Here is a 230,686-nt window from a genome sequence, read left to right on the forward strand (position 1 = left end):
TGAAATTTCCTGCTGCTGCTGTGATCGGTAGTGATCCTGCAACGATTATTGCTGCGGTAACTCCAGTGCCAGAAACATTGTCAGAATACCAATTTGCTGGACTGCTGCGAAAGAAGCCGCTTGAACTTGTAAATTGTAAGACTATTCCACTTCAAGTGCCAGCTCACGCGGAAATCGTTCTGGAAGGCTATGTGAGTTTGGATAGATATCAAGATGAGGGACCATATGGAGACCACACTGGCTACTATAATTCTGTTGAGCAATTTCCAGAATTTAATATTACTGCAATTACTATGCGTAAAAACCCGATATATCTTAGCACTTTCACTGGCAAGCCACCTGATGAACCATCGATTCTTGGTGAAGCACTCAATGAAATTTTTGTGCCCATTCTTATCAATCAATTTCCAGAGATAGTGGACTTTTATCTGCCACCGGAAGGTTGCTCATATAGAATAGCGATAGTGTCGATAAAAAAATCCTATCCAGGGCAGGCAAAAAGAATTGTTATGGGCATACTTTCTTTTCTAAAGCAGTTTTTATACACGAAGTTTATTATCGTTGTTGATAATGATATAAATGTACGTGATTGGAAGGAAGTAATGTGGGCAATGTCAACGAGGATGGACCCTGTGCGTGATACAATCATGATAGAAAGTGTACCTATTGATTATTTAGACTTTGCTTCCCCTGAAAGTGGACTTGGAGGTAAAATGGGATTTGATGCGACAAATAAAATCCCGCCTGAAACCAAACGAGAGTGGGGAAAGAAAATTGAGATGAGTGAGGAAATAGTAAGGAAAGTCGCGGAGAAGTGGGAGGAATATATGGACTAGACTTCTTGCATAAAAGCAGAAAAAAGTTTGGCGTTTTTTATAATGCCGCATTAACTGATAATTGTGCGTCACAGTGCCCTTTTTTTTGTCATCCTATAGCTATACCGCCGCGGTATCTCTTAGCCGCTAACAAGTAGTGGGATGACGAGCTTATCGTCATCCTGCCGCGAACCGTCATACCGCGATTCATTCGCGGTATCTCATCCGCTAACAAGAGATCCCACTAACACGTAGCGGGATGACGAGGTCATGCCACCGCGCGAACCGTCATACCGTCACGGTATCTCTAGATCCCGCTAACACGTAGGGGAATGACGAGGTCATGCCGCCGCAAACCGTCATACCGCCGCGGTATCTCTTAGCCGCTAACACGTAGCGGGATGACGGTTGTTGTTTAGCTATAAATATTAAGAAATTTACCAAACGAAAAAAAAGGCAAAAGAAGCCCTGGGGTTATTATCCGCTTTAAAATATTGGCGTTTTTTATGTTTTAAACGCTTGACAAGCGAGATTCAGCCGCTTTTAATTGCAACTAACTTACGCTGCAAATGTTTAAGAAATTTACTAAGCAGAAAAAAAGACAAAGAATCCCCGAGTTAGCTAGTCTTTTACTATCTCTGTCGAGTATTGGCATTTTTTGATGTCTTGTAACGCTTTATAAGCGCGTTCAGCTTATTTAGATAAAAATCTAGATGTAGATGAAGTTTTGTAAAGACATACAGTATCTATATACTGCAAAAAATTGAACATAAGACGCCGATACATTAAGTAATCCTTACCTTTTAATCTGCAGATTGGCGAAAGCAAATACAATAGCTTCAGTTTCATGATAAGAGGGCTGGCGGAGTTTGTCAAGCAAGTTTTTTTGTTTCTGCGGGCTACCTGAGTCTATTGATTTCATTAGAGCCGAAACTCTTGAGACCTAGGTGATAATTCTATCTAAAAGAATGCCGAAAAAGAGCAGCAACCCTACGTAGGAGTTATTTTTAAATATGGACATGCATTGACTGGGATCGTCAGGATTGAAATTTTTGTGTTGGCGGTGAAATATGAACCCTACGGCAAATAGAGCAATATAAAAGATGTTATTTAATGATGATAAGATACCAGCATATAGCCACGTCATAAGAGATATTAAATAAAATCTTTTCAACCAAGATTTTGTTGTATCACCAAAATATAATGCGGTAGATTTCATCCCGAGTTTTTCATCATCTTTTTTATCTTGATGGGCGTATATGGTGTCATAGCTAAGTGTCCAAAAGACGCATCCTATATAAAACAGCAAGGATTCTATACTGATCTGGTTTGTTATTGCTGCTGAGCCCATGAGCGATCCCATATTGAAGGTAAACCCTAAGAACAATTGTGGCCACCAAACATACCGCTTTAATAAAGGGTAAGTAGCTATCATACACATTGAGATTATTCCAAGTATAAGTGTAGTTTTATTAGTTAATAATAAGATTACCAGGGCAATAGACAGTAACAGTGAAAGTAAAGCCAAAGCCTGCTTTATGTTTAATGCACCACTTGCAAGTGGCCTATATTTTGTTCGTTCAACGTGCGCATCTATTTTTCTATCGAAAATGTCATTGATTATGCACCCTGCAGGTCTCATTAAAAATGCACCTATAGTAAACAAAACAAGGAGAAAAAGAGCCTGATACGATAGAGAAGTTGAGGCTAAAAGAATACCGCTCAAACTGGGAAATAGCACAAGCCACAAACCTGTTAAACTGTGCAACCTCATTAATGAAAAGTAACGATTGAAATGCATTAATTAAGTGTGATTATGTAATATTTTGCTTACATTAACAAAATTATCGAACGCTAAGTCAGGCTTGAAAACTAGTTCAGGTATAAATCGCAAATCAACATAACACAATATAGATTTACGTATTGACCATGCAGATTGGTTCATTTCATTAACAACAGTATTAATATCACAATTATTCTCAGAAGGATCTCCAGTGCGTCTTTTTTCTGGATCTAAGTAGTCAGCTACTTGAATATTCAATGAAGATAACACAATATATACATCTGCTTTTTTCAAATCTTTACTTAATTTTACGTCAGATACCGCTACATTTTTATTGAACACCTTACCTTCCATTAGAACTCTTGATATTGCTCTATGCAATACCGATGCTATCTTTAGGTTTCTAATTTCCTTTTTCATATCCAGCTACTATAACACCCTTTCTTCTTGCACTAATTGATAAGCTTCCAAAATATCTCCAACTTTAATATCGACATTACCCTCTAGTGATACTCCGCATTCAAAGTTTACACCTACTTCTTTAACATCATCTTTAAATCTACGTAGTGCTTTTAACTTTCCTTCATGCACCAATTTGCCACCACGCATTACCTTAATTAAAGAATCTTTTCTTATGACTCCATCACTTACGTAACATCCAATGATATTACCAGCTTTAGATACGTTAAATATTTGCCTCACAGATGCAAAGCCAACACGAACCTCTCGTGTAACAGGCCTTAACATTTTAGTTAAATACATTCTCATGTCGTCAATGAGCTCGTATATTATGTTATAAGTATGTATTTCTATACCTTTTTGTTTTGCCAAGTCCCTTATTTTTGAGTCCACTTTTACATTAAAAGCTAAAATTACTGCACTTGATGCTTCTGCAAGCAGCACATCTGAATCTGTTATCCCTCCTACTGCTTTGTGTAGGATATTTAATTTCACTTGATCTTTACCGAGTTTATCAATTGAACTTGATATTGCTTCAATAGAACCAGTTACATCGCACTTTAAAACTACAGATAGTTCTTCTATTTCACTGTTATTACGGCTGAATATATCTAAATCATCCTCATCTAAATTTTCTTCTTTTTTCTTGATTAACTCTAACCTATGTTCAATAATTTCACGTGCCTGCTTTTCAGAATTTACAACAACAAATTTATCTCCAGCATTTGGTACACCATTTAGACCAGTAATTTCAATTGGAGCAGAGGGTAGTGCTGCTTTTTCTCTTTGACCAAGGTGATTAACCATACTACGTACTTTACTGTATGTTGTACCAACTACCAATATATCACCAACCTTTAACGTTCCTTCCTCAACTATCAATGTAGCTGATATTCCTTTCGCTTTATCTATTTTGGATTCTATTACCCATCCAAGTGCTCGACAATCTTCTATTGCTTCTAGCTTCATTAATTCAGCGATTAACAAAATCGTCTCTTCTAGTTTATCTAAATTAGTTTTCTTTTTTGCTGATACTGGCACAATCATAACATCACCACCAAGCCCTTCAGGGATGAGATCATATTGAGGCAAACTATTAATTATTTTTTCTACATCACCAGGCTCAGATTTATCAATTTTATTAATAGCAACTATAATGGAAACATTTGCTGCTTTTGCATGATTTATTGCTTCAACTGTTTGTTTCATGATTCCATCGTCAGCTGCAACTACTATTACAACTATATTAGTAATATTGGCACCACGTGCACGCATCGCAGTGAACGCTTCATGTCCTGGTGTATCAATAAAGGTAATTTTTTGCTTATCTTTTGTCGTTATTTGATAAGCACCTATGTGTTGAGTTATGCCACCTGACTCTCTTTCTGCAACATTAGATTCACGAAATGCATCGAGCAATGAGGTTTTACCATGATCGACGTGTCCCATAAAAGTGACGATTGGTGGTTTAGGTTTTTTAGGCAGGCTTTCTCTGCCTTCTATAAAAAATAAATCTTTTTCTCTGTTGGTATCGCTCACTCGTTTAGCCGTATGATTAAATTTTTCCACTATTTCACATGCTATATCTGGATCCACCAGATCATCTACTCTATAACTCTCACCGACTTCTTCTTTGAACATTTTTAGCACACTCTTGCTATCTTCTGCCATGCGAATAGATAACTCCCTGATAGTTATTTTGTCTGGTATAATAACTTCTCTTGATATATTTTTACCCTTAGTAAACTTTGACTTTCTACCTCTTATACCAAACCTTTGCTTAAATACAGGGGGTTGTTCAGTTTTTTCATCTATTGCCTGTGCAATTACCAGTTTAGAATGCTTAGAATATATATCTTTGTTGACTTTAAAAGACTTTTTATCGTTGTCCTCATGGTCAATACTATCTTCTTTTGGTTCAACTAAGTGGGTATTACTTAAAACTTGCTTATTTATTTCCTTAGATAAAGCGTCCGCTTCATTTTTCTCGTCAATCTCTTTATTGCTGTCTTCTTTTGCTGTTTTCTCTTTTTCTTCTCTCTGATTTCTTTCTTTCAGCAAAGCAGCATTCTGCACAGCATTAATGCGAAAAATTTGTTCTTTCTCTGTTAAAGAACCTAATTTACTCTCGTCAAATAAATTATGTTCTTCTGCATCATGAGATTTTTTTCTTCTTTTTTTTACTACTGTAGCTCCAGTACTTGGGCTAGCTGAAGAGTTTAAATTGAGGTCTAATTTAAGCTTGCTTAAACCTTGGAGCGTTAATTTTTTATCACTGATATCTTCATTATTCATATTATTTTATTATATTAATCCAAGCTTTTTACGTGCTTCTATGATTATTGAATCTACTGTATCTTTTAGATCTTCTTTGCTATCGGATGAGGAAGAGAGTATGCTGCAAAACTCATAACTTGATAAATCTGCTATGTCCTCTAAAGTCTTAATATCATGCTTACTAAGAGCAATTTTATTGTCTATTGATAAAGTTAAATTGATTACATCATCCTCCATACCTAAACTTTTTAGCTCTTCTATTTTTCTATCATTTTCTGCTTTCAGGTACTTATTTGCTCTATTATGAAGTTCGTTTGCAATATCTTCATTAAAGCCCTCTATTGAAGCAAGCTCTTTAATTGAAGCGCTAGATATGTCTTCTACACTTGAAAAACCTTCTGTTACCAATAGCTGACCCATAATCTCTTCTAAGTTTAAAGCTTCAGCAAATAAAGCTGAACATTGACTAAGTTCTTTACTTCGCCTTTCTGATTCTTGCTGAGTGCTTAATATCTCAATTTTCCATCCAACAAGCTCTGAAGCTAATCTTACATTCTGGCCCTTTTTTCCTATCGCTAAACTCAATTGATCTTCAGCAACTATTAACTCTATGCAATTTTCATTTTCATCAATAATAACCTTCGATACTTCTGCAGGAGTAATGGCTTTAATAACAAATTGACCCAAATCTGAGGAGTAATTTATAACGTCAATTTTTTCACCATTTAATTCGTGTATAATAGTTTTTATTCTATCTCCCTTAACTCCAACACAAGCACCTACTGGATCAATGTTCTTGTCGGGAGAGAAAACGGCAACCTTAGACCTTGAACCAGCATCTCTAGCTATACCTTTAATTGTCACTAATCCGTCAGCAATTTCTGGTATTTCTTGATTTAATAATGCCTCCAAAAAGCCTTCATGAGTCCTAGAAAGAATAATTTGACGTCCATCATCAGAGCGCTTAACAGTCTGTATGTAAGCTTTAACCTTATCACCTTCACGAAATGATTCACCACCAGTTAAATTTCGCAATGGAAGATATGCCCTAGTGCCATTTATGTCTATAATAAGATCTGAATATTCTACTTGTTTAACAATACCATACCTTATTTCTCCCACCTTATCTTTAAATTCCTCATATTGCTTTTTTGACTCTTCATCTTTAATTATTTGAGCAATCTTTTGCTGGGCAATTCTTGCTGAAGCAAGATCAGTGTTAAGAGAGAGTAATTCACTAACAGTATCTCCAACTTTTGCATCTCCTTTTATTAATTTAGCTTGTGTAAGCGTAATTGATTCACACTCGGTATTCTCTTTTTCATTTGATTCATCATCAATAACTTTTAGTTTTCTATATGAAGTAACTTTGCCTGTGTTTCTATCTATATCAACTACAATTTTACTTTTGCTACCATATTTTTGATGAGCCACTGCTTCTATAGCACTTTCTAGTGCCTTTATTACAACATCAAAATCTAAACCTTTTTGAAGTGAAAGCTCTCCTGCTGTTTTTATTACATCAAGGCTTCCAACTATGTTATTCTTGTTACTTTTCTGCTTAACACTGCTTTTACGATTAGCAATCATAATAAATAAATCCAATGTAATTAGTTATAATTATAGCTCCAACGGGCAAAGAACACTATCTTAAATGTTAAATGATTGCTAATTTAAGTCAAGTTTTTTCATGTCTTTGTATAACAAGCAACGCAGGAGTAAAGAATAAAGTTAAAACCGTTGCAGCCAATATTCCACTTGCTATGGTTGTTGAAATGTCAACCCACCACTGGCTTGATGGAGCATCATATGTGATTTGTAGCGTAAAAAAATTGATATTTAACCTGGTAATCATCGGTATTAAACCAAGAACTGTGGTTGCAACGGTAAGCAATATTGGCCTAACGCGAGAAATTGCAGCGTTTATTACACATCGCTTGATGTCATTTTTGTGTACCTTAATTTGGTGATGAAAGGCATCAAGTAATAGTATGTTATTATTCACTATAATTCCCGCCAAAGCAATTATCCCCACTCCACACATAACAACTACGAAAACTTGTTGGATAAGAAAGAAAACAAAAAACACACATGTTGTGGATAAAAACACTGCTGTCATTACGATAAATGTATGGTATACATTATTAAACTGTGTCACTAATACCAATATCATTAGTGTAATCGCTAATATAAAAGCCTTTAACAAAAATGCTCCTGATTTTTGTTGATCTTCTTTGTCGCCTTTAAAATCAATTTTTACTCCCTTGTCCCAATCCTGGGCAATAGAATTCTGAATGAACTTTACTCTTTCATCAACAAGATAGCCAGTATCCAGGTCAGCAGAGATTGTCACTGTGCGTGATCCATCAATCCTACTTAGTTTGTTTACCTTTTTTTCGGGGGCATATTTTACTATGTTGCTCATAGGATACGGGCCATTAACTGTATTGATAAAAAGATTGTCTATAGTCTTCATGTTGCGGTCTCTTCTGGGGAAACGGAGTACAATATCGATTTCTTCATCCGTGTTATTTGGTCTATATTTTCCAATCAACACTCCATTTGTAACCATCTTTATAAAATCGCCAATGGTTGCAACACTTACTCCAGAACTTGTAGCCTTACTCTTATCAACGCTCATATTCCACTCTATTTCAGGTGCTGATCTGCTATCTTGAATATTTATAAACCCGGATGAAGGTTGGTTCATAATTTCTAGAATTTTCTCTGCTGCTAAATTCAAACTGGATACACTCCCGCTGAGGTTAATTTGTATTGGCTTGTCAGCCGACGGTCCTGGCTTTTCCTCTTGAACATTAATTATTATTCCTTTCATGTCTTGCACACTGCTCCTTATATCATTTAGTATGTGCTTAGCTTTGCGCCTGAAGCGCCAATCCATAAGTTCTAGTTGTATTCTGGCGATAACGTTGTCTGAAAATGCTCCTGATCTAGCATAAGAAACATGAATTTCTTTTTCAATGCTCAAAATGCGTTCTTCCACTTCTTTGAGTATCAGATCTCGTTCTTTGGCTGATAAGCTTTCTTTTGCTTTAACACTGATTAAAATATTATCTGAATCCACTTTCGGAAAAAACTTTACTCCAGGAGCAAAAGTAAAGTACAGCACACTAAATGAAAACAAAACGAATACAGTAGCACATACGAATTTTTTAGGATGATCCAAAACCTTCTCTAGCATGCGTACGTAAGCTCTTATTATAGGCCCAGCATTTTTTATTTCACCACTTTCTATAGCACTCATTTTTTTTATTTCTTTTTTTGAAGTTATCGAAGGCTTACCAAATATTGCACCAAGTGTTGGTATAAAAACCAAAGCCATAATGAGCGATCCAGTCAAAGTTAGAATTATTGTAATTGGTATGTACTGCATGAATTTACCAACAGTATCAGGCCAGAATAATAGAGGAAAAAACACTGCTAATTTAGTTAACGTTGATGATAGAACCGGATAAAACATATCACGAACTGAAGTGTAAAAAGCTTCTACTTTGTCCATTCCGCAGATCATCTTTCTATCGGCATATTCGCTGATCACAATTGCATCATCAACCAGCATGCCAACAGCCATAATTAAACTGAAGAGCACAACGATATTTAAGGTTATACCCATAAAGTAAAGAGCTATTATCCCAATGAGAAAGGAACCGGGTATCGAGAGTGCCACAAGAATAGCAATCCTTGTTCCCATAGAAAGCATCATTATGATCAATATTAACAACACAGCAAATATTATGCCGTTTTCCAAGTCATCAAGCACATCGCGGACGTTTTTTGACTGGTCGTTTAAGTACACCACTTTTAAATTTTCAGGTAATTGATCTTTTGCCTTATCCATTAAGTATTTTACTTGATTTACTGTGTCTATTATGTTTTTTCCGTTACGTTTTGAAATTTCTAGCACGACACTAGGTAATCCATTAATGCGAGCAAATCCTTGGTGATCCTCAAACCTAGGGTATACTTTTGCTATATCTTTGATTCTCAAAACTGCATCGCCTTGAGATCTAATAGGAATATTCATAATATCTTCTATATCTTTTAATAACCCTGATATTTTAATCGAATATTTACCGGTATCATTTTCCAGTGACCCAGCTTCCACTAGTCTGTTATTGCTTGATATAGCTTGGAATATTTCGTTTGATTGAATGTTATATTTTGTTAGAACTGTGGGCTCAACTATCACTTCCACTGTTTCTTTACGCATACCTGCCACTTCAACTTTGAGAACATTTGGCAGAGATTCTATTTCTTTCTTTAGCTTGCGTGCTATTTCAGTTAAGGCTCTTTCTGGCAAATTACCAATTAAGCCGACATTGAGTATCGGAAATAAGCTCAAGTTTATTTCATTGATTATCGGAGATTCCGCTTCAACAGGTAACTTCGATTTTATGTTTGAAAGCTTTGAACGAACATTATCGAGCACTTCTTTATTATCATACTCTGTTCCAAATTCGAGTATCATGTGAGCACCATCATTAGTTGCAAAAGCTCTCAATTCTCTTACACCTTCGATGGATCTTAGTTCATTTTCTATAGGAAGCACTAATAGCTTTTCACTATCTTGAGCAGAAATCCCAGGAAGTCCAACAAACACGCTGATTATAGGAATCTGTATATCAGGATTGCTTTCCCTTGGCATTTTTACATAAACGTATGAACCGAAGATAAAAATTACTATAAGTAATAATACCACCGCCCTGTTTCGCTCTATGAGTAAGCTCTGCATGTTGAATGTTAGCTGAATATGTGTGTTTGTACAATATTATAGTCGAGATACATTGCATATTAATTAATCCTTGTGTAGCTTTAAAACTTTACGCAAATAATTAAAATTTTCGCAAAATTGCAAGTATAAGAAAATTCCTGTATAATAATTCTAGAACAGTATTTGAGAGGTTATTATGGTGGCAATTCTAAATGTAACAAAGGGCAAAAATAAAGTTATTGTGTCTGGATTAGCTGGAGCTTTATCAGCTTTAATATTTTTAACAGCAATCCACATTGCCGCAAAGATAGCCATTATCGTTTCTGCCGCTGCAGTTACTTACTTATTACTTTCGCTGGTTCATAAAATAAGAACTAAAGCTGAAATTACTCGTGTTTCAGGAGATAAAGTTTCAGAAGATGAAGGGTATAGCAGTGTTGATGAAGGTGAAGAAAAAGATACCGTAAAAGAACCAAAAAGAACTGAAACTGAGCTAGAAGAAGAAATAATAAGGAAAAGAGCACAAGAACGCATGGAGAAAGGATCACTTGGTGGTCCTATAAATGCGTTTGGCGAACCAATTCATGTGACTATAGATGCTGAAAATAGTAATCCTGTTGATTATACAAAAACTATGGTAGTGCCTGAGGAAATTATTCTTAGCATGCTAAATGATAAAACTCTTACACAAAATAACTCTAGCTCTATAAAGAATCAGATGAAACCTCTTCCTGAGCACATGGATGTGCCTGGTAATCCACTTCCTGGGCAAGTGTTAAGCAATCTAGAGCTTGAATCTAAAAGCACGCAGAAACTATCTGCTTTAGACTTGCTATTACAGTGCAAAAATGTAGATAATGATGTAAAAAAAATGCTAAAACAGCCAATTACCCAAAAGGGGTTTAACGGATTAGGATTTGATAGATAGTTGTTATATTAACCTCTCCATCTCATATTGAGGATCAGATGCAATGCCGTAGACCCTATTTGGCGGAGCAATTTTGTTCTCTATACCAAAAACCATACCTTCAATTATTGCTGTGAGTACTTTTTCAAGGTCACAATCTGCTCCGGGAACGCGGTGCTCTAGGCGGCATCTTTTGAAATCGTTGCCAAAATAGGGAATTCTTATCGCAGCAGTTCTGTTATTTACTCCCCAACTAATCGTAGTTGGAGTGTGAATATCCGGATACTGAAATCTTAAATATGAATCATCATTTGGAGCAAAAAACAACATATGTTTTTTCATCATTGCACATAATCCACCAATACTATGAATCAGATAGTCACTGTACTTTTGCTCATTGATATAAAATAAGTTACCGTTATTTGAATTCACGAGATTAACATGCACATTTAATGCACTGCCTGCTCTATCCAAATAAGGCTTTGCTTTAAAAGAAACATTCCCACCTAGTTTTTGTGCTGTTTCAGTAAGTGATTGTTTTGCTAACTCAAAATGCTTAATTAAATTGTAGGAGTTCGTATAACAACCACTTTTTATCTCATACTGATGTGTAGAATTCTCCTTCTTGCAAGAAAATTCAAGAGATGCTATTTTATTTTTGATGCTATTCAGAAATAAGTATTCTTTTTCTATTCCTTCAATGTAAAACTCTAGTTCAATACCGAATACAGCATAACAACTCAAATTACTTAATATAATCATAAATTTGCTTCAGTAAATCTATATTAGGTTAGCTATATTTATATGAATACTTTACTTATTTGCCAGTAAATTTAACATCTTATTTATACATAATGTATTACTGTTTTTAATAGCATGCTTCTAATCCTCGATACAAGCGACATTTACAAATTTTTCATTTTTTTGAAATAAAAATGATCAATTTTAATGTTTTTATACCCTTTACAACCCATCAAAAAATCACCATAATTTTTAGTATGTATTAAGTAGTATTAGCTTTTCATTTTGCAGTAAGCTATTGATTATCTTATATTTTTCTAATTATTGCTTTTTTCTTGGTGTGGTATATGAACTTAACTAGCTCTAAGGTTTCTACTATGTTTTTTGATCAGATTATTACAGTAACGGATCACAATGTTACTTGGGAAAAAATCCAAAATTGTCTTTATAATCTTTATGGAGAAGCAACATATAATAGCTGGCTGAGTTCACTAAAATTTGTCAGTAGCAGAAATGGGGAAGTTCTTTTATCCGTGTCAACAAGGTTTATAAAAGAGTGGATTACAGTTCATTACATGAAAAAAATATTATCATTATGGCAAAGCGAAGATAAAAGTATACGTTCTATTGATATTCAAGTAATTGAGGAGAGGAATTCAAATTTTAATGTTATACTAAAAAACAGAGAGGAAAGTAATCATAATCTTGGTTCGCCGCTGGATCCAAGGTTCACCTTTGATAATTTTGTAGTGGGAAAGCCAAATGAATTAGCATTTACGGCGGCAAAGCGTGTGGCAGAATCTATAGATCCAATATTAGGCAGCAATCCTTTGTTTCTATATGGTGGAGTGGGACTTGGTAAAACACATCTAATGCATGCTATAGCTTGGCACATAGTCAATTCCCCATCAGCAAAAAGAAAAGTGGTGTATTTATCAGCAGAGAAATTCATGTACCAATATATTACAGCGCTGCGAAGCAAAGATATTATGTTATTTAAAGAGCAATTTAGATCAGTAGATGTATTGATGGTAGATGATGTGCAATTTATCAGTGGTAAAGATAGTACACAAGAAGAATTTTTTCACACTTTCAATGCATTGATAGACCAAAATAAACAATTGGTTATATCAGCTGATAGGTCTCCTAGTGATCTTGATGGAGTGGAAGAAAGAATAAAATCACGACTCGGTTGGGGGTTGGTGGCAGATATTAATGAAACAACTTTTGAATTAAGGCTTGGTATATTGCAGGCAAAAGTGGAGCAGATGAATATGTATGTTCCGAAAGATGTCCTAGAGTTTTTAGCAAGGAACATAAAATCTAATATAAGAGAATTAGAAGGAGCATTAAATAAGGTTACCCATACCTCATTAGTTGGAAGAAGTATGACGGTAGAATCAGCTAGTGAAACCCTAATCGATCTTCTTAGGTCAAATCATAGGTCAGTCACAATAGAAGAAATACAAAAGAAAGTAGCTGAATTTTTCAATATAAAGGTTGCAGATATGCAATCCAATAGAAGGCTTCGCAGTCTTGCAAGGCCAAGACAAATAGCTATGTATTTTGCCAAAAAATTTACGCAAAAAAGCCTACCAGATATTGGGAGAAACTTTGGTGGCAGAGACCATGCTACTGTTATACATGCAGTAAAACAAGTAGAAAATTTTATAAAGACCGACTCAAAATTTGCTGATGAAATCAATCGATTAAAAAAAATGTTTAAGTAGCGTTTTTAAAATAGCTAATAACAAATCCTAAAATGAATCGACTATAGTTTTAATCCGTTTAAGTTTAAAATCTTCTGTTAGCTTCGCAGAATACATTTCCTTATTGTGTTGATTATAGAAGGTAAATTCGTGATCATCTAAATTTAGTATTGCAAAGCCAAAGCGAAAAAAGTTTCTAACCTCGTGTGCTAAGTAGTTTTTACCATTTAAATAGTCAAATTCTACATTTTGATAAACAGATTCTTGATCTTGAGCGTGTAATGATGCACCACCGTTTCCAACTATAATTTGGTCTGGAACATTATCCATTAATAAAATCTGGGCTATATGAATGTGGCCAGAAACTATGGTAGTAACATTGCTTGGAAATTTATCTCCAAAAGCTTCGATTTGTGTAAGATTACCATGGCTTTTTAATGTCAAAAATTCTTTTTTTGGAGATCTCCAAAGCGGTTTATGAGTTAAAAACCACATGGGCTTGTCAGAACTATTTTGTATCAATTTATCAAATTGCCTCTCAAAAGCATCAATTGTGCTTTGGGTTGTAAAAATATCCTCACCGGATGAAGAGTCGAAGATAAAAAATTTCATCGGTCCAGCATCTAAGGACCAACTAGAAACGAAGTTTCCACATTTTTCAGACGAAAAGGGGTATGAATCTAGATACCTGAACCATCCTTCATAAGCTCTATCACAACTCTCATGGTTTCCACGAACAAAAAGGAAAGGGGATTGTGATAAAATATCCTTTGCAGGCTCAAACCAATCAGCGTACCAAACTTCTTTATTATATCCATAAATATCGCCACACTTTTTTGTATTTCTACATTTTGTTTGTCTATAATGATAATCACCAACATGGATAATTAAATCTGGTTTATGAAGGGCGATTGAATCTAAATTTTTTTTTAAAGGCCAGCTATCTACCGAATTACATTCCTGCTGAAATAACATATTTATTCTACAGCCCGTGTCACCAATGAAAGCAATTTTATTAACCTTTTTTGGTAATATAGGAACCCGTAGATCCTCAATACTAATGTTTTTGGCACTTGTTTGTACTGTCAGTTCACAAACTGTTTCGTTATGATCACCATTGTTAATTGAGCTGCGATTCAGCATTTCTGTTTCCTCGCCATCAACATAAACAATGGGACACATGTCATTGTCCGTAATTGCGCGTATGCTTAGTTTATTTTCTGGGATAACTTGAGACCATGTGTATAATATTTGTGCATGGACGAAATGAAAGCTAGTTATAAGAGAGAGAGCTAAAAAAATAAAGATATTAGCTATATTCATTTGTATAAAAACCTAAGTTAAAAATTAGTAGTAAGGTTATCTTAAATGATTAAAATTTATAATCACAAAATTCATAATCAAATTATACAAACAATTTCTAAATTATTCTAGTATCAGATTGACACTCTAGATGAAAAATTCTAAAATGATTAAGTAATTTAAAATAATTATATAAAAACTAGAATATAGTGCGGCCGTGGTGGAATTGGTAGACACGCAGCGTTGAGGTCGCTGTGGCTCATAAGGCCTTGGAAGTTCAAGTCTTCTCGGCCGCACCAGTTTTTATCGCTGTTTAATATGGGTAAAAATGTTTATAGGAAATCAGAGTAGCAATAAGGTAGAAAGAGCTATCAGCGAAATCAGGCGCGGTCGGCCAATTGTAATATATGATGAAAGTAATTACCTATTGTTTGCTGCTGCTGAGGCTTTAGAAAGAGATTTATTTAATCAATACAAGCTTACATCAAGTAATGTATATGTTACTTTAACTTCAAGTAAGGTAAAATACATATCTCAGAATAAAGAACATAACAGCAAACGTCTGTTGGTGAATAATTTTGATGAACTGCTCTATTTAATAAACTGTTCAAAGGAAGATTGCATAAAAGAGTTGCAATGCTCAAAGACAATAGATGAATGTGCTATTGCCTTGCTTAAGTTCTCAGAATTATTGCCATACGCGTTAGTGGCTGATATGACTTTTGAGAATAACCATGAAATGCGAAATTGGTGCGAGAAAAATGACGTTATTGCACTGGACACGTCATTCATAAATAATTTTCAAGAAAATCAGGATGTATATGAAGTGTGCAAAACATCATTATTTTTAAAACAGACTCAAGAAGTAAATATCATATCTTATAGAACCGAAAGTGGTGGAAGAGAACATCATGCAATTATCATTGGCAATCCAGATAAAGATGACGAACCATTAGTGAGAATTCATTCTTCGTGCTATACGGGTGACTTGTTAGATAGCTTGTCATGCGATTGCAGAAGTCAGTTACATCAAGCAATTCAAATGATAGCTGACTCTGGAAGTGGTATTATATTGTATTTGATGCAAGATGGAAGAGGCATTGGTTTAACTAATAAGTTAAGAGCGTACAGTATGCAAAGAGGACATAATCTTGATACTGTTGATGCAAATAGAATATTGGGTTTTGAAGATGATGAAAGGAGTTTTGCTGTTGCAGCTAAAATGCTTAAGAAATTGAACATTAACAAAATCCAATTACTTACAAACAATGATAGGAAATTGTCAGAATTGGAAAGTAGTGGTATAGGAGTTACAAAGTGTCTACCACTTATTGTGGAACGTAATAAATATAACGATTCATATATGGAGACAAAGTTTGGTAAATTAGGCCATAGATTAAGAGTTTTTTAGCTTTTTTGCTGTAACTACTTTGTTAATTTGCTATGTTTATTAACATAAGTTAAGATTTTTAGGAATACTAAAATGCTAAGATTTTTTAAGCAAGAAAAAAATACTGAATCCTTAGATAAGGATATAAATTGGAATTCAAACCGCTACAGCACAGTTATTGCTCAAAGGAATATTCTACTTTTATTTGCATTAATATTATTAGCAACGATCTCTATCAGCATATTAGTCATATTTAAAATTAGCACAAGTAGCACTATTGAGCCATTTGTTATAGAAATTGACAAGAAATCAGGAATAGTGCAATTGGTTGATCCTGTCACAGTAAAACAGTATTCTGCAGATGAAGCGCTAAACGATTATTTTATTTCAGAGTATATAAAAGCAAGGGAGGTTTTTGATCCATATCATTATAATTATAACTATTATACAAAGGTGAGGTTGTTTTCCTCACCTAATGTGTATAATGAATTTAGAAATTATGTAGGATCGCAGAATATGGATGATCTTTTTAATTTATATTCAGATACCAAAAGTGAATTTAAAATTCGCTCAATTCAAAAGTTGGGTAACGATGCTCTTCAGGTGAGATTTTTTGTGGAATTTACACGGAAAGATGGAAGTTCTACGAGAAAAAATAAGATAGTTATTATGTCATATAGATATGCATCGCTTGAAATGGATGATCAGCAAAGATATATTAACCCATTAGGATTTCAAGTTATTTCATATAGAGTAGATGATGAATATGTATAGGATATTATTAGTTTTAGCTTTACTTGTAAGTGGCAATTTAAACGCATCCATTAATTATAATGAGCCTATTTCTATAGATAGTAGAATAAAGACTTTTGTGTATAGCCCTAATGAAGTATTTACGGTGGTTTTTAGTCAGGGTTACTATTCTTATATTGAATTTGCGGAAGGAGAAAAAGTTAAAAATATCGCTGTTGGTGATGCATCAAGTTGGAAAATTAATCCTTATGACAATAAATTGCTTATCATGCCATTTGAAGTTAGTAGTCGCACTAACATGATTATTACGACAACTAAAAAAAGAAATTACATTTTTGATTTAATCTCAAGGCCAAACTACGATAAATACCCGGATACTGATGCTAAGAAAGTAGATCACGATTATTCTGCTGAAAAGGATATATCTTACGTAGTACGTTTTTATTATCCTCAAGAAGAAGGTGAATTTGATGTTGATTTAGATGAGGTTTCTTTACCTACTCAAATGCAATATACTACAGACAAGCTAGAAAAAATAATACAAGAAAATGATACGAAGTACAATTATACATATATTGATGAAGGTGGTAATGCGGATATAGTTGCGATCGAGTTATTTGATGATGGTTATTTAACCTATTTAAAATTTAGAAATAATAATAAAATACCTCAGGTTTTTGTAGAAGGGGAGGATAAACCTTGTAAAAGGCTGTTATTTGATGATTATGTTATAATAAAAGGAGTACATAAAAAGCTATTTATGCGTTATGAAGATGGTGAAGTTGAAATTATAAATAGGTCACTTTAGCTGTGGTACATGCAATATGAATAAAGAAAGGCGTAACAATTCAGAAGATGAATCAGAAATAGAGAATAAGGTAGTAACAGTTGGCTCTAATCAAGGTCATAGGGCATTGATGGTCATTATTTTAGTGCTTCTGGCTGGTGGAGTGTATTATCTCTATTTTAGTCCTTCTCCTAAAGAGGGTTCAGAAGTTATTAAAAAAGAGGAAACAAAGCAAAACGTTCAAGAATTGAAAGGAAAGTTGGAACAAGTTCCAGATAATGTAATGGTTCCTGAAAGAATAATAACTGATCCCTTACCACCCTTACCTCCTCTTCCTACACCACTAATCATACCAGAAATAAAACAAATTAGAAAAGAAGAAGTGATGAAAAAAGAAGAAGAGAAACCAAAAGAAACTCCTGTGTCAAATATACCTATTTTGCCAAAGCAAAATTTTCCTTCTAGTAATGTTATGGGCAATTTACCTACCTCGTTTCCTACAATAGGGGGTGGCGGTTATCCTAGAGACAGACGTAGTGCACAGATGTTGACAATTTCAGGTGGTAGTGGAGAGAACAAGGCTGCTGATGCTATTTTATCCGACACTTCAGCACAATCGAGCAAAGCTACCAGAGTAGGAAAGCTTGGTTTAATGATTACTCAAGGTAAAATTATTGATGCTGTTCTTGAAACTGCAATAAACTCTGATCTGCAAGGAATGCTGCGTGCTATGGTGAGTAGAGATGTTTATGCAGAAACTGGTGATACAGTTTTAATACCTAAAGGCTCAAGATTGATAGGCAGTTATTCATTTGACTCGAATGTTGCTAAATCTCGTGTAAATATAAACTGGAATAGAGTGATTCTGCCACATGGAATAGATATTGCAATCTCATCACTTAGTACTGACGAGCTTGGTAGAGCAGGAATAGCAGGAATAGTTGATAACAAAATAGTAAGTGCGTTATTCTCTTCAGTGACACTTGCTGGTGTTTCGATTGGTTCTGCTGTTATAGGGCAAAAGGCTTCTAATCTTGTTGATACGCTAACTATCAGAGATGCAGTAAAGTCTATCACTGCAACCGAAATAGATTTTTCTTCTCTCCAACTCATTATTGACCCAGAAAAGAAGATATCTAGTGACAAATGGAAATTAGGCCTTGGGGCTATCGGAAGAATTCGGAGTGCCAAAAGCAGACAAGATTTACTAAAAATAATGAAAGAGGAAATAGCAAAAGCACTAGGAATTGAAGAAGACGAGGTAAATATAAGCCTGGAAATTGTAAATCAACTGTTAGAACAAATTCAAAGAAAAAGCAAGTCTGTTTATGATGAAGCAATCGGGAAATCAATCGAGGATTTTTCTAAAGATATGCGGGATGTAGTGGGCAGATATACAGATAAAAAACCAACTATTTATGTTGATCAAGGCACTGCATTGAAAGTATTTGTTAACCAAGATATAGTATTTCCTCCACAGGCAATATTAAATCAATGAAATGAACTATGCTGCACTTGATACATATTTGGAGCCATTACAAGGCATATTTCAAGAAGAAGGCGTAAATGAAATATCAATAAATAAGCCAAAGGAAGTATGGATTGAAAATCGCGGTGAAATAAGGTGTGAAAAATTAGAAGTATTCGATCTTAACCATTTGAAATCTCTTGGCAGACTGATTGCTCAAGCTACAGAACAAAAACTTAGCGAAGAAGCGCCGTTACTTTCGGCAACATTACCAAATGGTTATCGTATACAGATAGTATTTCCGCCAGCATGTGAACCTGATAAAGTAGTCATGTCGATTCGTAAGCCTTCTAGCATGCAGTTAGCACTCGATGATTACGAAAAAATGGGGGCTTTTTCTGAAACTGTTACAGAAGCAACTGATAATCCAGTTGACCGTCATTTGGATTTATTGTTAAGGCAAAAAAAAATAAAAGAGTTTTTAGAATACGCTGTAATAAGTAAGAAAAATATTATAATTAGTGGTGGAACTTCCACTGGTAAGACTACTTTTACTAATGCTACTTTGCGTGCTATTCCAGCTGAGGAAAGAATTATTACTGTTGAGGATGCAAGGGAAATCGTTTTGAACGATCATCCCAATAAAGTCCATCTAATTGCCTCTAAAGGAGGGCAGGGCAGAGCAAAAGTAACCACTCAAGATTTGATAGAAGCGTGCTTACGTTTAAGGCCAGACAGAATAATAGTTGGTGAGCTCCGTGGAGCGGAAGCTTTTAGTTTTCTCAGGGCGATAAATACTGGTCACCCTGGATCAATATCAACCCTTCATGCAGATAGTCCAACAATGGCCCTTGAGCAAATAAAATTGATGGTTATGCAGGCAAATCTTGGCATTCCTCCAGACCAAATTATACCATACATTAGAAATGTGATTGATATTGTTATTCAGCTAAAAAGAACCGGTGGGGGCAAAAGAAGCATTTCTGAGATATTATTTACTAGATCTGCGAGCGAAAATGCTTAAATTTATACATAAGTTAAGGAAGAGTAGTTTATGAGTAATGGAAATCACCTACGTAATATTCTCATAGGAGGTGTAGTAGCTTTTAGCGTACTTGAGTTTTGCTTCTATCTATCTGGTATATTGTTTGTTCTGTTTGCTGATGGTCCGGATGCTGTGGATTTTAAGGCAATTAATCCTAGTTTGACGCCTTTCCCTCAAGCTCTTTGGCCAACGATTTTTGATCATATACAATATTGTTGGCATCATCCAGAGTTATATAGCCTTGAGCTCAAAATCACATTAATTATATCTTCTGCACTGCCTATCATTGTTTTAATGATTATCTTATGGAATTTAAGAGAAAGGATAATTGAGTGGCGACCATTTAAAAAGAAGGAATCACTTCATGGAGATTCGCAGTGGGCATCAGAGAAAGACATACGAAAAGCAGGATTAAGAAGCAAAAAGGGATTATTGCTTGGTAAAGATAAAAGAGGATACTTCATTTCTGATGGGTTTCAGCATGCATTGTTATTTGCACCTACAGGTTCTGGTAAGGGTGTTGGCTTTGTAATTCCTAATTTATTATTTTGGACTGACTCGGTAATTGTACACGACATAAAATTAGAAAACTATGAAATAACAAGTGGTTGGCGAGAACGACAAGGACAAAAAGTATACGTATGGAATCCAGCGCAGCCAGATGGAATAAGTCACTGTTACAATCCATTACAATGGATTAGTGAAAAACCTGGGCAGATGGTTGACGATGTGCAGAAAATAGCTAACCTAATCATGCCTGAACAAGACTTTTGGCAGAATGAAGCAAGAAGCTTATTTGTTGGAGTGGTATTATACTTACTTGCTGCACCAGAGAAAGTTAAATCTTTTGGTGAAGTTGTGCGTACGATGCGTAGTGATGACGTGGTTTATAATCTTGCTGTTGCTCTTGATACAATGGGTAAAATACTACACCCTGTAGCATATATGAATATTGCAGCTTTTTTACAAAAAGCTGATAAAGAAAGGTCAGGTGTTGTATCAACCATGAACTCATCACTTGAATTGTGGGCAAACCCATTGATTGATACTGCAACTGCGTCAAGTGATTTTAATATTCTAGATTTTAAAAAGAAGAAAATTACAGTTTATGTTGGTTTAACTCCTGACAACTTGACTAGGCTCAGGCCTTTAATGCAGGTTTTTTACCAACAGGCAACTGAGTTTTTATGTAGAAAATTGCCATCGGATGACGAGCCTTATGGCGTATTGTTTTTAATGGATGAGTTTCCTACACTTGGAAAAATGGAGCAATTTCAAACAGGTATTGCATATTTTCGTGGTTATCGAGTTAGGTTATTCTTAATTGTTCAAGATACTGAGCAGCTCAAAGGAATATACGAAGAAGCAGGGATGAACTCCTTTTTGTCAAACTCGACTTACAGAATAACTTTTGCAGCCAATAATATTGAAACAGCTAATTTGATATCGCAACTTATAGGAAACAAAACTGTACAACAAGAATCGTTGAATAAGCCTAAATTTTTAGATTTAAATCCTGCTTCAAGGTCATTACATATCTCTGAAATACAGAGAGCATTGCTATTGCCTCAAGAAGTTATTATGTTGCCACGTGACGATCAGATAATTTTAATAGAGTCGACTTACCCAATTAAATCAAAGAAAATTTTGTACTACAGTGATACCACCTTCACAAGAAGGCTGCTCAAACAAACTCCTGTGCCTACACAAGAACCATATGACCCAAACAAAGTTCTTTCTGCCGCTGCGAGCAAAGATAAGGTTAATAACGAGGGGAATAATGTTCTTGAGGGACCTAATTCAGTTGATTATCCTGCTGAAACTAAAACCGAAGATGCAGTATATGATGAATCAGATGAATTTGCAGACGAAGATATTGATGATGAAGATATCGACGATAAGTTTGAAGATGATGACGAGGAAGATGAGGATAGGAGCGATGATGGGTTTGATGACGAAGAAGAGGAGGATGAATTTGAAGATGAGGATAAATTAAAAAATGACGAGAAGTAAGGTTAACTTTGCCTATTTTTAGCTCAGAAAAGTGCAAGTTATGCAAATAATTAGGTTTTTCATATTAAGCCATTTTTAATTAATTAGTATTAGATTAGCTATTTTAACTAGGGGAGTAGTAATGATTAGTAAAAAAACATTAGCGGTTACAGCATTTGCTTTATTGTTGTCACAACAATCTTTTGCAAGTGAAACAGAAGGGTTTTACTTTGGTAGTGGGTATTACGGTCAATATTTAAATAACACAAGCGTACTAAAAACAAGCACTACAGGTATCAAAAATTTGTCTATAAATGACAGGGGTGCTCAGAACACAGAAGGTCAGTCACTAAGTGAGTATAAAGGAGATTATAATCCACCTTTTGCTGCAAATGTGGCATTTGGTTACACAGGAGAATTGGGTAACAACAGCTATAGGGCTGAATTGGAAGGGATGTATTCTTCTGTAAAAGTGGATAATATTGGTTTAACAAGTAGCCAAATAACTGTTTCATACCTAAAGGAGACTGGTGAGGATCCTAATAAAGAAACTTATCTCTATAGTGCTGCAGTTAGTCATGACCAAATTGAGAACATATCTGTAATGGCAAATGTTTATCATCATTGGAAAAGTGACCGTTTCTCTTTTTCTCCTTACGTTGGTATTGGGATCGGTGCAACAAGAATGACGATGTTTGAAAAACCGTCAATAAGACCCGCAGGTCAATTAAAAGCTGGCTTTGACTATCGCATAAACGAAGATGTAAATATGCATATCGGATATAGAGGTTTTGGTGCTATTGGTAGCGATATTAAGCTTACAGCAAAAAGGTTAGGACAAGTGGTAGACGACCCTAATAATGATAAAAAAAAGAAGCTTAATCCTAGCTCAGGTAGCAAAGTAACTGAGGAAATAAATATAGGTAATCAACTATTTCACACACACGGTATAGAGGCTGGTCTTACTTTCCATTTTGCCAGCAAAGCTTAAACATGTTGCCCTTTAAAAAATGCATAAAACCGTTCCTGTCGTCCTATGGCTTGACCATAGGATCTAGTTAAATATAGATCCAAGTAGTCACGCTACTTGGATGACTAGGTAGAGGGTACTGGGATGATATAGGATAATATGGGATGAAGGCAAAAAAACATTAGCTATGTTCTTTTCACAACAATGCATCTCTTCATTCCCGCTAAGTCATATACATATTCCTGAAAAGCTAATTCGTATGAGGGGATTATTTTGTCAATACTGCTTTGATCTTCACCTATCTCCAATATCGCAAACCCATTTTTTTTAAGGCACCTCCTTAATATTGGAAAAATGCTCAAGTAACAACTCAAACCATCAATACCACCATCAAGGGCAATTCTTGGTTCCTTTTGCACTTCAGCTTGCAAGTCTTTCAATTTGCTTCTTTTAATATATGGAGGATTACTGATTATAAGATCGAATGAACCTCTGCACTCTGTCCACGAACTTGGAAATATTTTGGCTCTGCTGAGAAGATCATGTTTTTTTGTGTTCTGATAGGCAACTTTATATGCTTCCAAGCTTTTTTCAAAACCGACGCCAACAGCATATTCATACTCACTAAGTACGGATATCAATAAACAACCTGTGCCTGTACCAAAATCTGCAATTTTTAGTTTCTGTTTTTTGTTTGGGTAATATTTTAACACTGCTAGGATTATTGTTTCACTATCTGGCCTTGGATCTAAAACATGCTGGTTAACTATAAAATTTTTACTCCAGAATTCATGATTACCTATTATTTGCGATATTGGATATCTTTCCGCTCTTTTTTTTGTTAATTTCCAAAATAAAAGTTCTTTCTCCATTGGCACTTGATCAGCATGGTTCACAATTATAAATGATCTTTCCACTCCAAGTACGTGCTGCATGATGATTTCACAATCTAAATGTGGTGATTCAACTTTATGTGACGATAATAACTCCGATCCTTCTTGAATTAAAGAGCTGATTGTTTTCATTATTCTAAAAATATGTTTCTTTCAGCCAAAAATAGCAAGATGAGCTTCCAGTTTAGGGTAGCTGCACTAAATCCCAGTGTCAAGCACGCAGCTGTACGAACATTGCAATTTGCAGATCCAAGTAGCTTGACTACTTGGATCCAGCTAAGTTGGTGAGCATAAAAGTATAGCTAATGCGAGCTTTACGTCATACCGTCACGGTATCTCTAGATTCCGCTAACACGTAGCGGGACGACGAGGTCAGGGTGTCATCCTAGTACCTTCTCCTGTCATCCCAGTGCCCAGACACTGAGATCCAGAAAAGTTTGCTTGTAAGCAAGCAAACTAGCACAGAAAGTGGTTACAACATTTTCGATGAGATTATATGGAAAACTGGATTCCAGTGTCAAGCACTGGAATGACACCTTCCTGCTCAGTTCATGTTGCCATAAATATTAAGAAATTTACCAAGCAAAAAAAAGGCAAAAGAAGCCCTAGTCATTGTCTATTTTCAGTATTGGCGTTTTTTAAGTCTTAAACACTGCAATTTAGCTGCTTTTAAATGCAACTCACCTTAGTTTAAATGTTTAAGAAATTTACTAAGCAGAAAAAAAGGCAAAAGATATCCCGTATTAGCTAGTTGTCACTCTCTAATCCTGCAAATTGGCGTACTATACTGTCTTAAACGCTTTATAAGCGCGTTTCAGCTTATATAGGTAAAAACCCAGAAATGTTGTGAAGACGTAAAGTGTGCATAGTGCAAAAAATTAAAAATAAGACGCCAATTACGTAATACTGTTGTCATTTAATCTGCACAGATTGAAGATAAATGAATACCTTCAGTACCATGATAATGGGGCTGGCGAAGGGTGTCAAGTAAGTTTTTTCGTTTCTACTGAATGACAGTTGTGGCTTGGGAGGTAGTGCAAGAAGTCTACTGATGGCTTTCAAGGCAGTTGAGCTTAATTATTAGAGTAGTAATGTTTATTTTTATATTGACTATTGAGGTTTATTATTTTATAACTAAAAACTTAGTTATTTTAATGAGCTTGAGTTTATAACATATGCCTACGATAAATCAATTAATACGTAAGGGTAGATTAGGATTGACCCATAAGAAAAAGGTACCAGCTTTGGGAGAAAGCAACCCTCAAAGGAGAGGTGTTTGCACTAAGGTGTATACTACAACTCCTAGAAAGCCTAACTCAGCACTCCGTAAAGTAGCCAGAGTAAAAATTAGTGGGTATGGTGAAGTGACGGCTTATATACCTGGTGAAGGTCATAATTTACAAGAACACTCTGTTGTTTTGATACGTGGTGGGCGGGTTAAAGATTTGCCAGGTGTGCGTTATCACATAATAAGAGGTGCCCTTGATCTGCGTGGTGTGCAAAATCGAAAGAAAGCTCGTTCAAAATATGGTGTAAAGAAATCTGGTTAAAGTTTATGGCTCGTCGGAATAAAGCAAAAAAAAGAGAAATAAGTCCTGATTCGCGTTACGGCAGTGTTTTGCTGATGCGTTTCATTAATACAATCATGAAATGTGGTAAAAAATCTACTGCAGAAAAGATTATCTATGACGCTTTGTCTTTAGCTGAAAAGAAAATAGGCGAAGGTGGGTTATCAATTTTTGAGACAGCAGTAGGAAATGTTACTCCTTCTATAGAAGTGCGTTCTCGACGCATTGGTGGTGCAACTTATCAAGTACCTGTTGAAGTTCGACAAGATAGAGCGGTTTCTTTAGCGTTAAGGTGGATTGCTAAAGCAACTTCTGCTGCTCGAAAAAAGAGTGGAAAAACCACTGTTGATTGTTTGCAATCTGAAATACTGGATGCTTATAATAAACGCGGTGGTGCGTTTAAGATGTGCGAAGAAAAATATAAAATGGCTGAAGCTAATAAGGCATTTTCTCATCTTCGTTTTTAATGTTAGCTAATTAATTGTGATATGGAAATTGGAATATCTAAATACAGAAATATAGGGATAATGGCTCACATAGATGCTGGTAAGACTACCACAACAGAGCGTATTTTATTTTATACTGGTAAGCAAAATAGAATTGGTGAAGTGCACGATGGTGCAGCTTCTATGGATTGGATGGAGCAGGAAAAAGAGCGTGGTATTACAATCACATCTGCTGCAACAACATGTTTTTGGAATGATCATAGGGTCAATATAATAGACACTCCTGGTCACGTTGATTTCACTATTGAAGTTGAGAGATCTTTAAGGGTTTTGGATGGTGCAGTTGCTGTATTTGATGGAGTTGCTGGAGTTGAACCTCAATCTGAGACAGTGTGGCGTCAAGCTGATAAATATAGCGTTCCTCGTATCTGCTTTGTTAATAAGATGGATAGAATAGGGGCAAATTTTTATCGATGTGTTGATATGATAAAGACGAAGCTTGGTGCAGCACCTTTAGTTATTCATTTACCAATAGGGAGTGAGAAAGATTTCAAAGGTATAATTGACCTTATTTCTATGAAAGCCATTATATGGCAAGAAGAAACGTTGGGCGCTAAATTTTCTTATGAAGATATTCCTTCTGATTTGCTTGATAAGGCTCAAGAATATCGAAATCTTTTATTAGATGCTGCAGCTGAGATGGATGATGAAGCGATGAATACTTACTTTGAGTCTAATGATCTGCCAGTAGATTTACTGAAAAAATGCGTGAGAAATGGGACCATTAAAGGAAAATTTGTTCCTGTGTTATGTGGATCAGCTTTTAAAAATAAAGGCGTACAACCACTTTTAGATGGTGTGGTTGACTTTTTACCTTCTCCTATTGATGTTGATGTAATTGTTGGAATTGATCCTAAAGATTCAGAAAAGAAAATTGAGGTCAAACCTTCAGAAAAAGAGAAATTTGTTGCTCTTGCATTTAAAGTGATGACGGATAAATTTGTAGGCAGCTTGACGTTTATCCGTATTTATTCTGGTAAATTAAAGTCTAAATCTACCGTTTCAAATGCGTTAAAAAACGAAACTGAAGGGATTGGCAGAATGTTACTTATGCATGCAAATAACCGAGAAGATATAACTGAGGCTAGGGCTGGAGATATAGTTGCTTTAGTTGGGCTAAAGAAAACAACCACCGGAGATACTTTATGTTCTGTTGATTTTCCTATATTATTGGAGCGTATGGAATTTCCTGAGCCTGTTATTGAAATTGCTGTGGAACCTAAAACCACTTCAGATCAGGAAAAATTAGGTATTGCTCTAAATAGGTTGGTTGCAGAAGATCCTTCTTTAAGAATGTCAGTAAATGCGGAAAGTGGCCAGACTATATTGAAAGGCATGGGTGAGCTCCATCTTGAGATTATTGTTGATAGAATGAAGCGCGAATTTAACGTTGAGGCTAACGTCGGTGCTCCTCAGGTTGCATATCGTGAAACTATCACTAAATCTGTTGAAATTGATTACACTCATAAAAAACAATCTGGTGGAGCTGGTCAGTTTGCTAAGGTTAAAATAAAATTTGAACCTCTTGAGCCTGGTTCTGGGTTTCAATTTGAAAGTAAAATTGTAGGTGGTGCTATTCCAAAAGAGTATATTCCTGGGGTAGAAAATGGCTTGGAGTTGATAAAAGAAGGTGGTATAATTTCGGGATTTCCGTTGATTGATTTTAAGGCTACCCTTCTTGATGGTGCTTTTCATGAGGTTGATTCTAGTCCTTTAGCTTTTGAACTTGCTGCTAAAGGTGCTTTTAAAGAGATGGCAAATAAAGCTGGTCCAAAAATGCTGGAGCCTATAATGAAAGTTGAAATCATTACTCCTGAAGAATATATGGGTGATGTTATGGGTGATATAAATAGTAGAAGAGGAAATGTTGCTGATATGCTCGATTTAGGTAATAATAGTAAAATAATTACTGCTTCGGTACCTCTTGCAAATATGTTTGGTTATATCAACGTTTTGCGTTCTATGTCTCAGGGAAGGGCGCAGTATAGTATGCATTTTTCTTGTTATGAGCAAGTGCCACAATATGTGGTTGATGAGTTAAAGTTAGAGTATAATTAAGGGTAATAATTATGACAGCAGTAGTGGAAGCATTTGGAAAGCCGCATGTAAATGTGGGAACAATAGGACATGTGGATCATGGGAAGACGACGTTAACAGCGGCGATAACGAAGCATTATGGAAATTTTGTAGCGTACGATCAGATAGATAAAGCGCCAGAAGAAAGGAAGAGGGGGATAACGATAGCAACAGCGCATGTTGAGTATCAGACGGGAAAAAGGCATTATGCACACGTTGATTGTCCTGGACACGCTGACTATGTAAAGAACATGATAGTAGGTGCAGCACAGATGGATGCGGCGATATTGGTAGTGTCGGGGGTTGATGGGCCAATGCCACAAACGAGAGAGCATATATTGCTGGCGAAGCAGGTAGGTGTTGGATATATCGTGGTGTATATAAATAAAGCTGATGTTGCTGATGCTGATATGATAGATTTAGTAGAAATGGAAGTGAGGGAATTACTGAGTAAATACGGATTTCCAGGGGATGAAGTGCCTGTGGTGGTTGGTTCAGCGCTCAAGGCGCTGGAGGATGACAGCAGCGAATATGGAAAGAAATCAATAGACAAATTGATGGAAAAGTTAGATGAATATGTAGCGGTTCCACCAAGGCCTGTGGATTTACCATTTTTATTGCCAATCGAAGATGTATTTTCGATATCGGGGCGAGGAACAGTGGTAACAGGAAGAATAGAGAAGGGAGAGATAAAGACGGGAGAAGAGATAGAGATAATAGGTCTGAAAGCGACGCAAAAGACGATATGCACAGGTGTAGAAATGTTTAAGAAGTTGCTGGATAAGGGAAGTGCAGGACTCAATGTAGGAATATTGTTAAGAGGAACAAAAAGAGAAGAAGTAGAGAGAGGGCAAGTATTGGCAAAACCGGGGACGATAACGCCGCATAGAAAGTTTAAGGCGGAGGTTTATATATTAAAGAAAGAGGAAGGAGGAAGGCATACACCATTTTTTGCGAATTACCAGCCACAGTTTTATTTAAGGACAACGGATGTAACTGGGAGCATAAAATTGCTAGATGGGAAGGAGATGGTAATGCCAGGAGATAATGTGAGTGTAGAAGTAGAATTGCAAGTACCGATAGCAATGGATAAGGGATTGCGTTTTGCGATAAGAGAAGGCGGTAGAACTGTTGGTTCTGGTGTTGTTTCTGAAATTTTGGAGTGAGAGTTTGAGTTATAGGAGTGTAGCTCAATTGGTAGAGCGCTGGTCTCCAAAACCAGAGGTTGTAGGTTCAATTCCTATCGCTCCTGCATTAATGTTGTGGTGGAAATGTTAAAAAGTTTGTGTGGTTTTTTCTGTGATATAAAGCAAGAAATACGAAGAATTGCTTGGGTAAAGAAACAGGAGGTGTTGTCATCTCTATTTGTTGTAATGATTGTTATATTATGCTTTTCGATTTTCTTCTGTTTTGTGGATTTTATGTCTCTTTACGTAATTAAGGCTTTATTTGGAATTATTTATGGAATGTGAATATAAATGGTATATCATTAAAGTTGATTATGGATATGAGCAAAACATACGCGAATTGGTAAGTAATGCTGTTTATTTTAAGGAAGTGTTTATTCCTTATCAAACGGTATGTAATTCAAAGTCTGATATAAAAGAATTATGTGAAGTGTATGTATATATGCATCTGTGTGATGAAAGCAAAAATATTTTGAATCAAACGCCTGGATTCTGCAGTGGCGAATCTGGTGATTTTGAGATGATTTCAGATGATGAGATAAGTTTAAAGTGTAAAGAATTTAATAGATATAAATGGTATATCTTGAGAGTTGCTTCCAATTGTGAAGAGAAAGTGCGCCAACATATATTGGAAAATTCTATGAGATTGGGTGTTAATGATTACTTTAAGGAAGTTTTTATTCCATATGAAGAGCTAAGTGAAGTAGAGTTGAAATCTAAGAAAATTGCTACACGAAGGAAATGCTTTCCTGGTTATGTCTTTTTATACGTGAATTTATGCGATGAAGTATTGAATTTTATCAATAATATACCAAAATCTCTTAAGGTTTATGGATTTTTGAAAAACGGTAATATTCCAAAGGTGATTTTGGATGATGAGATTCACTCAATGTGTAATGCACTTTATAATGCTCAAGAGACAAAGAAGTTAGGTTATGGTTATGAAAAAGGTGAAAAAGTGAAAATTAATGATGGTCTTTTTCAAAATTTTACTGGTAAGGTAAATATGGTAAACGATGAGAAAAAAATTATTAATGTGGAAGTATCGATTTTAGGTAAGCCGACAATAATAGAGCTTGATCTGGCTCAAGTAGAGAAAATAGAGGATTAATTATGAGTGTTATAGTTGCTAAGATTAACTTACTTATGGAAGCTGGGAAAGCAGTTCCAGGACCGAAAATTGCTTCAGTACTTGGTCCACGTGGTATACCTGTTCCTAAGTTTTGTGAAGCTTTTAATAAAGTTACTAGTGCTGCTAACGCTAATTATAAAGTAGGCGATTTAGTAACAGTGCGAATTTCCATAAAGGATGATCGCTCTCATGATTTTACTGTCAGCGGTCCGCCTGTGGCTTATTTACTTAAGCAGGAGGCTAAATTAAGTAAAAGTTCTGGTAATCCTGGTAAAGAATTAGTGGCTAAATTACCTATGTCTGCTATAATTAAAGTAGCAAAGTGCAAGATGGTTGATATGAAAGTGGATAATGAAGATTCAGCAGTGAAAATGGTTGTAGGCACTGCAAAATCTATGGGTATAGAAGTTGTGGAAGGTTAGGTAAATGAATACATATAATGATAATCCTAAGCAGTGTTTGAAGAAGATTGTTGAGTCTGCTTCAGCAAAATTTAATGAATCAGTTGATATTGCGGTCAATTTAGGCGTAGATTCACGTAAATCTGAAGAGCAGGTGCGTGGTACAGTAGTTTTGCCTAAAGGTATCGGGAAGAATATTAAAGTAGCTGTTTTCGCTCAAGATAAACATTTATTAGAAGCTGAAAAAGCTGGTGCTGATATTGCAGGAGGAGAGGATTTAGTTGAAGAAATAAAAAAAGGTAGAAAGTTAGATGTTGATTGGTGCATTACTACTCCTGATTTTATGGCAAAAATCACTCCTATTGCAAAAGTATTGGGTGCTAAAGGGCTGATGCCTAACCCTAAATTTGGTACTGTGACTTCTAACATTGCAGAAGCTATTAAAACCATTAAGTCTGGTCAGGTAAAATTTAGAACAGATAAAAATGGTGTTATTCATGGTAAATTAGGAAATATTAAATTTGATATTGATGACTTGCTAGAAAATTTAAAAGCCTTTCTTAAAGTAATTAAAGATAATAAACCTATTTCTGCGAAAGGAATTTACTTTAAGGGTGTTTTTTTAAATTCAACTATGGGTAAAGCTTATAAGATAGGCAAAGTGGAAGATATAATTTAAGGGAGTGATACCGTGAAGCGTAAAGATAAGGATGAATTTATACAGAGCACAATAAACGTATTTGTAAATAATGATTTCTTGATATTAGTAAATTTTAAATCTATAAATGCTAATGATTCATTAACTCTGAGGAATAGTCTGAAGTCTATAGCAGGTGGGGTATTAGTAGTTAAAAACACTCTAGCACGCTTGGCTTTGGAAAGGACTGGTAAATTCTCTTATTTATCAGGCAAATTTTCCGGTCCTGTTGCTATTATATACTCTAGTGGCATAGTAGAAGCTGCAAAATTAATAGTTGATTTTACTAATGCTAACAAAGAAAAAATGTCTGTGATTTGCGCAGCTCATTTAAATGAATTGTTAACAGTGGAAGATGTTAATAAACTGGCTAAGTTGCCTTCTCTGGATGAATTGCGTGTTAAAATTATGCGTTTAATATCTTATGATATTCCTGCTCGGTTAGCGTTGTCTATTAATTCATCTTCTATGAGGCTTATGAGAGTTTTGGATTATTATAGTTCTAAAAAATAAATTTGTTGTTAAGTAAGGTGGTAATTATGAGTAATGTAACAAGTGATTTGGTTGATAAAATATTATCTTTAAACCTATTAGAGGCTTCTGAACTTGTAAAAGTTTTAGAAGAGAAAATAGGGTTGCCTGCTGGTTCTTTTCTTGGTGGAGCTGTTGGTGCTGGGGCGCCTATTGGTGATAATGCTGCTGCTCCTGCTGCTCAAGAAAAAGCTGAGTATAAAGTTGTGATTAAAGAAATTGATGCGAGTAAAAAAATAGGAGTTATTAAAGCTGTGAGAGAGGTTAATTCTACATTGGGTTTAAAAGAAGCAAAAGAGTTGGTTGAATCTTTACCTAAAGATTTGACTGCTAATGTTCCTAAAGACGAAGCAGAAAAAATCAAGCAAAAACTTATTGAAGCAGGAGCAACTAAAGTGGAGCTTGAATAATATTTAATGTATTAATTTTATATTGATATAGCTCTTTTAATTAGTTTGGGGTATTTTAATGGTTGATTCTTCTTATATGTACGTTTCTGGTGCTTTTGTTCCTAGAGTTTCTTATTCTAGGTCGATTGATTTAAAAGATTCTTTATTGGATTTGGTTAAGGTTCAAAAAGAATCATATGATTCTTTTACTCCTAAGAATAAGGGTAATGAAAGACTTGAAGTTATCTTTCATACAATCTTTCCAATAAATGATCCTTTGCGTAGGGCTACTATTGAGTTTATAAGTTGTAGGGTAGATGATCCTAAGTATGATGAATCTGAGTGTATAAAGCGTGGTGTAACTTTTTCTGCTCAGGTTATTGCTTCTATACGTCTTGTTGTTATGCAGGATGGTATTTCTCTTGATGAATATAAATCGATTAAAGAGAGTGGAGATCATTCTAAACTTGCAACCGTTGTAAAATCTATAGAAGAGCAGAAAGTCCACTTTTGTGGGTTGCCTATGATGACTGATAAGGGCACTTTCATCATTAATGGTGTGGAAAAAGTTATCGTCTCACAAATGCATAGGTCTCCTGGTGTATTTTTTGATAGCGATAAGGGAAAAACTTACAATTCTGGTAAATTGATCTATTCTGCTAGAATTATTCCTTATAGGGGTTCTTGGCTTGATATTGAATTTGATGTTAAAGACCATTTGTATTTTCGTGTTGATAGAAAAAGAAAATTGCCAATTTCAGTTTTATTAAAGGCGTTGGGTCTATCAAATAATGATATACTCGATAGATTTTATGAGAAAATAAAGTATGTAAAACATAAAGATGGTTGGAAAGTGCCTTTTGTTCCTGATAAATTTAAAGGAGTGAGGCTGCCTTTCGACTTAATGGATATTGAAGGTAATGTGCTGCTTAAAGCTAACGTTCGTATTACCTCAAGACTAGCTAAAAAGCTATATGATAATGAATTGAAAGAGTATCTGGTTCCTTTTAATTCTATATGTGGTTTATTCCTCGCAGAAGATTTAATGGATAGTGCTAGCTCTACGAAAATTTTATCTGCTGGTGAATCTATAAAGCTGGAAGACATAAAGAAGCTTGAGTTATTATCTGTAGATGAAATATCAGTGTTGAACATAGATAATTTGTTTGTTGGACCTTATATATTAAATACGCTTTTCTTAGATGAAAACATGTCTTATCAGGATGCACTATATGAAATATATAGAGTTTTGCGTCCTGGTGAAGTTCCTGTTTTAGAGATAGTAGAAGAGTTTTTCCGTAATCTTTTCTTCAGTCCGGAATATTATGATTTGTCTAACATTGGTAGGTTGAAGCTTAACTCTTACCTTGGATTAAATTATGATGAGGATTTAACTGTTTTAACGCATGAAGATATTATTGAAATTGTGAAAAAAATAGTATTGTTACGTGACGGTCAAGGATCTGTAGATGATATTGATCATTTAGGAAACAGAAGAGTAAGATCAGTTGGAGAGTTTATAGAAAATCAATTTAGAACTGGGTTGTTGAAATTGGAACGCGCAATAGTTGATTCTATGTCCACTTCTAGTTTAGATAAAGTTTCTCCATCTGATTTTATTAATCCAAAAGTGTTAACTAATGTCTTAAGAGATTTCTTCAATTCTTCTCAATTATCTCAATTTATGGATCAGACTAATCCGTTATCTGAAATAACACATAAAAGAAGGTTATCCGCGTTAGGTCCTGGCGGTTTAACAAGAGAACGGGCAGGATTTGAGGTGCGTGATGTTCATCCAACTCATTATGGAAGAATTTGCCCTATTGAGACTCCTGAAGGGCAAAATATAGGGTTAATCAACAGCTTAGCTATATACGCGCGTATTAATAAATATGGTTTCATTGAAAGCCCTTATAGAAAAGTAGTCAATAGGGTTGTTACTGATCAAATTGAGTATCTTTCTGCTATAGACGAAGGCTCACATCATATAGCTGACACTAGCGTAAAGCTTGATGAAAATAATTGCTTTGTTGATGACATGCTATACTGTAGATATGCTGGTAGCTTCGTCATGGTAAGTAGCGACCAAGTTAGTTACATTGACGTATCTCCTAAGCAGGTAATATCAGTTGCAGCTTCCTTGATTCCATTTTTAGAAAATGATGATGCTAATAGAGCATTAATGGGCTCAAATATGCAACGTCAGGCCGTACCTTTATTGAAGCCTACCGCTCCTCTGGTTGCTACTGGTATGGAGTCTTTTGTAGCTTCTGGCTCTGGTGCTGTAGTTTTAGCAAAACGCGATGGCATAGTTGATAGTTCTGATAGTAACTCTATAGTTATACGTGCTTTTGATAAAGAAAGGGTTAACTACTTGGACGTAGATATTTATCATCTAAGGAAATTTCAGCGTTCTAACCATAATACTTGTATTAATCAAAGACCGCTAGTGTGCGTAGGTGATTATGTTAAAAAGGGTGATGTAATAGCTGATGGTCCTGCAATTAACAGTGGTGAGTTGGCGCTTGGTAAAAATTTGCTAGTCGCTTTTATGTCTTGGCAAGGTTATAATTTTGAAGACTCTATTATTATTTCTAGTGAAGTTGTTAAAAAAGATCTCTTTACTTCTATTCATATAGAAGAATTTGACTGTGTTGTACATGATACCCCTTTAGGATCAGAAAAAATAACTCGTGCTATACCTGGTGTTAATGAAGAAAATCTATATCACTTGGATGATAGTGGTATAGTGAAAATTGGTACAAGAGTTGGTCCAGGCTATATTCTGGTAGGTAAAGTTACACCTAAACCTTCTCTTTCATTGCCTCCTGAAACGAAGTTATTAATGACAATTTTTGGTGAAAAGTCATTCGATTGTGCGGATTCCTCTTTATATACATCTCCAGATGTTGAAGGGACAGTAATTGATGTACAAGTCTTTACACGCAGGGGGGTTGAAGAAAATGAAAGGGCATTACTCATCAAACAAAAAGAGATAAATGACTTTGAGGAAGAGCGAGATTATATAATCAATGTTACTAGTGAATATTTCTATGATGAACTGAAGAAACTTCTTATTAATTCTGGTTCTCAAGATCGAGAAAAATTTGACTCTATTGAACGTGAGCAATGGTGGGGTATAGGATTAAAAAACCAATCCATTTCTGAGCAAGTTAAGAGCTTAAAAAAAGATTTTGATGAAAAAGTATCACATGCAATAGCACAGTTTAAGCGAAAAGTAGAAAAATTACATGAAGGTTATGACCTGCCTCAAGGTGTGTCGATGTCAGTAAAAGTTTTCATTGCTGTGAAACATAGTCTGCAACCAGGGGATAAAATGGCTGGTAGACATGGAAATAAAGGTGTGATTTCTCGAGTTGTGCCAGTGGAAGATATGCCTTATTTGGAAGATGGTACTCCTGTTGATATTATTCTTAACCCTCTTGGTGTTCCTTCACGAATGAATGTAGGGCAAATACTGGAAACGCATGTAGGTTGGGCTTGTAGAAAATTAGGGGAAAAGGTAAGTAATATTCTCGATGAGATCAATAAGATCAAAAGTGCTTTTTGCAAGGGAATTAGGTCCCTTAACGATGATAATTTTACACAATTTGCAGTAGCATACCTTGATAATAAAAAAATTGAAAATATTGATGATGATGAAATAACGGCTTCTGTTTTAAATACACCTAATAAGAATGCACTAAATGACGAGTTGAATGAGTTAGTAGAGAACTATTTGAACTCTTGTAAAAGTTCATACAGCAATTTACGTAACTTCCTGATTGAGGTTTATAGCTATGGCAGTAACGTATCTATCTGTAATGATATTCGTAATATTAGTGATAATAATCTCATTGAATTTGCACGCAAATTACGTGATGGCGTTCCTGTTGCTGCACCTGTATTTGAGGGTCCAAAAGATGAACAAATAGCAAAATTATTTGAACTTGCTGGTTTAGATAACTCTGGACAAGCTGTATTATATGACGGTTGCAGTGGTGAAAAATTCGACCGCAAGGTTACAGTTGGTTACATGTACATGCTTAAGTTGCACCACTTGGTTGATGGTAAAATTCATGCGCGTTCAGTAGGGCCTTATAGTTTGGTTACTCAACAACCTCTTGGAGGAAAATCTCATTTTGGTGGTCAGCGTTTTGGTGAAATGGAATGTTGGGCATTACAAGCCTATGGTGCTGCTTATACTTTGCAGGAAATGTTAACTGTGAAGTCTGATGATATTAATGGTAGAGTTAAGATTTATGAATCGATAATAAAAGGTGACAGTAATTTTGAATGTGGAATTCCTGAATCCTTTAATGTGATGATAAAAGAACTACGTTCTTTATGTTTAAATGTAAATTTAAAGCAAAATGATGTAGTGATTGAAGATATATCTCACACTAACATTGCACAACCTTTTAATGAGGTTAGCATATCGATTGCTAGCCCTGAAAGTATTAAACGTATATCTTGTGGTGAGATAGAAGATGTTTCAACTGCAAATTATCGTACGTTCAAAGTTGAGAAAGGTGGATTATTTTGCCCTAAGGTTTTTGGCCCTGTCAATGACGATGAATGTTTATGTGGAAAATACAAAAAAAGAAGACACAGAGGTCGCATATGCGAAAAATGCGGAGTAGAAGTTACATCTTCTAAAGTAAGAAGAGAAAGGATGGGTCATATAGAGCTTGCATCTCCTGTTGCTCATATATGGTTTTTGAAATCGCTTCCTTCAAGAATTGGAGCATTATTGGATATGTCTCTCAGAGATATTGAGAATATTTTATATAGCGATAATTATATCGTAATAGATCCTCTTGTTTCGCCTTTTGAAAAAGGTGAGATTATTAGTGAAAAAGCTTATAATGAAGCTAAAGATAGCTATGGGATCGATAGTTTTGTAGCTATGCAAGGTGTTGAAGCTATAAGAGAGTTGCTAACGCGCCTTGATTTACATGAAATTAGGAAGGATTTAAGACTAGAATTAGAATCTGTTGCTTCTGAGATAAGAAGAAAGAAAATTATAAAGAGATTGCGTATTGTTGAAAACTTCATTAAATCTGGAAATAGGCCTGAGTGGATGATACTTACAACTATACCTATTTTACCACCTGATTTGCGTCCTTTGGTATCGCTTGAGAGTGGTCGTCCTGCAGTTTCTGATCTGAATCATCATTATAGGACTATTATTAATAGAAATAACAGGTTGAGGAAATTGTTGAGCTTAAATCCTCCTGAGATTATGATTCGTAATGAAAAAAGGATGTTACAAGAAGCAGTTGATTCTCTTTTTGATAATAGTCGTCGTAATACTTTGGTAAATAAAGCTGGTGCTGTTGGATATAAAAAGTCCATTAGTGATATGTTAAAAGGAAAACAGGGTCGTTTTCGCCAGAACCTCTTAGGAAAAAGGGTAGACTACTCTGGACGTTCTGTAATAGTTGTTGGTCCAACTTTGAAACTAAATCAGTGTGGATTACCAAAAAGAATGGCTCTTGAACTATTCAAACCTTTTGTTTACTCAAAGCTTAAGATGTATGGTATGGCTCCAACTATTAAGTTTGCTAGTAAGTTGATAAGAGCAGAAAAACCAGAAGTTTGGGATATGCTTGAAGAGGTAATAAAAGAGCATCCTGTTTTGTTGAATAGAGCGCCTACGCTACATAGACTTGGTATTCAGGCTTTTGAGCCAATCCTTATTGAAGGCAAAGCAATACAGCTTCATCCGCTTGTCTGTACGGCGTTTAATGCTGATTTTGATGGTGATCAAATGGCAGTGCATGTGCCAATTTCATTGGAAGCTCAGCTTGAAGCTAGGGTGTTGATGATGTCCACTAATAACGTTTTAAGTCCTTCTAATGGCAGACCGATTATAGTTCCTAGTAAAGATATAGTACTTGGTATATATTATCTGACTTTACAAGAACCTAAGGAAGATAATTTACCATCTTTTGGTGCTTTTTGTGAAGTTGAGCATTCCTTGAGTGATGGTACTTTACATATTCATTCTAGTATAAAGTATAGGATGGAGTATATTAATAGCAGCGGTGAAACTCACTATAAAACTGTTTGTACAACTCCTGGCCGTTTAATATTATGGCAAATTTTTCCTAAGCATGAGAATCTAGGCTTCGATCTAATAAATCAGATATTAACAGTCAAGGAAATAACTGGTATACTTGATTTGGTATATCGTAACTGTGGTCAAAGTGCTACAGTGGCATTTTCTGATAAATTAATGGTACTTGGCTTTGAGTATGCCACATTTTCTGGTGTCTCTTTTGGTCGTTGTGATATGGTTATACCTGAAACTAAAGCTACACATGTTGATCACGCGAGGGGTGAAATTAAGAAATTCTCTATGCAATATCAAGATGGGCTAATAACTAGAAGTGAGAGGTATAACAAGGTTATAGATGAATGGTCTAAGTGTACGGATATGATAGCTAATGATATGTTAAAAGCAATATCTATATATGATGGAAATAGTAAGTACAACTCAGTGTATATGATGGTTAACTCTGGTGCAAGGGGTTCTACTTCACAGATGAAACAGCTAGCAGGAATGCGAGGGCTCATGACCAAACCTTCTGGTGAGATTATAGAAACACCTATAATTTCTAATTTCCGTGAAGGATTGAACGTATTTGAATACTTTAATTCTACTCACGGTGCGCGTAAAGGTTTAGCTGACACTGCACTTAAAACTGCAAACTCTGGATACTTAACTCGTCGTTTAGTTGATGTATCTCAAAATTGCATAGTTACAAAGCATGACTGTAAAACAAAAAATGGTCTTGTTGTGAGAGCTACAGTTGAAGGAAGTACTATAGTTGCATCTCTAGAGAGTGTTGTGCTGGGTAGAACAGCTGCAAATGATATATATAACCCAGTGACAAAAGAATTATTAGTAAAAGCAGGGGAATTAATTGATGAGGATAAAGTAAAGCAAATCAGCATTGCAGGTCTTGATGTTGTAAAAATTAGATCGCCTTTAACTTGTGAAATAAGTCCTGGTGTATGTTCTTTATGTTATGGAAGAGACCTTGCAACTGGTAAAATTGTTTCAATAGGTGAAGCAGTTGGTGTTATAGCTGCTCAATCTGTTGGAGAGCCAGGTACTCAGTTAACGATGCGTACTTTTCATATAGGTGGAGTAATGACTAGAGGCGTTGAATCCTCGAATATTATAGCTTCTATTAATGCTAAAATAAAGTTAAACAATAGTAATATAATTATAGATAGAAACGGAAATAAAATTGTGATAAGCCGTTCCTGTGAAGTCGTGTTGATTGATAGCCTTGGTAGTGAGAAGTTGAAGCACAGTGTACCTTACGGCGCTAAGCTTTATGTAGATGAGAGTGGGTCAGTAAAAATTGGCGATAAAGTTGCGGAATGGGATCCTTATACATTGCCTATTATCACGGAGAAGACTGGTACAGTGTCTTATCAGGACTTAAAAGATGGAATTTCGATCACTGAAGTGATGGATGAATCTACAGGAATATCAAGCAAAGTAGTAAAAGACTGGAAATTGCATTCTGGTGGAGCTAATTTACGTCCTCGTATTGTGCTGCTTGACGATAATGGTAAAGTAATGACACTCGCAAGTGGCGTTGAAGCATGTTATTTTATACCAATCGGTGCAGTGCTCAATGTACAAGATGGCCAGAAGGTTCATGCAGGTGATGTTATTACAAGAACACCAAGAGAGTCAGTTAAAACTCGTGATATTACTGGTGGTTTACCGAGGGTTATAGAGTTATTTGAAGCACGTCGTCCTAAAGAGCATGCTATTGTTAGTGAGATAGATGGCTATGTAGCGTTTTCTGAAAAAGACCGTAGAGGAAAACGCAGTATATTAATTAAACCTGTAGATGAACAAATTTCTCCAGTTGAATATTTGGTATCAAGAAGTAAGCATGTAATAGTCAATGAAGGTGATTTTGTACGTAAAGGTGATCTATTGATGGATGGTGACCCTGATCTCCATGATATTTTACGTGTGCTTGGGTTAGAAGCTTTAGCGCACTATATGATTTCTGAAATACAGCAAGTTTATAGATTGCAGGGTGTTCGTATAGACAATAAGCATTTAGAGGTGATCTTAAAACAAATGCTACAAAAAGTGGAAATTACTGATCCTGGTGATACTATGTACTTGGTTGGCGAAAGCATTGACAAGCTGGAAGTTGATAGGGAAAATGATGCTATGAGTAACTCTGGCAAACGGTCTACTCATTATCTTCCTATTCTGCAGGGGATTACTAGGGCAAGTCTTGAAACTAGCTCCTTTATTTCTGCTGCCTCTTTCCAAGAGACAACAAAAGTACTTACAGAAGCAGCATTCTGCGGGAAGAGTGATCCTTTAAGTGGATTAAAAGAAAATGTTATAGTAGGAAGATTAATTCCTGCTGGTACAGGTTTGATTATGAATAAGATCAGAGCACTTTCACTTTGTGATAATGTGGATAAATATGAAAAATATTTTGATATTGAAACTTATGACGAGGAATGGTTGATGGATAATGGTTGTCATTTACACTCTGGTGAGGAAGAGAGCGTAGTGGCATACGATCAGTCGAATTGAGTACAGCTAGTGTGTCTCTTGACCAAAAAAGCCAATAATATTTTCTTTCACTTCTGTGCTATCTGTCATGTTATTTACTCTCACACGAAATTCAGATGAGCCTTGAAGCCCGCTACTGTACCAACCTATGTGTTTGCGGGCCATCTTTATTCCTGTGTCATTTCCATAGTACTCAAGAATATTGTCGTAATGCTCGAGTATGATGCTTAATCTCTCTGAAGCTGTTGGCTCAGAAGTTTCACTTCCACTGAGAAAGTTCATTGCTTGATTAATCAGCCAAGGTTTACCGTAGGCACCACGACCTATCATCACTCCGTCTGCTCCAGATTCTTTGAGAGCATTCTGAATATCATTTAAATTTTTAATATCGCCATTTACTATAACTGGAATTTTCACTTGCTCTTTAACATTTCTAACGAATTTCCAATCTGCTTGACCATTATAAAGCTGCGCTCTTGTTCTTCCATGCACAGTGATCATTTTTGCTCCTAAGTCTTCGGCAATTTTCGCAAGTCTCGGGGCATTGCGATTTTCATCGTTCCATCCAGTGCGCATTTTCACCGTAACTGGCATATTCACTGCTTTGACCACAGCTTCAATTATCTCAGCGGCTTTTTTCTCATCACGCATTAGCGCTGATCCTGCATAACCGTTTACAACTTTTTTAACAGGGCAACCAAAGTTTATGTCTATAATTTTTGCTCCCATGTCCTCGTTTAATTTTGCAGCCTCCGCCATAACATCTGGCTCACACCCAGCAAGCTGCACAGCAGTTAATGCATCGACTTTTGCTTTTTGCAAACTCTGGCGAGTTTGCATAATCATAGCTCTGCTTGCGATCATCTCTGAAACTAACAAACTTGCACCAAGTTTCTTCACAATACTTCTAAACGGATAATCAGTCACTCCAGACATTGGAGCTAAAATAACTGGAGAATCAATTGTCAAATTTCCTACTTGTAGGGACATATATTCTATGTGTTCAAACCTAGCGCATTTACACATACTGTTACAACACTTTGTATAGCCGAACTTACTTTTTCCATAAGAGAAGGCTCTACCTCTACTATCTCAGCTCTCTCATAATGACCAGGTGCCAAGTATACCGTTTCTTGTTCTTTATTTCCCCATAGCTCGTTGTTCTGCTGATAACCTTCATTTATCATTCCCGCATTTGGCAGAAACAATGTATTTACATCATTACCATTATTTTTATAGTAGACGTCAATTTCAATATTAGCCAGCGAAGCTAAGATAGAAATTTCTTCTATGAAAACATGGTAACTTTGGCTGCTGATTGCCTCTAGATAAGATCTATAAATGGATTTGCCATTGAGAAAAGAATTTGCTGCAGTATCACTATTATAATTTCTATCATATTTTCTTTCACTAATATTGAGATTACTAGCACTAATGCTTCTTAAATCACCTATAACTTCATTTTCTTTTAATGTTGTAAGACAACATAACTTTTTTATTAATTTATTAGTCTTTTTTTTGATCTTCTCTACCCGTCTGTTTGTATGCTGAACCAAATCTTTTATTGAGTCCGACATACCAATCAAATGATTTGGATTTTCTAAGAATGCACCAAAAACTTTCTGCATCTGTCCCTTCAATAACTCAGGCATCCTTGGATCATTCAAAGAGTTAAATTGACTTAAAAATTTGTGCCATTCCATTCTCATATCTTGTGCTTTTTCAGTTTTATATTGACCAGAGCTATTATCACCAAATACCGCATCGAAAAAGCAGTTGCCATCACCTGTAGTATTATATTGAACAATTTTTGTTTGCTTACTTTCTACTGAATCTAAACTTACTCCGCTATCTTTACGACTTATATTTCCTGGACTACCTAATACAGGGCTTGGCGTGCCAGCCCTGCTTTGTTCATCCTTTTTCAACGCTTTTGCAAATTCTTTTCTCTTCTCTATTAATTGCTCTGAACTAAGTTCATATTTTAGCTGATCATCAATTTCATCAAACGATTTGCCTGCTTTCAGCATATCTGTAATTTTCTTAGCATTCTCTAAGGCAAATATTCCACAATTATACTTATCATCTTGTTGTTTAGCTTTTGAGTTTCTAATACTACTATTGTCTATTCCTAGAGTTTTCTGTAGCGCACTTGATACCTCTTCTGGTAATGGTTCACCAAATGAATCGCAATAATATGCTCTAAACTTTTTACTCTTTTCATCATGAGAAATAACCAATGTTACCCAATGATTGTTATTTAAGTTAAGAATTGAAGATAATACTAAATTGTTATCCCCTTTTACTTTATCTTTATATTCTTGCAATCGGTTCCCCAGAAAAGATGTAAGATTATCGAGGCAAGAAAAGAACACTCCTTTGGAAAATTCCCTGTGACCTTTTTTACGATATGGCATCCATCCATAGTAACTTTTTGCAATCTCTGCAATATCAAAATTACTTAACCAAAATTTATAATCTTCTTTTTTATTTGTCTTATATACAAAAGAATCCTTATTTTCTTTGCAGTCAAAAATACCACTATCCCTATCAGGAGTTTTCGGTCTTGCTTGCTTTTCTGGAGTCTTGCCTTGCAAATCTTGTAGTTCTGTATCTTTTTCTTCACTCTTTTCCCCCTTTGAAGCTCTTTTTCCATTAATATAGTTCTTCGCTAAGTAAAATAAAGGTTCAACAACCATTTTGTATGCTACTGTAAGAACTACTCCCATTATAATCCAAATCACAGGATGAGAAATTAGCATAGCAAGTGGAAAGGTCAATAGAGGGGATCCTATTACCGCCCCTAAACAGCCAGCAGCGAATGTGGCTGCTAGGCATACACAAGTAGCGTAGATAATGAATTCCTCACCAGCAAAGTCAGTGCTCTCTTTCTGATTATTTTTTGTAATACCCAACATACTACACCCTATGAACGCTAAGTTAATTAAATTTTAACAAATTCTAACAAAAAAATCAACCATAATAATTTTAGTAGTATGAGAATATATTGAATATTAAGAGCTTTTGGAGTACAGTAACAATGTTAGTAATAGCACAATATATGCACGATATAGAATATATACGTAAGAACTTTGAAGAATTTGAGAAGGTAATGAAAAGCAGGGGGATAAGAGAGTTTACTGCAAAAGAGATATTAGAAATTGATCACGAGAAAAGGTCATTAACCACTAAATTGCAAGATTTAAATAGGCAGCGCAATGAAATCACAGAGGAAATAAAAAAGCTTAAAATGAGCAAGAGCCCCTGTGAAGAGCAAATAGAGTTGTCAAAAAGCATCACAAATGAGATAGAGGCAATCAGCTTAAAAGAACAAGCAGAAAAGGATAAGTTAGTGAATGTTTTATCTAACTTGCCGAATATTCCTGCGCAAGATGTGCCAATAGGCGCAGATGAGAACTCTAATTTAGAGGTGAGAAGATATGGAGGAAAAAGACAGTTTGATTTTGTACCAGAATCTCATTATGAACTCGGAGAAAAATTAGGTTTAATGGACTTCGAACAAGCGGCGAGAATTTCCGGATCAAGATTTACGATATTAAAAGGACAGTTAGCTAAGCTTGGACGAGCGCTAATAAATTTTATGCTTGAAATGCATGTTAATGAATTTGGCTATACTGAGGTGTACCACCCGGCTTTGGTGAAAAACGAGGCTATGTATAATGTTGGTCAGCTACCGAAATTTTCTGACGATTCGTATTTAACTACCGACGAATTGAGGTTGATTCCCACAAGTGAAGTGTTTTTAACAAATTTAGTTGCTGACAAAATAATGGAAGAAAAAGAACTGCCTATTCGCTTTACTGCATATTCGGAGTGCTTTCGTAAAGAAGCAGGTAGTGCAGGTCGCGATACCAGGGGCATGATAAGGCAACACCAATTTGGTAAAGTGGAGTTGGTAAGCATCACAACTGAAGACCAATCAAATGATGAGCTTGAGGGTATGACGAGTGTTGCTGAAGAGATATTAAAAAAATTAGAATTGCCATACAGAGTAATGCTGCTTTGCAGTGGCGATATGGGTTTTGCTGCACAAAGGACTTATGACATAGAGGTATGGTTACCTGGGCAAAATAAATATAGAGAAATATCAAGCTGCTCAAATTGTGGTGCATTTCAAGCAAGAAGGATGAACGCTAAATACTCTTCAGAAACTGATAAAAAGATGAAAAAATATATTCACACTTTAAACGGCTCAGCTTTAGCTATAGGAAGAACGATTATTGCCATAATGGAAAATTATCAAAATTCTGACGGGTCGATTGCAATACCAAACGTGTTGCAAAAATACATGAGTAATGATACTGTTATAAGCAAATAATAATTTTGACATATAGAAAAGCGAGGAAATAAAGATGAAGGTTCTGGTTATAGGTTCTGGTGGGCGTGAGCACGCTCTACTTTGGGCTCTAAAAAAATCTCCTATCTTGACTGAGTTATATGTAACTCCTGGTCGCCAAGCTATGAAAGATCTTGGGGCTCTTGTGGATGTAAATATTCAAAATTCAGTGGATGTTACACAATTTTGCAAGAGAGAAAATATAGAGTTGGTTGTTATTGGTCCAGAACAACCAATAATTGATGGGCTTGCTGATGATTTAGTTGCAGAGGGAATAAATGTTTTTGCTCCAAGTCAAGCAACTGCAAAACTTGAGGGATCGAAGTCTTTCACCAAGGGACTATGTAAACGATATGGTATACCAACTGCCAAGTACGAGTGTTTTGTTGATGAAGGGTTAGCTAAAGATTTTGTACGTAGCAATAAAATAAAGTTTCCACTTGTAGTGAAAGCAAATGGAATTGCAGCAGGAAAAGGGGTGGTTATATGTAATACAGAAAGCGAAGCTTTTTCAGCAATAAATTCAATGCTAGTGGAGAAAAAATTTGGTGAATCAGGTGAAGAAATAATCATAGAAGAGTTTTTAGTTGGAGAAGAAGTAAGTTTTTTTGCTCTTATTGATGGGTTGAAAGTAGTAACTCTTGGGTGTGCAAAAGATTATAAGAGAGTTGATGAAAGTAATGAAAGCCAAAATACTGGAGGTATGGGGTCGTACTCATCACCTTCAATTATAAGTAAGGACATGGAGCAAAAAATTATCCAAAAAATAATATACCCTACAGCTCAAGCATTGGTTAACATGGGTACGTCTTATAAAGGAGTACTCTTTGCTGGTTTAATGATTTGCAAAGATAGCCCAAAACTTCTCGAGTATAACGTTAGATTCGGTGATCCAGAAACGCAATCTATATTACCTAGATTTGATTCAAATTGCGATTTGTTAAAATTGATGTTGTCAGTTGCAGAAGGAAAGTTAAATGTCAAAATGGTGGAACTTAACAACAAATCTACAGTTTGTGTAGTTGTTGCAAGTAAAGGCTATCCGGGTGATTATCAAAAGGGAGAAGTAATTAAAGGATTAGATAAGATTGAAAGCATTCCTGGTGTGTTGGTGTTTCATGCTGGTACTAAATTCGATGAAAGTGGTAACTTAGTTTCCGATGGCGGAAGAGTGCTAAATATAGTAGCAGAAGGGAGCACTATAGAGGAAGCCAAAAGTAAGGTGTACTCAGCATTAAATTTTTTAGAATGGCCAGGGGGCTTCTTCAGATACGATATCGGTAGTTAATGTTAGCTGTCGGTTAGCAGGTGGTTCACAGAAACGAAAAACTTCCTTGACAAACTCCGCCAGCCCACTTATCATGATAGTGAAGCTATTGTATTTGCTTTCGCCAATCTGCAGATTAAAAGGTAAGGATTACTTAATGTATCGGCGTCTTATGTTCAATTTTTTGCAGTATATAGATACTGTATGTCTTTACAAAACTTCATCTACATCTAGATTTTTATCTAAATAAGCTGAACGCGCTTATAAAGCGTTACAAGACATCAAAAAATGCCAATACTCGACAGAGATAGTAAAAGACTAGCTAACTCGGGGATTCTTTGTCTTTTTTTCTGCTTGGTAAATTTCTTAAACATTTGCAGCATAGGTTAGTTGCAATTAAAAGCAGCTAAATCTTGCTTGTCAAGCGTTTAAAACATAAAAAACGCCAATATTTTAAAGCAGATAATAACCCCAGGGCTTCTTTTGCCTTTTTTTTCATTTGGTAAATTTCTTAAATATTTATGGCTAAACGACAATCGTCATCCCGCTACTTGTTAGCGGGATCTAGAGATACCGCGGCGGTATGACGTAGGGAAACCTTTCTTGGGTTAGCTATAAAACTAATCAGCATCTTGTTTAGCACATATAAATTAAGTTTCACAAATATAGTGCTAAACCTTGAAAATATGTTATAGCTACTTCTTCCAATTTAGTGGTGGGTTTTGACAGTACACATGTTATTTTACTAGCTACCAACTCAAGTGTCACAGAAGTTGCAATCATTTTAAATGTCACAGAAGTTGCAATCACTGCATTTATATTCTGTACTTTAACATTTACTCTACTTTCTATTAGAGGCTTTACCCCCCTTACATCATTACGTACAGCAGTATGATTTATTTCATTTTCAATTCCACTACTATGCTGCAACAAGATATCCCCATTAACTTTTATTTCAACATTTTTGTCACTACTACCATTGTTAAAATTTAATCCCTCATCTCTTCTACTTTGTCTTTTTTCTTTTAATTTTAATTCAGTTTCTCTTTTATCAAGGGTAGGAAATGGGATGTGAGTTTTTTCCTGACCATCTTGATTTATAGCTCTTGTTGTATTAAAAGCTTCGTTGCTTTTACATGATATTGTATAAGTAAGTGGTGTGTAGATTTTTTCTTCACTATCTGGATATTTTATAGTTATTGTTGCATTAAGAATGTCTTTCAGAATATCATTTTCTCTAGCTATGTCTAAAATTTTTTGAATAACTTTGCGATCATGTAATGCGGCAAGTAACTTATCAGTTACTTTTTGATTATTTTTATGTTTTATGGTTATTGTTGTGTTAAGAATGTCTTTCAGAATACCGTTTTCTTTAGCTACTCTTAACATTTTCTCAACAGCTATACTATCTTTACGTAGTATAGCATAAGCAAGTGGTGTAACAGTTACTCTCCGACCATCTAGACATTTTATAGTTATTGTTGCGTTAAGAATATCTTTCAGAATACTGTTCTCCTTAGAGATTTTTAAAATTTCTTCAATAGCTATACTATTTTCACGCAGTATAGCATAAGCAAGTAGTGTGTAAGTTACTTCCCGGCTATCTGAATGTTTTATAGTTGTTGTTGCGTCAAGAATGTCTTTCAGAATATCGTTTTCTTTAGCTACTCTTAACATTTTCTCAACAGCTATACTATCTTTACGTAGTATAGCATAAGTAAGCGGTGCGCAAGTTTCTTCATGACCATCTGGACATTTTATAGTTGTTGTTGCATCAAGAATATCTTTCAGAATACCGTTTTCTTTAGAGATTTTTAAAATTTCTTCAATAGTTTTGCTATTTTTACATGATATAGCGTAAGTAAGCGGTGTGTAAATTTCTTTCTGACCATCTAGATATTTTATAGTTGTTGTTGCGTCAAGAATGTCTTTCAGAATATCGTTTTCTTTAGAGACTTTTAAAATTTCTTCAATAGTTTTGCTATTTTTACATGATATGGCGTAAGTAAGCGGTGTGTAAATTTCTTCTTGACCATCTAGATATTTTATAGTTGTTGTTGCGTCAAGAATATCTTTCAGAATACTGTTCTCTTCAGCTGCTACTAGAATTTCTTTAATAATTTTGCCATCCTCCCAGAACATAGCATGAGCAAGTGGTGTGTAAGTCACTTCCCGGCTATCTAAATGTTTTATAGTTATTGTTGTGTCAAGAATATCTCTCAGAATACCGTTTTCTTTAGCTACTCTTAACACTTTCTCAACAGCTATACTATCTCTACGTAGTATAACATAAGCAAGTGGTGTGTAAGTCACTTCCCGGTCTAGATATTTCATGGTTGTTGTTGTGTTAAGAATATCTTTCAGAATACTGTTCTCTTCAGCTGCTACTAGAATTTCTTTAATAGCTTTGCTATCCTTCCAGAACATAGCATAAGCAAGTGGCGCGTAAGTCACTTCCTTGTTATCTGGATATCTTATAGTTGCCGTTGTGTTAAGAATATCTTTCAGAATACCGTTCTCCTTAGAGACTTTTAAAATTTCTTCAATAGCTATACTATCTTCATATAGTATAGCATAAGCAAGTGGTGTAACAGTTGCTCTCCGACCATCTGGATATTTTATAGTTGTTGTTGCGTTAAGAATATCTTTCAGAATACCGTTTTCTTTAGAGACTTTTAAAGTTTCTTCAATAGTTTTGCTATTTTTACATAATATGGCATAAGTAAGTGGTGTGCAAGTTTCTTCCTGACCACCTGGATATTTTATAGTTGTTGTTGCGTCAAGAATGTCTTTCAGAATACCGTTTTCTTTAGCTACTCTTAACATTTTCTCAACAGCTATACTATCTTTACGTAGTATAGCATAAGCAAGTGATATAATAGTTGGTTCTTTACCCCGATGTTTGCTTACTTCCGTAGTAAGAATCCTTTGTTTTTCCTTTTCAGATATTTTTTCTAGTTCTTCAGCAATGCTACTTTTTTTGCCTTCTATTTTTGATGCTAATTTTAAAATACTTTTTTCATCTTTCTCTTTCAATTTCGAATCGTTTACCTGATGAGTCATTTTTTTTCTCAAGGTCTTTCTTATTAAACTAAGCATAACATTTTCTCTCTTCGTGGTTATAATATTTGCTTTTATGAATCAGTTGTGTTGATAATGTATTAATTGCATAGTTCAGACATTGTTTTATAAAGCAAAATTTTAGTAGACCACCTTACAAGAACGTTTCTTGCTAATTCTGAATCCGAAAAAAGGACGCAGTAAAGTTATTTGTAAGGGAAGAATGAAACTTGTAGCTATAGCTAAACTGACTTACGATAATTTGAAAAACCGTCATCCCGCTGCTTGTTAGCGCTTACTATTACCCACAAATATAAATGTTTGTTGCATAGCTCTTAATGGCATAACTTTTGCTTGAAATAACTGTTTATATGGTGCAATTTACAGCTTTTAGTTGCTAAAATTATAACTCTTAGTTTAATAATTTTAATCTAATAAGCTTTCAGGTTAATAAAATTAAATTATTTGAGTAAATACAATATTATGTTTTTATTTGTGGGTAATAGTAAGTTGTTAGCGGGATCTAGAGATACCGCGGCGGGATGACGGTTCGCAGTGGTATGACGGTTCGCGGCGGGATGACGATAAGCTCGTCATCCCGCTACATTAATATTGTATTAATAAAAACTTAATAATAATCCTTAATAATATATGAACTAACATGTTCGCAATTTCGTATGACAGAGGAAACAAAAGATGGATATGCTTCCTTATACGTTGCAATTCAGGAAGGTAATATTGAAGCTGCAGAACTACTAATAAAGTGTGGCACAAACGTCAATGATCATTATGAACGCAATCGTACGCCACTGCATATTGCCATCGGACGCAAACAATTAGAAATAGCAAAATTGCTGATAAAAAATGGAGCAAACGTTAATGCAAAAACTCAAAATCATGGTAAAGATGATCTAACACCAATGCACTTTGCAGTTTTTGCAAATACGCCAGAATTTATAGAATTACTAGCTAGCCATGGTGCATTGATTAATGAAAGAGAAAGCACCGAAGGGTATACTCCTCTTCACTTTGCTGCTTTATATGGGAACAAAAATATAATACAAGCCTTAATTGATAAGGGACAAGATATTGAAGATGTGGACAATAATGGGCGAACAGCTCTGTTTTTAGCTGCTAGGCAGTGCACTGAAGCAGAAGATGATAGCAGAATAGAAATTATCAAGTATTTGATAGACAAGCTCAAAGCAGATGTAACAAAGAAAGACAATAATAACAATGCAGTACTCTTTCCTGCCGCTAATAATTGCCCTGGAAAAGTGGTGGAATTCATCATTGAGCAATATATAAAAATCTTTGAGTTAGAGAATTTTATCAACCACAAAAATAATGATGGAATGGATGCTTTGGATATTGCGCTGAATAGTGGAAACGAGAAAGCTATTGAAGTATTAAGATCATATGGAGCAGATATCAAGAATAAGGTAGATGGTAGCATTCAAAAAATTACTGCAGAAAAACCAAGTAGTACCCTAGACAGAGCAGAAAGTGCAGAGGTAGCGCCTCCAATTAAGCAAAGAGTATAAAACTTTTTATAAAGCGATTATAAATTTCAGTAAGTTGCAGAGGCTCTACAATGGGAAGTGTAGTATGTTAGCAGATACAAATGACTAGGCAGTGTCGACATTTATTTTAACCAAAGATAAATGCCAGCAATGTGAACAAAAGACAGAAAAGCTATGGCCAATTTGTCGTAGCGTGTAGCAACTCTGCGGAAGTGCTTGATTTTGTTGAACATCCTTTCGATTAAGTTTCTCTCTTTATACAATTCTTTGTCATATTCTCTTGGTGTTTTTCTGTTGGAACGCGGTGGGATTACTGGCTCAGCATTTACAGCTTCTGCAGCCTCAATCATATAATTTGCGTCATACCCTTTATCGGCAATAAGTGCCTCCATGTTCTTGCCTTCTATCAGGTCTAAAGCTTTTACGTAATCCGATCTTTGCCCTGCAGTAACAAAGAATCTCAGTGGGTTGCCCAAAGCATCACAAGCAGCGTGTAATTTGCTTGAAAATCCTCCTTTGCACCGTCCCAGCTCTTGTTCTTGTCTACCAGTTTCCACATTTTTTTCTTGCACCAGCAGCATGTTGATGTGCCCTGATTATTGTTGAGTCTATCATGAGCCACTCTGTGTCTCCATTAACAGCTAATGTGTTGAAAATCATCTGCCAAACACCAGATTTTGCCCACCTTATAAAACGTTTATGTACACTTGACCATTTTCCATACTCAGCCGGCAATGCTCTCCATGTTGCTCCTGTTCTACCTATCCACATTATTGCAGCTACGAATCTCCTGTTATCTTTTGCGCTTCTTCCTCTATCTCCTTCCTTACCTGGCAGACTGTTTTTTATTCTCTCCCATTGCTCATCTTTTAAATCATATAGCATTCTCTTTACCTATTAATAAAGAGTACTCTATATCACTATTTTTTTTTATGTCGACAAGACCTAGATAAATTATATTTCATTAAAGTCATTTATCTTGAAACATAAGCAGGATTTTGTATAGTTGTTTCAATTTGGGTCTGTATATTGAAACAACGCGTGAAAATGACAGGTCATTGTACAAGAGGTACCTAATTCACCGACAAGAATGCTAGATAAAGACACTTACATTTCAATTATTTTACAATTTCTGTATAATCTTAAAAACTCAATTAGTGCGTTATGAAGATAATAATAGGTAATGCTAGTAAGGAATTAGGGGAATCAGTAGTTAACCGGCTAGATGTTCAACCATCCTCTGCTTGGATATCAAAGTTTACCGATGGCGAGGTAAATGTAGAAGTAGCAAATGATCTATATAATCAAGAAGTATATATAATACAATCTCTTTCTCCCCCTGTGAATGATAACCTTATGGAGCTTCTGCTCATAATTGATGCAGTAAATAGATTAGGAGCCAAAAGGATAGTAGTAATTATTCCTTATTATGGATATAGCAGGCAAGATAGAATTATCAAGAACAATAATGTGCAGTCTGCTTTAAGTGCCAAATTAGTTGCAAATCTTATTCAAACTGCAGGTGCAAGTAGTGTTGCAGTTATTGATTTGCACTCAAGTCAAATTGAAGGATTCTTTGATGTACCGATAACTAATTTGAACTGCTTTGAAGCATTTGTTGACTCTATACACACGGAAAATTTGGCAATTGTTGCACCTGATGTTGGAGCAATTGGTAGAGCACGTGCTTTTGCAAAGACTTTAGAGGAAAAGTACAAGATAGGGTTAAGTGATAAGATTATTGTAGTAGATAAATATAGGGAGAAAGCAGGCACATCTCAAGTAATGAACATAATAGGAGAAGTTGCAAACAAAAATTGTGTCATTGTTGATGATATAGTTGACTCTGGTGGAACATTGTGTAATGCAGCTCTTGCTTTAAAAAGTTACGGAGCAAAGTCCGTAACTTCATGCATCACACACGGTGTGCTTTCAGGAAGTGCAGTTGAGAAAATCTCTTCCTCTTCTTTAGATAAATTAGTGATTACGGATACCATACTTCACAAACTTGAAAAAACTGGTAAAATAGAAGTTGTTTCGGTTGTAAATATTTTAACTCACTTCATCCAAGGAGGTAGAAATGCCAGCTAAGTCAACAGAAGACGTTATTACTTCACTAATAGAATTTGCAAATAAGAGAAAAATAACAATTACCAAGGAAGAAATGCTTAAAATTGCACAGCTTGTAAGGATTAAGTTATCAAATGACGAGATTGATCACTACTCCAAAGAACTGACAATGCTGGATTGGATACACGATACTTTATTGCAAGTTAATACTGAAGGTGTTTCTCCTATGCGTTATGGCAGTATAGACAAGGACATTCATGTACGCGATGATGTTATAAATTCTCAAAACATTAAAAAAGAGATATTGTCCAATACAAAACCTGAGCATGGGTATTTCGTAGTGCCAAAGGTTATAAGCGATTAAAGTAAAATAAGGCTCATATCAAACCTATAATAGATCTACTTTCAAAAATAAGACCAATCCGGTAAAGAAGCATTTGTGGGAGTGGAAACCATTTTTTGATTTTTCTTTACTAAGTCTACTAAATATAGTTTAGAGTTGCTTGGTGATTCTGTTCTTGTAAAAATGATTTCTCTACCATTTGGTAGCCATGCCGGGGATTCAATTTTATGCCCCTCTGAAAGCAGACGTTCTTCTTTGCCATCTGGCTTCATAACTCCTATGTAAAATTTTCCTGACTGAATCTTTGTAAAAGCTATCAGATCTCCTTTTGGCGACCAAACAGGCGTAGCATATCTTCCACTTCCAAAACTAATTCTTTTAGGTTTTTTACTTTTGTTAGTAAAATCGATAACGTACAGTTGCTGACTCCCACTTATATCAGAACTAAAAGCCATATACTTTTGATCTGGAGAAAAAGAGGGAGAAGTGCTTATAGCTGAACCTTTAGTAATTTTTTTTGTTCGTTTACTACTTAAATCCAAAGATAATATATTCGTTTCACCACCCAATGAGTGGGAAATTAAAAGAGATTTACCATCGGGAGAAAATCTTGGTGCAGAAACAACTCCTTCAAATGCGCTGATTATTGATTCAGTGTTATCTTTTAAATTTTTTAATATTATATAACTTTTACCATTTGCGTACGAGATATAAACAATACCCTTTCCATTTGGTGAGAATCTCGGTGTTGACACAAATCTATCGCCATTTGTTAAGTATTTTATATTACTTCCATCTTGATTCATCACAGCAATTTTACGCACAGATTTGTAGTTGCTATCTTTTTCTTCAGCGATATACGTGATTTTTGTGTTGAAGTGCCCTTTCTCACCAATTAATCTATCATGTATCACATCCGAAACGAGGTGACCAATTTTTCTCCAGTCTTTTGCTGGAAAAACAACTGACTGAGTAAGTAATTCTCTTTTTGTAAAAGTGTCAAATAAACGAAATGATAGCTCTAATGCACTACCAGATATTTCGCTTAAACTTACTGTGACTACAGTATCGCTTTTCCAAGATTTAGATTCAGCTTCCGCGCCACGTTTTACATTAAATAAGCCACAATTAGATAAATTTGTTCCTATTACCTTTGCAATATTTTCGCTTAATTCGCTTTCCAACGCTGTTTTACATGTACATTTAGATACAACAAGACCAATGTTACCAACACTGCTTTTTTTTATATCAACATATAAAGCAGCTTTTGTAAAATAAGGAATAAATAACGAAATAAATAACACCAGATGAACGAATAGCTTCATTCATTTCATACCTGTTCTATCTGAACCTCAATTATAGGCCTTTTTAGTAAATATTCCTTTAAGATACTCAATATTGAACTTTCAATCTTATTTTTAATTTTTTTTGTTGGCTGCAAACTAAACAACGACTCAACTTTCTTGACAATTTTCTGTATGGTAGCTGCATCTTCTAGCACTTCAAAAACACCAGGTACAAATACTTTTGGTTTAGCAAGCAATTTATTTTTCTTGTTTACAACTGCTGTTACCACAATAACTCCGGCATCTCTCATTCTTTTACGCATTTTTATAACACTGCTCTCCGGATGACGTAGCAGCATACCATCAATACCAAAGTAGTCAACATCAATTGAATCAACCTTTTCTCCGTTCTCCAAATTAACAATATCACCTGGTGCAATCATTATTGCTTTTGCCACACCGCACTCTTTAGCAAATTTTACATGTGCATGCGTGTGAATATATTCGCCGTGAACTGGAATAGACATCTTCGGTTTTATTAAAGAATACATTTCCTTTAGCTCTGCTCTTGTTGGATGCCCAGAAGCATGAACATGCTCTGTTTTTTCAGTAATAACTTCTACCCCCATCTCAATAAAGGCATTGAGCATGTTGTGCGCACGAGTTTCATTTCCAGGAATGATTTTTGACGAAAAGATCATGGTATCACCTTGCTGCATTTTAAATGCTTGATGACTCTTAGCAGCAAGTCTTGCGGTAGCTGCCAGTGGCTCACCTTGACAACCTGTGCAAAGTAGCACCAGTTCTTCCCTTGGAAAATTTACTGCTTCCTTTGCTTCAAGAAACTGAGGAGAATCAGTTAAATAACCACTATCTTGCGCAACTTTCACTATTCTCCATAAAGATCTACCAAGTAAAACTACTTTTCTATTTAGTGCTTTTGCAGCTTGGCTTATCGTTTCAATTCGTGCCACATTTGAAGCGAATAGCGAAACAGCAACTAATTTTTTAGACCGCTTTATTATGTTATAAATATTATTATAAATTTCACCTTCTGACTCAGGGTGATGCTTGCTTAATATATTGGTTGAATCGCAAATTGCTGCAAGCAGGTCACCTTTATCGCCAATTTCTTTTAGACGCTCCATATTAGAAGTTAATCCAACAACAGGTTTTGGATCAAATTTCCAGTCTCCGGTATGGAGTGCACTACCCATTTCAGTGCTAATTAATATTGAATTTGCCTCAGGAATTGAATGAGTTACATTTATAAACTCGACGGTAAAAGGACCCAAATTTATGCTGCCATTTATGTCTACCTCTTTCACAGGCACTATACCTTCCAATCGAAATTCTTTTAGTTTCTCTTTAAGAAAATTAACCGTAAACTTTGTTGTATATATGGAGCACTGCAACTCTTCCCACAAGTGGGGCACTGCACCGCAGTGGTCCTCATGTGCATGTGTAATGATTATTCCAAGTAAATCTTTTTTTCTTTGAGCAATAAAATCTATATCAGCAATGAGCAGCTCAACACCTGGCATAGTTTCATCTGCAAAACCAACACCAAGGTCGATCATAATCCACTTACCTTGGTAATGATATAGGCTAACATTCATCCCGATTCTTCCTACTCCCCCAAGCGGAAGAAATAAAAACTCATTTTTGTTTATATTCATTAAATTTAAATTATTAAAACCTGAGAATAGCAAAACTTCGACCTTAAATAAAGAAATTTATTGCTTTTACATAGTTTTAAGGAACTAAGAAGTTTCTGTTGGCTAATAATAACACTATTGTTAAGTTTTCCATTAATAAGGTCAAAGAATTGCAGGATTAAATGAAAACCCGTAAACAGTTACCCCTTTATGTCATTTAGCAGATTTCTTATTTTTTTTTTACTTTACTAAAAAACCCTTCAGATTGCTGTTGTACACTTGCATTTTCCTCTTCTTCAAGCGCTTTTAATAGTTCAATTTGCTTTTTAGTTAAATTTTTTGGATTTAAAGTCTCAACTATTACCTGTACGTATAAATCACCACGAGCATGTGAGTTCATATATGGCATACCCTTTTCCCTACAACGTAGTTTGGTACCAGTTTGAGTGCCTTCAGGGACCTTTACTTTTATTTTAGCTCCATCAATTGATTGAATATCGATTTCACCACCAAGCACTGCTAGTGTCATTCTTATAGGCACTTTACAGTGTAAATCTGCTTTATTTCTAGCAAAGACTTTATGGAAAATTATTTTCACGTATACGTATAAATCTCCACTTTTTCCACCTTTTGTTCCAGCTTCTCCTTTACCACTTATCCTTACCTTAGCTCCTTCTTCTATGCCTTTTGGAATTGAAACGGATATATTTACTTCATCTCTTCTACGTCCACTTCCACCACATTTCTTACATTTGTTTTGTATTATTTCTCCTTCCCCATAGCATGTAGTACATGTTCTTTCGATGGTAAAAAAGCCTTGTTGAGTTCTAATCCTACCGCTTCCCTGGCATGTGTGGCACTGAACTGGTTTAATTGCTCCTTCGCCACCTGTGCCTTGGCATGTATCACATTTTACATTTGTCACATAATGTATAGGCGCTTGTATTCCTTTAAATGCATCTTCTAAGGTAATTTCAAGATCATAACGTAGGTCTGCTCCAGATACTCCTGTTGTACTTCTTTTTGCTCTCGATCTACTTGCACCACCACCGAATCCTCCACCAAAGAAGTCATTGAATATGTCGCTAAAATCTCCTGCAGAGCTAAAGCCTTGAAATCCACCAGAAGCACCTTCGTGGCCATAACGTTCATAGCCTGCCCTTTTCTCAGAGTCAGACAGAACTTCATATGCAGCTGTTACTTCTTTAAATTTTTCCTCTGCTTCTTGATTGCCAGGATTTCTATCAGGATGATATTTTAACGCTAATTTTTTATACGCTTTTTTTATCTCATCAATACTGGCATTTCTGCCTACTTCCAGTAGCTCATAGTAGTCTTTTTTGCTCATATATAATAGTTTAGTGCTTAACCTTTAAAGATAGGTATTGCATATATTAATTTCAAGTGTGACTTCTGCTTCCTATAAAATGTGGTGCACCCTGAGCGACTTGAACGCCCGACCTTTTGATCCGTAGTCAAATGCTCTAATCCAACTGAGCTAAGGGTGCTTTCATAAAGTTAACTTTAGCAGATTTTGTGGCTTGATTCAATTAATTTGGCTAAAAATAAAACTATTGATTTCTATCATACGTGAACCCCTCACAATTCTCAAACTGCCGTTTCGCATTAGAATTATCAAATTCACTACAAGGAGGAGCAGTTGGAGTAGTATTAGGATCTTGAGAAAAGTAAGGAGGTGGTGCATCATAACGAGAAGAATCTCCATAACCATGCCCTTGTCTAAGACAGCTATCTACCGCTCCTTTAGCTTTCTCGATATTTTCTGATTCTTCCTCATGCTTCATATGAAAAGCTAAACCACCAGTAAAACACACAAGAGAATTAACGCCAAGGATAACTAAACCCCACACTGGTAAGACTGGGTAAACAGCACAAGCTACCAAAGCTGCCAAAGAAACAGCGCCAACCGCAAATTCTATATTTCTGAACGTTTTAAATTTACTATCCAGGTAATCTATTTTTTCTTCTTTTCTAGCCACTTTTCTGCTGCTGTTATACCAAAAACACATACCAGCATGGAAAGCAACACACACAACTGCAGCTACCATACCTAAAGCTAATAACTTTCTATTGTCTTCTGAGTCTTTTTTCTTATCTTCTCTGCTTTGATGGCTACCACTACTGAAACCAGGGTTATTTATAACTGTAGTATGACCACCAAACAGGCTGCGAAGTAGTAAATAATCCCAAAAATCTAAACCTCTATCATTGTATACATGTATATGTGTAGTCTGAGGGCCTGTAGGTTGTGTGTTATTCCCTGCGTTATATTGATCATTTCTGCTTCCTGTATCGTGCCTATTGCTTGAATTTGGATATGTAAATTCTTCATACACATTTTTAAAATTCTCCTTGCTCCAAGTTAAATTCGGTGTATTATTACAATACTGTAGAAACCCTTCAATATTATTATTATTACCTAATTTCTTTATATAGGCTAACGCATACCTTTTTAAAACACTATCACTTGCTACCATAAATACCCTCTTAAGTTAAGATTAAATTAATAAATATTTATTATAACAAGATAACATCTACTTGTCAACTTGAGCCTGATTCAAGTATCCGTTCAGAGTGTGGCAGAAGAACTTATTCAAATAAAGTAGGTGGTAAAATATAAACATTTTATAAAGTGAAAAATGGACTTTTCAGACCACTGCCGAGCTAAAAAAGCCCTGAAAACCGTGATACTTAGGCCACTTCTTGCTTAAGCTGTACAATTTCAGCTTGAGAAAGGCCAGTGGATTCAGCTATTAAATTAACAGATACACCAGCTTTAAGTAAATTTTTTGCAACTTCGATTTTTCCTTTCTCTATACCTTCCTCAAGTTTGTATTCAAGAATGGCTTCTTCCTTACGTAGATCCATTATTCTTTCTTCATATGCTACTAAATCTTTCTCATTCCAGCAAAACTTGTCTAACTCATCATATGCTAGCTTTACTATTGGTGATTTTTCTGCTATATTCCTTAGGTCTTCATCTGTAGTTTCATCTGCATACTGTTGTCTAAGTGAAGAAGGTCGCCCCTCCTCACTCGACTTCAAAACCGTACGTGAGACTTTGCGCCTCATACGGCTTCTCTCTAATTTGGTGCTTGTCATGCACACCTCCTGTGTAATTCATCGTGACAATGCCCATGTAACAAAGATAAATTTTTGATCATATTGTTTCGTCTATTCCGGTCTTTATGATGTATTTCTATTATATCATCACTTTCAAACCATAGTCTACATTATCACATTTACTTTGTTGTAACTTCAATAGTTTTATTACTCTTAATGGCTTATCTGGTATTTTTCTCAGACGTTTACCCCAATATAGCCAATCACCATCATATGGAGATCTGGTTTTTTGCACTTTGTTTAATAACATGATCGCTGTGTATAGTAAGACGTACCTTGTTACTTGTCATAAAGCGCCAGTTATCGTTATTATACTTTTTAAAGTATTTTCTTTTTATCCAGCATTTCCCTTTGTTTGGGTGCCTAAAGACTGCCCACTTCCAGAGCTTTCTATGTATAGTATTATCCAATGAGCTAAAGATTTTACATGAAACTACCGAAGAGTAATATTGACTCCATCCTCTGTTTATTGGATTGAGATTCCTTATTATTACTTCCTGTGGCGCCCCACGCATTTCTCTAAGTTTATGTTTAATAGCAAATGTATGCTGCTTTATAGAATTACGACTTGGTTTTATTAATAATGTGTAACCTTTTTTACTTTCTTTTGTTGGATATTGTCTTATTGAAAATCCAAGAAAATCAAATCCTGGTTTTGTTTCGTCAATGGTTCTTAATGTATGAGAAATTCTTGTTTTAGAGGGCTTTAATTTTAGTCCAATGGTTTCTAACCATTCTTCAACTAAAATTTTTGCTTTAAGAATAATCTCTTCGTTTTCATGTATGATGACAAAATCATCACAGTAGAAAATTACACTAATAGACTTTTGCGCGTTTTTATGCGATATCCTACCATATTTTCTTTTCATGCATTGAAAGAGTTCGTTTGTTAATGCTTTTTTGACATGTTGCTCTAATCCGTGTAATGCAACACAAGCTAGCAACGGTGCCTCCTTGAATTGTACCACGTTTTGTGGATTGAAACTTTCCATCTTCCATAACGCCTGCCCTTAACCATCTTCTTATGATTTTCTTTAACGTTGGTGTGGTTTTCAAGCAGTTTATTATGGTTAATATTGTCAAAACATCCAGAAATATCAGCATCTAATACATATGCTGTTTTCTGTTTTAGCACATCAAATATGGCTTCAATTGCATCATGACATGATCTACCAGGTCTAAAACCATAAGTGTTTGGCTCAAGTTTTGCCTCCCATTCTGGTTCCAACACCATTTTTACAAGTGTTTGTTTTGCTCGACACGATATAGTTGGTATACCAAGCGGGCGATATTCCGATGGCTTACCAGGTCAGACACGTCTTGATGGCTTTGCTTTCTCTCTTATATCTAAGGAGTTTGCCAATTGCAATCTTTCTTTTTGACTAAGGTTAGCTTTTCCATCAATACCTGCAGTTTTTTTCCCTCTGTTGTCCTGAGTTACCCTTCTAACTGCGATCGTTCTTGCACTTGTTGATTTGAGTAATAATCTCTGAAGGTTGTGCATCTTTTTGATATCATTACATTTAGAAGCTTGGTAAATTCGTTTTTGTAGCTTAAATGAAGATTTCTTCAGCTTTCGCCAAGGAATTCCATTCATACCTAGCTTTTTGCTGGTCCATAACATATTCACTACTATTCACCACTTTACCTTCCAAATTAAAGTGTTTACGTCTGCATATCCCAGATATTACTTTGGGCATTAGCTTCTTCTTCCACATAGCAGCTTGTGGTTGGCTACCTACTTATATTTTAATGAATATAAGAGCTTTTATGTGGTTACTCCGTTCCATGGCTTCGTTTCACGTTAAACTTAGATTCCTACTATTTGCCGGAAGCTGGGAACATCAATAACTAAAGTCTTCAATCTTTAGTTCCACTTTTGCTTCATACCGTTTTGGTCTATGCGTAATTCAACCTCCTTTCGCATACTATGCTTTGACGACAATTCAAACATAGGTTCCTCTCGTAATCATATCTAACTCTGTTTGCAAGGATTCACCATGAGGTTTAGTGTTACCTGCTTTTATCTCATGCTTGCACCCCAAAGGTTGCCACCCTTTAAAATGTGAGATATACATTATCCCCGATGTCTAGGTCTTGTCGACATAAAAAAAATAGTGATATAGAGTACTCTTTATTAATAGGTAAAGAGAATGCTATATGATTTAAAAGATGAGCAATGGGAGAGAATAAAAAACAGTCTGCCAGGTAAGGAAGGAGATAGAGGAAGAAGCGCAAAAGATAACAGGAGATTCGTAGCTGCAATAATGTGGATAGGTAGAACAGGAGCAACATGGAGAGCATTGCCGGCTGAGTATGGAAAATGGTCAAGTGTACATAAACGTTTTATAAGGTGGGCAAAATCTGGTGTTTGGCAGATGATTTTCAACACATTAGCTGTTAATGGAGACACAGAGTGGCTCATGATAGACTCAACAATAATCAGGGCACATCAACATGCTGCTGGTGCAAGAAAAAAATGTGGAAACTGGTAGACAAGAACAAGAGCTGGGACGGTGCAAAGGAGGATTTTCAAGCAAATTACACGCTGCTTGTGATGCTTTGGGCAACCCACTGAGATTCTTTGTTACTGCAGGGCAAAGATCGGATTACGTAAAAGCTTTAGACCTGATAGAAGGCAAGAACATGGAGGCACTTATTGCCGATAAAGGGTATGACGCAAATTATATGATTGAGGCTGCAGAAGCTGTAAATGCTGAGCCAGTAATCCCACCGCGTTCCAACAGAAAAACACCAAGAGAATATGACAAAGAATTGTATAAAGAGAGAAACTTAATCGAAAGGATGTTCAACAAAATCAAGCACTTCCGCAGAGTTGCTACACGCTACGACAAATTGGCCATAGCTTTTCTGTCTTTTGTTCACATTGCTGGCATTTATCTTTGGTTAAAATAAATGTCGACACTGCCTAGCCATTTCATACTTTCTTTATCCTCAATATGAACGTTGTTACGATGGCTCTTTAGTCTTTTTTCTTCTTCAGAAATGAGTTGCCTCGAGTAAATCTTTTGATCCAGTATTCCCAGCTTCCGTACTAACAGCAAGGGCTGTATGCATTACTGCTCCTTTTCCAGCAATAGTTCCCAATCCGCTTATGGCTTGAGTATGAAATATAAGTTGTATCTTGAATCACAAGAATTCTTTTATGAGCTTTTGTTCTTTCAACTGTTTTATCAATGTGTGAAGCTAGAATATCGACTTCTTTTACGTTCTCATTTTGAAAAAAACGATATGCTGCTTTTGCTTCTGACCAACTTCTGCATGCCTCATTAATTGAGCTTTCAGGTAAACTTATCAAACTATCAGCAATCTTTACTAATCGGTCAGTTAATCTTTTATCTCCAAGTACAGCATCTCCAAATTCATTTTTAGCCCATTCATTACTCTCGTTTGCCATTTTTATACCCTCAATATTTGCAAACTTTAATATTGTAATACTTTATTTATAAGTACATTTATATTTGTGGGTAATAGTAAGATTTGATATGCTGCCAACACTTATGTTCAAATTAAAAATGTCATTTATGATACTAGCCACTTCACGCTTTGAGTTTTTGTAAAATCCGCTGAGTGCTGCAATTATAGACTTAACCCTTGGACCAAATGTATCTGGCGTAACACCTTCTGGTAACTTGCTACTTTTTCTTTTTCTGCATCTCCGACAACGACCATGTTCCAATTACTACATAAGGCCTAATTTCCGGAAGATCAACTTTTTGGTGAACATAAGGTTTTTCGCATATTACAAGCTCTCCTCCGCATTCGCAAATATTAGGCAACTCTATTTTTACTACTTTATCCGCTTCCATTGTGGCATGAAAATTTCCTTTATGCCCAACCTGATCGCCAACATTCCTTTCGCTTTTTGGCTTGTCCTTTTTTATTTTGTATAGCTCTTTTGAGCTGGGCAGGGATGAGTTTTTTGAATTTAAACCGAGCCTTTCCTTTAATTCAGCGTTCTCTATCTTTAAAGCTTTATTTTCTGCTTTTAAGTTTTCTATCTCTGCTTCCAGTTTTTCTATTTTTTGCTGTAAATTTTTGCAAAGTTCTAAAAGGTTTACCACATTACCTCACTTTTGCTCTATGATTATCTTTATTATCTTGCTTTGTCTACCTTATTCTACCACTCCGCTGAACGGATACAATTTACTAAACAGAAAAAAAGGCAAAAGAAACCCTAGGGTAGCTAGTTATTCACTATCCATTTTTTAAGTTGGCGTTTTTTAATGTTTTAAATAGCGCGTTTCAGCTTGTGTAGGTAAAAACCTAGAAATATTGTGAAGACATAAGGTGCACATAGTGCAAAAAATTAAAAATAAGACGCCAACTACGTTGTTTTCTTGCTGTTTAATCTGCACAGATGAAGATAACTGAATACCTTCAGTTTCATGATAAGGGGGCTGGCGAAGGGTGTCAAGCAAGTTTTTTCGTTTCTATTTCCAATAAAAGTTTGTTATATGGTTATGCAAGAAGTCTATTATAAATGAAATGAATGTGAAAAATATCTTGTTAGCACTTTTAGTACAAATGATATTCAGTTTGCCGCTATTTGCAGCTGATCCTGTTTTGCTCAACTGCATTAAAACTCCGGAAATATATGACCTTGATGCAAGGCCAAAAAATTTTAGCTCTTCAAACAATTTAAGAAGGAAACCTGGTTCTCCAAATAGTGCAATAGGGGAATTAATACACATAGTGGGTAGAATTACTGATATAAACTGCTTACCAATACAAAATGCTGTAGTTTCTATATGGCACGCGAATTCACGCGGCGTGAACCATTACGATAAGAATATAGAGGATGATCCGAATTTTGCTGGATCAGGAAGGTTTGTAGTGAATAATCTTGGCTATTATAATTTTATTACGATAGCACCTGGTAAAATTGGTGATAGAGCTCCACATATCAACTTTCTAGTTCAACATCCGGATTTTCCGGAATTCACAACGCAAATGTTTTTTGTTGACCATAATTGCGATAATTGTGCTGATCCTGTTCTTGGAGATTTTGTTAGTAATGGGCTTGCAAGCCTTCTCATAACACCATTTACTTACAGTGATCAGGTCATAAAAACCTATACGTTTAACATTACCTTGGGCGGATATAATAAGTTCTCTAATAAAAGATAAAAAACCCTTGCATGTAAGGGAGTCCATAGTAAACTTGAGTGTTATTGTACTTAGGATGTATATGAAAAATATCTTACTGATGTTTTTGCTGTGTTTTATGTACAGTTTACAATTATTTGCAACGGAGATGCCAGCAATGAAAATAACAATTTCTAAAATTTCGCCCGATTTTAAAACAATAGTAACGGGTTTATTTGAGGACAACGAAACCGTAAATGATGGCGGAGTTTTGCAAGGAAAACAGATCATGGATAATATAAAGCAATTTAGCAATTTCAATGGAAGTTTTGGTGAATTTTTCTCTACTACTTTGCCAGAAGAAAAAAATGTCATAGTTGTTGGACTTGGTAAGAAGGATGAATGGAATGAAAATAAAGAATTAAATATTGGTGGTAAAATATATTGTGAGCTAAGCAGATTAAAAATTAAAAAAGCAGCGGTTTTAATCGAAGGTAGTGCAGCAAATGTTGCATATGGTGCGTTTCTGCGTAGTTTTAAGTTTGATAAGTATAAAACTAAAAAGGATGAGAAAATTACAGAGGTAGAGGAGATTACCGTATTAGTAAAAGATGAGCAATTAAGTAATGCTGAAAGATCATTTGAGCACTCAAGGCAAGAAGGTGAGAGTATATTCCTTGCGCGCTCTTTTATAACAGAGCCTCCTAACATTCTATATCCAGAATCCTATGCTGATCATATAAAAAAAGAACTTACTAAGCTTGGCCTTGAAATCGAGGTGCTTGATAAAAAGCAGATGGAAGAGAAAAAAATGGGAGCCTTGCTTGGAGTTGCACAAGGAAGTAGTAAAGAACCAAAATTAGTAGTGATAAAATGGAATGGAGCTGCTAAAGAACAAAAGCCAATAGCTTTTGTTGGTAAAGGCATAACGTTTGACACTGGTGGAGTATCGCTCAAACCTTCACGTGGTATGGAGTCGATGAAATATGACATGGCAGGCTCTGCTGCTGTGGTTGGGGTGATGCATGCTTTAGCAGGACGAAAAGCAAAAGTAAATGCGATCGGTGTGGTCGCACTTGCAGAAAATGCAGTGGGTGGTAATGCTCAAAGACCAAGTGATGTAGTAACTTCAATGTCTGGACAGACAATAGAAGTGTTGAACACCGATGCAGAAGGAAGGCTCATACTTGCAGATGCTTTGTGGTATACGCAAGAGAGATTTTCACCACAATTTATGATTGATCTTGCAACTTTAACTGGTGCTATAGTGGTTGCGCTTGGAAATAACGAATATGCTGGTCTTTTTTCAAATAATGATGAATTAGCAAACCGTCTGATTGATGCAGGAAATGAAGTAAATGAGAAGTTATGGCGTTTTCCTATGAATGAAACTTACGATAAAATTATTGATTCACCGATTGCTGATGTGCAAAATATCGCTCCTGCGGGCTCTGGCGGAGATAGCATAATGGCTGCACAGTTTTTACAGCGTTTTGTGGATGAAACTTGCTGGGCACATTTAGATATTGCAGGCACTGCTTGGCACGAAAAAGGTACTGACATTTGTCCAAGAGGAGCAGTAGGTTTTGGTGTAAGGTTACTTAATAAGTTGGTTGAAAAGTACTACGAAGCCAATGATTAAAGATCTTTATCTGGATTTATGGCTTGACTTACAGCTACATGAACGTTTATTTTTGAGGCGCAGCAAATGAAAGTAGCTGATACATATTTCTTTTTTTCTGGATTCCAGTGTCAGCTACTTTCATGACACCCTGACAACCGTCATCCCGCTACTTGTTAGCGGCTGAGATACCGCGAATGAATCGCGGTATGACGGTTCGTGGCGGCGTGACGATAAGCTCGTCATCCCGCTGCTTGTTAGCGGGATCTAGAGATACCGCGGCGGTATGACGTAGGACTGCTGTCATCCCAGTGCTCCTTTTTTTGTCATCCAAGTAGCCTCCTATGGTGTCATCCCAGTGCCCAGACACTGGGATCCAGTTGAGCTATTTCAACAAAAATACTGCATTTTGAGATGAACGTTTATTTTCACCAGATTATTTACAAGTATAACAATTAAAGTCTGGATTCCAGTGGGCTTTGTTGCATAGCAACTGAAAAAATCTGGTGGCTACTGACAAAATTCATTATAAAATAGCCATTTAACCTTGAAAGAAAAAATATGCCACAAAAAATGAGGGTCAGTAACCATAGCGAATATAACAAATTTCTAGAAAAAAGAGGAAATATTTTTCATTATATCAACGAAGCCATAGAAAAGTGGTACGAGAATGGTCCAAAAATACCAGGTGGCAACAATATTTATAGCGATAAAGTTGTAATTTTGGTGCACATAATAACTTGTTTATTTAGAATAGGCCTGAGGCAAACAGTTGGGTTTATAGCAGGATACCTTGAGCAAATTGGGAAAAATTTGCAAGTTATCAGCTATTCACAATCATCAAGAAGGTTTAAGAAACTCAATATTAAGATCAATGATTGCAGAAAATAATATGGAAGATATCGAAATTGCTATAGACAGTACAGGAATTAGTATATACAACAACACTCCTGGTCATAGCAAAGAAAATAGCGAAGATAGAAAGTATCGCAGCTATGAACAGACAAGAAAATTGCATGTAATGTTGAATACAAACAGCAAAAAAGCCATAGCTGTAAAATACAGTAACGGCTGATCACTATGGAGCTTGTGATTTGCTAAAAGAAGTCGATTTTCAGTATGTCATAAAAGTACTATATGCAGATAGGGCATATGACAGAGAAAAGCTCTATAAGCTGTGTAATCAATATGGTATAAAAACGAAAATTCCTCCGAAAAACAACGCAGCAGAGCATCCAAAGTTAGACTATATGGCTGAGAGAAATTCTGCAGTCAAGCTCATAAAGTCATATGATGAAGATGGTATAAAGAAGTGGAAAAAAGAGATGAGTTATGGAAAAAGATCTTATATAGAAAGTTTTTTCTCGCGACTGAAACAAACATTCGGGTTTAGTTTTAGGAATAAATCTGAGACAAATAGAGAGAAGGAACTACTTGTTAAATGCTATTTGCTCAATAAGTTCACTGATATTGGTATGGCTAAATTTGAGATAGCTTCATAAATTTATTGTGCGTTACCTACTATCCGAAGAGCGATGCAACAAAGCCATCCCAGTGTCAAGCACTGGAATGACACCGTCTTGGATGGAAACCAGTGTTGGCTACTCGGATGACATCATAGGGGCGCTGGGATGACACCCTGACAATCGTCATCCCGCTGCTTGTTAGCGGCTAAGAGATACCGCGGCGGCATGACGTAGGGAAACCGTTTTTTGGGTTAGCTATAACAGTAGTCAGGAAACAATAGCTTAAAAAGAGACTTAGTGTTAAATTTCTAATAGATTACTTATAAAAACAAATCTTATGGAAAGCAGAGCTAAGGCTTGGTTCATTTGGCTGATTAGTAACTTGGTTGTTATATTCAGCAACATGCAGATAATTTATACCTTTATAAGTGTAAATCTCGAAAAGGAACTTGGACTTACAATCGCGCAAGTTGCACTGGCTAATTCAGCATATACTTGGACTTTCGCCATCTTACAATTTTTTAGTGGAGCAACGTTTAATGTTTTTTCCAGTAAAAAAATTTATTTTTTCTCGTTATCAACTATGATCTTGGGGTTTTTTGTCCTTATTAATAGTGACAATTTCTCCCATTTGATTTTGTCTCAAGTGTTGATTGCAACTGGAGCATCATTTGGTTTTATTGGTGCTGCTCACACAAGTAGCATATGTTTTTCCGCTGCCCAATTTGGACTAATGTTTTCACTAGTGCAGACAATTTCAAGCCTTTCTGCTTTGGTAATTCAAATACTGTTCTCTAACTTGCTTGCCGAAGATGCATATTGGAAAAATCTGATTGTATGCATAATACTATTTGGTGTGTTGATATTTGTACTTACGCTTTTTTGTCCAAACACACTTCCAGAAAGCAGCTCAGAAAAGCGCACAATAAAAAGCTCTATGAAGACAGTAATGTGCTCTATATTAACAGTGCTAAAATTAAGAGATATCTGGATAACTTCAGTGGTGGGTGCTATTACTTTTGGAACATTTTTAGCACTTAATACCTTGTGGGCTCCAAGGTTACTGGGCAACTCAGAACTCAATGCAATGGAGTCAGGTATAGCAACTGCAATACTATGGCTTGGTCTTGCAGTTGGTGCTCCAATTGCAGATCGAATCTCAAACTTATTTAAAAATAGGAAACATGTAATTTCTGCTTTTGCTTTATTGCAAGGCGTCTCAATTATTATTTTACTATACAGCCATTTAACAGTCCACGTTGTGTACTTTTGTATGTTAATGTTCGGGTTTTTTGCGGGAGGACATATGCTTAATTTTACTGTCGGCAGCGAGATTGTGAAACGAAAATACATCAGCACATCATCATCCATTATCAATGGATTTATGTTTATTGGCAGTGGAGTTATAGTGTCAATGTTAGCACTTTTTACAGATCATAAAATGGCACTTTTTGCAATATTTGCGATATTGATAGTTGCCGGTATTTTAAATTATGCAACAAAAGAGACATACTCTAAAAAATAAAGTAGCTGAATCTCGAGTCGATTGCTATATTATATTTACGTATTGTAATATTTATCAATAATGGATCACGTTACAACAAAAGACACAACAGTAACTAAGGCAACGATAGCTGGAGATATAAACCAAGAAATAGGATTATCAAAGGAAGACTCTGTTTCGATAATAGATGATATATTGGACGAAATAAAGACAAGCTTGGTAAAGGATGGAATAGTAAAAATATCGTCATTTGGAACATTCTTGGTTAAGAAAAAGAAGGAAAGACCAGGAAATATACCAAATACATCGGAGAAAGTGATGATTCAGGCAAGAAATTCAGTTTCTTTTAGGCCTTCAAAAATTATAAAAAAATCAATCAATAATTAATGAACAAGGAAAAATTATTTTATACGATTGGGGAAGTAGCTGAAGAGCTACATTTGGAACAGCATGTTTTGAGATTTTGGGAAGGTCAATTTCATCAAATTAAGCCTACAAAGCGTAAAGGAAGAAGGCTATATGATCGCAAGTGTATAGAGGCCATAAAGAAAGTAAAATACATGCTATATGATAAAGGATATACAATAAAAGGAGTGCAAAAAGAATTTGGTAATGATATAAAAGTCACAAAGAATTTGTTGCAAGAACTCACCGATTTGAGGGACTATTTAACTAGTAAAATAAATAACGAGGAAAGTAACAAGCAGGCGTGAAACACTACGTCTCGCTAAAATTTTGGAGTTTTGTGAGAGTTTAAAATGTGGCATATAGCCTCATTTCTTATGTTATTAGCAATATTAATAGGCTGTGGCCTGCAAAAACCTGCACCTGTGCTGCTTAAAGGCGAAGAATTTTACGGAAAAAGAGATCTGGAATATACAAGAGAGTACCATTTAATTAGGGAGCCTTCAGTGCAAAAAGAAAGTAGAAAAGCCATCATAAATAGGATATACAAAGATAACAATAATACACAAAATGTGGGGGTAAATTGTAAATTTGTAATGCCAGTTAAAGGTTCAGCTACCTCTTCTGATGAAATGTGTAAGGATGGCATAAAAATTGCTGCTCAAAATGGAACGAACGTAGTTTCCTCTGCACTAGGCAAAGTGATATATGTAGGCAAAGGGCTGAGATGGTATGGGAATTTAATTATAGTGGAACACAAAGATAATTACATGACTGTGTACTCCTATTTAAAAAACATACATGTTGAAATTGGCGATAAAGTAAAGCAAGGTCAAGTAATTGGATCTGCAGGTAAATCAAGCACACAAGATAAAGATCCACAGATGTGTTTCACAATACGACATAATGGCCAAGCGGTTGATCCTTTGATGCATATGAACTGTAATTGAATTTGGATTTATATGAAATATGATTTTAAAAGTGTTGAAAAATTTTATCAAGATAAATGGGATTTTTCTGTAAGCAAGAGTGGTAAACAAGAAAAGTGTTACGTGTTGGAAATGTTTCCATATCCATCTGGTAAAATTCATATGGGACACTTACGTAACTATGCAATAGGGGATGTGATAGCGCGTTACAAGAGAGCTAATGGATTTGAGGTTTTGCATCCAATTGGCTGGGATGCGTTTGGATTACCAGCTGAGAATGCAGCAAGGGATAACAATATTAGCCCCGAAACATGGACAAAAGAGAATATAGATAATATGCGTACACAGTTGAAATCTATAGGTCTTTCTTATAATTGGGAGCGTGAACTCTCCACATGTGAGCCTGATTATTACAAACACGAACAAAAATTTTTCCTGGATTTTTTAAAGCATGGGCTTGCCTATCGAAAAGAATCATGGGTTAACTGGGATCCAGTGGACCAAACAGTGCTTGCAAATGAACAGGTGGTTGATGGAAAAGGATGGCGATCAGGTGCAGTTGTTGAAAAACGTAAGTTGTCCCAATGGTTTTTAAAGATTACTGATTTCGCTGAAGATTTACTCAAGTGCCTGCAAAGTTTGAAAAATTGGCCAGAAAAAGTCAAAACAATGCAGGAGCGTTGGATAGGAAAATCTGAAGGAGCAACTATAGAGTTTGAAGTAGTTGGCCTGAATAAGAAATTAAAAGTTTTTACAACTTATCCTCATACTTTGTTTGGGGCTTCTTTTTGTGCAGTGGCAGCAGAGCATCCTATTGTGCAGGATTTAAAGAATGGTTCTTCTGTTGTCATCCCAGTGCTTGACACTGGGATCCAGGAAATAAAATCGAAAAGAGAGAACGATGAAAAAATAGGAGTTTACACCGGATTAAACGTCAAACATCCATTTCTTGATAAGGAATTGCCGCTTTACATAGCGAATTTTGTGTTGATGGAATATGGGGAAGGCGCGATTTTTGGTTGCCCTGCACATGATCAGCGTGACTTTGAATTTGCACAGAAATATAATTTGCCGATAATTCCCGTTATTTCTTCAGCCCACTTAGGTGTCATTCCAGCGCGTGACCAGAATTCTTACAATGGATCCCAGTGTCAAGCTACTCAGATGACAAAGGAGGCGTATACTGGAGACGGGACAATGTTTAACTCCGAATTCTTAAACGGATTAATGGTTAGTGAAGCAAAGGAAGCCATAGTTAAAAAATTTGAAGAAAAAAAAATAGGCAAAAAAACAATAAACTATCGTTTGCACGATTGGGGAGTTTCAAGGCAGCGTTATTGGGGATGCCCTATACCTATCATATATTGCAAAGATTGCGGAACTGTTCCAGTGCCAGAAAAAGACCTTCCTGTAGTTCTACCAATAGATGTAGAATTTACAAGTGGTGGCAATCCGCTGGATAAGCACCCAACTTGGAAATTTGTTAATTGTCCAAAGTGCGGAAAGCAAGCAGAGCGTGAAACTGATACATTCGACACCTTTTTTGAATCTTCCTGGTATTTTGCTGCATTCTGTAGTGAAGATAAATCAATAGACAAAGATGCATGTAATCGTTTTATGCCTGTTGATTATTATATAGGTGGGATAGAACATGCAATTCTGCATTTGCTTTATTCAAGATTTTTCTGCCGTGCTTTAACCAAATGTGGCTATTTTGATATTAAAGAGCCTTTCTCTACTTTAATCACTCAAGGAATGGTCTGCCATGCAACTTATAAAGACGAAAATGGTAAGTGGCTATTTCCCGCAGAAGCAAAAGAATTAATAGCGCGAGGTGCAAAAGTTCAAGTGGGCAAAGTTGAAAAAATGAGCAAATCGAAAAAGAATACAGTTGACCCAAACTTTATCATAGAAAAGTATGGTGCTGATACTGCTCGCTTGTTTGTGTTGTCCGACACTCCTCCGGAGAAAGATATGGAATGGTCCGATGATGGTGTGGAAGGTTGTTCTCGTTATGTAAATAAATTGTGGCGTATGGTCATGCAGCTAAGACCTGTAAATATACACTATGATAATGAAAATGTTACGGGTGGACTTCTAGAGTACAGAAAAAAAATTCATAAACTCTTACACGGACTTACAGATGACTTGGAAAACTGCAGATTAAACTGTGTAGTGGCAAAATTTCGTGAGATGACGAATTTAATAGCTGAAATAGACGTAAAAACTGGAAAATCTCTTATTGATGAAGGTATATGTATATTAATCAGAGTAATCGAACCATTCATACCACATCTAGCTGAAAGCCTATGGCAAGAAATAGGAGGTCAACCTTGGCCAAAAGCTGATGAATCATTATTAGTTGACGATACGGTAACTATAGCAGTGCAAATCAATGGAAAATTACGTACAACAATCAAGGTGGCAATTAACTTACCTCAAGAAGAATTGAAGAAAATAGCGATAGACTCTGTGTCCAGTAAGATCGATCAAAGCAAAGTTCGCACTGTATATGCTGTACCAAATAAGATAGTAAATATAGTTATATAAAAGACCTGAGTAGTACGTTTTATATAATCTGATTTTATGGCTATACTTTTTTTGACATGTAGTTATATCTTTTTTAATATAAAGGATATATACTTATGCATTATATATTTTTTTGTATGAGGAGTTATATGAAAATAAAGAGATTGTGCGTTTTGGCTGTGTTGCTTACTTCATCTCTAGCAGGTGCAGCTAGTAATAGTGCAAGTAAGTCAGAAGATAAGTACTATGCAGGTTTAAACTTTGGTGCTGGTTGGGGTGGTGGCTTTAAAATGAAACCTGGTGTTGTTCTTGGTTACCATTATGACCAAAACTCTAAATTTGAACTTGAGGTTCTCAGTAATATTAAGTCATTAAAGAGCATAGGAGCTAGCTTATTGGCAAACTACCGCTTCTATCCTGACCTTGATATTGATCCCGTTAAACTATATGTCAGCGGAGGTTTAGGAGGATATCTCCAAATAACACCTTTTGGCTTTGGTGTTAGTGATACAGTTGATGGTGATGGCGATAGTTCACAAGAAGAAAAAGAAAAGGAAGAAGAAACACAAGGTGCTCCAGAATCAGGTGGTGAAGCTGCTGGTTCATCTGTAGTAGATAAAATACTGAGTTCTATTTCCTATAAACTAAAGTTAGGTGTTGATTATGAAATTACTCCGCAGATAATTGGTGCAGTTGGTATGACCATGGGTGGGCAACTAAGTGGTATAAAAGCAAAACAAATACCAGATGCAACTCTAGAGATAGGGGTACGTTATAATTTTTAATGCTGCTACTTAGTTCATAAAGGTAGAGACGATGTTGAGGATGAAATAAACAGCATTAAAAAAAATCCGAAAACGTATTTTCGAATATGGTTTTGAACGCTAGCTATAGATTAGAAAAATAACAAGAAAAAGGGTAAACATACTGTAATTGCTGTTGAATGATGGAGTCCATTATTTTAGCACGAAGTAACGAATTCAGTAGAATAAGTTCTTCAAAAATAATTTAAACTTTTATTAGTAGGAGCAGTCTCATGGAATATTATAGCGATCTCACTAAAAGAAACTTTTATAAGTATCGTTGATAAGAAAGGAAAAATTGTTAAGGAAGAAGTTGTTGCAAGAGAAAGTAAGGCAATAGCTGAATTTTTTCTTGGTCAAGGCAAAAATGACCTTACCCAGAAAAAGTGGAGAGAAAGTGTGGAATGTTTTTTACAAAAAGAATGATGCATCAAATTGTTCTGGAATGCAATAGTTAATAGTGACGTTGTTTGTTATAAAAAATTTCTATGTATTCAAATATTGCAGTTCTAGTTTGTTGAGCAGAGTGTTGTGAAGTATCAATAAGTATTTCTCTTTTCAATGAGCTAAAGAAGCTTTCTGCAACAGAATTGTCGTAACAACAGCCTTTATTACTCATCTATATTCTTTACAGCTAAGAGATATTGATACCCTTGCGCAGTATATTGTGAACCTTGATCACTATGTAATAGTAGATTTTTAACAGGTTTACGCCTATTAATGGCCATTAATAAAGAGTTCATAACCAATTGTTTATTTATTGCACTACTCATTAACTACCATACGTGAGAATTATTGCTGCCAAATATAGCCATCCCTCCTTGGTTTTGATGTAAGTAATCCCATACTTTATTTGGTTGATCAACAATAAAGTTTTGATCTAGTATATTGGGAGCTACAGCTCTATTATCTGTTTGTTGTTTTTTAATTTTAAACTTTCTTCTCAGTATAGCCCTGATGTCATTTTTCTGCATAATACTTTGCACCGTTTTCAAATTGCAACTTTTACCCAAAGCCTTCAATTCAGCATGAATTTTAGGAGCTCCATATCTACATTTAGAAACTTGATATATTTTTTGAATAGCTTCGAGTAGCTCTTTATTTGCTGATTCTCTACTGCTTATTTTTCTTGTGGTCCACTTATAGTAGCCACTAGCAGAAAATCCTACATAATTCCTGTACTTTATAGCAGTTACTATATAAAAAAATATTTTACTCCTTTTGACTGGCCAGGGCTTTTTTTTAAATGTCTCTTTCCCTTGTTACTCTTGCTTTGTAAATCAAACCTCTCTTTGTCATAAGGTGCTACATCTGGAAATGCATTTGCCGCTGACTTTTTTTCGTTATATTTCTTCATCCATTTTCCTAATACACTATCCCTTATTCCTAGATCTCTTGCTACTTTTGCAACTGGTTGACCTACCTTTCTTTGTTCATTTGCCAGTTTAACAGCTTCCAATTTGAATTCTGCTGTATATTCTCTTACCATTTCTAATCCTCCAAAATTTTATTTTACCCAAAAAAACTCTTTTCTTTCTCTCCACTTTTTCTGGGTAAGGTCAGTTTACTGGCCTCTCCATGAGTGAGATTGAAAAATTAAGTGTGAACGGTTACCTTGGATGACAGAAAAGAGTGTTGGAAGGAGGCAATATTAAAAACTTAATTTCAGTCCAGCCAAGAACACATAACCAGAGTTGTTATTTTCTATTTTAGGTTCTTTGGTACTAAATTTTACAATATCGAAATAGTATGAAGTACCTAAAAAAAGAGAATTTTCAAGACTTAAAGCATATGATGTTAACTCGTTTGTACCTTCGCCTGCAATATCCCTACCACTACTAAAATATGTTAAGCTTGATTTGTAAGAATCAGAATGGTAAGCGATACCTGCATTCATATAATACGTATTATTTGTTTCAGGATTATGCTTCTCACCAGATTTACCGCCATTACCATACGAAAAAATGCAATCAAGATCGAACAATTTTAGCTTCAAACCAAAATTCCAGTGTAGTAATTGATTATGACACTGAAGATCGCTAGGATTTTTATTTGTACAGTCATTAAAATTTTCCCTTGCAAATTCACCAGTTAAGGCAGTAGTAAAACCTATATCATCTGACAAGCTATTTTTATAGGAAAGGCCAGCAGCAATTAAATTGCTGTACTGTAAGTTATTTTTTCCTGGAACATAACTGAATCCGAGTTGAAAGTTATAGATTTCAGGGGAGATGTAGTTAATTGATGATTGTTTTAACCCTAGTTCGAGTTCATTATAATCGCTATAAATATTGGGCTTGACCCAGAACACCTTGTCTTGATTATATCCAGGGTCACCATCTTTTTTATGATCACCGCGCAAATTTGCATAGTTTGTCCAATGACCATTTACTCCTCCAGCAGCTGCATAAATTTTTGAAGTGTTAATTAACATGCTCTGACTAACTAAACTTCTTTTACCATATTCAATTGATCCAAGTCCCTGATTTTTAATGATGAAATACCCTTCCTCCATGTCTAACTTTTCTATGTCTAACGCTTTTAGGTTTGCAATACCAGAAACTCCTGCCTTAACATTAAACCCCATTTGAGTATTTGGATAAACTTGCTGTAAATAAAGAAAGCGCAAGTATGAATAACTTGAAGTTTTATCCTTAGCCTTAGCATTGAAAGAATCTCTGTTGAAGGCGTAGCCGAATCTCAAATCTATTTTTCCGTCTAGTTCTACATAGAATATTTCCTTATCCAAAATTGTTCTAGAGCTAGTACTATTCTGCAAAAACAATGATGAAAGCAGTGCTACCAGGTAGTACTTTAACTTCATAAATAACCTTAAATCTTTATAAAAATTTAAGTTTAAACTCAATATAAATAAAAAACAACTTTTCAGAAGGCACCGCTGGTAGATTTTGCTGCCTGTTTTTGAGCTATATTCCCATAAATTATTGATACACTTGGTAATTTTTGCATTAATAACTGCTTATTAATGGCAGAATGTATACGATTAATTATTTTAGATGTACTTTTTACATCGCAGTTAATCAAAACAAAAAGCACTTTATTCTCATCAATATACCCTAGAAAATCATCACTACGGCAATTTTTATAAAAATGTTCTATGACAACTTTCAGTGCATCATTTGTCTCGCTACAGCTACTATTTAAGCCAATTATTCCTATAGCTGCATTAATTTGATGTTGAAAGGCGAAATTCAATATAACGTATAACTCTAGAATAGTGGACTCATTGCCCGGTATATCGAATAAGTCATGGTTTTTATATTTCTTACCCATTAGATATTCATCTCTAAAGATTCCTAATTTATGGGACAAACTGATATCACGTATTAACAGCTCATAATTTATTTTATTACTGGCAAATTGTGCAGTGCGGAAAACTTTTACTTTTGTCCTGATATCTTCTCCTTTAGCATCAGTTAAGGAAAAATCTATCACTTTAGGTAATATATCAAGTAAATCGTGCCCATTTTCGGTATACTCTAAATAATTCTTCATGTCGTCAGCTGCTCTTGCACTTAAAATATTGATTAACGGCTTATTAAGTAAATTCCCTTCCTCGTATTTTAACAAATTCCTTGCGGCTTGATTGAGCCCTAAAATTAACACGTTTTTTTTCTTATTATCCTGACAAACAGATACCACAGCATCATCTTTTCTTCTTGCAGTTATGAAATCATCCATACTTTCATTCTATACAGCGTATTTATAAGTATAATAAGATTATATTAAGATTTACTTACTTATTGATATGCTTAATTAGGTATAGACAAAATGTCATACGGGATGGCTTTGTTGTAGAAGAATCAAGATTACTGTTTATAGACTTCAAGTTACTGCAAAAAATATTTTAAAACATAGTGATATCTTGACTTTACCTAGTTAATATTCCAAATTATAAAAAAACAGATAGTTCTATGACGACAAGTCTATTACAAGGCAAAAAGGGATTAATAACCGGAATAATAAATAAGAGATCAATAGCATACGGTATAGCAAAAACTCTCTCAGAGCACGGAGCAGAACTTGCAATCACCTACCAGAATGAAATAATAAAAGAAAAACTATCACCAATAGCAGATGAACTAAATGTGGAGCTAATATTACACTGCGACGTTTCAAATGAAAAAATCATAGATAACGCTTTCGAAATAATAGAGAAAAAATGGGGTACTCTTGACTTTTTGGTGCATGCAATAGCATTCTCAGATAAAAATGAGTTAGATGGTAAATATGTCAATACTTCACTGAATAACTTCCTCAATGCAATGCATATATCGTGCTATTCTTTTACTGCTTTAGCGCAAAGAGCTGAAAAAATGATGTCAGGTGGTGGTAATTTACTTACTTTATCTTATTATGGCGCTGAAAAAGTTATGCCAAATTATAACGTTATGGGTTTATGTAAAGCAGCACTTGAAGCAAGTGTAAAATATATAGCATGTGATCTCGGGCCACAAAATATCAGAGTAAATGCCATTTCCGCTGGTCCAATCAGAACTTTAGCATCTTCTGGAATAAGCGATTTTCACTTCATATCAGAATGGAATAGAAATAATTCTCCGCTCAGACGCAATGTTACAATAGAGGATGTTGGCAAGGCAGCGCTATACTTATTAAGCGACTTAAGTAGTGGCACTACTGGAGAAATTTTGCACGTCGATTCAGGATATAACGTTGTAGGAATGAAGGTGGTTGACTAACAAAGCACTAGTTCCTTCGGGTTCATACACAACTCTATCAGGAGTTTTGTGACTGTGATTGCAGAAAACATCGAACATAAAATTCCTATTGATAGAGTGACAGAAAAGCCTCTAATTGCTCCGCTGCCAATAATGAACATTATTCCTGCAGCAATTAATGTAGTGATATTTGAATCCAGTATTGTCTTTATAGCGTTTTTAAACCCTTCTTCAATAGCACGTTCCACTCTCTTGCCAGATTTTATTTCCTCACGAATTCGCTCAAATATTAAAACATTTGCATCCACCGCCATACCGACAGTAAGTGCAATACCGGCAATTCCAGGTAAAGTTAGAGTTGCTTCAAGCAGAGTGAGAATTGATAATATAAGAATTACATTAGAAAAAAGCGCAACAGAGGCCAATACACCTAATTTACCGTAAGTGATAATTATAAATAAAGCCACGGCTATAATAGAGATTGTTGCTGCCATTTCCCCTGCCTTTATTGATTCTTCTCCAAGGCTTGGGCCAATGTTTTTTTCTTCAATTATTTTAAGTGGTGCTGGCAGTGCTCCAGATTTTAAAAGTATTGCAAGTTCGCTTGCTTGTTTTTCAGTAAAATTACCGCTAATTTCTCCCTCTCCATTTAAAATTGGCTCACGTATTGTAGGTACTGTTAAAACTGTGTTATCCAGAACAATTGCAAAAGGTTTTCCCACATTTTCTTTAGTGATTTTCGCGAATCTTTTACTCGCTATGCTGTCAAATTTAAAATGCACTGTCGGTTTACCTAAATTGCCGAATCTAACTGATGCGTTAACCAGCGAATCGCCACCTATTTCAGTCTTGCGGAATATTGGATAAGAATTACCTAAAGAATCCTTGAGCATGACAGTAGTTTCGTAATCTATATCCTGCACCTTGGCTATGTTAGTGTTTGCCAAATGAAAAGCTAGCTTAGCAGTTTTGCCAAGCAGAGATTTTATCTGCTTGGTGTCTTCTACTCCAGGCACCTGCACTAATATTTTATTCTGCCCTTGTTTTTGAACGCTGACTTCCTTTGTGCCAAGTTTATCCAAACGGCGCTGGACATTGTTTATTGATTCTGCAACTACTTCACTGATCAAAGAATTTTTATAATGGGGTTTATACGAAATGAGAATTGAAGAATCTTTTCTATTTAGCTCTAAATTTGGATTTATCGCATTAATCAACATAGATGCTTTTTTATAATCATCAATATTATTTAAAGTTACAACGCTATTTTGTACGTTAGATTCAATATTTTTTGTTAGCAATGTCTCTTTTATTTCGTTAGCTAGCATGCTTAGCTTTTCCTTAAAATAGAAGTCTAAGTCTATGTTTAAAAGCAAAGATGCCCCTCCTTTCAGGTCAAGGCCTAAGTTTATTCTTTTTTTCGAAATAAAAAGCTTATTATCAAAGAAATTTGGCAGTGTTATGTATAAAGCAAGTAAACAGATGCATAATACTGAAAAAGATTTGATTATAAGTCTGTTGTACATAAGTTGTAGGTTTAAAATTGTAATAATTGATTGTAAGTTAAAAATAGATTTTTGTAAAATTCTCTATTTGACCTTACCCAGAAAAAGTAGAGAGAAAGTTAAGACGTTTTTATCATGAGAATAAATTGTGCAGGAATGCAATAGTTAATAGTAGAATGTCTACGTTATTTGTTATAAAAGATTTCTATGTATTCAAATATGGCAGTTCTGGTTTGTTGAGCGAGAAGTATCAATAAGCAGCTCCCTTTTAAGTGAACTTTTCTGCAACAGAGTTATCGTAACAACAGCCCTTATGGCTCATGCTGGAAATGATGTTTTTTGTATTCAATAGAAATTGGTAATTTTGAGAGGTATACTGTGACCCTTGATCGCTATGTAACAGCAGATTTTTATCGGGTTTGCGTTTATCAACGGCCATCAATAAAGAATCTATAACTAATTATCATGTTACTCATTAACCACCATGCGTGAATATAGGTCAATTATTGCCGCCAACAACCTTCTTTAGTTTTTATGTAGGTAATCCCAAACTTTATTTGGCTGATCAGTAGTAAAATTTTGATCCAATGTGTTCGGAGCCACAACTCGGTTGCTTATTTGCTGTTTTTTATTTTTGAACCTTCGTCTAAGCTTGGCTTTAATGCCATTTTCTTGCATAACACTTTGTACTGTTTTAATTTTTGCCTAAAGCTTTTAATTCAGCGTGAATTTTAGGGGCTCCATATCTGCATTTAGAAGCTTGATGTATTTTTTGAATATCTGCTAGAAGCCCTTCTTTTGCTAATTCTTTACTGCTTTTTTCCTTAGCAACCCATACCACCAGTACAAAACCCTACATAGTTCCTGTGTTTTATAGCAATTTCTATATAAAAGAATACTTTACTCTTTTTCTTTGCCCAGGGCTTTTTTTAAGATGTCTCTTTCTCTTATTAGCTCTTTTTTTAGATCAAATCTTTCTTTGTCATAAGGAGCCTTTGCCTGGAAATGCGTATGCTCCAGACATTTTTCCATCATATTTTCTTACTTAACATACTGCCATCTATACCTAGATCTTTTGCTATTTTTGTACTTGCTTGACCTGTTTCTTTAACCAGCTTAACAGCTTCTAATTTGAATTCTGCTGTATATTCTCTTCTATTTGTCATATTTTGAAAAAACGTTTTATTTTACTCCAAAAACGTCTTAACTTTCTCTCTACTTTTTCTGGACTACTCCGAATCGGTTGACAAATTGGACGTTTGATAAGCATAATTTGGAGCTTCTTGTGTAATGACTATATCATGAGCGTGACTCTCTCTTAATCCTGATGCAGTAATAGTAACAAATTTACAATTTTTTTTCATCTCTTCTATATTCCTATTACCAGTATACCCCATTGCAGCTTGCAATCCGCCAATCAATTGATGGATTACTCCTGAAGCTGGACCTTTGAATGGAACTCTTCCTTCCACTCCTTGTGGAACTAATTTGAGTTTTGAATCTTTATCTTGAAAATAACGGCTAGCTGAACCTCGTTTCATTGCACTAATAGATCCCATTCCTCGATAGCCTTTATATGCTCTGCCCTTATACATAATAATCTCACCTGGGCTTTCGTCAGTGCCAGCAAAAATCGAACCAATCATCACAGAGTCAGCACCAGCTGCAATAGCTTTTGCAACATCTCCTGAGTATTTTACCCCACCATCAGCAATTAGTCTGACGTTTCTTGCTCTACACGCCTCTGCAACATTCTTGATTGCAGAGAATTGTGGCACACCAACACCTGTAACTATTCTGGTTGTACAGATTGATCCTGGTCCTATTCCAACCTTCACTGCATCAACACCCGCATCAATCAACGCTTCAGCAGCCTCCTTTGTTGCAATGTTTCCGCCAATTAATTGCGTATTAGGATACATCTTTTTTATTTCCCTAATGGTATTGATAACGTTTTCGGAATGACCGTGAGCAGTATCCACAACAACTACATCAACTTCTTCTCCGATCAAAGCTTCACATCTTTCTATACCATCTTTTTTACCAGTGCCAATTGCAGCGGCAACTCTGAGACGCCCTTTACTGTCTTTACATGAATTTGGGTATCTATTGTATTTTTCAATGTCTTTAACCGTAATTAAACCTATACAACAAGAATTTTCATCTACGACCAAAAGCTTTTCTATTCTATTTTCATGCAACAATTTCATTGCTGAGGCACTATTCACTCCCTGCTCCCGCACTGTCACTAACTTATCTTTTGTCATCACTTCGGAAACTTTTACATTCATGTTCTGGTCTTCAATAAATCTCACATCTCGGTTAGTTAAAATTCCAACTAACTTGCGTTGATCGACTACAGGAATGCCAGAATAATTGTGCTCTCTCATTAATGAAATTGCTTCCGCAACTGTTTTATCCGGTGAAATCGTAATTGGGTTATACACGATCCAACTTTCATATTTTTTCACCCTTCTCACTTCTAAAACTTGTTCATCTATTGATAAATTCTTATGTATGCAACCTATCCCTCCATGTTGGGCAATAGCTATTGCAAAGCCCGATTCAGTAACAGTATCCATTGCAGAGGATATGAGAGGGATATTTAGTTCTATACTATTTGTTAAATAAGTTTTTGTATCTGCATCGCAAGGCAATATATTAGAATAGGCTGGCAAAAGAAGTATATCGTCAAACGAATAACAAGCTTCCATTTTTTTCATAGGCTTTATTTAAAGCTTATACGCCAATTAATTAAATTGCAATAGGCAAAATTAGCTAGGAGCCTTTAATTGTATAGCTCTAACTGTTTTTAGGAGATAGAAAAGCTATATAGTTGCTAATACATTTTATTGCAAAATAAGCATTCTACATTATTTGCCAGCAAACAAAACTGCTCAATAGTTAAGTTTTCTGGACGCTGGTTTCCGCTCAATTTAGCGTTTTCAAGGACAGTTTCAGCGTGGTTCGTTATATTTTGCAAGCTATTTCTCAGCATCTTTCTTCTTTGAGAAAAAACAGCACGTGTTAATTTTATTAAGGTTTCCAAGTTTACTACAAACTTTGGGGTAGGCAAAGGATTTACTGTAATTACTGAAGAATGTATTTTTGGTCTTGGAAAAAACTCTTTAGGTTCAATATCAAATTCCTTTTTTATATCGCATAGTAATTGGCTTAGCACTGATAAGGAACCATAATCTTTAGAATTGGGTCTTGCCGTAATGCGATCTGCTACCTCTTTTTGAAACATTAATGTCAAGTTCGTAAAAAATTTTATATTATTTAACCACTTTAAAAATAACACTACCGAGATATTGTAAGGCAAGTTAGCAATAACTTTAACTGGGCGCTCTATCAGCTCTTCTTCTATAACATGCAGTGCATCTGCTTCTATAATTTTATACTTTCCTTGATGCTCATTTAGCAGTTGATCATGGTGTTTTACTAAATCTCTATCTTTTTCTATAGAAAGTAGAGACTTTGGATTATGCACCAATATTTCTCTTGTTAATGCACCATATCCAGGACCAATTTCAATGACATTAAAATTTTCCAGACTACCAGCTAAAGCGACGATTTTTTTTGTTATCTCACTCGATAAAATAAAATTTTGCCCTAGACTCTTTTTTGGCTTCAGTAAAAATTTTTTCATATTATTTTCATTATACAGTATTTTAAAAATTAGTTGACTAAAATTCATTGATAATTGTATATTATTAATGTGTTTAACGCCGGCTTAGCTCAATTGGTAGAGCAACTGACTTGTAATCAGTAGGTTGTCAGTTCAAGTCCGACAGCCGGCACTCTCACTCATATAAGTAAAGTTGATGTCCTTTTTAATAGTAGCAAACTGGAAAATGAATGGAATGCGTTCTTCATTTGTTGACTTTATAGGCAAACTTAACAACAAGAGCAACGAAATTACCTCTAAGCTAGTGATTTGCCCTCCTTTTACATCATTTCCAAGCAGTATAGAGTTGAACAATAATATTAATATAGGAGCACAGAATTGCCATCATAAAAAGTTCGGTTCTTACACAGGTGAAATTAGTGCAGAAATGTTAAAAGAACTAGGGTGTACTTACGTAATACTTGGGCATTCTGAAAGGGCTAATGAAAAAGATAGTGAAATAAAACTTAAGTCGGAAATAGCAATAGAATCAGGCTTACACCCAATTATCTGTGTGGGTGAAAATTCAGAAGATTATAAGAATGAAAAAACAAAAGAAGTAATAGAATATCAATGTAAAAACCGCTTGCCAACACACGGTGAATATACCGTAGCATATGAGCCAATATGGGCAATAGGCACAGGATGTGTACCAAGCAATGACGCAATTGCTGAGGTGATAGAGGTAATAAAATTGTGTACTGGTAAAAAACACATTATATATGGTGGTTCAGTCAGTTCAGAAAATATAGAAAATTTGCTCAGTATCTCAAATTTATCAGGAGTTTTAATTGGCAGTGCAAGCTTAGATTTCAATCACTTTTATAAAATTATACAACAAGTTGAAAAAAAGTTTTCTCTTATCAATTCTAAAAGTAGATAAGAGGGAATTACTCACTATAGAAATAGGGCTATCACGGGCGTCTCAGTAGATTCCGCTAACGCGTACTCCCTAGTCATACCGTCACGGTATCCGCTAACACGTAGCGAGATGAAGGTTGTCAAGGTGACACTGGTTTCCATACAAAAGTGGTGTCATCTAAGTAGCTGATACTGATTTCTATCCAAGACGCCAGTGCCCAGACTACTTGGATCCAGAAGACTTAATTTCAACCAAGTGGCTGCATAATAAAGGCTGGATTCCAGCGTCACGCGCTGGAATGACATCTTTCTTGGTGGACTCAAATCATAATGTTCGTACGGTTGTGGGCTTATAGCTTAGAAAATTAACGATATTTTATTCCCCGGTGAACGCTCTATTTTGTTTTCCAACTCTAGTTCCAAAAGAGCCATTAGAGCTATGTTGGTAGAAAGTCCGCTTGCTAATATAAGTTCATCTATATCAACAGGTACAGAGTTAATATGATCAACTATAACAGATTTTGCCTGTTGTAATTTTTCTTGTTTTTGGTTAACAGCACAGTGCTCAACATCAAATAGGTTTTTTTGCTGCGGAGGTAAACTAAACCTAACACTCTCTATTATGTCATCAGCGGACTCGATAAGCTTAGCACCGTTTTTAATTAAATAATTACTACCACTACAGCGTGAATCTAAAGGAAAACCAGAAACTGCAAACACCTCTCTCCCTTGATTTAAAGCAAAATCTGCTGTTATTAGAGAGCCAGAACGTTTCGATGCTTCAATCACTGCAACACCCAGCGATAGACCAGATATAATTCGATTCCTTTGAGGAAAATATTGAGGCTTTGGTTTAGTAGCAAATGGAAGCTCAGTAATTACTAAACCACCGTTCTCAGTGATTTTTTTATATAGATCAAAATTCTCTTTTGGATACACCACATCAATTCCGCTTGCTGTAACAGCAATAGTGGGGTGATTTTTGTATATTACACTGTTTGCTGCAGTATCAATTCCTCTTGCAAGTCCAGAAACGATAATAAAACCAGCTTCGCTTAAATCAAGTGCCAACTTATTGGCAAAATTTCTTCCATTCATTGAAGAGTTACGCCCACCGATTATTGCAATTATCTCACGGCTTAATAATGATATATCACCAAGTGCAGTTATTACAGGAGGACAATTCGAGATATTTCTTAAAAGATCAGGGTAATCTGGGTCACATGCGGGTATAATTTTAGCTCCAATTTTTTCTGCATTATTGATTTCTTCTCGTGCATCTTGAATGCCATACACCTTATTATTAGCCACCTTATTGAGATATTTCAACACCTCATCTAGCGATCCATGTGTTCTTAGTATACTAAAAAACTTTATTGGTCCTATAGTTCTAGCCAAGCTTAACCATACTTCTAATTCTTTGTTGTTCAATTTATTTATCTTCATAAAAGGCTTGAATTTCTTATCAATTTAGTGTACCCAAGATAATGCAAATATACAGTGTTTTATGACGCATTTTGTTACAGATAAATGCATAAAATGTAAATATACGGACTGTGTGGAAGTATGTCCCGTTGACTGCTTCTATGAAGGTAAAAACATGCTCGTGATTAACCCAGATGAATGTATTGATTGCGGAGTGTGCATACCTGAGTGTCCAGTAGATGCAATTGTAACTGATGATTCCATAAAAGATATTTTAGAACTAGATGAAGAGTTGCTGAGCAGCGAACAAAAAACTTTCAAGTTATTTTACGATATAAATGTAGAATACTCACAAAAATGGCCAAATATCACAGCTAAAAAGCAACCTCTTTATACAGCAGAAGAGTATAAGGAAAAAAAGGATAAAACAACTTATTTTGATGAAAATTTAGAATAATATTAACAAAGAAAAAGATCAGACTCCTTGCATAACCATATGAAAAACTAGCAACTCACTCTTTTTTGTCATTCCAACGCGTGACGCACAATCGTACGAACATTGTGCTACCAGGAGGGTGTCATCCCAGTGCTTGACACTGGGATCCAGAAAAGTTTGCTTGTGAGCAAGCAAACTAGCATAGAAAGTGGTTACAACGTTTTCGATAAGATTGCAGAAAGGCTGGATTCCAGTGTCTGGGCACTGGGATGACAGCTAGCCTGACAACCGTCATCCCGCTACGTGTTAGCGGGATCTATGCTAAGCTTACTATTACCCACAAATAAAAACATAGTATTGTATTTACTCAAATAATTTAATTTTATTAACCTGAAAGCTTATTGGATTAAAATTATTAAACTAAGAGTTATAATTTTAGCAACTAAAAGCTGTAAATTGCACCATATAAACAATTATTTCAAGCAAAAGTTATGCCATTAAGAGCTATGCAACAAACATTTATATTTGTGGGTAATAGTAAGATGCTAAGAGATACCGCGAATGAATCGCGGTATGACGTAGGAAAACCTTTCTTGGGTTAGCTATAGATCACCTTAACAAAACAAACGTTCGTACAGTTGTGCATAGGATAGAGCTATAGAAAGCATTTTTTCTATTGAAGATAAGAGCATCTTTTATATATGCTATATAGTAAAACATAGAACGCCCATGATTCCAACTATAGCAATTTTAAGTGGTGGGTTTTCTTGTGAGAGAGAAGTATCGCTTATGAGTGGAAAAGCAGTAAAAAAGGCGCTTGATAGCCTTTCATATAATGCAATAGAAATAGATGTTGACAGCAACATTGCTGAAAAGCTTAAAAAAATTAATCCCCACCTTGCTTTTATCGCTCTGCATGGACCTTATGGTGAAGATGGCTGCATTCAAGGTTTACTGGAGATTTTAGGTATAAAATATACACACTCAGGAGTTATGGCTTCTGCTGTTGCTATGAATAAAGTGATGTCAAAGCATATATTTCGATCCCTTAGTATCGACACTCCAAAAGGTTATGTAATTAGCCGAGAAGATGTACTAAAAAATAATATTAAAATCGATTATCCGTACGTCTTAAAACCAATTAACGAAGGTTCAAGTATTGGAGTGCACATAATTTTCTCGCACGAGGATTACTTAGAACTGAAAGATAATAGTTCTACTATAATGGAAAAGATGATCGTAGAAGAATACATACCGGGCATAGAGTTACATACTGCTGTATTGCTGGATGAAGCAATTGGCACTATAGAAGTACGACCAAAAAATAAATTCTATGATTATGAAGCAAAGTATACAGATGGATTTGCAGAACATATATTTCCTGCTGAAATTCCTAACAATATATATAAAATGACCTTGGAACACGCACTGAAAGTTCATCAATTTTTAGGATGCAAAACTATTTCCCGCTCAGATTTCCGTTATAATCCCCAAAATAACACTTTAAAAATGCTTGAGATTAATACACATCCTGGCTTTACTGAGCTATCGTTAGTGCCAGAAATTGCAAAATTGGCAAAAGGAATCGATTTTAATGAATTAGTTAAAATTATTATTGAAGATAGTTTGCAGCACAAAAATATTAGGGATTTAAGTCATGTTGAGCAGTATTACTAGAAGCCAAAGGAGTTTTTTGCGTAAGTGTGCCTTGGTTATTATCACAGCACTTTTTCTTACGCTAATACTTTACAGCTCACTTGATAAAATAATAAATCGATTTAATTACTACTTTACTTGGTATAATGACTGCCTATCTAGTTTATTACTCAGTAGTGGATTTTCAATCGACGAAGTAGTCGTGAGCGGCAATAAATTTACAAACAAAAAGGATATTCTAAGTTTGACAGATAGAACGCAACCTATCCTGTATATATCACTTTCAAAACTTGCCGGTAACATACAATCCGTAAGCAGGTGGATAAAACACGTAAGAGTTCACAGAATTTTGCCCAATACTCTACGCATTAATATAGATGAGCATAAACCGTTTGCTCTCTGGAAAGATAATAACAAAACCTCGGTAATTGATTTCGAAGGCAAAGTGATCGTAGATGACTATCCAGTAGATGATCTTGTTGTAATTACAGGACAAAACTCGTTATCAAACCTAGAATTTGTTAGAGATGTGTTAGAGAGTAAAACTCAATTAAGTGACCACATTTCTTCTTTTGCTTATATAGGGAATAGAAGATGGAATATCATACTTGATAACGATTCCACAGTAAAACTGCCTGAAGATAACCCTTATAGTGCATGGGACTATTTAAACCACTTACACAATACAACTGATTTTACTTTCAGCGATTGGAGTATTATTGATATGCGTATTACTGATAAAATTTTTGTGAAGAGGTGATCTGCTGTAATCCAAGTAGCCCCTTTTCCTGTCATCCCAGTGCCCAGACACTGGAATCCCGCCGCGAACCGTCATACCGCGATTCATTCGCGGTATCTCTTAACATAGATCCCTTATTTAACCGCCATACCTTAACATAGATCCCGCTAACACGTAGCGGGATGACGAGGTTATCGTCATGTCACCGCGAACCGTCATACCGTCACGAACCGTCATACCGCGATTCATTCGCGGTATCTCAGCCGCTAACAAGAGATCCCGCTAACAAGTAGCGGGATGACGGTTGTCGTTTAGCTATAAATATTTAAGAAATTTACCAAACGAAAAAAAAGGCAAAAGAAGCCCCGTGGTTGGCTAATTACTTACATTATACTTTCAAGTATGGCGTTTTTTTATTCTAAACGCTTAATAACCGCGATTTAGCTGCTTTTTAATGCAACTAACCTTTAGTCATAAATGTTTAAGAAATTTACTAAACAGAAAAAAAGGCAAAAGAAACCCTAGGGTAGCTAGTTATTCACTATCCATTTTTTAAGTTGGCGTTTTTTTATGTTTTAAATGCTTTATAAGCGCATTTTAGCTTATATTAGGTAAAACCCTAGAATTTTATAAAGACATAAGGTGCACATAGTGCAAAAAATTAAACATGAGACGCCAGATACGTGAGTTTTTTTGTCATTTAATCTGTACAGAGAAGATAAATAAATAGCTTCAGTTTCATGATAAGGGGGCTGGCGAGGTTTGTCAAGGAATTTTTATGCAAGAGATCTATTGAAATGCCCCTGTAAAATTATACTATTAATTAGTACACTATAAATTTAAAATTATAGATATGTTAAGCAGATTGGTAATTTTGCTATTAGTTTTTATACTTCCTTTTTCTTCATACTCATACCAGTTTAGAACCAAAGCAAAGCAAGCAGTAGTCTTAGATTTAGCTTCAGACTCGTTCATTTTTGACCATAATTCCGATGAAAAAATGGCCCCATCTTCAATGAGCAAGCTAATGACTTTATATATAGCCTTCGATTATCTAAAAGCTGGAATAATACACATGGAGGATAAATTTCGAGTAAGTAGAAAAGCGTGGGAAAGGAGAGGCTCTTCTATGTTTTTGAAAGAAGGTCAATCCGTTACGGTGAGGGAATTACTTGAAGGAATTACAATAGTCTCAGGCAATGATGCCTGCATAACACTAGCCGAGGGCATTGCAGGATCAGAAGAGAATTTTGTGGCTGAAATGAATGAAGTTGCACAAAACTTGAATCTGAATGACAGTCATTTTGTCAACTCAAGCGGGTGGCCAGATGAAGATCATTTTATGAACGCAAAAGACTTGGTAATGCTGGCAAAAAGGATTTTCACCGATTTTCCTGAATATTATGATTTATTTTCCGAACAATATTTGACATATAATGAAATTGTACAAAAGAATAAAAATCTTCTACTTTTTCACGATATTGGTGTTGATGGCTTAAAAACCGGTTATACAAATGCTGGTGGTTACGGCATTGTAGCATCTGCAAAACGAAATGATAGGAGAATTTTTGCTGTCGTAAATGGTTTAAACACTGAGAAAGAGCGAATAGAAGAAGCAAAAAGATTGATACAATATTCCTTAAATCATTTTAACACCAAGAAAATATTCGCTAAGGATAGCGTAGTTGAGGAAGTAAATGTTCTCTATGGAAAAGATAAAAAAGTGCCTATTACAGTTGCAAACGATGTTACCATAACTTACAACCGCAAATTGCATGACCAAATTAAGGTGCGTATTGAATATAAAGATATGATACCTGCACCCATTAAAAAAGGTCAAGAAGTGGGCGAAGTTTTTGTAGAAATACCAGGTATTGAGCAACAAACTACACCACTTTATGCAGCAAATGACGTGCAGGAATTGAATTTCGTAGAAAAGTTTTTTAGGATGTTGTTTTAAGTTTGATATTAAAGCAATTTCGAAAGAGAGATCTATTGCACTTTAGTGTAGTTTTAACTAACAATTTCTGTTACAATACAAGATTGAAGTGTTACGAAAATGTGCTGGTTATATTTGTTGCTGTCTAGTATCCTAGAGATACTGTGGGCTGTAACACTAAAGTTTAGTAACAGTTTTACTAAAGTTGTGCCTTCGATTGCAACATTGGTAATTATGATCATTAGCATTTACTTTTTATCTCTTGCAGCATGCTTTCTACCTATTAGGGTATGCTATGCAGTTTCCTCTGGAATATGCACAATTGGAATAACTATAATTGGTGCAACCACTTTCACAGAGAATATTAATTTATCTCAAGTTTTATGTATCGTTTTAATTGTAATAGGAAGCATAGGGCTGAAGCTCTCTATTTAAACCTAAAAATTTATGCATGAATTGGATATATTTACTCTTATCGTCACTAATTGAAGTGTTCTGGGTCATAACACTTAAGCATAGTTATGGATTTACTCATCTCGTACCATCAATAATTAGCATACTCTCCATGGCTCTTAGTACATATTTACTTTCGCTCGCTACACGTTCTATACCTATCGGAGTATGCTATGCAATTTGGACTGGAGTGGGCGCTATAGGAGCTTCGATACTTGGAGTTTACCTATTTGATGAACCAGTTAATTTATTCGAAGTAATATGCTTTATTTTAGTTACATTCGGGATTATAGGATTAAAATTGTTTGATACTGCAAAACAAACTGTTGATAAAATGGAATAAAAGATCCCACTGGGATGAAAGAAGCAGATACTCCATATTGTCATGCAAATTGGAATCCAGACTTTTTTCTATATAGCATGGTGAAGACGGGAAACCGTAACCGTTCACACAATGGCGTCAACTTAAGGAAAAATGTCAGAGATTGTGTATAAAATTTCTCTCCAAATTTTTTATCATTAAATTATCCAAAGAGTGCAAGGGACAGCACTTTTGTTTCTGTTTTATTTCAACAAAGAAGTCTAAAATGTGTCCTTTTTAGGTGAAATATGCAAAAAGGAAAAAACCTTATTCTACAAATTAAAAATATAATATACTCGAAAACTTTTCAGAAAATCCATTGTGTTGAGTTTTACACGAACAAGAAAACTTCCTTTTTCGACAGTATTTTCTATGATTTTAAAGTTAGTTAAAAAAAGTTTGGGAATAGAATGTGAACTTATGGAGCCATTGACATGTACCCTCAAAGCAAGCTTTTTCTAAAGCAAGATATAAGATTTGCCATACAGGCTTTCAAGAATTTAAGCATCCAAACAGCCTATCAGGATGAACCTGAGTTGGAGAGGCTATAGACTTATTGCAGCAGATGGTTCTGGTATGAGATTACCCAGCTCTGGGGAAATTGTATCCGAGTTTGAACCAAATGGAACAACAGGCACCATTGGCAATTTGTTTGTTGATTTGTGTACTTCGCTGATTTGTAGTGCTCGTCTTGCAGCTTGGAATATAGGTGAACAAACGTTGGCGGCAGAGCAATTACCCGAAGTTATCACTCAAATGCGTTTATTAAATCAAGAGAAATTATTATTTATCTATGATCGTCTTCAGTAAAATTCATTCAGCAGCATTATGATTTGGAAGTAGATTTTATTTTTCGCTTGCAAAAAAGAAATTATAGTAAGCTATTGGAACGCTGGCGAATTAGATTTTGATTTTATATTAGAAAATGAAAAGCTAAAAAATAAAATGAAAGGACAGAAAGTAAGAGTTATAGTGCTGACATTAGCCAACTGAGAAACAGAGTTTTTGACCGAGACTTTGGAGCAAAGCTTATGTGTTAAGGTGGCACATAGAGGGGTGCTATAAACGACTCAAAGTAGGAGCAGAGTTAGAGAATTTTTCTGGAGAGGCTGTATTACAAGAATTTTGGGCAAACTTGGTCATGTGCAATATATTATCGCTTCATATGTGTGATGCACAAGGGCCTTGGAACCCAGATCAAATTACTGAGTATCGTTTAAATTTTTCAGTTTTATTTAGTGTAATGAGACAGAAACTCTATCAGGTACTTATTGCGCCAAAAAACTTTCAAGCCCTTTTTAAGTATACGCGCTAAAGTTAAAATCCGACCGGGACAGCCGCAATAAAGTAGATAAGCCTAAACGCCATCATGTCTTTAGGAGAGTTTGCTAATGAAAGTTCTTAAGTTGACGCCATTGGCTGAACGGATACGATTTATTTCAGTGCATGAGCTGGTCCTTTTCGGATTTTAGCGCTGTGTACATAACTGCACGAACGTCTAGTTTAGGGGTAAGAAAAATTAGGGCCCGCAAATTAATCCAAACACATAAGTGTAGTGTTACCACCAAATGCTGTAGTGTTAACACTTACAACTTTTTCTGTAGAAAAACGCTGTAAATAATGAGGACCACCAGCTTTTGGCCCAGTGCCAGATAGTCCTCTACCACCAAATGGTTGTATCCCAACTGCTGCACCTATCTGGTTACGGTTGATGTAGACATTTCCAACTGATATTTTTTTACTTATAGTGTCAATTTGACTTTGTATACGGCTCTGCAAAGAAAACGTAAGCCCATATCCAGTACTATTTATATCACTTATAACTTCATTTAATTGTGACTTGTTAAAACGTATGATATGTAAAATAGGACCAAATACTTCTTGCTTTAATTGCGAAATTTTTTGTATCTCATAAATATATGGAGGAAAGAAATAACCATTATGAGAATTTGCATCCATGGGTACTTTAAATAACAGATTTGAATCTTTATCCTCTGACATTTTTTGCGTATGTTGAGTGAGCATATCGATAGATGCTTTGTCAATTATTGGACCAATATCAGTACTAAGTTGTATTGGGTCACCAATCTTGAGTTCTTGCGCTGCACCGCATATCATTTTTATCTGCTTCTCTGCTATGTCCTCTTGAATAAACAGCACTCTAAGTGCAGAACAGCGTTGACCACTGCTACGAAACGCAGAAAGCAAAACATCCATAGCCACTTGCTCTAAAAGAGCAGAGCTATCAACTATCATAGCATTTAATCCGCCAGTTTCAGCAATAAATGGCACAATAGGACCATCCCTATTTGCAAGCATTCTATTAATTATTTGAGCGGTTTGTGTTGAACCAGTAAAAGCTACACCGGAAATTCTATTGTCTGGAACTAATATTTTGCCTAAATATCCACCATCCCCAGGAATGAGGTGCAACACATTTTTTGATATCCCAGCTTCATGTAGTATCTTAACAGCTTCATAGGCAATAATCGGCGTTTGCTCTGCCGGTTTTGCCAGCACTGCATTACCTGCTGCAAGTGCAGCTGAAACCTGCCCAATGAAGATAGCGAGCGGAAAATTCCACGGTGATATGCATAAGAAAACTCCTCTGCCTTCAAAAAAGATGAAGTTATCTTCACCTGTTGGCCCTGGCAATTTTTTCCAGTCGCTCAGTTCATTTTTTGCTATCATTGCATAATAACGCAGAAAGTCGATTGCCTCTCTTACTTCTGCTATTGCATCGGATAAAATTTTTCCTGCTTCCACAATCAGAATGTAAATTAACTCTTTCATCCTTTCCTCAAGCAAATCTGCAGCTTTTTCAAGGCATTTAGCGCGCTCTTCTGCTGAAACATTCTGCCACTTAGCAAAAGCACTATGTGCTATTTCAAGAGCGTTTAAAGCTTGATCGCTTGTTGCACTTGACACTTCTCCAATTACATTTTCCAAATGTGCAGGATTCACTACTTCGATAAATTCAGCATTATCAAATAGTGCTTTTCCATCAATTATTGGTCCAACTTGCCACTTTTTTTCACTAAAACCCTTTATATCATCTGCAAATTGTGAGACTATCACAGAATCACTAATATCCATCCCCAAGGAATTTTTTCTTTCTGGTCCCAAAATATCTTGTGGTAATGGAATGCCTGGATGAGGTTCATAATTAAAATTTATAGCTTTTTCCAGTGGATCTGAAATTAACTCATCGATTTTAACGTTAGGATCACTTATTTGATTAACAAACGAACTATTAGCTCCATTTTCAAGAAGGCGTCTTATAAGATAAGGCAACAAGTCACTATGTTCCCCAACGGGTGCGTAGACACGACAGCTAACATTTGTTGCAAGCTCTGACATTGCATAATCATATAAGTCTTTTGCCATTCCATGTAAGCGTTGAAATTCAAATCCAGGGTGGTTTTTATCAGCAAGTTCCATGATAGAAGCAAAAGTATAGACGTTATGAGTTCCAAAGCATGGGTAAAAGCTGTTTGGTTTACTCAAAAGTTTCTGTGCGCACACGAGGTAAGATACGTCAGTATAGCTTTTTCTTGTAAATACTGAGTAATCATTTAATCCCAATTCTTGCGTACACTTGATTTCTGAATCCCAATATGCACCTTTTACAAGCCTCACCATAATTTTGTGCTTTGATCGAATAGCAACATCCTCTACAAAGTCAAGAACAGATAAAGCACGTTTTTGATATGCTTGTACAGCCAAGCCGAGCCCTTCCCACTCAGAAAGTGATTCATCAAGCCGTAATTGTTCAAACAAGATTAAGGAAATTTCAAGCCTTTCTGTTTCTTCTGCGTCTATGCATAGTGAAATGTTGTATTTTTTTGCCTCGCGGCAGAGCTCTAAAACCTTAGTGAATATCTCACCAGCAATTCGGCCAAATTGACTAAATTCATAACGTGGGTGTAAAGCAGAAAGTTTGATTGAAATTCCATGGGATTTAAAACAATCATTTATTTCAGTGGATTCACCTATAGCTTTTATTGAGTGCATGTATGAATTAAAATACTCTTCTGCATCCTCAGTTGTGTGAGCAGCTTCGCCAAGCATATCAAAAGAGTATAAAAACTTACTATTGTCATCTAGTTTTGCGTACCTTAAAGCTTCTTCTATGGTTTCTCCAACAACAAAATGATTACCAAGCATAGACATTGCTTGTTTTACTGCTTTGCGAATGATCGGTTCTCCTAAATTCTTAAGTAACTTAGAAATTGCGTAATAGAACTTCGAATCGCCTTCATTATCTCTCAATATACTGCTACCTATCATTAAACTCCACGTGGAAGCATTGACGAACAATGAAGAAGAATATCCTAAATATTTACTCCATTCTTGATTGGCAATTTTATCTTTGATTAGCTCGTCTATTGTATAATCATCTGGTATTCTAAGTAGCGATTCAGCAAGGCACATCAATGCTATTCCTTCATCATTGGAAAGCGAGTATTGCTGCATAAAGGAATCTACAATACTTAATTTATTGTGTTTGATTTTTTCAATAACTTGTTTTGCAATATTATAAATTCTATTTTTTGAATCAGCCGAAAGCTCTGCTTTTTCTACAAGATAACGTATATAACTCTTTTCATCAGTACGATAAAATCCTTGTAAACGTTTTCTGAGTTCATTAGGTTCTTGTATAGAGCTTATCATATATAATTATCTCCAAAAAATACTCCGACACCATATGTATGGTGAAATTATATCATAACTTTGCGCAGAGCAAATTGCTATTTACAAAGGGATCAGGGCTGGCTAAAAGAAGTCCATGCAATAACTTCACTAAATCAAAAAGATTGTGCAAGTATGTAGCTCAACACTCCACCACACATCAAGTATTTAGTCTCAGTTGCGGTTTGTACACAGCATTTGAGTTGAATTGATTGCCTTGAATTATCCTTTCTTTTGATGATACATTCTAGATTTCCACCTGGCACTATTTCACCTTTTATGCTTATTACCTTACTACCATCAAATATCTTTCTGGTTATTCCATTTTGAAATACAAGTGGAAGAACACCCATACCAACTAAGTTGGACCTATGTATACGCTCAAAGCTTTCTGCAATGACAACTTTAACCCCCAACAATAAAGTACCCTTTGCTGCCCAATCCCTACTTGAACCTGTGCCATATTCTTTTCCTGCAACAATGATTAGAGGTACATTATTTTCCTTGTAACGCATTGCTGCATCAAAAATTGACATAATTTCTTGAGAAGGAATATATTTTGTATATCCACCTTCGGTGCTAACCATTTCATTTTTTATTCTAATGTTAGCAAAAGTGCCACGCATCATTACATTGTGATTACCACGGCGAGACCCATATGAATTGAAATCCTGTGGTTCAATTCCAAGCCCTTTTAAATATAGACCGGCAGGACTACTCGAGGCAATATTTCCCGCAGGGGAAATATGATCAGTAGTTATGCTATCGCCAAACATTGCCAATATTTGTGCACCCTTTATATCGATTTTATTATTTTTAGGTGATAAGTTATCAAAATAAGGCGGATTTTGTATGTAAGTGCTGTTTGCATCCCAATTATAGATTTCACTTTTTTCACACTTTATCTTTCGCCAATGTTCATCACCAGAAAAAACATCCTTATACTTTTGTATGAACATCTCACGTTTTACCACACTTTTAACACAATCTTCGATTTCATTGTTTGTTGGCCATATATCTTTGAGATAGACATCATTTCCATTCTTATCTTTGCATATTGAATCTTTTGTCAGATCAATTTGCACAGTACCAGCAAGTGCATATGCAACAACAAGTGGCGGAGATGCCAAGTAATTAGCTTTGACTAACGGATGAATTCTTCCTTCAAAGTTACGATTGCCAGATAAAACTGCAGCAACGGTTAAGTTTTTGTTTTTAATGCCATCTTCTATATCTTTATTAAGTGGACCAGAATTCCCAATGCAAGTTGTGCAACCATATCCAACTAGATTAAAACCCAAAGCATTTAGATCTACCTGCAATCCAGACTTTTCTAAATATTCTGTTACAACTTGTGACCCTGGAGCAAGAGAAGTTTTAACCCAAGGCTTTGATTTTAATCCAAGTTTAATTGCATTACGAGCTACAAGACCTGCAGCAATCATCACACTTGGATTAGAAGTATTAGTGCAGCTTGTTATTGCTGCACTAACTACACTTCCATCTTGGAGTTTATCGCTTTCCTTTGACTCATTAACTAAAAATGATTTAGAAAAAGACTCTGCCACTTGTGAAAGAAAAACCTTATCTTGTGGTCTTTTGGGACCAGCCATTACTGGCTCCACGCTTGATAAATCAAGCTCTAGTGTGTCAAAAAATGCTAACTCGTCACTACTACGCCACAGTCCTTGCTCTTTCGCATAAGCCTCAACTAGCTTAATCAGCTTTTCTGGCCTTCCGGTTAAGCTTAAATAATCTAGCGTTTTTTGATCAATTGGAAAAAATCCACAAGTTGCGCCATACTCCGGGGCCATGTTTGCTATAGTGGCTCTATCTGCCAAAGATAAATAATCTAAACCATCACCATAAAATTCTACAAACTTACCAACAACGCCTTTTGTTCTTAGGATATTGGTAACCGTCAGCACTAAATCGGTCGCAGTTACTCCTTCCGACAATCTGCCAATTAATTTAAATCCAACTACTTCTGGAATCACCATACTAATTGGTTGACCAAGCATCACAGACTCAGCTTCTATGCCTCCAACACCCCAACCAAGAACTGATAATCCGTTAACCATTGTAGTATGGCTGTCAGTACCAACTAAAGTATCAGGATATATGACTCCATCATTATTACACACAACTTGCGCTAAATATTCAAGATTCACTTGGTGGCAAATCCCTGTGCCAGGCGGCACTACTCTAAAATTTGTGAAGGACGATTCTCCCCACTTTAAAAATTGATATCTCTCCAAATTTCTTTTTACTTCTAACTCAACATTCTTACTGAATGCGGAAACACTTCCATAACTATCTACTTGAACAGAATGGTCAATCACAAGATCAACCGGTACAGACGGATTTATATTGCTTGGGTTTCCTCCATTTTTCTTAACATAGTCCCGCATTGAAGCTAGATCAACAACAGCAGGAACCCCTGTAAAATCTTGCATCAACACCCTTGCTGGTTTATAGCTAATTTCGTGATTAGTGTGTTTATTAACGCAGTCTGCTAGTACTCTTATGTCATCTAGCTTTACGTTCACTCCATCTTCATTGCGCAATAAACTTTCAAGCAGAACCTTAAGTGAGCAAGGCAATTTAGTCACATCTATTCCTAAAAATTCACTAGCACTACTTAGGCTAAAATAGTTGTATGACTTCCCGTCAATGTTTAAAGTCGTTTTTGCATTTAAAGAATTGTTCATCCTATCACACTATATTAGTTAAAATTGGAATTACTGCCGTTACTTTTTTGTTGTTGACCTTGCTGCTCATACATAGTTTCGAAATCTATCGGATCTAGCATCAGTGGGGGAAATCCACCACTACTTGTAACTCTTGCAATTATTTCTCTTGCAAAAGGAAAAAGAAAAGTAGGTCCGCCAATAAACAAAGCTTGTCTTACCTCTTCCTCACTCAACTCTTTTAAATTTTCTATTGAAAAAATGCCACAATATTTCGTCTCACAAATGAAAGCTACACCATCTTTTATGCCTTCATCTTTTACCGTTGCTTTGACTTCTATATGCAAAGTAATTTCATGAAAAGATTTTTCTTCATTCACTTCTTCTTTGTTTTTCGTCCCTTCTAATTTTGCTGAATTGATATTAACCATTACATTAATATCTGGAGCTTTACTAGAAGAAAGGAATGGCGAATTCGGATTCTCAAATGATAGATCTTTAACATATTGACCGTGAATTCTCATTTTTTGTTGTGGCATTTCTTACGTCTCCTTTAATTAAGTTGAGATATTTAATACTTTCTTATATAATATATTCATTTACAAACGAATAGCAAACCTGATTATAAGTTGATATGAAAAACATATTTTCATTAATAATTAATAATGTTCGGATACTTTATATGCCAAGGAGTTGAGTTACTATGATAGAGCTTGTAATATATGCTTTATTAGCGGCGTTCATTTTTTCACGTTTGTATAATTCTTTAGGAAGGTCAGCCAACCTCAACCTAAAAAAGCTAACTAATGTATTGGATGTAAGCCGAAGTAGAGAAGATGTAGTAGAAAACATTGAGGGTTACATTGATAGCAATGATGAAAATTCAATAAAAGTTACTTATAAACAAATATTAAAAAAAAACAAAGATTTTTCTATTTCCCACTTTATAGAAGGTTCAAGCATAGCTTTTGAATTAATAATAAAATGTTTCAATCAAGGAAATTTGTCTCAGTTAAAACCACTTCTCGATAAAGACTTATATGATAATTTTGCAGAGAAGATTAAACATCGTAAAGAGGTGCACGAGTCTATAATTGTTTCTATCGTTTCACAAAAGATTTTAGAAATAAAGCTAGTAAAAAACGCAGTGTTTATTGCAGTATATTTCCTTTCAGAGCAAATTAACTTCGTTAAGAACAATGAAGGAGATACAATATCAGGTAGTACATCCACTATTAATAAAGTTGAGGATGTATGGCAATTCAAAAAAAATGTTAATTCATCAGACCCAAGCTGGTTGCTTGTTTCTATTCACTATAAAAAGACAAGTAACGATAAGACAAATGATAAGTAAGATGAGTTTTATTTGAAATGGAAAGCAAGCTACGCGAAATAGTACTTGACACTGAAACGACAGGTCTTGACACTGAATCTGGTCATCGAATTATTGAAATAGGGTGTGTGGAATTAATTAATCGTATTCCAACAGGTAAAGTATTCCATCGGTACCTTAACCCAGAAAGAGATATACCTTATCACTCGTTTAAGATTCACGGTATTAGTGAAGAATTTTTAGAAGATAAACCATTATTTTCAGATGTTGCACTTGAATTTCTTGACTTTATATCTAATGATATTTTGGTAATTCACAACGCTGAATTCGATGTTAAGTTCCTTAACATGGAGCTAAGCAAGCTGAATGCTGGGTTAATTTCCTCAGATAGAGTGCTAGATACATTACCTCTTGCGAGGAAAAAATTCGCAGGATCACCTGCTTCTTTGAATGCATTATGTAAGCGTTTTGATATATCGCTAGAGAATAGAGAATTGCACGGAGCACTAGTTGATGCTCAATTGCTTGCAAAGGTATATGTTGAACTTACAGGAGGGTTACAAACCTTTCTGTTTGATAATGAATGCAATCAGGACAGTAACTCTACATTCGTTCAGCATAAAGTGCGTAATCTAACTCCCAGAGAACATTCACCAAATAGTGAAGAAATTGATGAACATAAGAAACTGTTAGACAAAATTAACAATACACTTTGGAATAAATATATTGAATAGATCAACCAATAAAGATACAATTTAATTTTACTGAGAGCACCCTAATGGTAAGGTTTATAAGATTGTTATCTAATATGCTAGTAGCATTAGCAGTTGTTTTTTTAGGTTATTGTTATTTCACTAAAAAAGGCATATTTGCCCCAGCAGCGATTCACAACGCAGAAGTTAAGATAGGCGGAGATTTTTCTTTAATTAATCAGGACGGACAGATCTTGCGCAGTAGTGATTTTAAAGATAAATACATGATGATTTTCTTTGGGTTTTCCTCATGCAAAAGAATTTGCCCTATGAACCTTGGAATAATTTCAGAAACACTTGCAAAGTTAGATGAGAAAACTAACAACAAGCTACAAACATTCTTCATCACAGTCGATCCTGAGCGCGATAGCACGGAAAGACTTAAAGAATTTCAGCAGCAATTTGACCACAGAATACAAATGTTAACTGGTGAAAGAGAAAAAATAGACGAAGTAATTGCAAAGTATAAAGTATATGCTAGCAAAGTTGGTGGAGAAGAAGAAATCAACCATTCTTCAATAATGTACCTTATTGGCCCTGGAGGAAAATATGTTACACACTTTGCAGCTGATTTAAATTCAGACGAAAGTCAATCTGATAAGATTTTGGCTGAGATAAGAAAATACGTAAACTGAATTATAGATTTTTCTGTTAATTAGTCGAGCATGCAACTGCATGAGCATTATGATTTGAGAGCAATCTCCATGGGAAGACACACACAACTGTACGAACGTTGTAGTTTGGGAGCAATTCCCACCAGTGGGGTGTCATCCCAGTGCCCAGACACTGGGATCCAGCTTCTATGCAACTTAATTAAAAACGTTTGTTTTAGCGTAAGACAACTACCTTTAGCTCATCAGCTCAGTTATAAGCAAAATTTCTGGATTCCAGTGGGCTTTGTTGCATCGCTACTTATGAAAGGCTAACTATAGTTAGGATTATAAGTAACCTATTGAAAATCTTGTTTTTTTGCAATCAATCTGATCAAATTTAAGAATAGTAATTTATTATTTACATTAATAAATTTAATTCTATTGAAAATAGCTAAAGCATTGAAATTCTTGAATTTTAGCCGGATTAGTGAGTGGTAGTGAAATTTCTTTTACTCAAATTTAGGTATTCACTGACCGTTCTTGTTATAAATACCAGAATAATAAGCTACTGATATTCTCCATCTTTTTTATCTTTAATCCATCATAGCTAGCGATGCAACAAAGCCATTCCAGTGTCAAGCACTGGAATGACATCATCTGTTGTGCAATTTACCTTCAAAAATGAATGTTCGTACAGTTATGGAAGACACATTGGAATGACACTATTTGCTGTCTTCAAAAATAAACATTCGTAAAGTTGTGCTTTTAATATGGGTTATCAGTTTAAAAATGTTGCTAATCAGCATATATGAATGTAATATTAATTAACATTCATAAACGAAGCAATACCATGGAAAATAGTTATAATGCCGATGCAATAAAAATCTTAAGGGGTCTTGATGCTGTAAGGAAACGTCCAGGTATGTACATTGGTGACACTGACGATGGATCTGGCTTGCACCACATGGTATATGAGGTTGTTGATAACGCAATAGATGAATCTTTAGCTGGATATTGTGATCAAATTGAAGTTAGCATAAATAAAGATGGTTCAGTATCTGTAACTGATAATGGTCGTGGCATTCCAACTGACATTCATGAAGAAGAAGGAATATCAGCAGCAGAGGTAATAATGACTCAACTCCATGCTGGTGGTAAATTTGACAGCAATACCTATAAAGTTTCTGGGGGATTACATGGTGTTGGAATCTCAGTTGTGAATGCATTATCAAGCTGGTTGGAATTAACTATTTGGCGCAATAAGAAAGAACACTTTATGCGTTTTGAAGATGGTGAGTCTATTGAACCTTTAAAGGTAGTCAACGAAAATACAAACAAAAGAGGAACTAAAGTCACGTTCATGCCATCAACAGAGACTTTTAATGGCATTAATTTCAGTTACTCAACGCTTGAAAGTCGTATAAGAGAATTAGCATTTTTAAATTCAAATATCGACATTACTTTACGTGATCTGCGCAATGAACCATATACAGAATCTCATTTCAATCAGAGCAATCAATCTAAAGACAATTTTGGTACAGCAAATTTTGTGCAGTATTTAGATAAGAATAAGACACATGTAACTAAAATTGCCAGTATGAAAGGAGATGCAGAAGATCTTGGCATCAGCTTGGAAATATCGATGGAATGGAATGATTCCTACTATGAGAATATGTTGTGTTTCACTAATAATATACGGCAACGAGATGGTGGTACGCATTTGGCAGGATTTAGATCTGCACTAACTAGATGTATCAATACCTATGCAACTAATGAAGGGTTTTTAAAGAAAGCAAAAGTAAATTTAACTGGAGAGGACGTTAGAGAAGGTTTAACTTGTGTTTTATCTCTTAAGATGCCTGATCCTAAGTTTTCTTCACAAACAAAAGATAAACTAGTTAGTTCTGAAGCACGTGCAGTTGTAGAAAGTATAGTTTCTGATAAATTGAGCACAATCCTTGAAACTGATCCCAAATTGGCAGCAAGCATAGTAGAAAGAGCAATCAGGTCAGCAAAAGGAAGAGAAGCTGCAAGAAAAGCGCGCGAGCTAGTTAAAAGCAAAAACAATATTGATATTGCAACTCTGCCAGGAAAGCTTGCTGATTGCCAGGAAAAAGCCCCTGAGTTATCGGAATTATTTATAGTAGAGGGTAATTCAGCAGGTGGTACTGCAAAGCAGGGGCGTAATCGTAAAACACAAGCAGTGCTTGCCTTAAGAGGAAAAATTCTAAACGTAGAACGTGTAAGTTTAAATCGTATTTTTTCATCTGCAGAAATAGGCTCTTTAATCACTGCAATTGGTGCTGGAATAGGGAGTGAACACTTCGATATTGAAAAAGCTAGATATCATAAAATTATCATCATGACAGATGCAGATGTTGATGGTTCACATATAAGAACTTTGATTCTAACTTTCTTTTTTAGACATATGCGTGAAGTTATTGAAAAAGGTTACTTATACATAGCACAGCCACCCCTCTATAAAGTTACAAAGAATGCCAAAGACACTTATATTAAAGATGACGAAACTTTTGAAGAGTATATAATAAACTCAGCAGTTAAAAGATTAACACTAAGTGGTACAGCTACAGAATTTAACAACTTACGCCTTATTTTGAATAAATGCGTTAGCACTTCTAATATTAGCAAAAATTATGATAGAGAAATACCACAAAATCTCTTAGAGTCATTGCTAATTTTAAGTAAAAAGAATGCTCTATCATCGGCTGATGAGATATTAAAGTATTTGAAGTTAATGTACAGCGAATACACTTGGGAAGTGGAAATAAAAGATGAAGAAAAAGAAATTCATATCTCTAAATTGTTTCAAGGATTGGCAGACAAATATATATTTGCACTTAGTATGCTTGAAGGCAAAGATATGCAAAACATATTAAGTTTGCTTGATGGTATAAGTAATTTATTTAATGGTGATTCATTTTTAAAGTCACAAGAAACTGAAATAAGAATCACTTCTCCAAGTACGCTTGCAAAAATAATAATGGACTATGGTAAAAAAGGTTTAACTCTGCAGAGATTTAAAGGTCTTGGTGAAATGAATGCTGATCAGCTATGGGATACTACGTTAAATCCTGAGGCTAGAACTTTATTAAAGGTTGAAATAAAAGATTGTGAAGAAGCTGATTCCATATTTTCAATATTAATGGGTGATATAGTTGAACCACGCCGTGATTTTATTAATAGCAATGCACTTAATGTGCATGATGTTGATATTTGAACTTTTAGCAAAATGTACGAACGTTACGGGTTTAAGCAAAGACTGTGTCATTCAAGTAGCTGACACTGGTTCCTTTATAACGGTGTCATTCCAGTGCTTGACACTGAAATCCAGGTTGCTCACAAGCAAACTAGCATAGAAAGTGGTTACAACGTTTTCGATGAGATTGCAGAAAGGCTGGATTCCAGTGTCAAGCACTGGAATGAAAGCAGTCCTACGTCATGCCGCGATTCATTCGCGGTATCTCTAGATCCCGCTAACAAGCAGCGGGATGACGGTTGTCAGGGTGTCATCCCACTACCTTCTCCTGTCATCCCAGTGCCTCCCTCCCCTGTCATCCAAGTAGCTTGACACTTGTATCTTTATGATGTGAGGCATTAGAGCTAAAATACCTCACAGGGAGGGTGAAGCTGATGCAACGCTAATGCCATTAAGGCCGAATCCCAGATTTTGCTTCCCTCCCATAGAGTTATAGCTCTTCTCATAATAATCCCAATAAGGTAAGAATGGATTTATGGTAGAGGGGTTTGTATGCCAGCAGCGTATAGTTACGACTTAAGGAAAAAAGCAATGGAAGCAATGGAAGCATTGGATGAAGGAGAAAGTAGAGCAACTGTTGCCAAGTGACCTTACCCAGAAAAAGTGGAGAGAAAGAAAGGAGTTTTTTCGGGTAAAATAAAATTTTGGAGGATTAGGCAGTGTCGACATTTATTTTAACCAAAGATAAATGCCAGCAATGTGAACAAAAGACAGAAAAGCTATGGCCAATTTGTCGTAGCGTGTAGCAACTCTGCGGAAGTGCTTGATTTTGTTGAACATCCTTTCGATTAAGTTTCTCTCTTTATACAATTCTTTGTCATATTCTCTTGGTGTTTTTCTGTTGGAACGCGGTGGGATTACTGGCTCAGCATTTACAGCTTCTGCAGCCTCAATCATATAATTTGCGTCATACCCTTTATCGGCAATAAGTGCCTCCATGTTCTTGCCTTCTATCAGGTCTAAAGCTTTTACGTAATCCGATCTTTGCCCTGCAGTAACAAAGAATCTCAGTGGGTTGCCCAAAGCATCACAAGCAGCGTGTAATTTGCTTGAAAATCCTCCTTTGCACCGTCCCAGCTCTTGTTCTTGTCTACCAGTTTCCACATTTTTTTCTTGCACCAGCAGCATGTTGATGTGCCCTGATTATTGTTGAGTCTATCATGAGCCACTCTGTGTCTCCATTAACAGCTAATGTGTTGAAAATCATCTGCCAAACACCAGATTTTGCCCACCTTATAAAACGTTTATGTACACTTGACCATTTTCCATACTCAGCCGGCAATGCTCTCCATGTTGCTCCTGTTCTACCTATCCACATTATTGCAGCTACGAATCTCCTGTTATCTTTTGCGCTTCTTCCTCTATCTCCTTCCTTACCTGGCAGACTGTTTTTTATTCTCTCCCATTGCTCATCTTTTAAATCATATAGCATTCTCTTTACCTATTAATAAAGAGTACTCTATATCACTATTTTTTTTATGTCGACAAGACCTAGAAATGGTAAGAGAATATACGGCAGAATTCAAATTGGAAGCTGTTAAGCTGGCAAATGAACAAAGAAAGGTAGGTCAACCAGTTGCAAAAGTAGCAAGAGATCTAGGAATAAGGGATAGTGTATTAGGAAAATGGATGAAGAAATATAACGAAAAAAAGTCAGCGGCAAATGCATTTCCAGGTAGAGGTAACATGGCTCCTTACGACAAAGAGAGGTTTGATTTACAAAGCAAGAGTAACAAGGGAAAGAGACATTTAAAAAAAAGCCCTGGCCAGTCAAAAAGAGTAAAATATTTTTTTATATAGTAACTGCTATAAAGTACAGGAATTATGTAGGATTTTCTGCTAGTGGCTACTATAAGTGGACCACAAGAAAAATAAGCAGTAGAGAATCAGCAAATAAAGAGCTACTCGCAGCTATTCAAAAAATATATCAAGTTTCTAAATGTAGATATGGAGCTCCTAAAATTCATGCTGAATTGAAGGCTTTGGGTAAAAGTTGCAACTTAAAAACAGTGCAAAGTATTATGCAGAAAAATGGTATTCAGGCTATATTGAGAAGAAAATTTAAAATTAAGAAACAACAAACGGACAGTAGCTCCCAATATATTAGACCAAAACTTTATTGTCGATCAACCAAATAAAGTATGGGATTACTTATATAAAAACCAAAGAAGGATGGCTATATTTGGCAACAATAATCGATCTATATTCACGCATGGTAGTTAATGAGCAGTTCAATAAATAAACAATTGGTTATGGACTCTTTATTAATGGCCGTTAACAAGCGTAAACCTGCCAAAAATCTACTATTACATAGTGATCAAGGTTCACAATATACTTCGCAAGGTTATCAATATCTCTTATCCATAAAAAACATAGATGAGTTATAAAGGTTGTTGTTACGACAATTCTGTTGTGGAAAGCTTCTTCAGTTCTCTAAAAAGGGAGTTACCAATAGACACCTCTCGACACTCTAAACAGCATATCAAAACTGCTATATTTGAATATATAGAAATTTTTTATAACAAACAACGTCACTATTAACTATTGCATTCCTGAGCATTTTGATTCATCATTCTCTTTGTGAAAAACATTCCAAACTTTCTCTCCACTTTTTCTGGGTAAGGTCAGTCAAACCTCCATTTTTTTTATATCAATTTATTACTTTTTTTTCGGTTTGACACACTTTTTTGAACATTCCCAACGAAAAAAGAAAAACAAGGTTTAATTTTCTTTTTTATTTGCGATTTATCTATTAATTAACCGTGAAAGGTTACGTGTAATGCTTCTTCACATAATTATCAATAATTGCCTTAAATTCTTCAGAGACATTATCACCTTGTAAAGTTTTGAAATATTTGCCGTTTTTGTAGACTGCTGAAACAGGTTTTTCTCCATATCCAGGTAAGCTGATTCCCAAATTTGCGTGTTTGCTTTCTCCAGGACCATTTACTATGCATCCCATAACAGCAATGTTCATATGCTCTACACCTGGATTTTTTTTCTTCCACATCGGCATATGAGTTTTTATATAGCCATTCACCTCTTCAGTTAATATACGAAAACGATTGCTACTCGTGCGCCCACAACCAGGACATGAATTAACCTGAGGGTTAAAGTGTCGCAAGCCTATAGACTGCAATATTTCCTGACACACCACCACTTCATTAGTACGCGATTCACCAGGACGTTGAGTCAAAGAAGCCCGTATTGTATCTCCAATGCCATTTTGCAATAAATAAGTAAGCCCTGCTGCGGTATTTACCACACCTTTATTGCCCATACCAGCCTCAGTTAAACCCAAATGCAGCGCATAATTGGAAGATTTTGCAAGTGCCATATAAACTAAAATTAAATCTTGTACTTTGCTAACTTTACATGAAATGATTATTTTGTTTGAATTTAGACCAATTTCTTCAGCTTTTTTTGCACTATCAAGAGCAGACATTACAAGTGCTTTGCGCAGTATAACGTCAGAAGGCCTTGAATTACTAAGCGAAGAGTTTTCATCCATCAATTTTTGCAAAAGGTATTTATCAAGACTACCCCAATTTACCCCAATTCTAACCGGAAGATCGTGCATTATTGCATACTCTATCACCCTTTCAAACTTCTCATCACGTTTGTCGCCAAAGCCTATATTGCCTGGATTGATTCTAATTTTACCCAGCATTTTGATGTTGTCTGGATAATCTTGAACTAATTTATCTAGCTCATATTGACCGCAGCCTACCAATATTTTACCGTCAAAACCTTCTTTATTTATCTCTTCTACTATATAAGGTATTGCTCTTGCTACCTCCTCTGAGTTCAAGGCAATTCGCACCAATTCTGAACCTGTACGCGCTAGTTCTGTTATCTCTTTTGCATAATGTTTTGCGCTACTTTTTATATTATCAGAATCTATATGCACACCAAGCGCCATAGATTGTACAACTACAGGATTATTTCCGCCTATCTTTACTTTTCCAACTTCTACAACATGAGTTTTGTGCCTGGAAATTGGCGATAATTCACATGCATCGTCATTCAATATCAGGTCTGTATCTAGCATATTATTAATTGTGATACTATTTTACTGTGTCAGCTACGCTGCCAAACGAACTTGAACCATTCAAACTATAAGCATCTACGTTATCCAAATTAGCAATAGAATCATGTGAGCACGTTCTTCTTGAAGGAGTTTCTTTTATAGTGATATTTATAGGAGAAACTTTCTTTTCTCGTGTTGAAGTAACTTTCTTCCCTTCTTGTTGTTCACTTTCATGCTGTTTACTTTCATACTGAGAAACTGGCTCTTGATCTATAAATACAGCACCCTTTAAACGTGCGATATTAATACCATGCTGATTTATCATAGTGCTCTCTTCATCGTCGACTATGCAAGCTTCCATGTCATTTGGCTCATTATCAAGACTAGCAATTTTTTTCTCTTTTAATTTTTTGATTAGATCTTCTTTATTTATAGCTCGATCTTGTAATTTTTTTTTCTTGAGCAATTCCCTACGCTTCTCATACAGTTTATATGACTCAGCAAAATCCTCATCTGTATGAAAGTTTGCACCACCAGGGTTACCAGGAGGTATGTATCTCTTACTGAGCTTAGATTTAGCTTCAGCACTATGCACAGTAAAAAAGCTAGAAACCAAAAACATTAATATAAATAAAATTTTAGAAAAAACCCTAAGCATATGGTGCTATAGTAAATATCGTGTTTTAAAAGATAGCAATTAACAAACTTTAAGTAAACCAGAATCTTTACTAACTTTACAATACAAATATTTTTCTAAAAAGTGATATGTTTGCTATCAAAAAAACCTACGCAGACTAAGAGAAGAGTAAGGTGTTACAAGTTGCGTAACACCTTTTCAAGAAAAGTGTTATGCAGCTATATGTTTGCAACTTTTAAGTTATTCTGTAGTTTTTCAGTACCATCGGTAGTATCTACATTACTAAGTTTTGCGTCTGGCGTATCTTTAGATAAGTCGTTTTTCTTCTCTTTATCAAGCTTAACTCCCTGATAGATACAGAATGCAACAAAACTAGTTATTGCTATTGCGGCAACAGCACTGACTATGATACAAATTGCCATTATTTTTTGTTGATCTGCTACTGCCTCTGCAAGTGTTTCCACTTTTTCTTGCAGGCCGTTTAAGTGCTCTTGCATAGCTTGAAACTGCTTAGTACCAATCTTGTCTTCTAATGCACTAAAAACTTTTTCAAACTGCTCAACATCTATCTTTTGAGCTTCTTGCCATTCTTTTAATGCACTAAATACCTCTTCAAACTGTTTAGCATCTATCTTTTGAGCTTCTTGCCATTCTTTTAATGCACCAAAAACTTTTTCAAACTGCTCAGCATCAATTTTTTGACTTTCTTGCAATTCTGTTACACCTAGGCAGTGTCGACATTTATTTTAACCAAAGATAAATGCCAGCAATGTGAACAAAAGACAGAAAAGCTATGGCCAATTTGTCGTAGCGTGTAGCAACTCTGCGGAAGTGCTTGATTTTGTTGAACATCCTTTCGATTAAGTTTCTCTCTTTATACAATTCTTTGTCATATTCTCTTGGTGTTTTTCTGTTGGAACGCGGTGGGATTACTGGCTCAGCATTTACAGCTTCTGCAGCCTCAATCATATAATTTGCGTCATACCCTTTATCGGCAATAAGTGCCTCCATGTTCTTGCCTTCTATCAGGTCTAAAGCTTTTACGTAATCCGATCTTTGCCCTGCAGTAACAAAGAATCTCAGTGGGTTGCCCAAAGCATCACAAGCAGCGTGTAATTTGCTTGAAAATCCTCCTTTGCACCGTCCCAGCTCTTGTTCTTGTCTACCAGTTTCCACATTTTTTTCTTGCACCAGCAGCATGTTGATGTGCCCTGATTATTGTTGAGTCTATCATGAGCCACTCTGTGTCTCCATTAACAGCTAATGTGTTGAAAATCATCTGCCAAACACCAGATTTTGCCCACCTTATAAAACGTTTATGTACACTTGACCATTTTCCATACTCAGCCGGCAATGCTCTCCATGTTGCTCCTGTTCTACCTATCCACATTATTGCAGCTACGAATCTCCTGTTATCTTTTGCGCTTCTTCCTCTATCTCCTTCCTTACCTGGCAGACTGTTTTTTATTCTCTCCCATTGCTCATCTTTTAAATCATATAGCATTCTCTTTACCTATTAATAAAGAGTACTCTATATCACTATTTTTTTTATGTCGACAAGACCTAACCAATTGCACAAAATTCCTTTTACCATTTTAACCCCCTAGTTAATTAATATATTATAATTTTACATTCCCAATGTTTAAATTATTATTAAATTAACTGTCATTATGTATTGACCTTTTAATAATTTTGTTTGACTTGCTTTTTGAAAGTGCGGAAACTTAAATTAAGGTATTACAAGATTGTTATTCAACCAATATCTCTCTTTTCCCTGAGTAATTTGGAGCGCTGACAATACCTTCCTTTTCCATTCTTTCAACGATGTTTGCTGCTCTGTTATAGCCTATTCTAAGCTGCCTTTGAATGTAACTGGTTGAAACTTTTTGATCTCTTTGAATGATGGCCACTGCTTGGTTATAGAGGTCATTTTCTTCATCCTCCGTTTCATCGTGTGACTCTGTAGAAGAATTTTCATCTTCTTTAGTGATTTCCTCCATGTAGTTTGGCTCACCTTGCATTTTCAGATGATCAACTATATCTTGCACCTCATTATCACTTACAAATGGGCCGTGAACTCGAATGATCTTACCACCAGAGGCCATATAGAGCATGTCACCCATGCCGAGCAATTGTTCAGCCCCTTGTTCGCCAAGTATTGTACGGCTATCTATCTTCGAAGTAACAGCAAAACTGATTCTCGTTGGAAAGTTCGCCTTTATCACACCTGTGATCACATCCACAGATGGGCGTTGTGTTGCCATTATGATGTGTATTCCTGCAGCACGAGCCATCTGAGCTAAGCGTTGAATAGAGCACTCTATTTCTTTGCCGGCAACAAGCATCAAATCTGCCATTTCATCCACGATCACTACAATATACGGAAATGTCTCCATCTTGATTGGTATTTTTTCAAACAAAGGCTTACCTGTTGTTGAGTTAAAGCCAATCTGCACAACGCGCTCCAATTCTATTCCACTATTCATCGCTTCTGTGATTTTTTGATTATAGTTTATAACATTGCGTACATTCAAATACGACATCATGCGATAGCGGTTTTCCATTTCTTTCACTATCCACTTAAGAGCGACTACAGCCTTTTTTGGCTCTGTTACTACTGGCGTTATTAGATGCGGTATTGCATCATATATTGAAAGCTCAAGCATTTTTGGGTCGATCATTATCATCTTACATTCATCAGGACTTAATCGATAAACGAGTGAAAGAATCATAGTATTAATCGCAACTGATTTACCAGACCCTGTGGTTCCAGCAACAAGCAAGTGAGGCATTTTAGTCAGATCTGCAATAACTGGTTTTCCGCTTATTTCTTTGCCAAGCGCAATTGGGAGATTTAAGTTTGCATTTTGGTATTCTGGTGATTCAAGCAAATCACGCAGCATTACAATTTCCCGTTCCTTGTTCGGCAACTCTATTCCCATAGCATTTTGCCCACGAATTATTGAAATACGTGCAGAGAGTGCACTCATCGAACGTGCAATGTCATCTGCAAGGCCAATTACTCTTGCAGATTTCGTGCCAGCTTGTGGTTCAAGTTTGTATAAAGTCACAACCGGCCCATAGCATACACTGATAATTTTTCCTTGCACGCCAAAATCACTCAGGACTTGTTCCAGCAGAGATAAATTTTTATTGCTCTCCATTTCATTCAGCTGTTTTCTCTGCAAAGACTCCTCTGCTTTGGAAAGTAAATGAATGCTTGGAAATTCGAACTCACTGAAAATTTCTTTGGTGGCTTTTTTCTGTCTTTCTTTTGGTTGTTGTTTAGTAGTGATTTTAGTTTTATGTTTTTCTTCTACTACTAATGGTGCAACTGAATATTCAGCAGTTTTATGTGATCTGAAGAATGGAACATTTACAAATAAGCAAGCTATTTTTTTACATAAGAAGAATAGAGAGTAAATTGTTCTCTTCCAACCAACAGATCCTACAAGACCTATTGATGTTACTATCACAAATATATAAAACGGGCAGTTATTAATTAGTGCATTCCCTATTATTCCACTGTGTCTGTACCTTGCAGTGATGCCTAGCGAAAGTTGTGGTAATATAGCACATACCCCTAAATTGATTAATATTAAATAGAGAATTTTCAGCAGTATTTTTGCTGGCCTGAAGATCAACAAGTAAACTATGGTTGTAGCTATTGTAACACTAGTTAATCCAAGAAATTGAACCAATATATCAGCTAAATATGAACCTACTATTCCACCTAAATTTGTCACTTCCTCATTTGTAGCCGTGTTTAAGGAAGGATCTTTATAGTTATAGCTAAAAACTGATATATATATATATATTAAAAGGGATAGATATATTGCTGATTTTAGATATTTTTTTAACATCTACCTAAAGTAGTAAGCTACTGTATATTTTACAAAGTGAATTGTTATTAGCAATATCATTATAGATAAATCTAATCCGTTGAACGGTGGTATATATCTTCTAATAATCTTTAGTGGTGGATATGTCAATTGGTTCAAGATGTGCATTATGCTACTGACAGTTTCATTATATATGTTCACCATATTAAGTTTAACCAGCCAGTTTAGGACAACCCAACATATTAGAATGAAGCTATAAAGATCAAGTAACGTATTGAGTAGATATATGATTGGATGCATACATATCTATTACACGAAAGTTATATAAAAGACAAGTATTTAGCCTTTTCAAACTCAAAATGTTGTTTTTGCTGAACCAAAAAAAACTTCATTTTTTGAGCTGCGCAAAGCCACCTAAAGTAGAGAATGGACAAGGAAGGAGGGGTGTATAATATATATTAATGTTGATATTTATTTCTTATAAATATCATCTCTATGTCCTATCTCTGTGATAGTTACTATATGATCTAATTGATTTACTCTGTAAATTACACGATAGTCACCAACTCTTAGCCTTCTACGTCCTTTTAAGTTATGATGTAGTGGTTCACCAAAATTTATTGGGTCAACTGTAAGACGTTCTTTTATAGCCTTTTGAACTTTTAGCCTTATTGTCTTTGGAAGGTTTGGTAAATCTTTTTCAACAACACTCTTTAGAGACTTAACCTTGTAACGCTCTAATCCCACTTAATATCTTCAAAATCAACTGTTTCTGCACCTTCAACATCACGCTCATCAGAAATTTTAGATACTAAAAAATCCTCCATTTCAAGCTCAACTGCTTCTCTAAATAGTTTTCCTGCTAATTCTTGAACGGGCTGTTTAGTAAATTCAGATAATTCAGCAAGATGCTTTAAAGTTTCTTCGCTAAGAGCTATGTTAATGCCTGAATTTGCCATATGTTTTACCAAAGTCCACTAATAATTATACAACATTTTTTTTAATTTTTCAATAAAGAAAGGAGTGGTGTATAAAAATATATTTAATGTTTCAGTAGGTCCAATATTGCCTGCTTGTAAATATTGTCCCTGTGTCCTATTGAAACAATAATTACTATACGTTTTACAATATTTACACGGTAGACAATACGATAATCATCAGCAACTTTTATTCTTCTATGTTCCTTTAATCTCTTGCGTAGCAACACACCGTTACCAATAGGATCAGTCTCAAGATACTCTTTTATTGCATCTTTAATACTTGGCTTTACATCTTCCGGCAAGGAAGGCAAATTTCTTTTAAGAACATGCTTTAGATATTTAATGGTGTATTGCTTATTTCCAGATGTCTTCACTATCCTCTACTTCTTCTGCATCATCAGAATTTAACTCCCTAATAATTTTGGAAAATGCAATATCTTCCGCTTCAAGTTCGATTGCTTCCTTGACTAGCTTTTCTGTTAATTTTTGAACAGACTGCTTGGTGGCTCTAGCTAGTTCAACAAGATGCTGCGAAGTTTCTGGGTTGAAAGTTACACTAACTTTTGAATTTACCATAAGCTTTACCAAAGTCTACTACTATAGCTATTTTACAACATTTTTTTTAATTTTTCAATAAAGAAAGGAAGGAGGGCTGTATAAAAATATATTTAATGTTTATCAAGTAGCCTTCTCATAAATGGTGTCTCTATGTCCTGCTGTAGCAACAAACACCTTATGTTTTGCAATATTTACAGTATAAATAATTCGATAATCACTAACCCTTATTCTTCTATACCCTTTTAGCCTGCCACGTAATGGTTTACCAAATTTAATTGGATCAGTTGTAAGCCGCTCGTTTATCGCTTTTGTAATCCTTGATCTTATTGTTTTTGGAAGATTTAGAAAATCTCTTTCAGTAAAGTTTTTTGAGTAGACAATATCGTATTTCAGTTTATGTCCTCTCCCTTTCAGATAGTACTGTGTTCCAGTCTACATCCTCACATTCCTTAATAGTTTTATATAACGCAATATCTTCTACTTCGCACTCGATTCCTTCGATGACTAACCTTTTTGCTAGTTCTTGAACGGATTCCTTGGTGATTTCAGCTAACTTAGTAAGGTTATGTGAAGTTTTTGGGTCAAAAGTTATACTAATTCCTGAATCTGTCATATGTTTTACCAAAGTCTACTAATAATTATACAACATTTTTCTGAATTTTTCAATAAAGGAAGTTGATGATATGTAAGAAAAATTTTGCCACCTGCGTTAATAAATAATTAAAGATTTAGCATATTTATCTACCCTCTATTCTATTACTTAAGTTAGACCACTTTTTTCTATTAATATTTTTTGTTTATAAAGATGAGCAGTTACTCATCACGCAGTTGATCTATGGATATAATACTACCGTTTGATAGTTTTTCAGTACATTTTTCACTTTTGTATTCTTTATCAGAGTCGATACTGATTTTGTCAAATATTAAAACATCTCCTGAAATTTTATCACGAAACTCACTAATAGCAAAAAACGGTATAGTAATTCGCTCTTGTTTTCCTTGAAAACTCAAACTGACGCTAAATTTATCCTCAGAAACTTTTAAATCATAGAATTGATGCTGTAATATAATAAGCATTTGAGTAGGGTATGACTTTTTCAAACGATCTGGCATGGTCACACCATTAAAATATGTGAAAAATAATATTTCTAAGTGAGGGATAAAACCATTACCTGATATAACATCTAAAGTCTTTTTGATAACTTGAAACTTAGCAGAATTAAGCAGTTTTTTGTAATCTGTTTGCTCCATATAACTTTCACATACGTAAATTTTGGGGGAACTTCTGTTACCCGGCGTTCCCTAAACCGTGCTTTAGTAATAAACCGGTTGTGCTAAATTAAGCAGCAACACGATATTCTTCAGCAGCAAAATTATCGTTTGCATTTAAATTATGAACTCTTAGCGGTGGTGTCTAACCGAGCAAAGCTACCATCTTTACTATGCATGTCGATCCTTAATCGCCCCCGTATAATTAAAAAACATGGTGGAGGCGCCGAGTACTGCCCTCGGGTCCAATACACCTATTACAAGGTAATTTTATTGCTATAGTACACAAAATGTACATAGCTATTATATAGCAACATTAAATAAATGTCAAGATATTATGACCTTAAGTTGATTTATTGCTAAAACAAAATTAATATTTCCAGTAAAAAATTCTGTGCTCTTAACCTGACACATATGGCTTTTTGAATACTCCCAATGAAAATATTTATAAATAAATATTTACTCTTCTTTTTTATTGTTTTTAGGTTTTTCTTGATCAACCATTTCTCCACCGATCTCTTTTATTTTTAGTATCAACGACTCTGGTACATACATGTCAATTACTTCTTCTGCTGTCACAAATAAAGCCTGATAAGAGTGTGAATTTATTATCCAATTAGGCAATATGTCTTCTGCTTCTATTTTATACTCTCCCTCTTTTTTGTCATATACTGTGTAGCAATATAAGTGCACAGCAAAAAATAATACATAAGAGAGCAATATTCCTTTAAGCACTCCGAGAAAGATTCCAGTAACTCTATCGATAAACCCCAACCTTATGGGTAATAATATGTACATTAGCCAGTTATTTATTATCATGAATATAAGATTAAGTATAATAAATACAGAGATTGTAGAAAGTATGTTTAGTGTAACTTTAGAATCAAAATATTTACTATAATTTGGAGTGAAAAAATCATAGTGATTAGCTGTCAGAAAGACCGATAAAAATAGAAACATTAGTGCGCATAGCTCTTTTATAAAGCCTCTAGTTACCGAGATTATTACGCATAGAACAACAATGAAGATAATTAGGCTATCGAAAAGCATGTTTTATATCTATATGGTTTTCAAGATATAATAGTTGTAAATAACAAGGTTGTAAAATTAATTGTATTTATGCTGCATCAATTGATCTAAATACCTAGCGATCATGTCAATTTCTAAATTCAAATAATCATTTACTTTGTTGTACTGAAAAGTTGTATTTTCCCATGTATAGGGAGTGATATTTACTGTAAATTCCTGATTAATAACTGAATTCACTGTGAGGGAAACCCCATCTAGTGTAACGGAGCTTTTTTTTGCAACAAATTTAATTAATTCTTGTGGGCACGATAGTTTGATTTCATGAGAATCTAAATTTTGATTAATTGTTAAAAATTTTACTATCCCATCAACATGACCCTGAACCAGGTGGCCATCGATCTTATCGCTTAATCTCATTGCTTGTTCGAGATTTATTTTTTTTCCTATTCTCCACGTATTTAAGTTAGCAACCTTCATAGTTTCTTGAGATGCTTGGACTGTAAATATATCGCTCATTATATCAACAACAGTTAAACACACACCAGAGCAAGCTATTGAATCTCCTTTATTTATAGAGGATAAATTTTGTGTCTTGATATGGAAAATTTGATCAGAGTTGGAGTGAGTGGTAGTATCAGTTATAGTCCCGATATCCGTGATAATTCCTTTAAACATATGGTGAAAATAAATAATTTTACCATGAAAGATCTCTTAGGACAACTTGTTTACATTTTGGGTAAGTTTAAATGCGAGAAGGAGATTTGTTCTGTTCAATAGATTCTATAGAATATTCAGAATATATAAAGCGAGCTAAATTCAAAATACACAGCGCGATTAATATTGGCAACCCTATGTTCAATGCTAACCCAATACTTTCCCTTTTTTCTGGTGGGACTAATCCTTTTAACATTGACACTTTTCCTAATGGAAAATGCCATAAGCAAAGTGTTGATGCAGATGCTACTATTATAAATAGACAAAAATAAGCCTTTTTTGAGGAAAATACAGTTTTTAACGGTGATTTGAGTGTAATGTTAGTAGGTGGTAGAGTTTTAGCTTCATTTGTTGCTGGTGAAAGATCTTTAATTGGTAAAGGGTTTGTAGATTTATGAGGAGTATTTTCATGTTGTGGAGAAGGTTGTTGTATATAAACACCTGAAACTAATTTAAGCAATTGCTCTTTTTTTCTATATACTTGTTTTTGTAAATATTCTTTACCTAAAAGTGAGTTACTAAGAGGTTGTGGCCTTTCGAGTATCTGTAATACTTCTGATATTTCGCCTGGCTCTAATATTGCATGTAATTGTTTATCTTGAAAGTAAACAATATTGAATACTGAGCTGAAAATATTGCAAAATGTTTCTGGATCTTGATTTTTGTATCCACTCATCACTTCAATAAATATTTTATCGAGTTTTTTCCCCCTGTGCTCAATTTGGTTATCTATCATAGCTACTCTAGCATCATTTTGTGCTTGTTTTATGGCTAATGGTTTTTCTTTCTCTGATAGTTCTTTGGTCTGCTTTTTTGACTTCTTTTTTCTGTTAGCCTTAAAATACTCTGTGTGCGAAGTAGTTTGACCGAAATCAGAAATAAGCATTGTGACGTCTTCTATTCTTCTTTCGTCGATTCCATCTTTTTGTGTTACCTTGTCCTGTTTTATCTCTTGAAGTGTTGGATGGTAAGTCAAAGCCCTCTGGTTTCGTATGGACAGTTTTGGTGGCTGTTGAAAGAAGAATTGTATTGTATTAAAAAAATTGGATAGCCGAAAAGAAGATCCAAACCAAAAAAAATTGTCACGCATTGCAGCAACAACTATTGGAACCCGCATCACTTGCTTTTTACTACTTGTTAAATTATAGCCAAACAGGCCTGTAACTGGTACGATTTGTTTATTTTGTGCATTTTTTTGGTTAGTTTCACTCTGTTCTTTTTTGTCTTCATTTTCAGTTTTTTCTGCATGTTGTAGCTTTTCATTTAGAAATAACTCGATTTGGTACAAGTTGTCCAGGTTAATGTTTTCAACGTCTGTTTGTAGCGTTATCGTTGTGCCCTGCAGAAGGATTTGAGGCGGAGCACTATTTACGAATTCTTCTACAGTTTTATAACTGTTAGTTTTACAGTAGTTATTATATAGTTCACTGCTTTCTTTGGGCACTTTTATGTTGGCTGTAAATTTTTTTTCCCGGGAAAGGCAGATTTTGAAAAAATCAATTAAAGGGTTTATTCGAAATAATCTTATATTAAAGGTGTCTTTATCTGTTGCTGTTAGCTCAAATGAAAATTTTTGTATATTGCTTTCAATACTTCTCGAGCGAATAGCACTGATCTTAATTGTTTCGCTAGAAAATGCTTTACTTATGTTTCTGGATTTTTCCTTAAAGAGCTTAGGTAAATCCTCTATTTTATACTTATTCTTAGTTTCAGTGTTACTGTTGTGCATAGTTGATACAGCAAATTCATCAACGCAAAGGTAAATAAAAAAGATTAATTAGTCAATAAATTAATAATCAGAATAGGGCAATTTTTCGGATTGTTGATGATATTTAAAATTTCACTATAATGAAAGTTTAAGCCAGCGTTTTTAAGATGAATAAAGAGTTATTAGATGACATACTTTCACTTGAAGATAAAGCAGTTTCCGAAATTGAGAATGCTTCTTCTTTGCAAGATTTAGAAAAAGTCAGGCTATCATATTTGGGAAAAAAGGGTGTAATTAAAGCTTATTTTGACAACTTAAAAGAGATAGAAGACGCAGGAAAAAAGCGCAATTTAGGCGAAGTTATCAACGTTTTACGTAATAAGCTAGATCAGCTTATAATGAATAAGGAGAATATACTAAAAGCCGAAGAAGTTAACTTTAAATTGCAGAACGAGGCGGTTGATATCACGTTGCCCGTTAGACCAGAAAAAATGGGCAAGGTCCATCCACTCAGTAAGGTTATAAATGAAGTAAAGCTTATTTTTGCACATATGGGTTTTAAAGCAGTTGATGGCCCTGATATTGAAGATGAATTTCATGTATTTGATGCACTGAATACTCCAAGTCATCATCCTGCGCGAGAGGAGCAAGATACCTTCTACTTAAAGAATAAAATAAACGATAAAAGAATGGTACTGCGCACTCACACTTCATCTGTACAGATTAGAACCATGGAAAAAACAAAAAAATTCCCAATTAAAATAGTAGCCCCTGGTAGGGTATACAGAAATGACTTTGATGCAACTCATACTCCTATGTTTCACCAGATAGAAGGGTTATATGTCGATGAAAACGTCAATATGGGCCAGTTAAAATTTACTATTCATCACTTCCTTAATAAGTTTTTTGGAGATAAAGGGCTGAAGATACGTTTTCGTAATAGTTTTTTTCCTTTTACTGAACCCTCTGCGGAAGTGGACATAAGTTATAAAGGTAGTAAATGGATAGAAGTGCTTGGATGTGGTATGGTGCATCCAAATGTCTTTCAAAATGTTGGAATAGACCATACTAAATACAACGGTTTTGCGTTTGGCATTGGTATAGAAAGGCTTGCGATGCTAAAATATCAAATCAGCGACCTAAGAAGCTTTTACGATAACAAAATCAGTTGGCTTGATCATTATGGTTTTCATTTTTCATCTTTAAGATAAGTGATAAATAAAGCTCATACTTTTCTCATACTTGCTGCCGGGCATGGCAGGCGGATGAATTCAGATTTGCCTAAGGTTCTGCACGAAATAGGCAATTTTTCCATACTTCAGCATGTCATTTACAATGCAAAACAGTTAAATCCTGAAAATATTGCTGTTGTAGTTGATCTGCCTTTAATTGAAAGACTAAAGTGCTTTAAGGATATACAGTTAATTACACAAGAATTAACACTTGGCACGGGAGATGCGGTCAAAACTGCGATGAGAAACCTAAGAGAATTGCCAGATTCAAGCATAGTTGTTGTGCAGTATGGGGATACTCCGCTCATAAAAAGCAGCACAATAACTAAAATGATTAGTTATTTAGAAGGCAAGGCTCTAGTTTGCCTAGGTTTTAGGACAAGCAATAAAGAATACGGTAGGTTAATTATTGAGAATGGTTCCTTAAGAGAAATCGTAGAAGCAAAGAGTGATAAAAATAATCATGAAGAATTTCTTGCAAATGCTGGAATAATGGTTGCATGTGCAAAGAATTTACGTGAATTGGTGGAGAAAATAGAGTGCAATAGCTCAACTCATGAATATTACTTGACCGATATAGTTTCCATTGCAGTGAAGAGTAATTTAAATGTCGGTTACGTTATTACCGGTGGAGAAGAAGCAACGGGAATAAATAACAGAAATGACCTTATAAAAGCTGAGTTTTACTTTCAAGAAAATAAAAGAAAAATTTTTACCGACTCCGGAGTAACGCTTGTTGCACCAGAGACTGTTTTCTTTTCTCTTGATACGCAAATTGCCAGAGATTCAGTTATTTACCCATATGTTTTTTTCGGTACTGGAGTGAAAATAGAGTCTGGTGCGAAAATACTGCCATTTTCGCATTTAGAAAATTGCTTAATTAAAAGTAATGCTGAGGTCGGTCCATTTACCAGAATACGCGGAAACACAACAATTGGTAATAAGGCAAAAATAGGAAATTTTGTGGAAGTGAAAACAAGTGAAGTTGGTCAAAACACTAGAATAAAACACTTAAGTTATATAGGAAATGCTAAAGTAGGGCAGGAGAGTAATATAGGAGCAGGCACTATTGTTTGTAATTATGATGGGAAAAATAAACATGAAACGAATATAGGGAGCAATTGCTTTGTTGGCGCCAATAGCTCACTAATTGCGCCGCTTAATATTCATGATGAATCTGTAATTGCAGCAGGTAGTGTTATAGTTGAGGATGTACCAGAAAAAAGCCTTGCAATAGCAAGAGAAAAGCAAGTAACTAAGAGAATAAAGTAGTCTAATTTAATTATGTTGTTGTGTCATTTTTAATATTAGACTTCTTGCATAACCATATAACAAACTTTTATTGGGAATAGAAACAAAAAAACTTCCTTGACAAACTCCGCCAGCCCCCTTATCATAACAGTGAAGCTATTGTATTTGCTTTCGCCAATCTGCAGATTAAAAGGTAAGGATTACTTAATGTATCGGCGTCTTATGTTTAATTTTTTGCAGTATATAGATACTGTATGTCTTTACAAAACTTCATCTACATCTAGATTTTTATCTAAATAAGCTGAGCGCGCTTATAAAGCGTTACAAGACATCAAAAAATGCCAATACTCGACAGAGATAGTAAAAGACTAGCTAACTCGGGGATTCTTTGTCTTTTTTTCTGCTTAGTAAATTTCTTAAACATTTGCAGCGTAAGTTAGTTGCAATTAAAAGCAGCTAAATCTTGCTTGTCAAGCGTTTAAAACATAAAAAACGCCAATATTTTAAAGCAGATAATAACCCTAGGGTTTCTTTTGCCTTTTTTTTTATTTGGTAAATTCCTTAATATTTATGGCTAAACGACAATCGTCATCCCAGCGGGATCTAGAGATACCGCGGCGGTATGACGGTGTAGATAGTATCCCGCTGCTTGTTAGCGGGATCTATGTTAAGGTATGACGGTTAAGTAAGGGATCTATGTTAAGAGATACCGCGAATGAATCGCGGTATGACGGTTAAGTAGGGTGTCATCCTAGTGCTCCTTTTTTTGTCATCCAAGTAGCTGACACTGGGATCCAGTTTTCCATATAATCTCATCGAAAATGTTGTAACCACTTTCTATGCTAGTTTACAAGCAAACTTTCCTGGATCCCAGTGTCAGCTACTTGGATGACACCTCTGGGCGCTGGGATGACAGGAGAAGGAGGCTACTTTCATGACACCATTCTTTTTCCTGGATTCCAGACTGGAATGACATCATCCTTTTTTCTAGATCCCAGTGTCAAGCTACTCGGATGACAGGAGAAGGGGCTACTTGCATGACGGTGTCGGTAAACTTAGAGCTATAATAACTATTTGCCTTTTTTCTGCTTAGGTTATGCAAGAAGTCTACTGTCTGAGAAAAGGTAGATAAAAGATGAAAACAGATAGAAGTATTTTAGTAGCTCAAAAAGAACGTTAAGTCATGCTTTTTATTTATATTGACAGCGTATATGACATCGTTTACGATTAAAGTTAATAACAATAATTTATATTTATCATGTTTGCAGTAATTGAGACTGGTGGAAAGCAATATTTAGTAAAAGAAGGTAGTATAATAAAGGTAGAGAAGTTAGAAGCTGAAGAAAAAAAAGAGGTGGAAATCAATAAGGTGATTTGTATTTCAAGTAATGGCTTATCTTATTCATCTAATGCTACTGTTAAAGCTGAAGTGTTGGAGCAGTGCAGGGGGGAAAAAATTATAATCTTTAAGAAGAAAAGAAGAAAAAATTACCGTAGGAAAACTGGTCATAGGCAGTATATAACTGTTCTTCGTATAAATGAAATTAGTCTTCAAAAGTAAGAGGTAAGATATGGCAACTAAAAAATCAGGTGGTAGTTCCTGTAATGGTAGAGATTCAGCGGGTCGTAGGTTAGGAATAAAGAAGAATGGGAAGGTTATTCCTGGTAACATAATTGTGCGCCAAAGAGGCACAAAATTCCATCCTGGAAAGAATGTTGGTATAGGTAAAGATCATACGATTTTTGCTAAAATAGAAGGCTGGGTCAGCTTTAGAAGGTCAGCAAATAAAAAGACTTTTATTGATATCGTGCCTACAGATAATATGAAAGCTTCAGCTTGAATAAATCATGGGTCTGTAGCTCAGGTGGTTAGAGCGCACGCCTGATAAGCGTGAGGTCGGAGGTTCAACTCTTCCCAGACCCACCATTTAGTAGTTACTAACTGTGTTTTCTATAGCGGTTTTGATATTGTATAAGCAAAAACATGAGTTTATATAAAAATTTAGTAACCAGTGAATCAGTGGCGGCTGGTCATCCAGATAAAGTAGCAGATCAAATTTCAGATGCAATACTTGATGAGTACCTTTTTACTGATCCTTTTGCGCGAGCTGCAATAGAGACTTTAGTCACCAAAGATAACGTTATTATAGCTGGGGAAGTGTTTGGGCCTAACATCAAAAATAGCAGGATTGAAAGTATTGTACGGAATACAATAAAAGATATTGGTTACAAGCACGATGGGTTCCACTGGAGAAAAGTGAAAGTAAATATATTGCTGCATGAGCAATCAAATGACATTGCAATAGGGTTGGATCAAGGTGCTGGAGATCAGGGCATAATGTATGGCTATGCAACAACAGAGACAGAAAACCTTATGCCGGCACCCATTTTTTATGCACACTCGATTCTGAAAAATATCATGAGCGCAGTTAAAGAAGCAAAACTTGGTCCAGATGCAAAGTCACAAATCACTTTGGCATATGAGAATAACCTCCCGGTACGTGCTGAAAGTATTATTGTCTCAATACAGCACCCTGAGGATTTGGATCAATCAAAAGTAAAAGAAATAATTTACCCTTACATAGTTTCATCTTTACCTGAAGGATGGATGTGTCCTGAGGAAAATCTCTTAGTCAATCCAACTGGTAGATTTGTTATTGGTGGACCGGTTAGTGATTGTGGATTAACCGGACGAAAAATTATGGTTGATACTTATGGAGGTTATATTCCACACGGTGGAGGAGCGTTTTCCGGAAAAGATGCAACCAAAGTTGATAGATCTGCGGCTTATATGGCAAGATATCTTGCTAAAAATATTGTCTTTGCAGGTTTGGCTGAACGTTGTCTTGTGCAGCTTTCTTATGCAATTGGTGTATCAAAACCTACTTCATTCTATATTGATACATTTGGTGCGAATAAGGTAGAGGAAAGAGTAATTAAAAAGTTTATCGAGAATAATATAGATTTATCAACAAAAGGCATAATCAAGCATTTATCGCTTAATCATCCTATATATAAACGTACAGCCTGTTATGGACATTTTGGTAAACAGTCGGAAAGGGACGGTGGATTTTCTTGGGAAAACATGGACTTATCTGCTGATCTTTGTAGAGAATTCAATATAGAAGGTAATAGTAAAATTTCTTTAGATTGCTAAAATTTTTGATTTACAGCCCCATATTTATATACTAGCTTATTGTTAAAGCATAGCACGCTTTTTCATAATAATTATACCACATTAGTAATAATTTTTATATTCAATTTTTATTGTGAGGCTTATAAAGTGTATAACGAAATAGAAGGAGAACTGTACAACGTAATTGTAAAAGAGTTTTCTGATCTTATTGATAAAATAAAAGAACACCCTTTTAATGTTGAATTGATAAATAATAGATTAGATTATGAAAAATTCAAATTCTACCTTCAGCAGGATTTTCTGTATTGTATAGATTGCGCTCGTGCTTTTTTAATTGTTGCAGCTAGAGTTGATGATATTGAAATGATGAGTAGTTTAATCAATTTGGCACAAGGAGCATTTTATGTTCGAGAACAGTATAAAAAATATTTTGAAGATTGTGATCTATCTGATGATCACAAAAAGTCAAGAGCTTGTTCTGCCTTTACTGACTTTTTCATGAGTGCCGCATATCACAATTCTGTTAATGAAGCTTTAGTAGCATCTTATTCTTGCTTTAACATATACCAAATCGTTATACGCCATATGGTATATGAGATAACAACTAAAGGGGTTAAAAATAACAAATACAAAGAGTGGATCAACATTTATAGTAGCGAAACAGTAAATGCTGTAATTGATGAGGTTACTGATATTACAAATAAGCTATATAAAAAAGCTAGTGACTGTGAAAAAAAGAGGATGTATGAGTTTTTTAAGAAAGGGCTGGAATTAGAAATAATGTTTTGGGATGAGGCATATTACTCTAATATATCTAGCAAAGAATATTAGCAGCGGATTATTTACGTTAACTTGATCTTTTATCGGTAACTACAGTGTTCAGTGGCATAATTAGGAGCTGTTACGGGTCAAATCTTTTAAAGGATATAATTGAGCATCCTTTTAATGTTGAGTTAGCGAATAACACCCTAAATATAGAGAACTTCAAATTCTATGCTCAACAAAAGACGTTGTTCTTAGGCAGTGTCGACATTTATTTTAACCAAAGATAAATGCCAGCAATGTGAACAAAAGACAGAAAAGCTATGGCCAATTTGTCGTAGCGTGTAGCAACTCTGCGGAAGTGCTTGATTTTGTTGAACATCCTTTCGATTAAGTTTCTCTCTTTATACAATTCTTTGTCATATTCTCTTGGTGTTTTTCTGTTGGAACGCGGTGGGATTACTGGCTCAGCATTTACAGCTTCTGCAGCCTCAATCATATAATTTGCGTCATACCCTTTATCGGCAATAAGTGCCTCCATGTTCTTGCCTTCTATCAGGTCTAAAGCTTTTACGTAATCCGATCTTTGCCCTGCAGTAACAAAGAATCTCAGTGGGTTGCCCAAAGCATCACAAGCAGCGTGTAATTTGCTTGAAAATCCTCCTTTGCACCGTCCCAGCTCTTGTTCTTGTCTACCAGTTTCCACATTTTTTTCTTGCACCAGCAGCATGTTGATGTGCCCTGATTATTGTTGAGTCTATCATGAGCCACTCTGTGTCTCCATTAACAGCTAATGTGTTGAAAATCATCTGCCAAACACCAGATTTTGCCCACCTTATAAAACGTTTATGTACACTTGACCATTTTCCATACTCAGCCGGCAATGCTCTCCATGTTGCTCCTGTTCTACCTATCCACATTATTGCAGCTACGAATCTCCTGTTATCTTTTGCGCTTCTTCCTCTATCTCCTTCCTTACCTGGCAGACTGTTTTTTATTCTCTCCCATTGCTCATCTTTTAAATCATATAGCATTCTCTTTACCTATTAATAAAGAGTACTCTATATCACTATTTTTTTATGTCGACAAGACCTAGGTGATTATATTCGTACCACCTTAATTACTGCATCCAAAATGGAAGATTATAGTAGTATTATCTCGCTTGCTGAAGTAGCCCAAAGAGTAGTGACTGTTAATAGAATGCTATATGACTACTACTTTACTATGTACGGTATAAGTCGCGAAAAGAAATCTCTTGAGTGTTTTAATTTCACTAATTTTCTTTTATCCATCTCGCATAGTAATACCTATGAGGCTATGACGGTTTTGTATTCTTGCATGTTTATATACGAGACTGTCGTTGATAGCATGAAAAATAGATTCAAGAAAAATAATAGATATAGGGATTGGTTTAATTTTTGTTACAGTGATTCAGTAAAGTCTGGATGCATTATTTTAGAAAATATTGTTGATGGATATTGCAGCAGAGCAAGAGAAAACGAAAAGAGCAGAATGCTTGAGTTGTTTAGAATAACTGCACAATTTGTGTTAGATTTTTTGAACGGTGCATATAATTTTTCAAGATTCAATCAATTTCCTAAGGAACATTGACAATTTTAAGCTAATTTGTATCCTTAATAAGTATTTTTTAAAATGCTATGAAAAGTAAAGAACATGATTTTCATTTAGTGGATCCAAGCCCTTGGCCAATTGCTGTATCAGCAGCAATTCTTATTCTTGCACTTGGATTAGTTGGCGCGCTTCATAAACAAATTGTCGGAATGTTTTGTTTAGTTTTGGGAATCTCCGCAGTATCAGGGGTGCTGTTTTATTGGTGGAGAGATGTAATAAGGGAGGCCATTTATGACAAATGTCACACTGCCATTGTAAAACATGGACTCAAATTTGCAATGTACTTGTTTATTCTCTCGGAGGTCGTATTTTTTATAGTGTTCTTTTGTTCATTCTTTAAAGCCTGGCTTGATCCAGTTTTTTTATTTGAGGCGTTTTCTCCTGCAAAAAAAGTTGAATGGCCCCCTGAGGGAATTTTGCCACCTGATCCGTGGTCACTACCATTCATGAATACATTAATATTATTGCTTTCTGGTACAACAATTACTTGGGCAAATCACTCTTTACTTAAAAATGATAAAAAGAGCATGATTAAAATGCTGTCCATAACTATATTGCTTGGAGTTTTTTTTATAATAGTGCAAGCAATAGAGTATCATGAAGCGAGTTTTTCTCTACAAGAAACAGGAGAAAAGCTTATTTATACATCCAATTTTTACATGATTACCGGTTTTCACTGCGCACACGTTATAATAGGAATAATATTTTTATCAGTGTGTTTATTTAGAGCACGGAAAGGCCAATTTACACTTCAGGACCATTTGTGCTTTGAGTTTGCCTCCTGGTATTGGCACTTTGTAGATGTAGTCTGGATATTTTTATTTTTGTTTGTCTATTGGTTAAGCGTTTATTAAGTGGTTAAAATAATAGGTCTAGATCCAGGAATAAGCAAGACTGGGTGGGCCATTATCAGCCTGAACGAAAAAAATAATATTGAATTTTTGGGCGGCGGTACCATATCAACTGATGGTAAATTGGGTACAGGTGAACGCCTACATACAATTTTTGAACAATTAAAGAAAGTAATTTCCCTATACTCTCCGAATGAAGCTGCGGTGGAGAAAATTTTTGTTAATAAAAATCCTAAATCTTCACTAACTTTAGGATATGCAAGAGGGGTTGTAATTTTAGCGTTAAAAATAACAAAGCTAACTATGAATGAATATGATGCAAACTATGTAAAAAAAAGCATTACCGGAAATGGCCATGCTGATAAGGATCAGATGATATTTATGGTGAAGCAAATAGTTAAAAATTTGAGTATAAAATGCCACCATGCTGCTGACGCTCTTGCTGTAGCAATTTGTCATGCTTATACGAAAGGTTCTTGTTTTGTTGAGTAACTTTTATATGGGATTCAGTTTGAAGATTTCCAGATCTGGAAAAACTATTTGATTGTATTTATCTTGTCTAACGTTCGTTGCAAAATAATACATGCGGAGATTTTATCATCTATTTTTTTCGATTTTGTGATTGATATTCCAGTAATTTTTAGTGTATGAGTTGCGATAGATGTTGAGAAGCTTTCGTCTTGTAAGTATATATTTACTTTATATTTTTTTATTATTTTATTTGCGAATTGGATTATAGTTTTACACCATTTAGTTTCTTGCTCGTCCATTTTTAATGGTAGTCCTATTACCATTGATCCAGATTCATTTTCTTTGAATATTCTATGCAGATAACCTAAATCTTTGCTCATATTTTTTCTGTGATATATGCTATGAGCTGTGGCTATGAGCTGTGTTTTATCGCTAAATGCTATGCCTATTTGCTTTTCTCCCATGTCAAGGCACATTATGCGCTTATCTTTTGGAATAGACTTTAGAAACTCATCTGGATTTCTATGTAGCATCTATTAGACTTCCTTTAAAGTGACCTTACCAAAAAAGTGGAGAGAAAGTTAAGAAAATTTTTTACAAAAAGAATAATGAATCAAATTGCTCAGGAATGCAATAGACTTCTTGCATAACCCAAACTAAGTAGAAAAAAGGTATCATCTAAGTAGCTGACACTGGTTTCCATCCAAAAGGGCAGTGCCCCTATGATGTCATTCCAGTGCTTGACACTGGAATCCAGACTTTAATTGTTATACTTGTAAATAAGTCTGGTGAGAATAGACGTTCATCTCAAAATGCAGTATTTTTGTTGAAATAGCTCAACTGGATTCCAGCGTCACGCGCTGGAATGACACCTTTGTGTTTGCATAGCTGTACGAACATTGTGATTTGAGAGCAATCTCCACAAGGGAGGATGTCATTCCAGTGCCCAGACACTGGAATCCAGGAAAAAGAATGGTGTCATCCAAGTAGCTGACACTGGGATGGCTTTGTTGCATCGCTACTTATGAAAGGCTAACTATAATTAGGATTATAAGCAACCTATTGAAAATCTTGTTTTTTTGCAATCAATCTGATCAAATTTAAGAATAGTAATTTATTATTTATATTAATAAATTTAATTCTATTGAAAATAGCTAAAGCATTGAAATTCTTGAATTTTAGCCGGATTAGTGAGTGGTAGTGAAATTTCTTTTACTCAAATTTAGGTATTCACTGACCGTTCTTGTTATAAATACCAGAATAATAAGCTACTGATATTCTCCACCTTTTTTATCTTTAATCCATCATAGCTAGCGATGCAACAAAGCCCACTGGGATCCAGAAGACTTAATTTCAACCAAATAATAAAGGCTGGATCCCAGTGCTTGGCACTGGAATGACAGCAATCCTACGTCATACCGCAATTCATTCGCGGTATCTCGGCCGCTAACAAGTAGCGGGATGACGGTTATCGTTTAGCTACAAACATTAAGAAATTTACCAAACGAAAAAAAAGGCAAAAGAAGCCCCGTGGTTGGCTAATTACTTACATTATACTTTCAAGTATGGCGTTTTTTTATTCTAAACACTTAATAACCGAGATTCAGTTGCTTTTAAACCGCAACTAATCTAAATTATAAACGTTAAGAAATTTACTAAACAGAAAAAAAGGCAAAAGAAACCCTAGGGTAGCTAGTTATTCACTATCCATTTTTTAAGTTGGCGTTTTTTTATGTTTTAAACGCTTTATAAGCGCGTTTCAGCTTATGTAGGTAGAAGTTTTATAAAGACATAAGGTGCACATAGTGCAAAAAATTAAACATGAGACGCCAGATACGTGAGTTTTTTTGTCATTTAATCTGCACAGAGAAGATAAATAAATAGCTTCAATTTTATGATAAGAGGGCTGGCGAAGCTTGTCAAGTAATCTTTTGCATTTAACCCGTTTCTATGGGTAAAACAATCTGCATACCACTTAGCTAACATGAGTTTTGTTTTGACTTTTTGTGCTAATTTTGCAGAATATTAAGATTATCATTTAAATAAAATACATGACGAAAGAGGATTGGGAAGCGGTAATTGGGCTTGAGGTACACGCTCAAGTTTCTTCTAATACGAAGCTATTTTCTAGCTCATCAACGGAATTTGGTGCTGAGCATAACACTCAAGTTTCTCTAGTTGATGCGGCAATGCCAGGTACGCTGCCAATACTAAATTATTACTGCATAGAGCAAGCAATACGCACTGGTCTTGCACTTTCTGCAGAAATTAATAAGTGTTCTTACTTTGATCGGAAAAATTATTTTTATCCTGATTTACCGCAAGGTTACCAGATAACCCAGTTTTTTGAGCCGATAGTTAAAAACGGTAGAGTATTTATCAACGACAATGAAAAAGAAATAAGAATTGCGAGAATTCATTTAGAGCAAGATGCAGGAAAGAGCGTTCATGAGGAAAGCAGAACCTATGTAGAGTTAAATCGTGCAGGGGTTGCTTTAATGGAAATTGTTTCAGAGCCAGATCTCCGTTCATCTGCGGAAGCTGCAGAATGCATGAAAAAATTGAGGCAGATTTTGCGTTACATTGGTTCGTGTGATGGTGATATGGAAAAGGGATCACTTCGTTGTGATGCAAATGTTTCTGTCCGCCTAAAAGGCAGTAGTACATTTGGCACTCGTTGTGAGATAAAAAATCTGAACTCGATACGTTATATTGTGCAAGCTATAGACTATGAAATACAAAGACAAATTGAAATTTTAGAAAGTGGAGAAGAAATAAGTCAAGATACCTTATTATTTGATGTTGCTTTGGGAAAAACAAAAGTGATGAGAAGCAAAGAGGATGCAAGCGACTATAGATACTTCCCTGAGCCTGATTTATTACCTGTTGAGGTAAGCCAGGATAAAATCGATTCTATTAAATCATCTTTACCCGAGTTACCAGATCAAAAAAAGCTGCGATACATTGAGGAATTGGGTATCAACGAATACGATGCAAACGTCATTACCTCCGATAAAGCAATTGCTGATTATTTTGAGGAATTGATAAAAAAACATGATTCAAAGCTCGCCGTTACCTGGTTAACCGTAGAGCTTTTTGGTCGTTTGAATAAAGCAGGTATTGATATTGTGAGCTCCCCAATCAAAGCCAATGCCCTGTCCGAGCTCTTAGATTTTATCGTTGATGGAACAATCTCTGCTAAACTTGGCAAACAAGTGTTCGATAGTATGTTTGAAACTGGCAAACCTGCATCTCTCATCATAGAAGAGCAGGACCTAAAGCAAATAACCGATAGAGGTCAAATATCAGAAGTTATCGACACAATCATCAATAGCAACCAAGATAAAGTTCAAGAATACAAAAGCGGTAAAACAAAATTATATGGTTTCTTTGTTGGTGAAGTCATGAAATTCACCAAGGGAAAAGCCAGCCCTGATGTTGTGAATTCAATTTTGAGTGAGAGATTAGGATAAAAACAGGGGTAATGTATCTAGAAGATGATTCTACTTGGGGGGTCAAACGCATTTACCATGGTATTACCTTTCAAGAGTTATTGATCGTAATATCTCTAATGTCTAAGATGGGTAAAGAATGTTCTTTCTCCATAGACACAGAGTTAGAGTCAGCTCAAGGTTTTGATGATATTGTTGTCCGGCATGAGCAAAATAAAGGTATAGTACATGAGTTTACACAAGTTAAGCACAACCAAGATGGAACTGAAAAAATCAGTGTAAGTAGCTTATTAACAAAAAGTGGTAAGTTTAGTATTTTAAAACTTTTTCCTGCCTATTTAAAAATCAAAAATAGTGAAAAGTTTAGTGATGGAATAAAGCATTTTTTTGTCGCTACGAATATGGATTTTGATTCACCATATTCAATACAACATAAAGTAAGAAACCTAAGAGCAATGTTAAGTGGAGAAAATAAAGGAAAAAAACTTTCATTTGTAAGGATAGACAGAAAAGATGAGTTTCTGGATATAGGTGATAGTGCAAGATATAGAATTAGTGATTCAGATGGTAGTGCTGCTCAATACTTGAAGCAAAATATGGATTTTATAAAGCGTGAGATAGGCAAGGAAGTTAGCAATAAAGAGATAGAAGACTTTTTAAATGAATCGGTGTTTGTGGTTAATTTACCCCATGAAGCTCAGCTAAGAGAATTATTGCTAGGTAAGTTGAGTAGTAGGTTGAACAAAAAGTTTGGCTATATTGGTGACAATCAAATCTTTTGTAATAATCTTCTAAAAAAAATATCAGACTGGGTAAAAGATATAAAAGCGCGTCCTCTTTCGTACAAAAAGGGAGAAGAACTTTTTCGAGAAGTTGAGCTGTGGGCTAGTACTTTAGGTAAGATAGAACAAGGAGTAAAAGAAAAGAATGAAAGAATTGATAAAGTAATAGAACAACAACATAAGGATAGTAAAACACTACATAAAATATATGTGGCTGTAACGACACAGGATAACAAGCGGGTAGGGAAACCTATTCAGTTTAATATAAAACATCCGGTTGAAATGTTTGTTGGAAGAAAAAATGAATTGCAAGAAATATATGATAGGCTGCATAAAAGCACTGACAAACCAATGGCAATATCGCGGATTGTTGTTATTGGCGGTTCTGAAGGAGTAGGGGAGAGTGAGTTAGCCAGAAAATATGCTTGTGAATATAAAGAGCATTATGATGGTAATCTTGTATGGGTAAATGCAGGAACACAAAAGGATCTTGAAGAATCGTTTAAAGGATTAGCTAAGGAGTTAAATAGAAGGTTACCTGAAGGTTCGAAAATTTTTATTACAGATAAAGATACTGAACAAGAAAAGGGAATCAGATCTATTATTAAGAGTGTATATAGATATTTTAAAGATGTAAAAAGTCTTTTTATTTTCGATAATGCAAGAGAATATAAAGACATCAGTAAATTTTTACCACTGTCTTTATATCCTGACTATAAAAAACCTTATGTTTTAATTACTTCTCGTGATAATAAGTGGGAAGCAAGAGGAGATATAGAAGTAATAAAGTTAGATATATTCAATAAAACGGAGGCTTTGGGATTTATTAAGAAGTCCTTAAATATAGATGACCCTTTACAGGATAAGGAAATAAAAGAGCTAATGGAAAAGCTGCAGTATTTGCCCTTGGCTTTAAAGCAAGTGGTAGTGTACATTCGCAACAAAAATAAAGAATCAAAGTTGAGAGGTTATGGAAGATTTGAGATAAGTGATTACTTAAAGGAGTGTCAACGGTACACAGGAAAATCACTAAAAGAAGGAGTTTGTAAAGATGAAGATTGTTATGCTGAAGCAGTTTCAATAACTTGTACCATTACGATGACACATATACAAAAAGAATACGGCTGTGAAACGTTGAATATTCTGGAGATAATGGCTTATCTTGCTCCTGACAAGATTCGTATAGAAGAAATCTTTTTAAAATTAATAGCAAATGATGAAGACAAACTGCGGGGTGCTGTTGAGTTACTCGATAGATATTCGATGGTTAACTTAAGTGAAGGAGTAGTAAACATTCACAGACTGGTGCAGGAAGTAACAAGATTAAAATTACAAAAAGAAGGCCGAGAAGAAGAAATTTTGAGAAAAGCTCTAGAATTGATAAACGGTGGTAATATAGCACAAGACAATATAAGTCATATTGTCTCTATTTGGGGATATGCAAGCAAATACGGTAAGTTGATTGATGACTTTTACTTTAACTCATCTTATGTATATGGAGGACCACTGTTTATAAGGAAAAGCACCCCTTTGCACTTGCTTGCTGAAAGTGGTGATTGTAAAGCAATTAGTGCAATAATAGCACATATAGAAAAACATTACTCTGGTGAATTTGTAAAAACTGTTAATGTTAAGGACAATCACGGTCAAACTTTGTTGCATATTGCTGCTAGGAGTGGGAGTTTGAATGTAATGAAATGTCTAGTCAATAAAGGTGCTAGCACTAATGCTAGAGACAAATATGGTAATATTCCATTGCATTCAGCTGCTTACGCTGGAGAATTGGATATAGCAAAATACCTGATTGTTAAAGGTAGTAACATCAATGCTACAGGCGAATGTGGCTGGGCTCCATTGCACGTTGCTGCTCAAAATGGAGAGTTGGATATGGTAAAATATCTCATCAAAAAGTATGCTAATATTGACGCTAGGGACGAATGTGGTAATACTCCACTGCATGTAGCTGTTTACACCAAAGAATTAGATATAATGGCATGCCTAATCAATAGAGACGCTTATATTGATGCTAGGAATGCACAATACAAAACCCCATTATTTTTTGCTGCTGAGAGTGGAGAATTAAATGTAGTAAAGGGCCTCGTTGAAAAAGGTGCTAATGTTAATGTTAGGGATGAGTATGACGAAACAGCGTTACACCGCGTTGTTTATAGGGCTACCTTTAGTGGAGATTTAAGAATAGTAGAGTATATAATCAATAAGGGTGCTAATGTTAATGCTAAGAACAGAGATGGTAGAACTCCATTACACTACTCTGCTTTATCTGGGAGCTACAATATTGCAGGATGCCTTATTCGAGAAGGTTCTGATGTTAATGCTAAGGATAAAGATGGCAACACTGCACTACACTTGGCTGTTATTAGGCAAAAGGTTGATATAACGAGGACGCTACTAAAACACAATGCAGACGTTAACGCTAGAAATAATTTAGGGAATACAGTACTGGACTGTGCAGTTGATAACTGCCAAGAACTTGTGGAGTTGCTTTTAGCTCATGGTGCATCCCGTGACTATTGAAATTTTGCATTTAATTTATAGCTCCGCTTCTATCAGGGCATAGGATGACAGAAGTGGGCTTTAATGGCTGTAGTACTATAGCTGTTATACGCCAAAAGTAAGTATTAGATATAACAAATAGAAGAAATTAGATAGAATGATTAAAGGGGCAAGGGTATAAAGGTTTAACTTAAAATAACCTGATAAAATTTGAATCACACTTCCAAGTGCTGGCACCCATGAAAGTAATGTAACTGCACAAATCAGTAGATTTTTTACGATTTTTGGTGTTTTATGCTCGTTCTCTAGTTTGTGGTATGATTTTCGTATAGAGATTGTTATTCTACCTAAGTACCAGTTAACTATTCCACCAAGGCTTGATCCTAGTACTCCAAAAAATAACATCAGTAGTGGAGTGTAATACGACCTGAAATAAAGCATCGTATTGAACACAAAACCTTGATGTATGGGTAAAACTAACGACGATACTAGACTATCTGTGAATAACAGAAAGTAATTTTCCATATGAGTTTACCAGGTTGTTGTACCATCTTCATTGTCAGAAATTGTAATCCCCATTTGTTTCAACTGATTTCTTATTTTGTCTGCAGTATCGTAATTTTTATTTTTTTTTGCAATTTTTCTTAAGTCTATCAACCTTTCTATTTCTTGATGATTTACATCCACAGCAAACCACTTTTCATAACTTGACTCAAGAAGACCAATAAATCTGGCACTCTTAACAAAACTCTCAGTTAATTTAAGCTTTTCACTTTCATTACTCATTTTGTTAATTTTTGCAGCCATTTCATGTAATATAGCTAGAGCTTCAGGAATGTTTAAGTCGTTTTTTAAAGCGTCTATAAAATCTTTAGAAATCTCTGCGTTACTTTCATCAATATTCGTTATATCTAAACCACGTAATAACCGATAAAATTTGTTTAAGGTTTCCTGTGCATCAGAAATAACGTTTTCTGTCCAATCAAGTGGTTTTCTGTAGTGAGTTTTGAGCAGTGCATAGCGTATTACTTCACCCTTTATTCCACTATCTAGCAAATCTCTTACTTTGACTATATTAAATAAGGACTTGCTCATTTTTTCTTCATTTACTGTAAGAAAGCCGTTATGTATCCAGTATTTTGCAAACATTGATCCAGCAAATGCAGACTTACTCTGTGCAATTTCATTTTCATGGTGAGGAAATTGTAAATCTATGCCGCCACCATGAATATCAAAATCTTTGCCAAGGTAAGCATATGACATTGCTGAGCATTCTATATGCCATCCAGGCCTGCCCTCTCCCCATGGGCTATCCCAATAACTTGAAAGTTTGTAGTCAATATCACTTGCAGGCTTCCACAGCACAAAATCTCCCGGGTGCTTTTTATTTTCATTAACTTCAACTCTGCTACCTGGAACCAATTCATCAGTTTTTTTTCCTGATAAAGCACCATATTCATGGTAAGATTCTATATTAAAATACACGTGTTTGTCAGATTCGTAAGCGTGGCCTGATTGCAGCAAATGTTCAATTAATTTTATAATATAATCTACGTTTTCCGTTGCTTTTGGTTCATATGTTGGCTTTTTACAATTTATGCTTTCCATATCATCATGAAAAGCTTTAATGTAATATGTGGTTATACTTTCTGTGTTGCTATTTTTCTCGCTTGCTGCATTAATTATCTTATCATCAATGTCGGTTATGTTACGCACATAGGTAACTTTGCCATAACAAAACTTAAGTAGCTGAAATAACACATCATACACAACAACAGACCGTGCATTGCCTATATGTGCTGTGTCATATACTGTTGGTCCGCAAACATACATTTTCACATGATCTTTATCGATTGGTGTAAAAAGTTCCTTTTTTTTTGTTAAGGTGTTGTAAAGCCTAACCATATACGAAGCTTTTGAGAAAAGAAAATGCCCCAATGATAAGTTGTGGCCCTTTGACTACTACAACAAGAGTAAGCAATAACCCACACAATGATATTAGAACTCCCAATATGGATAGAAACCCATCTTTACTCATGATACCAAGCGAAATAAGAGTTGTACCAATTGCAGGAATGAAGTTAGTAAGAGGTAGTGGAAGAGCTATTGATAACGCACAAAGCAGCATTATAAAAGCTAAAATTTTTTCACCGGGCCCATAGAAAATAAAAGACATTCTTGGTCTCATGAACTTTTCTATTTTTTTTAATGCTGGAGAAGTTTTCTCTACCACAAAAGCTAGTGTTGAACGCTGAAAAGACCTTCTTTCCAACCAATGCGGCATCCAAGGAGAATCAAATCCAAATAGAAGCTGCAGTGAGAATAAGATTAAAGGTATAGAAAGAATAGTTGTATAACCAGGTGGAACCGGTATAGGCACCGATAGCGGCAAGGAGAAGATGATTATTAAAATACCAAAACCACGCTCATGCAAAGCTGTTTTAATGTCAAACAAAGTTACTTTATCGCTATCATTGTTATTGGTATCTGCAACTTCTTTTAGAATATCAGAAGCTAATTTATCACTTTTAGTCAACTTATCATTTTTTGACACGAAAAACCTTTGATAAAAATAATTCTTAACACAATTATTGTTTTATTTCAATATGCATTATTCATTTTGCGCTAGTAATTCGTTCTTTTGTTAAAGTGTTGTAAAGCTTTTAAGAAGAGAAAGTCCTCCGGTTATAAGTTGTGGTCCTTTGACTATTACAACAAGAGTAAGCAACAACGCGCACAATGATACTAAAACTCCCAATATGGATAGAAACCCGTCTTTACTCATAATGCTAAGTGAAATAAGAGTTGTGCCAATTGCAGGAAGGAAGTGAGTAAAAGGTAATGGAAGAGCTATTATTATTGCACAAAGCAACATCATAAAAGCCAGAATCTTCTCACCAGGCCCATAGAAAATGAAAGACAGTCTTGGCTTCATGAATTTTTCTATTTTTTCTAATACAGGGGAAGTTTTCTCTACCACAAGAGCTAGTGTTGAACGCTGAAAAGATCTTCTTTCTAGCCAACTGGGCATCCAAGGAGAATCAAATCCAAATAGAAGCTGCAGTGAGAATAAGATTAAAGGTATAGAAAGAATAGTTGTATAACCAGGTGGAACCGGTATAGGCACCGATAGCGGCAAGGAGAAGATGATTATTAAAATACCAAAACCGCGCTCATGCAAAGCTGTTTTAATGTCAAACAAAGTTACTTTATTGCTATCATTGTTATTGGTATCTGCAACCTCTTTTAGAATATCAGAAGCTAGTTTTTTATCTTTAGTTAGTTTCTCACTTTTTTGCACAATTATCCTTTAATAAAATATTCCTCTTAAGCTAACATAGTTGTTGCTGTATTTCAATATTTGTTATTTATTTCATACCAACACTTCATCTCTTTCATTCTTTAACCTGACTAAGTTTTTAAACAGATGACATGCACTAAGGTGCATGTCACGAAGTATGAGGACGCTAACGATCTGGTTCATTAGACGATAATTTTTCTGAGTCCTTAAGCTCCTGTTTAAGGTTTTTGATGCCTTTTCCTAAATCACCCATAACTTGCGGTAATCTGCCTGCACCAAACAGAACTAAAATTATTATTAAGACTAGAAACAATTGCCATGGTCCTAAACTCATTTTCACCTCCATTTAAAATATTGACCTTTAAATATTAAAACTTGACTGAAGTCAAGTAACACATAGATTATATCACCTTTATTTAATTATAAATCAAGGTTTTTTAATTATTTTATAACAATCCCAAACTAGATTATTTTCTTGCAGCGAATAAGTGGAAACTTTTCGCTTAACTGTAGAGTAGAAGAGAGCTCACTAAAAAACTTTGCTAGCGTATCATCTTTAGGCTTATGGTATATATCGCTAGAAACTCCTGATTGAATAATTTTACCATTTTTCATTACGTAGATAAAATCTGCAACTTTCAATGCTTCTTGCGGGTCATGAGTTACCATTAGCACAGGGATATTTTTACTTCTGAAAAGGGACAATATATGTTGTCTTATTCGGCACTTGAGCAGTATATCTAAATTAGAAAATGGTTCATCTAACAACACAACATCAGGGTTTTGTGCCATCACTCTTGCTATTGCAACTAATTGTTGCTGTCCTCCAGATAAGGCGTTAGGGTACATATTTTCATATTTTTCTATATTGAGTAACTTCAAGATTTCCAATGCAATTAGGTGCTTTTCTCTCTTGGAAGAGCTGCGGATAGCAAAGGTTATATTTTCTACTACTGTTTTATAAGGAAATAATGCAGAATGCTGAAAAATCAATCCGATATTTCTATGCTCTATAGCGACTGATGCCTTATTACTTGCAACTAACCTATCATTTATAAAAATAGTTCCAGATTTTGGATTTTCTATCCCCGCAATTAATTTCAAAATTGTTGACTTGCCACAGCCAGAATGCCCCAATAAACATGCAACATTTCCTTTCTTTACTTTAATGTTTATATTGCTTAAAGCAAAGTCGTTTTGATTGTTATAGAAATAACCAATATTGTTAACTAGCATTAATCTTACTTAAACCATGTTATTAAATATAATAGCATTATACTCAAGAAGTACAGAAATGTTTTTTGTCGTCATAAATTGGTTATGCAAGAAATCTAGAAAAGAAAGGATTTTTTGCTATAACTTTACATGAATGGTAGGAAACACGGGACTATAGCTCAGCAGGATAGAGCGTTGGACTCCTAATCCGAAGGTCGTGCGTTCGAATCGCACTAGTCCCACCACATTAAATTTTATGGAGATTTTTTTTCACAAATACGCACACCTTTTTTTGCGGTTTTAAGATATAAATTCCCTAATAATAAAACGGGTTTTGTGTCATTCCAGTACTCCTCTCTTATAATTCACGTATTTAAGAATGACTTCTGCTAAACCTTTACTAATTCCAGGTACGTTTTGAATTTCAGCCAGAGAAGCTTTGCTTATATTTTTCACTGAACCAAAATAAGACATCAACGCTTTTTTTCTTTTGTTGCCAATGCCGGGTATTTTGCTTAATTGTGAAACTATAAACTGTTTATCGCGTTTTTTTCTATGTGAAGTTATCGCAAAACGGTGGGCTTCATTACGCAGCGATTGTAAGTAAAGCATGACTTTGCTGTCATTTGCCAGACTGAATTCTTCCCTGCCCAGCATATAAAATCTTTCATTTCCTGCGTTACGATCAGGACCTTTTGCCATACAAGCAAAAGGAACGTTTATATTCAATACTTCCAGTACATTCTGTACTATGGAAACATGTCCTGGTCCACCATCAATCAGTAAAAAATCAGGTATTATGCCTTTTATATTGCCGGAGAAACGTCTGGTTAGCACTTCCCTCATCATTTTATAGTCATCGCCTGAAAATTTTTCCTTTATAGTAAATTTTCTGTACTCACTTTTTAAAAAACCCTCCTGCCCTGCAACAACCATTACACCAATTTGTTGGTTTCCAAATATATGGCTATTGTCATAAACCTCAATACGCTTTGGAATGTTTGGTAACAAGAAGATTTTGCTAAGCTCTTCAAGCTTTTCTAGGTTATTTCTATAATCGATAAGCTTCTGCTCTAAGCTATGCTGAGAGTTATCATAAACAAATTTCAATAAATCACGCTCTTTTTTATTCTTTGCATGCAGAACTTTTACTGGCTTTTGAGCAACCTTATATAGTGCTTGTTCTATAATTTCCTTATCCACAATAGAATCTGGAACGTAAATTTGTATTGGAGGTATGTTAGCTGAATTATAAAAATTGACCAAAAAGGTGGATAAAATTTCATCATTTGAGTGATCACCACAGTTCTCGGCAAAGTAAGGAGTGCTGCCGTAGTTGTCTTTATTTCTGAACGATAACACACTAATACATGCTAGATCCTCTTCACGTACAATACTGAAGAAATCTGCATCTTTTTCAAAAGAAAAATCCGTGTGCTGTATTTGAATTTGCTCAAGAAACTTTACCCGATCTCTATATATAGCAGCAAGCTCATAGTTTTCTTCACTGCTGCACTTTCTCATTGTGAAAAGTAACTGTTCTTTCACTTCCTTATTTCTTCCAAGCAATGTATTTCGTGCCTGTTTTACTGATTGGCAGTAGTCGTCTTTTGTGATTTTGTTTATGCATGGTGCTGAGCAGCGCTTAATTTGATACTCAATACATGGTCTTTTTGTTGATGAAAAGTATTGATCTGAACATACTCTCAAGAGAAAAGCTCTTTGCAATGATAATATAGTTTGCTTAACAGCAGCGGCAGATGTAAAGGGACCATAATAATGAAACTCATTTTTCTTAAATTTGCCTCTATATTTTGCTATTCTTGGATAATCGTGCTTGGAAATTGTTATATAAGGATAAAATTTTCCATCCTTGAGCACAATATTATAAAGTGGTTTCAATGATTTTATTAGCTGTGCTTCAAGAAGCAGTGCTTCGATTTCATTCTCAGTGATGAATATTTCAACCTTAATAACCTGTAAGAGCATAACTCTAATTCGTTCAGAAAGGTTTTCGAATTGAAGGTAGTCGGATAACCTTGACTTTAAGTTTTTTGCTTTTCCAACATATAAAACTTTATTCTTATCTCCAACCATCTTATACACGCCACAGGATTGTGGAGATGATTTGATTTGTTCTTTATATTGCCTGAGCATTTATCCATTGTTTAACCTGTATGAGGTTAAAATCTGCTACTAAATGAAAGATGGAAACTACATTTTCAAGCAAAGATAATCTGTTTCTTCTCAGCTTATCAGAATCACAGTTAATCTTTATACTGTCCATAAACTGATTGATAAACGGAGCAAAACCAGCAAGTTCATCAAGTGCTACATTAAAGTGGTTATTTTTTATCGCTTGTTTTATGTTTTTACAAGCAGTTATAGCACAATTTGATAGCGCAATTTCTTCACTTTCAATCAAAAACCTCTTACCGTAAGATGCACTATAAGTAGTGCCATCACTTTTCCTTGCTTTGCTCATCATGTTACTGACTCTTTTGTAAGTGCTTAGAATTTGTTCACCTTCTGGAGTACTAAGATAACGATCCAATATAACAGTTTGCTTTTCTGCTGTCAGCAGATCATTAATATCGATTTTATATAGTATTGAATCTACAACATCTTGCCTTATATCTCTATTTTTTAAAATAACCTTGAATCTTTCTAAGCAAAATCTAAATACTAGTTCTGAAATTTGTTTTCTATTCGGCTTATCAACTGACGCTGTATTTTTATTAAATAGAAGCCTTGAATATAAAGATACTGACTTGTCTATCATTAGCCTAATTGGAACATGCAAATTATTTTCAAGTATTGTCCTAATTATACCAATTGTCATTCTCCGCAAACCAAATTGATCATACGAACCAGAGATTTTCTCACCTGCTGCAATTAAACCAACTAAGCTATCCACTTTGTCTGCAATTGACACAGCAATTGCAGAAGGAGATTTAGGACACTCCTGCTCTGGCCCGATTGGCTTATAATGCTCAGTTATAGCTTCCACTATTTCTCTATCTTCTTGAAAATAAGAAGCATAATATCCACCCATTACTCCTTGTAATTCTGGAAACTCTCTTACTATCGATGTTGCCAAATCAGCTTTTGCCAAATATGCAGCACGTTCAACTTTTATCAGCGAAGCATGTGGAATAAATATAGCTATATACTTTGACAAAGCCGTAATACGCTTCACCTTTTCCCCCACGCTGCCAAGTGAAGCATGAAATAATATTGAACCTAATCTTTTGACATAATAATCTAGATTTTCCTTTTTATCTTGAGATATTAAAAATTGGGCATCAGCAAGACGTGCTTCTAATATTCTTTCGTGTCCTTTAACAACTTCACCATTGTTGACGTTGACAACAGTGACAAAGTGTGAAATTCTCTTTCCATTACTTAAAGCAAGGTATTTTTGTTGTGTATTAACTATACTAAGTATTACTTCCTTCGGTAATCCAAATGACTTTTCTTGATTCACTTCACCAAACAGTACGATTGGCCACTCTATAAGCCCTGTCAATTCATTTAGTAAATAATCATTTTTCTCAAGTTGTAAATTCTGCTCTTTTGTGAATTTATTAATCTGATCTAGTATAAATTGCTTTCTTTTGTCCATTTGGAGAATTACACTGTTTTTTTCTAGCAATTCAAAATAGTCTTTAGGTGTTTTAACAGTAAGCGCCGTACCACTTGAGAGAAATCGATGGCCATATGTTGTGTTAGATGCTGTAATCCCTGCAAAAGATACAGGTATTATTTCATCATTTAAAATGCATAAAATGTTTTTAATTGGCCTAACCCACCTTTCTTTTCCTTTGCCCCATCTCATACTTTTTGGCCAAGAGAAATTTTTTAATATTTCTCCTAGTTGATTTTTAAGAAACTCTTGAATGTTAAATGAGCAGCTTTCTCTTTTAATGAAGTAAAAATCCTCATTATTTACTTTTCGAACGAGCAAATCTTCTTCATTTTTCTGATATTTTCTTAAAAAACCCTCGATAGCACTTTTTGGTGCGTTAATGTTTGGTCCCTTAACTTCGTTATTGGAATCCTTTAGCTCCAAAGCATTTATGTTGTCAACAAATAGAGTAATGCGACGTGCCGTTATAAAAACCTCCATTGATGTAAATTTTACATTATTTTTGTTAAAAACATTGGCAATACAGCTCTTAACTTGAGTTGCAGCTACATTCTGCATTCTCGGTGGTATTTCTTCTGAAAGGCACTCAAATAATAACTGCAACGACATACGCTATTTACTCATGTACAATTCACAACATTTTTTTGTTAGCTCTCTAACTTTACCAATATAAGCTGTACGTTCATTTACACCAAGCACACCTCTTGCATCAAGCAGATTAAGTAGGTGACTAGTTTTAATACATTGGTCATAGGCTGCCATTGGTAGCTCCTTTTCAATAAGGAACTTACACAATTTTTCCGTATCTTCGAATTGCTGCTGTACCACTTTAGTATCATAATAATCTAACGCTAGATAAGAAAATTCATATTCTCTTTGTTTAAAAATATCTCCGTAAGTTACACCGTTATCGTTCCAAATTATATCGTAAACATTATCTACACCTTGTATGCACATTGCTAAACGTTCCAACCCATATGCCACCTCACCAGGAATCATCTTGCAGTCAATCCCTCCAACTTGCTGTATATAAGTAAGCTGTGTTACTTCCATTCCATTGCATGTAACTTCCCAACCAAGTCCTGATGCTCCAACGCTCGGATTTTCCCAATCATCTTCAACAAACTTAATATCATATTTTTCTGTAGATATGCCAAGAACTTTTAAGCTATCTAAATAGACGTCTTGTAAATTATTACCAGATGGCTTTATTATAACTTGATATTGGTGATGTTGATACAGGCGATTAGGATTATCACTATAGCGTCCATCTGCTGGCCTAATTACTGGTTGTAGATATGCAATTTTTGTCGGTTTTGTATCAATTGCAGACATAATTGTTGCGGGATGTAATGTGCCAGCACCAACTTCAGATGTGTATGGGTGAAGTATAACACATCCTTCACTAGCCCAAAAATCTTGCAACTCTTTTATTATACTTTGTAAGTTCACACAAATTGCACACTTTTTATACTAAATATATAAATAAATAAGTACTATTCAATACCTATTTTTTTAACAGTATCATGTAAATAATCACCTAAGACTGCTGAACTTTCTCTCACATACTGAATTATGCTTTTATTTAGGACAATTGCATCATGCATAGTTAAATCGCAGAATATAAATGCTGTTAAATACAGTAAAATCACCGCATAAAATGTGTGAAAAATCCCCTCAAATGTAATTGACATTGCATTATTATAGCTGAGCTGTATTGAACTTATTGGCCATGGTTTTATCGCTTCTACGACATTAAAAAATACGTAAGGTATCATAAGAAAAAAGAAAAAGTGCATAAAATCATTAAACCAAAATGGGCATTGAAACATCTGCTTACATATATTCCCATAGAGTTTACTTACAGCATAATAAATTGACATTATTGCTGGCATTGAAAGTGCTACAGTCAGTACTTGCCCTGACGCTATTTGTATTACTATTTCTTCACCACTGTTTGCTGAAGGGTCTTGAGCATGAAAAATAAATATTCCAATTAATTGCATTACTAACATAACTATTGCCAATTTTGTAAAAACAGCAGCTACAACTATTCCTGAGTCTGGCATTTTATATAGTAAGTATTCGCCTCCATATGTAAGAATTAATATAACATCGACAATAAATAATATTAAAAAAGAAGACCAATAGTTCTGCCAACTTGGTAAATATCCTATTCCTAAAAGAGAGCTTACTGTTTTGGCAGGAAAAACCTTACCTAGCATCTTTCCCAAAAATTTAAAAAAAATCCCCATGTTCTAAGTAACACTTGGTTTATATTATTTATAATACTGTATTGTAACGGACTTATCAACAACTTAAAACATGTATTGAAAGATTTTAGGTAATATGCAGCAACAGTAGAAGAACGTGCGCCAAAAATTTAATAATTTTATAGGGCTTATGCACTTAAATTTTTTGCAATATCAAGTGCAGCGTAAGTGAATATTGCACTTGCACCCGCACGTTTGAAACCAATCAAAGATTCATAAATCACCTTGTCATAATCCAGCCAGCTATTATTTGCAGCAGCTTTTATCATTGCGTACTCACCGCTTACTTGGTAAGCAAAAATCGGAAAATTAAACTTATCACTTGCTGTTTTGATAATATCCAAATATGGCATACCTGGTTTAATCATAATAAAATCTGCACCTTCATTTATATCCATTTCAATTTCGCACATTGCTTCGCGCGCATTTTTATAATCCATTTGATAACCACTTTTGTCTATAGAATGTGATAGCCCACATGAACCAACGACTTGCCTGAATGGAGCATAGAAGCTAGAGCAGTATTTTACTGCATAAGATAATATTAATACGTCTTGAAAATTGTTATCATCTAATGATTTTCTGATTCTTCCTATTCTACCATCCATCATATCAGAAGGAGCAACTACATCACATCCTGATGCTGCTAAAGCAAGTGCTTGCTTACATAATATCGACACGGTTTCATCGTTTTCTACATCCATCTGATTATCTTTTAAAATGCCGTCATGGCCGTGAATAGTGTATGGATCCAATGCAATGTCTGCAATAATACCAATTTCAGGTACCTTTAATTTTACAGCACAAATTGCTCTGCAGATTAAGTTGTCAGAATTATATGCTTCCTCAGCGTTTTCAGATTTTAGTTTACTATCAACTACAGGAAAAATTGCAACAGCATTAATTCCTAAATCTTTAGCTTCCTTAACTATAGACACTAATCCATCTATTGAATAACACTTTACATCTGGTAAGCCAGAAATTGGTTCAGTTGTTTCTTCTCTGTCATGAACAAACAGAGGAAGAACCAGATCGTTTACTGATAAACTATTTTCACTTGTTAAATTGCGAACCCATTTGCTCGAGCGCCTGCGTCTTAATCTTGTATTTGGGAAATTAAACATTGGATCCAGGCAAATTCCCAGTAAAGAGCAACACCCCTGAAATGAGTATTACCCAAAGCACCGATATTGGTAGAAATACTTTCCAACCAAGGCGCATTAGCTGATCATATCGATAACGAGGTATTGTTGCTCTAATCCAAATAAATACGAATAAAAGTATAATTATCTTCAAAACGAACCAAATTAAACCTGGAATTTTATAAAGCAAACCAAGTTCTAACGGAGGATACCATCCTCCTAGAAAGAATATCGTCATCATAGCACTTGCTAGAATCATATTTGCATATTCTCCAAGAAAAAAGAGGGCAAAAGGCATGGATGAATATTCAACGTTATATCCAGAGACTAGCTCTGCTTCAGCTTCTGGTAAATCAAATGGGTGACGATTAGTTTCTGCAAGCAAAGAAATAAAAAATATTATTCCTATAGGCATTAGTAGTAAATCAACCCAAAATGGCATATTGTGTTTCGCTACCACCATCTCTCCAAGATTTAATGTTCCAGTGGTAATAACGACTGCAGCAACTATTAAGCCTATTGAAACTTCATATGAAATCATCTGAGCAGCCGACCGTATAGCACCAAGAAATGCATAATTAGAATTGCTTGACCAGCCTGCAATAATTACGCCGTATACTCCCAGCGACGATATAGCTAGCACGTAAAGCACTCCAACATTAATATTTGCTATAACCTTAGGAATAACTACTTGCTGGCCATTTTCTACAATTACTTCAGCACCAAACGGTATAACTGCCCAGGCAATTAATGCCAAGATAAAGGTAAGCATTGGAGCCATAATGAACAGTATGGTGCTCGCTCTAAATGGTATTATCGGCTCTTTAATCAGTAGCTTAATAGCATCTGCAAATGGCTGCAATAGCCCAAAAGGTCCAACTACACTCGGGCCGTGCCTCAGTTGAATTGCAGCAAGGACCTTACGCTCAAAGTATGTCAAATATGCAACTGAAAGTAGTAGCGGTACTAAAATAAATAAAATATTAACTAGCGTGTTCATAAAAAGCTTTAGTACAATCTGCCATTATTTTTGAAGCGCGACTTATTGAATCCGTCATATAAAAATTACACTCCTTTAAAGTAAAAGGTGTATTACTTAAGCTTATCTCACCATTGCTAATTGGCACCCATGTGTTTTTTACCACTTGATCAGCATTTCTAAACTGTGGACCGATAGTATCTAATTTTTTTCTCACGTCAAATAAACTATCATATGGTAAGGAGAGATCCAAATATTGTGAGAGATTTTTAATAATTAACCAATCCTCCTTTGCTTCACCTGGAGGAAATACAGCTAAATTTGTTCTTTGCACTCGACCTTCAGTGTTTACATAAGTTGCATATTTTTCTGTATATGCAGCACCAGGCAAGATAACATCTGCCACATGTGCACCCTTATCACCGTGATGACCTTGATAAATTACAAATGTGTTTTCTAACTTTGATGTGTCAATTTCATCTGCACCAAGAAGATAAACAACTTCTATTTCACCACTTTCTGCATGTTCCAATATTTGATTAATATCCCTTTCGCCTTTTTTAGGAACAAACCCAATATCTAGCCCACCAACTCTTGCTGCAGCTTTATGCAGCACATTAAAGCCATTCCAGTCATCTCTTACCATATTAAATTTTTCTGCAATTTTGCCAGCTAGAGCTAAAACTGATTCAGAATCATCTCTTATTAATGCATCTTGACCGATAATCAGCATAGGGTTTTGAGCAGCTACCAGCAGCTCACAGAACTTATGATTTCCATTTGCCATTTCACTCAAAATATCAGGATTATCGCCCAATTTCTCAACATGATACAAATATTCAATGTTAGGACCAACACTTGCAACAGGAAAGTTGCCCTGTAAATATCTCTTTCTCAATCTTACGTTAATGATCGGTGCTTCTATCCTTGGGTTTGTATTTATAAGCAGACACAAATCCGCATTCTCTATACCTTCAATAGTGGTATTGAACACATACGATCCACGATTATTTGGTATAAGTTTTGCACCATCCTGCCTGCAATCTATATTTCCCGAGCCGAGCTTCTGCATCATTTCTTTAAGTAGAAGCATAGACTCACAATCTGCTAAATCACCTGCAATTGCAGCTATTTTATTTGATTTTGTATTCTTTAATTTCTTTGCAGCAACAGTTAATGCCTCATTCCAATCAACTGGGGCTAATTTACCATCTTTTTTTATATAAGGTCGATCAAGACGCTGAACTTTTAGTCCATCATAGGCAAAGCGGGTTTTATCTGATATCCATTCTTCATTTACCTCTTCGCTCAGCCTTGGTAATATCCTCATAACCTCCGGGCCACGATAATCAACTCTAATTGCGCTACCCACAGCATCTAGCACATCTATAGTCTCACAATGTGATAGCTCCCATGGACGCGCTGTAAAGGAGTAAGGCTTTGAAGTTAAAGCTCCTACCGGGCAGAGATCTATGATATTTCCAGATAATTCAGAACTAATATGCCTTTTTATGTAAGTGCTAATCTCTACATTTTCTCCCCTTCCGATTCCTCCAAGTTCATTTGTACCTGCAACATCAGACAAAAATCTAACACACCGAGTGCAATGAATGCATCGATTCATCGCAGTCTCAATCAGTGGTCCGAAGTGTTTTTTTGGCACAGCCCTCTTATGCTCATCAAGTCTGCTGGTTCCTTTCCCATAAGCCATCGTGATATCTTGCAAATCGCATTCACCACCTTGATCGCAAATTGGGCAATCAAGCGGGTGGTTAATTAGCAAAAACTCAAGCACACCTTCACGTGCTTTTTTAACCTTAGGGGTATCAGTGTGAATAACCATCCCTTCTGCAACTGGCATTGCACAAGAGGCTACTGGTTTTGGAGGTCCACCCTCCACTTCAACCAAACACATTCTGCAATTACCAGCAATTGCTAAACGCTCATGATAACAAAAACGTGGAATTTCAACGCCCACGACTTCACAAGCTTGAATTATAGTGAGCCCATGCTCTACTTCACATTCCTTAGAATTAATAGTAACTTTAACCACAACTATTATACAGCTTCCCACTTTATAGGATTGCCGCTTACCTCATCTTCAACCAGATTGCCGTTGTCATATTGAGCAGACATATAATTCATGCGCGAATCACGATCTATATATCTAACAGGTTTTACCGGTTTATCTTTATACATTTTTTGCTCAGCTTTCTTACGCTGAGTAGGGTTATTTTTACTAGCTGTCTTTGCTTTCCCACCTGCTGCCATATAAACTCCTAAAAACTTTTCATTCTATTTTAACACTTAAGTATATAGCGTCAATATTTAATAACTTTAAAATTTCAATAGATCTCTTATTATAATCATTTTACAATCATTGTTTAAATAAAAAGTTACCCCTTGATGCCATTCCAGCGCATGACGCACAGCTGTACGAACATTGCAACTTGCAGGCAATTTGCGTGGCAGATTCAAGTAGCTGACACTGGTTTCCATCCAAGACAGCAGTAGCCCTTTCGGTGTTATTTCAGTGCTTGACACTGAAATCCAGGTTTTGATTGGATACTGAGTTGGTAAGCATAAAAGTGTAGCTAACGCGAGCTCTACGTCATACCGCGATTTATTCGCGGTATCTCAAAGCATAGATCCCGCTAACACGTAGCGGGATGACGGTTGTCGTTTAGCTACAAACGTTAAGAAATTTACCAAATGAAAAAAAAGGCAAAAGAAGCCCTGGGGTTATTATCCGCTTTAAAATATTGGCGTTTTTTATGTTTTAAACGCTTGACAAGCAAGATTAAGCTGCTTTTAATTGCAACTAACTTACGCTGCAAATGTTTAAGAAATTTACTAAGCAGAAAAAAAGACAAAGAATCCCCGAGTTAGCTAGTCTTTTACTATCTCTGTCGAGTATTGGCATTTTTTGATGTCTTGTAACGCTTTATAAGCGCGTTCAGCTTATTTAGATAAAAATCTAGATGTAGATGAAGTTTTGTAAAGACATACAGTATCTATATACTGCAAAAAATTGAACATAAGACGCCGATACATTAAGTAATCCTTACCTTTTAATCTGCAGATTGGCGAAAGCAAATACAATAGCTTCACTATCATGATAAGGGCGCTGGCGAAGGGTGTCAAGTAAGTTTTTCGTTTCTAACGATTGTTAACATGCTGCAAAAAACTATGCAAGAGGTCTACCACTTTATTAGGTATTTGTGCAGTTATTGGTGTTATCAAGATACTCCCTAATCTTCTTCAAATCCTCCCAGGCTAAACGTTTTTGTGCCGGTTGGCGAAGTAGGTAAGCTGGATGAAATATAGCGGCTGTGGTGATTGAATTGGACAAATATTGGTTAGTGTACGTATGAAATCTGCCACGCAAATTCGATATAGTTTTTGTGCTGTCAAGAAGGCTATAACATGCGATTCCCCCGACCAAAATTAAAATTTGTGGTGAAACTAGTGCAACGTGTTTTTCGACAAATGGTCTGCACATATCAAGCTCTAGGTCGGTTGGCTTTCTATTGCCAGGTGGACGCCAAAATACAGTATTGCTTATGTATACCTTAGTGCGATCAAGATTGATTGCATTTAACATTTTATCGAGCAACATTCCACTTGCACCACAAAATGGTATGCCTTGAAGGTCTTCATTTGCTCCTGGAGCTTCACCAACGAGCATAATTTTTGCATTTGGATTACCATCGGAAAAGACAGTATTAGTTGCAGTTTTTTTTATCTCACAACCTTCAAATGATTCAACTGCACTTCTTAATTCATCCACACTACCACATTTACCTGCAAGTTTCCTTGCTTCAATTATCCAATCACTTGGAAACATGTCTTTTCCATCTTTAGTGTCATTCCAGCGCATACCTGCATCTTTCTTCTTGGTCCCAGTTTGGATAACAGAGGGTTGTACACTCTCTTTGCTCTCCAATTTTTTTTCCTCTTCACCCTCCATTAGTGTGCAATCAACGCCCACTTCATGGTAAAATTTTAATAATTCTAGGTCTTCATTGCTCATAATGCTTTTTAACCTTTTGTGCTTTTTTCATGGCCATATCATACTTTAATTTAGATAAATGTCTAATATATAATATGCCATTTAAGTGATCTAGCTCATGCTGAATACACCTTGCGAGCCAGCCGCAAGCTTTTAGCGTCTGTTCCTCATTATTTAAATCCTTATATTTCACAGTCAAATATTTTGGACGCTTAATTTCATAGCTTTGCTCTGGAATTGAAAGGCACCCTTCTTTGAGAATTACTTGTTCATCGGATAATTCCGTAATTTCAGGGTTAATCATGTAAAATTTGCCAGTCGATTCATACCCTACTGGCTCGTCTTCAGCTCGAGAGAGCTGAATGTCCATAACAAAAACTCTCCTCAGCACTCCAACTTGCACTGCAGCAAGGCCAAGACCTTCTGCATCGTACACAGTTTCGAACATGTCGTTTACTAATTCTTTAATTTTATCGTTTATATCTGTTACTTCACTGGCACGTGTGATTAGTCTTTCATCAGGGGCAATTACAATTGGTAATATGGACATAAAATGGACATAAAAATTATAATTCTATGTTTTGCTTTTCCTTTTGTCCAGAATTTAGTGTATATTAAAATGTTGCTATATCTATAATAGAAATATAAATTATTAAAGAAAGCTACAATTTAAATGAAATTGCGTAATAAGGTTAACTAATGTACTCTGCAGTAATAGCAAAACCAAAGAGAAACGTTTTTGCTGTTTTAGACATAGGTACAACAAAGATTATTTGTCTAATCGTTAAGATAAATGGCAACTTCAGCTATAAAGTAACAGGAACGGGTTATAAGATTGCAGAAGGTGTAAACGGTGGGTCGATAACTAATGTAAAACACGCAAATTACTCCATCTCATCAACTATAGGTTTAGCTGAGCAAGTGTCAGAGGAAACTATAGACCAGATATATGTGAGCATTGCTGGATGTGGCATCTCATCTTTCAAAGTACATAATGAAATTATTGCAGCTAATCATGAAATTTCTGACCGGGATATAAAACGTGTAGTTTTTCAGACGTTTGAGAAATATATTGAAGAAAATGTTATCATTCACAATATACCACTGAAATATCACTTAGATGACATGACTGACATAAAAGAAGTTGGTGGATTGTACGGAAAAAGACTATCTGCTGATGTTAATGTTGTCACTGCTTCGCGTCCAGCGCTTACCAATATTGAAAACTGTATTACCAATAATGGTGGATTAAATATGGCAGGTTGTATTGCTTCTGCATATTCTGCAGGTCTTGCGTGTCTCAGTGAAGATGAAAAAGAGCTCGGGACTGCTATTGTTGATATAGGCGGTGGGTGCACTGCAATTGGAATTTTCAAAAGAGGGAAACTTGTGTATGCAAGCAGCGTTCCAATTGGTGGCGTTCATATCACTCGAGATATTGCTTACGGGCTATGCACAAGCATAGAACGTGCAGAGTATATAAAAATACTGTATGGTAGCACTATCGTAACTTCAATAGATGAGAATGAGTACATTACAATGCAAAACAACGAAAATGATGAACCTACTCAAGTATTCAAATCTGAGCTTATTAACATCATAAGACCAAGAGTTGAAGAAATACTTGAAATGGTAAGAGAGCAATTTCAAGAGCAGAAAGATCCAATTAATAAAGTAGTGATCACAGGTGGAACTAGTCAACTCACAAGCATGAAGGAAATTGCAGGCTATATATTCAATAAGCAAGTTCGAATTGGGTGCCCTGAGTCTTGTAGCGGTCTTGATGGCGAATATGATAAAAATCCTGTATTTTCTGCTGCTATAGGCTCTATAAAGCTAATAGTTGACACTTTTTATAAAAATAATTCTGGTATTTTAGGTCAAGATGGTAAAATGAGTAAATTGTATAATTGGGTTAAATCAAAAGTTACAGTCTAGATTTCTGTTTTACCACCTTTCATACAAATGACTTGACACTAGGATCCATAGGACTTATTTTTATAATATGTAAAATTATTATGTTTATGTACTTGCGAGTAAGCGTACCAATTACAATAAGACATGGAAAATATGAACATAACTATACACTCACAAGAAGATTTTGAATTTATGCGCAAGGCTGGCAGGCTTGCTGCTGAAACTCTTGATTTCATTGCACCGTACGTAAAGGTAGGGGTGACAACTAATGAGTTAAATGATCTATGTCATGATTTTATAATTAATGCAGGTGCAATTCCAGCACCACTAAACTATAGGGGGTATCCAAAATCGATTTGCACTTCAAAAAATGCAGTTGTGTGCCATGGTGTTCCCGATAATAAACCACTTAAAGATGGAGATATTTTAAATATTGATGTCACGGTGATTTTAAATGGCTGGCATGGTGATACAAGTCGCATGTTTTGGGTTGGCAAGCCATCAATAAAAGCAAAACGCTTGTGTGACGCTACTTATCATGCATTGATGGAAGCAATCAAACAAGTTAAGCCCGGCAATAAGTTAAATGAAATAGGGCTTGCTATAGAGAAATATATTAGAGATTTTGGATATTCTATCGTACGCAGCTACTGCGGACATGGTATAGGAAAAGTCTTTCATGCTCCACCAAATGTAGTGCATTTCTATGATCAAGATGAAAATCTCGTCTTGAAGGAAGGTATGTTTTTTACAATAGAGCCAATGATTAATGCTGGAAAACATGAGACTCTGCTCAGTAAACTCGATGACTGGACAGTAACAACACGCGATCTTTCACTTTCTGCTCAATTTGAGCATACGATTGGAGTAACAAAAGATGGTGCTGAAATATTCACATTATCACCTAAGAATTGGCATTTCCCACCTTATAATTAGATTTTTTTAAATTCTGCTATACTGCAACTATACTTGGTTTACTTTGGGTAATTTTGAAGAAAGCTCACCCTTAATTTGCGATATAGCAACTAGCCCAATTAATGCACAGAAAATCATGTAAAAACTAGCTGAAGTCTCTTGTCCTGTAACCTTGATAATTGTTGTGCATATAAATGGTGCAAGGCCGCCAAAAAATCCAGCAGCTATATTTCTTGATAAACCAAATCCACTGTACCGAACCTTTGTTGGAAATAATTCGCACATAAGTGCACTGACAGGACCAAGCGATGCAGCTATTGGAATTATAAAAAGAATGTGTGCCAGCAAGTAATTGCCACTACATAACATTGAAAAAACTGGATAACTCACTATTACAAAAGCTATAAATGCAAATTTCATAACTTTTTCTCTTCCTACCTTATCAGAAAGTATTGCAAACAATATTGTCAATCCTCCGAGCGCAATTTGACTCAGTATTTCCACTATATGATTAAAATGAGTATTTACTGTTAATATTTTATTCGTAAGCACATTGAAAAATACCAAATATATATAGAGAGACGCATTTTCAACCAAGTCAATACCTATTGATATTAGAACAGGCTTTTTGTAATTGTTTAATAACTCTTTTAGTGGCAATTTAGACGGATTTTTTTGTCTTTTATACTCTGGGCTTTCATCAAGTATATATCTCATATATATGCTAATTAATCCCATTGCTAAACTGAAAATGAAAGGTAATCTCCACCCCCAAGATTCAAAATCAGATACTTTTTTGCATATGAGTACCGCTATCAAGCTTAATACTGAACCAAAAATTGCGCTTAATACTTCAATGCTGCCAAAAAATCCTTTTTTGTTTTTAGGAGCATGTTCTATTAAAAATGGTGCATTTCCTGCTTCTCCTCCAAGAGATATACCCTGCAATAATCTTAAACACACTACCAGCATTGACGCTAGTATTCCAATGCTTTGATAACCTGGAACAAAAGCAATTAATACGGTTGATAAAGTCATTAATATAATCGAGAGCAATAAGGCAACTCTTCTGCCATGTTTATCACCAATGTGACCAAATATAGCAGCACCGACTGGTCTCATTAAGAAACCCACTGCAAACATTCCAAAAGCCTTCAATACGCTGGTTAGTTGATCATCCGATGGAAAAAACACACCACCTATTATGTTTATTAAGTGGCCAAAAAGCATGTGGTCATACCACAATAAAGTGTTACAAATCAAACTTGAAAATATTACTTTTGTTATTTGCTGCATAATTTCCCTATAGCCTGTTTGATCTTATATATAAAAAAAAATGTGAACGTTATGTGAATATTATATTAACAATATTAAACCTTGATTTTAATATTATTGCTCATATATTCCGATAAGATACCATATTTTGGCAAGAAAATCTATGTACATAAATAAAATTGATGTGAAGAGTAGAGTAGAGTAGGATATCTACACCAACTGTACTTAAATTTTTTGATATGACACACACTCCAGTTTTGTTAAAAGAGATGCTATCACTACTATCACCGCAGGATGGTGGCATATACGTGGACGCCACATTTGGAGCTGGAGGGTATAGCAAAGCAATATTGGAGTCAGCTGATTGCAAAGTATATGCAATTGATAGAGATGAAACGGTAACTAAGTTTTATGATGATTTAAGCGTTAGATATCCAGATAGAATAAAACTATTCATTGAGAAGTTTAGTAATATTAAAAATTTATTAGATAGCAACAATATTGAAGGTATCGATGGAATAGTTTTTGACATCGGAGTTTCATCTATGCAGCTTGATAACGGGGATAGAGGGTTCTCATTTTTACATGATGGTCCACTCGATATGAGTATGGATAACTCTTCTTATATAAACGCTTCAACGTTTGTTAACGCTTTACGCGAAGAAGAAATCGCAAATACTATATATAACTACGGAGGCGAACGTCATTCTCGCAAAATCGCAAGAGCAATAGTAAATGCACGGAAGAAGAAAACTATCAAAACTACATTTGAGCTTGCGGATATTGTACGTTCCGTGGTATTTCGTGGAAAAAGCAAAATTGATCCTGCAACCAGAACATTTCAGGCAATCAGAATATGGGTAAACGATGAGCTGGGAGAACTTGAAAAGGGCATTAAAGCTGCATCTGAGATTTTAAGTGAGAATGGCAAATTAATTGTCGTCACCTTTCATTCCTTAGAAGATCGTATAGTCAAAACTTTTTTTAAAGATTTATGTGCTACTGATTGCAAGACATTCTCTCTTCTAAATAAAAAAGTGATCGAAGCAAGTATAGAAGAAGTAAGTGCAAATCCGCGTTCACGCTCAGCAAAACTAAGAGCTATACAGAGGTTGTCATGAGAACTTTCTGCATCATCTCAATAGTTATGTTTTTTCTTAGCATTGTAGGACTATTTAAGGTAAAATTACATGTTCAGTCATTAAATAGAGAGCTAATAAAAATAAAAAGTGAAATTAATTTAGTGCAAAGTGATATAAAAGTTTTACAAGCAGAATGGAGCTATTTGAATAATCCAAAAAGGCTTGCAAGCCTTGTAAAGAAATACCTGAAAAATAACTCTTTAATACTGGCTAGCCAGGTTAAAAATCTTGACTCTTTAAATGGCCGCAGCGTGCTAGCACAACTTAAAATCCATGATCAACAGTGAGATTAAGTCTTATTTTTTACAGATGAGCACATCACAATAAAACTTACTTTGTATCCGTTCAGGATAGCGGCAAGGTAGTATAACCATAGAGTAAAAGTGAGTTTACAACAAATGGTGTCATCCCAGTGCTTGACACTGGGATCCAGCCTTTCCATAATCATCAAAAACATTGTATTTTAACGTAAAACAGCTATTTTTATGCTTACCAACTTAATAAAATTCCTGGATCCCAGTGTCTGGGCACTGGGATAACAAAGGAGAGCAGTGTCAGCTACTTGCATAACACCATTTGTTGTGCAACTTACTTTAGTATGAAATTGCTTGCGTAAGATTTTGGCAGCCTCTTAACATTTTTTGGCATTTCAATTACGTATTTAACGTTGCGTTTTTTTGCGTAGAATACTGCTTTTTCAAGAGAGTCAAACTTTAATACAATCTGTTTTTTTGGATCTTTTGAGCCAACCCAACCCATCAAAGGTTCAATGTAGTAAGAACCAGATTCAATTTTTAGGTGCCAGAAATTTGTATTACCTAAACCAGATTGTGTTGCAGTTCTTGTTGGTCTATAAATCCTAAAAACTACTTTATCGTCAATGCCCATAGTTCTTGTTAAATAAGCTTAAATATATATCCAAATAAATCCTTTCACAAACAATTAGTATGAAAGAATGAAGTTTGAAATAAATATTTTTATGTTATATTATTATTAAATTATATTAAAAGGATTAGCTAAACAGGAGTAACCGATGACGCAACAGGAAATAGTAACAATTAATGCAGAGTTACGTGATATAACAAAAACAAAAGCGATGCATTCTCTAAGGAAGAAAGGAAACATCCCTGGAATCATATATGGAAAGGGCCATAATAATGTAAATTTGACATTGTCTGCAAAGGAATTCACGAAGCAATATAAATCAGGTTCTCTTTCTGCACATTTGATAGAGCTGAATATTTCGGGCAAAAAGGAATATGCTCTTGTTCGCGATATCCAATTGCATGTAGTAAAGGATACTGTGCAACATGTTGATTTTCAATTTGTTGATAAAGGCAGCGAAATTAAAATAGACATACCTCTATCATTTGTGAATGAAAGTAAAGCTCCAGGGATCAAGTTAGGTGGAGTGCTTAATGTTTTGTGTCGTTCTATTGCTGTTAAATGCTCTCCTGATAAAATACCTCAGGTTATAGAAGTTGATTTATCCGGCAAAATGATTGGCCAATCTATACATATCAATGATGTAAAATTACCAGAAGGTGTTAAGTTTGTAGCTCATGAAGAAGAAAATTTTACCATTGTTACAATTTCTGCTGCCGATAGTGACGTTGAAGAACCTCAAGCAGAAACAGAGGAATAGTGCACCTGATAGTTGGGCTTGGTAATCCTGGCAGTCAATATGAGCTAACTCATCATAATATCGGCTTCATCACCGTTGATGCAATCTGCAAATATTGGAATTTCCAGTCGTTCTCTAAAAAAGCCGATTATCTAATAACCTCTGGCATAATTAATGATAATAAAATCATGTTAATAAAGCCTTATTCATTTATGAATAATTCAGGCATTTCTGTTGCAAAAATACGAAACTTTTACAAATTATCGCTAGATAATATCGTTGTCATACACGATGACGCTGATTTGGAACTTGGAAGAATAAAAGTAAAGAAAGGTGGTAGTTCTGCTGGACATAATGGACTTAAATCCATAGATAGTTTTATTGGCAACGATTATTGGCGCTTGAGATTTGGAGTGGGTAGACCTGAAGATCAAAGAAGCTTAGCAGATTATGTGTTATCAAAATTTTCAAATTTTGATAATGTTACTCCCTTAGTGGAAAAAATAGCAAAAAATATACACTTAATGCTGCAAGGAGATAATACAGCTTTTATCAATTTGATTGTATAATATTACGAAACACAGGGAGTGTATGGTCCCAGAGTGTGATGGTGTGGATTTAGTATGAACAATTCAGGAGATTTTGTCCACTGTAAAGATATAAACTCAAAAGGTGTAAGACCCTTAAGAGTTTTGAGTCTTTTAGCATAATTGTAGGCCATAACAAAGTCATAAAGATGCTCTTTGAGTTGCTGGTGAGACTGATAGTAATACTTCTTAACAGTGGCATTCTTTAAAGTTTTGTTCATACGCTCAACTTGCCCATTTGTCCAAGGATGGCTAACTTTTGTTAGACGGTGTTCAATGTCATTTTCTTCACAAGCTCTATCAAATATATGTTGAAAAGCGTATTTATGGCGTTTTTGGTTGGTAAATTGTACACTGTTATCTGTCAAAATAGTGTGGATTTTATATGGTAAAATTTTAATCAAATTACGTAGAAACTCAGCAGCTATAGGTTTTGTAGCACTTTTATGCAACTCAACATACGTAAATTTGGATGTTCTATCTATTGCAACAAACAAATATAACTTTCCTTCTTCTGTTCTGACTTCTGCAATATCAATATGGAAATAGCCTATAGGATATTGTTTGAATTTCTTTTTTGGTTTAACTTCGCCATCAACATCTGGTAGTCTGCTAATGCTGTGCCTCTGTAAGCAACGATGTAGACTAGAGCGAGTCAAGTGTGGGATTGAGGTTTGCAAAGCGTAGAGACAATCATCTAATGGCAATAGAGTATGCTTACGAAATGCAACAATTACAGCCTCCTCTTCTAAAGTTAAAACAGTTGATCTTGCATGCTTCGGACCCATATCAGCGTCTTTGGCAAAAGACCGTTTTCTCCATTTAATGATAGTTTTTGGATTAAGGTTATAGTACCTGGAGAGTTTTGCTATGCTCTCTTTACTATTTTGTATTGCTCTACGAATTGTCTCTGTTGTTTTGGCGCACCCATGTAATATTTGTCCCATAATTCCTCCTTTGATGGTATTGTTTTCTCATATTTTATCATACCATCACACTCTGGGACCATACATCCCCCCCTCCCCCCCCCTAATTCCTATATCAAACCTTTCTTTACTAGATTATATAGTCAATATAAAAAGCCATATAAAATTGCTTCCACTGCTGCCATGAGGAAATTGCTTATTCTTGCTAACTCTTTAGTCAGAGATGACAGGGTTTTTACTGAGGAATATAACTCTCTGTCTGTTTCTATCTAAGAGCCGGTATAGCTGTGGATAAGCACGTTTATACAGATAAAAGTACTTATCCACAGCTACATCAATTTTTCTATTGACTTTTAACACAACTGCTAAACAGATACATTCGTCATCCCGCTACGTGTTAGCGGCCAAGATACCGCGGCGGTATGACGTGGGAAACCTGACTTGCATTAACTATAAAATAGTGATTTATATAAATCCCATAGCATGCCGAATGAAGCGTTTTTTGAGGAAATTTGAATTTTCAACTGCAATCAAGCCAAGATTTCTTAGTGCTTTAGCGCAGAATATTCTGTTGGAAAACATCCTATTTAATCCATCAGTTGCAAGCGCCATTGTAAAATTATCAAAGTATCTGTTACGTGAAATTTTCTTTAATAAATAACTACTGCCAACATCAGTACCAGCCGCTTTTGCAGCAACTACGTGCTTTATAACACTTTCTACATCTCTAATTCCAAGATTAAGCCCTTGACCTGCAACTGGATGAATTGAATGTGCTGCATCGCCGATAAGCAAAACTCTACCCTTATATAACTTTTTTGCGAAAGCAAAACTTAAAGGATAAAGTTTTCTTTCACCCTCTAATTTTATCTCTCCTAAATAAGAACCAAATCTTTTTTTAAGCTCTATAATAAATTCTTCTTCAGACAGATCCATTAGCATTTTTGAAATTTCAGATTTTTCTGTCCAAACTATCGAAGAAGTATAGCCACCCTTCATCGGTAGAATTGCAAATGGACCGCCAGGGAAAAAACGCTCCACAGCTAAGTTTTGGTGATGCAGTTCATGCTTTACATTAAATACTATGCTACTTTGTTTATAGTCAAATTTCACTGTCGGTATAGAAAATAACTCTGGTAATTTAGAGTTTTTGCCTTCAGCGCAGATAAGTAGCGATGATATTAATTCCTGGTTATTATCAAGAATCACTTCCACATATCCTGAATCACAAGCAATTGTTTTATAGGAATGTGGAGAGTATATATTCAGTTTATTTAGAAAATTATTGTTGATTGCATTCCATATAGTAGCATTGTTGATAACATAACCCATTGGCTCTTCGCTAACCATTTTATGATTGTAATGCACAGTAACCGCATCTAATATGCATATATCAAGTATTGGCTCAGCTTCACTTTCCACAAACTGCCAAATCCCTAACTTTTCCAATATTTTTTTCGAGCCTTGAGAAATAGCAAATGCTCGATTATCATCTACTACACGTGGTAGACTATTTTTTTCAATCACAGCTACAGACACAGAGTCACAACTGAGGCCAATGGCAGTAATAAGACCAAGTAACCCACCACCTGAAATGATTACATCATAATTCATTTTATTTACGCTAATTGTAAAATTATATTTTATCTGTTTTGAAAATAGTTTAAACAAACTTTATATATAAATTAAATTTTTTAGATCCCAGTGTCAGCTACTTGGATGACATCTAAAGACACTCCACCTTGTCATTCCAGCACGTAACGAACAACTGTACGAACATTTTGCGAAGGCAGTGTGTTAAATGCTATGGCCGGTTTTGCCTCAAACATAAAGGTGTCATCCCAGTGCTTGACACTGGGATGGCTTTGTTGCATAGCAACTGAAAAAATCTGGTGGCTACTGACAAAATTCATTATAAAATAGCCATTTAACCTTGAAAGAAAAAATATGCCACAAAAAATGAGGGTCAGTAACCATAGCGAATATAACAAATTTCTAGAAAAAAGAGGAAATATTTTTCATTATATCAACGAAGCCATAGAAAAGTGGTACGAGAATGGTCCAAAAATACCAGGTGGCAACAATATTTATAGCGATAAAGTTGTAATTTTGGTGCACATAATAACTTGTTTATTTAGAATAGGCCTGAGGCAAACAGTTGGGTTTATAGCAGGATACCTTGAGCAAATTGGGAAAAATTTGCAAGTTATCAGCTATTCACAATCATCAAGAAGGTTTAAGAAACTCAATATTAAGATCAATGATTGCAGAAAATAATATGGAAGATATCGAAATTGCTATAGACAGTACAGGAATTAGTATATACAACAACACTCCTGGTCATAGCAAAGAAAATAGCGAAGATAGAAAGTATCGCAGCTATGAACAGACAAGAAAATTGCATGTAATGTTGAATACAAACAGCAAAAAAGCCATAGCTGTAAAATACAGTAACGGCTGATCACTATGGAGCTTGTGATTTGCTAAAAGAAGTCGATTTTCAGTATGTCATAAAAGTACTATATGCAGATAGGGCATATGACAGAGAAAAGCTCTATAAGCTGTGTAATCAATATGGTATAAAAACGAAAATTCCTCCGAAAAACAACGCAGCAGAGCATCCAAAGTTAGACTATATGGCTGAGAGAAATTCTGCAGTCAAGCTCATAAAGTCATATGATGAAGATGGTATAAAGAAGTGGAAAAAAGAGATGAGTTATGGAAAAAGATCTTATATAGAAAGTTTTTTCTCGCGACTGAAACAAACATTCGGGTTTAGTTTTAGGAATAAATCTGAGACAAATAGAGAGAAGGAACTACTTGTTAAATGCTATTTGCTCAATAAGTTCACTGATATTGGTATGGCTAAATTTGAGATAGCTTCATAAATTTATTGTGCGTTACCTACTATCCGAAGAGCGATGCAACAAAGCCCACTGGAATCCATTCTTCTTTTTTTCTGGATTCCAGCGTCACGCGCTGGAATGACAAAAGCTGCTAATTTTTCATGTAAATAATGGTTATGCAAGCAGTCTATTTTGTAACTAACAAAAGAGGACTTTGATTCGCATGTTTCTCACGCTTATTCTATTGTTTAACTATACTTTGAGCAATGTCTTCATAAATCTCTGCCAAATCCTCACTTAACATTAAAGGATTTCCGCAATCAGAAGCATGGCATATTTGTGGATCTAGAGGAACTCTGCCTAGAAGTTTGATGCCCAGCTCCTCAGACATTTTTTTTGCACCGTCTTTTCCAAATATGTATATTTTTGAGCCGCTTTGAATGAAATAACTCATATTTTCTACAATGCCAATAACCGGTACGCTGAGCTTTGTAAACATATCATAAATTTTGCGAGCATCGATTAAAGAGAGCTCCTGTGGAGTTGAAACTATTATCGCCCCAGTTAAGTTAAAATTTTCCATAAGACTTAAATGCACATCGCCAGTTCCAGGTGGTGTATCAATTATCAAATACTCTATATCGGACCATTTTGTTCCCATTAGCAGACTATAAAGTGCTTTTGTAATCATAGGTCCGCGCCATATTGCTGCACGATCTTTATCGATAAAATAGCCAATTGAAATAGTATGCAGTCCATACTTTTCTATAGGCATTGCTTTACTATCCTGTATTTCTGGCTTTAATTTTTCAGCGCCAAGCATTTTAGGAATTGAAGGACCATATATATCTGCATCAACCAGCGCAACTTTGTGTTTTAACTTTGCTAATGAGAGAGCAAGATTTAGCGCAACTGTGGACTTGCCCACACCGCCTTTACCAGAGGCCACAACGATTATATTTTTCACTCCTTCGATATGTAATTTAGCTTTTTGTTGCCCAGTTTGTTTTTGACAAGTAGCAACCACGGTCACTTTTGTCACCCCCGGTATAGCTTTAACAGCTTGCTCACAATTTCTTCTTAATTCTTCATTTGCTTGCGTGTTACCGGCAACTTCAAGCACAAAACCAACATCTTGACCTTTAATAATAATTGAGGATATTATGCCAAGAGCGATCACATCTTTACCGCTTTTTTGCTCTATGACTTTTTTTAAGTTCTCTCTTACAATTTTTTCGTTGATCATTAGCCTTTTAGGTGATTTCTTCCTGAAGTCGTTTAATCTCAGCTTGAGGAAGGCCGGTTGTCTGAGAGATAATATCAATAGAGATGTCAGCCTTAAGTAGGTTTTTTGCTACTTCAATCTTTCCTTCAATCTTTCCCTCATCAAGTTTTTTAGCGAGGATGCCTTCTTCTTTCCGCAGATCCATTATTCTTTCTTCATATGCTACTAAATCTTTTTCATTCCAGCTAAAACTGTCTAATGCATCGTAGGCTAACTTTATTATTGGTGCTTTTTCTGCTATATTCCTTAGGTCTTCATCTGTAGTTTCATCTGCATACTGTTGTCTAAGTGAAGAAGGTCGCCCCTCCTCACTCGACTTCAAAACCGTACGTGAGACTTTGCGCCTCATACGGCTTCTCTCCAATTTGGTGCTTTTCATGCACACCTCCTGTGTAATTCATCGTGACAATGTCCATGTAACAAAGATAAGTTTTTGATCATATTGTTTCGTCTATTCCGGTCTTTATGATGTATTTCTATTATATCATCACTTTTAAACCATAGTCTACAATTATCACATTTACTTTGTTGTAACTTCAATAGTTTTATTACTCTTAATGGCTTATCTGGTATTTTTCTCAGACGTTTACCCCAATAAACCCAATCACCATCATATGGAGATCTGGTTTTTTGCACTTTGTTTAATAACATGATCGCTGTGTATAATAAGATGTATCTTGTTACTTGTCATAAAACTCCAGTTATCGTTATTATACTTTTTAAAGTATTTTCTTTTTATCCAGCATTTCCCTTTGTTTGGGTGCCTAAAGACTGACCTTACCCAGAAAAAGTGGAGAGAAAGAAAAGAGTTTTTTTGGGTAAAATAAAATTTTGGAGGATTAGAAATGGTAAGAGAATATACAGCAGAATTCAAATTGGAAGCTGTTAAACTGGCAAATGAACAAAGAAAGGTAGGTCAACCAGTTGCAAAAGTAGCAAGAGATCTAGGAATAAGGGATAGTGTATTAGGAAAATGGATGAAGAAATATAACGAAAAAAAGTCAGCGGCAAATGCATTTCCAGATGTAGCACCTTATGACAAAGAGAGGTTTGATTTACAAAGCAAGAGTAACAAGGGAAAGAGACATTTAAAAAAAAGCCCTGGCCAGTCAAAAGGAGTAAAATATTTTTTTATATAGTAACTGCTATAAAGTACAGGAATTATGTAGGATTTTCTGCTAGTGGCTACTATAAGTGGACCACAAGAAAAATAAGCAGTAGAGAATCAGCAAATAAAGAGCTACTCGAAGCTATTCAAAAAATATATCAAGTTTCTAAATGTAGATATGGAGCTCCTAAAATTCATGCTGAATTGAAGGCTTTGGGTAAAAGTTGCAATTTGAAAACGGTGCAAAGTATTATGCAGAAAAATGACATCAGGGCTATACTGAGAAGAAAGTTTAAAATTAAAAAACAACAAACAGATAATAGAGCTGTAGCTCCCAATATACTAGATCAAAACTTTATTGTTGATCAACCAAATAAAGTATGGGATTACTTACATCAAAACCAAGGAGGGATGGCTATATTTGGCAGCAATAATTCTCACGTATGGTAGTTAATGAGTAGTGCAATAAATAAACAATTGGTTATGAACTCTTTATTAATGGCCATTAATAGGCGTAAACCTGTTAAAAATCTACTATTACATAGTGATCAAGGTTCACAATATACTTTGCAAGGTTATCAATATCTCTTATCCATAAAAAACATAGATGAATCATAAAGGTTGTTGTTACGACAATTCTGTTGTGGAAAGCTTCTTCAGTTCTCTAAAAAGGGAGTTACCAATAGACACCTCTCGGCACTCTAAACAGCATATCAAAACTGCTATATTTGAATATATAGAAATTTTTTATAACAAACAACGTCACTATTAACTATTGCATTCCAGAACAATTTGATGCATTATTCTTTTTGTAAAAAACATTCCACACTTTCTCTCCACTTTTTCTGGGTAAGGTCAATTTTCATTGCACCCTATATTGTCCATTCCATTAGCTTTACTACGCTCGTTACCTCACGCAGCATAATGGTCTGTTCTAGGCTGTTGGCTAGACTTTGCCTAAGTTGGATTTTCACCAACTGTATTCTAAACGCTTACTTGGCGCACCCATAACAAAAATGCCTGAAAAACGTTAATAATTATATACTATTATTAATAATTATTCAACCATATTTTAAGCTTACAATTTTGAGCTTAACTGACGCTTATGGATAGGGGCAACTCTATCACCCTGTGTTATGTTTATTTTCTAACGGACGCTGATTTTTGTATCGTAATTTCTTGCTATAAATTGGTTATATAAGAGCTGGCTTCTAAAATTTTATAACCCTAATTTGAATTAACAGACAGTAGAATCGAAAGATTATTACAAGGAGAAATCTACACAGATCGACCCTTTTGTGAATCTGCGTTTCTGCTTTCTTCAACTTGTTTTGCAAAAGATGTTTCCGGTTTCTGAAGTGGCTTAGCAATTTCACGCACAACGGCAATAACTGCTGTTAAAAACGTTTTTAACAATGCACCTAAAGCTCCACCAACTGCTTCCCTGCCATATATATGAGCTTGCTTTTCGTTACCGTCAGCAGTTTCCCCTGCCCTCCTTCTTGGATCCATCCTATGAGCAATCACCGAAAACAACACTCCCCTGATTGAAGACTTCACTTTTTCCTTTGCTTCGTGGACATCCCCATCTTTTGCTGTTTCATGTCCATGACTTAAGTGTTTAGCGTTCATTAGCTCCTTTTGTTGCTGGGCAAACATGCTACTTAATACTTCTTCTATCACTTGCTTTCTTCTCTTCTCTCTAACTCTTTTCATAGATTCTGATTTATCGCGAGTGTGTTTGGTAGTTTCAAATTCTGCATCAATATCTTCAGACGCAGCCTGACTATATAAAGTCTCTATGAGCCTGTCTATGCTTCGCTTTATTTGCATAGTCCTTTCGTAACTATCCGAATTATCAATTCCTTCGTCGATCTGATTTAGAATATCCTCAAAAACTTTCAAATAGTCTTGAATATACTGTATTATGTATTGCTTATCTTCCTCTTTGTGTTGTTCTTCTTGATTTTGCTGATTTTCATTTTCTAAACTTTTCTCTCTTTTATCATCGTTATTTTCTTCAATATCATCACCGTCTTCCTCGAAAAGGTCTTTGTCGTTCATGATTTTTTTTAATTTAGTTAAAATTCTCACCAGTTACTATTGTATATAAAAAGATTAAATTAACATTAATGAAAAGCGTTTACAACTTCAGCACTAGTTAAAACTACAGTAAAGCTGTCAAAAGTAACAGGATCATAATACCTCTCATACAATTCAACTGAACACCTAAGCCTTATCTTTTCCTTAGCATTAAAACTAATTTCATAATCATTATTAGAGTTTAGCATAGCAGAATTACGTAATAATTCATCAGCTAATACAGAGTCTAAAATTCCATTAATTTTTATCGTAATATGTCTGCTTCCAGCAGAGTCCAATACTTTTCTCCAGCCAAAAGAAGAAATATCTTTCACCTCTTCTCTGTTATTACGCAAAGTAAACCTTAGGTTTCTTATATTATTTAACACAATAAAATTATTGTCATGATCTTTAATTTTTAGCTGTAATTTGCTCATTATCACCTCCTTTTATTAAAATATCAAAATTAATTGTTGAATGTAAAATTTCATCGTGCTGACTCATAGCACAATTACTTTCCAAAATAGTTTCATTATCAGAATATTTAATACTCTTAAGTATCAAGTTAATATGCCTTATAATGGCAAACATACTGTCTATATGATAAGTATATATGTCGCATGAAAATCTTGCCTTTGTAGCAAAATTGGACAGCATATGCAGGTTATTATAATTCACTACACGCAATCTCAGGTAAGGAATGGTGACCTGTTTAGGTAAGTAGTCATAAATGTTAGTAACATATTTCCTTAAATCAGAATTTGCTTTTAGTGCTGCATAAACGCTATTGTACAACTCGTTTATAGCTTGAATTTTTTCCATGATTAACCCTCGAAAGATATATAGAAACTCGTCATCCCGCTACTTGTTAGCGGGATCTATCCGTGACGGTATGACGTAGGACTGCTGTCATTCCGCTACGTGTTAGCGGCTGAGATACCGCGGCGGTATGACGATAAGGTTTATACCTCGTCATCCCGCTGCTTGTTAGCGGGATCTATCCGTAACGGTATGACGTAGTAGCCCAGTTTGAATGACCAGAAAGAGCTACAAAACAACCTTTGGTTCGCGAAACGGAGAATATACCTTCTTCACTTCAGAGCTTGTCCATAAACAAGTAAATTTAAGCATATTCTCTATTTAACATAACCTTAGTCATAGCAAGATATATAAAGTTTTCAGTAGATGTTGTAAGCAAATCATATTCTTTTGATAACCTCCTGTTCCTATTGATCCAAGCAAAAGTCCTTTCTACAACCCACCTTCTCGGCTGAACTTTAAATCCAGGATCCCGTTGTGGCAATAGTTCTAGTGGTGTGTCTTTATGCACCCAAAATCTGCATGGAGGCCTTTTAATAATCTCAATTTCTATGTCATATTCTCTCTTTATGTGAGCCTTTAAATCTTTTCCTTGATACCCCATATCAGCCCACATTTTCCTAACATTAGCATATTTTTTCTTCATGTTATCTAATGCTATTTTTATACCATCTCTGTCATTCTCATTGGCAGCTCCTACATAGCAACCAAGCACAAAGCCCTGTGTATCGGTAACTATATGCCTCTTTCTACCTTTGACTTTTTTGCCTCCATCATAACCTTTGACCCCCCTTTTTCCGTTGTCTTTACTGATTGGCTGTCAACTATACACGCACTTGGCTCTTCATTCCTACCAATTTTTGCCCTGCTATACTTGGTGATTTCATAATTTATCTTTTCAAAAATTCCTTGTTTTTTCCATCTCCTGAACTGCTCATGCACAGCCTTCCATGGTGGAAAATCATGAGGTAAGTAGCGCCACTGACACCCTGTGCGTAGTACATAAAAAATTGCATTTAACATCTCGCGTTTACTGTATTTTGGTGGCCTTCCTCCTTTTTCATATGACACCTTAAAGTGCCTTTCTATCAAAACCCACTCTCTATCTTTTAAATCTGTTGGATACTTTTTTCTCATCTTTACTCCCTGTTGAATCTAGTATTTTTATACTAATTCTTTGGTTTATGGACAAGCTCTCAGACAAATGGCTACTTACCTCCGATTCACGATTTTTGTAAAGAGCAGAAACATGCCGCATAATACCTAGTTTTATCTGCTCAGGAACATTGTCATAACCAGCTTCGTATACAACATCAACTCTTATTGCATTCAAACAATTGAAAAACTCAACGTAGCCCCCTACATCACTAAAATAATACTTAAGTGTTCTCTTCTCTTGATTTTTAGACATCATTGCAGTAGCCAATACTATCTTACTCACAGGGCCATAGCTTAAATAGATCCTACGAGGTACATAATCTTCATATGAAACTTGCCATGTTTGTTTCACCAGTGACTTTTCCATATGCCACTCAGCATAATCAGTAGCCATAAAAATTAGATCTGAAATCAACTTATCATCCTGGTCGTTCTCAATGCGTAAAAAAGATTTAACCTCTTCTAAAGTAACTGGAAAAGATTCAGGCTTAGATTTACGTTGCACAGATATTCTTGGTGAAGTAGATCTTATTGACATAATAACCCTCCTTTTTGATATAGCTAGAATAAGTAAGGTTTACCTCGTGACAGCGTGGGGCAAATCTTACTTACTTTAGCTATGCAGCTTGCATGCAACATTAAGTTAAATTGGCGCAGCAACAACTCTGAGTGCTTTATCGTATGAATATATTAAGAAGAGAACGTATTAAAGCTGTTTCTCCTTTTTTGTTGATAAAATTTGAACTTATAGCATATTCAACTAGGCTAGATTTTAGTAGATTGACATTTTGAGAATGAATATTATTGAAGGTGGAGTTTAACTCTTTAGCAAGCAGACTGCGAAATTTTTGCACACTGTCATATGCGATATTTTCAAGTTCATGTGCAAATTTATCTTGAGCTATAGTTGTTATATCTTCAATTTCCTTATTAAACTCCTCTAGCTTTTTTCCATTACTCTTAGAGTTTTTCGTAAAAGTTTTCATATTAATTAAACTCAACTACTTTTATGATTATAACTGTAATAAAAAAACTACCAAAGTAAAAAATTCGCACTACTGTGTAACTCATGACTGTACGAACATTGCAATTTGGGCCTACCAGGAGGGCAATGACTCTTATCCAAGTACCCTCTCTTCTTGTCATCCCAGTGCTTGACACTGGGATGGCTTTGTTGCATCGCTACTTATGAAAGGCTAACTATAATTAGGATTATAAGCAACCTATTGAAAATCTTGTTTTTTTGCAATCAATCTGATCAAATTTAAGAATAGTAATTTATTATTTATATTAATAAATTTAATTCTATTGAAAATAGCTAAAGCATTGAAATTCTTGAATTTTAGCCGGATTAGTGAGTGGTAGTGAAATTTCTTTTACTCAAATTTAGGTATTCACTGACCGTTCTTGTTATAAATACCAGAATAATAAGCTACTGATATTCTCCACCTTTTTTATCTTTAATCCATCATAGCTAGCGATGCAACAAAGCCCACTGGGATCCAGGAATTTTATTAAGTTGGTAAGCATAAAAGTAGCCGTTTTATGTTAAAACACAACGTTCTTGATGAGATTACGGCAAGGCTGGATTCCAGACTGGAATGACATCATCCTTTTTTGGGATTCCAGTGCAGCTACTTGCATCTGCCACCTGCAAACTGCAATGTTCGTACAGATGTAGGTGCTAAGTTTTACAAACACCGTTGTGCTGAACCTTGAATATCCACTTCTTTCAATTCAGTGGTAGGAGCGATGGGTTTTGATATTGCGTATGTAACGCAACTAGCTAGCAATGCAGCAGATGTTACAAAAACTACAATTATTGGTAGAACAGACAAGTCGAAAGCAATACTGAGAGTAGCACCTACTGTTAACATAGTTACAAGATTCACAGAAGCAACTTTTAAGAAACTCATTTGTCTTTTTCCTGCTTTTTCTAGCGACACTTCATTTGTTTTAGTTTTAGTTTTGCCCAGTTCACCCTCAAGTGGTGTGTTTTCATTCTCCAGACTTTTTATTTTTTGTGTTAGTGATTCATTCTCTTTATTGAATTGTTTCAACTTAGTCTCATGTCCAACTATGCAACTTTTTGATTCTGCTAGTTCCTTTTGCGCTTTTTCTAACAACACTTTTGTTTTAGAATGCTTATTTTCGTTTTCTTCTAATTCGCTATTAAGTGTTGTATTTTTACTTTCTAGATCTTGTATCTTTTGTTTTAGCAATTCATTCTTTTTCTGCTCATCCTTTAGCTGAGTACGTAATTCTTTTAACTTAGCTTTACGTTTTTCAACCTTTTCTGCTTTTTCTGGAGTTTCCGTTGTGTTGTGTGTTTTGGAATGAGAAAAGGTACTAGGTACAACCTCAGATGGCTGATCACACATACTGTTTAGTCTATCTATTAGGTCTTCATCCTTTATCAATGAGCGATCTGCTCCATATTTTATCAAAAGTTTTGCTAATTCTTTATTGTCATTTGTAACAGCAAAGTATAAAGGGATATGTCCATCTTTATCTTGTGCATTAATATTTGCTCCATTATCTATTAGATACTTTACAATCTCTACATAACCATGCACAGCAGCATAGTGTAAAGGGGTCACGCCATCTTTATCTTGTGCATCAACATCTGCTCCATTATCTATTAGATATTCTGCAATCTCTACATAACCATGTATAGCAGCATAATGTAAAGGGGTATGTCCATCTTTATCTTGTGCATTAACATTTGCTTCATTTACTACTAGATATTCTGCAATCTCTACACAACCATATGCAGCCGCATAATGTAAAGGGGTATGTCCACCTTTATCTTGTGCATCAACATTTGCTCCATCATCTATTAGATACTTTGCAGTCTTTACATCACCATTTGCAGCAGCATGGTGTAAAGGAGTCATTCCATTTTCATCTCGTGTATTGTGTTTTTCTAACTCTTTACCGATGTCTTCTGTGGAAGTATTTATTCCACTGTCGCTACTATTACTTTCATCAATAGTCGAATCTAAAAAGGTCTGTTCACCATTATATGTAGCACCGTATTGTTCCGAATGTTGATTATGACCGGGTTGTTCTATGCGCTTCCGATTATTGGCAAATCGTTGTTCTGCCTCTTGCAACTTTTGCTCCACAGCATCTCTTTCTCTTATAGCCAGTTCTCTTTCTAATGTATCATCTACTTTGTTTATATTGTTTTCATTAATGATTGAGTTTGAAGAAGTCTGTTCATCCTCATCTTGTACATAGATTTTTCTGTTGTTTGGTGTAGTTCCGTTGTTCTCTTCCTGATCTCTTGCATTACATGCTTGCACTGCAGCAGTTGCGTTATTTCCGTTCACAGCTAAATTTCCTGGAGTTTTATTATTAGGCTGCGGTAAAGTGCCTTGTCTATTTTGTCTTCTCGTAGCTCCTGCCTCAGCATAACGTTGTTCTCCTTCCTCTAACATTTCTATTATAGCCTTTTTACCTTTTACATCACCGACAATATCCCTTGGAGTTCGGCCTTGACTATCTTTTAGTAAAGGATTTGCGTCATTATTCAATAAAAGCTGAACTATCTCTTGATGACCATGCAAAGCAGCAATGTGCAAAGCAGTTAGCTTAGACTTAGCTTCATCAAGTTCATATATTGGTTCATTAACTTTTGCTTCCTTTGCTAGTAGGAGTTTTACTATTGGTACACTGTTACATTCCACAGCAAGATGTAACAACATACAATTTACAGTTTTGCCTGAATTTAATATACTGAAGATCTTATCTTTTAACCGCCCACTTTTTTTTAAATCACTATACATATTATGTGTTGTATGCTCTTGTGAGTTTATCTTTTCTAACTCATTTCCTATTCTTTCAAGTAAATTATTCTCATTTAAACCTTCACTCTTGCTTACCTCATTTATTATTTCAAAAAACTTTTCCTTTTTTATTGCCATAACCTTTCCTCTCAATTTATTTATTATTGCTGAACAGTCTCACAAAAAAGTTAAGTTTGTCGAAATTCCATGTTTGATCTAAAAATTAGTCATAAACATTTTCTATGCAAGTAGCTGACACTGGTTCATTCTATAATGGTGTCACAGCAGTCCTACATCATGCCACCGCGAACCGTCATATCGCGATTCATTCGCGGTATCTCATCCGCTAACAAGTAGCAGAATGACAGCAGTCCTACGTCATACCGCCGCGGCGCTAACAAGAGATCCCGCTAACAAGCAGCGGGATGACGAGGCTTACCTTATCGGATTGTTTCAACACGTCATACCGCGATTCATTCGCGGTATCTCATCCGCTAACAAGAGATCCCGCTAACACGTAGCGGGATGACGGTTGTCGTTTAGCCATAAATATTAAGGAATTTACCAAATAAAAAAAAAGGCAAAAGAAACCCTAGGGTTATTATCTGCTTTAAAATATTGGCGTTTTTTATGTTTTAAACGCTTGACAAGCAAGATTTAGCTGCTTTTAATTGCAACTAACTTACGCTGCAAATGTTTAAGAAATTTACTAAGCAGAAAAAAAGACAAAGAATCCCCGAGTTAGCTAGTCTTTTACTATCTCTGTCGAGTATTGGCATTTTTTGATGTCTTGTAACGCTTTATAAGCGCGCTCAGCTTATTTAGATAAAAATCTAGATGTAGATGAAGTTTTGTAAAGACATACAGTATCTATATACTGCAAAAAATTAAACATAAGACGCCGATACATTAAGTAATCCTTACCTTTTAATCTGCAGATTGGCGAAAGCAAATACAATAGCTTCAGTTTCATGATAAGGGGGCTGGCGAGGTTTGTCAAGCAAGTTTTTTCGTTTCTGTGGGCTACCTGGATTAATATTATATAGAAAGTCTGCTGCCAATAAAGCCTAAACTTACCAAATACATTTCTGTAGATTCAGATCTACTTGACTTTGGTTTAAAGTATTTTACTGTTTTAAACATTTTTTTTAGCTCGTTACAAAAATCTTTATCAGATTCTCCTTGGAAAATTTTTACTACAAACGTGCCACCATGGCTCAAGAAATGCTTTGCAAAATTGAGCGCTGCCTCACATAAAAGCATAATTCTGATATGATCCAACGATTTTAAACCACAAGATTCGGGCGCCATGTCAGATAAAATTACATCAAATTTTTGATCCTTGAATTTTTCTCTCAAAATTTCAAACTCATTGATAATATCACATTGTATAAACTCTACTCCATTAATTGCGTTCATTGGTTTTATGTCAAGAGCAACCACATTTGCACCTTTCTGAGATGCAACTTGTGACCATCCACCAGGAGAAGCACCAAGATCAATAATTTTTTGCCCTTCTTGGAATAATTTAAATTTGTTATCCATTTCTACCAGCTTATATGCTGAGCGTGACCTATAACCATCCTTGCTAGTTTTTTGCACATACTGATCATTCAAATGACGATGTAGCCACCTTGTTGAAGATAGTTTTCTGCCTCTAGCCGTCTTTACTCTAGTTTTTATTGCTAATACCCTACTTATTATTGATTATATCTTTAAGCTCTTTTTCAACTACTTCTTTTACCAGTGCATGTAGATATTTATTCAGCCATTCTGAGAGCTGAGGTTTTAAAAGAGATATAACTAATTCTTCAACAGTAAGGTTCGCTTTTTTTTGTTGTTTATGCTGTAATTCGTTTTGCATTTTTCCAAGCAACGCTTTGATCTCTTCCATATTCTCTTTTAAAATTAGATGATCGTTATTTTGCGCTTGTAAGCCGCTATTACTCGCTTTGTTATTACTCATTTGGATATTATCGTACAAATAAATATCTTTTTTTTCTTCTGAATTGTAGCTATGGCCATTAAATTGGTTATTGTTGCAAGCCATTTCCTCACTTTGGTCATCATTATCAATGTCCTCTTTTTCATTATTTTCTTTTTTGCCATCTTCTTCTATTTCTTCTGGATACTCTTCCTCAAGGTATAGCACATCATCATTTTCATCCTTTATTTCTGCTTTATCGTTACTCGCGTTTTTACCCGATATAGCTTTTTTTATATCTTCTAGGATATCTTTTACAGATTGATTGCCTTGTTCATCATGCATAGTGCTAATACCATTAAATTTAGAGGTCTATACTATTTATCATAAAAAGCAAGTTGTAAACACTAATCACATAATTGCTTTTTGCTTCAACTAAGTCTGAACGTGCTTTAAATAATGCATCTTCAGTGTCCAAAAGGTCAGATGTACTCTTTAAATTTAAGTTTACTTCTTGCTCAACTCCTTCCAATGCTAGAGCTGCTGCTTTTTCCGCTTCTTGACTTGCTTTGATAATGGCCTTTGCTGTCAACACATTATTCCAAGCATTTACAACTGCTTGTTCTATATTTTTTACCGTTTCATAATAATCGTAGGTAGATTTTTTTGCATCCATTTTAGCTTTACTGACACCAAAAGCATTAACTCCTCTCTTAAAGATTGGAACATCAAGAGTAAAAACTACATGAACATTTTCTAATAGTTTGTCTACCTTCATACCATCCTCCCCAAAATTTTTGCTTGCACTTAGATTTAAAGAAGGAAGCCACTTGGAGCTTTCAGCAATCACTTCCATTCCGGCTGCTCTTTTTTGATAAACTGCTGCTTTTAGAGATAAATTATTGGTTTTTGCTAACTGTAAACATTCATTTAGCTCTGGAACAGAAGGTAGTTTATCATTAGCTTCAGAAAGGTCATCAGCATCTTCGCCAATCAAATGATAATAAGCAATATTTACCAACTTTAATTTACCTTCAGCATCAACTCTTTCGGATATAGAAGACGAAAATTTTGCTTTTGCTAACAAAACTTCAGCATTGGTTACCTCTCCAAGGGAAAAGCGTTTTTTCATAGCTGACAAATGTTCCAAAGAAACGCGTTCTTTATGTTCTCTGAGCTTTAATATTTCTGTCTTTTGTAAAACATTAACATATGCTTTCACAGCATTAAGTGCAAGCTCTTGTTTTAATTGCTGAAATCGCATCTTTTCTGCTTTGAGAAGATGGCTTGATCGACTGAATGTGGCAAAGGTACCACCACCATCGATTAATTTCTGGCGCAATGTAAGTTTTTTTTCAGATGTATCAAGATTAAAGTTACTATCGAAATTGTATTGCAAATTAATGTCAGGTAAAAATCCAGCTAACCCAGAAGATTTATAGTGTTTTTCTGCGCTTTTATATTGGTAAAATTGAGACTTTATTTTTGAGCTATTTTTGATGGCTTTGCTTATCACTTTTCCCACATCGGTTGCATAGCAACTTATAGTATTAAAAATGATCGCAAGTGTGATAATCAATCGAAACATTCTAATTCCTATGCATATTGGTTGCGCAGCTCAATTACTAACATAAATTACTTTAATAATCAATAACTAATATTGTTGACACTATTGAGAAATTAAGTATATCATAGCTTACTATTGTTGGATCAAATAATGAAGACTTTTTTCTTAAAGGAGAAACAAATCAATAAAAAGTGGTTTGTCATAGATGCAGAAGGATTAGTGGTAGGGAGGCTTGCAGCATTTGTAGCGACACTATTACGTGGAAAGCATAAACCTGAGTATACACCTCATATGGATTGTGGCGATAATGTAATTATTATCAACGCAGAAAAGGTGCATTTCACCGGAAAGAAGCTTAAAGATAAAATTTACTATAAGCATACAGGTTATTCTGGTGGTTTGAAGAAAACTACTCCAGATAATATTTTAAATGGCAAATTTCCTGAGCGTGTAATAGAAATGGCAGTGAAAAGGATGCTTGATGATGGGCCTATGGCACGTAGACGCTTTGAAAATTTGTATGTTTATTCTGGTTCAGAGCATAAGCATCAAGGACAGCAACCTGAAAAGATAGATTTTGCCTCTTTGAATCGTAAAAATAAAAAGTAATGGAGTAAAAATGAAGAGTTCTACAATAAATAACAATGATTGGTCAGAAAAGACAATTAAATCAGCAGTTGATTCGCTTGGTCGTTTATATGCTACAGGCCGAAGAAAAGAATCTGTAGCAAGAGTATGGATAAAGCCGGGGAGTGGAAAATTTAGTGTTAACAAAAAAGGCGATCTAATTTCTTATTTTAAAAGAGAGTCAGTGTGCCAAATAGTAAAAATGCCATTTGTTGCAACTTCCACATTGGATAAATACGATGTATTTGCAACTGTAAAAGGTGGAGGGCTATCTGGTCAAGCAGGTGCTCTAGCTCATGGAATAAGCAGAGCTTTAAGTAGTGTAAGCCAAGATTTGCATTCTATACTACGTAATGGTGAGTTCTTAACTAGAGATTCACGTGTTGTTGAACGTAAGAAATATGGTCAACATAAAGCTCGGAAAAAGTGTCAATTTTCTAAGAGATAGTTATTTTATAGGGGTGTTTTTTTGTAAGTATTATACAAATATTTGCAAAAATGTATGATATCCTCTATTTTTGTGATGAATTTAGTTGACTATCGGTGTCAACATAATATGCTATTTATGTGATTTTTTCAATATTAAGGTAATTTATGAGTAAAGAAGATATAATAAAACAATTAAAGGAAGATTGTTCTAGTCAGAATATAGATATAACAAAATCTGATTTGAGCAAGATTCATGATGCGTTTATTAAAATAATAAAGAATGAGCTGCATGGGAAAGGTGAAATACGTTTGCATGGAATAGGAACATTTTCTACTGCTATCAGTCAGGAAAAACAATGTCGTAACCCCCAAAGTGGTGAGATCATGACTGTTCCTAAAAAGACAAGGGTAAAATTTAAAGCAAGCCAAACTCTTTTAAGTATTTTAAATGAGAAGGAAAAAGCAGCAGTTAGTTAGACATTGTCATTTTCATTGTTTTTACTACGCTGTGTAAGCCGTAAAATACAGCTTCGCTAATTAAATAGTGGCCTATGTTAAGAGCTGAGATGTGAGGTATTCTTGTCATCTTCTTAGCGTGTTTATAAGTTATGCCATGTCCTGCGTGGCATTCTATTCCTAATTTATTGACGTACTCTGCAGCATTAGTAATTAACTGTAACTTTTTTTCTGATGGATTATCACAGTAATCCCCTGTGTGAATTTCTATTATGTCAGGTTTTGTCCCTAGCTTTTCAAGATATTTTAGTTGATCAATATTTGGATCGATAAACAGTGAGACTTTTATGCTAGAGCTATGCATTTCCTCTATTATACTAGAAAGTTTACTGTGCATATTCACGATATCCAGGCCACCTTCGGTTGTTAATTCTTCTCTTTTTTCTGGTACTATACTAATCGAATAGGGTTTTACCTTTTTTGCTATTTCAAGCATTTCTTCCGTGGCTGCAATTTCAAGATTTAACTCAGTGCTAATGCTTTTTTTTAGGTTAAATACGTCTTCATCTCTAATATGCCTTCTATCTTCTCGTAAGTGTACAGTAATAAAGTCTGCTCCAGCGTCAATGGCTATTTCTGCTGCTTTCAATGGATCTGGATAAGAAGTTCCGCGTGCGTTGCGGAGGGTTGCAACGTGATCGATATTAACACCTAGTTTCACAATCTACCTCAGAAATTATTTATAGATTATACATGTTATTAGGTTTTTTGCATAGTCATTGTTTGACCTTACCCAGAAAAAGTGGAGAGAAAGAAAAGAGTTTTTTTGGGTAAAATAAAATTTTGGAGGATTAGAAATGGTAAGAGAATATACAGCAGAATTCAAATTGGAAGCTGTTAAACTGGCAAATGAACAAAGAAAGGTAGGTCAACCAGTTGCAAAAGTAGCAAGAGATCTAGGAATAAGGGATAGTGTATTAGGAAAATGGATGAAGAAATATAACGAAAAAAAGTCAGCGGCAAATGCATTTCCAGATGTAGCACCTTATGACAAAGAGAGGTTTGATTTACAAAGCAAGAGTAACAAGGGAAAGAGACATTTAAAAAAAAGCCCTGGCCAGTCAAAAGGAGTAAAATATTTTTTTATATAGTAACTGCTATAAAGTACAGGAATTATGTAGGATTTTCTGCTAGTGGCTACTATAAGTGGACCACAAGAAAAATAAGCAGTAGAGAATCAGCAAATAAAGAGCTACTCGAAGCTATTCAAAAAATATATCAAGTTTCTAAATGTAGATATGGAGCTCCTAAAATTCATGCTGAATTGAAGGCTTTGGGTAAAAGTTGCAATTTGAAAACGGTGCAAAGTATTATGCAGAAAAATGACATCAGGGCTATACTGAGAAGAAAGTTTAAAATTAAAAAACAACAAACAGATAATAGAGCTGTAGCTCCCAATATACTAGATCAAAACTTTATTGTTGATCAACCAAATAAAGTATGGGATTACTTACATCAAAACCAAGGAGGGATGGCTATATTTGGCAGCAATAATTCTCACGTATGGTAGTTAATGAGTAGTGCAATAAATAAACAATTGGTTATGAACTCTTTATTAATGGCCATTAATAGGCGTAAACCTGTTAAAAATCTACTATTACATAGTGATCAAGGTTCACAATATACTGCGCAAGGGTATCAATATCTCTTAGCTGTAAAGAATATAGATGAGTAATAAAGGCTGTTGTTACGACAATTCTGTTGCAGAAAGCTTCTTTAGCTCATTGAAAAGAGAAATACTTATTGATACTTCACAACACTCTGCTCAACAAACTAGAACTGCAATATTTGAATACATAGAAATTTTTTATAACAAACAACGTCACTATTAACTATTGCATTCCAGAACAATTTGATGCATCATTCTTTTTGTAAAAAACATTCCACACTTTCTCTCCACTTTTTCTGGGTAAGGTCACTGACTCAATACCCAGTCAATATCCTTTCCACCAGTTCTTTTACTGCCGGTACGTAGCCATTCTCATAAAATGGATCTTGCTTAAATTTGTACACATTGTGCCCGGAAAACATGAGTTCGTTCTCAATATCACCATCGTGTATAACGTTTTGCAGTGTTTTTTGTATGCAAAAACTACGCGGATCTGGCTTTCGTCCTGTTGAATGGTCACCATGATCTTTCCAATTGCTAAACAAACAATGACTTAAGCATCCCATACAATTGATTTGATCTTGTCTTATCTCTGCAAACCTGCCTGGCGTCACAAAAATAACAGTTGTATCTGGAGTTTTCATTGCTTCTGTATACCCTGCTTTAGTCCATGTATTTGCCAGTTCTTTGTCTTTTGCAGTAAGGTAGATCTTTCTACCTCTGCTACCCATTGCAAATTCATTATTAAATTCTTCGCTAGCATTTTCTGAAAACTTTATTTGACGTGAATTCCGTTCCTGCAACTCACGTATGAAGTTATTTTTTACTGCAGATGAGTAAAACCCTGTTGGACTGAATTTATTTAAAAATACATCACCTTCTTCTAAAGTGAGTAGCTTCTTTTTCCACTCTGCAGAAATTGGGCTTTCTTTCGTCAAAAGTGGACGAGTGCCAAACTGAAAAGCTATTGGTCCAATTTGCAGATTGTCAAACCAATGTTCCCAATCTTTCAAATGACACACTCCTCCTGCCATAACAATTGGTGTTTCTGAAAGACCGATCTCGTTCATGAAAGATCTAAGCTCTGCAACTCTTTCAAATGGAGCCTGTGGTAGCTCTGGGTCTTCACTGTTACTCAGTCCATTGTGCCCTCCAGCAAGCCATGGATCTTCATACACTACTCCACCAAGCAAATAGGAAGATATTCTTTGGTAAGCACGCTTCCATAATGCTTTAAAAGCACGCACCGATGAGATAATAGGGTAATAATAAACCTGATATTTAGCTGCAATTTCTCCAAGCCTATAAGGCATACCAGCACCGCAGGTAATACCATGAATCAAACCTTTCGCTCCTTCTAATATGCCATGAAGTACGTGTTCTGCTGCTCCCATCTCCCAAAGTACATTCATGTGTATTCTTCCATGACCTTTTGATATTTCATTTGCTATTCTTGCCTGACTAATTCCAGCTTCAATACTATACTCAATCAATTCACTATGCTTTTCATTTCTTGTTTTGCCTTTATAAATTAGTGGCACTAACTCGCCATTATCATCAATAAGCTTAGCATTTGCACCAGAAAATGTACCCACAGCATCTGCTGCAGCAAATGCTCCGCTTGATCTTCCATCACTAACTGCAATGCCTTTGCCGCCCTCGATGATTGGCCACACTTCCTTTCCTGAAATTACTATCTTTTTTATCTTATTTTTCAAAACTTCCTCGCAATCTTTCACTCTATTTTACTTAATTACTAAAAAAATGATAGCTGTTTATTTTTTCTTGTATCATTAAAGCTTCTATAGCTACTCATGCTGTTGTAGTTTGAGAGCAGTTCCCATCGGAAGGGTGTCATTCCAGTGCTTGACACTGGGATGACAGGGGAGGGAGGCTGCTGGGATCCTGACAACCGTCATCCCGCTGCTTGTTAGCGGGATCTAGAGATACCGCGGCGGTATGACGTAGAGCTACGTGTTTAGGTTTAATGAATCCACTATATCTTTTACTTGAGAAAAAACATACTCTTTGCTTACACTGGTATCGATAATAAAGTCACTCATCTTCCTTTTCTCCTCAATAGATAACTGAACATCGGAGATTAGATTAAGCTTTTCTTTATCTATGTTGCGTTCGTTAAGTCTTTGAGCTTGCACAACGCTATCTGCATGAACAAAAACAATAAGGTCGCAATATAAATAAAATTTTGTTTCTAATAGAAGTGGCACATCTAAAACTAAAAGTTTTCTATCGATCTTTTTTTCCTTGGCAATAAAAAATTCTAATTCACGCAGCACAGCAGAGTGAACCAAAGATTGAAATTGTTTCCAATTTTCATCGTAGGCTAAGAAATATTTAGACAGTACTGTTCTATCTATTTCACCATTTACTACCACTCCAGGAAAATTTTTCTCTGCATAACTTATTATGCTTTTATCCACTTTATAAAGTTGGTGTACAACAGAATCAGCATCAAATACAACAGCACCAAACTCTTGAAAGCAATTAGCTACAAAGCTCTTTCCTACCCCAATTCCGCCTGTTAGACTTATAATCATATAACAAAATACATTCGACTTCTTTTGAAACTATAGCTAAGGTTTCTCTATATATATTAACTAGATTTTCTAGATCCCAGTGTCAAGCACATAACTATACGAACATTGCAATTTGTAGGTGGTGTCATCCCAGTCTGGGATCTAGCTTTTATGTTGTATAGTGCACAATCAATTTTCCTGGATCGAAGTAGTCAGGGCTACTTGGATGACACCCTACTTAACCGTCATACCGCCGCGGTATCTCTTAGCCGCTAACACGTAGCGGGATGACGATTGTCGATAAATCTAAGTTACTTTAGCAACAGTTATTCTCTACCAAATTACTCTGAATTTTGGTTATATTATTTGCGGATTTCACTGCTGAAATCTCAAATTTTGAGCTTGTGTTCAAAAATGATTCAACTGACCTGCCAAAAAAATCATATCTCCACCCCTTGAATAATTTATCTGTCTGTCTAGATATTGACCAGGTTAACTCATCTTTTGAAGAAACTAATTTCCTTGATATGTTACTTTCTTTACATTTACTATCTAAAATAATTGAGAGTATATCAAGTACAGATTTGTCATAATTACTCGATAAGGTATTGTTTTGCTGCATCCAATTTCCCTCATTTTCATTAAAAATATTCACAAACTCTAGTAAATCTGCATCTTTTATATTTTTTGCATTCCTCTTGAGATCATCTAAAATCTCATCAACATGCTCTATATTTTTTTCAATAAAACCAGCTATTACAGCGTTATTGATTATTTTATTACGGTTCATATTATAGCGCTGTGCTAAGGTTTCTTGCCACTCACTAACTGCTTTAACAGTTAGTATCAACCTTGGATTTACTTCATAATTAAATTTCATCCTCTTCCATGCATCTTTTGGATTATGTAAATACTTATTTATATTAACTATTGATTCCATCTCTTCTTGAAACCAACCCATCCTATTATTTTCTTCAAGTTTATTGCACAATATTTGGTGTAGGTCATATAGGTGTATCACGTCGTTTATTGCATAGTCTAACTGATCCTCGGACAACGGACGCCTTAACCAATCTGAATTTTTAGCTTTAATTTTATCCAGTGCTATTCCTTGATATTGCTCCACTACTTTTGAGTAACCAATAAAGTCATGATAATAATGACAAAACATAGCAGCAACTTGGGTATCAAAAATGGGAGTGGGAATACATTTAAACACAGTGAGTAAGGATTCTATATCCTGCCGGCAGCTATGAAACACTTTGGTTATCCCCTGATTTAGCATTATTTTCTTAATGAATGATAAATCAATTTCTGGCACTAGTGCGTCTACAATAAAACTCTTCTCTCCGTAAGAAATTTGAATTAACGATAATTTTGGGTAGTAGATTAAATTATTTCTAATGAACTCCGTGTCAACTGCTATAAATTTTGGCTTTTTTGCTATCAACCCCTCACATATGTCCTCCAGCTCCAACGTTGTATTAATTAACATATGTTTTTTATTCAGTGGTTCTACTTTACCACTTATATTAAATTTTTGCAATTAATGACTTCTTGCAGAACTTTCTATCACTCATTGGCATCACACAAATAGCCTTTTCCATCCCAATCCCAGTGCTTCCTTCTCCTGTCATCCCAGTGCCCTGACTACTTGGATCTAGCAAGCTTTGCTTGCAAATAAGTCTAATACGCGTCGCGTTTTATGCCAAAACACAATTGGAGTTACATGCAAAATAGATCCCAGACTGGGATGACAAAAAAAGGAGCACTGGGATGACAGCAGTCCTACGTCATACCGCCGCGGTATCTCTAGATCCCGCTGCGGGATGACGATTGTCGTTTAGCTATAAATATTAAGAAATTTACCGAATAAAAAAAAAGGCAAAAGAAGCCCTGGGGTTATTATCCGCTTTAAAATATTGGCGTTTTTTATGTTTTAAACGCTTGACAAGCGAGATTCAGCCGCTTTTAATTGCAACTAACTTACGCTGCAAATGTTTAAGAAATTTACTAAGCAGAAAAAAAGACAAAGAATCCCCGAGTTAGCTAGTCTTTTACTATCTCTGTCGAGTATTGGCATTTTTTGATGTCTTGTAACGCTTTATAAGCGCGTTCAGCTTATTTAGATAAAAATCTAGATGTAGATGAAGTTTTGTAAAGACATACAGTATCTATATACTGCAAAAAATTGAACATAAGACGCCGATACATTAAGTAATCCTTACCTTTTAATCTGCAGATTGGCGAAAGCAAATACAATAGCTTCACTATCATGATAAGGGCGCTGGCGAAGGGTGTCAAGTAAGTTTTTCGTTTCTATAGCTACTACCACGATTGTATAGGTAATTCTTCACTTATAATAATGATTCAAGCCTTCAGCTCCTCAAACACTTCACTTGCTCTATTTAAAACAGAATCAGGAAAACCAGCAAGTTTTGCTACATGTATTCCATATGACTCATCTGCAATGCCTTCAATTACTTCATGTAGAAAGATAACCTCTCTGTTCCACTCTCTTATTTTTACACAAAAACATTTCACGTTCTTCAAGTATTTGCTTACTTTAGTTAATTCATGATAATGAGTTGCAAAAATGGCGCGGCACTTATTTACATTGTGAATATGTTCAATCACCGCCTGTGCAATAGATAATCCATCATACACCCCTGTGCCCCTACCAATTTCATCAAGTATCACCAAGGAACGGTCCGTTGCCTGATTTACTATCGTTGCTGTTTCGATCATCTCTACCATGAAGGTAGAATAACCAGCTGTTATATTATCCGTTGCGCCAACCCTGCTGAATATCTTGTCAATCACTCCAATATGTACACTCTCTGCTGGCACAAATGACCCCATGTGAGCTAAAATTGCAATGAGAGCGTTTTGCCTCAAGAAAGTGCTTTTTCCAGCCATATTAGGACCAGTAATTAGATGTATACCAGCTAAATTGATGCTATTTGCAATGAATTTATCGTTAACTTCAACCACTGGATGTCTTCCGCTACAGATATTGAACTCTTTGCTGTCATCAATAATGGGTTTTACGTAATTATTTTGCACTGCAAGCTCTGCAAACGCGGTTCTAATGTCAAGTTTTGCCAAAGCATTTGCAGCAAGAGCAATTTTTTCAGACTCTTTAGCAACTTCACTACACAGTTCACTAAAAATTTTCATTTCTAAGCCGATTGCAGCATCACGTGCCGTAAGAATTTTATTTTCTAGTTCTTTCAATTCATTAGTAGTGTAGCGCATGCTATTTGCTAAGCTTTGCCTATGAATAAATATATCCGAAGTTATTTTGTGATTTGCTGATACTTCAACGTAATAACCGAGTATATTGTTGTGCAATATTTTGAGTGCGGCAATGCCAGTTAGGTCGCGATAAGATTCACGGAGTTTGGTTATTAGTTTATTACTATTATTTAATATGTAGGATAACTCAGATAATTCTGAGTTGTATTTTGGGTAGATAAACCCTCCCTCTTTCACGGAACTGAGATTATTATCAAGTATAGCACTATTTAGCAGTTCAAATAGGTCTTTATGATTACCAAGGCTTTTATGTATTGTGCTTAGTTCACTCTCGTCTGATTTTACTGTTATTCCAGCGCGTGACGCTGGCTGGATCTCAGTTTGGATGACATATTGTTGTGGGAGAGATCCATTTTCACCTGATTCAATTTTACATAAGAACTCAGACAATTCTAAAGTCTTTCCTAGGCCTATTTTCAATAGGTTCATATCCTTTGGTGAACCACGCCCTAGTATTAAGCGCGATAAAGACCTTTCAATATCCGGAATGTTAGATAATATCTCTCGTATTTTTCTGCGTGAATCATGATTATTTACAAAAAATTGAGCGGTGCTGAGCCTCAAATTGATTGCCTTGGAGCAAGCAAGGGGTGAAGCGAGCATTTGTTTGAGCAGGCGTCCACCAGAAGCTGTAACTGTATGATCAATAACTGAAATTAGTGAACCTTTCTTTTCACCAAATTGAGTTGAAAACAACTCAAGATTTCTCCTTGCTGAAGCATCAATAAGCATGAAATTTTGTTGCTTATAGGTTTTTGGGAATTCAAGCCTTGGAATGGAGCCCCTTTGCGTTACTCTGACATATTCAAGCAGTGCACCACACGCCATGATTTCTACTTTGCTGAAATTTCCTATACTCCCAAGTTCCCTGATTTTATAAAACTCGCATAACGTTCTGTGAGATTTACTATACTCAAAAAAGCTCAGTGCGTGTTGCGTAATTGATATTTTATAATTTTTTAAAACCGATCTAATTTTTTCATCCTCAGTGAATTTTTCAGAAATTAATAATTCTCTTGGTGATATACGCAATAAATCACTATCTAGAGCTTTCAAACTCGTTAAAGTGTGAAAAAATTTTCCCGTCGATAATTCAAGCCAACTAATAGCATATTCGTCATTTTGTTCAACTATGGACGCGAGATAATTATTGCTTTTATCCTCCAGTAGCGAATCTTCTATAATTGTACCTGGAGTTACAACTCGCACTACATCACGTTTTACTATGGATTTATAGCCTCTCTTTTTTGCTTCATCAGCAGTTTCTAATTGGTCACAGATTGCTACTTTGAATCCTAAATCTATTAGCTTGTGTAGGTAAGATTCACTACTGTGTGCTGGCACTCCACACATTGGTATTTCTTGCCCATTTGAATTGCCCCTCTTGGTTAGCACTATATTCAGCAATTTCGCAGCTTTAATAGCATCATCAAAAAACAACTCATAAAAATCTCCTAGCCTATAAAATAGCAGATGATCTTTGTATTGAGCTTTCAGGTTCAAATATTGTTCCATCACAGGGGTGTTTTTTTCTCTTACGAAGCTCATAATATTTTTTAATATATTGTATTGATAATAAATTCAACGTTATTATAGATTATATTGCACATACATAAAATTTAAATAGGTGTATAGAAGGACGTTGAGCAAAATTTAAAACAATTAAATTTCCTGGATCCAAGTAGTCAGGATACTTGGATGACATAAAGAGTAGGAGTATTTGATGACAAAAAAGCAAAAAACGCAGTTGTCATTCCAGCGCGTGACGCTGGAATCCAGAATATCCTAATTACAAGGTTTATTATTTAGTTTGAAAATACTATAGCTTTTTCTATGTAAGTTGTGGCTCTTCTTTATCATTTGCGGCAGTTGCACCATCAACAGATATTTCAGAGCTAACAGTGCTAATAGTTTTTTCTATCGCTTTAGCCTGTTCATAGTCTTGACTCAAAAAATACATGGCCAGTCCAATAGCTATACTAGCAACAAGAGAAGATGCTATCATTACACCTAGTATCATACCACCAGAAAGACTTACTGCAACACACACACCAGCTCCAAGTACAACACCAAGAAAACCACCAATTATTACGCCAGGCACCAAACTGCCTACCATAGCGCTTTCTTTTTTCGTATTAGCTTGTTTTTTCATACTTTTAATAAGCACTTCTTTTGTTTTTCCTTGAGCTAAATATGAAGGAATTTTATTATCCGCGTTTTGTATCAAAGGATTTGCACTATATGTAACAAGAAGGGTGGTTATTTCTTCAGTTTTATTACCTATAACTGCATGATGTAGTAATGTATTTCCCTCTTCATCTTTAAAGTTTATATGAGTACGAAATTCTTCATCTAGATTTCTTATTGGGTTGTTTTTTGCATATATCCTAGATTGTATTGCTCCATCTAAGTATTGTATTACTTGTTCTAGTGATTGCTCGCCAGGATTTTGTATAAAATGAAGCAGAATTTCGTGTACTATCGCTTCCTTTGTAGTTTGTGGGCATTGTAAAGCGTAATTAAATGTCTGTGTAGTAATAACTTCTTCTTTTCTTTTTTTAAGAACAACCCTTAAATCTTCAATCGCCTTTTCACCATCTTTTATTCCAAGAATTATTGAATCCAAATTATTTATCATGCTATCCTCCTTGGTTTGATTGCATTGCTCATTAATAAATAATATAATAAATCCTGCTAAAAGTCAAGCAATTAATTAATAAGTTAATACAATCCTCCAAAAGGAGCTCCTTACTTTTTGTTCAGCATGTCCATTGGATCAGACTCTTTAAGCTTGCTGTTTGCTGAATTTATTCATCACAATAGCTACAATGTGCTATCGAAGTTCTCTGTAATCTTAGTTGGTTCTTCTAGAATATTCAAAATATCAGTTGCACAATAAACCCGATCTCTCTTTCCTTGAGAAGTTTGTGAAACGATGCCTAAATCTTCAAGCTTTACGATTGCTCTTTGGGCTGTTGTCAATACGACACCTAAGTTTTCAACCACTTTCCTTATAGTAAAGTAAGGGTTTAAAGACTATTAACTAAATCATTGTCCCATTCAAATTTTGGTGGCAAGGGGCTTGGTATAAATGCCTGATAACCAGCGAATACTTTGCCTGATGGTGATCCTTTAATATACATTCATTCAACCTAGCACACTATTTTTATAGTATAGCTCTTTTCATAATAGTCCGAAAAGCTTATAGAAAAGCGGAATCAACAGCATGACGAAAAGATGTGAATAGAGGGATGTTTTTCCTAGCTCTGTTTTTTATAGCAAACCAATGATGCTCAATTTTGTTAAAATCGGGAGAATAAGGCGGTAGATATAAAATTTCTGCGCCAACTCCTTTAGCAAATCTTATTAGACTTATGAAAAGTAGCATTATCAAGGATAACAGTTTGTCCAGGTTTCAAAATCGGTGTCAGAAACTGCTCAAACCATTTATTAAAGATATCCATATTACAGTGGCCTTCAAATGTTAACGGAACAACTATTTTTCTGCCGTTTAAGGCTGCAATCATACTGATTCGTTGAATTTTTTTACCAGATTTTAGAGCATAAAACCTCTGTCCCTTCTGGCAATATCCATAACTCGGTGTTATCAATGCCAGACTCATCTATATAAACTAAGTTTTGAGGTTCTTTTGTTGCTATAATTTTCAAAAATTCAGCGCGTTTTTCTTCGTTTCTTTCTTTGTATCCATATGTCTTTTTTTGCGTGTGAGTCCAATTTTTTTAAGAGCTCGATGGATCGTTGGGATACTAACATTGCTCCAAAGCTTAGCCATTTCCGATACCACCATATTTTTTAGCAAATTCAGTAAATTTATTCCAGTCAGTAATTTTGTGATTATAACCTCCATTTCCAAGTTTTTTTGACTGAAAATCTCCTGTTTTCTTTTCTTCTTTGCTGACACTCCCATAACGTAGTTCTTCCAATTTTAAATCTTGCTGCCACCGTTTCCCTGCTTTCTCCTTCTTCTAGTGCTTCCATTGCTTTTTTTCTTAAATCATAACTATATGCTGCTGGCATCCTTACCTTCACTACTATAAAACCTTATTTTACCTCGTTTGGACTATTATGAAAAGAGCTATAAGAGCTTGTCCATAAACCAAAGAATTAGTATAAAAATACTAGATTCAACAGGGAGTAAAGATGAGAAAAAAGTATCCAACAGATTTAAAAGATAGAGAGTGGGTTTTGATAGAAAGGCACTTTAAGGTGTCATATGAAAAAGGAGGAAGGCCACCAAAATACAGTAAACGCGAGATGTTAAATGCAATTTTTTATGTACTACGCACAGGGTGTCAGTGGCGCTACTTACCTCATGATTTTCCACCATGGAAGGCTGTGCATGAGCAGTTCAGGAGATGGAAAAAACAAGGAATTTTTGAAAAGATAAATTATGAAATCACCAAGTATAGCAGGGCAAAAATTGGTAGGAATGAAGAGCCAAGTGCGTGTATAGTTGACAGCCAATCAGTAAAGACAACGGAAAAAGGGGGGTCAAAGGTTATGATGGAGGCAAAAAAGTCAAAGGTAGAAAGAGGCATATAGTTACCGATACACAGGGCTTTGTGCTTGGTTGCTATGTAGGAGCTGCCAATGAGAATGACAGAGATGGTATAAAAATAGCATTAGATAACATGAAGAAAAAATATGCTAATGTTAGGAAAATGTGGGCTGATATGGGGTATCAAGGAAAAGATTTAAAGGCTCACATAAAGAGAGAATATGACATAGAAATTGAGATTATTAAAAGGCCTCCATGCAGATTTTGGGTGCATAAAGACACACCACTAGAACTATTGCCACAACGGGATCCTGGATTTAAAGTTCAGCCGAGAAGGTGGGTTGTAGAAAGGACTTTTGCTTGGATCAATAGGAACAGGAGGTTATCAAAAGAATATGATTTGCTTACAACATCTACTGAAAACTTTATATATCTTGCTATGACTAAGGTTATGTTAAATAGAGAATATGCTTAAATTTACTTGTTTATGGACAAGCTCTATATATTATTTTCAAATAAAGTCAAAAATGAAAATAAGGCTTTATCTTATTTGCGTGCATGAAAATAAGAAACTCTCTTATTATTGATTTTGCTCAAAAACGAAAATAGAAGAAGCTGCTGAACTTTATATATCCTGTTTTTCTGGAGAACTGCTATAAAACTTCTGAGTGAAGTCACTTAATTTTTACACATCTATTGTAGAGTAAGAAGAACCGAATTTGAAACAAAAATGCTAACTGATGCTTGGACTTTACTGACACTTACACTACTTGAAACTATACTTAGTGTAGACAATTTAATCTTTATTTCTCTAGCAATAGATAAGGTACCAAATGCGCTGAGAGAAAGAGTGCGCCTTATGGGCCTTGGATTAGCACTATTAATGCGTTTTGTAATACTATTTTTTACATCATCTATATTGTCAATGCAAAAACCTATATTTCACACTGCATCAGCAAGGGATTTACTTATGATCGCAGGGGGATTATTCCTTATTGTTAAGAGCTCTATGGAGTTACGGGATGACATCTTTGTATGTAAGAAAAATAAAAAGAAAGCAAACGTTAAATCAAAATTTTTTTTAGTTGTGCTACAAATTATATTAATAGATTTAGTTTTTTCGGTTGATTCGATATTAACTGCTATAGCACTAACTTATAACATGGTAATAATTGCTACAGCATTTACATTTTCCATGCTAGCAATGCTGTTTTTATCAAGTTATACCGCCCAGTTAATCAAATCTAACCCAGGGTTAAAAATAATCGCCATTTTATTTATTTTACTTGTCGGTGTGTACCTCATACTTCATGGATTTCATATAGAATTACCAAAAGGATATTTGTATTCTTCATTTATGTTTGCACTGCTTGTGGAAATTATAAGCAAAATAAAGAAAATTAACCGTCATACCGCGATTCATTCGCGGTATCTCTAGATCCAGCTAACAAGCAGCGGGATCTTTTTGATTTACTCCCACTCAATAGTTGCGGGTGGTTTAGAAGTGATATCATAAACAACTCTATTTACTCCGGGAACATTATTAACAATTATACTGCCGACATTGCGTAAAAAATCCCAAAATACTAGCAAGTGTTGATCCTTATCTTCAAATGGAAATGCATCGGCTGTCATACCATCAGATGATGTTACAGCCCTTAAAGCACAAACATATCCATACGTACGACCATCTCCCATAACGCCTACAGTTTTTATTGGTAATAATACAGCAAAAGCTTGCCATATCTTATCGTATAGATCGTAATTTTTCATCGTATTAATATATATTTCATCTACTTCTTGCAATATTCGCACCTTTTCTTCATCGACTTCACTTATAATCCTCACTGCAAGTCCAGGTCCAGGAAATGGATGTTGAAATATTATCTCATCTGAAAGCCCAATTTCTTTTCCAAGTAGCCTTACCTCATCTTTAAAGAGGTAACGTAAAGGCTCCACTAACTTCAGATTCATCTTTTCTGGCAACCCACCAACATTATGGTGAGACTTAATTGTACTAGTGTTGTCTGAGGCATGCCCTGACTCAACTACATCAGAGTAGATGGTACCTTGCATCAAAAAATCCACATCACCTATTTTTTTTGCTTCTTCTTCAAACACTTCAATAAAAGTGTTACCGATAATTTTTCGCTTTTCTTCTGGATCAGTTATTCCCTTCAACCTACTCAAAAATAAATTTGATTTATCAACGTAGTTTATCGGAATCTCTTTCAACATAGCAATAGTCTGGTTCTTGCGTAACAACCCAGTATCAATGAAAATACAGTTCAATTGTTTTCCTATAGCTTTATGTGTGAGAGCCGCTGCAACACTTGAATCAACCCCACCACTCACTGCAGCGATTACTTTTTTCTCTCCTACTACATTTTTGATTTTTTCCTTTTGCTCCTCAATAAACGACTTCATTGTCCAGTCCCTTTCGCAATTTGCAATATCCAAGAAGTTAGAGAGCAATTTACTGCCATTTGTTGTGGGCTTAACCTCAGGATGGAACTGAGTACAGTAAATCTTCCGCTGTTCGTTGACAATCATTGCAATTGTTTGATTTATCACACCTGATGCAATAACAGTAAATCCATGTGGTATAGTATCAACACTGTCCGCATGGTTCATTAATACATCCACTTCAGAATTAACGTCCCAGGTATCCTTTACAATGGGGGATTCTTTTAGTATCTTGATTTTAGTTCTACCAAACTCCTGTTTGAAACTCTCTTTTACTTTTGCTCCAAAATAATGACAAATGAGTTGCTGTCCATAGCATATTCCAAGTATAGGAACGTTTGTTGCCTCATTAAGTTTTATAATTTCATGTACTACTCTACTTGTTTCAGAACAATCATCATTTACAGATTGTGGTCCTCCAGAGAGAATAAACCCATTGAATTTTGATATTGTTTCAAAACTGATGTTGCTTGGAAATATCTCACAATAAACGCCCATTCCTCTTACTTGTCTTGCGATAAGCTGTGTAAACTGTGAACCAAAATCAATAATGGCAATTGCTGACAATTTGCTCCTCCATATTATTTAAAATGATATCTGATAATAAAGAAAATAATGGAGTAAGTAAACCAAGACCTGTTTAAAAGCTTTAACGCGTGGTACAAGTTAGCTATATAGCTAATTTTCCTACACCATACCGCTGCGGCGCTAACTAGTAGCGGAATGACAGCAATCTACGTCATACCGCCGCAGTATCTCAGCCGCTAACAAGAGATCCCGCTAACAAGTAGCGGGATGACGATTGTCGTTTATCCATAAATGTTTAAGAAATTTACCAAATGAAAAAAAAGGCAAAAGAAGCCCCGTAGTTGGCTAATTACTTACATTATACTTTCAAGTATGGCGTTTTTTTATTCTAAACGCTTAATAACCGCGACTCAGCTGCTTTTAAATGCAACTAACCTTAGCTATAAATGTTTAAGAAATTTACTAAACGGAAAAAAAGGCAAAAGAAACCCTAGGGTAGCTAGTTATTCACTATCCATTTTTTAAGTTGGCGTTTTTTTATGTTTTAAACGCTTTATAAGCGCGTTTCAGCTTATGTAGGTAGAAGTTTGATAAAGACATAAGGTGCACATAGTGCAAAAAATTAAACATGAGACGCCAGATACGTGAGTTTTTTTGTCATTTAATCTGTACAGAGAAGATAAATAAATAGCTTCAGTTTTATGATAAGGGAGCTGGCGGAGTTTGTCAAGAAAGTTTTTTCGTTTCTATTCCCAATAAAAGTGCGTTATATGGTTATGCAAGAAGTCTATTTACCCATTTGCTTAACTTTCTCTCTACTTTTTTTGAGTAAGGCCGCTATTGGCATGACAGACATTCATCGTAGTCAATATCTGTTTTTTGTTGCAATATTTCACTTTTTTTGAATATGTCATGCGAGACCTTATCGGCTCTCTGCATTGATTGTGATCTGCAGTAATATAAGCTCTTCAATCCTTTTTTCCAAGCAAGCATGTGTATTTTGTGCAAGTAACGTTTATGTACGTTGGCAGGTAAGAACAGATTTACTGATTGAGATTGACAAATATACGAAGTTCTATCACTTGCATGTTCTATAATCCATCTTTGGTCAAGCTCGTACGCTGTTTTAAATGTCAATTTTTCATGCTCACTAAGAAAATCTAAATGCTGAACGGAACCCTCGTTTGTTGAAATTGAAGACCATATTTTATCATTGTCTTGATTTTTTTCTGCTAATAGTTTTTGCAAGAATTTATTTCGCACTACAAATGAGCCTGTAAGTGTCTTTTGTATGAATACGTTTGCTGCGTATGGTTCTATTCCAGGGGAGGTATTACCTGCAATAATGGAGATCGAGGCAGTAGGAGCAATAGCGAGTTTGTGTGTAAACCTTTCCATTAGATCAACTTCTTTGGCATCAGAACATGCTCCCTTTTCTTCTGCTAATTTTTTAGAAACTATATCTGCTTGCTCGCGTAAATACTTAAATATTTTTTTATTCCATTGTTGTGCTGTTACTGATTCAAAAGGAACCATTTTGCTTTGTAAAAATGAGTGAAAGCCCATCACACCAAGACCAATACTGCGTTCTCTGGCTGCAGAATATTTTGCTCGCTGCATTTCATTCGGTGCTTTATTTATGAAATCTTCCAATACATTATCAAGAAAGCGCATTATATCTTCTATGAAGAGTTTATTGTCTTTCCATTCTTCGTAGTACTCAAGGTTTACGGATGATAGACAACACACAGCAGTGCGTGACTTATTCAGGTGATCATAACCTGTGGTTAAAGTTATTTCACTGCATAGATTTGACATCTTGATGTCTAAGTTGAGCTTTTTGTAAGATTCTGGCTTATTGTTATTTGTTGCATCAAGGAAAATAATGTAAGGTTCTCCAGTTTCAACTCTTGCTGTTAATATTTTGATCCATATATCCCGCGCTTTTACAGTTGAAATAACCTTATTGTTGTGAGGGCTTATTAAATTCCATTCTTGATCATTCTCAACAGCCTGCATAAATTTATCTGTTACTATTACAGCATGATGTATATTTAACGCTTTGCGATTTGGGTCACCGCCTGTTGGCTTGCGTAAATCTAGAAACTCTTCTATCTCCGGATGAGATACAGGAAGGTAGACTGCTGAACTTCCTCGCCTTAGGGATCCCTGACTAATTGCAAGCGTTAGAGCATTTTGCACTACAATAAATGGAACAATTCCTGATGTTTTGCCGCTACCCTTTACGCTTTCGCCTATTGAGCGTAAATTTCCCCAATAACTACCTATGCCTCCTCCACGTGCAGCAAGCCAAACATTTTCGTTCCATAGATCAACTATTCCCTGCAAGCTGTCTTCGGTTTCATTAAGAAAGCAAGAGATAGGTAACCCTCTCTTAGTGCCACCATTGCTGAGTATTGGTGTTGAAGGCATGAACCACAAGTTGCTCATGTAGTCATAAAGACGCTGCGCATGTTCTTTATTATCAGAATAGTAATTAGCAATACGTGCAAAGAGGTCTTGATAACTTTCATTTTCTATTAAATACCTGTCTGATAGAACTGCTTTTCCAAAGTCGGTTAATTTGCTGTCCTTTGCGTAATTAATGGTAATGTTATTCATAAAGTTCCTTTTATTCTTTTATTATATATAGATACTTAAAAGTCATTTTGAGCGATTTTTAAGTTAGGTTTTTCGGATTTTCTTGTTGATGCTGTAATGCAAACAAGATACCGTCAACCTGACTGCCATATATTTTACAGTAACTCATATAACTTATTTGCATATTTATTTCTTTTGCAACATGTTGAACATAACTTTCTGAGTGACGAAAATAGTCTCCTTTATTTACAAAGTCAATACCTTCACCTTCCTTTCTTCTTATTAAACATACAATAACTCCTTTTTTGCTCGTAGATCTTTTTGCTAATTCCAACTCTTCTTGAAAGTCATGTAGATAATGTAGCACTTCAGCAAAGATAATTACATCATACTGCTGGTTTTTCTCTTGTTTAAGAAACTCTTTCATTTCCATATGTATTAATTCATTGTAAACAGGCTTACCTTTTATAAAGCATCCTCTTGCGATATTTAGCATTCTACTTGAAATGTCAATTCCTGTTATATGGTTTCCAATACTATTTATTTTCAAGAAATGACCACATATTCCAGTTCCACAACCAAGGTCGAGTATATTGAGCTCAGAAGTGGAGTTGTTGAAGATTTTTGTAATTATCATGTGTACAAGTTCATGCCCTCTATATTGTTTGGCAATCAACCAATGCTCAACAAAATATTCACCTGTGTAATCAAAATATTGTCTTATGAGGTTTTTTGGCAATTCTGTAATAGGCGCTGAGTTTGTCATTTTTTTTATATAGTAAGACGCCTCCTCGTGGTCATTATCTAATTTTAGTGCCCTTGTTAAATAATTATAAGCTTTGTTAGTATTCCCTACCGCAAAATGACACCTTCCGATGTTATACCAGACTATAGGTAAATGGGGGTAAAATATGCTAATTAACCAAAATCGTAACTTTGCATCTGATATGCTACCTTTATAAAAGTGATATAAACCGATTTCAATGTTGGTGTTTAACAGGTTCTTAGATTTTTTAAGAAGCACTGTCATTTCTTTATGAAGAGTATTATATTTATTCACAATGAAGTGTTTTACTTTCTTAATATTTAATACGCCAATGAGCTTAGACATACAATTTAAAGCAACGTTTTTTATAAAAGAGAGATTACTTTTCATACGTTAGAAATACTCCGAATGTTTATTATCATTTTTAGGCAATTGATTTTAACACATTTTATCTTACAAAATATCTTTTTTATTAATTTTTACTGTATATATAAGTTTACTACATATTTCTCAGATTATACTGTTTAGGATTGCTAGTATATTGTTGTTGATAATATAAGTAAATGTTTTGTGCAAAAAGGCGTTGACATATTATTTATTAGGTTATAACATATAAAAGATTAATTTAGTTTTTAGATGTTTGACAAGTTTTATGGTAGAGATTAATTTAATCTCAATTCAATTTTAATAATATTTAACTCTGCATATTCTGCATATAGTCGGATAAATAAATTATTAAGAGCACTTGATGGATGCCTTGGCGTTAAGAGGCGATGAAGGACGTGGCAGGCTGCGATAAGCTGTGGGGAATTGTCAACAAATTTTGATCCGCAGATTTCCGAATGGGGAAACCCAACTAGTTTAGCTAGTTATTACGTACTAAGTATGTAAAGCAAACTTGGTGAACTGAAATATCTAAGTAGCCAAAGGAAAAGAAATCAACCGAGATTCTGTTAGTAGTGACGAGCGAAAGCGGAAAAGGCTAGTGATTTAAGAATAAGAATTAGAATACTCTGGAAATAGTAACCATAGAAGGTGATAGTCCTGTATAAGTAGAAAGTTTTTAAATCCTTGAGTAGAGCGGGGCACGTGAAATCCTGTTTGAATATGGGGGGACCATCCTCCAAGCTTAAATACTCCTTAACGATCGATAGTGAACAAGTACCGTGAGGGAAAGGTGAAAAGAACCCCGGGAGGGGAGTGAAATAGAATCTGAAATCAAGTGCTTACAAACAGTTGGAGCTCTATATCAATTTATTGATATTTAGAGTGACAGCGTACCTTTTGCATAATGGGTCAGCGAGTTAATCTATGAAGCAAGCTTAAGCCGTTAGGTGTAGGCGTAGCGAAAGCAAGTCTGAATAGGGCGTTTTAGTTTTATGGATTAGACCCGAAACCAAGTGATCTAGTCATGACCAGATTGAAGGTGTGGTAAAACACACTGGAGGATCGAACCAGTTAATGTTGCAACATTATTGGATGAGTTGTGATTAGGGGTGAAAGGCCAATCAAACTTGGAAATAGCTGGTTCTCCGCGAAATCTATTTAGGTAGAGCGTTGTATGTATGTTGTTGGGGGTAGAGCACTGGATAGACTAGGGGGATTCACCGTCTTACCAAATCTAACTAAACTCCGAATACCAACAATTAATTATACAGCAGGCACACTACGGGTGCTAAGTCCGTGGTGAAGAGGGAAACAACCCAGATCACTATCTAAGGTCCCAAAATTACAGCTAAGTGGGGAAGGAAGTAGAAAAACCATTACAGCTAGGAGGTTGGCTTGGAAGCAGCCATCCTTTAAAGAAAGCGTAACAGCTCACTTGTCTAAATAAGTTTTTCTGCGCCGAAAATGTACCGGGGCTAAAGCTGTATACCGAAGATGTGAGTGCTTATTGATTTCGATCAATAGGCGCGGTAGCGGAGCGTTCCGTAAGTCTGTGAAGGTGGTTTGTGAAAACTGCTGGAGATATCGGAAGTGAGAATGCTGACATAAGTAGCGTAAAAGAGTGTGAAAAACACTCTCACCAAAAATCTAAGGGTTCCTACGTTAAGTTAATCTGCGTAGGGTTAGTCGGTTCCTAAGGCGAGTCCGTAAAGGAGTAGTCGATGGCAATTAGGTTAATATTCCTAAACCTCTTAAGTGTGACGGGTTTCGTATTTGTATAGATCTTATTGGATTGATCTATGCTTAAAAGAAGCTCCAGGAAATAGCACTTATATTTATGAGGCCGTACCGCAAACCGACACTGGTGGATGAGTAGAGTATACTAAGGTGTTGAAAGAATGATGTTGAAGGAACTCGGCAAATTATACCTGTAACTTCGGAAGAAGGGTAACCTGCTTTTAGGCAACTATGAGTAGGTGGCACAAAATAGGGAGTAGCGACTGTTTACTAAAAACACAGGACTCTGCAAACACGTAAGTGGAAGTATAGGGTCTGACGCCTGCCCGGTGCTGGAAGGTTAATAGGAAGGGTGCAAGCTCCGAATTGAAGCCCCAGTAAACGGCGGCCGTAACACTGACGGTCCTAAGGTAGCGAAATTCCTTGTCGGGTAAGTTCCGACCCGCACGAATGGCGTAACGATTTCTCCACTGTCTCCAACATCACTTCAGCGAAATTGAATTCCCCGTGCAGATGCGGGGTACCCGCGGTTAGACGAAGAGACCCCGTGCACCTTTACTATAGCTTTACATTGCTATTAAAAGTGTGATGTGCAGGATAGGTGGGAGACTTTGAAGTTATGGCGCTAGCTATAATGGAGTCAACCTTGAGATACCACCCTTTACACTTTTGATATCTAACTATGTTTCATTATCTGGAACTAGGACATTGTATGGTGGGTAGTTTGACTGGGGCGGTCGCCTCCTAAAAAGTAACGGAGGCGTGCGAAGGTAAGCTAGAGCTGGTCGGAAATCAGCTTGATAGTATAATGGCATAAGCTTGCCTGACTGCGAGGCTGACAAGCCAAGCAGAGACGAAAGTCGGTCATAGTGATCCGGTGATTCTGTATGGAAGGGTCATCGCTCAACGGATAAAAGGTACGCCGGGGATAACAGGCTGATGGTGTTCGAGCGTTCATAGCGACGACACCGTTTGGCACCTCGATGTCGACTCATCACATCCTGGGGCTGAAGAAGGTCCCAAGGGTTCGGCTGTTCGCCGATTAAAGTGATACGTGAGTTGGGTTTAGAACGTCGTGAGACAGTTCGGTTTCTATCTGCCGTGGGTGAAGGAAATTTGAGAAGGTCTGACTCTAGTACGAGAGGACCGAGATGGATATACCTCTGGTGTACCAGCTGTTATGCCAATAGCATCGCTGGGTGGCTATGTATAGATGGGATAATTGCTGAAAGCATATAAGCAAGAAACCCTCTTCAAAAAGATTTCCCAATTAAGGCCGTGGAAGACTACCACGTTGATAGGCTAGGTGTGGAAGCATGGTAACATGTGAAGCTAACTAGTACTAATAGCCTGATTGATTTATTTGCTTTCTATATGTGTGTATGCAGTGTTAAATATTAAGTTAAAATTGTTAAGTTAGAAATTTTTATTGACTTGGTGGCTATAGCAAAAATGAACCACCCGATCTCATCTCGAACTCGGAAGTGAAACTTTTTAGCGCTGATGGTACTTGAAAAGGGAGAGTAGGTCGCCGCCAAGTTTATAAAAATTTCTTTGTTAATTAGACACTAGGTATACTTATATTTTAACTTTCTTGTTTTGTTACTATTCTTTAAGTTTTTACTTTAACTACGATATCTTTTTTTTCTTATATGTTCTTGGTCATTTTCTACATTATTTAGCATTGTTCCTACTTCCCCTAATTGATTCCCTTTTGAAGGAGAATTACTGATTTCTGGTAATATTACATTACCTCCCACTTTTTTAAATAATTCTTCTTGTTGGCGAAATGCTGACCTCCAATCTGTTCCTGTTCCTTTAGGAAGAAATAAGAATTGATACATCTGACCAAAGCCTGTGTTATTTACCTCTTTTATATGCTCTACCATTCACCACACCCATTAACTATTTTTAAAAATTTTACCTATATTATCATAAAAAATATAGTTGTAAATACCTTAATTGAGATTTTTTTTTATTTTATCTTTTTTAAGCAAATAGTTAGATCTTTTTGTAAATTTTTATAACTTGCTTGCATAATGTTTCTATGAGTTAGTATTATGTAGTAGTGCCCTATATTACTTATATTTAAAATGTTAATTTTAGCAAGCATTCGTAGTTGCCTTTTTATTTTATTTCTTTTTGCTGCTTTTCCGGTTTTTTTACTGATAGCCAGACCTACTCTAATAGTATGAATGTACTTTTCAGGTTCTCTTTCTTTTATAGCGTACAGTGATATATAAAGCCCACGATAAAAAAGACTGTTGAGTGCTAACTTATTTTTGAAAGCAGAAGAAAAATCTTTTTTTTTATACTTACTATGCGCATAATTTGTTACACCCTAATGAACGGCGCCTATTAAGGATTTTTCTTCCAGCTCTTGTTGCCATACGTGAACGAAATCCGTGTCTGCGCTTTCTTATCAAATTTTTTGGTTGAAATGTTCTCTTCATTGTTTTTATATTAATATAATTATTTATTTTAAATTGTTTTACTTTATTGTCAAATAATGGTGAACTTGTATGACATTTTCGTAGAATAAAATTTGATGCATGGAAGAATGAATTCGGTGATAGTCATACCTGTCTTACTAATCCTTTTATTTTGTTTTAGTAGGTTTCAAGAAGTAAATAAGGTTAAATCTTATCTATATCTTAGTTGTGTATGGATGCTAACTTGGTTGTTAGTATTCTATAATAATTGTTTTGTAACTTTTATTTCTATAGCGTTACTTTTTTTCATGCTTGCTTTTATCTTTAAAAATAAAAGAAATAAGATAATAAAACTTTCGTTATTTGTGGCTTTGGCCATATCATTTTTTATCACTTTATTTATAATGCTGTCTATTTTTATTCAATCCATTAGTTTTTTTAATAAAGTAGCTATTTCAGAATTCTTGTTTTGCTTGAAATGGGGCCACAATGTAGTCACTATCAATGAAGAGAAGATAGGATGTTTTGGTATAGCGCCGCTTTTAGTTGGTACATTACTTATAACTATTATAGCAATGTTAGTTGTCGTTCCGCTTGGTTTATTTTCTGCAATATATATTAGTGAATATGCGAGTGAGAAAGTGCGTTATATTGTTAATACAACTTTGCAAGTTTTGTCTGCTATTCCTACGGTTGTATATGGATATTTCGCGGTTGTGTTTTTGTCTTTCTTTATAAAGCAGGTAGCAAATTTTTTTGGTTTAAGTATACACTCAGAAAGTGCCTTAGTTGCCGGTTTATCGATTGGGATAATGATTCTTCCTTTTATTATTTCTTTACTCGAAGATGCCATAAGATCTGTTCCAAAAAGCTTGCGTTATGGCTTCATGGCACTTGGTGCAACTCCAGCGGAAACTATATGGCATATAACAATACCTTATGCAATGCCTACAATTTTAAGTGCAATTTTATTGTCAATTTCAAGAGTGATAGGTGAAACAATGATTGTGCTAATGGCTGTGGGAATCAACGCAAATTTGACTTTTAACCCTCTTAATTCAGTTACTACCATTACCGTGCAGATCGCTACATTACTTACCGGAGATCAGGATTTCAATAGTGTACAAACTCTTGCTGCTTATGCGCTTAGTTTAGTATTGTTTATTATTACTTGGCTATTAAATGCATTTGCATTGTTTGTAATGAAGCGTAACTAGTAAGCGTTTTAATGTTGCAAAATTTCTATTAATAATATAAAATTTATTTTCTTTAGAAGTTCTTTTATGGAATTATAGTGTTAGGTGATAAAAATAAAGAGATGAATATAGGTAGAGCGATTAAGGTAACTCAAGCAGTTGTTGATATAAAATTTGAAGGTGAATTGCCTAAAATATTTAATGCTTTAAAAAGCAAACTAAAATATAAGGATAAGGAGCTGGTTTTAGAAGTTTCGCAGCATATAGGTGACAATATAGTTCGTTGTATTGCTATGGATAACACAGATGGCATGTCAAGGGGGGATGAATTTGTTGATACAGGTGCACCAATATCGGTGCCAATTGGGCGTTCAACTTTAGGAAGGATTTTTAATGTTGTTGGAGAGCTTATAGATGAGTGTGGTCCACTGAAGGGAAAGTATAACTTAGAGCCTATACACAGAGCACCTCCAAGTTTTACTGAACAGAGAATACAGGAAGAAGTTTTAGTTACGGGAATAAAAGTTATAGATCTTCTTGCACCTTATCTTAAAGGAGGAAAAATTGGCTTATTTGGTGGAGCCGGTGTTGGTAAAACAGTCCTAATAATGGAATTAATTAATAATATAGCAAAAGCTCATAAAGGATTTTCTGTGTTTGCCGGGGTAGGGGAGAGAACGCGTGAAGGTAACGATCTTTATCACGAGATGATCACTTCAAATGTAATAAATATAAATGAGCATGAAAAATCTCAAGCTGTTTTGGTTTATGGTCAGATGAATGAGCCTCCTGGAGCAAGGGCTAGAGTTGCTTTAACAGCACTTACTATGGCAGAGTATTTTCGTGACCGTGAAAACCAAGATGTTCTATTTTTTGTGGATAATATCTTTAGATTTACACAAGCTGGTTCTGAAATTTCTGCTTTACTTGGAAGAATACCGTCAGCTGTTGGTTATCAGCCAACCCTTGCAACTGATATGGGTGCAATGCAAGAAAGAATAGCTTCAACAACTTCTGGCTCTATTACTTCTGTGCAAGCTATATATGTTCCTGCGGACGATTTGACTGATCCAGCCCCAGCAACTACATTCTCTCACCTTGATGCAACCACAGTGTTGTCAAGGCAAATAGCTGAAATGGGAATATACCCTGCTGTTGATCCACTTGATTCAACTTCTCAGTCTTTATCTGCTGAAATCATTGGTGAAGAACATTATAATGTAGCTTCTGAGGTGAAACGTATATTGCAAACTTATAAATCACTGCAAGATATTATCGCAATACTTGGTATGGATGAGCTATCTGATGAAGATAAAATTATTGTTGATAGGGCTCGTAAGATTCAGAAATTTCTTTCTCAACCTTTTCACGTTGCAGAAATATTTACTGGCATGCCTGGTAAATTTGTTTCACTTTCTGATACTGTTTCCAGTTTTAAAGGGATTGTTGAAGGCAAATATGATCACTTACCAGAGGCTGCTTTTTATATGGTGGGGAATATAGATGAAGCAATAAAAAAGGCTGAATTAATACAAGCTGAAGCTAAATAAAAGTTAAAGATTATGAATACTTTTAAAGTGCAATTTTTCTCTCCTGATGATCAAATTTCATTCAGTGGAGTGGTTTCTCTTTCAGTAACTGGGCTCGAAGGGGAGCTTATGATTTTAGCTCACCATGCTCCTTACTTAATTTATTTATTGCCTGGTATGATTACTGTTAAAATGAGTAACCAAACAGAAAAGAAGGTTGTAATTGATAGTGGCGTATTAGAAGTTGCAAATAATAATTGTAGCATTATAACAAGTCAAATTCAGGTTTTTGATCGTGCAATTCATGATGAGAAATCGTTTAAAAATAAGAGAATTAGTATATATTTAAGTTATCTTGATGAGAAGTTTCTTTCTTAGTTATTTTAGGCAAAAAGTCAATTATCATTCAAGTGGCTATAAGATTTTTGCTCAGGGGGCTCTTTTTTGTCATCCCAGTGTCGGAGTACTTTAGGTGTATGATCCCAGAGTGTGATGGTATGGGACCATACACCTAATCAAATAAAAATTAAAGAAGGAGAGTTGGTTGTAACGGTTGGAGATAACGACTTTGTTTTACCTGGAATTTACGTTGGATAAACTACAAAAAATAACAGGTAAAAATCAACGTAAATTTAAGATAAATCGATTTTATTAGTATTATCAAATCAAAATCTGTTTTTAATTAATCAATAATACTTTTTTACATATTTTCATCCCCTTTCATGGATTTTTTAATTTTATAGATGATATCTAATATTATTAGAAGCATTGTAAAATATCTTATGAGAAAAATTATAAAATATATTAGCATTATTGGTATTGCATGTTTAGTATTGTTATTTTTTATATCTAATGTGGAAACACGCGTAAAAACACAGGAAGAACAATTATTCCTAGCTGTAGAAGATGGTAATGCACAAGAAGTAAAACTATTACTCAAAAATGGTGCAGACCCAAATTGACCTTACCCAGAAAAAGTAGAGAGAAAGTTAAGACGTTTTTATCATGAGAATAAATTGTGCAGGAATGCAATAGTTAATAGTAGAATGTCTACGTTATTTGTTATAAAAGATTTCTATGTATTCAAATATGGCAGTTCTGGTTTGTTGAGCGAGAAGTATCAATAAGCAGCTCCCTTTTAAGTGAACTTTTCTGCAACAGAGTTATCGTAACAACAGCCCTTATGGCTCATGCTGGAAATGATGTTTTTTGTATTCAATAGAAATTGGTAATTTTGAGAGGTATACTGTGACCCTTGATCGCTATGTAACAGCAGATTTTTATCGGGTTTGCGTTTATCAACGGCCATCAATAAAGAATCTATAACTAATTATCATGTTACTCATTAACCACCATGCGTGAATATAGGTCAATTATTGCCGCCAACAACCTTCTTTAGTTTTTATGTAGGTAATCCCAAACTTTATTTGGCTGATCAGTAGTAAAATTTTGATCCAATGTGTTCGGAGCCACAACTCGGTTGCTTATTTGCTGTTTTTTATTTTTGAACCTTCGTCTAAGCTTGGCTTTAATGCCATTTTCTTGCATAACACTTTGTACTGTTTTAATTTTTGCCTAAAGCTTTTAATTCAGCGTGAATTTTAGGGGCTCCATATCTGCATTTAGAAGCTTGATGTATTTTTTGAATATCTGCTAGAAGCCCTTCTTTTGCTAATTCTTTACTGCTTTTTTCCTTAGCAACCCATACCACCAGTACAAAACCCTACATAGTTCCTGTGTTTTATAGCAATTTCTATATAAAAGAATACTTTACTCTTTTTCTTTGCCCAGGGCTTTTTTTAAGATGTCTCTTTCTCTTATTAGCTCTTTTTTTAGATCAAATCTTTCTTTGTCATAAGGAGCCTTTGCCTGGAAATGCGTATGCTCCAGACATTTTTCCATCATATTTTCTTACTTAACATACTGCCATCTATACCTAGATCTTTTGCTATTTTTGTACTTGCTTGACCTGTTTCTTTAACCAGCTTAACAGCTTCTAATTTGAATTCTGCTGTATATTCTCTTCTATTTGTCATATTTTGAAAAAACGTTTTATTTTACTCCAAAAACGTCTTAACTTTCTCTCTACTTTTTCTGGGTAAGGTCACTACTTGGATGACAGATAGTAGTGCGAAAGTCTCTTACAACTTACTTTTAATTAGTCTAACCCATGCGTGCCAATCCCTCTCACCAAGATTGCTTTCAAAAGATAGGAGATCCTTTACAGCTTTTGAGCAAATTTCTTCACTTGGAATTGATAACTCCTTATTCATTGGTAACGTTAAACATTGAGTTTTGCACGCTCGTTCTAAATGATATGTGTAGAACATTGCTTCTTGTATAGTCCGACCACACGTTATAGATCCATGATTACGCATTAACATGACAAAATTTTCTTTCAGATCAGCTATTAACCTCTTTCCTTCTGTATCGCTAAGTGCTAGGGAATTATAATTATGGTAAGAGATTTTATTGTAAAAGTGCAGTGCCCATTGACTTATAGGAAGCAGCCCATCTTTGAGAGAAGAAACCGCTACAATAGAAGGTGTATGCAAGTGAAAAATTGCTTGAATATCTTTCCTTGCTTGATAAACAAAACCATGAATTATATAGCCAGTTCTATTATATTGATATTCTTTGCCTTCAATTACATCTCCATCAAATGATACTTTCATTAACGAACGTTCATCTACTTCATCAAAACGCATACCAAACGGATAAATATAAAACGACTTTTGATCTTCAGAACGCACTGAAAGGTGAGTATATGTATGATCATCGAACTTAAGGTAGGACAAAATCTGATAGGCATAGACTAGATCCCTTTTTACTCTGCTCTTTGTTAACAACACAATCCTCTGTTAGAATCTTCTGAAGGTTTATACGCGAAAAGAGACTTGTAGTAAACTAATAAGTCTATGCCACTCTGTCTTGCTTTCTGAATACCAAACACTTTTGTGTTGTAGCTTGCTTAAAAATAGTTATCGTTATTATAGAGTTTATATACAGAATTTATGTTTTTAAATTACATAATATCTTAACTACAAAAATAATTTTCTATATAATATTTCATATGTTTTAAAGCTTCATTTTTATGTTATTATAAATGTAAGTTTCAAGATTGAAAATAATATGGTAAATATTAACACAAAAAAACAGCCAGCAGGATTTTTCATATATCTCTCTGGTCTTTCGGGAAGTGGTAAACTTTCCACAGCAATAGAATTATCTAATATGATAGACGCATTAATTGTAAATAGCAAGTTCTATAACAATGTTCAAGCTTGCTCTATATACGATGGTGTCTTTGAACGTGATCAAATACCTAAAGAAGTTCAAGATAGAATATATGGCATTATGCAAATTATGCTTCAGGTAATGGAAAATTATCCGATTCACTCAAAAAATTACATATTTATTGATGAGTTGATGGAAAATAATGACCAGAACATGAGGATGTATGATTCAATAGTAAGGCTTAGTAAAAAAATGAACACAGAAATCCTTCCTGTGGTACTTAGGTGTGATCTACCGACATTACAAAAGCGTATTGCATTAAAAAGGCAAAGAAAAAATAGGAAGGTGATTAATCTAAATAGCATGATAGAGCAATGTAGGATTAACAATTTATTTACACCACCGAGTGCTATAGAGATAGAAAATTCAAATATGAGTATAAAAGAAGTAGCTCAAGAGATAGTAAACCAGATGCACAAGCTTAGCCAAATTGCGTGTATGCAAAAAAATAGTCTATAGCAATTTCATATACTGAGGCTCATTTAAATATAGAGCTTCAACTTCATTTAATTTTTGCTTGTTCTTCAGTCTATAATGAACTAATAGCCCTGCATGGCTAGCATTTAAATTGCAATCCATATGTGTACTGCTTGTAGCGTAACCAGGGTCACATGCTGCAGTTGGACCAGACAGCGGCAATAAATTGAAATCAAATAACTGTGTATAAAACCCTTGAGCATTTTTGATTATAGCTCTGATATTTTTTTTGCTATTTGCACAAAGCAAAGATATTGCGTAGGCTTGAACTTCCAGCGCACTAACCCCGTATAACGGCTTATTTGTAGCAAGATTTATACCTTGTGCAGCTGATATACCAACTCTAATTCCAGTGAAACTTCCTGGTCCAACTACTACCGCCAAATGATCTATTTTATCATAATTATAGTTGTGCTTATCAAATAAAGTACTTAGTATTTGAAAAAATGATTCTGCATGACTATTGCTGGTGGAATTGTGCTCTACAAAACAGTTACCATCATAATCAACTATTGCTATTGAACTACCAATACCTACAGTATCAATCGCTAAAATAGACATTACTTAAGCTTATCATAGAGTTTTGAAAATATTATAGTAAAGGCACCATTACCCATAACATTTGCTGAAGTGATTATTGGATCAAACACTATATACAATGCTGTAATTAACGAAAGCATTTCTGGAGAGAATTTGAGATATTTCTCAAGAATAGGTAGCATTACCATAATTCCTCCTGCCGGCACTGCCACGATAGCAAACTTAAATAACAAAAAATAGAGAAGAAAAGTTACATAATCTATTGTGAACAATGAATAACCGGAGGCAATTATCATTGATAATATTATGATAAAAAAGCAATCACCTACTAAATGAAAGCTAGCAGTTATTGGTACAACAGACGATGCTATGTCAGGTTGCTTTACATTTTTTTTGCTTCCTTCAAGAGTAAGTGGCATAGTTGCATTACTAGACATTGTGCTCATTGCAGTAATAAATGCCGGTATCATATTGCCTATACTAGCTATCCAGCTTGTGATCTTGAATGAATTTGCTGCTCCATATAAGAGGAAAACATAAAGGTAGGTTGCAGATGCTATAATAATGAAAATTATTGAGTAATCCTTAAATATTATAGATAAAACTTGATCATGCTTCATTTTTAAAGCAAGCCCAAGTACAAATATTGGAATAATCGGCGTCAAAAACGTCTTCAAAATAAAGAGAGTTAAATCTAACATTTTGTTCGAAAGCTCTTTGCTTTTCTTGGGTAGCAGTGTGGACACTACTATGCTGGACACAAATCCACAGGCAAGGGCATAAAAATTAGAAAGCAATGCAGGCAGCCTAAACGACCATAAGGGAACAATTGTTTCTTCATACGTTATATCTTGTATTGAATGAGTGTTTTGTATGATAAAATGCCCAACAGAATAAGCTATTAAACTTGAAGCCAGATTTGACAAGAAGATCATTATAATAAGTAACAATATGAACTTTATAGCTGACTGCTTAAGATTGTTAACACTGCTAAAGATTAACGCAAAAATAATAAAAGGCATTATAAATAGCAAAACCTCTTTTATACTCAGGCTCGTTGAGTACAAGAAGGTTTTTGCTTCCATTGGAACTAAATGACCAAAGAATGCAACTGAAGTGATGACCGTGAGTAAGATTAATAGTTGTAGCACGTTCTTATATACCAATGTCCTATGGACATATATATGGTAAGTTAGTTGTTAAGTAAAGCAAAACTGTCTAAACTGCACAGCAAATGACGTAATGAAAGTAGCTGACACTGGAATGACAAAGAAGAGTGAAATTAGCACTCACTTATTATTCGTGTCGTTTTCAGTAAAAGCCTCCTCCCATGTGCCTTGAGTTGCTGCACGGCTATACTCTGTTACTCTATTTTCAAAGAAATTCGTATGTTCCACGCCATTTAGTATTTCATCAAGCCACGGAATAGGATTATCATTAACATCATATATGGACTCAAGACCTAATTGCATTAACCGTCTGTTTGCTACGTAGCGTATGTAATTGCGCACTTCTTCTGCAGATAGTCCTTCAACGTCTCCGAAATTAAAAGCAAGCTTTATAAACTCATCCTCAAGCTCAACAATAGTGCGGCATGCAGAATATAATTCCTCTTTAAACTCGTCGTCCCAAATTTCATTATTCTCTTTAATAAATGTATTAAACAACATGATAATTGAATTGGTGTGCAAAGTTTCATCACGGGCTGACCAGGCAATTATTTGTCCCATGCCTTTCATTTTTCCAAAGCGTTGAAAATTGAGCAAAATTGCAAATGATGCGAATAACTGCAACCCCTCGGTAAATGCACCAAACACCGCTAGAGTTTTAGCTACATGTTTTTTATCGTGTTTTTTGCTTTCCTCGAATTCTAACATGTATTCATACTTCTTTCTCATAGCATCATACTTTAAGAATGCTTGATACTCGCTTTCTGGCATGCCAATTGTGTCTAAAAGATAAGAATAAGCTGCAATGTGTATAGTTTCCATATTGGAAAAGCTTGCAAGCATCATGCATATTTCCGTTGGCTTAAATATATTTGAATAATGCCTCATGTAGCAGTTATTTACTTCAATGTCTGCCTGAGTAAAAAATCTAAAGATCTGGGTTAGTAGATTTTTTTCTACACTTGAAAGTTTAGTTTTCCAATCCTTTACGTCATCAGCAAGCGGAACTTCCTCAGGTATCCAATGGATTCTTTGTTGCTGCAGCCACGCATCATACGCCCAAGGGTAATTAAAAGGTTTGTATATTGGATCTGCTTCTAACAATGACATAAGACACCTATTATTTTCTAAAGTAAATATTATATTAAGTGATATTGAGAATCAGTCAATTTAACTTTTTTGAAATTTGACGGCAGATAATTTATTAGTGTATTATAGCTTCAAGTAATTTATCAACAGAAATGCGAGTATTAATATCTTTTATTTTATTATTTACAGTGAGCTGCACTCACACTATTCACAATCACGGAGCTCCTGGCATTAGTGTTGAATTGTGGAGCAAGATAAAAGTAGGTGACGATAAAGAAAAAGTGGTTCACACTTTAGGATCACCAACATTAGTATCAAAGTTCGATGACAATGTTTGGTACTATGTCTCATATAAAATTAAACAAGCCAATTTTTTAGGAAAAAGGAAGTATAGTAGTAAGTCTCTGCAAATTTCATTCGACCAGGACGGTAAAGTTGAAGATACAAAAGAAACTGACATCTTAGAGAGATCTTTGGCTGTTTCTGATTGAAAGTTTGCTCAGATCTTCCTACGTCATACCGCGGTTCATTCCATAACTGTACGAACATTGCGATTTGGGCCTACCAGAAGGGTGTCATGAAAGTAGCTGACACTAGTTCCTTTATGACGGCAGTGCCCAGACTACTTGGATCCAGGAAACTTAATTGCAAGTAATGCATTGGGTTTGGTAAGTATGGGTTTTGCGTTATAGAATGAAGCACTTTTGGTGAATTTGTAAAGAAAACTGGATCCCAGTGGGCTTTGTTGCATCGCTCAAGTGAAAAGAACTGGCAGTTACTGACAAAATTCATTATAAATAGCCATTTAACTGTTGAAGAAAAAATATGCCACAAAAAATGAGAGTCAGTAACTGCCATGAATATAACAAATTTCTCCAAGAAAGAGGAAGCATTTTTTGTTATATCAATGACGCCATAGAAAATTGGTACGAGAATTGTCCAAAAATGCAGGGCGGCAACTATATTTATAGTGATAAAGTTGTGATTTTGGTGCATATAATCGTCAGTTTCTTTAGAATTGGTTTAAGACAAACAGTCGGGTTTATAAAAGGGTATTTGCAACAAATAGGAAGAGATTTGGCAGTTATCAGCTATTCACAAGCATCAAGAAGGTTTAAGAAACTTAATATTAAGATAAATGATTGCAGAATTGATAAAAATAATATGGAAGATATCGAAATTGCTATAGACAGTACAGGAATTAGTATATACAACAACACACAGCAAGGAAAATAGCACTGACAGAAAATATCGTGGCTATGAGCAAACGAGAAAATTGCACGTAATGTTGAATATAAACAACAAAAAAGCCATAGCTGTAAAATACAGTAACGGCTGATCACTATGGAGCTTGTGATTTGCTAAAAGAAGTTGATTTTCAGCATGCCATAAAAGCACTATATGCAGATAGAGCATGTGATAGGCACAAGTTTTATAAGTTGTGTAACGAATATGATATAAAGACAAAAATTCCACCAATAAACAATGCGGCAGAACATCCAGAAATAGATTATATGTCTGACAGGAATGCTGCTATTAGGTTAATAAAATTATACGGTGAAGATGGCATGAAAGAATGGAAAAAAGAAGTAAATTATGGGAAAAGATCTTATATTGAAGGGTTTTTCTCAAGATTAAAGCAAATATTCGGATTTAGTTTTAGGAATAAATCTGAGATAAATCGAGAAAAAGAACTGCTAATCAAATGCTATTTGCTTAATAAATTCACTGATATTGGTATGGCTAAATTTGAGATAGTTACATGAATTTACCATAAATCACCATCTCATAAAGTGTGATGCAACAAAGCCATCCCAGTGTCAAGCACTGGGATGACACCATTTGTTGTAAACTCACTTTTACTCTATGGTTATACTACCTTGCTGCTATCCTGAACGGATACAGTGGGCTTATTAAATTATAGAATTACTTTAGCTATAGAATAAAATCTAGTGTTACTTCACGCCAAATGTGGTGGTGCTGAGTAGGCAAGCCGGTCAATGGGCTACATTTATATACTGCACGCATTGCATTATCTGCTATCGACCTGAAAAGTGGATTATTTCGATAGGAATCACTGTCTGCTACATCCGCCATAATTATCTCGCCTTGACTGGATAACAATAAGTTAATTTTTATATTAAAATTTTCTTTGTAAGCTATGCTTTCAGGAATGCTCCAGCATTTTGTGAGCTTTTCTCTTATAGAGTTAATAATTTCTGTTACAACTAATTCATCCTTTTTGCTCTCAACGCTTTTTTCGTTTCCTATTTCATTTTTTGCCCCTCTAACATCCCTTCTTAGTTTTTTCTCTACACTTTTTTTTCTTTTTGGAATTGGAATGAATTCTTTACCCTCGTTAATAATGACTTCTTCTTGCATTTCGATAATTTGCCTCGGTTGTGCTACAACAGTGTGCTCAACTATTTCTTTTTTCCTTTGTGGTATAGGAACAGCTAACGTATCATTCGTTTGGGCTTTTGTTGAAGATAACGAAAAAAGCAAAAAACAACATAAAGACAAAAAAAGAATATAATTCGAATAGAAAAAACGCATATGTTAAGCAGCTTGTTTTACTGGTTTAAAGCTAATATTGCACGTAAAGTCAATATATTTTAGTTGATGGACGAGTTTGAAGTCAATAAGGAATCCCTTCAAAGCTGAAGGCAAGCGAAAGATTGTCTTCTCGACAGACAAAGGAATTGTATAATGGATTAAAAGGAACCGTATGACAAAAATTATAGCAAAAGAATATACAGAATTTTTAGAGCAATTGAAGGATCATATTGCAACAAACCGTTATAAAGCAGCACTTGCAGTAAATAGTAAGCTTATTTTGCTTTACCACCATATTGGTACAGAGATCCTAAAACGCCAAAAAGAACATACCTGGGGAGCTAAGGTAATTGATCAATTAAGTAAGGATTTGAGAAGTACATTTCCAGAAATGAAAGGCTTTAGCATGAGAAATCTGAAGTATATGCGTAAGTTTGCCGAAGAATATCCTGATGTTGAATTTGTGCAGGAGCCTCTTGCACAATTAACTTGGTATCACAATATCACTCTTTTGGAAAAAATAGAAAGTCATGAAATAAGATTATTTTATGTAAAAAAAGCTATTGAACATACGTAACATTATGGTGATGCAGATAGAACTTGGCCTTCATAAACGGCAAGGTAAAGCAATTACAAATTTTAAAGAAAAACTGCCTTATCCAACATCAGATCTAGCAAATCAAACTCTTAAGGATCCGTATATTTTTGATTTTTTAAGTATAGGTAAGGATGCTCATGAAAGAGAAGTAGAAAAAGGACTCGTAGGGCATATGGAAAAATTTCTGTTAGAACTCGGTGAAGGATTTGCATTTGTTGGTAGACAATTTCATTTAGATGTTGGTAATAAAGACTTTTATATTGATTTATTATTCTATCATTTAAAGTTACGTTGCTTCGTAGTGATTGAACTAAAAGATAAGGATTTTAAGCCGGAATATGCTGGTAAAATGAATTTTTATCTTTCTGCAGTTGATGATTTACTGAAGCACTCGACAGATCAACCTTCTATAGGGTTAATCTTATGTAAATCTAAAGACGATGTACTTGCTAAATATACACTCCGAGACATGAACAAGCCAATAGGGCTAGCAGAATATCGAATAACTGAAAATCTACCAGAGAACATAAAAACAGCTTTACCGACGATAGAAGAATTAGAAGCTGAATTATCCAAAATTTCAGACGAGGAAAAGTAATGTTACTAAAATCATTCAAACAATTATTTAGCAAACCAAAAGCTCAGTATGAAATGCATCAGGCTCAGGAAGAAGAGTGGCAGCCAATAACTTACTCTCTCATAGCCTTGAAACTTTGGAAGCAAACAGTAACGGAGTAAGTGATTTTTATGGATTACACGCTCTAGGTGCACTATCCTATATATCATACGGTCAATACACTCTAAATGAGATGGAAAGATGAAGGCATCATTATAGCTGCTAAAAAATACGGCGATAAAAACTTAATTCTTTCTCTATTTACAAAAAATCATGGAAAGCGCAGGGGATTAACTAAGCTAACAAACAATAGCAATTATAAGTTTCAGATAAGTAATCTATTACATGCAGAATGGAGTGCTAAGTTACCTGAAAATCTAGGTTTTTTTAAGTGCGAATTAATCGAATCTCCATTCCATCATTTCTTTCAAGATAGGTTAAAAAGCATTACTATTGTTTCTTTCTCCTCTATTTTAGAAAAAGTGCTTCCAGAAAGTGAACCCTGTGCCATGCTGTATGACAATTTTCGATATTTCATCGATGTAATTAAACACAACAATCAGTCTTGGCAAAGCCATTATCTTAACTTAGAGCTTCTGCTTCTTACGCAATTGGGATTCAAGTTAGACTTATCCAAATGCGCTGTAACAGGTGTTAAGGAAAATCTGCAATTTATTTCTCCAAAAACTGGTAGAGCAGTGTCAAAAAAAGTAGGAGATTATTATGCAGATAAACTCCTACCTTTTCCACAAATGTTGCATGATGTATACAATAATACCCTACAAAACAGCTACTCATTCCAAGAATTTCAGTTAGGACTGAAAGTCACAGGATATTTTTTAAATAAGTATCTATTTTTGCAGTTAAATGTGAAATTTCCAGAGCTGAGAAACCTCATGTTGTCGCTTTAATCTTAGTTATCATTTTTTTGAAATCATTTCAGAAATCTATAGCTAACCCAAGCAACACGTCATACCGCGATTCATTCCATAGCTGTACAAACATTCATTTTTGAAGGTATAGCATTTCTCATAATAGTCCGAACAGGTCATAGGAAGGCAGAATCAACAGCACGACGAAAGGATTCGAATAGAGGAATGTTTTTCCTGGCTCTGTTTTTTATAGCAAACCAATGATGCTCAATTTTGTTGAAATCTGGAGAATAAGGCGGCAGATACAAAATTTCTGCACCAACCCGTTTAGCAAGCTCGATAATCTTATCAGACTTATGAAAAGTAGCATTGTCAAGAATGACAGTCTGTCCAGGTTCCAAGATCGGTGTCAAAAATTGCTCAAACCATCCATTAAAAACATCCATATTACAGTGGCCTTCAAAGGTTAACGGAACAACTATCTTTCTTCCACTTAAGGCTGCAACCATACTGATTCGTTGAGTTTTCTTTCCAGATTTTAAGGCATAAAACCGCTGTCCTTTCTGGCAATATCCGTAGGGGTAGTCTTCGGTGTTATCAATGCCAGACTCATCTATATACACTAAGTTTTTAGGTTCTTTTGTCGCTATAATTTTCAAAAATTCAGCACGTTTTTCTTCGTTTCTTTCCTTGTATCCATATGTCTTTTTTTGCGCGTAAATCCAATTTTTTTAAGGGCTCGATAGATCGTTTGGATACTAACGTTGTTCCAAAGTTTAGCCATTTCCGATAGAGTCTTTCCTCCGTGTTCTCTGGCAAATTTGGCAAAGGTATCCCAGTCGGTAATTTTGTGATTGTAACCCCCATTTCCAAGTTTTTTTGATTGAAAGTCTCCTGTTTCTTTTCTTCTTTGCTGCCACTCCCATAAAGTAGTTCGTCCAATCTTAAATCTTGCTGCCACTGTTTCTCTGCTTTCTCCTTCGTCTAGCGCTTCCATTGCTTTTTTTCTTAAATCATAACTATATGCTGCTGGCATTCAACCTCCTTATCATCATCTACCCTTATCCTATCACATCCGGACTTTTATGGAAAGAGCTATAAGAGCTTGTCCATAAACCAAAGAATTAGTATAAAAATACTAGATTCAACAGGGAGTAAAGATGAGAAAAAAGTATCCAACAGATTTAAAAGATAGAGAGTGGGTTTTGATAGAAAGGCACTTTAAGGTGTCATATGAAAAAGGAGGAAGGCCACCAAAATACAGTAAACGCGAGATGTTAAATGCAATTTTTTATGTACTACGCACAGGGTGTCAGTGGCGCTACTTACCTCATGATTTTCCACCATGGAAGGCTGTGCATGAGCAGTTCAGGAGATGGAAAAAACAAGGAATTTTTGAAAAGATAAATTATGAAATCACCAAGTATAGCAGGGCAAAAATTGGTAGGAATGAAGAGCCAAGTGCGTGTATAGTTGACAGCCAATCAGTAAAGACAACGGAAAAAGGGGGGTCAAAGGTTATGATGGAGGCAAAAAAGTCAAAGGTAGAAAGAGGCATATAGTTACCGATACACAGGGCTTTGTGCTTGGTTGCTATGTAGGAGCTGCCAATGAGAATGACAGAGATGGTATAAAAATAGCATTAGATAACATGAAGAAAAAATATGCTAATGTTAGGAAAATGTGGGCTGATATGGGGTATCAAGGAAAAGATTTAAAGGCTCACATAAAGAGAGAATATGACATAGAAATTGAGATTATTAAAAGGCCTCCATGCAGATTTTGGGTGCATAAAGACACACCACTAGAACTATTGCCACAACGGGATCCTGGATTTAAAGTTCAGCCGAGAAGGTGGGTTGTAGAAAGGACTTTTGCTTGGATCAATAGGAACAGGAGGTTATCAAAAGAATATGATTTGCTTACAACATCTACTGAAAACTTTATATATCTTGCTATGACTAAGGTTATGTTAAATAGAGAATATGCTTAAATTTACTTGTTTATGGACAAGCTCTAAATTGCACAGCAAATGGTGTCATTCCAGTGCTTGACACTGGAATCCAGAAATTTTGCTTATAACTGAGCTGATGAGCTAAAGGTAGTTGTCTTACGCTAAAACAAACGTTTTTAATTAAGTTGCATAGAAGCTGGATCCCAGTGTCTGGGCACTGGGATGACATCCCACTGGTGGGAATTGCTCCCAAACTACAACGTTCGTACAGTTGTGCGCGGTATCTCAGCATAGATTCCGCTAACGAGTAGCGGAATGACGGTTGTCGGTAAACTTAAGCCACTTTAGCTATAGCCAGTAACCACTCTATTTCTACCACTGTTTTTTGCTTTATATAAATATTTGTCGGCACGTACTATAAATTTTTTAATATCATCAAAGTCAGATCCTTGCATTTCTCCAATTCCAATGCTCACAGTTACATTATGGGTTGTATTTTTATCCGCAAGTACAAAAGGTTCTTTAGCAATAATTTTTCGTATTCTCTCCGCAATAGTATACGCATCTGATACATTGGTATCTGGCATTACAACAACAAACTCCTCACCACCAAACCTAGCTAGTAAATCTGTCACTCTGATATTTTCAGAAATTCTTTTCTGTATTTGCTTTAAAAGTTCATCTCCAGCACTATGCCCAAAACTGTCATTCACTATCTTAAAATAGTCTATATCAAGTATCATAAGAGACAACCTTCTATCCTTTTCCACAGAGTCCTTAACAATGTTTCTTAAGTGTGCATCAAAATATCTTCTATTATAACAGTTAGTTAATGGGTCCTTTATAGACATTTCCGCATTATTAAATAAATTCATTCTCAAGGCATCTTGATATCTTTTGCGTTTCACTTGCGAATTAACCCTTGCTATTAACTCACCCTCATCCAAAGGTACTGTTAAATAATCATTAGCACCTACATCAAGTGCTTTTACTAAATTGTTTTTATCATAATCCTCAGAAAGAATTAGAATTGGTGTATAACGTGTTTCCACCTTACTACGAAACCCAGAACACAAACGCAAGCCGTCAGTTTTTGAAAACTGCATATCAGAAATGATCAAGTCGTAATTATCCTTAATACCAACCTTTAATGCCTCTATTGGATCACTCAGTATTTTAATTGACCTAAAGCGTTGCTTTAGTAGATTATATATTTGCTCTGCTTGATGAACATCCTCATCTACAACAAGTATGTTAGCATCAAAAATCTGATTGGAATAATCCATAATACTGTTTCCTGCTACTCCGCCAATCTCAGCGTTGGTTTCTCCTCTTAAACGCAATTCATCTATAATCATTTTTAAGCGCGTGAGAGACTTAATTCGTGCAGATAAAGCAGTTTCGTTTATTGGTTTAGTCAGAAAATCATCCGCGCCAGCATTAATACCTTGCACTCTATCATGAGTGTCATGCAGTGCAGTTACCATAATTATTGGAATATGGGTTGTCAAGGGATCACTTTTTAGCTCCTTACAAACTTGAAAGCCATTCATCTTTGGCATCATGATATCAAGTAATATAATATCAGGCTGTTGCTTTGCTACTAAATCTATAGCTTCTTCACCATCATGAGCTACGATAACCGTATAGTACTCTGCTTTTAGTCGAGCTTCTAAAAGCTTGACATTAGATAGTACATCATCTACTACCAGAATCTTCGCTGTCATTATCTTTAGATGTATTATCTATATCGTAAGTAGGATAAAGCTTACCATTTTTACCAACTATGTAATTTACTTTCTCAGTATTACACTCTTTATATAAGTCTTCAATTCCGGCATCCTTCAATAACCTTTTGGCTTTTGACTTTGCAATTATAAAATACCTATATATAGTCTTAATAAAATCAATAAATACAGGTACCTTATTTTTATCAAGAACAATTATGCTCACTAAAGCTACAACTAAAATTTCTGAAAGACCTATATTGAACATTTTCCTATGAAGCAAGTACTTTAATCCTTCTGATTATAAATATTAATTTGCTTAAATCAAGTTTAGAAGCAACCATCTCATCTAAAAAACTATTATAACGTTCTATGTAGTCCTTATCATTACAAGCCCAGGTTTGAACCTTATCTTCGGGGTTATCAGTAGCTTTTATGACTTTAACAGCTAGCTTGTGATGGTAATTGCTTAAATCGTCCAATAAATCATTAACTAAGCTGCGATCCCAATAAGAAGAGCGGCTTTTCATCTTGATGGCAATTGTTCTAATCAGATCGAATCTTAACAGCGACTTTAACTCAAAGTATATTTTACCAGCATCAAGAATGGACAAAGATGTCTGTTCAGCAACAGATATAATATCCAGTGCATAAGTAAGAACGCACAGGTCAGCAATTTTTTTTGCTAGATCTTTATCTATATTAAGTTCCACTAAAGAAGTGTATCCATGATTATAGACCTTTAACAGGTGTTCATCTAAAACATCATGGCCTAAAGTTTCAATTGCATCTTTAAATTTTGTAACATCATCCAATTCTACAAAGCTAAGATTTTTTACTAACCAAAACGATACTCTGCCAATAAATTTCTGCACATTTCTCACTATTTGCAAGTATGAGTTAATATCAATTTTTCCATCCAATTCATCAATTTTCTGCCACAGGTTATTTAAATCATATAGGTGGTTAACAACGATATATATGTTAACTGCTTCGTGTACCTTAATTCCAGTATTCTCAACTAAATTATTAATAAATATACAGCCCATCCTATTTACAACATCATTTGCAATGCAAGTGGAGATAATTTCTCTACGAAGTTGGTGTTTTAATATGAAATCCTTAAACTCTGTTAACATCTTTTTAGGAAAATAACCTAGCAAGTAGTCATTAGATATAAGATCTTTTTCAGGCAGATCGGAATGTATAATTTTATTTTTTATTGCTGTTCTAGCATAAGACATTAGAACAGAGAGCTGAGGAGAACTGAAACCTTCTGCACCAGTTAACATCCTTGCTATCTCTTCTTCAGTTGGAAGAAATTCTACGCTTCGGTTTAACAGCCCAGATTTTTCTAAACTGAGCAGTAACCTGTGGTGCTGCTCCAATCTCTCTTTAGCTTGCAAACACTCAAGAAGTAATGCTTTTGTTTCAATTTTGTTGTGGTTCTCAAGCACTTTGGATGCAACTTCATCCACCATACTTGCCAGTATTTCATTCCTTTTTTCTAAAGAAATACCCCCTGCTTTCATAGCTGAAACAAATGCAATCTTAATGTTAACTTCAAGGTCCGAACATATCACTCCGGCTGAATTATCAACAAAGTCTGCATTGATATATCCACCTTTTTCAGCATATTCTATTCTTCCAAACTGTGTACAACCAAGATTTCCACCCTCTATAAACATAGAAGCTCTAATATCTTTACCATTCACTCTTAACTCATCGTTTGCTTTGTCACCGACCATGCTATGATTTTCACTCTTTGCCTTAACAAACGTGCCGATTCCTCCATTCCATATGAAGTCCACTTTTGCTTTCAATAGATATCTAATCAAATCACTTGGAGGTAGCATATCTTCTGTTATATCAAAGCACTTTTTTATTTCTTGAGAAATGTTTACTTGCTTACTGCTACGCTCAAATACTCCTCCACCCTTAGAAATCAAATCTTTATTATAATCCATCCAAGTTGAAAATGGTAACTCAAAGAGACGTTTACGCTCTGTGAAACTCTTTTTTGCATCAGGGTTTGGGTCAACAAAAATATGCATATGGTTAAATGCGCCGATTAAATGTATATTTTTTGAAAGCAGCATACCATTTCCAAATAAGTCGCCAGCCATATCCCCAATTCCAATAACAGTTGCATCCTGGTAAATATCCTTATTCATTTTCCAAAAATGCCTCTGTGCTGCAATCCATGCACCTTTGGCTGTAATACCCATTTTTTTGTGATCATAACCTGCTGATCCACCAGATGCAAATGCATCGCCAAGCCAAAAATTGTATTCAGAGGCTATCTGGTTGGCATAATCAGAAAATGAAGCAGTGCCTTTATCTGCTGCAACTACCAAGTATGGATCGTCTTCATCATACCTAATCACATTCTCTGGTGGAATTATTTCACCATCAACCACGTTATCAGTAATATCAAGCATTCCTCTAATAAAACTCTTATAGCACTCAACACTTTTCTCTCTTAAAGTATCTTTGTCTTTATAAACTTGCTTAATTACAAACCCACCCTTTGCGCCAACAGGGACAATAACCGCATTTTTTGTCATCTGAGCTTTCATGAGCCCCAAAACTTCAGTGCGAAAATCTTCCGTCCTATCCGACCACCTTAAGCCACCACGGGCTAATTTCCCTCCTCTTAGATGTATTCCCTCAAAAAGGTTTGAATAAATATATAATTCACGATACGGACGAGGATCAGGCAAACCATTCACTTTACTTGAGTCAAATTTTATGGATAAGTAGGGTTTATTATCTTGATAATAACTGGTCCTTAAAATAGCCATTATCAAGTTAAATATCGAGCGCAAAACGTAATCATGTGAAACATTGCTGATCTCTTTTAGAAGTTCCTCAATTTTTTCTCTGACAATGTCCGTAGTTTCTGCTCTATCAATGTCTATGTTAGGATCAAATCTTGCATGAAATAGTTGTATCAAATACTTTACTATTTTTGGATGCTCTGAGACTACCTTTTGGATATATTCTGGATTGTAGTTAAATGACGTCTGCTTTAGGTAAGCACTTAACGCTCTAACCAGAAGCACTTCTTTCCACTTGAGCCCAGCAATAATGATCAAACTATTGAAATAGTCATTTTTAATTTCCTTGCTAAACACTTTCGCAAGTGTTATTTCAAATTGCTCTTTTAGAGTAATGTTGTCTATTAATTCATCGACTCTTGACAACACAAAATGGTGTATCCATATTCCGCCGTTAATTTCTATGTAATAGCCATTATGAGATAGAATCTTAGCTCCCAAATTCTTAGTAATTCTTAATATCTTCGATAATTCAAGACCTCCATTGCTCGAAGTGTAAACCTTTAATTGATAATTAAGATTGTCACGAGTAAGTCTTAAATCGACCTCGCTAACTCTTTTTTTCCTCACTATCTCCAATTTTTTCATATCGTAATATGCGTCATGAGGTTCGAAACTCTCTTGATAGCTTATTGGAAATGCCTTGCAATAACGGATGAATATATCCTCAACAGTGCTAAAAGTATTATATAAATTGTCTATAAAACGATCTTCCCACTTTTCTGTAATGTTTCTTAATTTGTTTTCGATACGCAAAACTTCATCATCAAGAACGCTAGCATTTTTGGTCTTTAGCACTACATGCAATTTCATTAAATCATATTCATTGATAATGTGATTGTTATAAATATCTGAACTTCCTGCACTTGTCTCATCCTTCAATATGTCACGTATCTTGAACATTAGCCTAGCGCTAGCATAACGCATCGGTATCAGCACTATGCAACTAATAAAATCCCCTACTCTTCTTAAAAATAATCTGACCCTTGGTCTAATCGCAAGAGACATGATCGAAATGCAAATTTTAAATAATTCGTCTTCATTTGATTGGAATAATTCATCACAAGAGAATACTTGCAAAATAGAAATCAAAGCTTTATTGTTGTGGCCCCCGGTTACAAATCCTGCGTTTTTTTCTATAACTTTAACTTTATCTCTTATTATTGGAATAGTTCGAATATCTTGGACCTCCGCTACAGAAGTAAATAGCCCGAAAAAACGCCGTTCCTTTACCACATTACCCTGGTCATCAAATTCTTTTACTCCTATACAATTCATGTATGTACGCCGATGGACTATTGAGATTAGATCTGATCTCAATATGTATGGGGAATCAAGGTTTGCAGAAGGAGTCAACGTACTTTGACCTACTCTCATCAGGCCAAGGTCCTTTTTGCTATCACAGATGAGTTTTTCATCTTTACCAGCAATATATTCTTGATAACCTAGAAATACGAAGTTATTATTCTTTAACCAAACTAGAAAATCTTTTTGCTCTTGATTTCGGTCTGGTGTCATTCCAGTGCGTGACACTGGAATCCACGTGTCCTTTTCCTGGATCCCAGCTGGGATGACAGAAAGACTTGCCTCATCAAGTTTCTTGAGCATTAAGTGCCAATCTTTCACAACGCAATTAACCGCTTTCAGCGTTTTCTGTAGAGATTCTTTTAATGTATCAACAAAGCTGTCACTTATACCTTTGATAATTACATATATGACTGACTCTTTGACTCCATTGCTTTCTTCCAAAGAGTAAATCTCGTCTATTAGGCCATCTTTTCTTTTAATGTTAATTATGCTGTTGCTGTAATAGCATATGGTTAAATCGTGCGACTTAATAGTTGCAATCACAGAGTCAACCAAAAATGGCATATCATCGTTTGTTATCTTAATCGTGGTAAAATCGCCTTCTATTCCTGGTATATCATCTATATTGCTTACTACTAACTTACTTTCATCTTTCTCTTTTTGAGAAACAAAATTGTAAGCATCGTTTACAATATATAGCAAAAACTTATCGTTAGCTTTTAGGTCGCTTTTATAAACAAAACTATAAAAATACTTAATAAATTTTTTAATTTTTTCTTTATCTTGCTGATTTTCTTGATCAGCTAACTTAAATAAAGACTCAGTGTCAACATTATGATCTATACACATTTTTTTAACAAAAATACACAGTGAACTTAAACCTTTTTAACTAAGATTTCATTATCAAGAGCGTACACTATTAGTTCATCATTTTCTACTACTTCCCCTGATAAAACTAATTTAGCTAAATTATTTTGAATACACTCTTGTATAACCCTTTTTAGGGGCCTTGCTCCATATTCAGGGTCATAGCCAGTTTGTGCTATTAGTTCTTTAGCTTCCTGTGACAAACTTATACTCAGTTTACGCTTAGCAAGTGTTTTTTGTAAATAAGAAAATTGAACATCTATAATTTTATAGATGTCATCTCTGGTTAAACTGTGGAATATAATAATTTCATCCAGCCTGTTTAAAAATTCTGGACGAAATGCTGATTTAACTATTTGCATCACCTCATCTTTTACAGACTCAGCAATCCCCTTTAGCATTATCTCAGCACCAAGGTTAGAAGTTAAAATCAGTATGGTATTGCGAAAATCAATTAATTTGCCATGACTATCAGTGAGTCTCCCCTCATCCAAGATTTGCAGCAATAGATTAAATATATCTGGATTTGCCTTCTCTATTTCATCAAACAGAATAACCTGATATGGCCTTCTTCTTACTGCTTCGGTTAATCTGCCACCCTGCTCATAGCCAACATACCCTGGAGGCGCGCCAATTAACTTTGAAACAGAATGTTTTTCCATATATTCTGACATATCAAAACGCAAAAGCGCTGATTGATCGTCAAACAGAAATTCAGCTAAGGCTTTCGCAAGTTCGGTTTTACCAACTCCAGTTGGACCTAAAAATAAAAATGAACCAAAAGGCTTGTTGGTATCTTGCACCCCAGAGCGGGAGCGCCTAACTGCATTACTTATCGCTTCTATTGCATCTTTCTGCCCTATTACTCTTCTTCCTATTTCATTCTCCATGTTAAGGAGTTTTTCCTTTTCACTATGCATCATATTATCAACTGGAATTCCCGTCCACTTTGAAACAATGTTTGCAATATCATCTCCAGTCACTTCTTTCTTTAAGAAACTATCAGTAACCTTTTCCTGATTTTTTAATTCATTCTCAAGCTGAGGGATCACACCATACATCAGCTCTCCTGCCCTTCCCAAATTCCCACTACGCTGAACTAATTCCAACTCTTTTCTAGCGTTATCTAATTTTTCGGCTGTTTCTTGTATTCTAGCTATTTTATTCTTTTCCATCTGCCATTTGCTGTTCAAGTCAGCAAATTTACTGTTTAGATTTTCGATCTCTTCATTTATCTTTTTTAAACGCTGTTTAGAATTTTCATCACTTTCTTTTTTTAGAGCCTCTGCTTCAATCTTTAGCTGTATAACCTTTCTCTCAAGTTCATCAATAACTTCAGGCTTGCTATCCATTTCAATTCTCACCCTACTTGCTGCTTCATCAATCAAATCAATTGCTTTATCAGGTAAAAACCTATCTGTTATATATCTATTGGATAACGTTGCAGCAGCAATTATTGCACCGTCTGTAATTCTTATACCATGATGCACCTCATATCTTTCCTTCAAACCCCTGAGTATTGAAATGGTATCAGTTTCAGTTGGTTGAGAAATAAACACAGGCTGGAAACGCCTTGCAAGCGCAGGATCTTTTTCTATATGCTGACGATATTCATCTAAAGTTGTGGCTCCTATACAGCGAATTTCTCCACGCGCAAGAGCAGGCTTCAGCAGATTCGAGGCATCCATTGCACCACTTGTTGCTCCTGCTCCAACTAAAGTATGAAGCTCATCTATAAACAAGATAACTTTTCCCTCCGCTTTCGAAAGCTCATTAATAACTGCTTTTAACCTTTCTTCAAATTCTCCTCTAAACTTCGTTCCAGCGATTAATGCACCAAGATCCAAAGCTAAGACCTTTGCATCATGCAAACCAAGTGGTACATCGTTTGCAACAATTCTATTTGCAAGCCCCTCAACTATTGCAGTTTTTCCAACACCAGGTTCACCGATCAGCACTGGATTATTTTTTGTCCGCCTCAGTGATACCTGCATAGTTCTTCTGATCTCTTCATCACGACCAATTACAGGATCAAGCTTTCCTTGCATAGCAAGCTCTGTAACATCTTTTGTATATTTCTTTGCCGCGTTTAATTTTTCCTCACTGTTTGGCGAGTCCGCACTGCTGCCCTTTCTCATTTCTGCAACAACTGAGTTCAGTTTTTGTGGAGTCACACCATTCTCTGCCAGAATTTTGCCTACAGTATCATCTTTTTGTGCAGTGAGGCCCTGCAGTAAACGCTCGACAGCAACAAATGAATCTTTATTTCTCTTTGCAATACCAATTGAATCTTCAAAAACTTTTGCTATTTCTCTTGAAAGTTGAAGGCCACCACTTCCTGGACCTTCAATTACTGGCAACTTTTTTATTGCACTATCCACAGCATCGGAAATACTCTGCACATTTCCACCACAAGCGTTTATCAAATCCTGAACTAAACCTGATTCATCTTCAAGCATCACTTTTAGTAAATGCTCAGGCATAAAAATCTGATGCCCAGCTCCCAACGCTTTCATCTGAGCACTTTGAATTAGACTTTTTGCTTTTTCGGTAAATTTATTTAAGTCCATAACACCAGTTAAATTCGTATTTGCTGATGTATATAACAACTGATTTCATAAATTTAAACCTAAAGTTGCTTATTGTTAAGTATGAAATTTAAAACTTTCTTAAAAAAGGAACTATCATAGTAACCATACAAATATCTTGTATCTCAAGACCTTTGGTTTTTGTTGCTGAAAATGGTTGTATTATTTAAGTTATTAACAATATACAATACTAAGTTAATGTAATTTATTTGGAGATGACAGGAAAATTTATTGTAACTTTATATTTTAAATAGAATAAAGTTCTTTTGTTAGTATTGTCCTTTTTGTAAAAAATATTCCTAATTTCTTCATCATTTCTGTGGGTAAGGTCATCTGCTTCTCTACCTCAAGTGGTTAACAAAGTTTCTTGTCACGAGGGACCAAATGGAAATCTGCTCGTTTTCACGCGAATTAATGTTACAAATTCTATACATTTCGTTACAAAATGGCATTCGCTTTCTCCATTATCCTTTACCTGCATTTTCATCAGCGTTCCTTGCGGTTTGCTTGCCATATAGGCGGAAATACAGGCTTACCCTGTTCCTTCTGTCATACAACAGTGGGTTAGGTGACTTCTCTATACCGGTGATTTGCGTACATCCAGAAATGAAAAATGTCACATTACCTTTTGGTCGGAGCTTATCAGCATCTTTAGCTCTTTAATCGTTACGATACTTATGAAGCTTCACTTACGTTCACCATACCACTAAGCCTAGCTCTCCAACCACATGATGCTTGTAGTTTATGCTCCTTTCACGATTGAGCATCTTCTTTTTCAAGAGGAGGTTCATTGTCCGCATCGCTTGGCACCAACCGGTTACCCGATTCGCACTGATGCGTAGACTCAGATGGCAAAACATCTGGTTTAATAAGTTTTAGAACTCTTTTAGTTTCTTTCTGAAGGAATTCCTCTCCTTTTAAACAATATGACCGAAGACTTTCAGGTCGCACCATTTCAATAATTAGCTGGGTTCCAGCAGAATCAGTACAGAAAACATCAACAATACTTTGTTTTTTAGAGGCAATCTCAGCATCCATGATAGTGCTGAGAAATTCTATTTCTTCTATTTCATCTTTGCCAGCGAAGCCCAATATATCATTGAGAAAGTGAATGAGAATATCTTTATTTTTCTCAGTGCCAAATATTCTCTTGAACGCGAAATTGTTTTTTGGATCGAGAAATTTCGAAAAGGCCATAATTAAATACAATTAGGAGACGAATAATTATACACTATTTTTCGCAAATGTTCAACCTCTGATTACTCCTTATTCTTTGCCCTTCCTGCACGCTTACGTTCATTTGGATCAAGGAATTTCTTGCGTAAACGTATAGATTTTGGAGTTACTTCCACCAATTCATCATCATCTATATACGCTATCATATCCTCCAGTGTCATTATCTTTGGTGGAGTGAGCTTTATAGCTTCATCACTACCTGAAGCTCTTACGTTTGTTAATTGCTTACCCTTTAACACATTTATCTCCAAATCATTGTCACGGCTATGCTGGCCGACAACCATGCCACAATATACCTTATCCTGTGGCTTAATAAACATAATTCCCCTGTCTTGCAAATTGAAAATTGCATATGCCACAGCCTCACCCTTATCTGTAGAAATTAAAACTCCATTGCGCCTTCCAGAAATTGGACCTCTATGTGGAGCATAACTGTGAAATAAACGGTTAATTATGCCTGTGCCACGAGAATCAGTTAAAAACTCTCCTTGATAACCGATTAATCCTCTTGATGGCACTAAAAACGTTAATCTTGTCCTGCCATTACCAGAAGGTCTCATGTCAGTTACTTCACCTTTACGGAAGCTGAGTTTTTCCATGATGATTCCACTATATTCATCATCTACATCAATTACTACTTCCTCTATAGGTTCAAGTTTTTTACCGCCTTCTTCTTTAAATAACACGCGAGGGCGTGATACCGAAAGCTCAAAACCTTCTCTCCTCATATTTTCAATTAACACTCCAAGCTGTAACTCACCACGCCCACCTACTTCAAATGCTTCACCGCTTGGTGCCAAAGTCACAGTAATTGCAACATTTGTTTCTGCCTCCGCGTATAAGCGATCCTTTATAGCAGTTGAGGTAAGCTTTGTACCTTCTTGCCCAGCAAAAGGTGAATCGTTAACGCTCAGAGTAATCGCCATTGTTGGCGGATCAACTGGAGTTGAGCTTACTGCAGTTGTAACTTCTGGTGCTGCTATAGTATCTGAAACCGAAGCTTCCTCAAGTCCTGCAATTGCAATTATGTCTCCCGCCACAGCTTGTTCTACTGGAATGCGTTTCAAGCCAGAAAATGAGAGCAACTTAGTTAATCTTCCTCGTTCAATTACTTTGCCATCGAGGTCAAGCACCTTAAGATCTGAATTGACTTTTGCAATGCCCTGATAAACCTTTCCTGTCAATATTCTGCCAAGAAACTTATCAGACTCAAGTAGAGTGACCAACATAGCAAAAGGTGCATTTTGATTATAAACAGAAGGTTTTATATAATCTATAACCGTTGAAAATAATGGGCTTAAATCTTTTCTTTCATCAGAAAGCTCCTTAGCACACCAGCCATTTCTACCTGAAGCATACAACACTGGAAAATCTAGCTGCTCGTTGGTTGCATCAAGGTTAAAAAATAACTCATATATTTCATTTAATACTTCATCAATTCTGCTGTCTGGTCGGTCGACCTTATTGATTATCACAATTGGCTTCAAATTTGCTTTTAGTGCTTTTGAGAGCACAAATTTTGTTTGTGGCATGGGACCTTCTGCAGCGTCAACCAGCAGCAACACACCATCTGCCATGCACAATACCCTTTCCACTTCCCCACCAAAGTCCGCGTGCCCTGGCGTGTCAATAATATTGATCTTTTCATCGCCCCACATTATTGATGTACATTTTGCAAGTATTGTAATTCCGCGTTCACGCTCTTGATCACCACTATCCATCACTCGTTCTTGAACTTCTTGATTCTCGCGGAATGTGCCACTTTGTTTTAACATGTTATCAAGTAAAGTAGTTTTACCGTGGTCAACGTGTGCGATTATTGCTATATTTCGGATCGATTTAAATTCGTTCATTTTCTATCATTTCAAAATTAATTTAGTAATAAGTATACATAAAATACACTTGGAGTAAATAACTAAAGCTGTGTATAAATGCTGTGTTTCCAAGATATTATAGGATTACTTTGTTAAATATTCCCTACTCCCAGGTTTTGTTATGGGTAGTTGTTTTAATTCACTTGGAAGTTCTTCCTCGCTGTAGTTTTTGATGTTCAGTTCAATCAAAGATATGACAGGAAAAGGCAGTTTCGTTTCACTATTTCTCTTTATCAAAGAAGCTTCAGCAACAAC

At 35.3% G+C, this 230,686-nt stretch carries 225 protein-coding genes, 6 tRNA genes, 2 rRNA genes, 1 other RNA gene and 12 pseudogenes (2 of these 246 running past the window's edge); 115 read left to right on the forward strand and 131 right to left on the reverse strand.

Translation table 11 applies throughout. From position 1 onward, the window contains the following. Positions 1–836 carry the 3' portion of a UbiD family decarboxylase gene (locus AAGD50_RS01450; protein WP_264329614.1) on the forward strand. Its footprint begins 643 nt before the window's first position, so 836 of the gene's 1,479 nt are visible here — the last part of the coding sequence; its start codon lies beyond the left edge, outside the window; the stop codon is at positions 834–836. Between the two features lie 922 nt (positions 837–1,758). Here the strand turns inward: AAGD50_RS01450 and ubiA are convergent. The 5 genes from ubiA to AAGD50_RS01475 form a co-directional block, all read right to left on the reverse strand. Beyond that, entirely contained in the window at positions 1,759–2,616 is an 858-nt protein-coding gene (gene ubiA, locus AAGD50_RS01455; protein WP_264723776.1) for a 4-hydroxybenzoate octaprenyltransferase, read from the reverse strand. A gap of 3 nt (positions 2,617–2,619) precedes the next feature. Beyond that, positions 2,620–3,018 carry a ribosome-binding factor A gene (locus AAGD50_RS01460; protein ID WP_006279769.1) on the reverse strand — a complete coding sequence of 133 codons (399 nt, stop codon included), beginning with the start codon at positions 3,016–3,018 and terminating at the stop codon, positions 2,620–2,622. A gap of 9 nt (positions 3,019–3,027) precedes the next feature. Further along, positions 3,028–5,352: a translation initiation factor IF-2 gene (gene infB, locus AAGD50_RS01465; RefSeq protein WP_265040993.1), complete on the reverse strand. Its 2,325-nt coding sequence runs from the start codon at positions 5,350–5,352 to the stop codon at positions 3,028–3,030. Between the two features lie 9 nt (positions 5,353–5,361). Next, the gene (gene nusA, locus AAGD50_RS01470; protein ID WP_015589511.1) at positions 5,362–6,924 is read right to left on the reverse strand and encodes a transcription termination factor NusA; all 1,563 of its coding nucleotides are present in this window, start codon (positions 6,922–6,924) and stop codon (positions 5,362–5,364) included. Between the two features lie 88 nt (positions 6,925–7,012). Continuing rightward, positions 7,013–10,087 carry an efflux RND transporter permease subunit gene (locus AAGD50_RS01475; protein WP_264723774.1) on the reverse strand — a complete coding sequence of 1,025 codons (3,075 nt, stop codon included), beginning with the start codon at positions 10,085–10,087 and terminating at the stop codon, positions 7,013–7,015. Between the two features lie 175 nt (positions 10,088–10,262). On the opposite strand from AAGD50_RS01475, the gene AAGD50_RS01480 reads away from it, so the two are divergent. Further along, a complete protein-coding gene (locus AAGD50_RS01480; protein WP_264723773.1) occupies positions 10,263–10,994 on the forward strand; it encodes a hypothetical protein in 732 nt (243 codons plus the stop codon). Positions 10,995–10,997: 3 nt separating this feature from the next. Here AAGD50_RS01480 and AAGD50_RS01485 read toward each other — a convergent pair whose 3' ends face one another. After that, positions 10,998–11,735: a glutamine synthetase gene (locus AAGD50_RS01485; RefSeq protein ID WP_264723772.1), complete on the reverse strand. Its 738-nt coding sequence runs from the start codon at positions 11,733–11,735 to the stop codon at positions 10,998–11,000. Between the two features lie 326 nt (positions 11,736–12,061). On the opposite strand from AAGD50_RS01485, the gene dnaA reads away from it, so the two are divergent. Then, complete coding sequence (gene dnaA, locus AAGD50_RS01490; RefSeq protein ID WP_264723771.1) at positions 12,062–13,444, forward strand: chromosomal replication initiator protein DnaA; 1,383 nt, start codon at positions 12,062–12,064, stop codon at positions 13,442–13,444. A 27-nt stretch (positions 13,445–13,471) separates the two neighbouring features. Here dnaA and AAGD50_RS01495 read toward each other — a convergent pair whose 3' ends face one another. Continuing rightward, positions 13,472–14,746 carry a metallophosphoesterase gene (locus AAGD50_RS01495; RefSeq protein WP_341810066.1) on the reverse strand — a complete coding sequence of 425 codons (1,275 nt, stop codon included), beginning with the start codon at positions 14,744–14,746 and terminating at the stop codon, positions 13,472–13,474. 190 nt (positions 14,747–14,936) lie between these two features. Between AAGD50_RS01495 and AAGD50_RS01500 the strand changes: the two genes are divergently transcribed. The 8 genes from AAGD50_RS01500 to AAGD50_RS01535 all read left to right on the forward strand — a co-directional run bounded on the left by AAGD50_RS01500 (position 14,937) and on the right by AAGD50_RS01535 (position 23,151). Continuing rightward, a tRNA-Leu gene (locus AAGD50_RS01500) sits at positions 14,937–15,024 on the forward strand. A 29-nt stretch (positions 15,025–15,053) separates the two neighbouring features. After that, positions 15,054–16,136 carry a GTP cyclohydrolase II gene (locus AAGD50_RS01505; protein ID WP_010082649.1) on the forward strand — a complete coding sequence of 361 codons (1,083 nt, stop codon included), beginning with the start codon at positions 15,054–15,056 and terminating at the stop codon, positions 16,134–16,136. Positions 16,137–16,208: 72 nt separating this feature from the next. Next, positions 16,209–16,889 (forward strand): virB8 family protein, encoded by a 681-nt coding sequence (locus AAGD50_RS01510; RefSeq protein WP_155968235.1) that lies wholly within the window; start codon positions 16,209–16,211, stop codon positions 16,887–16,889. After that, entirely contained in the window at positions 16,876–17,676 is an 801-nt protein-coding gene (virB9, locus tag AAGD50_RS01515; protein WP_341810138.1) for a P-type conjugative transfer protein VirB9, read from the forward strand. The genes AAGD50_RS01510 and virB9 overlap by 14 nt, the downstream gene beginning before the upstream one ends. A 16-nt stretch (positions 17,677–17,692) precedes the next feature. Next, positions 17,693–19,153 (forward strand): TrbI/VirB10 family protein, encoded by a 1,461-nt coding sequence (locus tag AAGD50_RS01520; protein ID WP_174515709.1) that lies wholly within the window; start codon positions 17,693–17,695, stop codon positions 19,151–19,153. A gap of 1 nt (position 19,154) precedes the next feature. Then, a complete protein-coding gene (virB11, locus tag AAGD50_RS01525) occupies positions 19,155–20,147 on the forward strand; it encodes a P-type DNA transfer ATPase VirB11 (RefSeq protein ID WP_065094644.1) in 993 nt (330 codons plus the stop codon). 30 nt (positions 20,148–20,177) lie between these two features. Next, positions 20,178–22,181: a type IV secretory system conjugative DNA transfer family protein gene (locus tag AAGD50_RS01530; RefSeq protein ID WP_341810067.1), complete on the forward strand. Its 2,004-nt coding sequence runs from the start codon at positions 20,178–20,180 to the stop codon at positions 22,179–22,181. A gap of 121 nt (positions 22,182–22,302) precedes the next feature. After that, entirely contained in the window at positions 22,303–23,151 is an 849-nt protein-coding gene (locus AAGD50_RS01535; RefSeq protein ID WP_253303626.1) for a P44/Msp2 family outer membrane protein, read from the forward strand. 164 nt (positions 23,152–23,315) lie between these two features. Here AAGD50_RS01535 and prmC read toward each other — a convergent pair whose 3' ends face one another. After that, positions 23,316–24,155, reverse strand: a complete 840-nt coding sequence (prmC, locus tag AAGD50_RS01540) for a peptide chain release factor N(5)-glutamine methyltransferase (RefSeq protein WP_341810068.1) — start codon at positions 24,153–24,155, stop codon at positions 23,316–23,318. Between the two features lie 1,043 nt (positions 24,156–25,198). On the opposite strand from prmC, the gene rpsL reads away from it, so the two are divergent. The 12 genes from rpsL to AAGD50_RS01600 all read left to right on the forward strand — a co-directional run bounded on the left by rpsL (position 25,199) and on the right by AAGD50_RS01600 (position 41,103). Then, complete coding sequence (rpsL, locus tag AAGD50_RS01545; RefSeq protein WP_006279787.1) at positions 25,199–25,573, forward strand: 30S ribosomal protein S12; 375 nt, start codon at positions 25,199–25,201, stop codon at positions 25,571–25,573. Positions 25,574–25,578: 5 nt separating this feature from the next. Continuing rightward, a complete protein-coding gene (gene rpsG / locus AAGD50_RS01550; protein ID WP_007549313.1) occupies positions 25,579–26,058 on the forward strand; it encodes a 30S ribosomal protein S7 in 480 nt (159 codons plus the stop codon). Between the two features lie 21 nt (positions 26,059–26,079). Then, positions 26,080–28,155: an elongation factor G gene (gene fusA, locus AAGD50_RS01555; RefSeq protein WP_010962308.1), complete on the forward strand. Its 2,076-nt coding sequence runs from the start codon at positions 26,080–26,082 to the stop codon at positions 28,153–28,155. Between the two features lie 11 nt (positions 28,156–28,166). Then, on the forward strand, positions 28,167–29,339 hold the full coding sequence (tuf, locus tag AAGD50_RS01560; protein WP_341810069.1) for an elongation factor Tu: 1,173 nt from the start codon (positions 28,167–28,169) through the stop codon (positions 29,337–29,339). A 13-nt stretch (positions 29,340–29,352) separates the two neighbouring features. Further along, positions 29,353–29,425 (forward strand) — tRNA-Trp (locus AAGD50_RS01565). A 19-nt stretch (positions 29,426–29,444) separates the two neighbouring features. Further along, on the forward strand, positions 29,445–29,645 hold the full coding sequence (gene secE / locus AAGD50_RS01570; RefSeq protein WP_022626186.1) for a preprotein translocase subunit SecE: 201 nt from the start codon (positions 29,445–29,447) through the stop codon (positions 29,643–29,645). Beyond that, positions 29,635–30,471, forward strand: coding sequence for a transcription termination/antitermination protein NusG (nusG, locus tag AAGD50_RS01575; RefSeq protein WP_070356705.1), 837 nt, complete (start codon positions 29,635–29,637; stop codon positions 30,469–30,471). Before secE ends, nusG begins: the two co-directional genes overlap by 11 nt. A 2-nt stretch (positions 30,472–30,473) precedes the next feature. Further along, positions 30,474–30,914, forward strand: coding sequence for a 50S ribosomal protein L11 (locus AAGD50_RS01580; protein ID WP_006279541.1), 441 nt, complete (start codon positions 30,474–30,476; stop codon positions 30,912–30,914). A gap of 4 nt (positions 30,915–30,918) precedes the next feature. Beyond that, the gene (gene rplA, locus AAGD50_RS01585; RefSeq protein ID WP_065094732.1) at positions 30,919–31,572 is read left to right on the forward strand and encodes a 50S ribosomal protein L1; all 654 of its coding nucleotides are present in this window, start codon (positions 30,919–30,921) and stop codon (positions 31,570–31,572) included. A 12-nt stretch (positions 31,573–31,584) separates the two neighbouring features. Next, a complete protein-coding gene (rplJ, locus tag AAGD50_RS01590) occupies positions 31,585–32,103 on the forward strand; it encodes a 50S ribosomal protein L10 (RefSeq protein WP_006279539.1) in 519 nt (172 codons plus the stop codon). Between the two features lie 26 nt (positions 32,104–32,129). Further along, entirely contained in the window at positions 32,130–32,531 is a 402-nt protein-coding gene (gene rplL / locus AAGD50_RS01595) for a 50S ribosomal protein L7/L12 (protein ID WP_007551887.1), read from the forward strand. A gap of 58 nt (positions 32,532–32,589) precedes the next feature. After that, entirely contained in the window at positions 32,590–41,103 is an 8,514-nt protein-coding gene (locus tag AAGD50_RS01600) for a DNA-directed RNA polymerase subunit beta/beta' (RefSeq protein WP_341810070.1), read from the forward strand. 6 nt (positions 41,104–41,109) lie between these two features. On the opposite strand, the gene dusB is transcribed toward AAGD50_RS01600, so the two are convergent. Beyond that, a complete protein-coding gene (gene dusB, locus AAGD50_RS01605; RefSeq protein WP_012673040.1) occupies positions 41,110–42,072 on the reverse strand; it encodes a tRNA dihydrouridine synthase DusB in 963 nt (320 codons plus the stop codon). Between the two features lie 5 nt (positions 42,073–42,077). Then, positions 42,078–44,000: a Ulp1 family isopeptidase gene (locus AAGD50_RS01610; protein ID WP_341810071.1), complete on the reverse strand. Its 1,923-nt coding sequence runs from the start codon at positions 43,998–44,000 to the stop codon at positions 42,078–42,080. Between the two features lie 143 nt (positions 44,001–44,143). Between AAGD50_RS01610 and serS the strand changes: the two genes are divergently transcribed. Both serS and purD read left to right on the forward strand, forming a co-directional pair. Then, complete coding sequence (gene serS, locus AAGD50_RS01615; protein WP_264724267.1) at positions 44,144–45,421, forward strand: serine--tRNA ligase; 1,278 nt, start codon at positions 44,144–44,146, stop codon at positions 45,419–45,421. A 34-nt stretch (positions 45,422–45,455) separates the two neighbouring features. Beyond that, positions 45,456–46,727 carry a phosphoribosylamine--glycine ligase gene (purD, locus tag AAGD50_RS01620; RefSeq protein ID WP_138264878.1) on the forward strand — a complete coding sequence of 424 codons (1,272 nt, stop codon included), beginning with the start codon at positions 45,456–45,458 and terminating at the stop codon, positions 46,725–46,727. 636 nt (positions 46,728–47,363) lie between these two features. On the opposite strand, the gene AAGD50_RS01625 is transcribed toward purD, so the two are convergent. Further along, positions 47,364–49,805 (reverse strand): hypothetical protein, encoded by a 2,442-nt coding sequence (locus AAGD50_RS01625; protein ID WP_265040989.1) that lies wholly within the window; start codon positions 49,803–49,805, stop codon positions 47,364–47,366. A 638-nt stretch (positions 49,806–50,443) separates the two neighbouring features. Between AAGD50_RS01625 and AAGD50_RS01630 the strand changes: the two genes are divergently transcribed. Then, positions 50,444–51,310 (forward strand): ankyrin repeat domain-containing protein, encoded by an 867-nt coding sequence (locus AAGD50_RS01630; RefSeq protein ID WP_006280296.1) that lies wholly within the window; start codon positions 50,444–50,446, stop codon positions 51,308–51,310. Between the two features lie 101 nt (positions 51,311–51,411). Here the strand turns inward: AAGD50_RS01630 and AAGD50_RS01635 are convergent. Beyond that, positions 51,412–52,174 (reverse strand): annotated as a pseudogene (locus AAGD50_RS01635) (IS5 family transposase). A gap of 279 nt (positions 52,175–52,453) precedes the next feature. On the opposite strand from AAGD50_RS01635, the gene AAGD50_RS01640 reads away from it, so the two are divergent. Beyond that, a complete protein-coding gene (locus tag AAGD50_RS01640) occupies positions 52,454–53,380 on the forward strand; it encodes a ribose-phosphate diphosphokinase (protein WP_155968767.1) in 927 nt (308 codons plus the stop codon). Beyond that, positions 53,370–53,723 carry an Asp-tRNA(Asn)/Glu-tRNA(Gln) amidotransferase subunit GatC gene (gatC, locus tag AAGD50_RS01645; protein ID WP_015588776.1) on the forward strand — a complete coding sequence of 118 codons (354 nt, stop codon included), beginning with the start codon at positions 53,370–53,372 and terminating at the stop codon, positions 53,721–53,723. Before AAGD50_RS01640 ends, gatC begins: the two co-directional genes overlap by 11 nt. 41 nt (positions 53,724–53,764) lie before the next feature. Here gatC and AAGD50_RS01650 read toward each other — a convergent pair whose 3' ends face one another. The 10 genes from AAGD50_RS01650 to AAGD50_RS01695 all read right to left on the reverse strand — a co-directional run bounded on the left by AAGD50_RS01650 (position 53,765) and on the right by AAGD50_RS01695 (position 61,490). Further along, the gene (locus AAGD50_RS01650) at positions 53,765–55,027 is read right to left on the reverse strand and encodes a Tol-Pal system protein TolB (RefSeq protein ID WP_015588777.1); all 1,263 of its coding nucleotides are present in this window, start codon (positions 55,025–55,027) and stop codon (positions 53,765–53,767) included. Between the two features lie 5 nt (positions 55,028–55,032). Beyond that, on the reverse strand, positions 55,033–56,667 hold the full coding sequence (locus AAGD50_RS01655) for a ribonuclease J (protein WP_264723758.1): 1,635 nt from the start codon (positions 56,665–56,667) through the stop codon (positions 55,033–55,035). A 208-nt stretch (positions 56,668–56,875) separates the two neighbouring features. Beyond that, complete coding sequence (dnaJ, locus tag AAGD50_RS01660) at positions 56,876–57,994, reverse strand: molecular chaperone DnaJ (RefSeq protein ID WP_341810072.1); 1,119 nt, start codon at positions 57,992–57,994, stop codon at positions 56,876–56,878. Positions 57,995–58,076: 82 nt separating this feature from the next. After that, positions 58,077–58,154: transfer RNA gene (locus AAGD50_RS01665), tRNA-Arg, on the reverse strand. A 63-nt stretch (positions 58,155–58,217) separates the two neighbouring features. Further along, positions 58,218–59,144, reverse strand: coding sequence for a hypothetical protein (locus AAGD50_RS01670; protein WP_264723760.1), 927 nt, complete (start codon positions 59,142–59,144; stop codon positions 58,218–58,220). Positions 59,145–59,358: 214 nt separating this feature from the next. Next, complete coding sequence (locus AAGD50_RS01675) at positions 59,359–59,769, reverse strand: hypothetical protein (protein ID WP_155968775.1); 411 nt, start codon at positions 59,767–59,769, stop codon at positions 59,359–59,361. A 230-nt stretch (positions 59,770–59,999) separates the two neighbouring features. Beyond that, positions 60,000–60,782 carry a group II intron maturase-specific domain-containing protein gene (locus tag AAGD50_RS01680; RefSeq protein WP_196770138.1) on the reverse strand — a complete coding sequence of 261 codons (783 nt, stop codon included), beginning with the start codon at positions 60,780–60,782 and terminating at the stop codon, positions 60,000–60,002. Then, on the reverse strand, positions 60,728–61,066 hold the full coding sequence (locus AAGD50_RS01685) for a reverse transcriptase/maturase family protein (RefSeq protein WP_196770143.1): 339 nt from the start codon (positions 61,064–61,066) through the stop codon (positions 60,728–60,730). Before AAGD50_RS01685 ends, AAGD50_RS01680 begins: the two co-directional genes overlap by 55 nt. A 33-nt stretch (positions 61,067–61,099) precedes the next feature. Beyond that, positions 61,100–61,414, reverse strand: coding sequence for a reverse transcriptase N-terminal domain-containing protein (locus AAGD50_RS01690; protein WP_218939165.1), 315 nt, complete (start codon positions 61,412–61,414; stop codon positions 61,100–61,102). Then, the gene (locus AAGD50_RS01695) at positions 61,344–61,490 is read right to left on the reverse strand and encodes a hypothetical protein (protein WP_208571823.1); all 147 of its coding nucleotides are present in this window, start codon (positions 61,488–61,490) and stop codon (positions 61,344–61,346) included. Before AAGD50_RS01695 ends, AAGD50_RS01690 begins: the two co-directional genes overlap by 71 nt. 453 nt (positions 61,491–61,943) lie before the next feature. Here AAGD50_RS01695 and AAGD50_RS01700 point away from each other — a divergent pair. Continuing rightward, positions 61,944–62,706: pseudogene (locus AAGD50_RS01700) on the forward strand (IS5 family transposase). A gap of 14 nt (positions 62,707–62,720) precedes the next feature. Here AAGD50_RS01700 and AAGD50_RS01705 read toward each other — a convergent pair. Together AAGD50_RS01705 and AAGD50_RS01710 are read right to left on the reverse strand one after the other, a co-directional pair. Then, a pseudogene (locus AAGD50_RS01705) lies at positions 62,721–63,208 on the reverse strand (transposase DNA-binding-containing protein); the annotation flags it as partial. 54 nt (positions 63,209–63,262) lie between these two features. After that, positions 63,263–63,875, reverse strand: a pseudogene (locus AAGD50_RS01710) (DUF6444 domain-containing protein); the annotation flags it as partial. A 424-nt stretch (positions 63,876–64,299) separates the two neighbouring features. Between AAGD50_RS01710 and AAGD50_RS01715 the strand changes: the two are divergent. From AAGD50_RS01715 to AAGD50_RS01770, 12 genes are all read left to right on the forward strand, one after another. After that, complete coding sequence (locus AAGD50_RS01715; RefSeq protein ID WP_155968861.1) at positions 64,300–64,941, forward strand: protocatechuate 3,4-dioxygenase; 642 nt, start codon at positions 64,300–64,302, stop codon at positions 64,939–64,941. Between the two features lie 97 nt (positions 64,942–65,038). Beyond that, complete coding sequence (locus AAGD50_RS01720; protein ID WP_174515790.1) at positions 65,039–66,541, forward strand: leucyl aminopeptidase; 1,503 nt, start codon at positions 65,039–65,041, stop codon at positions 66,539–66,541. Between the two features lie 540 nt (positions 66,542–67,081). After that, positions 67,082–67,411 (forward strand): transposase, encoded by a 330-nt coding sequence (locus AAGD50_RS01725; RefSeq protein ID WP_007548762.1) that lies wholly within the window; start codon positions 67,082–67,084, stop codon positions 67,409–67,411. Beyond that, positions 67,395–67,595, forward strand: coding sequence for a hypothetical protein (locus tag AAGD50_RS01730; RefSeq protein WP_010082383.1), 201 nt, complete (start codon positions 67,395–67,397; stop codon positions 67,593–67,595). Before AAGD50_RS01725 ends, AAGD50_RS01730 begins: the two co-directional genes overlap by 17 nt. 19 nt (positions 67,596–67,614) lie before the next feature. Further along, the gene (locus tag AAGD50_RS01735; protein ID WP_007548764.1) at positions 67,615–68,022 is read left to right on the forward strand and encodes a transposase; all 408 of its coding nucleotides are present in this window, start codon (positions 67,615–67,617) and stop codon (positions 68,020–68,022) included. A gap of 7 nt (positions 68,023–68,029) precedes the next feature. After that, complete coding sequence (locus AAGD50_RS01740) at positions 68,030–68,155, forward strand: hypothetical protein (protein ID WP_256437788.1); 126 nt, start codon at positions 68,030–68,032, stop codon at positions 68,153–68,155. 168 nt (positions 68,156–68,323) lie between these two features. Further along, positions 68,324–69,511, forward strand: a complete 1,188-nt coding sequence (locus AAGD50_RS01745) for an MFS transporter (protein ID WP_141456806.1) — start codon at positions 68,324–68,326, stop codon at positions 69,509–69,511. A gap of 60 nt (positions 69,512–69,571) precedes the next feature. Next, positions 69,572–69,877 carry an integration host factor subunit alpha gene (locus AAGD50_RS01750; protein WP_006279881.1) on the forward strand — a complete coding sequence of 102 codons (306 nt, stop codon included), beginning with the start codon at positions 69,572–69,574 and terminating at the stop codon, positions 69,875–69,877. Continuing rightward, complete coding sequence (locus AAGD50_RS01755; protein ID WP_006279880.1) at positions 69,877–70,203, forward strand: MerR family transcriptional regulator; 327 nt, start codon at positions 69,877–69,879, stop codon at positions 70,201–70,203. Before AAGD50_RS01750 ends, AAGD50_RS01755 begins: the two co-directional genes overlap by 1 nt. Positions 70,204–70,248: 45 nt before the next feature. Beyond that, positions 70,249–70,845 carry a murein hydrolase activator EnvC family protein gene (locus AAGD50_RS01760; protein WP_264723755.1) on the forward strand — a complete coding sequence of 199 codons (597 nt, stop codon included), beginning with the start codon at positions 70,249–70,251 and terminating at the stop codon, positions 70,843–70,845. Between the two features lie 12 nt (positions 70,846–70,857). Next, complete coding sequence (leuS, locus tag AAGD50_RS01765) at positions 70,858–73,374, forward strand: leucine--tRNA ligase (protein ID WP_264723754.1); 2,517 nt, start codon at positions 70,858–70,860, stop codon at positions 73,372–73,374. A gap of 128 nt (positions 73,375–73,502) precedes the next feature. Beyond that, a complete protein-coding gene (locus AAGD50_RS01770) occupies positions 73,503–74,138 on the forward strand; it encodes a hypothetical protein (protein ID WP_155968855.1) in 636 nt (211 codons plus the stop codon). Positions 74,139–74,610: 472 nt separating this feature from the next. Here AAGD50_RS01770 and AAGD50_RS01775 read toward each other — a convergent pair whose 3' ends face one another. The 6 genes from AAGD50_RS01775 to AAGD50_RS01800 all read right to left on the reverse strand — a co-directional run bounded on the left by AAGD50_RS01775 (position 74,611) and on the right by AAGD50_RS01800 (position 77,858). Further along, the gene (locus tag AAGD50_RS01775) at positions 74,611–74,775 is read right to left on the reverse strand and encodes an IS3 family transposase (RefSeq protein WP_010082072.1); all 165 of its coding nucleotides are present in this window, start codon (positions 74,773–74,775) and stop codon (positions 74,611–74,613) included. Next, a complete protein-coding gene (locus AAGD50_RS01780) occupies positions 74,768–74,929 on the reverse strand; it encodes a DDE-type integrase/transposase/recombinase (RefSeq protein WP_010082071.1) in 162 nt (53 codons plus the stop codon). Before AAGD50_RS01780 ends, AAGD50_RS01775 begins: the two co-directional genes overlap by 8 nt. Before the next feature lie 3 nt (positions 74,930–74,932). Next, the gene (locus AAGD50_RS01785) at positions 74,933–75,367 is read right to left on the reverse strand and encodes an IS3 family transposase (RefSeq protein ID WP_144078574.1); all 435 of its coding nucleotides are present in this window, start codon (positions 75,365–75,367) and stop codon (positions 74,933–74,935) included. Next, positions 75,352–75,645, reverse strand: coding sequence for a transposase (locus AAGD50_RS01790; protein ID WP_264723898.1), 294 nt, complete (start codon positions 75,643–75,645; stop codon positions 75,352–75,354). Before AAGD50_RS01790 ends, AAGD50_RS01785 begins: the two co-directional genes overlap by 16 nt. A gap of 162 nt (positions 75,646–75,807) precedes the next feature. Next, a complete protein-coding gene (locus AAGD50_RS01795) occupies positions 75,808–76,980 on the reverse strand; it encodes a porin (protein WP_265040965.1) in 1,173 nt (390 codons plus the stop codon). A 62-nt stretch (positions 76,981–77,042) separates the two neighbouring features. Then, positions 77,043–77,858: a hypothetical protein gene (locus AAGD50_RS01800; RefSeq protein ID WP_264374144.1), complete on the reverse strand. Its 816-nt coding sequence runs from the start codon at positions 77,856–77,858 to the stop codon at positions 77,043–77,045. 233 nt (positions 77,859–78,091) lie between these two features. Here AAGD50_RS01800 and AAGD50_RS01805 point away from each other — a divergent pair, with 233 nt between their 5' ends. Then, a complete protein-coding gene (locus AAGD50_RS01805; RefSeq protein WP_264723694.1) occupies positions 78,092–78,877 on the forward strand; it encodes an enoyl-ACP reductase in 786 nt (261 codons plus the stop codon). Here AAGD50_RS01805 and secD read toward each other — a convergent pair. The 7 genes from secD to rsmA form a co-directional block, all read right to left on the reverse strand. Continuing rightward, entirely contained in the window at positions 78,874–80,382 is a 1,509-nt protein-coding gene (gene secD, locus AAGD50_RS01810) for a protein translocase subunit SecD (protein ID WP_341810073.1), read from the reverse strand. The two genes, AAGD50_RS01805 and secD, sit on opposite strands and share 4 nt — an antisense overlap. A gap of 247 nt (positions 80,383–80,629) precedes the next feature. Continuing rightward, on the reverse strand, positions 80,630–80,800 hold the full coding sequence (locus tag AAGD50_RS06785) for a DDE-type integrase/transposase/recombinase (RefSeq protein ID WP_080717647.1): 171 nt from the start codon (positions 80,798–80,800) through the stop codon (positions 80,630–80,632). A gap of 255 nt (positions 80,801–81,055) precedes the next feature. Further along, entirely contained in the window at positions 81,056–81,202 is a 147-nt protein-coding gene (locus AAGD50_RS01815; protein WP_080717648.1) for an IS3 family transposase, read from the reverse strand. 59 nt (positions 81,203–81,261) lie between these two features. Beyond that, the gene (locus tag AAGD50_RS01820; protein WP_007548509.1) at positions 81,262–81,396 is read right to left on the reverse strand and encodes a hypothetical protein; all 135 of its coding nucleotides are present in this window, start codon (positions 81,394–81,396) and stop codon (positions 81,262–81,264) included. Next, complete coding sequence (locus AAGD50_RS01825) at positions 81,393–81,527, reverse strand: IS3 family transposase (protein WP_007548354.1); 135 nt, start codon at positions 81,525–81,527, stop codon at positions 81,393–81,395. The genes AAGD50_RS01820 and AAGD50_RS01825 overlap by 4 nt, the downstream gene beginning before the upstream one ends. Positions 81,528–81,590: 63 nt before the next feature. Then, positions 81,591–83,084, reverse strand: coding sequence for an IMP dehydrogenase (gene guaB, locus AAGD50_RS01830; RefSeq protein ID WP_264723696.1), 1,494 nt, complete (start codon positions 83,082–83,084; stop codon positions 81,591–81,593). A 116-nt stretch (positions 83,085–83,200) separates the two neighbouring features. Continuing rightward, entirely contained in the window at positions 83,201–84,013 is an 813-nt protein-coding gene (rsmA, locus tag AAGD50_RS01835) for a 16S rRNA (adenine(1518)-N(6)/adenine(1519)-N(6))-dimethyltransferase RsmA (protein ID WP_264723697.1), read from the reverse strand. 78 nt (positions 84,014–84,091) lie between these two features. On the opposite strand from rsmA, the gene AAGD50_RS01840 reads away from it, so the two are divergent. Beyond that, positions 84,092–84,164 (forward strand) — tRNA-Thr (locus AAGD50_RS01840). A 24-nt stretch (positions 84,165–84,188) separates the two neighbouring features. After that, a complete protein-coding gene (locus AAGD50_RS01845) occupies positions 84,189–84,914 on the forward strand; it encodes a triosephosphate isomerase (RefSeq protein ID WP_264723698.1) in 726 nt (241 codons plus the stop codon). Between the two features lie 152 nt (positions 84,915–85,066). Here the strand turns inward: AAGD50_RS01845 and AAGD50_RS01850 are convergent, their stop codons facing one another. Both AAGD50_RS01850 and dprA read right to left on the reverse strand, forming a co-directional pair. After that, positions 85,067–85,216 carry a hypothetical protein gene (locus AAGD50_RS01850; RefSeq protein WP_265035827.1) on the reverse strand — a complete coding sequence of 50 codons (150 nt, stop codon included), beginning with the start codon at positions 85,214–85,216 and terminating at the stop codon, positions 85,067–85,069. Positions 85,217–85,249: 33 nt separating this feature from the next. Beyond that, positions 85,250–86,338 carry a DNA-processing protein DprA gene (gene dprA, locus AAGD50_RS01855; RefSeq protein ID WP_264723699.1) on the reverse strand — a complete coding sequence of 363 codons (1,089 nt, stop codon included), beginning with the start codon at positions 86,336–86,338 and terminating at the stop codon, positions 85,250–85,252. 61 nt (positions 86,339–86,399) lie between these two features. Here dprA and AAGD50_RS01860 point away from each other — a divergent pair, with 61 nt between their 5' ends. The 8 genes and pseudogenes from AAGD50_RS01860 to AAGD50_RS01895 all read left to right on the forward strand — a co-directional run bounded on the left by AAGD50_RS01860 (position 86,400) and on the right by AAGD50_RS01895 (position 93,293). After that, entirely contained in the window at positions 86,400–86,774 is a 375-nt protein-coding gene (locus AAGD50_RS01860) for a ferredoxin family protein (RefSeq protein WP_096617230.1), read from the forward strand. 129 nt (positions 86,775–86,903) lie between these two features. Beyond that, a complete protein-coding gene (locus tag AAGD50_RS01865) occupies positions 86,904–87,026 on the forward strand; it encodes a hypothetical protein (RefSeq protein ID WP_265040968.1) in 123 nt (40 codons plus the stop codon). Positions 87,027–87,482: 456 nt separating this feature from the next. Further along, positions 87,483–88,430: a D-alanine--D-alanine ligase gene (locus tag AAGD50_RS01870; protein ID WP_264723700.1), complete on the forward strand. Its 948-nt coding sequence runs from the start codon at positions 87,483–87,485 to the stop codon at positions 88,428–88,430. Then, on the forward strand, positions 88,411–89,169 hold the full coding sequence (locus AAGD50_RS01875; RefSeq protein ID WP_264723701.1) for a cell division protein FtsQ/DivIB: 759 nt from the start codon (positions 88,411–88,413) through the stop codon (positions 89,167–89,169). Before AAGD50_RS01870 ends, AAGD50_RS01875 begins: the two co-directional genes overlap by 20 nt. An 832-nt stretch (positions 89,170–90,001) precedes the next feature. Further along, the gene (locus AAGD50_RS01880) at positions 90,002–91,108 is read left to right on the forward strand and encodes a D-alanyl-D-alanine carboxypeptidase family protein (protein ID WP_006279754.1); all 1,107 of its coding nucleotides are present in this window, start codon (positions 90,002–90,004) and stop codon (positions 91,106–91,108) included. Positions 91,109–91,222: 114 nt separating this feature from the next. Then, positions 91,223–91,522, forward strand: coding sequence for a DMT family transporter (locus AAGD50_RS01885; RefSeq protein WP_244662759.1), 300 nt, complete (start codon positions 91,223–91,225; stop codon positions 91,520–91,522). Positions 91,523–91,538: 16 nt separating this feature from the next. Next, entirely contained in the window at positions 91,539–91,883 is a 345-nt protein-coding gene (locus AAGD50_RS01890; protein ID WP_006279756.1) for a DMT family transporter, read from the forward strand. Between the two features lie 266 nt (positions 91,884–92,149). After that, positions 92,150–93,293 (forward strand): annotated as a pseudogene (locus tag AAGD50_RS01895) (transposase). Between the two features lie 141 nt (positions 93,294–93,434). On the opposite strand, the gene putA reads toward AAGD50_RS01895, so the two are convergent. The 3 genes from putA to secB form a co-directional block, all read right to left on the reverse strand. After that, complete coding sequence (putA, locus tag AAGD50_RS01900; protein ID WP_265024580.1) at positions 93,435–96,575, reverse strand: bifunctional proline dehydrogenase/L-glutamate gamma-semialdehyde dehydrogenase PutA; 3,141 nt, start codon at positions 96,573–96,575, stop codon at positions 93,435–93,437. A gap of 134 nt (positions 96,576–96,709) precedes the next feature. Continuing rightward, positions 96,710–99,304 (reverse strand): aconitate hydratase AcnA, encoded by a 2,595-nt coding sequence (acnA, locus tag AAGD50_RS01905; RefSeq protein WP_341810074.1) that lies wholly within the window; start codon positions 99,302–99,304, stop codon positions 96,710–96,712. Positions 99,305–99,318: 14 nt separating this feature from the next. Further along, positions 99,319–99,822 carry a protein-export chaperone SecB gene (secB, locus tag AAGD50_RS01910; RefSeq protein ID WP_006279761.1) on the reverse strand — a complete coding sequence of 168 codons (504 nt, stop codon included), beginning with the start codon at positions 99,820–99,822 and terminating at the stop codon, positions 99,319–99,321. 164 nt (positions 99,823–99,986) lie between these two features. On the opposite strand from secB, the gene AAGD50_RS01915 reads away from it, so the two are divergent. From AAGD50_RS01915 to AAGD50_RS01945, 7 genes are all read left to right on the forward strand, one after another. Beyond that, positions 99,987–100,637: a Tim44/TimA family putative adaptor protein gene (locus AAGD50_RS01915; protein ID WP_155968284.1), complete on the forward strand. Its 651-nt coding sequence runs from the start codon at positions 99,987–99,989 to the stop codon at positions 100,635–100,637. A gap of 17 nt (positions 100,638–100,654) precedes the next feature. Next, complete coding sequence (dnaQ, locus tag AAGD50_RS01920) at positions 100,655–101,350, forward strand: DNA polymerase III subunit epsilon (protein ID WP_064124802.1); 696 nt, start codon at positions 100,655–100,657, stop codon at positions 101,348–101,350. 44 nt (positions 101,351–101,394) lie between these two features. Beyond that, positions 101,395–102,003, forward strand: coding sequence for an SCO family protein (locus tag AAGD50_RS01925; protein ID WP_155968286.1), 609 nt, complete (start codon positions 101,395–101,397; stop codon positions 102,001–102,003). Positions 102,004–102,033: 30 nt separating this feature from the next. Then, positions 102,034–102,294, forward strand: coding sequence for a hypothetical protein (locus AAGD50_RS01930; protein ID WP_010962369.1), 261 nt, complete (start codon positions 102,034–102,036; stop codon positions 102,292–102,294). Between the two features lie 299 nt (positions 102,295–102,593). After that, complete coding sequence (locus AAGD50_RS01935) at positions 102,594–102,716, forward strand: hypothetical protein (RefSeq protein ID WP_010962370.1); 123 nt, start codon at positions 102,594–102,596, stop codon at positions 102,714–102,716. Between the two features lie 95 nt (positions 102,717–102,811). Further along, on the forward strand, positions 102,812–105,199 hold the full coding sequence (gyrB, locus tag AAGD50_RS01940) for a DNA topoisomerase (ATP-hydrolyzing) subunit B (protein WP_155968288.1): 2,388 nt from the start codon (positions 102,812–102,814) through the stop codon (positions 105,197–105,199). A 93-nt stretch (positions 105,200–105,292) separates the two neighbouring features. Then, on the forward strand, positions 105,293–105,550 hold the full coding sequence (locus AAGD50_RS01945) for a hypothetical protein (RefSeq protein WP_264723705.1): 258 nt from the start codon (positions 105,293–105,295) through the stop codon (positions 105,548–105,550). A gap of 357 nt (positions 105,551–105,907) precedes the next feature. Here AAGD50_RS01945 and AAGD50_RS01950 read toward each other — a convergent pair. After that, positions 105,908–106,670, reverse strand: a pseudogene (locus tag AAGD50_RS01950) (IS5 family transposase). Positions 106,671–106,735: 65 nt separating this feature from the next. On the opposite strand from AAGD50_RS01950, the gene AAGD50_RS01955 reads away from it, so the two are divergent. The 4 genes from AAGD50_RS01955 to AAGD50_RS01965 all read left to right on the forward strand — a co-directional run bounded on the left by AAGD50_RS01955 (position 106,736) and on the right by AAGD50_RS01965 (position 107,779). Continuing rightward, positions 106,736–107,038, forward strand: a complete 303-nt coding sequence (locus AAGD50_RS01955) for a transposase (protein ID WP_151807816.1) — start codon at positions 106,736–106,738, stop codon at positions 107,036–107,038. Positions 107,039–107,160: 122 nt separating this feature from the next. Continuing rightward, positions 107,161–107,376, forward strand: a complete 216-nt coding sequence (locus AAGD50_RS06790) for an IS3 family transposase (RefSeq protein ID WP_353286574.1) — start codon at positions 107,161–107,163, stop codon at positions 107,374–107,376. A gap of 84 nt (positions 107,377–107,460) precedes the next feature. After that, the gene (locus AAGD50_RS01960) at positions 107,461–107,625 is read left to right on the forward strand and encodes a DDE-type integrase/transposase/recombinase (protein WP_156768648.1); all 165 of its coding nucleotides are present in this window, start codon (positions 107,461–107,463) and stop codon (positions 107,623–107,625) included. Then, entirely contained in the window at positions 107,615–107,779 is a 165-nt protein-coding gene (locus AAGD50_RS01965; RefSeq protein ID WP_080717620.1) for an IS3 family transposase, read from the forward strand. Before AAGD50_RS01960 ends, AAGD50_RS01965 begins: the two co-directional genes overlap by 11 nt. 229 nt (positions 107,780–108,008) lie before the next feature. Here the strand turns inward: AAGD50_RS01965 and ispG are convergent, their stop codons facing one another. From ispG to AAGD50_RS02050, 17 genes and pseudogenes are all read right to left on the reverse strand, one after another. After that, positions 108,009–109,289 (reverse strand): flavodoxin-dependent (E)-4-hydroxy-3-methylbut-2-enyl-diphosphate synthase, encoded by a 1,281-nt coding sequence (gene ispG / locus AAGD50_RS01970; RefSeq protein WP_265040976.1) that lies wholly within the window; start codon positions 109,287–109,289, stop codon positions 108,009–108,011. Positions 109,290–109,305: 16 nt separating this feature from the next. Next, a complete protein-coding gene (locus tag AAGD50_RS01975) occupies positions 109,306–109,926 on the reverse strand; it encodes a TRP75-related protein (protein ID WP_264723708.1) in 621 nt (206 codons plus the stop codon). A 197-nt stretch (positions 109,927–110,123) separates the two neighbouring features. Beyond that, the gene (locus AAGD50_RS01980; protein ID WP_341810075.1) at positions 110,124–110,618 is read right to left on the reverse strand and encodes a hypothetical protein; all 495 of its coding nucleotides are present in this window, start codon (positions 110,616–110,618) and stop codon (positions 110,124–110,126) included. A 28-nt stretch (positions 110,619–110,646) separates the two neighbouring features. Next, a pseudogene (locus AAGD50_RS01985) lies at positions 110,647–111,409 on the reverse strand (IS5 family transposase). Between the two features lie 244 nt (positions 111,410–111,653). Further along, a complete protein-coding gene (locus tag AAGD50_RS01990; RefSeq protein ID WP_264723709.1) occupies positions 111,654–113,768 on the reverse strand; it encodes an FtsK/SpoIIIE family DNA translocase in 2,115 nt (704 codons plus the stop codon). Then, positions 113,769–114,047, reverse strand: a complete 279-nt coding sequence (locus AAGD50_RS01995; RefSeq protein ID WP_006279515.1) for a YggT family protein — start codon at positions 114,045–114,047, stop codon at positions 113,769–113,771. 171 nt (positions 114,048–114,218) lie between these two features. After that, positions 114,219–114,494: a type II toxin-antitoxin system RelE family toxin gene (locus AAGD50_RS02000; RefSeq protein ID WP_264723710.1), complete on the reverse strand. Its 276-nt coding sequence runs from the start codon at positions 114,492–114,494 to the stop codon at positions 114,219–114,221. Next, a complete protein-coding gene (locus AAGD50_RS02005; protein WP_006279415.1) occupies positions 114,485–114,706 on the reverse strand; it encodes a hypothetical protein in 222 nt (73 codons plus the stop codon). Before AAGD50_RS02005 ends, AAGD50_RS02000 begins: the two co-directional genes overlap by 10 nt. Positions 114,707–114,789: 83 nt before the next feature. Continuing rightward, complete coding sequence (locus tag AAGD50_RS02010) at positions 114,790–115,101, reverse strand: type II toxin-antitoxin system RelE family toxin (RefSeq protein WP_253303024.1); 312 nt, start codon at positions 115,099–115,101, stop codon at positions 114,790–114,792. Then, positions 115,082–115,303 carry a hypothetical protein gene (locus AAGD50_RS02015; protein ID WP_095742622.1) on the reverse strand — a complete coding sequence of 74 codons (222 nt, stop codon included), beginning with the start codon at positions 115,301–115,303 and terminating at the stop codon, positions 115,082–115,084. The genes AAGD50_RS02010 and AAGD50_RS02015 overlap by 20 nt, the downstream gene beginning before the upstream one ends. A 102-nt stretch (positions 115,304–115,405) precedes the next feature. Next, positions 115,406–115,699, reverse strand: coding sequence for a type II toxin-antitoxin system RelE family toxin (locus AAGD50_RS02020; RefSeq protein ID WP_306700832.1), 294 nt, complete (start codon positions 115,697–115,699; stop codon positions 115,406–115,408). Next, positions 115,680–115,898: a hypothetical protein gene (locus AAGD50_RS02025; RefSeq protein WP_006279413.1), complete on the reverse strand. Its 219-nt coding sequence runs from the start codon at positions 115,896–115,898 to the stop codon at positions 115,680–115,682. The genes AAGD50_RS02020 and AAGD50_RS02025 overlap by 20 nt, the downstream gene beginning before the upstream one ends. Before the next feature lie 200 nt (positions 115,899–116,098). After that, positions 116,099–116,536, reverse strand: a complete 438-nt coding sequence (locus AAGD50_RS02030) for a ClpXP protease specificity-enhancing factor SspB (protein WP_006279412.1) — start codon at positions 116,534–116,536, stop codon at positions 116,099–116,101. Between the two features lie 22 nt (positions 116,537–116,558). Next, positions 116,559–116,889, reverse strand: a transfer-messenger RNA (tmRNA) gene (gene ssrA / locus AAGD50_RS02035). 124 nt (positions 116,890–117,013) lie between these two features. After that, positions 117,014–117,604 (reverse strand): CvpA family protein, encoded by a 591-nt coding sequence (locus AAGD50_RS02040; RefSeq protein WP_015588828.1) that lies wholly within the window; start codon positions 117,602–117,604, stop codon positions 117,014–117,016. Between the two features lie 57 nt (positions 117,605–117,661). Next, positions 117,662–118,258, reverse strand: a complete 597-nt coding sequence (locus AAGD50_RS02045; protein ID WP_151808045.1) for a riboflavin synthase — start codon at positions 118,256–118,258, stop codon at positions 117,662–117,664. 67 nt (positions 118,259–118,325) lie between these two features. Then, positions 118,326–120,026, reverse strand: a complete 1,701-nt coding sequence (locus AAGD50_RS02050; protein ID WP_264723711.1) for a hypothetical protein — start codon at positions 120,024–120,026, stop codon at positions 118,326–118,328. Between the two features lie 146 nt (positions 120,027–120,172). Between AAGD50_RS02050 and pheS the strand changes: the two genes are divergently transcribed. From pheS to AAGD50_RS02095, 9 genes are all read left to right on the forward strand, one after another. Further along, complete coding sequence (gene pheS, locus AAGD50_RS02055; RefSeq protein WP_264723713.1) at positions 120,173–121,216, forward strand: phenylalanine--tRNA ligase subunit alpha; 1,044 nt, start codon at positions 120,173–120,175, stop codon at positions 121,214–121,216. Next, positions 121,217–122,509, forward strand: a complete 1,293-nt coding sequence (gene glmU / locus AAGD50_RS02060; protein WP_265040979.1) for a bifunctional UDP-N-acetylglucosamine diphosphorylase/glucosamine-1-phosphate N-acetyltransferase GlmU — start codon at positions 121,217–121,219, stop codon at positions 122,507–122,509. Between the two features lie 852 nt (positions 122,510–123,361). Next, positions 123,362–123,505 carry a hypothetical protein gene (locus tag AAGD50_RS02065; protein WP_153296796.1) on the forward strand — a complete coding sequence of 48 codons (144 nt, stop codon included), beginning with the start codon at positions 123,362–123,364 and terminating at the stop codon, positions 123,503–123,505. A 241-nt stretch (positions 123,506–123,746) separates the two neighbouring features. Beyond that, entirely contained in the window at positions 123,747–124,049 is a 303-nt protein-coding gene (gene rplU, locus AAGD50_RS02070) for a 50S ribosomal protein L21 (protein WP_264723715.1), read from the forward strand. 10 nt (positions 124,050–124,059) lie between these two features. Next, positions 124,060–124,329: a 50S ribosomal protein L27 gene (rpmA, locus tag AAGD50_RS02075; RefSeq protein ID WP_006279564.1), complete on the forward strand. Its 270-nt coding sequence runs from the start codon at positions 124,060–124,062 to the stop codon at positions 124,327–124,329. A gap of 9 nt (positions 124,330–124,338) precedes the next feature. Beyond that, positions 124,339–124,415: transfer RNA gene (locus AAGD50_RS02080), tRNA-Ile, on the forward strand. A gap of 57 nt (positions 124,416–124,472) precedes the next feature. After that, positions 124,473–125,645, forward strand: coding sequence for a methionine adenosyltransferase (gene metK, locus AAGD50_RS02085; RefSeq protein WP_151807781.1), 1,173 nt, complete (start codon positions 124,473–124,475; stop codon positions 125,643–125,645). Positions 125,646–125,771: 126 nt separating this feature from the next. Then, complete coding sequence (locus AAGD50_RS02090; RefSeq protein WP_264723716.1) at positions 125,772–126,455, forward strand: TenA family protein; 684 nt, start codon at positions 125,772–125,774, stop codon at positions 126,453–126,455. A 44-nt stretch (positions 126,456–126,499) separates the two neighbouring features. Beyond that, entirely contained in the window at positions 126,500–126,676 is a 177-nt protein-coding gene (locus tag AAGD50_RS02095; RefSeq protein WP_410541666.1) for a hypothetical protein, read from the forward strand. Here AAGD50_RS02095 and AAGD50_RS02100 read toward each other — a convergent pair. Beyond that, a pseudogene (locus tag AAGD50_RS02100) lies at positions 126,658–127,420 on the reverse strand (IS5 family transposase). The gene AAGD50_RS02095 and the pseudogene AAGD50_RS02100 sit on opposite strands and share 19 nt — an antisense overlap. A 100-nt stretch (positions 127,421–127,520) precedes the next feature. On the opposite strand from AAGD50_RS02100, the gene AAGD50_RS02105 reads away from it, so the two are divergent. The 3 genes from AAGD50_RS02105 to ruvC are packed head-to-tail and all read left to right on the forward strand — an operon-like array spanning position 127,521 to position 129,361. Next, complete coding sequence (locus AAGD50_RS02105; RefSeq protein WP_265029823.1) at positions 127,521–127,997, forward strand: TenA family protein; 477 nt, start codon at positions 127,521–127,523, stop codon at positions 127,995–127,997. A 47-nt stretch (positions 127,998–128,044) separates the two neighbouring features. Further along, positions 128,045–128,872, forward strand: a complete 828-nt coding sequence (locus tag AAGD50_RS02110; RefSeq protein ID WP_006279354.1) for a cytochrome c oxidase subunit 3 — start codon at positions 128,045–128,047, stop codon at positions 128,870–128,872. Continuing rightward, positions 128,873–129,361 carry a crossover junction endodeoxyribonuclease RuvC gene (gene ruvC, locus AAGD50_RS02115; protein WP_015588791.1) on the forward strand — a complete coding sequence of 163 codons (489 nt, stop codon included), beginning with the start codon at positions 128,873–128,875 and terminating at the stop codon, positions 129,359–129,361. It abuts the gene before it with no gap. Positions 129,362–129,405: 44 nt separating this feature from the next. On the opposite strand, the gene ruvX is transcribed toward ruvC, so the two are convergent. Together ruvX and AAGD50_RS02125 are read right to left on the reverse strand one after the other, a co-directional pair. Continuing rightward, positions 129,406–129,873, reverse strand: coding sequence for a Holliday junction resolvase RuvX (gene ruvX / locus AAGD50_RS02120; protein ID WP_010082183.1), 468 nt, complete (start codon positions 129,871–129,873; stop codon positions 129,406–129,408). A gap of 303 nt (positions 129,874–130,176) precedes the next feature. Continuing rightward, positions 130,177–130,356 (reverse strand): hypothetical protein, encoded by a 180-nt coding sequence (locus AAGD50_RS02125; protein ID WP_144054585.1) that lies wholly within the window; start codon positions 130,354–130,356, stop codon positions 130,177–130,179. A gap of 1,035 nt (positions 130,357–131,391) precedes the next feature. On the opposite strand from AAGD50_RS02125, the gene gatB reads away from it, so the two are divergent. Together gatB and AAGD50_RS02135 are read left to right on the forward strand one after the other, a co-directional pair. Continuing rightward, positions 131,392–132,813 carry an Asp-tRNA(Asn)/Glu-tRNA(Gln) amidotransferase subunit GatB gene (gene gatB, locus AAGD50_RS02130; protein ID WP_264723718.1) on the forward strand — a complete coding sequence of 474 codons (1,422 nt, stop codon included), beginning with the start codon at positions 131,392–131,394 and terminating at the stop codon, positions 132,811–132,813. 11 nt (positions 132,814–132,824) lie between these two features. Then, positions 132,825–136,109: an ankyrin repeat domain-containing protein gene (locus tag AAGD50_RS02135; protein ID WP_341810076.1), complete on the forward strand. Its 3,285-nt coding sequence runs from the start codon at positions 132,825–132,827 to the stop codon at positions 136,107–136,109. Positions 136,110–136,193: 84 nt separating this feature from the next. On the opposite strand, the gene AAGD50_RS02140 is transcribed toward AAGD50_RS02135, so the two are convergent. The 6 genes from AAGD50_RS02140 to AAGD50_RS02165 all read right to left on the reverse strand — a co-directional run bounded on the left by AAGD50_RS02140 (position 136,194) and on the right by AAGD50_RS02165 (position 140,625). Then, on the reverse strand, positions 136,194–136,613 hold the full coding sequence (locus tag AAGD50_RS02140; protein WP_151807775.1) for a YqaA family protein: 420 nt from the start codon (positions 136,611–136,613) through the stop codon (positions 136,194–136,196). Positions 136,614–136,619: 6 nt separating this feature from the next. Continuing rightward, a complete protein-coding gene (gene cysS, locus AAGD50_RS02145; RefSeq protein WP_264723721.1) occupies positions 136,620–137,993 on the reverse strand; it encodes a cysteine--tRNA ligase in 1,374 nt (457 codons plus the stop codon). Then, the gene (locus tag AAGD50_RS02150) at positions 137,986–138,642 is read right to left on the reverse strand and encodes an exopolysaccharide biosynthesis protein (protein WP_015588796.1); all 657 of its coding nucleotides are present in this window, start codon (positions 138,640–138,642) and stop codon (positions 137,986–137,988) included. The genes cysS and AAGD50_RS02150 overlap by 8 nt, the downstream gene beginning before the upstream one ends. Before the next feature lie 90 nt (positions 138,643–138,732). Next, the gene (locus AAGD50_RS02155) at positions 138,733–139,389 is read right to left on the reverse strand and encodes an exopolysaccharide biosynthesis protein (protein ID WP_341810077.1); all 657 of its coding nucleotides are present in this window, start codon (positions 139,387–139,389) and stop codon (positions 138,733–138,735) included. Between the two features lie 166 nt (positions 139,390–139,555). Next, a complete protein-coding gene (locus AAGD50_RS02160; protein WP_006013840.1) occupies positions 139,556–139,723 on the reverse strand; it encodes a twin-arginine translocase TatA/TatE family subunit in 168 nt (55 codons plus the stop codon). Positions 139,724–139,851: 128 nt separating this feature from the next. Then, positions 139,852–140,625: an ABC transporter ATP-binding protein gene (locus AAGD50_RS02165; protein WP_341810078.1), complete on the reverse strand. Its 774-nt coding sequence runs from the start codon at positions 140,623–140,625 to the stop codon at positions 139,852–139,854. Between the two features lie 147 nt (positions 140,626–140,772). Between AAGD50_RS02165 and AAGD50_RS02170 the strand changes: the two genes are divergently transcribed. After that, positions 140,773–140,849, forward strand: a tRNA-Arg gene (locus AAGD50_RS02170). 94 nt (positions 140,850–140,943) lie between these two features. Here the strand turns inward: AAGD50_RS02170 and uvrC are convergent. The 11 genes from uvrC to def all read right to left on the reverse strand — a co-directional run bounded on the left by uvrC (position 140,944) and on the right by def (position 153,209). Next, positions 140,944–142,761 carry an excinuclease ABC subunit UvrC gene (gene uvrC, locus AAGD50_RS02175; RefSeq protein ID WP_264723722.1) on the reverse strand — a complete coding sequence of 606 codons (1,818 nt, stop codon included), beginning with the start codon at positions 142,759–142,761 and terminating at the stop codon, positions 140,944–140,946. Next, positions 142,745–144,862, reverse strand: a complete 2,118-nt coding sequence (glyS, locus tag AAGD50_RS02180) for a glycine--tRNA ligase subunit beta (RefSeq protein ID WP_264723723.1) — start codon at positions 144,860–144,862, stop codon at positions 142,745–142,747. Before glyS ends, uvrC begins: the two co-directional genes overlap by 17 nt. A gap of 3 nt (positions 144,863–144,865) precedes the next feature. Next, the gene (locus tag AAGD50_RS02185; RefSeq protein ID WP_264339262.1) at positions 144,866–145,705 is read right to left on the reverse strand and encodes a glycine--tRNA ligase subunit alpha; all 840 of its coding nucleotides are present in this window, start codon (positions 145,703–145,705) and stop codon (positions 144,866–144,868) included. Positions 145,706–145,749: 44 nt separating this feature from the next. Next, positions 145,750–146,508, reverse strand: a complete 759-nt coding sequence (locus AAGD50_RS02190; RefSeq protein WP_264723724.1) for a phosphatidylglycerophosphatase — start codon at positions 146,506–146,508, stop codon at positions 145,750–145,752. A gap of 146 nt (positions 146,509–146,654) precedes the next feature. Continuing rightward, positions 146,655–147,650, reverse strand: a complete 996-nt coding sequence (hemB, locus tag AAGD50_RS02195; protein ID WP_264723725.1) for a porphobilinogen synthase — start codon at positions 147,648–147,650, stop codon at positions 146,655–146,657. After that, positions 147,643–148,668: an NADH-quinone oxidoreductase subunit NuoH gene (gene nuoH / locus AAGD50_RS02200; protein ID WP_015588803.1), complete on the reverse strand. Its 1,026-nt coding sequence runs from the start codon at positions 148,666–148,668 to the stop codon at positions 147,643–147,645. Before nuoH ends, hemB begins: the two co-directional genes overlap by 8 nt. Next, positions 148,652–150,700: an NADH-quinone oxidoreductase subunit NuoG gene (gene nuoG, locus AAGD50_RS02205; protein WP_265024567.1), complete on the reverse strand. Its 2,049-nt coding sequence runs from the start codon at positions 150,698–150,700 to the stop codon at positions 148,652–148,654. The genes nuoH and nuoG overlap by 17 nt, the downstream gene beginning before the upstream one ends. A 5-nt stretch (positions 150,701–150,705) precedes the next feature. Further along, complete coding sequence (locus AAGD50_RS02210) at positions 150,706–150,918, reverse strand: hypothetical protein (RefSeq protein WP_006279675.1); 213 nt, start codon at positions 150,916–150,918, stop codon at positions 150,706–150,708. Between the two features lie 66 nt (positions 150,919–150,984). Further along, entirely contained in the window at positions 150,985–151,191 is a 207-nt protein-coding gene (locus AAGD50_RS02215) for a hypothetical protein (RefSeq protein ID WP_265024566.1), read from the reverse strand. 667 nt (positions 151,192–151,858) lie between these two features. Beyond that, positions 151,859–152,680: a uracil-DNA glycosylase family protein gene (locus tag AAGD50_RS02220; RefSeq protein ID WP_264723727.1), complete on the reverse strand. Its 822-nt coding sequence runs from the start codon at positions 152,678–152,680 to the stop codon at positions 151,859–151,861. Further along, positions 152,670–153,209, reverse strand: a complete 540-nt coding sequence (def, locus tag AAGD50_RS02225) for a peptide deformylase (RefSeq protein WP_253309681.1) — start codon at positions 153,207–153,209, stop codon at positions 152,670–152,672. Before def ends, AAGD50_RS02220 begins: the two co-directional genes overlap by 11 nt. A 149-nt stretch (positions 153,210–153,358) precedes the next feature. Between def and ftsA the strand changes: the two genes are divergently transcribed. Next, entirely contained in the window at positions 153,359–154,597 is a 1,239-nt protein-coding gene (gene ftsA / locus AAGD50_RS02230; RefSeq protein ID WP_264723728.1) for a cell division protein FtsA, read from the forward strand. A 132-nt stretch (positions 154,598–154,729) separates the two neighbouring features. Beyond that, on the forward strand, positions 154,730–155,512 hold the full coding sequence (gene map / locus AAGD50_RS02235; protein ID WP_155968820.1) for a type I methionyl aminopeptidase: 783 nt from the start codon (positions 154,730–154,732) through the stop codon (positions 155,510–155,512). A 27-nt stretch (positions 155,513–155,539) separates the two neighbouring features. Here the strand turns inward: map and AAGD50_RS02240 are convergent, their stop codons facing one another. Next, a complete protein-coding gene (locus AAGD50_RS02240) occupies positions 155,540–156,787 on the reverse strand; it encodes an MFS transporter (protein WP_155968822.1) in 1,248 nt (415 codons plus the stop codon). 218 nt (positions 156,788–157,005) lie between these two features. Here AAGD50_RS02240 and rsmH point away from each other — a divergent pair, with 218 nt between their 5' ends. Both rsmH and AAGD50_RS02250 read left to right on the forward strand, forming a co-directional pair. Further along, a complete protein-coding gene (gene rsmH / locus AAGD50_RS02245; protein WP_007548285.1) occupies positions 157,006–157,887 on the forward strand; it encodes a 16S rRNA (cytosine(1402)-N(4))-methyltransferase RsmH in 882 nt (293 codons plus the stop codon). Next, positions 157,884–158,195: a hypothetical protein gene (locus AAGD50_RS02250; RefSeq protein WP_007548286.1), complete on the forward strand. Its 312-nt coding sequence runs from the start codon at positions 157,884–157,886 to the stop codon at positions 158,193–158,195. The genes rsmH and AAGD50_RS02250 overlap by 4 nt, the downstream gene beginning before the upstream one ends. A 301-nt stretch (positions 158,196–158,496) precedes the next feature. Here AAGD50_RS02250 and AAGD50_RS02255 read toward each other — a convergent pair whose 3' ends face one another. After that, positions 158,497–158,796 carry an NADH dehydrogenase ubiquinone Fe-S protein 4 gene (locus tag AAGD50_RS02255; protein ID WP_155968823.1) on the reverse strand — a complete coding sequence of 100 codons (300 nt, stop codon included), beginning with the start codon at positions 158,794–158,796 and terminating at the stop codon, positions 158,497–158,499. A 145-nt stretch (positions 158,797–158,941) separates the two neighbouring features. On the opposite strand from AAGD50_RS02255, the gene AAGD50_RS02260 reads away from it, so the two are divergent. Next, complete coding sequence (locus AAGD50_RS02260; RefSeq protein ID WP_155968825.1) at positions 158,942–159,553, forward strand: 50S ribosomal protein L25/general stress protein Ctc; 612 nt, start codon at positions 158,942–158,944, stop codon at positions 159,551–159,553. Next, entirely contained in the window at positions 159,553–160,101 is a 549-nt protein-coding gene (gene pth, locus AAGD50_RS02265; RefSeq protein ID WP_155968827.1) for an aminoacyl-tRNA hydrolase, read from the forward strand. The genes AAGD50_RS02260 and pth overlap by 1 nt, the downstream gene beginning before the upstream one ends. 2 nt (positions 160,102–160,103) lie before the next feature. Here the strand turns inward: pth and AAGD50_RS02270 are convergent, their stop codons facing one another. Both AAGD50_RS02270 and ubiH read right to left on the reverse strand, forming a co-directional pair. Further along, complete coding sequence (locus AAGD50_RS02270; RefSeq protein ID WP_012673056.1) at positions 160,104–161,066, reverse strand: IS481-like element ISWpi4 family transposase; 963 nt, start codon at positions 161,064–161,066, stop codon at positions 160,104–160,106. Positions 161,067–161,510: 444 nt separating this feature from the next. Continuing rightward, complete coding sequence (ubiH, locus tag AAGD50_RS02275) at positions 161,511–162,659, reverse strand: 2-octaprenyl-6-methoxyphenyl hydroxylase (RefSeq protein WP_213863120.1); 1,149 nt, start codon at positions 162,657–162,659, stop codon at positions 161,511–161,513. A gap of 180 nt (positions 162,660–162,839) precedes the next feature. On the opposite strand from ubiH, the gene AAGD50_RS02280 reads away from it, so the two are divergent. Genes AAGD50_RS02280 through AAGD50_RS02295 form a run of 4 tightly spaced genes read left to right on the forward strand, consistent with a single transcriptional unit; the run spans position 162,840 to position 163,933 of the window. Next, entirely contained in the window at positions 162,840–162,968 is a 129-nt protein-coding gene (locus tag AAGD50_RS02280; protein ID WP_256437790.1) for a hypothetical protein, read from the forward strand. Between the two features lie 24 nt (positions 162,969–162,992). After that, complete coding sequence (locus AAGD50_RS02285) at positions 162,993–163,322, forward strand: transposase (protein ID WP_007548762.1); 330 nt, start codon at positions 162,993–162,995, stop codon at positions 163,320–163,322. Beyond that, complete coding sequence (locus tag AAGD50_RS02290) at positions 163,306–163,506, forward strand: hypothetical protein (protein ID WP_010082383.1); 201 nt, start codon at positions 163,306–163,308, stop codon at positions 163,504–163,506. The genes AAGD50_RS02285 and AAGD50_RS02290 overlap by 17 nt, the downstream gene beginning before the upstream one ends. 19 nt (positions 163,507–163,525) lie before the next feature. Next, positions 163,526–163,933: a transposase gene (locus tag AAGD50_RS02295; protein ID WP_007548764.1), complete on the forward strand. Its 408-nt coding sequence runs from the start codon at positions 163,526–163,528 to the stop codon at positions 163,931–163,933. A 199-nt stretch (positions 163,934–164,132) separates the two neighbouring features. Here the strand turns inward: AAGD50_RS02295 and AAGD50_RS02300 are convergent, their stop codons facing one another. Genes AAGD50_RS02300 through AAGD50_RS02310 form a run of 3 tightly spaced genes read right to left on the reverse strand, consistent with a single transcriptional unit; the run spans position 164,133 to position 165,827 of the window. Continuing rightward, the gene (locus AAGD50_RS02300; protein WP_007548295.1) at positions 164,133–165,137 is read right to left on the reverse strand and encodes an Mrp/NBP35 family ATP-binding protein; all 1,005 of its coding nucleotides are present in this window, start codon (positions 165,135–165,137) and stop codon (positions 164,133–164,135) included. A gap of 7 nt (positions 165,138–165,144) precedes the next feature. After that, entirely contained in the window at positions 165,145–165,555 is a 411-nt protein-coding gene (locus AAGD50_RS02305) for a hypothetical protein (RefSeq protein ID WP_341810079.1), read from the reverse strand. After that, positions 165,552–165,827, reverse strand: coding sequence for an HNH endonuclease signature motif containing protein (locus AAGD50_RS02310; RefSeq protein WP_264723744.1), 276 nt, complete (start codon positions 165,825–165,827; stop codon positions 165,552–165,554). Before AAGD50_RS02310 ends, AAGD50_RS02305 begins: the two co-directional genes overlap by 4 nt. Positions 165,828–166,021: 194 nt before the next feature. On the opposite strand from AAGD50_RS02310, the gene AAGD50_RS02315 reads away from it, so the two are divergent. From AAGD50_RS02315 to AAGD50_RS02330, 4 genes are all read left to right on the forward strand, one after another. After that, a complete protein-coding gene (locus AAGD50_RS02315; protein ID WP_264723898.1) occupies positions 166,022–166,315 on the forward strand; it encodes a transposase in 294 nt (97 codons plus the stop codon). Positions 166,316–166,437: 122 nt separating this feature from the next. Further along, entirely contained in the window at positions 166,438–166,734 is a 297-nt protein-coding gene (locus AAGD50_RS02320; protein WP_094189604.1) for an IS3 family transposase, read from the forward strand. Between the two features lie 3 nt (positions 166,735–166,737). After that, positions 166,738–166,902 (forward strand): hypothetical protein, encoded by a 165-nt coding sequence (locus tag AAGD50_RS02325; protein ID WP_153296803.1) that lies wholly within the window; start codon positions 166,738–166,740, stop codon positions 166,900–166,902. Beyond that, on the forward strand, positions 166,892–167,056 hold the full coding sequence (locus AAGD50_RS02330) for an IS3 family transposase (protein WP_151807939.1): 165 nt from the start codon (positions 166,892–166,894) through the stop codon (positions 167,054–167,056). Before AAGD50_RS02325 ends, AAGD50_RS02330 begins: the two co-directional genes overlap by 11 nt. A gap of 506 nt (positions 167,057–167,562) precedes the next feature. Here the strand turns inward: AAGD50_RS02330 and AAGD50_RS02335 are convergent. From AAGD50_RS02335 to AAGD50_RS02380, 10 genes are all read right to left on the reverse strand, one after another. Continuing rightward, on the reverse strand, positions 167,563–168,348 hold the full coding sequence (locus AAGD50_RS02335; RefSeq protein WP_182364772.1) for a hypothetical protein: 786 nt from the start codon (positions 168,346–168,348) through the stop codon (positions 167,563–167,565). Positions 168,349–168,413: 65 nt separating this feature from the next. Then, positions 168,414–168,803 carry a phage tail protein gene (locus AAGD50_RS02340; RefSeq protein WP_264723746.1) on the reverse strand — a complete coding sequence of 130 codons (390 nt, stop codon included), beginning with the start codon at positions 168,801–168,803 and terminating at the stop codon, positions 168,414–168,416. After that, positions 168,778–169,188, reverse strand: a complete 411-nt coding sequence (locus AAGD50_RS02345) for a DUF3168 domain-containing protein (protein WP_264723747.1) — start codon at positions 169,186–169,188, stop codon at positions 168,778–168,780. Before AAGD50_RS02345 ends, AAGD50_RS02340 begins: the two co-directional genes overlap by 26 nt. 301 nt (positions 169,189–169,489) lie before the next feature. Continuing rightward, positions 169,490–170,322, reverse strand: a protein-coding gene (locus AAGD50_RS02350; protein ID WP_341809994.1) for an IS5 family transposase whose coding sequence is annotated in 2 segments (ribosomal slippage) — positions 169,490–169,953 and positions 169,953–170,322 — 834 coding nt in all. Because the reading frame shifts where the segments join, the coding sequence is not laid out codon by codon here. After that, positions 170,288–170,881, reverse strand: a complete 594-nt coding sequence (locus AAGD50_RS02355) for a head-tail connector protein (RefSeq protein ID WP_341810080.1) — start codon at positions 170,879–170,881, stop codon at positions 170,288–170,290. Before AAGD50_RS02355 ends, AAGD50_RS02350 begins: the two co-directional genes overlap by 35 nt. A gap of 136 nt (positions 170,882–171,017) precedes the next feature. Next, positions 171,018–171,329 (reverse strand): hypothetical protein, encoded by a 312-nt coding sequence (locus tag AAGD50_RS02360; RefSeq protein ID WP_151807564.1) that lies wholly within the window; start codon positions 171,327–171,329, stop codon positions 171,018–171,020. Positions 171,330–172,034: 705 nt separating this feature from the next. Then, the gene (locus tag AAGD50_RS02365; RefSeq protein ID WP_265040985.1) at positions 172,035–174,272 is read right to left on the reverse strand and encodes an ankyrin repeat domain-containing protein; all 2,238 of its coding nucleotides are present in this window, start codon (positions 174,270–174,272) and stop codon (positions 172,035–172,037) included. Positions 174,273–175,172: 900 nt separating this feature from the next. Beyond that, positions 175,173–175,751, reverse strand: a complete 579-nt coding sequence (locus AAGD50_RS02370; RefSeq protein ID WP_015588787.1) for an RlmE family RNA methyltransferase — start codon at positions 175,749–175,751, stop codon at positions 175,173–175,175. A 76-nt stretch (positions 175,752–175,827) separates the two neighbouring features. Continuing rightward, positions 175,828–176,403 carry a PopZ family protein gene (locus AAGD50_RS02375; protein WP_174516014.1) on the reverse strand — a complete coding sequence of 192 codons (576 nt, stop codon included), beginning with the start codon at positions 176,401–176,403 and terminating at the stop codon, positions 175,828–175,830. Positions 176,404–176,422: 19 nt separating this feature from the next. After that, a complete protein-coding gene (locus AAGD50_RS02380) occupies positions 176,423–177,646 on the reverse strand; it encodes a TolC family protein (RefSeq protein ID WP_341810081.1) in 1,224 nt (407 codons plus the stop codon). A gap of 129 nt (positions 177,647–177,775) precedes the next feature. Here AAGD50_RS02380 and rplM point away from each other — a divergent pair, with 129 nt between their 5' ends. The 3 genes from rplM to AAGD50_RS02395 all read left to right on the forward strand — a co-directional run bounded on the left by rplM (position 177,776) and on the right by AAGD50_RS02395 (position 179,158). Further along, positions 177,776–178,234 (forward strand): 50S ribosomal protein L13, encoded by a 459-nt coding sequence (rplM, locus tag AAGD50_RS02385; RefSeq protein ID WP_010082596.1) that lies wholly within the window; start codon positions 177,776–177,778, stop codon positions 178,232–178,234. 10 nt (positions 178,235–178,244) lie between these two features. After that, entirely contained in the window at positions 178,245–178,700 is a 456-nt protein-coding gene (gene rpsI / locus AAGD50_RS02390) for a 30S ribosomal protein S9 (protein ID WP_006279875.1), read from the forward strand. 146 nt (positions 178,701–178,846) lie between these two features. Beyond that, a complete protein-coding gene (locus tag AAGD50_RS02395) occupies positions 178,847–179,158 on the forward strand; it encodes an HU family DNA-binding protein (protein WP_006279876.1) in 312 nt (103 codons plus the stop codon). Here the strand turns inward: AAGD50_RS02395 and AAGD50_RS02400 are convergent. Then, a complete protein-coding gene (locus AAGD50_RS02400; protein ID WP_006279877.1) occupies positions 179,151–179,858 on the reverse strand; it encodes a pyridoxine 5'-phosphate synthase in 708 nt (235 codons plus the stop codon). The two genes, AAGD50_RS02395 and AAGD50_RS02400, sit on opposite strands and share 8 nt — an antisense overlap. 136 nt (positions 179,859–179,994) lie before the next feature. Between AAGD50_RS02400 and AAGD50_RS02405 the strand changes: the two genes are divergently transcribed. The 4 genes from AAGD50_RS02405 (at position 179,995) to AAGD50_RS02420 (ending at position 181,029) form a co-directional block, all read left to right on the forward strand. Further along, a complete protein-coding gene (locus AAGD50_RS02405) occupies positions 179,995–180,288 on the forward strand; it encodes a transposase (RefSeq protein WP_264723898.1) in 294 nt (97 codons plus the stop codon). Positions 180,289–180,410: 122 nt separating this feature from the next. Then, a complete protein-coding gene (locus AAGD50_RS02410; RefSeq protein WP_094189604.1) occupies positions 180,411–180,707 on the forward strand; it encodes an IS3 family transposase in 297 nt (98 codons plus the stop codon). Between the two features lie 3 nt (positions 180,708–180,710). Continuing rightward, the gene (locus AAGD50_RS02415) at positions 180,711–180,872 is read left to right on the forward strand and encodes a DDE-type integrase/transposase/recombinase (protein ID WP_010082071.1); all 162 of its coding nucleotides are present in this window, start codon (positions 180,711–180,713) and stop codon (positions 180,870–180,872) included. Then, a complete protein-coding gene (locus tag AAGD50_RS02420) occupies positions 180,865–181,029 on the forward strand; it encodes an IS3 family transposase (protein WP_010082072.1) in 165 nt (54 codons plus the stop codon). Before AAGD50_RS02415 ends, AAGD50_RS02420 begins: the two co-directional genes overlap by 8 nt. 91 nt (positions 181,030–181,120) lie before the next feature. Here the strand turns inward: AAGD50_RS02420 and AAGD50_RS02425 are convergent, their stop codons facing one another. The 8 genes and pseudogenes from AAGD50_RS02425 to AAGD50_RS02460 form a co-directional block, all read right to left on the reverse strand. Further along, the gene (locus AAGD50_RS02425; RefSeq protein ID WP_341810082.1) at positions 181,121–182,524 is read right to left on the reverse strand and encodes an NAD(P)H-dependent flavin oxidoreductase; all 1,404 of its coding nucleotides are present in this window, start codon (positions 182,522–182,524) and stop codon (positions 181,121–181,123) included. A 252-nt stretch (positions 182,525–182,776) separates the two neighbouring features. Continuing rightward, positions 182,777–183,364: a dephospho-CoA kinase gene (gene coaE, locus AAGD50_RS02430; protein WP_006280338.1), complete on the reverse strand. Its 588-nt coding sequence runs from the start codon at positions 183,362–183,364 to the stop codon at positions 182,777–182,779. A gap of 295 nt (positions 183,365–183,659) precedes the next feature. Continuing rightward, positions 183,660–184,838: a ribonuclease D gene (locus AAGD50_RS02435; protein ID WP_264724261.1), complete on the reverse strand. Its 1,179-nt coding sequence runs from the start codon at positions 184,836–184,838 to the stop codon at positions 183,660–183,662. A gap of 37 nt (positions 184,839–184,875) precedes the next feature. After that, positions 184,876–185,010 carry a hypothetical protein gene (locus AAGD50_RS02440; RefSeq protein WP_010962423.1) on the reverse strand — a complete coding sequence of 45 codons (135 nt, stop codon included), beginning with the start codon at positions 185,008–185,010 and terminating at the stop codon, positions 184,876–184,878. A gap of 703 nt (positions 185,011–185,713) precedes the next feature. Next, positions 185,714–188,209: a DNA mismatch repair protein MutS gene (gene mutS, locus AAGD50_RS02445; protein WP_341810083.1), complete on the reverse strand. Its 2,496-nt coding sequence runs from the start codon at positions 188,207–188,209 to the stop codon at positions 185,714–185,716. Positions 188,210–188,492: 283 nt separating this feature from the next. Continuing rightward, the gene (locus AAGD50_RS02450) at positions 188,493–189,299 is read right to left on the reverse strand and encodes an ankyrin repeat domain-containing protein (protein WP_264723690.1); all 807 of its coding nucleotides are present in this window, start codon (positions 189,297–189,299) and stop codon (positions 188,493–188,495) included. Between the two features lie 185 nt (positions 189,300–189,484). Continuing rightward, the gene (locus tag AAGD50_RS02455) at positions 189,485–189,643 is read right to left on the reverse strand and encodes a hypothetical protein (protein WP_264723689.1); all 159 of its coding nucleotides are present in this window, start codon (positions 189,641–189,643) and stop codon (positions 189,485–189,487) included. A 220-nt stretch (positions 189,644–189,863) separates the two neighbouring features. Continuing rightward, positions 189,864–190,700: pseudogene (locus tag AAGD50_RS02460) on the reverse strand (IS630 family transposase). A gap of 123 nt (positions 190,701–190,823) precedes the next feature. Between AAGD50_RS02460 and AAGD50_RS02465 the strand changes: the two are divergent. Then, a protein-coding gene (locus tag AAGD50_RS02465; protein WP_341810044.1) for an IS5 family transposase occupies positions 190,824–191,656 on the forward strand; the annotation gives its coding sequence in 2 pieces (ribosomal slippage) (positions 190,824–191,166 and positions 191,166–191,656; 834 coding nt in all). Between the two features lie 255 nt (positions 191,657–191,911). Further along, entirely contained in the window at positions 191,912–192,619 is a 708-nt protein-coding gene (locus tag AAGD50_RS02470) for a TerC family protein (RefSeq protein WP_038199715.1), read from the forward strand. 32 nt (positions 192,620–192,651) lie between these two features. On the opposite strand, the gene guaA is transcribed toward AAGD50_RS02470, so the two are convergent. The 3 genes from guaA to AAGD50_RS02485 form a co-directional block, all read right to left on the reverse strand. Next, positions 192,652–194,214, reverse strand: coding sequence for a glutamine-hydrolyzing GMP synthase (guaA, locus tag AAGD50_RS02475; protein ID WP_264723688.1), 1,563 nt, complete (start codon positions 194,212–194,214; stop codon positions 192,652–192,654). Between the two features lie 798 nt (positions 194,215–195,012). Continuing rightward, positions 195,013–196,797 carry a ribonucleoside-diphosphate reductase subunit alpha gene (locus tag AAGD50_RS02480; protein WP_006280151.1) on the reverse strand — a complete coding sequence of 595 codons (1,785 nt, stop codon included), beginning with the start codon at positions 196,795–196,797 and terminating at the stop codon, positions 195,013–195,015. A 58-nt stretch (positions 196,798–196,855) separates the two neighbouring features. Then, the gene (locus tag AAGD50_RS02485) at positions 196,856–197,932 is read right to left on the reverse strand and encodes a methyltransferase domain-containing protein (RefSeq protein WP_012673083.1); all 1,077 of its coding nucleotides are present in this window, start codon (positions 197,930–197,932) and stop codon (positions 196,856–196,858) included. Between the two features lie 335 nt (positions 197,933–198,267). On the opposite strand from AAGD50_RS02485, the gene AAGD50_RS02490 reads away from it, so the two are divergent. Together AAGD50_RS02490 and rrf are read left to right on the forward strand one after the other, a co-directional pair. Then, positions 198,268–201,033, forward strand: a 23S ribosomal RNA gene (locus AAGD50_RS02490). Positions 201,034–201,099: 66 nt separating this feature from the next. Then, a 5S ribosomal RNA gene (gene rrf / locus AAGD50_RS02495) occupies positions 201,100–201,206 on the forward strand. Between the two features lie 85 nt (positions 201,207–201,291). On the opposite strand, the gene AAGD50_RS02500 is transcribed toward rrf, so the two are convergent. The 3 genes and pseudogenes from AAGD50_RS02500 to rpmH form a co-directional block, all read right to left on the reverse strand. Continuing rightward, the gene (locus AAGD50_RS02500) at positions 201,292–201,555 is read right to left on the reverse strand and encodes a hypothetical protein (RefSeq protein ID WP_077188558.1); all 264 of its coding nucleotides are present in this window, start codon (positions 201,553–201,555) and stop codon (positions 201,292–201,294) included. A gap of 86 nt (positions 201,556–201,641) precedes the next feature. After that, positions 201,642–201,917 (reverse strand): annotated as a pseudogene (rnpA, locus tag AAGD50_RS02505) (ribonuclease P protein component); the annotation flags it as partial. Positions 201,918–201,984: 67 nt separating this feature from the next. Next, positions 201,985–202,119, reverse strand: coding sequence for a 50S ribosomal protein L34 (gene rpmH, locus AAGD50_RS02510; protein WP_006279898.1), 135 nt, complete (start codon positions 202,117–202,119; stop codon positions 201,985–201,987). Between the two features lie 107 nt (positions 202,120–202,226). Between rpmH and pstC the strand changes: the two genes are divergently transcribed. The 4 genes from pstC to AAGD50_RS02530 all read left to right on the forward strand — a co-directional run bounded on the left by pstC (position 202,227) and on the right by AAGD50_RS02530 (position 205,785). Continuing rightward, entirely contained in the window at positions 202,227–203,315 is a 1,089-nt protein-coding gene (gene pstC / locus AAGD50_RS02515; RefSeq protein ID WP_038199744.1) for a phosphate ABC transporter permease subunit PstC, read from the forward strand. Between the two features lie 101 nt (positions 203,316–203,416). Next, positions 203,417–204,844, forward strand: coding sequence for a F0F1 ATP synthase subunit beta (gene atpD, locus AAGD50_RS02520; protein ID WP_264724260.1), 1,428 nt, complete (start codon positions 203,417–203,419; stop codon positions 204,842–204,844). Positions 204,845–204,856: 12 nt separating this feature from the next. Next, a complete protein-coding gene (locus AAGD50_RS02525) occupies positions 204,857–205,201 on the forward strand; it encodes a F0F1 ATP synthase subunit epsilon (protein WP_006279902.1) in 345 nt (114 codons plus the stop codon). Between the two features lie 404 nt (positions 205,202–205,605). After that, positions 205,606–205,785, forward strand: coding sequence for an ankyrin repeat domain-containing protein (locus tag AAGD50_RS02530; RefSeq protein WP_238514246.1), 180 nt, complete (start codon positions 205,606–205,608; stop codon positions 205,783–205,785). 176 nt (positions 205,786–205,961) lie between these two features. Here the strand turns inward: AAGD50_RS02530 and AAGD50_RS06795 are convergent, their stop codons facing one another. From AAGD50_RS06795 to AAGD50_RS02550, 5 genes are all read right to left on the reverse strand, one after another. Continuing rightward, on the reverse strand, positions 205,962–206,132 hold the full coding sequence (locus AAGD50_RS06795) for a DDE-type integrase/transposase/recombinase (RefSeq protein WP_080717647.1): 171 nt from the start codon (positions 206,130–206,132) through the stop codon (positions 205,962–205,964). 255 nt (positions 206,133–206,387) lie between these two features. Beyond that, on the reverse strand, positions 206,388–206,534 hold the full coding sequence (locus tag AAGD50_RS02535; RefSeq protein WP_080717648.1) for an IS3 family transposase: 147 nt from the start codon (positions 206,532–206,534) through the stop codon (positions 206,388–206,390). A gap of 59 nt (positions 206,535–206,593) precedes the next feature. After that, complete coding sequence (locus AAGD50_RS02540; RefSeq protein ID WP_007548509.1) at positions 206,594–206,728, reverse strand: hypothetical protein; 135 nt, start codon at positions 206,726–206,728, stop codon at positions 206,594–206,596. Beyond that, positions 206,725–206,859 (reverse strand): IS3 family transposase, encoded by a 135-nt coding sequence (locus AAGD50_RS02545; RefSeq protein WP_007548354.1) that lies wholly within the window; start codon positions 206,857–206,859, stop codon positions 206,725–206,727. The genes AAGD50_RS02540 and AAGD50_RS02545 overlap by 4 nt, the downstream gene beginning before the upstream one ends. Positions 206,860–206,964: 105 nt before the next feature. Next, positions 206,965–207,675 (reverse strand): class II aldolase/adducin family protein, encoded by a 711-nt coding sequence (locus AAGD50_RS02550; RefSeq protein WP_264723686.1) that lies wholly within the window; start codon positions 207,673–207,675, stop codon positions 206,965–206,967. 280 nt (positions 207,676–207,955) lie between these two features. Between AAGD50_RS02550 and AAGD50_RS02555 the strand changes: the two genes are divergently transcribed. Further along, on the forward strand, positions 207,956–208,579 hold the full coding sequence (locus tag AAGD50_RS02555) for an AAA family ATPase (RefSeq protein ID WP_264723685.1): 624 nt from the start codon (positions 207,956–207,958) through the stop codon (positions 208,577–208,579). Here the strand turns inward: AAGD50_RS02555 and tsaB are convergent. The 3 genes from tsaB to AAGD50_RS02570 form a co-directional block, all read right to left on the reverse strand. Then, entirely contained in the window at positions 208,574–209,158 is a 585-nt protein-coding gene (tsaB, locus tag AAGD50_RS02560) for a tRNA (adenosine(37)-N6)-threonylcarbamoyltransferase complex dimerization subunit type 1 TsaB (RefSeq protein WP_155969018.1), read from the reverse strand. The two genes, AAGD50_RS02555 and tsaB, sit on opposite strands and share 6 nt — an antisense overlap. Beyond that, entirely contained in the window at positions 209,158–210,288 is a 1,131-nt protein-coding gene (locus AAGD50_RS02565) for a dicarboxylate/amino acid:cation symporter (RefSeq protein ID WP_264723682.1), read from the reverse strand. Before AAGD50_RS02565 ends, tsaB begins: the two co-directional genes overlap by 1 nt. A 138-nt stretch (positions 210,289–210,426) precedes the next feature. Next, on the reverse strand, positions 210,427–211,416 hold the full coding sequence (locus AAGD50_RS02570; protein ID WP_155969016.1) for a ribonucleotide-diphosphate reductase subunit beta: 990 nt from the start codon (positions 211,414–211,416) through the stop codon (positions 210,427–210,429). Positions 211,417–211,547: 131 nt separating this feature from the next. Here AAGD50_RS02570 and AAGD50_RS02575 point away from each other — a divergent pair, with 131 nt between their 5' ends. The 3 genes from AAGD50_RS02575 (at position 211,548) to AAGD50_RS02585 (ending at position 213,161) form a co-directional block, all read left to right on the forward strand. Next, the gene (locus AAGD50_RS02575; RefSeq protein WP_006279908.1) at positions 211,548–211,886 is read left to right on the forward strand and encodes an outer membrane protein assembly factor BamE; all 339 of its coding nucleotides are present in this window, start codon (positions 211,548–211,550) and stop codon (positions 211,884–211,886) included. A gap of 334 nt (positions 211,887–212,220) precedes the next feature. Then, positions 212,221–212,631 carry a transposase gene (locus tag AAGD50_RS02580; RefSeq protein ID WP_151807722.1) on the forward strand — a complete coding sequence of 137 codons (411 nt, stop codon included), beginning with the start codon at positions 212,221–212,223 and terminating at the stop codon, positions 212,629–212,631. A 122-nt stretch (positions 212,632–212,753) separates the two neighbouring features. Further along, complete coding sequence (locus AAGD50_RS02585; RefSeq protein WP_174516160.1) at positions 212,754–213,161, forward strand: transposase; 408 nt, start codon at positions 212,754–212,756, stop codon at positions 213,159–213,161. 169 nt (positions 213,162–213,330) lie between these two features. Here AAGD50_RS02585 and AAGD50_RS02590 read toward each other — a convergent pair whose 3' ends face one another. Further along, the gene (locus AAGD50_RS02590; protein ID WP_006280120.1) at positions 213,331–213,951 is read right to left on the reverse strand and encodes a hypothetical protein; all 621 of its coding nucleotides are present in this window, start codon (positions 213,949–213,951) and stop codon (positions 213,331–213,333) included. A gap of 172 nt (positions 213,952–214,123) precedes the next feature. Here AAGD50_RS02590 and AAGD50_RS06800 point away from each other — a divergent pair. The 3 genes and pseudogenes from AAGD50_RS06800 (at position 214,124) to recO (ending at position 216,076) form a co-directional block, all read left to right on the forward strand. Then, positions 214,124–215,147 (forward strand): annotated as a pseudogene (locus tag AAGD50_RS06800) (PDDEXK nuclease domain-containing protein). A 76-nt stretch (positions 215,148–215,223) separates the two neighbouring features. After that, positions 215,224–215,370, forward strand: coding sequence for a hypothetical protein (locus AAGD50_RS02605; RefSeq protein WP_007548499.1), 147 nt, complete (start codon positions 215,224–215,226; stop codon positions 215,368–215,370). Further along, complete coding sequence (gene recO, locus AAGD50_RS02610; RefSeq protein ID WP_065094880.1) at positions 215,354–216,076, forward strand: DNA repair protein RecO; 723 nt, start codon at positions 215,354–215,356, stop codon at positions 216,074–216,076. The genes AAGD50_RS02605 and recO overlap by 17 nt, the downstream gene beginning before the upstream one ends. A 137-nt stretch (positions 216,077–216,213) precedes the next feature. Here recO and AAGD50_RS02615 read toward each other — a convergent pair. Continuing rightward, positions 216,214–217,073 (reverse strand): IS630 family transposase gene (locus AAGD50_RS02615; protein WP_265041157.1). Its coding sequence is split into 2 segments (ribosomal slippage): positions 216,214–216,749 and positions 216,749–217,073, totalling 861 coding nucleotides; the frame shifts between segments, so codons are not numbered across the junction. 124 nt (positions 217,074–217,197) lie between these two features. Between AAGD50_RS02615 and AAGD50_RS02620 the strand changes: the two genes are divergently transcribed. Continuing rightward, positions 217,198–218,030, forward strand: a protein-coding gene (locus AAGD50_RS02620) for an IS5 family transposase (protein WP_341810044.1) whose coding sequence is annotated in 2 segments (ribosomal slippage) — positions 217,198–217,540 and positions 217,540–218,030 — 834 coding nt in all. Because the reading frame shifts where the segments join, the coding sequence is not laid out codon by codon here. Positions 218,031–218,040: 10 nt separating this feature from the next. Here AAGD50_RS02620 and AAGD50_RS02625 read toward each other — a convergent pair. The 9 genes and pseudogenes from AAGD50_RS02625 to pyrE all read right to left on the reverse strand — a co-directional run. Beyond that, complete coding sequence (locus AAGD50_RS02625; RefSeq protein ID WP_341810084.1) at positions 218,041–218,283, reverse strand: hypothetical protein; 243 nt, start codon at positions 218,281–218,283, stop codon at positions 218,041–218,043. Positions 218,284–218,335: 52 nt separating this feature from the next. Next, entirely contained in the window at positions 218,336–219,718 is a 1,383-nt protein-coding gene (locus AAGD50_RS02630; protein ID WP_341810085.1) for a PleD family two-component system response regulator, read from the reverse strand. After that, entirely contained in the window at positions 219,690–219,986 is a 297-nt protein-coding gene (locus tag AAGD50_RS02635) for a hypothetical protein (protein ID WP_151807733.1), read from the reverse strand. Before AAGD50_RS02635 ends, AAGD50_RS02630 begins: the two co-directional genes overlap by 29 nt. Before the next feature lie 4 nt (positions 219,987–219,990). After that, positions 219,991–224,715 carry an NAD-glutamate dehydrogenase gene (locus AAGD50_RS02640; protein WP_341810086.1) on the reverse strand — a complete coding sequence of 1,575 codons (4,725 nt, stop codon included), beginning with the start codon at positions 224,713–224,715 and terminating at the stop codon, positions 219,991–219,993. Positions 224,716–224,741: 26 nt separating this feature from the next. After that, positions 224,742–227,303 (reverse strand): ATP-dependent chaperone ClpB, encoded by a 2,562-nt coding sequence (clpB, locus tag AAGD50_RS02645; RefSeq protein WP_264724263.1) that lies wholly within the window; start codon positions 227,301–227,303, stop codon positions 224,742–224,744. 482 nt (positions 227,304–227,785) lie between these two features. Continuing rightward, positions 227,786–227,941 carry a hypothetical protein gene (locus tag AAGD50_RS02650; RefSeq protein ID WP_174515702.1) on the reverse strand — a complete coding sequence of 52 codons (156 nt, stop codon included), beginning with the start codon at positions 227,939–227,941 and terminating at the stop codon, positions 227,786–227,788. 331 nt (positions 227,942–228,272) lie between these two features. After that, positions 228,273–228,518: pseudogene (locus tag AAGD50_RS02655) on the reverse strand (PD-(D/E)XK nuclease family transposase); the annotation flags it as partial. A gap of 62 nt (positions 228,519–228,580) precedes the next feature. After that, positions 228,581–230,410, reverse strand: coding sequence for a translational GTPase TypA (gene typA / locus AAGD50_RS02660; protein WP_010962447.1), 1,830 nt, complete (start codon positions 230,408–230,410; stop codon positions 228,581–228,583). Positions 230,411–230,515: 105 nt separating this feature from the next. Further along, on the reverse strand, positions 230,516–230,686 hold the end of the coding sequence (gene pyrE, locus AAGD50_RS02665; RefSeq protein WP_006279657.1) for an orotate phosphoribosyltransferase. The gene runs 426 nt beyond the window's last position; the window shows 171 of its 597 coding nt (coding positions 427–597); its start codon lies beyond the right edge, outside the window; the stop codon is at positions 230,516–230,518.

It is taken from the genome of Wolbachia endosymbiont (group A) of Apotomis capreana, assembly GCF_964027025.1.
Lineage (GTDB): Bacteria > Pseudomonadota > Alphaproteobacteria > Rickettsiales > Anaplasmataceae > Wolbachia > Wolbachia pipientis.

Bases quoted from the DNA above. Each gene is read 5' to 3' on its own strand.
- leuS (WP_264723754.1), top strand. From the start codon at position 70,858: ATGAAATATGATTTTAAAAGTGTTGAAAAATTTTATCAAGATAAATGG.
- AAGD50_RS01655 (WP_264723758.1), bottom strand. From the start codon at position 56,667: ATGAATATAAACAAAAATGAGTTTTTATTTCTTCCGCTTGGGGGAGTA.
- AAGD50_RS01480 (WP_264723773.1), top strand. From the start codon at position 10,263: ATGGTGGCAATTCTAAATGTAACAAAGGGCAAAAATAAAGTTATTGTG.
- AAGD50_RS02190 (WP_264723724.1), bottom strand. From the start codon at position 146,508: ATGGGGATTTTTTTTAAATTTTTGGGAAAGATGCTAGGTAAGGTTTTT.
- AAGD50_RS02240 (WP_155968822.1), bottom strand. From the start codon at position 156,787: ATGCAGCAAATAACAAAAGTAATATTTTCAAGTTTGATTTGTAACACT.
- dusB (WP_012673040.1), bottom strand. From the start codon at position 42,072: ATGTCCCTACAAGTAGGAAATTTGACAATTGATTCTCCAGTTATTTTA.
- AAGD50_RS01820 (WP_007548509.1), bottom strand. From the start codon at position 81,396: ATGATGGAAAAATGTCTGGAGCATACGCATTTCCAGGCAAAGGCTCCT.
- ispG (WP_265040976.1), bottom strand. From the start codon at position 109,289: ATGCTAGATACAGACCTGATATTGAATGACGATGCATGTGAATTATCG.
- AAGD50_RS01675 (WP_155968775.1), bottom strand. From the start codon at position 59,769: ATGACAAGCACCAAATTAGAGAGAAGCCGTATGAGGCGCAAAGTCTCA.
- AAGD50_RS01995 (WP_006279515.1), bottom strand. From the start codon at position 114,047: ATGCATCCAATCATATATCTACTCAATACGTTACTTGATCTTTATAGC.
- typA (WP_010962447.1), bottom strand. From the start codon at position 230,410: ATGAACGAATTTAAATCGATCCGAAATATAGCAATAATCGCACACGTT.
- ubiA (WP_264723776.1), bottom strand. From the start codon at position 2,616: ATGCATTTCAATCGTTACTTTTCATTAATGAGGTTGCACAGTTTAACA.
- dprA (WP_264723699.1), bottom strand. From the start codon at position 86,338: ATGAAGATAAATAAATTGAACAACAAAGAATTAGAAGTATGGTTAAGC.
- recO (WP_065094880.1), top strand. From the start codon at position 215,354: ATGAGATGGAAAGATGAAGGCATCATTATAGCTGCTAAAAAATACGGC.
- rpsL (WP_006279787.1), top strand. From the start codon at position 25,199: ATGCCTACGATAAATCAATTAATACGTAAGGGTAGATTAGGATTGACC.
- AAGD50_RS01720 (WP_174515790.1), top strand. From the start codon at position 65,039: ATGTACAGTTTACAATTATTTGCAACGGAGATGCCAGCAATGAAAATA.
- AAGD50_RS01925 (WP_155968286.1), top strand. From the start codon at position 101,395: ATGGTAAGGTTTATAAGATTGTTATCTAATATGCTAGTAGCATTAGCA.
- coaE (WP_006280338.1), bottom strand. From the start codon at position 183,364: ATGATTATAAGTCTAACAGGCGGAATTGGGGTAGGAAAGAGCTTTGTA.
- AAGD50_RS01510 (WP_155968235.1), top strand. From the start codon at position 16,209: ATGCTAAGATTTTTTAAGCAAGAAAAAAATACTGAATCCTTAGATAAG.
- nusA (WP_015589511.1), bottom strand. From the start codon at position 6,924: ATGATTGCTAATCGTAAAAGCAGTGTTAAGCAGAAAAGTAACAAGAAT.
- AAGD50_RS01795 (WP_265040965.1), bottom strand. From the start codon at position 76,980: ATGAAGTTAAAGTACTACCTGGTAGCACTGCTTTCATCATTGTTTTTG.
- rplL (WP_007551887.1), top strand. From the start codon at position 32,130: ATGAGTAATGTAACAAGTGATTTGGTTGATAAAATATTATCTTTAAAC.
- AAGD50_RS02630 (WP_341810085.1), bottom strand. From the start codon at position 219,718: ATGACAGCGAAGATTCTGGTAGTAGATGATGTACTATCTAATGTCAAG.
- AAGD50_RS01625 (WP_265040989.1), bottom strand. From the start codon at position 49,805: ATGCTTAGTTTAATAAGAAAGACCTTGAGAAAAAAAATGACTCATCAG.
- AAGD50_RS02290 (WP_010082383.1), top strand. From the start codon at position 163,306: ATGATTGCAGAAAATAATATGGAAGATATCGAAATTGCTATAGACAGT.
- AAGD50_RS02050 (WP_264723711.1), bottom strand. From the start codon at position 120,026: ATGCACAACAGTAACACTGAAACTAAGAATAAGTATAAAATAGAGGAT.
- AAGD50_RS01870 (WP_264723700.1), top strand. From the start codon at position 87,483: ATGATTCCAACTATAGCAATTTTAAGTGGTGGGTTTTCTTGTGAGAGA.
- AAGD50_RS02575 (WP_006279908.1), top strand. From the start codon at position 211,548: ATGCGAGTATTAATATCTTTTATTTTATTATTTACAGTGAGCTGCACT.
- AAGD50_RS02030 (WP_006279412.1), bottom strand. From the start codon at position 116,536: ATGGAGCAAACAGATTACAAAAAACTGCTTAATTCTGCTAAGTTTCAA.
- AAGD50_RS02640 (WP_341810086.1), bottom strand. From the start codon at position 224,715: ATGTGTATAGATCATAATGTTGACACTGAGTCTTTATTTAAGTTAGCT.
- AAGD50_RS01750 (WP_006279881.1), top strand. From the start codon at position 69,572: ATGGATCACGTTACAACAAAAGACACAACAGTAACTAAGGCAACGATA.
- AAGD50_RS06785 (WP_080717647.1), bottom strand. From the start codon at position 80,800: ATGGCCGTTGATAAACGCAAACCCGATAAAAATCTGCTGTTACATAGC.
- AAGD50_RS01975 (WP_264723708.1), bottom strand. From the start codon at position 109,926: ATGCTTAGGGTTTTTTCTAAAATTTTATTTATATTAATGTTTTTGGTT.
- AAGD50_RS02540 (WP_007548509.1), bottom strand. From the start codon at position 206,728: ATGATGGAAAAATGTCTGGAGCATACGCATTTCCAGGCAAAGGCTCCT.
- purD (WP_138264878.1), top strand. From the start codon at position 45,456: ATGAAGGTTCTGGTTATAGGTTCTGGTGGGCGTGAGCACGCTCTACTT.
- AAGD50_RS01725 (WP_007548762.1), top strand. From the start codon at position 67,082: ATGCCACAAAAAATGAGGGTCAGTAACCATAGCGAATATAACAAATTT.
- mutS (WP_341810083.1), bottom strand. From the start codon at position 188,209: ATGAGCTTCGTAAGAGAAAAAAACACCCCTGTGATGGAACAATATTTG.
- rpmH (WP_006279898.1), bottom strand. From the start codon at position 202,119: ATGAAGAGAACATTTCAACCAAAAAATTTGATAAGAAAGCGCAGACAC.
- AAGD50_RS02135 (WP_341810076.1), top strand. From the start codon at position 132,825: ATGTATCTAGAAGATGATTCTACTTGGGGGGTCAAACGCATTTACCAT.
- virB9 (WP_341810138.1), top strand. From the start codon at position 16,876: ATGAATATGTATAGGATATTATTAGTTTTAGCTTTACTTGTAAGTGGC.
- AAGD50_RS02260 (WP_155968825.1), top strand. From the start codon at position 158,942: ATGACGCAACAGGAAATAGTAACAATTAATGCAGAGTTACGTGATATA.
- infB (WP_265040993.1), bottom strand. From the start codon at position 5,352: ATGAATAATGAAGATATCAGTGATAAAAAATTAACGCTCCAAGGTTTA.
- nusG (WP_070356705.1), top strand. From the start codon at position 29,635: ATGGAATGTGAATATAAATGGTATATCATTAAAGTTGATTATGGATAT.
- virB11 (WP_065094644.1), top strand. From the start codon at position 19,155: ATGAACTATGCTGCACTTGATACATATTTGGAGCCATTACAAGGCATA.
- AAGD50_RS01495 (WP_341810066.1), bottom strand. From the start codon at position 14,746: ATGAATATAGCTAATATCTTTATTTTTTTAGCTCTCTCTCTTATAACT.
- AAGD50_RS02285 (WP_007548762.1), top strand. From the start codon at position 162,993: ATGCCACAAAAAATGAGGGTCAGTAACCATAGCGAATATAACAAATTT.
- AAGD50_RS02525 (WP_006279902.1), top strand. From the start codon at position 204,857: ATGAATACTTTTAAAGTGCAATTTTTCTCTCCTGATGATCAAATTTCA.
- nuoH (WP_015588803.1), bottom strand. From the start codon at position 148,668: ATGAACACGCTAGTTAATATTTTATTTATTTTAGTACCGCTACTACTT.
- ruvX (WP_010082183.1), bottom strand. From the start codon at position 129,873: ATGCTACATAGAAATCCAGATGAGTTTCTAAAGTCTATTCCAAAAGAT.
- guaB (WP_264723696.1), bottom strand. From the start codon at position 83,084: ATGAAAAAAATGGAAGCTTGTTATTCGTTTGACGATATACTTCTTTTG.
- atpD (WP_264724260.1), top strand. From the start codon at position 203,417: ATGAATATAGGTAGAGCGATTAAGGTAACTCAAGCAGTTGTTGATATA.
- AAGD50_RS02555 (WP_264723685.1), top strand. From the start codon at position 207,956: ATGGTAAATATTAACACAAAAAAACAGCCAGCAGGATTTTTCATATAT.
- AAGD50_RS02315 (WP_264723898.1), top strand. From the start codon at position 166,022: ATGGTAAGAGAATATACAGCAGAATTCAAATTGGAAGCTGTTAAACTG.
- ftsA (WP_264723728.1), top strand. From the start codon at position 153,359: ATGTACTCTGCAGTAATAGCAAAACCAAAGAGAAACGTTTTTGCTGTT.
- AAGD50_RS02165 (WP_341810078.1), bottom strand. From the start codon at position 140,625: ATGCTAGTTAACAATATTGGTTATTTCTATAACAATCAAAACGACTTT.
- AAGD50_RS02140 (WP_151807775.1), bottom strand. From the start codon at position 136,613: ATGGAAAATTACTTTCTGTTATTCACAGATAGTCTAGTATCGTCGTTA.
- AAGD50_RS02330 (WP_151807939.1), top strand. From the start codon at position 166,892: ATGAATCATAAAGGTTGTTGTTACGACAATTCTGTTGTGGAAAGCTTC.
- AAGD50_RS02325 (WP_153296803.1), top strand. From the start codon at position 166,738: ATGAGTAGTGCAATAAATAAACAATTGGTTATGAACTCTTTATTAATG.
- AAGD50_RS01535 (WP_253303626.1), top strand. From the start codon at position 22,303: ATGATTAGTAAAAAAACATTAGCGGTTACAGCATTTGCTTTATTGTTG.
- serS (WP_264724267.1), top strand. From the start codon at position 44,144: ATGCACGATATAGAATATATACGTAAGAACTTTGAAGAATTTGAGAAG.
- AAGD50_RS01965 (WP_080717620.1), top strand. From the start codon at position 107,615: ATGAGTTATAAAGGTTGTTGTTACGACAATTCTGTTGTGGAAAGCTTC.
- AAGD50_RS01745 (WP_141456806.1), top strand. From the start codon at position 68,324: ATGGAAAGCAGAGCTAAGGCTTGGTTCATTTGGCTGATTAGTAACTTG.
- AAGD50_RS01955 (WP_151807816.1), top strand. From the start codon at position 106,736: ATGGTAAGAGAATATACGGCAGAATTCAAATTGGAAGCTGTTAAGCTG.
- AAGD50_RS02420 (WP_010082072.1), top strand. From the start codon at position 180,865: ATGAGTAATAAAGGCTGTTGTTACGACAATTCTGTTGCAGAAAGCTTC.
- def (WP_253309681.1), bottom strand. From the start codon at position 153,209: ATGTCCATATTACCAATTGTAATTGCCCCTGATGAAAGACTAATCACA.
- AAGD50_RS01960 (WP_156768648.1), top strand. From the start codon at position 107,461: ATGAGCAGTTCAATAAATAAACAATTGGTTATGGACTCTTTATTAATG.
- rplU (WP_264723715.1), top strand. From the start codon at position 123,747: ATGTTTGCAGTAATTGAGACTGGTGGAAAGCAATATTTAGTAAAAGAA.
- dnaQ (WP_064124802.1), top strand. From the start codon at position 100,655: ATGGAAAGCAAGCTACGCGAAATAGTACTTGACACTGAAACGACAGGT.
- AAGD50_RS01485 (WP_264723772.1), bottom strand. From the start codon at position 11,735: ATGATTATATTAAGTAATTTGAGTTGTTATGCTGTATTCGGTATTGAA.
- AAGD50_RS02105 (WP_265029823.1), top strand. From the start codon at position 127,521: ATGGAAGATTATAGTAGTATTATCTCGCTTGCTGAAGTAGCCCAAAGA.
- AAGD50_RS02415 (WP_010082071.1), top strand. From the start codon at position 180,711: ATGAGTAGTGCAATAAATAAACAATTGGTTATGAACTCTTTATTAATG.
- AAGD50_RS02270 (WP_012673056.1), bottom strand. From the start codon at position 161,066: ATGGGACAAATATTACATGGGTGCGCCAAAACAACAGAGACAATTCGT.
- AAGD50_RS02590 (WP_006280120.1), bottom strand. From the start codon at position 213,951: ATGCGTTTTTTCTATTCGAATTATATTCTTTTTTTGTCTTTATGTTGT.
- AAGD50_RS01800 (WP_264374144.1), bottom strand. From the start codon at position 77,858: ATGGATGATTTCATAACTGCAAGAAGAAAAGATGATGCTGTGGTATCT.
- dnaJ (WP_341810072.1), bottom strand. From the start codon at position 57,994: ATGAGCAAAAAAGACTACTATGAGCTACTGGAAGTAGGCAGAAATGCC.
- AAGD50_RS06795 (WP_080717647.1), bottom strand. From the start codon at position 206,132: ATGGCCGTTGATAAACGCAAACCCGATAAAAATCTGCTGTTACATAGC.
- prmC (WP_341810068.1), bottom strand. From the start codon at position 24,155: ATGAAAACAATCAGCTCTTTAATTCAAGAAGGATCGGAGTTATTATCG.
- rplA (WP_065094732.1), top strand. From the start codon at position 30,919: ATGAATACATATAATGATAATCCTAAGCAGTGTTTGAAGAAGATTGTT.
- AAGD50_RS01640 (WP_155968767.1), top strand. From the start codon at position 52,454: ATGAAGATAATAATAGGTAATGCTAGTAAGGAATTAGGGGAATCAGTA.
- AAGD50_RS02395 (WP_006279876.1), top strand. From the start codon at position 178,847: ATGAGTAAAGAAGATATAATAAAACAATTAAAGGAAGATTGTTCTAGT.
- uvrC (WP_264723722.1), bottom strand. From the start codon at position 142,761: ATGCTCAGGCAATATAAAGAACAAATCAAATCATCTCCACAATCCTGT.
- AAGD50_RS02210 (WP_006279675.1), bottom strand. From the start codon at position 150,918: ATGGCAGCAGGTGGGAAAGCAAAGACAGCTAGTAAAAATAACCCTACT.
- rpsI (WP_006279875.1), top strand. From the start codon at position 178,245: ATGAAGAGTTCTACAATAAATAACAATGATTGGTCAGAAAAGACAATT.
- AAGD50_RS01610 (WP_341810071.1), bottom strand. From the start codon at position 44,000: ATGTTGGGTATTACAAAAAATAATCAGAAAGAGAGCACTGACTTTGCT.
- rpmA (WP_006279564.1), top strand. From the start codon at position 124,060: ATGGCAACTAAAAAATCAGGTGGTAGTTCCTGTAATGGTAGAGATTCA.
- AAGD50_RS02045 (WP_151808045.1), bottom strand. From the start codon at position 118,258: ATGTTTAAAGGAATTATCACGGATATCGGGACTATAACTGATACTACC.
- ubiH (WP_213863120.1), bottom strand. From the start codon at position 162,659: ATGAATTATGATGTAATCATTTCAGGTGGTGGGTTACTTGGTCTTATT.
- AAGD50_RS02435 (WP_264724261.1), bottom strand. From the start codon at position 184,838: ATGTTAATTAATACAACGTTGGAGCTGGAGGACATATGTGAGGGGTTG.
- AAGD50_RS02305 (WP_341810079.1), bottom strand. From the start codon at position 165,555: ATGAAAAGCACCAAATTGGAGAGAAGCCGTATGAGGCGCAAAGTCTCA.
- AAGD50_RS01600 (WP_341810070.1), top strand. From the start codon at position 32,590: ATGGTTGATTCTTCTTATATGTACGTTTCTGGTGCTTTTGTTCCTAGA.
- tsaB (WP_155969018.1), bottom strand. From the start codon at position 209,158: ATGTCTATTTTAGCGATTGATACTGTAGGTATTGGTAGTTCAATAGCA.
- AAGD50_RS02360 (WP_151807564.1), bottom strand. From the start codon at position 171,329: ATGAAAACTTTTACGAAAAACTCTAAGAGTAATGGAAAAAAGCTAGAG.
- AAGD50_RS01760 (WP_264723755.1), top strand. From the start codon at position 70,249: ATGTGGCATATAGCCTCATTTCTTATGTTATTAGCAATATTAATAGGC.
- AAGD50_RS01460 (WP_006279769.1), bottom strand. From the start codon at position 3,018: ATGAAAAAGGAAATTAGAAACCTAAAGATAGCATCGGTATTGCATAGA.
- AAGD50_RS01475 (WP_264723774.1), bottom strand. From the start codon at position 10,087: ATGCAGAGCTTACTCATAGAGCGAAACAGGGCGGTGGTATTATTACTT.
- AAGD50_RS01805 (WP_264723694.1), top strand. From the start codon at position 78,092: ATGACGACAAGTCTATTACAAGGCAAAAAGGGATTAATAACCGGAATA.
- AAGD50_RS01730 (WP_010082383.1), top strand. From the start codon at position 67,395: ATGATTGCAGAAAATAATATGGAAGATATCGAAATTGCTATAGACAGT.
- AAGD50_RS01695 (WP_208571823.1), bottom strand. From the start codon at position 61,490: ATGCCCAAAGTAATATCTGGGATATGCAGACGTAAACACTTTAATTTG.
- AAGD50_RS01775 (WP_010082072.1), bottom strand. From the start codon at position 74,775: ATGAGTAATAAAGGCTGTTGTTACGACAATTCTGTTGCAGAAAGCTTC.
- secB (WP_006279761.1), bottom strand. From the start codon at position 99,822: ATGCCACAACAAAAAATGAGAATTCACGGTCAATATGTTAAAGATCTA.
- AAGD50_RS01825 (WP_007548354.1), bottom strand. From the start codon at position 81,527: ATGACAAATAGAAGAGAATATACAGCAGAATTCAAATTAGAAGCTGTT.
- AAGD50_RS02335 (WP_182364772.1), bottom strand. From the start codon at position 168,348: ATGAACGACAAAGACCTTTTCGAGGAAGACGGTGATGATATTGAAGAA.
- AAGD50_RS01715 (WP_155968861.1), top strand. From the start codon at position 64,300: ATGAATGTGAAAAATATCTTGTTAGCACTTTTAGTACAAATGATATTC.
- AAGD50_RS02380 (WP_341810081.1), bottom strand. From the start codon at position 177,646: ATGTTTCGATTGATTATCACACTTGCGATCATTTTTAATACTATAAGT.
- AAGD50_RS02300 (WP_007548295.1), bottom strand. From the start codon at position 165,137: ATGATCAACGAAAAAATTGTAAGAGAGAACTTAAAAAAAGTCATAGAG.
- AAGD50_RS02255 (WP_155968823.1), bottom strand. From the start codon at position 158,796: ATGGGCATTGACGATAAAGTAGTTTTTAGGATTTATAGACCAACAAGA.
- AAGD50_RS02500 (WP_077188558.1), bottom strand. From the start codon at position 201,555: ATGGTAGAGCATATAAAAGAGGTAAATAACACAGGCTTTGGTCAGATG.
- AAGD50_RS01755 (WP_006279880.1), top strand. From the start codon at position 69,877: ATGAACAAGGAAAAATTATTTTATACGATTGGGGAAGTAGCTGAAGAG.
- dnaA (WP_264723771.1), top strand. From the start codon at position 12,062: ATGAACTTAACTAGCTCTAAGGTTTCTACTATGTTTTTTGATCAGATT.
- hemB (WP_264723725.1), bottom strand. From the start codon at position 147,650: ATGTTTAATTTCCCAAATACAAGATTAAGACGCAGGCGCTCGAGCAAA.
- putA (WP_265024580.1), bottom strand. From the start codon at position 96,575: ATGATAAGCTCTATACAAGAACCTAATGAACTCAGAAAACGTTTACAA.
- AAGD50_RS01860 (WP_096617230.1), top strand. From the start codon at position 86,400: ATGACGCATTTTGTTACAGATAAATGCATAAAATGTAAATATACGGAC.
- AAGD50_RS02025 (WP_006279413.1), bottom strand. From the start codon at position 115,898: ATGACAGATTCAGGAATTAGTATAACTTTTGACCCAAAAACTTCACAT.
- AAGD50_RS01780 (WP_010082071.1), bottom strand. From the start codon at position 74,929: ATGAGTAGTGCAATAAATAAACAATTGGTTATGAACTCTTTATTAATG.
- secE (WP_022626186.1), top strand. From the start codon at position 29,445: ATGTTAAAAAGTTTGTGTGGTTTTTTCTGTGATATAAAGCAAGAAATA.
- AAGD50_RS02345 (WP_264723747.1), bottom strand. From the start codon at position 169,188: ATGGAAAAAATTCAAGCTATAAACGAGTTGTACAATAGCGTTTATGCA.
- AAGD50_RS02450 (WP_264723690.1), bottom strand. From the start codon at position 189,299: ATGATAAATAATTTGGATTCAATAATTCTTGGAATAAAAGATGGTGAA.
- AAGD50_RS02530 (WP_238514246.1), top strand. From the start codon at position 205,606: ATGAGAAAAATTATAAAATATATTAGCATTATTGGTATTGCATGTTTA.
- gatC (WP_015588776.1), top strand. From the start codon at position 53,370: ATGCCAGCTAAGTCAACAGAAGACGTTATTACTTCACTAATAGAATTT.
- pstC (WP_038199744.1), top strand. From the start codon at position 202,227: ATGAATTCGGTGATAGTCATACCTGTCTTACTAATCCTTTTATTTTGT.
- AAGD50_RS01670 (WP_264723760.1), bottom strand. From the start codon at position 59,144: ATGGTAGCAAGTGATAGTGTTTTAAAAAGGTATGCGTTAGCCTATATA.
- AAGD50_RS01890 (WP_006279756.1), top strand. From the start codon at position 91,539: ATGAATTGGATATATTTACTCTTATCGTCACTAATTGAAGTGTTCTGG.
- AAGD50_RS02365 (WP_265040985.1), bottom strand. From the start codon at position 174,272: ATGGCAATAAAAAAGGAAAAGTTTTTTGAAATAATAAATGAGGTAAGC.
- tuf (WP_341810069.1), top strand. From the start codon at position 28,167: ATGACAGCAGTAGTGGAAGCATTTGGAAAGCCGCATGTAAATGTGGGA.
- AAGD50_RS01650 (WP_015588777.1), bottom strand. From the start codon at position 55,027: ATGAAGCTATTCGTTCATCTGGTGTTATTTATTTCGTTATTTATTCCT.
- AAGD50_RS02485 (WP_012673083.1), bottom strand. From the start codon at position 197,932: ATGAAAAGTAATCTCTCTTTTATAAAAAACGTTGCTTTAAATTGTATG.
- secD (WP_341810073.1), bottom strand. From the start codon at position 80,382: ATGTACAACAGACTTATAATCAAATCTTTTTCAGTATTATGCATCTGT.
- rsmA (WP_264723697.1), bottom strand. From the start codon at position 84,013: ATGAAAAAATTTTTACTGAAGCCAAAAAAGAGTCTAGGGCAAAATTTT.
- AAGD50_RS02480 (WP_006280151.1), bottom strand. From the start codon at position 196,797: ATGAATAACATTACCATTAATTACGCAAAGGACAGCAAATTAACCGAC.
- AAGD50_RS02220 (WP_264723727.1), bottom strand. From the start codon at position 152,680: ATGAGCAATGAAGACCTAGAATTATTAAAATTTTACCATGAAGTGGGC.
- gatB (WP_264723718.1), top strand. From the start codon at position 131,392: ATGACGAAAGAGGATTGGGAAGCGGTAATTGGGCTTGAGGTACACGCT.
- rpsG (WP_007549313.1), top strand. From the start codon at position 25,579: ATGGCTCGTCGGAATAAAGCAAAAAAAAGAGAAATAAGTCCTGATTCG.
- AAGD50_RS02625 (WP_341810084.1), bottom strand. From the start codon at position 218,283: ATGCTGAGATACCGCGCACAACTGTACGAACGTTGTAGTTTGGGAGCA.
- AAGD50_RS02250 (WP_007548286.1), top strand. From the start codon at position 157,884: ATGAGAACTTTCTGCATCATCTCAATAGTTATGTTTTTTCTTAGCATT.
- pheS (WP_264723713.1), top strand. From the start codon at position 120,173: ATGAATAAAGAGTTATTAGATGACATACTTTCACTTGAAGATAAAGCA.
- AAGD50_RS02635 (WP_151807733.1), bottom strand. From the start codon at position 219,986: ATGTTCAATATAGGTCTTTCAGAAATTTTAGTTGTAGCTTTAGTGAGC.
- AAGD50_RS01690 (WP_218939165.1), bottom strand. From the start codon at position 61,414: ATGTTATGGACCAGCAAAAAGCTAGGTATGAATGGAATTCCTTGGCGA.
- AAGD50_RS02470 (WP_038199715.1), top strand. From the start codon at position 191,912: ATGCTAACTGATGCTTGGACTTTACTGACACTTACACTACTTGAAACT.
- rsmH (WP_007548285.1), top strand. From the start codon at position 157,006: ATGACACACACTCCAGTTTTGTTAAAAGAGATGCTATCACTACTATCA.
- AAGD50_RS01880 (WP_006279754.1), top strand. From the start codon at position 90,002: ATGTTAAGCAGATTGGTAATTTTGCTATTAGTTTTTATACTTCCTTTT.
- AAGD50_RS01630 (WP_006280296.1), top strand. From the start codon at position 50,444: ATGACAGAGGAAACAAAAGATGGATATGCTTCCTTATACGTTGCAATT.
- AAGD50_RS01915 (WP_155968284.1), top strand. From the start codon at position 99,987: ATGATAGAGCTTGTAATATATGCTTTATTAGCGGCGTTCATTTTTTCA.
- acnA (WP_341810074.1), bottom strand. From the start codon at position 99,304: ATGAACAATTCTTTAAATGCAAAAACGACTTTAAACATTGACGGGAAG.
- AAGD50_RS01875 (WP_264723701.1), top strand. From the start codon at position 88,411: ATGTTGAGCAGTATTACTAGAAGCCAAAGGAGTTTTTTGCGTAAGTGT.
- AAGD50_RS02580 (WP_151807722.1), top strand. From the start codon at position 212,221: ATGCCACAAAAAATGAGAGTCAGTAACTGCCATGAATATAACAAATTT.
- AAGD50_RS01530 (WP_341810067.1), top strand. From the start codon at position 20,178: ATGAGTAATGGAAATCACCTACGTAATATTCTCATAGGAGGTGTAGTA.
- AAGD50_RS01580 (WP_006279541.1), top strand. From the start codon at position 30,474: ATGAGTGTTATAGTTGCTAAGATTAACTTACTTATGGAAGCTGGGAAA.
- AAGD50_RS02125 (WP_144054585.1), bottom strand. From the start codon at position 130,356: ATGCAACAAAGCCATCCCAGTGTCAGCTACTTGGATGACACCATTCTT.
- AAGD50_RS01790 (WP_264723898.1), bottom strand. From the start codon at position 75,645: ATGGTAAGAGAATATACAGCAGAATTCAAATTGGAAGCTGTTAAACTG.
- AAGD50_RS02340 (WP_264723746.1), bottom strand. From the start codon at position 168,803: ATGAGCAAATTACAGCTAAAAATTAAAGATCATGACAATAATTTTATT.
- cysS (WP_264723721.1), bottom strand. From the start codon at position 137,993: ATGGTTAGGCTTTACAACACCTTAACAAAAAAAAAGGAACTTTTTACA.
- AAGD50_RS01505 (WP_010082649.1), top strand. From the start codon at position 15,054: ATGTTTATAGGAAATCAGAGTAGCAATAAGGTAGAAAGAGCTATCAGC.
- rplM (WP_010082596.1), top strand. From the start codon at position 177,776: ATGAAGACTTTTTTCTTAAAGGAGAAACAAATCAATAAAAAGTGGTTT.
- AAGD50_RS01845 (WP_264723698.1), top strand. From the start codon at position 84,189: ATGTCCTTTTTAATAGTAGCAAACTGGAAAATGAATGGAATGCGTTCT.
- fusA (WP_010962308.1), top strand. From the start codon at position 26,080: ATGGAAATTGGAATATCTAAATACAGAAATATAGGGATAATGGCTCAC.
- AAGD50_RS02040 (WP_015588828.1), bottom strand. From the start codon at position 117,604: ATGCTTTTCGATAGCCTAATTATCTTCATTGTTGTTCTATGCGTAATA.
- AAGD50_RS02160 (WP_006013840.1), bottom strand. From the start codon at position 139,723: ATGAGTTTAGGACCATGGCAATTGTTTCTAGTCTTAATAATAATTTTA.
- AAGD50_RS02005 (WP_006279415.1), bottom strand. From the start codon at position 114,706: ATGGCAAATTCAGGCATTAACATAGCTCTTAGCGAAGAAACTTTAAAG.
- AAGD50_RS02310 (WP_264723744.1), bottom strand. From the start codon at position 165,827: ATGTTATTAAACAAAGTGCAAAAAACCAGATCTCCATATGATGGTGAT.
- glyS (WP_264723723.1), bottom strand. From the start codon at position 144,862: ATGTCGTTGCAGTTATTATTTGAGTGCCTTTCAGAAGAAATACCACCG.
- AAGD50_RS02405 (WP_264723898.1), top strand. From the start codon at position 179,995: ATGGTAAGAGAATATACAGCAGAATTCAAATTGGAAGCTGTTAAACTG.
- AAGD50_RS02355 (WP_341810080.1), bottom strand. From the start codon at position 170,881: ATGTCAATAAGATCTACTTCACCAAGAATATCTGTGCAACGTAAATCT.
- AAGD50_RS01520 (WP_174515709.1), top strand. From the start codon at position 17,693: ATGAATAAAGAAAGGCGTAACAATTCAGAAGATGAATCAGAAATAGAG.
- map (WP_155968820.1), top strand. From the start codon at position 154,730: ATGAACATAACTATACACTCACAAGAAGATTTTGAATTTATGCGCAAG.
- AAGD50_RS02545 (WP_007548354.1), bottom strand. From the start codon at position 206,859: ATGACAAATAGAAGAGAATATACAGCAGAATTCAAATTAGAAGCTGTT.
- AAGD50_RS01770 (WP_155968855.1), top strand. From the start codon at position 73,503: ATGAAAATAAAGAGATTGTGCGTTTTGGCTGTGTTGCTTACTTCATCT.
- AAGD50_RS01930 (WP_010962369.1), top strand. From the start codon at position 102,034: ATGCAACTGCATGAGCATTATGATTTGAGAGCAATCTCCATGGGAAGA.
- metK (WP_151807781.1), top strand. From the start codon at position 124,473: ATGAGTTTATATAAAAATTTAGTAACCAGTGAATCAGTGGCGGCTGGT.
- gyrB (WP_155968288.1), top strand. From the start codon at position 102,812: ATGGAAAATAGTTATAATGCCGATGCAATAAAAATCTTAAGGGGTCTT.
- AAGD50_RS02570 (WP_155969016.1), bottom strand. From the start codon at position 211,416: ATGTCATTGTTAGAAGCAGATCCAATATACAAACCTTTTAATTACCCT.
- AAGD50_RS02375 (WP_174516014.1), bottom strand. From the start codon at position 176,403: ATGCATGATGAACAAGGCAATCAATCTGTAAAAGATATCCTAGAAGAT.
- AAGD50_RS02110 (WP_006279354.1), top strand. From the start codon at position 128,045: ATGAAAAGTAAAGAACATGATTTTCATTTAGTGGATCCAAGCCCTTGG.
- AAGD50_RS01990 (WP_264723709.1), bottom strand. From the start codon at position 113,768: ATGTTAAAAAAATATCTAAAATCAGCAATATATCTATCCCTTTTAATA.
- AAGD50_RS02015 (WP_095742622.1), bottom strand. From the start codon at position 115,303: ATGGTAAATTCAAAAGTTAGTGTAACTTTCAACCCAGAAACTTCGCAG.
- clpB (WP_264724263.1), bottom strand. From the start codon at position 227,303: ATGGACTTAAATAAATTTACCGAAAAAGCAAAAAGTCTAATTCAAAGT.
- AAGD50_RS01680 (WP_196770138.1), bottom strand. From the start codon at position 60,782: ATGGAAAGTTTCAATCCACAAAACGTGGTACAATTCAAGGAGGCACCG.